We start from the raw sequence: 230686 nt of genomic DNA, 5'->3' as shown, positions 1-230686 counted from the left end.
AACGACCTGATCCTTCGCCTTCCGAACGGCTATGAAACCGAGATCGGCGAGGGGGGCACAGCGCTTTCGGCCGGACAGCGCCAGCGCATAGCGCTCGCCAGGGCGCTTTATGGAGATCCCTTCCTCGTCGTGCTCGACGAGCCCAATTCCAATCTCGATGCCGAAGGCGAGCATGCGCTCAGCGAAGCGATCATGGGTGTTCGCGCGCGCGGCGGCGTCGTCATCGTTATCGCACATCGGCCGAGTGCGCTTGCGAGCACCGACCTCGTCCTGATGATGCAGGACGGGCGCATGCAGGCCTTCGGTCCGAAGGATGAGGTGCTCGGCAAAGTATTGCGCAGGGAACGCGTGCAGCAGGCGGAGCGGCCGGCGCCGCTCAAGATCGTCGGTGACGGCCAGGAGGTGGCGAAGTGAGCGAGGCGAAGAAGCAGATGTTGAGCGCCCGCCGCTCGCTTGGGCGCCATATGATTGCGGTCTCCACGCTGGCTATCGCGCTTGTCGTCGGCGTGGGCGGCTGGGCGGCAACGACCGAGCTGTCGAGCGCGATCGTTGCCGGCGGCGTCGTCGTGGTCGACGACAATGTCAAGAAGGTCCAGCACCTCACCGGGGGGATCGTCGGCGAACTGCTGGTGCGCGAGGGAGACCGGGTCCATGCCGGGCAGGTGCTGATCCGTCTCGACGGCACCACCGTTCGCGCCAACCTGGCGATTGTCGAAAGCACGCTGGCGCAGCTCTATGCCCGCCGCGCCCGGCTTCAGGCCGAACGCATCGGCGCCGACTCTTTCGAGGTCGACAAGGATCTCGACACATTCATCTCCAGTGCCGCGGCGACGAAGCTCGTCGATGGCGAGGAGAGGCTCTTTGCCAGCCGGCGGTCGGCCCTCATCGGCATGAAGGACCAGCTTGCCTCCCGGAAGGCGCAGTTGGGCGACGAGATCGAGGGGCTCACCGTCCAATTGCAGGCGATCGAGGACGCGCTCAAGCTGATCGCGGAGGAACTGACCGGCGTCGACTCGCTCTACGGGCAGGGCCTGGTGCCGATGCAGCGCGTGACGACGCTGAAGCGCCAGCGTGCGGAACTGGAGGGCGACCGCGGACAGCGTATCGCCGCCCGCGCCCAAGCACGCGGCAAGTCGAGCGAGATCGACCTGCAGATCCTCCAGCTCGACGAGGATCGGCGGACGGAAATCTCCAAGGATCTGACGGATGTCGAGGCGAAGATCGCCGAATACGAGGAGCGGCGGACCGCCGCATCCGACCAATTGCGTCGGCTCGACATTACCGCGCCGCTTTCGGGCCGCGTCTATCAGCTCGCCGTGCACACGGTAAACGGCGTGGTCAATCCCGGCGAGACGCTTATGCTCGTCGTGCCCCAGGCCGACGACTTGACGGTGGAGGCTCGCGTTGCGACCCACGACATCGACCAGATCCACGTCGGCCAGCCGGTCGAAATCCGCTTCAGCGCCTTCAATCAGCGCACGACGCCCGAGGTCGAGGCGGAGGTGGCGACCATCGCGCCGGACCTCGTGACCGACGAGCGCACCGGCGCCAGCTATTACCCGTTGCGGATCCGGCCGAAGAAAGAGAGCCTCGCCAAGCTCAAGGGGCTCTCGCTCTATCCCGGCATGCCGGCCGAGGTGTTCATCAAGATCGCCGACCGCACGGTGATCTCCTACCTGACGAAGCCGCTGACCGACCAGATGCGGCATGCATTCCGGGAGGATTAGTCCGGCGCGATTCAAGGGAAAGTGCGCAACGATTTTCCATCCGGAATTGGTTGCGCACGGCGCAAGCTACTGCATGTTTCCTTAAATCGTACTCGACTAAGGACAGACATGCAGCAATTCAAAATGCTACAGCGTCCTTTGCGCGTCTGATAAGACGCGCGGCGCTGTAGTTCCGAGTTCGGCGGGGCGTGCCGACCACGAGCCCCGGCCGCGGTAGGCGGTCGACGTCGTTGAATGGCAGTCCGTCCCCGCTCGAAAGAGCGCCTCGAGGGTGTCGTGGATATCGAGACCGCCGAGCGGCTTCGAGTCAACGCCGAGCGCGGTGCGCACCGTTCGGCGGGCGAGAGCGCCTGCTCTCATACCAGCCTCTTCAAGGGCAAATCTTCGCTGCGGTCCACAGGCTACCCATCCTTAGGTGTAGCTCGATCGCCAACCTGCTTCATCATACAGTCCGCGACGTGGCTCGTGACCGACACGTCCGGATCACGCAGAACGCGAGCGCATCATGTCGCAGGCAGAAGCAAATCCCCTAGGATTGGTGAGCAGGAGACAAACATGAGCTTGGACAATACCTCACACTCAGGTAGACCGGCGCTAGACGAGTTGGTTCCGTCGCGCTATGCGGTGCCGGTCGGCGAGATTGACGTCCTGGTGATCAGCGATGGAGTGCTAACGCCGCCAGCCGAGTCAATGGCCACCAACGCCGACCCGGCCATCCGCGCGGCCTGGCTGGACGACATGTTCCTGTCGCAGGACGCTTTCGATTGGGCACTGAACGCGGTCGTGGTGCGCAGCGGCGGCCAGACGATACTCATCGACAGTGGTCTAGGGGAGGAGTACCCGGACTTCCCGCGGGCCGGGCAGTTTGTCCATCGACTGGAGGCCGCCGGCGTCGATCTCGCGTCCGTGACCGACGTGGTGCTGACCCACATGCACTTTGACCACGTTGGCGGGCTGCTCGTCGACGGCGTGAAGGAACGGCTGCGCCCGGACCTGCGGGTCCACGTGTCCGCCGCAGAGACCAAGTTCTGGGAGTCGCCTGATTTCTCCCGCACCGCCATGCCGCCGGCGCTTGCGGATTTGGCCCGACGAGCGTCCCTGCAATTCCTCGACGAGTACCGCAACCATCTGCGGACGTTCGCGGAGGAGTCCGAGGTGGCACCGGGCGTGGTCGTCACTCGCACCGGTGGCCACACGCCTGGGCACAGCGTTGTCCGCATGAAGTCTGGCGGCAACCGGCTGATGTTCGCCGGCGACGCCCTGTTTCCGGTTTCTTTCGACCACCCCGAGTGGCACAACGGCTTCGAACACGACCCGGAGGAGGCGACCCGTGTTCGGCTCCGTCTTATGCGGGAGCTGGCGGAGACCGGCTCGTCACTGGTGTCCACGCACATACCGTTCCCCTCCGTCGGGCATGTGGCGGCCGCCGGCAATCTCTTTCGTTGGGTGCCGGCCTGGTGGGACTACTGACCGCTTGTTGGGTTAGGGCCGAACGTGACGACCGCAGGCGTTTGAAAACTACAGTGCCGCGCGTCTCATCAGACGCGCAAAGGATTTGCAGCACTTTGAGTTGCTGCGTGTTTTGTCCTTAAGTCGGGCACGATCTAAGGAAACATGCAGTAGTCGATCGCTGTCTCGTACGACATCGCCGGTCTTGCGGTGTCGTACGAGTTGGTCACGGCAGCAAATGGCCCTTACAGCGCCGCGCGTCCAATCGGACACGCAAAGGTCGCTGTAGCACTTTCTTGTTTGCGCTTTAGTCGGCGATGTCCGTGCCGTTCAAGTGAAGAGCAAAGCCGTTCGCAGCTGGATCGCCGAGACCGGGTCGAAGCTGAAGGCTCGGGATCATATAGTCTCCGCCATTCTGCCGCCGATAGGGGATGGGCGGCGTGGAGCCGAGTGTGCGCATCCTCTCGCGCAGGCGCTCGGCGACGGCACGGAAGCCGACCTCGTCGAGACGATCGACCCGATAGGCGACGAACGGCGGGAGCACGTCGTAGCCCGGATAAAACAGGATCCCGTGATTGATCGGGAACAGGAGGTCGTCGATCGGCCCGTTGATCCCGCGGGCGGAGTAATGCTCCTCCCAGCCGCCGGTGGTCACGAGCAACATCGCGCGTTTGCCCGCAAGAGTTCCTTCGCCGAAGCGGTTGCCCCAATATTTGTCGCTGTGCTCGCCGACACCATAGGCGAAGCCGTAGGCGTAAACGCGATCCACCCAGCCTTTGAGGATCGCCGGCATACTGTACCACCACAGCGGAAACTGCAGGATCAGGACGTCGGCCCACAAGAGTTTTTCGTGCTCGGCTTTTACGTCTTCGGTCAGAGCGTTGGTGGCGAAAGCTTCCCCCGAGGCCTTGGCAACCTTCAATCGTGCGTCCGGGGCGAGCGACCGAAAGTCGGCATGATCGACCTCGGATTTCCAGCGGTCGGCATAAAGGTCCGACATCCGCACCTCGTGGCCTTGGGCCTCCAGTTCCTTGATGGCGATATCGCGGAGCGCGCCGTTCAGCGAACGCGGTTCGGGATGGGCGAAGACGAGCAGAACTTTCATGAGGTCAGCCTCCAATAGCAAAATCGATGCTCAGGTAGCCAACGCGCCGATGATCCGGTAGATGTAGATAATGGATATGATTTTGCCGAATTATGGATAAGTCGGACGTCACGCTGGAACGCATGCGCACGTTCGTGCGGGTGGCCGAACGCGGGAGCCTGTCGGCTGTTGCGCGAGAGTTCGGAGTGGGCCAGTCGACGGTTACGCGGCATCTCAGAGAACTCGAGGAGGCCGTCGGCGTGCCTTTGCTCAGCAGGACGACGCGGCGCGTCACCATGACCGATGAGGGCAGCCGCTATTACGCGAGCAGCGTTCACGTGCTTCGCCTCGTTGAACAGGCCGTCGACGAGGCGCGCGGCACGCGTGGCGCGCCAGCCGGCACGGTCCGCCTATCCTGCACGGCGGCCTTCGGCGTGATGCATGTCAGCCGGCTGATTTTCGCTTTCCAGGATCGTTATCCCGATGTCGGGGTCGACCTCAGCCTCACCGACGAGCGGGTCGACCTCGTGCGCGAGGGGGTCGATATAGCGCTTCGCCTGGGTCCGCTCGCCGACAGCTCCATCAAACTCAGAGCGCTCGGCCAGTCCCGGCGACTGCTGGTGGCAGCGCCGGGCTATCTGGCGGTGCGGGGTATACCGGCTGTCCCGCAGGATCTCTCAGGCCATGAGGGTATCCGGATGTCGAATGTGGCAGGAAGCGAAATCCTCACCTTGCAGGGGCAGAGCGGAGAGCCCTATTCCGTGCCCTTTGGGGGACGGTTTCGGGTCGATCACGGGCTTGCAACCCGCGAAGCTCTTGTCGCCGGACGCGGCATTGCGCCCGCGCATCAATGGTTGGTCGACGATCTCCTAGCGACAGGAAGGCTGACCGCGATCTTGCCCGACTACTCGCTTTCGGCTGTTCCGCTGAGCATGCTGATCGTTCCGGAAAGGGCGGGCGTTGCGCGGGTGCGGCTGCTGGTCGACTTTCTCAGCGAGCAAATCGGCCTCATCCCGGGGATCGAAAAACCGGGTGCCAAACCGGAAAACCAGCATCGACACGGCGCAAATAGTCTAGCTCGGACGCAGTAAAACGCCCGCCCCGCTTTCGCGGGACGGGCGCATCCTGGCGACACCCTACCTTAGAGGAAGGAGAAGTCGCTCGTCGAGAGAGCCTTGACGTTCTGCAGGATAGCGACCAGTTCCAGATCCGCCGTCGCGGCATTGCCGTCGGCATCGTACCAGAGGCGGCCGTTGTCGGTCTCGAACAGGAACGTGCCCTTGCTGCTTGTCGCGACCGGGTCCGTGCCTGTGACCAGCGTCACTGTCGCGTCGCTGGCGGCGATGCCGAAGGCGGCGCGATCGATGACGAGCTTGTCCTGGCCTCGGACAAAGTCGGTGATGACATCGCCTTCACCGTCACGTCCCTCGCGGTCGAAGACGAACCGGTCGTTGCCGGTACCGCCCGTCAACCAATCGTCTCCTGCGCCGCCGATCAGGGTGTCGTTGCCGTCACGGCCATCAAGGGTATCGTCGGCGCCCTTACCATAGAACGTGTTGGCGGTCGCATCACCGCGAATATCGTCATCGGCTGCGCTGCCGATAATGGTTTCGAAATTCTTGACGGTGAGGCCGAGCGCCAGCCCCTTGTTCTTGGCCTGGGTCGTCAGGTCGAGCACGACCGACGTCGCCCCCTCCGCGAAGCTCAGCGTATCGATACCGACGCCGCCATCGAAGAGGTCCTTGCCGGAATGAACGGTGCGGGTGAGAACGTCATTCCCGGCGTCGCCGAAGAGCTGGTCGTCACCGGCGCCATCGCGCAGCGTGTCGTTGCCGTTGCCGCCCCTCAGAACATCGTTGCCGGACATGCCGTCGAGGATGTCGTTGAGGGTACCGCCCGTAACCGTGTCCTTGCCCTTGCTGCCGACATAGTCGAGCACTTCGAAGGCGTTGAAGGATGTCGCCGTATCGGCATTGACCGTGCCGGTCGAGAAGTTGAAGGCGATATCCTTCGTCTGCTCGGAGACGTTCAGCCTGATCACGTCCGTGCCCGTGCCACCGTCGGAACGGTCGCCGATGCCGGCATAGACCTTGTCATTGCCATCCTCGGCGTAGATCACATCCCTGCCGCCGGTGGTGGTCGCAGTATCACCATAGATGGTGTCGTTGCCCGTTCCGGCACGGATCGTATCGTTGCCCGCATCGCCGGACAGGAGATCGTTGCCCGCCCCGGCGCTGAGACTGTCGTGACCGGCGCCGCCGCGCAGATCGTCATTGAGGCTTCCACCGGCGAAGATGTCGTTGCCCGTTCCGCCGACGAGCGCAACGCGTTCGACGTTTTTCACCGTGACGGGCGCGTTCGTGGCCGTCACCGAGGCAGCAAGCTTGAAGGTGATGCCCTGGGTGTACTTGCTGAAGTTGATGGAGGCGAAATCGGTGCCCGTGCCGCCGTCAACGACCAGCGTGCCGGTCGAGGCGGTGCGCGTGAAGCTGTCGTCGCCGGTTCCGAGGTTGACCGTGTTGTAGCTGGCAGCACCCGTGGCGCTATCGCCGACACTAACCACGTCGTTGCCGTCGCCGGCATTGATCGAGTTTTTGCCGCCAAAGTCACGGATGACGTCGTTGCCGGCGCCCGAGTTGAGCGTGTCGCTTCCCTCTCCGCCATCGAGCGTGTCGCCGCCATTGGTGCCGATCAGCGTGTCGTTGCCGCCGTAACCGTAGAAGGCAACGCTCAGTGCGGAACCGACAGACTTCACCACGTCATTGCCGGAGCCGAATTCGACGCGATAACGCTCGAAGTTGTTGAGGCTTGTTCCGTCCGATAGCGTTGCGTTGGCCCCGGTCGCGGAAAAGGTCTGTGCGGTTGTCAGCGAGCGCCGGTCGACCGCAACGGAGTCGGTGCCGGTGCCGCCGTCGCCCTTGTCTGCGCCACCGTCGCCCAGGGTCACGGCGTCGTTGCCGATGCCGCCATTGACGGTGTCCCGGCCAATTCCGGCGAGAAGCGTGTCGTTACCGGCACCACCATCGACGAAGTCATCGCCGCCGGCGGCGTCGACATAATCATTGCCGCTGCCGGTCACGACCTTGTTGACCGTCGAACCGGTTGCGTAGATCGAGTAGTGCTCGATGCCCTTGAACGTCGTGCCGCCGGCAAGCGTATTGACTTCGGTGGCTGCCTTCGCGGTGAAGTTTCCGGAGAAGTTGCGGACGATCAGTCGATCGCTGCCGCTCACGTCGGTGATCGTGTCTTTGCCTTGGCCGTAGGTGTAGTTGAGAGTGTCGTCGCCAGTGCCGCCCTCAAGCCTGTCGTCACCGATGCCGCCATCGAGCGAGTCATTGCCGGCGTCGCCTGCCAGGCTATCGATACCCGCACCACCGGAAATGACATCGCTGTCGTTGCCGCCGGAAAGCTGGTCGTTGCCGGCATCCCCCGCGAGGGAATCCGCGTCGTCGCCACCGTAGACCTTGTCGTCGCCGTCACCGCCACTCAGATAGTCGCTGCCGGCGTCACCGTACAGGGTGTCATTGCCGGCGTCGCCGTTCACGAAGTCAAGGCCGTAGCCGCCGATGAGCGTATCGTTACCGTCTCCGCCCTGGAGTATGTCATGGCCGCGCCCGCCCGAAAGTCGGTCATGGCCCAATCCCCCCGTCAACATGTCGGAATAGTTGCCGCCGGTAACGACGTCATCGAAGGCCGTTCCGGTGATGCTGAACGACTCGACATTTGTCGTCTGGATGCCTCCGGTCAGTGTTTGCGGTGCGATCCAATCCTTGATCGCGATATTGAGCTTTGCCCCATGATCCGAGTAATCAAGCATGACCATGTCGGTGCCGGAGCCGCCGTCGACCACATCGCCGGAGACTTCGCTGAGCTCAAAGGCGGTGATCATATCCCGACCACTGCCGCCGTTGAGCTTGTCCTGTCCGGCTCCGCCGCTCAGCATGTCGCTTCCGCTGTTGCCGTTCAGCGTGTCATTGCCGTCGCCGCCCATGAGGCTGTCATTCTGGAACGAGCCGCTGACAGTGTCGTTGCCCTCGTCGGCGTTCACCGTATCACTGCCCATGCCGCCATCGACGATGTCGTCGCCGGCAAGCGCCATGATGAAATCGCCTTCAAGATCGCTGCCGGTCAAAATGTCCTTGCCGACAGTTCCGAAAATATTCGCCATATGTGTTTCCTTGTTTTTGTGCATCGGGACATGCGTCGCTGTTCGCAGAGGCGGCTGCCTCGGCGTGGTGATGGATGGTTTTTTTGGAAGAGCGCCCATGGCGGGCGGTCGCTCATCGTCGCGAGCGACACGGCGTCGAATAGACTAAATGCGGCGCCGTTTCATGGAGTGTCTCCCCAGTCGAACCCCTCGCAAGTCACGCGGTATTGCGTGACCTGAAGAACGTTCCCTGCCGTTCTCGCTGCCATATATTGACGAGTCCGAGAGCGTTTTGTGTTTCCGCGGGAACAGACCAAACGGGTAGATTCCCGGATCGATAAACAGATCTATGGTTGCAGGGAAAGGCGCCCGGATGAGGACGAATCACAGCCGTCTGTGGGACTGGGTCAACGACAGCGGATAGCGGGCTGGATGGTAGGCAGCGGCGCTCACATTGACCGTGCGGTTGTGCGTGTCATAGGCGATCTGGTCCAGCGTCAGGACCGCAGCAGGAACATCGAGCTGGAGGAACGACGCCTCCGTATCGGTGGCGAGCCTGGCACTCACGGTCGATTGGCCGCGCGACGGAATGATGCCGTAGCGGTTCTCGAACTCCGCATAGAGCGATCGGTTCTCGACCGTCCAGTCGATGTCGAGAATGCCCGGCGCGAGCGAGGCGGAGAACCAGTCCCGCTGGATGACCACCGGTACGTCATCGAGGAGGCGCAATCTTTCAAGGAAAACGACGTCCGCGCCGGTCGGCAGGGATAGCGGCCGCGCGACTTCGGCGTCGGCGCGGATGATCTTGCCGGCGAGAAGGCGCATGCCGGGCTTGCGATTGTTGGCGTAGGCCGTCTGGGTGAAGCTTCGCACGACCTCGAGTTCATAGATCGGCTTCGGTTCGGTGACATAGATGCCCTTGCCGGGCCGCGTCTGCAGATAGCCGATGTTCTCGAGATCCTTCACGGCCTGGCGCACCGTAATGCGGCTGACGCCATAAGCCGCGACAAGCTCCCGCTCTGACGGAAGCTTGTCATTGACCGCAAGTTCCCGTCTTTCGATCATGCCTTTGAGCAGGTTTCGCAGCTGCACGTAGAGCGCATCCGGGTGGTTGCGGTCGATGGAATTCTCGTCCGGAAGATTTGCGTGTCGTGCCATCAGTCGTTCGTTTCAGCGGCCAGTTGCCGGATGCCCTTCTGCATTGCACCTGGCAAGATTGAAGACAAGAGCCCGCTCCAGCTAAAGCGCGTCGCATTCAATCGGAGCGATGCGACGCGCTTTAGGTCTTTGGTTTCATGCATGTCGTCGCCCGAAACCGGTGTGCACTTTCTGGGGACATACACTTGGCTCGGCCCCCCGCACATCGGTTTCGCTCCGCCTTGTGGACCGTGAGAAAAGCGTCTCCAGATCGAATTGACATAACTGGTTATATCCAGTAGCGATATCACAATCGGAACGGCGGAGTAAAGAATGAAACTGACCTTGATTGGCGGCGGCGGTGTCCGGGCACCCCTGTTTGTCGGATCTGCCCTGCGGCGCGCGGAAAGAAGCGGTCTGAGCGAGATCTGCCTGCAGGACATCAATGAGCAGAAGCTCGATCTTTTCGGGCGCATCAGCCAGGAACTGGCGCGGCGCATGCAGTCCCCGGTCAGGATCACGATGTCAGTCGATGCCGAGCGGGCGCTGGAAGGGGCAAGCTACGTCGTGACCACGGTCCGGCCCGGCAACGAAGAAGGGCGGATCAAGGACGAACGCATCGCGCTCGCCCATGGCGTGCTGGGTCAGGAGACCACCGGTCCGGGCGGCTTTGCGATGGCGCTTCGCAGCATTCCCGTCATCCTCAAATACGCGGAAATCCTGAAGAAGGTCAGCCCCGACGCCTGGCTGTTCAACTTCACCAACCCGGCCGGCCTGGTTGCGCAAGCGCTGCAGAACGAAGGCTATCACCGCACAGTCGGCATCTGCGATGGCGCGAACGGCGCGCAGGAAGCCTTGGCGCGCTGGTACAAGGTGCCGCAGAATGATGTGCATGCCGAGGTCTATGGCCTCAACCACCTCTCCTTTACCAGGAGTGCAAAGATCGACGGCAAGGAAGTGCTTCAGCCGCTGCTTGACGACGACGCCTTCATCCGCGCGACGTCGCAGCGCATGTTCGACAGCAAGCTGATCCGCCACCAGCGCAACTGGATCAATGAATATCTCTATTACTACTACTATGCGGAAAGGGCCGTCGAAGCGCTCAAGTCTGACGAGCGCACCCGCGGCGAAGAGGTGAAGGACCTGAACGCCGCCTTGATCGCCAAGCTCGCCACGATCGATCTCGATGCCGATGCCGAGGGAGCATTGGCGGCCTACTATGCTTATGAGCGGCGGCGCAACGCGACCTACATGCATTACGCGCTGGCGGATGCGCCAAGCATGGAAGAGGCGGACAAGTTTGTCGAAAGCGTCGCGGCCGGCGAGACCGGGGAAGAAGGGGAAGGCTATGCCGGGGTCGCGCTCAACCTCGTCGATGCGCTGCAGACCGGAAAGCCTTGCTACACGGGTCTCAACGTCCGCAATGAGGGCGCGATCGACGGGCTGCGTGCCGACGATGTCGTGGAGGTGAGCTGTGTGGTCGACAAGAGCGGCATCAGGCCGCTCAAGATGGGCGCCATGCCAGAGGCCCAGGCGCAGCTCGTCCAGAACGTCAAGCGCTACGAGCGGCTGGCCGTCCGCGCGATCAAGGAGCGGAGCCGCGAGCTCGCCGTCGAGGCGCTGATGGCGCATCCGCTTGTGCTCTCCTACTCGCGTGCCGTGCCGTTGGTCGACGAATATCTGGCGGCGCACGCACAATATGCAGGTGACTGGTCGTGAGTGAGGCGCCCGGCTCCCGCTACGACGTGATGGTGGTCGGAGAGTACTACTTCGACCTGATCTTTCGCGGTCTCCCGGATGTGCCGAAGGTCAGTGCCGACCTCTGGGCCGAAGAGTTCGAGTGGGTGCCGGGCGCTGCCTATTCGACCGCGCTGGCACTTGCCCGGCTTGGCACCAGAGCGGGGTGGTGGTGCACCTTCGGCAACGACATCTTCAGTCACATGATCATCGACGAGGCGCGGCGGGAGAATATCGACGACGGCCTCTTCATTCATCTCGACAAACCGTTGCGCCGGGTGAGCGCGGCATTTTCGTTCGCGCATGACCGCGGCTTCATCAGTTATGCCGAGCAGCCGGACCCGCTGCCGAAGCCGGAGGATCTCGAGCGCCTCAGGCCGCGCATTCTTCTGCTTCAGGGGTTCTCGCTCGACGAGGAGCGGCGCGCGCTCATCCAGGCGGCGCGTGATCTCGGCATCATGGTCTGCTCCGACTTGCAGCACGTGGACTACACGCTTTCGACGCCCGGCATCGAAGAGATGCTGAGTTTGATTGACGTCTTCCTGCCGAATTCCTCCGAAGCGAAGGCATTGACGGGCGAGAATGACGTCGAGCGCGCGCTCGTCTCGATCGCCCGCTTCTGCCCGACCGTCGTCGTCAAATGCGGCACCGACGGCGCCATCGCCACGTCGAAGGGAGAGATCTGCCGCGTGCCGGCGCTCGCCGTCGACGTGTTCGACACGACCGGTGCCGGCGATTGCTTCAACGCGGGCTTCGTCCACGGGCTGCTCACCGAGCCGGAATTGCGCGGCGCGATCGAAATCGCCGTCATCTGTGGATCGCTCGCGGTCACGGGCTATGGCGGCCGCAATCTGCCTTTTCAAAAAGATCTTACGAAATATCGGCGGCGGGAGGCCGCGATATAGCGACGTTCACAAGAGAACGAATGAGGGAACGACATGAAACATAAACTGAAAATGCTGGCCGGCATGGCCGTGGTGGCCTTCGCATCGGCGCTCCCGGCAAAAGCCGAAACGGTCTCGATGTTCTGCTCCGCGACCGACTACGAATTGTGTGAAAAGGCAGTCGCCAAGTGGTCGGAGAAGACCGGCAACGAGGTGAAGCTCAACCGGATGCCGCAGAACCTCGACGATGCGATCCCGATCTACCAGCAGCTCTTTGCCGCCCAATCGTCGGACATCGACGTGCTCTATATCGACGTCATCTGGCTCGGCATGTTCAAGGATCATCTGCTCGACGTCACATCGATGATCCCGGAGGACGAGGTGAAGGCGCATTTTGCGTCCGCGACAGACGCCGCGCGCCTCGACGGCAAGCTTCTGGCGATGCCCTTCTATATCGACACCGGGCTGATGTTCTATCGCAAGGACCTGCTCGAAAAATACGGCAAAGAGCCGCCGAAGACCTGGGATGAAATGACGGCGACCGCGAAGGAGATCCAGGACGCGGAGCGCAAGGCCGGAAACCCGGACATGTGGGGCTATGCCTGGCAGGGCCGCAGCTATGAGGGCCTGACCTGCGACGCGCTGGAATGGATCGCCTCGGCCGGCGGCGGCACGATCATTTCCGACAACGGCGAGGTCACCATCAACAGCCCCGTGACGGAAGCGGCGCTGACCCGTGCGCGCGGCTGGATCGGCACGATTTCGCCCGAGGGCGTGCTCAACTACGACGAGGAAAATTCACGAGCCCTTTTTGAAAGCGGCAATGCCGTGTTTCACCGCAACTGGCCCTATGTCTGGGGCACGTCGCAGGCGGAAGGCGGCAAGCTCGTCGGCAAGGTCGGCGTTTCCGCTCTGCCGCTCGGTGCGGAAGGGCAGAAGTCGAGCGGAACGCTCGGCACGGCCTATCTCGGGGTCTCCAAATATTCCGAGAAGCAGGAGCTTGCGGCGGACCTGCTGCGCTACATGGTCGGCTTCGAGGACCAGAAGATGCGTGCCATCGAAGGCGGCTACAATCCGACCGTCGCGGCGCTTTACGAGGATGCCGACGTGCTGGCGAAAATCCCCTTCCTCGGCATGGCAAAGACGGCCTTCGAGGAGTCGGTTGCCCGTCCCTCCGCTGCCACCGGCAAGAACTACAATCGCATTTCCCGCACGTTCTACCGGGCCGTTCATGACATCATCTCCGGCAAGGACGATGTGGCCAAGGAACTTGCCGATCTGGAACGACGCCTGCAGCGCGACGTGAGAGCCGGCGAATGATCAAAGCGGCACCTCCGAGGGGATCCCGCGGAGGTGCCTTTTTGCAAATTTGCGGTTCGACGCGACGCGTTTCCGATGGTGAAGCGACGAGGTGCCGGCGCAAGGGATAGTGTCGGGCTCAGGACGATCAGCGAGGCGCGCAAGTGCAGGCTACATTTGAGGGGCGGCAGCAGGAAGCGCTGAGGCGCAGAGTGACGGCTGGCAACTTTGACGCCGACTGGTCCGCGGCCATCGTGCTCGAATGCAGCGACAGAGACATCCTGGCCGACCGCGCCGCGGCGGGCCTTTGAAGGACAGCGTAATGGCTTCAGTCACCTTGAAAAACGTCAGCAAGAGCTTCGGCGCCTACGATGTCATCCGGTCGATCGATCTGGAAATTGAGGACGGCGAGTTCATGGTGTTCGTCGGCCCGTCGGGTTGTGGGAAGTCGACGCTTTTGCGCCTGATCGCCGGGCTTGTCCCGGTTTCCGAAGGCGACGTGTTCATCGGTGGCGAGCAGGTGACCGACGTGCCGGCGTCGAAGCGCGGGCTTGCCTTCGTCTTCCAGTCATATGCGCTCTACCCGCATATGAACGTGTCGCGCAATATCAGCTTCGCGCTCGAAACCGCGCGCCTAGGCAAGGACGAAATCCGCCGCCGCGTGACCAAGGTCGCGGAGATGCTGAAAATCAGCCATCTGCTCGATCGGCGTCCGCGTCAGCTTTCCGGCGGCCAGCGGCAGCGCGTGGCGATCGGCCGCGCGCTTGTCGGCCAGCCCGAGGTTTTCCTTTTCGACGAACCGCTGTCCAATCTCGACGCCGATCTGCGCATGGAAATGCGCTTCGAGATCGCAAAGCTGCATGCCGACGTGAAGACGACGATGATCTATGTGACGCATGACCAGACCGAGGCGATGACGCTCGCCGATCGGATCGTCATCCTCAATTGGGGGCGGATAGAACAGGTCGGCCGGCCGAGGGAGCTTTACGACCGGCCAGCAAACAGGTTCGTTGCCGGTTTTCTCGGTAGTCCGCGCATGAACTTCGCGCCGCTCGACCGCGCCGCCTCGTCGGGCGGCGTGCTCCGGGGCGTCGGCGGTTTTTATCATGCCACTGAGTTTGCCGGCGCCGACATCCCCGTCGAGATCGGACTCAGGCCCGAAGCCCTCAAGCTGGTCAGCGCCGAGACCAAGGGCACGATCCGCGGAACGTTCGAGCGCATGGAAGACCTCGGCTACGAATATGTCTGCTATGTGCGGCTCAGCGAGACGCTGGTCTGGACGGTACGCTCGACCGGAAGCCCGCCTGCATTCGCAGAGGGCGAGGTGGTCGGCCTCGGCTGGCAGCCCGAAAATCTCTATCTCTTCGGCGAAGACGGGAGACGGATCGAGCACGACGGCGCCGTACAACTGGCATCGGGAGCTTCGCTGTGAGTGCGGCCGAGAGGATGCAACGGCAGCAGAACCGAACCGCGTGGCTGTTTCTGCTGCCACTGATAATCGCGCTCTTTGGTGTCGCCATCTGGCCGCTCGCGCGCAGCATCTTCTTTTCCTTCACGGACGCCTTTCTCGATGCGCCGGCGAACTACGGCTTTGTCGGGATCGACAATTTCATAGCCGTCGCCGAAGATCCGGTATTCTGGCGCGCGGTCAAGAACACGCTGTTTTTCACCGTCATATCCGTCGGCCTGGAGACGCTTCTGGGGCTGGCGATCGCGCTTTTGCTCCACCGGGCTTTCGTCGGCCGGGGCATCGTCAGGGCTGCCATTCTCGTTCCCTGGGCGATGCCCATGGTCGTCTCGACACGGATATGGGAGTGGATGCTCAACGACCAGTTCGGCCTCGTCAACGAGCTGCTCGTGACGCTGGGCCTCGTCGAGAAGGGCATCGCCTGGACGGCCGAACCCTCGCTCATCCTCTATACCGTGATCTTCATCGATGTCTGGGTGACGACGCCGTTCATGGTGCTGCTTATCCTCGCCGGGCTCCAGTTGATTCCGGAGGAGATTTACGAGGCCGCGGAAGTTTCCGGCGTGCCGCACTGGAAGCGCTTCTGGTCGATAACGCTGCCGCTCGCGACACCCGCGATCGGCGTTGCGATGCTGTTTCGCACGCTCGATGCGCTCAGGATGTTCGACCTCAGCTATGTGCTTGCCGCCAACAACGAAAACACCATGACGATGTCGATCTATGCACGCGACCAGCTGATCAGCTTCCAGGACCTCGGCCTCGGCTCGGCGGCCTCGACCTGGGTGTTCATGATCATCGGGCTGATCGCGATCGTCATTGTTGGCGCCCTGCGCCTCGATCGGACGACAGGGTGACGATAATGGCAATGACGACGACTGCCCCTGCAAGACGCTATTCCAACAGCACCTATCGCACGATCCGGCGTGTGAGGACTTTCGGTCTCTATGTCGGCGTGGCGGCCGTACTCGTCTACATGCTATTCCCCTATTACTGGGCGATCGTATCGTCCACGAAATCCGGCCAGGCGCTCTATCAGTTCAGTCTCCTGCCATCGCCGGACTTCAGCAACTATTGGCAGCTGTTCCACAACCCCGTGTTCATGGGCGCGCTCGTCAACTCTGGCCTCGTCGCTTTCGCGAGCACGATGATCTCGCTGGTGATCGGCATTCTCGCGGCCTATGCGCTCGGGCGGCTGCATTTTTCGCCAGGCCGGATTATTTTGATCGCCGTCCTGATGATCTCGATTTTCCCGCAGGTGGTCGTGCTCTCGGGAATGTTCGAGGTGATCGGCTGGCTTGGGCTCTATAACCGCCCGTCGGCACTCATCGTTTCCTATCTTATCCTTACGCTGCCGTTCACCACCTGGATCCTGACGAGCTTCATCCGCGATCTGCCGACGGAGCTGGAGGAGGCGGCGCTCATCGACGGTTGTTCGCGGCTGAGGGTCCTGACGCATGTGCTGCTGCCGCTGATGGGGCCCGCGATTGCCAGCACCGGGCTGCTCTCGTTCATTCTGGCGTGGAACGAATTCCTCTTCGCGCTCACCTTTATCCTGACCGACGAGAACCGGACCGTGCCGGTTGCGATCGGCCTGCTTACCGGCAGCAGCCGCTACGAATATCCGTTCGGCCAGATCATGGCCGCGTCGGTGACCGTCACGTTGCCGCTGTTGGTGCTGGTACTGATTTTCCAGCGCAAGATCGTCGCTGGCCTGACGTCGGGTGCCGTCAAAGGGTAGTCGTGTCGGCGACAAGCGGGCATCGCCCGCAATTCATGCAGATGATCAAAAAATAGGCGTTGCGTTCGCGCTAATTCATTTTGCCCGGAATGCCCGGATGCTCTTCGGCTTCGGCGCGAACGGCCTCTTCGTGGTACCAGCAACCGTCTATTGCGGCCGCGCAAACCTCCTGCGCACCGGGTCCCGGCTTCTCTTCCCGGCGATTCTCCACCCTTTTGAAGGGTTTCACGGGGAAAGGATAAATCGTCGCCGACCTGCGGTATAAACTCTCGGCCATCGTCTGGTCTCCCTTGAGTTCTGTCAGGGAGCATAGCGCATCGCATCCGGTTTGCACATGGTTTGCGCGAAATGATGAAAACGCAATCAATTGCGTGCCGTATTTGTGGGCACGCGCTTTCGCGCGATGAAAATTTAGACGGCGTCGTCGCAATTTTACGGCCATGCACTCCAATCCCATGTTGATCCCGGGGTCCCGGTGTACGCGTTTTTGACGGCATCGTTTGGCGCGGCGGGTGAGTTGCCTGTTGCGGGGCGGAGCCTGTACCGCAATCAACTAACCGGTTGACTCTATTGCAACGTTCGAGCGGCACCAGCGGCGGGTGGATGGTTTGCGCGCACGGACGAGGAACCGGCAGCCAGTCAATTATTCCGCTATCGGCGGGCCGTAATGGCCGAACTGGCACGCAAAATGCTTGAGCAGTTCCGGATCCCTTGGCGGTCGGCGCTTGAAGCGTGTCGGTCCGTCAGGATTGCTCAAAGCCTCGCAACCACGTTATGAGAGATTCGCAATGACAAAGTATAAGCTCGAGTATATCTGGCTCGACGGCTACACCCCGGTCCCGAACCTGCGCGGAAAGACGCAGATCAAGGAATTCGATGCATTCCCGACGCTCGAGCAGCTCCCGCTCTGGGGATTCGATGGCAGCTCGACGATGCAGGCCGAAGGCCGCAGCTCCGACTGCGTGCTGAAGCCGGTCGCGGTCTATCCGGACCCGGTTCGCACCAACGGCGTACTGGTCATGTGCGAAGTCATGATGCCGGACGGCAAGACCCCGCACCCGTCGAACAGCCGCGCGACGATCCTCGACGACGAGGGCGCCTGGTTCGGTTTCGAGCAGGAATACTTCTTCTATAAGAACGGCCGCCCGCTCGGCTTCCCGGAGCAGGGCTATCCGGCACCGCAGGGCCCCTACTACACCGGCGTCGGTTACAAGAACGTCGGCGACATCGCACGCCAGATCGTCGAAGAGCATCTCGACATCTGCCTGGCTGCCGGCATCAACCATGAAGGTATCAATGCCGAAGTCGCCAAGGGCCAGTGGGAATTCCAGATCTTCGGCAAGGGCTCCAAGAAGGCCGCCGACGAAGTCTGGCTGGCTCGCTACCTGCTGCAGCGCCTGACGGAAAAGTACGGCATCGACATCGAGTGGCACTGCAAGCCGCTCGGCGACACCGACTGGAACGGTTCGGGAATGCACTGCAACTTCTCGACCGCCTACATGCGCGAAGTCGGCGGCAAGGAGTATTTCGAAGCGCTGATGGCTGCCTTCGAGAAGAACCTGCACGAGCACATCGCCGTCTACGGCCCCGACAACCACATGCGCCTGACCGGCAAGCATGAGACGGCACCGTGGAACAAGTTCAGCTACGGCGTTGCCGACCGCGGTGCATCGATCCGCGTTCCGCACAGCTTCGTCAACAACGGCTATCGCGGCTATCTCGAAGATCGGCGCCCGAACTCCCAAGGCTGCCCCTACCAGATCGCTTCGCAGGTGCTGAAGACCATCTCGACCGTTCCGACCGAAGGCAGCGTCGCGAAAGTCGCATAAACACTCCCCGCGGCGCCGACGCGAATGTCGGCGCCGTGTCCCTTTTCCTGGTCTGTACGATCCTCCCGGGAATTCGCGGACGCCGATGGCTGTTGCCACCGTCAGCGGCTCCCATTCCCGCCTTCACCGTTTGCTTGCGTCGATGACCCAGTCGACCGCTTCGGAAATATCGCGAACCGTCGCCGTCGGTGCGGGCTCGAAACGCTTCTCGTCGCCTTCGCGGTACTTGCCAGTGCGCACCAGCAGGGCGTGCGCCAAGCCTGCCGCCAGCGCGCCCGCCACATCTGTTTCGGCGTCGTCACCCACCATGACGGCTTGAGCGTCCGCACAACTCATCGTCGCGAGCGCAGACCGAAAGAAGGCCTGCGACGGCTTGCCGAGCACGATCGCGCTCTTCTGACTGGCGAATTCCAGTCCGATTACGAAGGCTCCGGCGTCGAGGCTGAGTTTTCCATCGGCATCCTTGAAAGTCCGGTTTGGGGCGAGCGCCAGCAATTCCGCGCCGGCAATCAATTCACGAAACGCCGTGTTGAGCGTCCGGTAATCGAAAGCCTCGCCCGCGTCACCGACAACGACGGCCTTCGGCAGACCGCTTCTCAGATCGTCGAATTCCTGCACGAGATTGGGATGGACAAGCAGATGCGGCGATCGGCCATGTTCGGCAAGCCATTGGCGCGCTGCCTCAGCCGGCGTGAAGACTTCGTCTGCTGTCACGGAAAGGCCCAGCCGGGCAAGCCGGTCAAGAACGGCTGACTTCGTCGAGCGGGTGGTGTTGCTGACGAAGCGGATGGGAAGACCGGCGTCGCGCAGGCGCAGAACCGCCTCCGTCGCGCCAGGCACAGCCACGTCGCCGTCATAGATGACGCCAGCGAGATCCAGAAGCACACCGCTGATCATCGTCGCAGGATGACACGGAGGCGCGCGGGGTCAAGTTCGCAAGCTGTGTGGCTCCCGACGGTGCGTTGGGGCTCACTGTCGTAAAGCGGCGATCTTGCCACTATCCGCGCGTTTCCGCGCGCATTTTCTTGTGGCATTTCGAGCCACCAGAAATTGACTTCGGTTCCATGTCGCACGCATAGTGCGGTGGGGATCAGGGGATCAGCAAGTCACCATGCGCAAACTGAAATTCGCGGTTGCCGCGTTCGCGGTGCTGGGAAGCGTGTTGCCGTCGGCAGCCGAGGTGTTTTCGCGCGCGTCGTCTCCAGAGGGCTCGGTCATTGCGCGCAAGTCCGGCGAGGAAATTCGCTTCATTGAGGTGGATGACTGGCGCACGGTAGAGATCAACCAGGACCTTCTTGCCGGCGATGTGCTCCGCACCAATGCAACCGGCAGCTTGGCGCTTTTGTTTGCCGACGACACGCAGATGCGCATGGGGCGCAACACGACACTGCTCGTCAAGAAGATAGGTGAAAACTCCGACGGCGAACTCAGCCTTCAATCCGGCGTCGTCTGGGCGCGTGCCAAGCGTGGCGGCAGCGGACTGACCATCGACACGCCGGCGGCAACCGCGGCCATTCGCGGCACGGATTGGACGCTTCGGGTTACCGGTAACGGCGATACGACGCTCTCCGTGCTCGAGGGCAGAGTGGAGCTCAAGAACGCCCAAGGATCGGTGACCGTCAATCAGGGCGAGGGCGCGTTTGCAGCAATTGGACAGGCACCGCGCAAATACATCCTCGTCAATCTGGAGGAGCGCGAGCAGATCCTGCTGTACACGGAACTGCGCGGCGCTTTTGCCACTCTGCCGCTGAGTGGTGTGGGCGGTCGCGAGACGCGTGCCAGGCGTGATGCCATTTTGGCCATCGCGCCCGCGCAGCGAAGCAGCGAGGACTGGATTGCGCTCGCCGAAGCAATGCTTTCGAGCGATGGGCGCGCGGCCGCAAAGGATGCGCTTGCGCATCTCCGCCGCCCTTTGCCGGCCGGGCTGGAGGCGCGGGCGAAACTCGTCGAAGCGATGATTGCGGGACAGGAGCTGCGCTACGCCGAGGCAAGCCGCTTGTTTGCTGCCGCCATGCCGCACCTGCCGCGCAACCGCCGGGCGGCCGCAGCCTTCGGCCGATGGTTTGCGAGCGCCCTGGAACATCCGGATCGAGAGACGCCACCGCCGGCGACCAGCGCCTATGCCGACGACCCGGTGGCTGTGATGGCACGCGCCACCGCCGCCGCCCACATCCTTGGACAGGCGGAAGCGATCAAGATCCTGAAGACGGCCGAAGAGCGTTTCCCGAACGATGCGCGACTGCCGGCGATGCGCGCCGATCTCGCTTTCCAGCTCGATCGTCGAGACGAGGTGAGGGAGGCTCTTGCCCGCGCCAAAGCAATCGATCCGGAGGAGCCAGCCTATCTCCTCGCAAACGCGCGCTTCCGCGCGACCGTATCCAGCGATCTCGACGGCGCGCTCGCGGATCTGAAGCGTGCGACCAAGATCGCGCCCGGAGACGATGCCGCCTGGAACGAGCTGGGCATCGTTCAAAGCGATCGCAGCGCGATCAGAGAGGCGGATGCTGCCCATCGCCGCTCGATCGAGCTGAACCCGGAAAATGCGGTGCTCCATGCAAACTACGCGCGCTTCCTGATGGACAACGACCAGATCGCGGCGGCCAAGGCCGCGCTCGACAGAGCCGAGGCACTAGACCCCCGTTCCTACGCTGTTCTCGCAGCCAAGGGGCGTTATCTCTTGCGGATCGGCAGGACCGAGGAAGGCGAGAAGGCGCTGCTCGAAGCTTCCGCCGTCAACCCGACTTACGGGGACAGCCTCATAGGTCTGGCGATTGGCAGCTATCAACTGGGTGCTGACGAGGAGGCGGCTCAGGCGCTAGACAACGCCGACAGATTCGATCCGGACAACGCCTCCATTCCCCTGATCCGCTCCGGCATCGCGCTGGATGAATTCCGGGCCGATGACGCGATCCTGGAAGCGCGGGAGGCGCTGCGGCGCCGGCAGGCGCGAGGCGGGTTTTATTCCGGCTACGACGCGAACCGACAGGCTTCCTCCTTCCTCGGGGTCACTCTCGAGAACCTCGGATTGAACGAGTGGGGTCAATACTATGCGGATCGCTCCTACGATCCGTTTAAGTCGACTAGCTATATTGACCAAGCCGCAAGCGGGCGTTTCACTCCCTTCGTGGGAGAGCCGCTCTCCGGCCTCGATCGCTTCCCCTTCGGTAGCTCGTCGCCTTCCTTGGAGATGCAAGGCCTTCTCTTCGATCCCTTAGCCGTGGCATCGGAAGCCAAACGCAATTCATTGGAACGACGCAGCTTTTTCGAGGCGGCGGTCGGGTCAGGATTGTTGGATGAAGGCGCGAGAGCCGGCTGGACGAGCGACATACTCCTACAGGGAACCAGCTACGCCGGAATTCCTCTCAGCTACTACATCCAAGGTGAAATATCGCGGCCGGAGAGTCGGCGGGACAACGATGCGAACGATTTCGAAGGCGCGCGTTTCCAACTCGGCTTGCGGCCGAGCCTCGCCGACAGTGTCTTGCTGTTCGGTAATACATCGCAGCAGGACATCGGCTACCCCGGACAAGTCTGGAATCCGGCGCCATTTAACGCTGTCGAAGCAAGCGACAATACACTCGGCGTCGCCTGGAGCCATACGATCTCCGACCGCAATGTCATCCAGGCCTTTGCTGTGTCGAGCGACATCGACACCCGACGGCAATTTCGCGCCACGGATTCCAGCGTTGATCCGCCGATAGTTTATCGCATCGACGAGACGTCGAGAGATGACTCGGTCACGTTTGGTGTGAGCCATCTCTTCGGCATCGGACCTCTGACAGTCCGCTATGGAGCAGAGGCTGCTCGAACCGAATACGGGATCTCGCAGACTGCCACCGACCTGGGCACAGACATCATTGATGACCTCGGCGAGTTTTCCGGGGATGGCTCCGCTACGCGCACGTATATCGATGCTACGCTGGACGTCTCCCAAGACCTCCAGTTTCAGGGTGGAGCATACGTCACTAGGTTCGACGGTGACACCGGGTTATGGGGACCCGTTGATCCGCGTATCGGTGTGGCATGGTCGCCGATCGAAGGTCACTGGTTGCGGGCCTATTACCGGCAGGACACGCAGTTCGCCACAAACCACACCTTATCGCCAATCACCACCGTCGGTCTTGCTCCGCTTGAACTGCCGCTCTATTCGAGCGGGCAAACGCAAACTGCGGCAATGCGGTGGGACGCGGAGTGGAACGAGCGCCTTTTCACTGCGATCGAGTACCAGCATCAACGCTTCAACGGGCTGACGCTGGCGCCGGAAGACCTTCTGACCACGTTCCTGACGAGTGACGGCGAGATTGACCGAGTGCATCTCAGTGCCAACTACTGGATCGGTGGAGGTCTCGGTGCTTTTGCGTCATTCACTTGGAACGAAAGCAAAGACACCAGCCTGTTTTGGAATTCTGACTACCGTGTGCCCCTCGTGCCGGACTATGTCGCCCAGGTCGGCCTGACATATGTGCATCCATCGCGGGTGTCGGCGACGATTGCGCAGTCCTTCGTCGGTGACCGTGTAGGCTCACAATATTACGATGACAACTGGGATCCTGTTGCCCCTGAGCTAGGGCCTTATAGGACAACAGACGCCGCTATCACCTGGAAATCGGAGAGCGGGCATCTGGAGCTTGGGCTGCAACTGTTGAATATTTTCGATGCCGAGATTGATATGGCGGACGGGCTGCCTGCCCCAGGGCGCACCGTTCGCGCTCGCGCGACGGCTCGGTTCTAGGAAGCTCTTCGACGCGCTTCAGAATACCGAAGCGTTTAAGCAACCCCGCCTTGATCACCATTGGGGCGGATTGGCGAGGGAGGCGGCGCCGTAAGCGGCGGGCACCTTACGGCAGCGAGCTACCCAGTAGTCGCCTGGATAGCCAAGATCTTGTACCGCGCGCGTTAGCCGCGCCGCATATCCGGGAAGTTCGCCGGGTCGATGCCGAGGGTGCGCAGGTCGCGCGCGTTCGGGCGGCGGTGGCCTTCGACGGCGGCGGCGGCAGCGTTCGCAGCACCCAGAACGGCGAAGGCGCGGCCAATGAAACCCATGCGGTTTTTGCTGGTGGCAATCATCTCTTTGCTCGCTTTCGTTTTCTATCCGATGAGCAAAAGATGGGTCCGAGCGGGTATCTTTGCAATGCACAAAAGCTCACCCCAGCCATGCAGCGCAAGCAAGACCGCGATGAGGGGAGCGCTTTTAAAGGTTGGGGAAGAAGAAAAGTGGAGCGGAAAGAGGGCTGCCCCTCCCTCTTCCCGCTCCGTGAACCGCCTTGGGAGGCGAAAGGGTCAGTCCTCGCTGGCGGCGAGTTGCGCAAGCACCTGGCCGCGCCCACGCGCTCTCAGGATGAGCGGCACGATAAGGGCGAGGGCCGCGATCACCAGAAGCACGGCCGCGATCGGCGAGGTGAAGAGCACGGTGAAGTCACCCTGGCTGATCGAAAGCGCCCGGCGCAGTTGTTGTTCGGCGAGAGGCCCGAGGATCAGGCCGACCACGACCGGGGCGATCGGGTAGCCGAAGACGCGCATGACGTAACCTAGCAGTCCGAAGGCGAGCAGCATGCCGAGCTCGAATACCGACGGGTTGGCGCCGATGGTGCCGAGCGTCGCGAACAGAAGAATGCCCGCATAAAGCCAAGGCTTCGGGATGGTCAGGAGCTTCACCCAGAGACCAATCAGCGGCAGGTTCAGGACCAGCAGCATGAAGTTGGCGATCAGAAGGCTCGCGATCAGACCCCAGACGAGCTGCGGGTTGGTGGCAAACAGCAGCGGTCCGGGCTGGAGGCCATATTGCTGGAAGCCGGCCAGCATGATTGCCGCCGTCGCCGTCGTCGGCAGGCCGAGGGTGAGCAGCGGCACCAGCGTGCCGGCGGCCGAGGCGTTGTTGGCCGCTTCCGGTCCGGCCACGCCTTCGATCGCGCCATTGCCGAACTCTTCCGGATGTTTGGTCAGGCGCTTCTCAGCCGCATAGGAGAGGAAGGTGCCGATTTCGGCGCCGCCTGCTGGCATCGCCCCGATCGGGAAGCCGATGACAGTGCCGCGAAGCCAGGGCTTCCAAGAGCGTGCCCAGTCCATCGCGCTCATCCAGACCGAGCCCTTGACGGCTTCGACCTTGTCCGGGCCGCGATCGCCCTGGGCAGCGATGTAAAGGGTTTCTCCGATCGCGAACATGGCAACCGCAAGCGTCGTCACCTCGATGCCGTCGAGCAGATCTGGCACGCCGAAGGAAAGGCGCGTCTGGCCGGTCAACTGGTCGATGCCGATGCAGGCGAGGGTGAGGCCAACGAAAAGCGAGGTCAGGCCGCGAAGCGTCGAGTCTCCAAAGGCGGACGAAACCGTGACGAAGGCCAGCACCATCAGCGCGAAATATTCGCGCGGACCGAAGACGAGCGCGAGCTTGACGATATAGGGGGCGATGAAGGCGAGCGCGAGGGTCGCGATGAGACCGGCGACGAAGGAACCGATCGCAGCGGTCGCCAATGCCGGGCCGCCGCGTCCGGCGCGCGCCATCTTGTTGCCCTCGAGTGCGGTGACGATCGACGAGCTTTCGCCCGGCGTGTTGAGCAGGATCGAGGTGGTCGAGCCGCCATACATGCCGCCATAATAGATGCCGGCGAACATGATGAGCGAGCCGCCCGGATCGAGCCTGTAGGTGACGGGCAAGAGGAGCGCGACCGTGAGCGCCGGTCCGATCCCGGGCAGTACACCGACGGCGGTACCGAGCGTCACGCCGATGAGCGCGTAGAGCAGGTTCATCGGCTGGGCGGCGACGAGCAGCCCCTGGAGCAGGAAGTCGAAAGTAGCCATGGTCGTCGGCCCCCTCAGAAGAACAGGCGTTCAAGCGGCCCTGCGGGCAGCGACAGTTGCAGGAGCTTGGCGAAGATCAGCCAGACGATGAAGCTGAAGGCAATTCCAACCGGAATTGTGAGCCACAGCTTGCGTTTGCCGAAGCCGCGTGCAGTCAGACCGAAGAGAATGCCGGTGGCGATCGAAAAGCCGAGCGTGTTCAAGAGCAGCATCTGGGCGGCCAGCCCACCGACGATCCAGAATACGGGGCCGAACTCCTGGTGCTCTCGCTCGTGACCGAAGTCGCCCCTCACTGCTTCGACGGCGGTCCAGATTGCGAGGCCGATGAGACAGCAGGCGATCACATAGGGAACCGTCGTCGGGCCGATCTGTGAATAGCCGGCGAGCCCGGCCAGGCGCGAAACGTCCCAGAAGATCAGGCCGGCGATGAGCGCCAGAACGACGGCGATGATGAGCGCCGCCCTGTCAGGGCGGCGCGTTTCGACGGAAGGGTGATTTCCCCTGTTCATTTGACCAGTCCGATGTCCTTGAGGACAGTTTCGGTTGCGGAAACGTCCTTCGCGAGCTGCTCGTTGAAGGCGTCGCCGGCGAGGTAGGTGTCCTGCCAGCCCTTCGTCTTCAGGACTTCCTGCCAGCCTGCGGACTTGGCGAGCTTTTCGATGTCGGCGGAAACGGCTGCCTTCTGCTCATCGGTGAGGCCGGGAGCGGCTGCGACCATGCGCCAGTTTTCAACCACGACGTCGACACCGGATTCCTTCAGCGTCGGTGCATCGATGCCTGGGAGGCGTTCGGCGCTTGAGACCGCAAGAAGGCGGAGCGTCCCAGCCTTCACCTGCGATTCGAATTCGCCATAGCCGGAAATGCCTGCGGTCACCTGGCTGCCCAGGATGGCGGCGAGCGCTTCACCACCGCCGGAATAGGCGATGTAGTTGATCTTCGTCGGATCGACGCCGGCCGCCTTGGCAATCAGGCCGACGGCGATGTGGTCGGTGCCGCCAGCGGAGCCGCCAGCCCAGGAAACGGCGCCCGGATCCTTCTTCAGCGCCTCGACGAGGTCGCCCATAGTCTTGATCTCGGAAGCGGCCGGGACGACGATCGCTTCGTACTCGCCGGTAAGACGGGCGATCGGCGTCACGTCCTTGAGGGTCACGGGCGAATTGTTGGTGAGGATGGCGCCCACCATGACGTAGCCGCCGACGAGGAGGGCGTTCGGGTTGCCCTTCTGCTGGCTGGCGAACTGTGCAAGCCCGATGGTACCGCCGGCGCCGGGAACGTTTTGCACCTGGACATTGCCGGAAATGCCTTCCTGCTGCATGACGGTCTGCAGCGAACGGGCCGTCTGGTCCCAGCCGCCGCCGGGGTTGGCCGGCGCGATGATCGTATAGTCGGCGGCATATGCCGGAAGCGCCAGGGCGCCAGCGAGAATGGATGCCAGGAAGAAGTGTTTCAAGGTCGGTCCTCCGTAGGGCGCGTTCAATCGCGCGTGCGTTGATTATCGTCGCGTACGGGAGAAGCGCGTGGCTGGTTTTTTGCGCGCCAGCCGCTGACCGTGGTGGTGATTTCCTCCCGAAGCGCTGCTGACGGCCCGCCTCCACGGATCATCAGCGATCCCTAAGCCACCATAGAAAGCTGACATTAACCTGACATCAAGTCGGCATTGCGTAAATGGTTTGTTCTGCCTGCCGAAATTTCAGTGGAGCCTCAGCACCTCGTTCCAGCGCGCGATCAGGCGGGCGCGCTTGACCTGGTCGAGATAGACCATCAATCCCGGGCTGACCGGAACGGGTCGCAATTGCCCGCCGAGCATCTCCTGCATGGTGTTGGCAGTGTTCTCGCCTGCGACATCCGGGCTGACTGCGGGGATCTGCAGCTCGCGCGCCATGATGGTCTGGCCTTCCTTCGACATGAAGAATTCGAGATACCGGCGGCCGAGGTCAGGAGAGGCGGCCGCCTGCGGCACCAGCCCGATGCGCGACATCACCACCGTATAGTCCTTTGGAAGCACGATCCCGACATCGGGATGGCGCGAGGCCCAGTCGGCGGCATAGGATCCGAGGATATTGTAGCCGAGCACGAAGCGGCCGTCGGCGACCCGTTCGACGATCGCTTGGCTGGTCGAATAGAGTTTTACGCCCGCGGACCCCATCGCCTGGATGACGCTCCAGATGTCGCCGAACTGCTCCTGGTCGCGCGACATGAAGAGGAAACCGACGCCCGAGCGCTCGATATCATAGGTGCCGATCCGGCCGAAGACGGCGCTGCCCTTCCGCTTCAGATAGTCGACGAATTCCGCGCGTGTTGCAGGCGGCGGCTCGGTCTTGAAGCTTGGCTTATGGTAGACGAAGACGGCCGGTTCGAAGGTCAGTGCATAGGCGGTGTTGCGCCAGTTCGCCCAGACCGGCCAGCGGCCGCTCATCGGCAGGTCGCTGCGTTGCGCATAGCCGTCGTTGCTGAGCTTGACCTGCAGGTCCATGGCCGAGGAGAAGGCGAAGTCAGCCGTCTTCTGGCCAGCATCCGTCTCCTTGACGATCCGGTCGTAGATCTCGCCCGTCAGCATATCCTCGTAGCGAACCGCTACGTCCGGATTGGCCTTCTGAAAGCCGAGGATCATCGGCCGTGCGAGCGGTTCGTCGAGCGAGGAATAGACGACGAGAACCGGGGCCGCGTCGTTCCCGGAAAGGGCCGGGAAGAACACGGGCGCCGAATGCGCCAGCCCTGGAAGGATGAGACAGAAAAGCAGGGAGATCAGGTATCGCATAATTCCACAATGCCTTACAGCGCCGCGCGCCTGTTCAGACACGCAAAGGCCGCCGTAACAGCTTGAAGTGCTGCATGTTTTTCTCCCTAAATCAATTCCGGTTTAAGGAATTATGCAGTAGCCGCCAGCCGTTCACAAGCAAGCTTGCGGCCGATAAAGTGATCGGGGGAGAGCGACGTTGCGAATCTTGCTTGTTGAAGACAATCAGGCCCTGGCGGAGGGCCTATCCGCGATCCTGCGCGGAAGCGGTTATGCGGTCGACGTCGTCAGCGACGGTGCCTCGGCCCATGCCGTTGCCGCTGCGGAAAGCTTCGATCTGGTGATCCTCGATCTCAACCTGCCGGAAATGGATGGCCTCGACGTGCTGCGCGCCATGCGGGCGCGGCAGAACCGGGCGGCGGTCCTGATCCTGACTGCGCGCGGCACCCCGGAAGAGCGGGTGAAGGGCCTCGATCTCGGCGCCGACGACTACATGATCAAGCCCTTCGACATCGGCGAGTTCGAGGCGCGGGTGCGGGTGCTGCTGCGCCGCCAGGCAGGATTGCGGACTTCTGTCGTCAGCTATGGCAATGTCACGCTGGACCTCACGGCGCGCAGCTTTTCTGCCGGTGGTGTACCGATCGAAATTCCCGCCCGGGAGCTCGGGCTGCTCGAACTTCTGTTCATGCGCGCCGGCAAGGTCGTCGCCAAGGAGGCGATCGTCCAGTCGCTCACTGGTCTCGATGACGATCTCAGCCCCAATGCGATCGAGCAATATGTAAGCCGGCTTCGCAAGCGCCTGGCGCCCTATGGCCTGACGGTGCGCACCGCGCGCGGCATCGGCTATTACCTCGACAAGACGGCCAGCCCCGAATGAGGACCGTCGTCTATTCGTTGCGGCGCAGGCTGCTCGGCTGGCTCCTGATCTCCACCGCCGTGATCGGCGTGGTGGCGCTGACCGACACCTACCGGGAGGCGGTCAAGACGGCGAACGTCGTCTCGGACCGCGTTCTTGCCGGTTCGGCGCTCGCGATCGCCGAGCGCGTTGTCGTCGCCGAGGGCGGCTCGCTTCAGGTCGACATTCCCTATGTCGCGCTGGAGATGCTGACGTCCGCGGCGCAGGACAGGGTCTTCTACCGGGTGGACGGGCCGCCCGGCGAGTTCATCACCGGTTATCAGACGCTGCCGTCGCTCACCGAAGGTCAGGATCAGTCGACGACGTTCGGCGACGCCGTCTTCCGCGGGGAACGCATTCGCATTGCGGCACTCCGGCGTTCCGCCTCGACCGGTGTCAGTTCCGTTCCCTTCGTCGTCACTGTTGCCGAAACGACGATCGCGAGGCGGCAGCTAACGCAGACGATCCTTCTGCGCTCGGCCCTGCGCCTCAGCCTGATGATTGCCGGCGCGGCCATGATCGTCTGGATCGCCGTCACCTTTTCGCTGAGACCACTCTATCGGCTTGGCGACGCCATTGCCGAACGCAGCCCCGACGACCTGCATCCGATCGGCGAGCGGGTGCCGAGCGAGGTTCAGGGGCTGGTCGACACCGTCAACTCGTTCATGGTGCGACTGCAATCGGCGCTCGACGCGCTGCGCCATTTCACCGGAAATGCCAGTCATCAGTTGCGGACTCCATTGGCGATCATCCGCACGCAGTTGGCGCTCGCGCAAAGAGCTGGAACGATTGAGGAAACGCGGGCGGCTGCGCGCAAGGCGGACGAAGCGGTGGCGAATGCAGAGCGCATTCTCGCGCAACTGCTGCTGATGGCGAAAATCGACGCGGCGGGCAGGGACGAGGCGCGCGGTTCGGAGCGCATCGAACTTGCCGCGCTCGCGCGCGAGATCACCGCCGATCATGTGCCGGCGGCCGGCGACGCCGGCATCGACCTCGGCTTTGCCGGCGAAGGTGAACACTGGATCCGCGCCGAGCCGCTGCTCGTCGGCGAGCTTTTAAAGAACCTGATCGGCAACGCGCTTTTCTATGCCGGACGGGGCGCCGAGGTCACGGTGCGCGTCGAAGGGCGCGACGAGGCCGTCGTGCTTGAGGTCGAGGACAACGGCCCGGGAATCCGGCCGGAGTTGCGCGAGGCGGTGCTCAAGCGTTTCCGGCGCGGCGGCGACGAGGCGCCCGGCACTGGGCTTGGCCTGCCGATCGTAGAGGAAATCGCCACGCTCTACGGCGGGACGACGCGCCTGGAGGACGGCGAGGGCGGGCGCGGATTGAAGGTCGTGGTGGGGTTTCCGGGGGTGAGGGGAGGAAGGCCAGGGGCACCTGATCCGGTTGTTGCTCAAGGGCGCGTGAGAGGGCGAACTGCCGGGGGCCGCACCCCCTCTGCCCTGCCCGGTATCTCCCCCACAAGGGGAGAGATTGGCCAGAAGCGAAGCTCTGCCCGACAGCGAGCCGGCGCGCGCCGTTGTCACCGAATTCTCGACACGCGCGCAGCGTCATTGGTTAAGTGATACGTCGCCGCTTGCCGATCTTCCCCCTTTGTGGGGGAGATGCCCGGCAGGGCGGGGGGACCACCATCCGCCTGCGCCCGCTGCTGCAATCCGATCGGAATGCGCTGGGATCACGGTCCCAGAAAGCAAAAGACCTGCCCGCGAACTCCGCAGGCAGGTCGAGGCAAGGCTACCGTCGATGCGTCCGATCAGAACGGGGAATCGGGGAAGTAGAAGTCCTGCGCATTGTCCTTGGTGACCAGCGTCGCGTCGATCGTGTAGGTGCCGCGAACCGGAACCTGGCCGTAGAAGTTGGCCGCCGTCATTTCCAGCGCGGTGCCGACCATTGCCGGCGGGTAGAGCACGTCGACCGGGATCATCTTGTCGCCGTCCATGACCTTCTTGATCATTTCCTTCGAACCGGCGCCGGCGACGACATACTGGATGTCGGTGCGCTTGGCTTGCTCGATCGCCTGCAGCACGCCGACGGCCATGTCGTCGTCCTGGCACCAGACGACGTCGATCTGCGGGTACTTGGTCAGATAGTCCTGCATGACTTTGAAGGCATCGTCGCGGTTCCAGTTGCCGTACTGGCGGTCGAGGATTTCGACCTTCGAGCCGGCGATGCCCTGGTCGAAGCCGTCCTGACGCTGCTGGTCGATCGGAATCGGCAGGCCGCGAATGACGACGACCTTGGCCTCCGGCGTCGTAGCCTTGATGTATTCGCCGGCGACCTGGCCGAGTGCGGGGTTGTTGCCGGCGACATAGAGATCACGCACGCTGTTGTCGTTGACGGACGGCGCGCGGTCGACGAGCGCCACGAACGTGCCCTTGCCCTTGACCTCCTTGATGGCGTTGACAAGCGGATCGGGATCGGTCGGCAGGATCACCAGCGCGTCGATGCCCTGAGTTTCGAGGTCCTGCACGGCATTGGCCTGGCTTGCCGGATCCGGCGAGGTCTTGACGATGACGTTGAGGCCCGGATGCTGTTCCATGAGCGTTTTCGCGACGCGTTCCGCGTGGAACACAACACCGGCGGTCCAGCCGTGGTCGGCCGCAGGGATCGAGACGCCGATCGTGACCTTCTTCTCCTCCGCGTGGGCCACGCCCGTCAGTGCCATCATCGCGACGGCAGCAATGCCCATTAATCCCTTTCGCATGTTTTCTTTCCTCCCAATGTGTCAGGGTCTTCGCTGATGTGGCCGGACCATAAGATCCGGCATTGTCACGATTTGCGTACCAGCGAGCGCTGGACGAGCATCGCGATGATGATGATCGCACCCTGCATCGCGCCGATCAGGTATTCGCTGATGAAGTTCGACAGGAGCATGATGTTACCGACCAATTCGAGAATGAAGGCGCCGCAGATCGTGCCCCAGACGCGGCCGGCGCCGCCCTTGAGCGCGGTGCCGCCGACGACGACGGCGGTGATGGCCTGCAGTTCCCAGAGGATGCCAGTCGTCGCCGAGGTAGAGCCGAGGCGTGGCACGTAGAGCAGCACGGCAATCGCCACGCAGAGGCCCTGGATCACGAATGCGATGGTGCGCACGCGGTTGACGGCGATGCCGGAATAGCGGGCAACGTCGCTATTGGAGCCGACGGCGACCACGTGCCTGCCGTAACGCGTGCGATAGAGGATGAAGGCGGCGACGGCGGTAACCGCGAGGATGATCGCGATCGGCACCGGCACGCCGAGAATGCTGCCGAAATAGGCCGGGCGGTAGAGCTCCTGTATCTCCGGCTCGCGAAGCGTGATCGCGCCGCCCTGCGAAAGCCAGGTGGTGAGGCCGCGATAGATGCCCATCGTGCCGAGCGTAGCGATGAAAGGCTCGATCCTGCCGACGGTGGTGATCAGCCCGTTGGCGAGGCCGCAGGCCGCTCCTGCAGCTACCGCGAAAACGACCGCCGCCGTCAGCATCAACGTCGGATCGGCGATGACGCCGGAATTCATGAACAGGATCATCAAGCTTGCCACGAAAGCGACCATCGAGCCGACAGAGAGATCGAGGTCTCCTGCCGAGATGACGAAAGTCGCGCCGACTGCAATGATGGCGATAAAGGCGCAGCGGGTGGCGACATTGGCGAGATTGTTGAGGCCGATGAAGTTGGGGTTGACGATCGCACCGACGATCAAAAGCAGCGCAAGTGCGGCAAACGGCGCCACCGCCCTCAGATCGACGTCGCGCCAGGTGCGGCGATGACTTGTGCTTTGGATGCTTTCCTCGTTAACGCTCATGTTCAGACCAACCTCCCGCCCCGGAGCCCGGGGAATTCCATATTGCTGTGACAGCCTGTGGCCGGTGGAATGCACCGTCAGGCGGCAGCCATCCTCTTCAGTCCCGCTGCATAGCGCATGATCTCCTGCTCGGAGATCTCGTCGCCTTCGAGCATGCCGACGATCCGTCCCTCGCGCATCACGGCGACGCGCGTGCAAAGCCCGATCACTTCCGGCATCTCGGACGAGACGACGATGATCGAACGGCCGTCGCGCGCCAGCGCCGAAATGAAGTGATAGATCTGCTGCTTGGTGCCGACGTCGATGCCGCGCGTCGGCTCGTCGATGATGATGATCTCGGGCTCCGTCTCCATCACCTTGGCGAGCAGCAGCTTCTGCTGGTTGCCGCCAGACATGCGCCTTGCCACCAAGTCGCGGTCGCGCACGCGGATGTCGAAGCGGCGGCGGGCCTTTTCGAGCGCGGCGGCCTCGCTCGTGGGATCGAGATAGCCAAGGCGGGTATGCTGGCCGAGCGACTGCAAGGTCAGGTTCGCCGTCATGCCGGAATTCAGGAGCAGGCCCTTCGCCTTGCGGTCCTTGGTCATGTAGGCAAGGCCACGTCGGTTGGCGGCGTGCACGTCGCCCGAGGGCACGGCCTCACCACGGATCGTCACCTCTCCCGAGAGCCGCGACCTGAGGCCGGCGACCGCCTCCATCAGTTCCGTCCGTCCCGAGCCGATCATGCCCGAAAAGCCCAGGATCTCGCCCTTGCGCACCTCGAAGCTGGCATCCTTGACATAGTCGGTGGAGAGTGAGTCCACTCGCAGCACGATCTCTTCGTCGACATCCGGCTCGGACTTGGCGGGATAGAGGCTCGACATCTCGCGGCCGACCATGAGCTGGGCGATCGATTCTCCGTCGAGAATCGCGGTCGGGGCCGTTTTCACCCACTGGCCATCGCGCAGCACCGTCACCCGATCGGTCAGTTCGATAACCTCGTCGAGCTTGTGCGAGACGAAGACGAAGCTCGTGCCCTGGTCCCTGAGCTTGCGCACCTGGCGGAAGAGGAAATTGGTCTCTTCGCGGGAGAGGACCGCCGTCGGCTCGTCCATGAAGACGACCCGCGCGTCGCGGCTGATCGCCTTGGCAATCTCCACCATCTGCTTTTCGGCGATCGACAGGCTGCCGATCAGCGCATTCGCGTCGACGCGACAGCCGAGGAGATCGAGAACACGGCGCGTTTCCGCGCGCATGTATTTCCGGTCGAGCACGCCGAAGCGCGTGACCTCGCGGCCGAGAAACAGGCTTTCCGCAACGGTCAGATGTTCGGCAAGATTGAATTCCTGGTGGATGATGACGATGCCGAGCGCTTCGGCGGCGCCGTTCGGCGGAAGCGTCACCGGATTGCCGTCGAGCAGTATCTCGCCCGAGGATGGCTGCTCGAATCCGGAAAGGATTTTTACCAGCGTGGACTTGCCGGCGCCGTTCTCGCCCATCAGGGCATGGATCTCGCCGGCGCGAAGCTCGAAATTGACGCTGAAGAGCACCTGCACGCCGCTGAACGACTTGCTGATGCGACGTGCCTCCAGCACGACGCTCCCGGTTTCGACCGTTTCCGGATTCATCGATTCCCCCTTGCGGCTCCCATCCGCTTATGGGGTTATGTAAACCTTTACACAGATCATGTAAAGGTTTACATCGTGGCATGCACAGGAATTTCCGAGATGACCTTTGACGTGGCCGGAAGTGTATGTAGTGTCCCGCCACCTACTACGCCGCGTGTCCTGATCAGACGTGCAAAAGGCCGCTGTAGCACTTTGGATCGCTGCATGTTTTATCCTCGAATCGGCTAGGTTTTAACGAAGACGCAAGGCAGAGCGAGAGTGTCGGATTCCACGCCCGCAACCATCGAAGACGTCGCCAGGATCGCCGAGGTTTCGATCGCGACGGTATCGCGGGCAATCCACACCCCGGAGAAGGTCGCAACGTCCACGCGACTGAAGGTCAACCAGGCGATTGCCATTACCGGTTATACGACCAATGCCATGGCGCGCAGCCTGAGGCTCGGCCGGTCGAACATGATTCTGGTCGTTGCCCCGGATATCGGCGATCCCAACTTTTCCAGCATTCTCGTAGGCCTGGAAAACGAGGCGCGGTCGCATGGCTATGGCGTGCTAATCGGCCATACGCAGAACGATGCCCAGCGCGCGCTCGAATATCTGAAGTTTCTCAATTCCAATCAGGCGGCTGGCCTCATCCTCTTCACCGGCATTCTGCCTTTCGGTCACGAGACGATGACGGCGCGATTGCCGCCAAGCGTCGGCATCTTCGAGCCCGTCTTCAACGGCGGCATCCCCTATGTCGGCATCGATGACATCGAGGGTGCCCGCAAGGTGGTCGATCTCCTGATCGCCGAAGGCCATCGCAAGATCGCCTTTATCGGCGATTCCCGCACGCGGCTTGCCTACAAGAGGCGACGGGCCGGCTACGACGCGGGGCTCGACGCGGCGGGCGTGCCGGCGGAGCTTCGGCTCGTCCAGGAGGGCGACGGCACGCTCGAGAGTGGAAGGGCCGCCGTCGAACGGCTCTTCGTGCGCGACACGCTGCCCACCGCTTTCATGTGCGTCAACGACCAGACCGCGCTCGGAGTGATGATCGGGCTGAAGGCGCGCGGCTATGACATTCCGAATGATTTTTCAGTGACCGGCTTTGATGATGTGCCGCAGGCGACGTTCATGACGCCGGCGTTGACCACGATCCGCCAGCCGCGCACGCTGATCGGAAAACAGGCCATGGCACTCCTGCTTGACCTTCTCTCCGACAGGCGCCCCGCCGAGACGGAAATCCTGCTGAGGCCGGATCTGGTGGTCCGCAATTCGGTGACCGCACCGTCGCGGCGGTGGATAGGTAAATAGGGATTCGATACATCTTGATGGCCACTTCGCCCCGAAGCCGTTCCCACAAGGGGGAGGGGCCGCGATGCCGTGCGCGCTCACTTCATTCTTAACCGATCTGCGACGATCAGATAAGCAGGCGCCTGCAGCAGAACCAAACCCCACACATGCCACAAGGAGAGGCTTAAGGCGTTGCGGTGGCGCCCGGGGACGGAAGCGCCTAGGCTGAACGCGGCAGGCGCGGGACGTTAGGCCCCCGCCTACTGGGAGGGGCCTTCTCAGCGCCTCTTCTTGACGTCAAGCCGCCAGCCTGCTTACGCGGCCGAGCACCTGAAAGCGGCCCGCCATGCGATTGAGGTCGTCCACCTCGTTGCTCAGCTCACGGCAGGCCGCATTGGTTTCTTCGACCATCGCCGCATTCCGTTGCGTCACTTCATCCATTTTATGGAGTGCGGCATCGATCTCGGACAATGCAGTGGACTGCTCGGTGGCGGCAGTCACGATCACGCCGATCAGGTCGGTCACCTGCTGCACATGCCCCTCGATCCCGATCAACGCCTCACCGGTCTGGTTGACAAGCTCCACGCCACCGGCGACTTCCCGTGTCGACGCCTCGATCAGCATTTTGATCTCCTTGGCGGCACTGGCGGAGCGACCGGCCAGTTCCCGCACCTCCTGGGCAACGACGGCAAAGCCTTTACCCGCTTCGCCGGCACGCGCAGCCTCTACGCCCGCATTGAGCGCCAGGAGATTGGTCTGGAAGGCAATCTGGTCGATGACGTTGATGATCTGTTGGATCTGCCCGGAAGATCGCGCGATGCGCTCCATAGCGGCCACTGCGTCGCGCACGACCATCGCGGATTTCTCGGCGCTGTCTTTCGCCGCGACCATCACCAGGCTTGCCTCTCGCGCACGCTCCGAGGAATTGTGTGCCGTCGCCGTGATCTCGTTGAAGGCGGAGGCAGTCTGTTCGAGCGAGGCCGCCTGCTGCTCGGTCCGTTTGGCCAGATCATCGGTCGCCCCGGCAATTTCCGACGAGCTCGTGCTGAGCTTGTCGGTCGCACTGAGGACACCGGAGATCGTTTCAGCGAGCCGTTCCACGCCCGTGTTGAACTCAGCTCTCAACGCCTCGTACGCGTCGGAGAAGTTATCTACGATGCGGACGGAAAGATCGCCGGCAGATAGGCGTGCCAGTCCGCGGGTCAAATGTTCAATGACTTGCAGCCGGTCCTTTTCCTCGATGGCTTTCCTTCGCGCGTGGGCTGCCTCTTGTTCGTCCCGCAGGCGGCGCTCCTCGTCCGTCCGCTCGCGCGCGTGGCGGCGCTCGATTGCCGCCTGCCGGAACACGGCGACAGACCTTGCGACCATGCCGATCTCATCTGGACGCTCGGCATAGGGAACTTCGCGATCGTAGTCGCCGGCGGCGAGCGTCTGCATATAGGCAGACATGGTGGCCAGAGGCTTCACCGCGCGATCGCGGAAGAACCAAAGGCCGGTGAGCAGCAGAAGGACGGACATCGCCGAACTCAGGGTGGCGGCCCAGGAAAGGCTCGCCGTGTCCGAAGCGGCACCTGCTTCCTGCTGCTTCAGGAACTTATCTGCCATCGCGACCAATTCATTGACCGCGACTTCATGGTGGTGAAAGCTTGCCTTTAGCTCGTCCATCGCCTGCGCCGCGGAAGCCGGATCGCTATTCCGGTACGGAGCGAGGAACTTTTCTTCCATCGCTGCCCAATAGGAATCGGCTCTGCCGATAACATCGTTCTCCAGCTTTGCCTTGAGCGTTTCGGGAGCAGCCGACGCTTTCCAGTAGGCGCGCCGGTCGTCAAAGGCCTGTTTCAGGGTTCCGATCTTCTCGAGGTTGCCTTTGGCGAGTTCGGGATTGGATACGGCCTCCATCGCCAGCATGTAGGACTCTACCGTGTACAGCGGCGGCGGCAGGATGTCGGCGATCAGATCCTTTCCGTAGACCACCTGCGTATAGACCGGACCGTTTACTCTCAGCTTGTCGAAGGCGTATGTCTTGATGCCAATGGAAATTATCAAACCGGCGGTGACGATCGCCCCGAAGATCGCCAAACCGCGCGCAATAGATAGTTTCATGCAATCTCTCCCACGGAAAACCTTGCTACGCTGGGACGCGTCATGGACTTCACGGAACCTCCTGCAGAGGCCGCAAGCGAGTAATAAGTCATGAAAAATTCCGGACAGACCGGCGCAGAACGTCCGCATCATGCATCAAGTCTTCCACTTGAGGGGATAGACTTGGAAACGTTCTCGTATAACGAGCAGAATTATATGATAATTGTTACTGCGTAATTAAGCGCTCGCGTGGCGCTGTTCTTCAGGGCCACCAGCGCGCCGCAGCGTGGTGCCGCTGCCGCCCATGCTAAGAAGACTCGCATAGGCGGGGCAGTTCGAAGGACGGAATCAGGCGCTATGCGTTAGCGGCCGCGGGGGCCGAAGAGGGAAGCTGTTTCGCGGGTCTGAACCCGAAGCATCGCGTTCCAAAGCTGAAGGAAGAAACGCGGCTGGACCTGGCTCGCAAGCTTGCGCTGCGACAACATGATAAATCTCCGATGATTTTGGACCCTGGCGGTATAGTGTATCGGCGCCGCTTTTGCCAGACCGGAATCTAAAGGGCTGCCTTGCAGTGCAAGCATATGTCGGTGGATGAACAAATCGCTCCGCTTTGGCAGTATAAGCCAAAGAAAAAAGCCGGAACGGCTTTCACCATTCCGGCCAGTCACTTCACTGGGAGGACAAGTCTTCTTTTTTGAAGCTCAGGTTTTCTTTCTGCCCTTCTGGCGATAGACGTCGACGACGACGGCGGCGACGATGATCACGCCCTTGACGATCTCCTGGTAGTAGGCGTCGACCCTGAGGAAGGTGAAACCGGACGTCATGACGCCGAGAATCACGGTGCCGATGACGGTCCCGGTGATGCGACCGACACCGCCGGTCAACGACGTGCCGCCAATGACGGTCGCGGCAATGGCGTCGAGTTCATACATCACGCCCATGCCGGCCTGTGCCGTCTGGGCGCGCGCCGCGGTGACGACGCCTGCAAGGCCCGCCAGCATGCCGGCGATGGCGTAGACCTTGATCAGATGCGCCTCGACATTGATGCCGGAAACGCGCGCGGCCTGTACGTTTGCGCCGATCGCATAGGTGAACTTGCCGTAGCGGGTGTAGCGCAGCGCGATGTGGAAGATCAGCGCGACGACGAGGAAGACGATGACCGGCCAAATGCCCGTGCCAATGAAGTTGAACTGGTCGGTGAGACCGGAGACCGGCTGGCCCTTGGTGTACCACTTGGAGACGCCGCGCGCCGAGACCATCATGCCGAGCGTGGCGATAAAGGGCGGGATCTTGGTCTTGGCGATGAGCTGCCCGTTGATATAGCCGGCCACAAGGCCGATGCCGACACCGAGGCCGATCGGCACGATTGCCGGAAGGTCGGTGAGCGATGGATAAAGTGCCCGTGGCCAGGTAGATGCCTGCGCGACGCTCGCCGAGATCATCGCGGTCATGCCGACGACCGATCCCGATGAGAGGTCAATGCCGCCTGTAATGATCACCTGCGTTACGCCGACGGCGATGATGCCGATCACCGAGACCTGCAGGATCATGATCGTCAGTCGCTGGGAGTTCATCAGGAAGCTCTGGCCGACAAACATCCAGCCTAGAATTTCGTAGACGAGGGCGATCCCAAGCAACACCAGGAAGATGTTGAATTCGGGCGGCACGCGCCGCCTTGACCCCACAAGGGTCGTGCTCGTGCCATGTGCGGCGACATTGGTATCCATTTTCTGTCCTCCCTGCGGTCGGCATCGCGCGCTCAACGCGCGGCAAGTTCCATGACCTTGATCTGGGTCGCTTCGGCTCGGTCGAGGAAGCCGGTGACGCGGCCCTCGTGCATCACCATGATCCGGTCGCTCATGCCGAGCACCTCGGGCATTTCCGACGAGATCATGATGACGGCGACGCCGTTGCGGGCGAGTTCGGTGACAAGACGGTGGATTTCCGCCTTGGCGCCGACATCGATGCCGCGTGTCGGCTCGTCCAGGATGAGAATGCGTGGATTGGTGAGCAGCCAGCGGCCGATCAGCACCTTCTGCTGGTTGCCGCCCGACAGGTTTTCGATGCGCTCCTCAAGGTTCGGCGTCTTGACGCGCAGCTTGCGGCTCATCTCCTCGCAGGCGGCGGTGATCGCCTTCTCGCTGACGAAGCCGCGCTTGACGAACTTGTCCTGCAGCACGGCGATCTGCATGTTCTCGAGTATGTCGAGGATGAGCAGGCAGCCGGTGTCCTTGCGATCCTCCGTCAGGAACGCCATGCGGTGGCGGATCGCCGTGTTGGGGTTGTCGATCACCACCTCTTTGCCGTCGATCGCGATCGTACCCGAACTTGCCGGTGTGACGCCGAAGAGCGTCTCGGCGACGTTCGAGCGGCCGGAGCCGACGAGTCCGGCGACGCCGAGGATTTCACCGGCGCGCACATCGAAGGAAACGTCGCGGAACACGCCATTAAGTGTGAGGTTCTTGACCGACAGCACGACGTCGCCGATCGGCACCTCCTCCTTCGGGAACATCTGGGTGATCTCACGACCGACCATCATGCGGATGATGTCGTCGCGGGTGACGTTGCTCGACGCGTGCGTGCCGATATATTTGCCGTCGCGGAACACCGAGAATTCGTCGGCAATCTCGAAGAGCTCGTTCATCTTGTGGGTGATGTAAACGATGCCGATGCCTTGCGATCTGAGATCGCGGATGATCTCGAAGAGGTGCGCAACCTCGCGCTCGGTCAGCGCCGATGTCGGCTCGTCCATGATCAAGACGTCGGATTCGTAGGAAACCGCCTTGGCGATTTCAACCATCTGACGGTTGGCGACGGAGAGGTGACGGACTTCGATCTCCGGGTCGAGGTTGATCTTCAGCCGCTCGAATAGCTTGGCGGTCATGCGGCGCATTTCGCCGTGATCGACGAAGCCGAACCGGTTCTTTGGTTCGCGTCGGATCCAGATGTTTTCCGCGACGGTCATGAAGGGCATCAGGTTCAGCTCCTGATGGATCATGGCGATGCCGTTTTCGAGCGCGTCGAGGGGCGACTGCAGACGGATGTCGACGCCCTTGAGCTTCACCTCGCCCTTGTCCGGCTGATAGATGCCGGCGAGAATCTTCATCAGGGTGGATTTGCCGGCACCGTTCTCGCCCATGAGCGCATGGACAGTACCGCGCTTCAGCTTGAACTCGACGTCGTCGAGCGCCACGACGCCCGGGAATTCCTTGCGCACGCCTTCCGCGGAAAGAAGATATTCCGCATTCGGTATGGCGCCACTCGCACGCACGGCTGCCATGGTTGTGGGACTGAGCGTCATTCTCGTAGCCTCCCCAGTGTCCGGCTCTGGCCGAAAGTCCCGCGGCGGGCGTATACGCCTTCTTGTTGAACCCTATCGTCAGGGCTTCGTGCGGGCACTGATTTCAGGAGGGAGCGCGGTGTTCGCCGCGCCCCCAAGCGAACGGTCAGTTCTTCGCCTGGTACTTGTCCAGGTTTTCCTTCGTCACGAGTTCGAAGGGGATGTAGACCTTCTTTTCGACCGGCTCGCCCTTGGCGAGTTTCAGCGCGGCGTCGACAGAGCCCTGGCCCTGGCCAGCGGCGTTCTGGAATACCGTCACGTCGAGGTCGCCGGCCGCCATGGCGGCGAGCGCATCCTGGGTGGCATCGACGCCGCCGATGACGACCGAGTCCATCGAACGGCCGGCAGCCTTCAGTGCCTGGATGGCGCCGATCGCCATTTCGTCGTTGTTCGAAATGACTGCATCGAACTCGAGGCCGGCGGAGAGCCAGTTGGTGACGAGGTCGGCGCCCTGGGTGCGCGACCAGTTGGCCGTCTGCTCTTCAACGATCTCGATGCCCTTGCACTGTTCGGTCGCAAGCACGTCATGCACGTCCTTCGTGCGCATGCGGGCGGCCTGGTTGGAAAGCTCGCCCATCATGACGACAGCCTTGCCCTTGCCGCCGAGCAACTTGCAGATCTCCTGGGTTTCCAGCGTGCCGGATTCCTGTTCGTTCGAGGCAACGAAGGCCTGCTTTTCCGGCAGGGTGTCGACGTTGACGGGCTCGCGGTTGACATAGACTAGCGGAACACCGGCATCGGCCGCGATCTTCGACATGGCGGCGGTCGCGTCGGTATCGACCGGGTTGACGATGATGGCGTCGACGCCGGCGGCGATGAAGTTCTGGATCTGGCTCTGCTGCTTCGCGACGTCGTTCTGCGCGTCTTCGATCTGCAGTTCGACGCCATTGAGCGTCTTGGCGTAATCGGACATGCCGTTGCGCAGAACCGTCAGGAAGTTGTCGTCGAACAGCGCCATCGACACACCGATTGTCTCGGCATGTGCAGCCGTCGACATCATGACGGCCATGGCGGCGCCCAGCACAAATTTCTTCATTTCTCTCTCCTCCACATTCGGTGCCCGGCGACACCTTCTCCAGCCGGAAGCGCGACCTTTCGCAAGATCGCGCCCATCTCGAACCGAAAGCCGTACTCCCGCTGCTCTTTCGGTCAAAACGGAATAAACGAACCACTAAATTGCCATTACGGAATATGTATTCCATTTTATCCGGACGCCGTCAAGCCTGTCCTGCGGCGCCCGAGCCATTTTCGGTGTTCTCCTGCGAGTGGATGATCAGGCCTTGGCTTGCAGATAGGCCATGCTTTCCTGAAGGGCTTTTGCTGGATCGGCGAGGTCGTGGACCGACGGCGCAAAGGGTTCGAAGGAAAACGGGCCCTTGTATCCCTGACCTTTAAGGCGGCGGATCTGTCCTGCATTGTCCAATCGGTCCTCCGCATCGACGAGAATGCGATGCGGATCGCGCATGTCGGCGACCGTAACCGCTTTGTCGCTAACGCCGGAAATATGCACGAGCCCGGTCATATCCGGGAAGAAAGCGTCCTCGCCAGCAAGATGATGGTGGAAGGTGTCGTGGACGAGACGGAACGTCGCTTCGCCGCCGACCTCCCGGATCGCCTCGACAGCTTCGGTCTTGGAGCGCAGCGAGCAGATCTCGAAGCCGAGCGGCTCGACGAGGCCAGCAATGCCCGCCGCTTCCAGCAACGGCCTCAAGGCTTTCAGCGCGGTCCTGAGATTTGCCTGGCGCTCACCGCCCTTCTGCCCGCTGCCGTCATTGACCGGCACCAGCACCAGCGCCTTGGCACCGCAGTCGCGCGCATAGGAAATAAGCGCGCGCGCTTCCGCCTCACGCTCTTCGTTCCATTCGTTGAAGCGCTGCAGGGCGTTGATCGAGATGATCGTCAGTCCGTGCTTTTCGGCAAGCGCCTTCACTGCATCCGGGCCGGTGCCGTCGAGGATCGCGTTGCCGGAAAGATCGTTTCGAATTTCGACCGCCGACACTCCAAGCGACTTTGCGAGCGCGAAGAATGCATCAAGCGGCAGGGCGGGCGCGGCCATGTGATTGAGGGCGAAGGGAAGGGCGATCATTGGGCGTGTCCTCCAGGAATGTTTGGAATGGCTTTCGTTTGATCGGAACATTTGTTCCATTTTAAGTCCTGGAGCCACATTCATCACTTGGAGGGCGTCAGTCAAAGCGATAGGCGCGCACCCGTCTTGCATTTCTGCAAGATTGCATTTTGCTAATGAGGGAATCCTGTCATCCGGGGGCATCGCTGTGGGAGGCATTAGCTAGCCGCGGATCAAGTCTGCGGCGTCGGGGTGACCGCCAAGCAAAATGAATCTGGGAGCCGGCGTGAAATGTTTGGACTGGCGCTGACACCGCCCAAATTGCCGCCGCGCACTTCCGATAATCCAGGCATGAGCGAGTGACGCCTGCGGGGGAGAACTAAATTGCAGATACTCGAGGTAAGTGGCCGAACTGCAGCTCTCCCACCCGTTGCGGTCAATCCGGATATCGCCCAATGCACGCTACCGCTCGGCGGCTGGCGCGGTTATCATCGGCGTCCTGGATTTCACCACGGTGCCGAGAATGGATTTGCAGACTTTTAGAGATTCGATTGCGCAGCCAGAGCCGCCCGCCGGTTCAAGCTCCGCCCTGCAGGCGCTGTGGTGGGATGCGAAGGGCAACTGGAAAAAGGCGCACGAGCGCGTGCAGGAGCACGACGATACGGCGGATATGCGTGTGCATGCCTACCTCCATCGCAAGGAAGGCGATCAATCGAACGCAGAATATTGGTATCGCCGCTGCGGCGTCGTGCCGCCAATCTTAACGTTTGATGAGGAATGGGAAGAGTTAGCGCAGGGACTTTTGGAGCAAGACTGAGTTCTGCTCGCGCATGCTCTGGTTTCGGCGCATTTGGGGCGACACGCACATCCACTCGGCTTCACTCGAACCACGTCGAAGGGCCGGTTTGAGTTGGAGAGCGGAACTTTCCCCCCCGTCCCTTCAACGGGATAGCGCCGTAGATGCGGACGTTTGCGCACTGACGCTGGTTGTCGACCAAGGCCAGCCTCAAGCCAAATGGACATGGCAGCAATACGCCAGTAAAATTTGGACAATGGATGCTGCAGCAATTCCAGGAAAAGAGTGTAACGGTTTTCCGTTCGGATTTGCGTAATTTCAAAGAGTTAGATCAGTTCGATGTTTCGATGAAACAATGAAATGATCTAGGAAGGCGCCATTGCATATGGCCAACGAATCCATCAGACGCCGGCTTGCCGCCATTTTGGCCGCTGACGTGGTCGGTTACAGCCGGCTCATGGAACGGGACGAAAAAAGCACCCACACGCTGCTCATGGAGCGCTGGAAAGAGGTCCTGGAGCCGCTCGTCGCAACTCATCAGGGCCGCGTCTTCAAGAGGATGGGCGACGGTGTGCTTGTCGAGTTCAGCAGCGCCGTCAACGCTGTCGAATGCGCCGCAGCCCTTCAGCAAGCCATGGCGGCTGCGAACGGAGACATGCCGGAAGACCGGGCTATCGTTCTCCGCGTCGGTGTTAACCTGGGCGACATCATGGTCGAGGGCAGCGATCTCTACGGCGATGGGGTCAATGTGGCTGCCCGTCTCGAGACGCTTGCCAAGCCCGGCGGCGTGGCGATTTCGGACGGCGTCCACGAGTATGTGCATGGCCGCGTCGGCCTCGATTTCGTCGACAGCGGCTATCATGAGGTCAAGAACATCGAGCGGCCGGTGCATGTCTGGAGCTGGTCGCCGAACGGTGCCGGCGATGCCGACAGCTCAGTCGTGGAAGCCCAACCGCGGCTTCCAGCGAAGCCTTCGATAGCCGTACTGCCGTTCGACAACATGTCCGGCGACCCGGAGCAGGGCTATTTCGCCGACGGCATCACCGAGGATATCATCACCGATCTTTCCAAGGTTTCCGGCCTCTTCGTCATCGCCCGCAATTCCTCTTTCGCGTACAAGGGCAAGGCGCCGGACATCCGCACGGTTAGCCGGGAACTCGGCGTCCGCTACATACTGGAAGGCAGCGTGCGCCGGGCCGCCGACCGCATCCGCATCAACGCCCAGATGATCGACGGCACGACGGGCGGCCATCTCTGGGCCGAGCGTTATGATCGCTGTATCGAGGACATATTCGCGGTTCAGGACGAGGTCACCCGCACCATCGTCAGCGCGCTCAAGGTGAAGCTGACGGCCGGGGAAGAGGAGCGGCGCGGGAACCGCGCCAAGGTGGATCCGGAAGCCTACGACCTGCTCGTCCGCTCGCGCCAGACCATGCTGCAACTCAGCGCCGTATCGTCAAGGGAAGCGCGCGCCATGCTGGAGCGCGTCATCGAGATCGATCCGGGGCTGGCGGCCGCCTATGCCCGGCTGTCGATCATCGCCTTTGCCGAATACGTCAACCGGTGGAACGGCGCGACGCCGGAAAATCTGGGACGGGCGCTGCAACTGGCGCACAAGGCCATCGACGTGGACGATACTGAGCCGCAGGCCCATGTCTCGCTGGCGCTCGTGCTTGCCTGGATGCGGCGCCTAGACGAGGCGGAAGCCCCGGCGGAGCGGGCCGTCGCGCTCGACCCCAATTTGGCCGATGCCCATACCGGGCTTGGCAACATAAGGGAATTCCAAGGTCGGTACGAAGATGCCGTGGCGCTCTACACGCGGGCCCGCCGGCTCGACCCGCAATTCGATCTGTCTCTGCATTTCCTGGGGAGGGCGCTATTGAGCCTCGGGCGCTTTGACGAGGCCGAGATCGCCTTCAAGCGTCGGCTGACCCTGGCGCCGCGATCGGACATGACGCGCTTTTATCTCGCCTGTCTCTATGGTCGAGTCGGGCGCCACGAAGAAGCGCGGCGCTATTGGCGTGAGGTGTTGGAGGTTAATTCGAACTTTTCTATCGATCACCTTAAGCGGGCTCTACCTTACCGTGACCCCGATCTGTTCGACAGGCTGGTGGGCGGTCTCCGCGAGGCAGGAGTCTCCATCTAAATACGAATGGGATAGACTGCGTCCTCAGCGGAGAAGTAAAGTCCGGTTATGGCCTCAGAAGGGGGCCATGGATCAATTAGCGTCTTGAGCGTCCGCGAACGTACGCGATTGCGAAACATCATACTCAGTTGCGCCGCCTTCAACGCACGGCAGAGAAACCCAAACATTACTGGATAAAGCAGGAATGGATGATCGGCAGCCGTTAGAGCGGACGTTGTCGTAAGCCACGAAATCTAGGCAGTCCCGCGAAAACCACGAAAAGCGGTCGCAAAGAAATTGGGGGGCCGTACCGATGTGCACGACCGGGGCGGCGTGTAGTGTGGGCATGCCCATGAGAATGCACCGCCCATTACGCCCCGTGGGCTACCTGACTCTGGCGCGAAGCTGAAGCCTTTCTTTGACCGACCAGCCATTTGTCACGGCGTGTCGATCCGACTGCCGGAGAGGGAGATTTGCTCTATGCACACGTTCACGAAGCAAATTATGCCCTGGATCTTCAGCGCAATTGCAGCGACGAATCTGGCCGCAGGTGAGCCGGTACAGCCCGACGTCAATTCTGGCGACGCCTCGAGGTAGGTGATCTTGCCGGACACCGGACTCATTGTCGAACCCGATGCCTTCGTTTTCGGGCCAGAATCCAACCATTCGCGGCAGGCTGCGCTGAAGGCGATCGCGGCGTGGCTTTCGTCGGAATTTGGTCTTCCGCTTATCGATGAACCGCCTGCCATCGCCTTCGCATCCGCCAGGAGCATGATCGGTCTGCGTTATCGAAAGGGGCCGTCGGACCGATGGACCGGAGGCCCCGCCCATCTGGACACCCTCGGCGAACGGCCCAGTGTCGTTGCTGTTTACGACGATGAGGCAAGAACTGTCTATCTGCCGGACGGATGGACGGGGAAGACGCCGGGTGAGCTCTCCGTGCTTGTGCACGAAATGGTCCACCACATTCAGAACGTAGGAGGATTGAAGTTTGCATGCCCGGAGGAACGCGAGAAGACAGCCTTTGAAGCGCAGAAACGATGGCTGGGTTCGTTCGGCAGTGACCTCGAGACGGAGTTCGGGCTCGATCCCTTCACAGTGTTAGTCCGCACAAACTGTCTGTACTAATACTCAAGCTTCTGCAGCCCCAGTGGCGATCTCGCGGGTGATGAGCGGGCATTGAAAGTGGAGGCCGGGGCGGTCACGATCCGACCTTGAGCGGTCGCGGTGGCCCGAAAAGGGACGTTCCGTTTTGCCTCCGGAGCCGATGCGGCACGTGAGAATCCTAAGGTCCGACTCGGATGGCCTTGCGACACTGACAGAGCAGCAAGGCGAAGTCGGGAATCAGCAGATAAGCGATCTGCGATTCATCCACCGACGACAATTTTGATCACGCAATGAGAGCCGATGCAACCGACGGTACCAGGCACACGCTTTTCAAGCCCCGGTGCTCTTGTGCAACCTCCACCGGGACGCGCTTACCTCGACAGCCCGATGAGATTAGAATTGGTTTTTGAGCGGATCGAGGGAGGAAACCATGACATATGTCGATCCCAACATATCGCGTACGTGGCATAGAGCAGTGCTCGGCGCGGCCGTGCTCAGCATGGCGGTGCTGACGGGAACAAGCGCCGGGGCCTGGTCTGTAGACAAGACCCCGTTCGGAAAAACGCAGGACGGCAAAGCCGTCGATCTCTACACGCTTACCAACGACAAGGGTGCGTCCGTCAAGTTCATTGCCTATGGCGGCATCATCACGGCAATCAACGTGCCCGACCGCTGGAACAAGCTCGACAACGTCGTGCTCGGCTTCAAGGAACTCGCCGACTACGAAGCCAAGAACCCCTATTTCGGCGCCTTGATCGGACGCTACGGCAACCGCATCGGCGGCGCGAAGTTCTCGCTCGATGGCACCCAGTACCAGCTCGCCGCCAATAACGGGCCGAATAGCCTGCATGGCGGCAACAAAGGCTTCGACAAGGCCGTCTGGGCGGTCGAGCCGCTGACAAGCGTGAGCGGGGCCGCAGCGCGGCTCAGCTATACGAGCAAGGATGGCGAGGAAGGCTATCCCGGCGCGCTCAAGGTCCAGGTAGTCTATACCCTCACCAACGACAACGAGCTGCGCATCGACTACGAGGCGACGACGGACAAACCGACCGTGGTCAATCTTACGAGTCACTCCTACTTCAATCTCGCCGGCGACGGCACGGGCGGGATCGGCGATCACATCCTCACGATCAACGCCGATCGCTACACGCCGGTCGATGCGACCTTGATTCCGACCGGGGACCTCGCCTCCGTGACCGGCACGCCGTTCGACTTCCGCCAGGGAATGCCAATCGGCGCACGCATCCGCTCGAACGACCCACAGATGGTCTATGGCCGCGGATACGATCACAACTACGTGCTGAACCGATCGGGTAGTGGGCTCTCGCTGGCCGCGCGTGTCTACGAGCCGCGCTCTGGCCGGATCATGGAGATCTCGACCACTGAGCCCGGCGTCCAGTTCTACAGCGGCAACTTTCTCGATTCGACGCTTGTTGGCCCGACCGGTCAGCAATACCGCCAGACCGACGGCTTCTGCCTCGAGACCCAGCATTTCCCGGATTCTCCAAACAAGTCGTCCTTTCCTACGACAGTGCTGAAACCTGGCGAAACGCTGAAGTCGACAACGGTACATAAGTTCTCTACCGACGCGTCCTAGCTGGAGGAGGTGCGTGCTTTCCTAGCAGCCAATTCAATGAGCCGGACAGCGGCTTTGTAGGACTCAGTTGCCGTTCCCCCATCGCTTTGGGCGTGGACGTATGATGGCTGGGCAAAAGCTTCGTTCGAAAGATCGTCGTCGTCACCACGCTCCGGTAGGGGCATAGCGATCCATGGTCTTTCGCGCGGCAAGGAGGCGCGATTCCCGTGGCGAGAGATGAAATGGCCGAGCCGACCAAGCGCGATTTTCTCTATCTGGTGACGGCCATGGCCGGGGTGGTGGGAGTTGGGGCAGCCTCTTGGCCGTTCATCGATGCAATGCGTCCCGACGCCTCAACACTTGCCCTAGCCTCCATCGAGGTGGACGTGTCCTCGCTCGCGGAGGGCATGTCAATGACCGTCAAGTGGCGCGGCCGCCCCGTTTTCATCCGCAATCGGACCGGCAAGGAGGTTGAAGCCGCAAACGCGACGGCCCTTGAGGAACTCAAGGACCCCGTGGGGCGAAACGCGAACCTTGACGACGACCAGCCGGCGACAGACGTGGCGCGCTCGGCCGGTCAGGGAAGGGAGAACTGGATCGTTATGATCGGGGTCTGCACGCATTTGGGCTGCGTGCCCCTGGGGCAGGCGGGTGATTTTGGTGGCTGGTTCTGTCCCTGTCACGGATCGCACTACGATACCGCCGGCCGCATCCGCAAGGGACCCGCGCCGGAGAATCTCCCAATTCCTCACTTCGAATTCGTGTCCGATACAGTTGTACGGATTGGATAGGCCTCTGGCTGCTCAATATAACCTAGTCGACGTCGGATGCGGCTGTCCATCAGCGCAGATTTCTAATTCTGCAGGCTTGCCATGGCTTCGGCGATTCGCTGGGGTGCCTTGGGACGAGCATACATCCGCTCAAGGTATGCTTTGAGATTTGGAAAGTCGGCAATCAGTCCGTTTTCATTGCCCCAGTCCAGGACATAGGCGGTGACGCAATCGGCGATGGTTAGGTTATCGCCGACGATGAACGCACGCTCGTCCATGTGCTGTTCAAGCACCGCTGCCATCGCCAGGAATTCTTCCCTGGCGAGGGCAATGTCTTCCGGCAGACGCTTGTCTTCGGGATACAGAAATGTGTGCTTGGCTATCCGCCAAAGCGGCTGTTCGAGCTCGGTAACCGCAAACAGAGACCATCGATATGCCTGCGCCCGCTCCTTTAGGTCCGTGGGCATCAGCCCTTTGGCGCCGTACTTCTCCGCCAAGTACATGACGATCGCGGCAGATTCCGTGAGCACGAAGTCACCGTCAACCAGCACCGGAAGTTTGCCGGCAGGATTGAGGCGAAGGAAGTCGGGGTGACGGGTTTCGCCGGCCAGAATGTTGATGGGCACAAATTCGAATTCCGCATCAAGCTCCTGAAGGGCCCAAAGTGCGCGAAGCGAGCGGGTTGGACCTAATCCATACAGTGTCATCATCTTGGCTACCTCCTGCTTTTCTCCCATTATCGCTTTCAAAGGACGTTGGACGAAACACCGAGCCGACAGAGATTCGCGAAAAAATCGGCGAACGGGGTGCTCGGGCCGCCGTTGAGCCACCCACGCCGCCCAGTGGAGTCGAATGAGAGCAGACTCGCCGGCTCTGTCGCGACGTGGACTCAGGCCGGCGACCCTTCTCCAGGACGGTCAGGTCCGGATCGTGCCGGTCCCAGTCGAGCGTGCCGTGAGTGATCAGGGTTGGGCGAACCGCGCCGGCGCGTCGCCTGCGTGATGTAGCGGCTGCGGGGGGTGCACGCCGCGGCGCTCTGCCATTGCCTGGCGACTGCCTGCGCCGCCGTCGCGTTGCTCAGCAGCGGCCAAACAGACAGCAGCGTGAGGAACGGGTATCTTTCGGGTAATGGCATATTGAGCCTCCCCGCCGCTGCCCGAAAGGGGACGGGACGAAGGCGGCCTATGGAAAACCATCCGCCGCCTGAAAGGTTACGGCGACCACAGACGCTGACTTTAGAAATCTCGGCTGGAAATCGCCGTTATCTCCTTTGACAAGGCCTTCAGCCGTCTCGCACAGCCGGCTGGCTGGTCAACCCGGTGCCGTCATCGGCGCGATACGCACCGGCCGGCGATACGCACCCCAGTCACTGGGATGCGGCTCGAACACGCCCGGGCAAGGCGTGCCGCAGCTTTGGCAGCGGCCCTCGGCGTCGAGAGCCCAAGATAGCAAGCGGTACCAGTCGCGGGCGATCAGGCATGCGCCACAGGTATGGCACCAGGTGCTGCCGCCGACGTCATCGTGCACGTTACCGCAGTAGACGTAACGCAGCCCGTTTTGGAGGCCGATCCGGCGCGCCCGTGTCAGCGTTTCGGGCGTGGTGGCCGGCTTGTCCATCATCTTCCAGTCGGGATGGAAGGCCGTGAAGTGAAGCGGCACATCCGGGCCAAGTTTTTCCATGATCCATCGCGTCAGCGCCTCGATCTCAGCCTCGGAATCGTTTTCGCCGGGTATGAGCAGCGTCGTGATCTCGAACCAGACGGAGGTCTCGCGCTTGAGATAAACAAGCGTGTCGAGCACCGGCTGGAGATGGCCGCTGCAGACGCGTTGGTAAAAGCGCTCGGTGAAGGCCTTGAGATCGACATTGGCCGCATCCATGTGGCGGTAGAATTCGGCGCGTGGTTCGGAGCAGACATAGCCGGCCGTAACCGCAACGCTTTTGATCCCCCGCTCGCGGCAGGCATCGGCCACGTCGATGGCGTATTCATGGAAAATCACAGGGTCGTTGTAGGTGAAGGCAACGCTGCGGCAGCCGAGATCCGCCGCCGCCCGGGCGATCGCCGCGGGGGAAGCGGCGTCGGCAAGTGTGTCGATCGCGCGGGACTTGCTGATGTCCCAATTCTGGCAGAACCGGCAGGCGAGATTGCAGCCGGCTGTGCCGAACGACAGGACGGCAGTGCCCGGCAGAAAATGGTTGAGCGGCTTTTTCTCGATCGGATCCACGCAGAAGCCGCTGGAGCGGCCGTAGGTCGTCAGTACCATCCGGTCGCCCTGGCGAGCGCGGACAAAGCAGAGCCCCCGTTGCCCTTCATGCAACTTGCAAAATCGCGGACAGAGGTCGCACTGGATGCGCCCGTCGGCGAGCGCGTGCCAATAGCGGCCTGGCACAGTCGACGCGTCCCGCGGCTGCAATTCCTGGCAGATAGCGGTTGTGGCGTTGGGGACCAAAGACATGCTCGCATGATAGACCTGACGAACGCCAGCGGAAACCGGTGCGTTACGATGATCTGCCTTCGCACGTTCTGCCGAGTTTTGCTTGCATTTAGCGAAAATCAGTAAATGCTAAATTACAGATATGCGTCAACGCGTGCAGGGCGACGCGGCTAGCCTGAAGCCGATTTGATTGAGAGGCTTTCAATGTTCCGCAACATTCTCATCCCCACCGACGGCTCGTCTCTTGCCACCGTGGCCGTGGATGCGGCAGTCGCCTTTGCCAAGGAGGTCGGCGCGAATATCACCGTGTTCACGGTGATGGAGCCCTTCCATCTCTTCACGTCCAGTTCCTACCAGTTGGGCAGTACACGGGAAGAATACGAGGCGCTTTCCCGTGAGCACGCGGCGCAGACGCTTGCCGCAGCCCAAGCCCAGGCCGAGCGCGCGGGTGTTGCCTGCGCCACCGACCAGGTTCGCAGCCACGAAGTCTTTCGCGCGATCATCCAGAAAGCGGAGGACATCGGCGCCGACCTCATTGTCATGGCTTCGCACGGGCGCAGCGGCGTGGGCGCCCTAATTGTCGGCAGCGTGACCGCCAAGGTGCTGACGCATTCGACGATTCCGGTGCTCGTCTACCGGAAGAAATAGGACGGGCGGTTTGACCGAAAACCAACGAAGCCCGCTTTGCTACAAGCGAACAGCTCGCGGCTGGCGCACTCAGCGGCAACGCCATGGGCGCGTCTGCGCATCGCCCGAACCTTCGCCGCAATTGAACAGGTGGAACGCGAGAGCCGGCGAACGTGTTATATTGGATGGTTGAGCATCGTGAGACGCAAGCGCGGAGCCTCACGATCGAGGGTCTCGCCCCGGGGAGGGTGGGATTGTGACCATTGCTTTGACACTCCAGTCATATCTCGATCGCAAGGGCGCCGAGTACGATCTGGTCGAGCACAGGCCGACCAGATCGGCGATGTTTACCGCGCATGCCTGCCACATCGCGGCCCGCTGCGTGGCCAAAGGCGTCGTGCTGCGCAGACGCGACGGCTATCTTCTGGCCATTCTGCCTGCCTCCCGCCATGTGCGGCTCAGGAAACTCAAATTGGCACTTGCCGAGGACCTAACGCTTGCCACGAAGCATGAGCTCGACCAGTTGATCGCGGATTGCGCACACGGCGCTGTTCCCCCGATCGGCGAGTGTTACGAGCTGGACGTCGTCATCGATGACAGCGTCTGCGGCCAACCGGAGGTTTATTTCGAGGGCGGCGATCACGCCACACTCGTCCATATGAGCCAGGTCCAGTTCGCGCGGCTCACGCGGGAGGCGCTTCATGCGAGTTTCAGCGCGCGAAACCGGGGGCCCACGCGCTCGGTGAGGTGACCGAGTGATTACGCAGCCGCTCGGCCGGCGGCGCAGTTGAGGTACGGCTCGTTTCGACGGACCGACAGGAGGAAGGGAGGCGGCGATGTCTGACAATAGCTACGCCAGCCCGGATGACGTTCTTCGGACGATAAAGGACGGCGAGATCGCGATGATCGATCTGCGGTTCGCAGACCTTCCCGGCCTGTGGCAGCATTTCTCCGTGCCGCCGCGCGCCATCAACACGGACAGCTTCACCAATGGCATCGGCTTTGATGGCTCGTCCATCCGGGGCTTCCAGGAAATACAGGAAAGCGACATGCTCGTCGTGCCTGATCCGAATACCGCTTTCCTGGATCCGTTTACGGAGGCGCCGACGCTCGTCCTGATCTGCAATATTCTCGACCCAGTCAACGCCCAACCCTATAGCCGGGACCCCCGCTTTATCGCACAAAAGGCCGAAACCTATCTCAAGGCCACCGGTATCGGCGATACCGCGTATTTCGGCCCGGAACTGGAGCACTTCGTCTTCAACGAGGTCCATTATGATCAGGGCTCCAACTACGGCTATTACGAGATCGACGCCGTCGAGGCGAATTGGAAGGCGAGGGACGGGACTGGCCTCGGACACAAGCTGCGCCCGAAAGAGGGCTACTTCCCCGTTCCGCCTGCCGACACTCTTCAGGACGCCCGCACCCTGATGGTGACTCTGCTCGAGCGTATCGGTATTGAGGTCGAGGCACACCACCACGAGGTCGCGACCGGTGGCCAGGGCGAGATCGACATGCGCTTTGCGACGCTGACGCGCATGGCCGACAGCGTGATGATCTACAAATATGTCGTGAAGAACGTCGCGCGCAGCCGCGGCATGACCGCAACCTTCATGCCGAAGCCCCTGTTTGGCGACAACGGCTCGGGCATGCACGTTCACCAGAGCATCTGGCAGCAAGATCGCCCGATCTTTGCCGGAGACGGCTATGCCGGCTCAAGCGAAGTGATGCGCTACTATATCGGAGGGCTGCTCAAGCACGCGCCGGCACTGCTCGCCATCTGCGCTCCAACCGTCAATTCCTACCGGCGGCTCGTGCCGGGTTTTGAGGCGCCGGTCAATCTCGGCTATTCGCGCCGCAACCGCTCCGCGGCGTGCCGGATCCCGATGTACTCGCTCAACCCCAGGAGCAAGCGGGTGGAGTTCCGGTGCCCGGATCCCTCCTGCAATCCGTATCTGGCCTTCGCTGCCATGCTCATGGCCGGTCTCGACGGCATCCGCAGCCGCATCGATCCGGGGGATCCGATTGACAAGAACCTCTACGATCTGCCGCCGATTGAACGCGCCGCAGTCCCGTCGACACCAGCCTCGCTCGGCGAGGCTCTCGATGCGCTTGAGGCGGACCGCAAGTTTCTCCTTGCCGGAGACGTGTTCACGACGGACGTCGTTGAGACCTATGTGGGCTACAAGCGCTCGCACGAGATCACGGAGATACGCATGCGCCCGCATCCATACGAGTTTGTTCTCTATTATGACGTCTAGGCTCAATAGCGACTGTTCTCGCGTCCAGCCGAACGTCTGATCCCTCAAGGGAGCGTCGGCGGTGCGCCCCTCGACATGGCCGCCTCGGGATCCTCATCGAGCAGAAGTTCAGGGGCGTCAGGTCGCCGCGAGCGGTTACTTCAGTTCATGGCACACCTGCATAGCAAAGGAACGCACATAGCCCTCGTCGTGGTCGACCAATTCTCTTGCGACCCTCTCAATCAGCCCAACTGCGTGGAAGTTCTAGCGCCGGCCGCGGCTGTTTCCTCGACGATCGCGGGGGTGCGTGCTACTTTTCCAATACACGTGAATCCTGAAGGGAAATCGCAATTCGGGAGGAGCGACATGAACAGGCGGCAAGTCCTCCAAGGTGGAGCGAGCGCCTTGGCTGTGGTTGGTGCGTCCGGCTTGCTCTCGAAGCTCGGCCTCGCCGCGGAAGCTCTTCCGGAGGGCGCCATCGCCGTGCAGGCGCTCGAGGCGCTGCCCGACAAGGTTCCTCTCATCAGGAAGACGATCCGGCCGCCCAACTTCGAGACCCCGATCAATTACTTCAACGAAGCGTTTACGCCCAATAATGCCTTCTTCGTCCGCTATCACCTGTCCGACATTCCGGAGATGGACGCGGCGTCATGGAAACTTGCGGTTGGTGGACCAGCCGTGGAACGGCAGGTTCAATTCACGCTTGACGACCTGAAGGGTAGCTTCGAACGGGTCGAGATCGCAGCCGTCTGCCAATGTTCCGGTAATCGCCGCGGCTTTTCAGAACCGCATGTGCCGGGGGTGGAATGGGGTTCCGGTGCAATGGGCAATGCGAGATGGGCCGGCGTTCGCCTGAAGGACGTTCTCGACAAGGCCGGACTTGCCGAAGGCGCGATCGAGATCGCCTTTAACGGTGCAGACGGGCCGGTTCACGACAAGACTCCCGATTTTCTGAAGAGCCTGCCGGTCTGGAAGGCGACCGAAGAAAACACGCTCATCGCCTACGAGATGAACGGCGAGGCCTTGCCGCATTGGAATGGATTTCCGGCAAGGCTGGTGGTGCCTGGCTGGACGGGTACGTACTGGGTGAAGCATCTGACCGAGATCCAGGCGCTGACGGAGCCCTTGAAGTCATTCTGGATGAATCCGGCCTACCGAATTCCGCGATCGCTCTTTCCCGTCGTCGAGCGCTTCACCAGCCAGGAACAGCCAAATTCCGCCAACACGCCGATCACCGAGATGGTCGTGAACTCGATGATCACCAATTTGGAGGAGGGAGCGGAAGTCAAGGCGGGCCAGCCGGTCGATCTAAAGGGCATCGCATGGGATGGCGGTTACGGCATCGTTGACGTGGCGATCTCGATCGACGGCGGCAAGAGCTGGACCCCGACGCAATTGGGCCAAGACCTTGGCCGCTTTTCTTGGCGGCAATGGAGCCATCAACTTGGGCCACAGCAGCCGGGAATGGTGAGCGTCATGGTTCGGGCCCGCAACCGGATGGGCCAGACTCAGGTCGACTCGTTGCTCTTCAACGGCGCCGGATACCACAACAATGTCGTGCAGGCGCTCGGCCTGAAGGTGGTTTGAGGAAGCCGTCATGCGCATCTCGCGAAAATTTCTTCTGATGGCTGGCACCCTGGTTGCTCTCCCTTTCGCGGCGAGGGCCAATGGTCCTGAGTTCCAGCTGACGCCGGGGGCCAATCTTGATGTCGTCGAGGAAAATTGCGCCGCCTGCCACAGCCTGGATTACGTCGCGATGAACTCACCCTTCCTCGACGAGAAGGGCTGGCGGACCGAAGTCACCAAAATGGTGAATGCGTTTGGAGCGCCGATCGATGCGGGCGATCAGGAGAAGATCGTGGAATATCTTTCGACCAACTACGGCAGGAAGTGAGTGCGCGCTGTGCCTGCAGTTATGGGTCCCGGTCCCCCCGGATCGTTTTGCCCGGTCGCATTCTTCGGGAAGGGAAGGCCGGCGATGAGCATCACGGGCCCGATATCGGGATTTGGTCGGGAGCATTTCCATCATGACGCCGACATCGGCGTGTGCGGAAGAGGTCGGTCTGTTGCGGAGGCCTTCGAGCAGGCCGCCTTGGGCCTAACCCGAATTGTCACCTACAGTCCGATCGTCGCGGATATGCAGGTCGAGGTGAAATGCCGCCAAACCGACTGGAATTGCTCTTCGTGGACTGGCTCGACGCCATCATCTACGAGATGGCGATCCTAGGCTTTATTCATCTTGGGGGGACTCGGCGGCGTACAGGCGGCGCCGGGTTCAAACCTAGAAACAAAAGCTTGCCGCGAACCAAACCGCTGGCCGACTGCCACTTTGCGTCAGCGGCTCAGCGATCACTCGGGCTCGGCAAAGGAGAAAAACAGGATCTTGCCCACCACATCAGGCCTGAAACATACCTAAGAGGCGAGTCAGTCCTCAGTGGAAATTCGACCACGAAGCGTCATCTGGGACCGTTTTAGTGCTGTCGCAACAATGGTTGGCCGAAGATAGGTCAGCATTCGCATCGCTTCACCGTAGGCTTTTCCAAGTGGCAGTGGAGAGTTACATATGTGCAATCGTCCTGATCTTGGCTGCCACGGTGATCGCTCTCCGCAATCTTAGGAAATCCTATGAGACTGCCGAAGGGCGGCTTGAGGTGTTGAGAGGGATCAATCTCGATCTCGGCGCGGGAGAGAGAGTAGCTCTGACAGGGGAGTCTGGTAGCGGAAAGAGCACCCTCCTGCATCTCGTAGCCGGCCTGGACAGACCGGACTCAGGCGAGATCGTGATCGGGGGACGAGACATTTCCAAGCTGAATGACCGGGACCGCGCCGCCTACAGGCGGACTGAAGTCGGCCTCGTGTTTCAGCAGTTCAACCTTGTCCCCTCACTAGACGTGGCTGCGAACATCGCTTTCCACGCCAAGCTTGCCGGACGCTACGATACGGTGTGGGAAAATGAACTCGTGGAGCGCCTCGGAATCGGGACATTGCTGAGCAGATTTCCCGAGCAGCTTTCCACCGGACAGCAGCAGCGGGTGGCGATCGGACGAACCCTTGCCGCGCGTCCCGGATTGGTTCTGGCGGATGAACCCACAGGAAATCTGGACGAGGCCAACGGAGACGCCGTCCTGGAACTGATGCTCTCGCTATCGAAGGAAACCGGATCGACGCTGCTCCTGGTGACACACTCGCAAAGACTGGCGGACAGGCTCGACCGGCAGGTGTATTTGCGATCCGGGAAGCTCGAATGACGATGTGGACCGCAGCCACGGCACTTCTGTCCCATTGGCGACGACGGCCGCTGCAACTTGGCGCTCTCTTGTCGGGCCTGGCGCTGGCGACTGCCCTGTGGTCCGGAGTGCAGGCGATCAACGCCGAAGCCCGCGCGAGCTACGCCCGTGCCGCGGCTGTGCTCGATCAAAACGGGTTGGCGCACCTGATCTCTCCAAACGGCCGCGCGATTCCTCAGTCCGCCTTCGTGCGGCTCCGACGGGCGGGCTGGAAGGTCTCGCCAGTTTTGGAGGGGGAATATCGGTTTGGGGCCACCCGCTTAAGGGTGATTGGCATAGACCCGCTGACGATGCCGGCGGAGACGCAGACCGTCGATCTGGGAAATGCCGAGGACTTGCTTTCCTTCATCACGCCACCCGGCATGCTGGTTGTCTCTCCTGAAACAGCGGAGAAGATCCGAGGGCAGACCGGCCTCGCATTGCGTATTTCGGATCGGATGCTCGACGGCGCCGCCTTCATCGATATCGGCTTGGCCCAGAGGCTATTGAGAAGAGACGGCGAACTCAGTCGGATTGTGATCGCCGAAAACCAACGTCCCGGTCTGGAGCCGCTCGGAAAGCTTGTTCCGACGCTCTCGGTTCGCGAGCGGAATGCGCAAACTGACGTCGAGCATCTTACCGAGAGCCTCCATCTCAATTTGACCGCCTTCGGTTTTCTCGCGTTCGCGGTAGGGTTGTTGATAGTGTACTCGACGATCGGTCTCGCCTTCGAGCAACGGCGGCCGACCTTCAGAACGCTTCGCTGCCTTGGCGTTTCACTGAGGAGGCTTGCGGTCCTGCTGCTCGCCGAGCTTGCCCTTTTCGCCGTTGCCGCCGGGGCAGTCGGTGTCGCCATTGGATATCTGGTCGCGTCGCTGCTGCTACCTGGAGTGGCCGCAACCCTCGAAGGACTCTACGGAGCCAGCGTGCCTGGCACGCTTTCTCTGCGGCCGGAGTGGTGGGTATCGGGCTTTGCCATCGCATTGGCCGGAACATTGGTTTCGTCGGCACAGAGCCTAATGCGCCTGACGAGGGTGCCTTTGCTGGCGGCGGCTCAGCCTCGGGCCTGGAGGCGATCGTCGGAAAAGGGGCGGCGGCTTCAGGTGCTCGCCGCTGCGGCTTTGCTCGCCCTCTCGGGAGCTCTTCTTCCGTGGGCGGATGGACTCAAGGCGGGCTTTGGCGTGCTTGGCTGTCTGCTGCTCGGGGCGGCGCTACTTCTTCCCGCCGTGCTCTCCGGATTCCTCACCTTGATGCAGCGAATGTCTTCGAGTGCGCTCGTCACGTGGTTCTGGGCCGACGCCCGGCAGCAGCTTCCCGGACTTTCCCTTGCGCTCATGGCATTACTTCTTGCGCTGGCGGCAAACGTAGGCGTTGGAACCATGGTGTCGAGCTTCCGTCTCACCTTCGTCGGCTGGCTCGACCAACGCCTCGCCGCGGAGCTTTACGTCGCTGCCCGGAATGAAGGCGAGGCAGACAGGCTCAGCGCATGGCTCGCAACGAAGGTGGAATCGGTGCTGCCGATCTCCAGCGTAGACGCCGAGATCCGGGGGCAGCCGATGCAGATCTTCGGTGTCGTTGACGATCCGACCTATAGGAAGCACTGGCCTCTTATCGTTGGCATGCCGGACGTCTGGGATCGGGTAGCGTCCGGTGAAGGGGTGCTGGTGAATGAACAGTTCTGGAGGCGAGAGCGGCTGCGCATCGGCGATCGGCTGGATTTGGCGAGCGAATGGAAGGCGACGGTTGTCGGTGTCTATTCGGATTACGGAAACCCAAAGGGCCAGGTCATGGCCGGAATAAACGCCCTGATCACTCACTACCCGCACGTCTCGCGCCTGCGCTACGGTCTGCGGGTCCCGCCTGATCAGGTTGCGGACTTACGTTCGAAGCTCTCGGACGAATTCGGACTACCAGCGGAGAACATCCTCGATCAAGCGGCACTGAAGGAACAGTCACGGCGGATCTTCGATCGCACATTCTTGGTTACTGGCGCGTTGAACATATTCACGCTTGGGGTTGCGGCATTGGCAATGTTCTCGAGCCTGCTCACGCTTTCGGAAATGCGCCTCCCGCAGCTTGCTCCCGTGTGGGCAACAGGGGTCACAAGACGCGATCTCGCTCTTCTCGAGCTTCTCAGGACGCTGGTGCTCTGGCTGGCGACGTTTATTGCCGCTTTGCCGCTCGGCCTGGCGTTGGCGTGGGTCCTTCTCGCCGTGGTGAACGTCGAAGCCTTCGGCTGGCGTCTGCCGATGTATTTCTTTCCTTACGAGTGGGTGCGGCTCGGTCTCGTCGCGCTCGCCGCTGCGGTCGTTTCCGTATTCATCCCGCTTCGCCGGCTGGCGGGACTCGCGCCGTCGGAACTTCTGAAGGTATTCGCCAATGAGCGTTAGATCGATTGCGATCGCTTTTGCGGTGACGACCATGGCAAGCTTGTGCGCAAGCCAAGCGGCCTACCAGGGTTTTGCTGGCCTCGGCTCGGCGGCTGAAGGGTTTTCGGTGCCGCAGCCCGGCCGGCCGTTCCGTTTCCCCGCGGACCACGGCCCTCATACGGACTTCCGGATAGAGTGGTGGTATCTGACGGCCAATCTTGAAGCTCCCGACGGGACTCAATACGGAGCGCAGTGGACCCTTTTCCGGTCAGCGCTTGCTCCAAGGGAGGCCACCGGGTGGTCGAGCCCACAGCTCTGGATGGGTCACGCAGCCGTCACCACTTCAGAGGACCACTTCGTTGCAGAACGTATTTCACGCGGGGGAGTGGGGCAGGCTGGGGTCGTTGCGAAGCCGTTCTCGGCCTGGATCGATGACTGGCAGATGAAGGGACGTACAACCCCGGGCGCGGATCAACTGGCCGAGCTCAGCCTGACTGCGACGGCAGATGAATTCGGTTATGACCTCCGCCTATCGGCAACTGGCCCGTTGGTGCCGCAGGGCGATAACGGCTATTCGCTGAAATCAGCGAAGGGTCAGGCCAGCTATTACTATTCGCAACCGTTCTATGCCGTGAGCGGCTCGCTATCGCTGCCCGACGGGGATATCGCGGTGACGGGAAAAGCCTGGCTTGACCGCGAGTGGTCATCACAGCCGCTCGCAGAAGACCAGACCGGCTGGGACTGGTTCTCGCTGCATCTGGATACAGGGGAGAAGCTCATGGGCTTCCGTCTCAGAGATGAAGGAGAGGGATTCACCTCCGCTACCTGGATCACTGCCGACGGGCGACCGACCCCTTTACCCGCGGCAGCGCTGAAGATCGCTCCCGTGCGAACCGCCAAAGTCGCAGGGCGTCAAATTCCTGTTTCCTGGAACGTCCGGATTCCCAGTCGTGGCTTCGACGTCACAACCCAGCCTCTGAACGACCAAGCATGGATGTCAACGTCCGTGCCGTATTGGGAAGGCCCGATCGCCTTTGAGGGCAGTGTCAGTGGGAGGGGCTATCTGGAGATGACCGGGTACTAGCCAAGCTCTGAGCAGCGGAAAACGATAACGCTAATGATGGACGTCGCCAGCGCACTGTTCGCTTGTGACGACGCGGCCCGATGCGCCCGCTCGAGATCCTCTCCAACCCGGCACCCATGCTCAGCACCGTGGACTTGCCGGATCCCGATGCAGCAGGGAGCACGAGAAACTCGCCGTCATCTGCGGCAAGGTCGAACACGTGGAGCAACTTCACAGAGCCGAAGAGCTTGGTCATCCGGTCAAGGAAGAAGGTCATCGCAACACTACCCCTTTAGCGCGCCAAGCAGCAGCCCTTTGGCGATGAAGCGCTGAAGGACGATGGTCAGGGCGATCACCGGCAGGGTCATGAAGTGTTGAAGTGGACGGCTCCCAACGGCATCAAATGTGCCAGAATGAGTTCGTTGAAAGCTCAATCGAGGGAGACCGTCCGTGGAACAGATTATCCGAATTGGTAAAGGTCGATCATGTGTCTGGAACTCGCGTCGCGGAAACCATCTTGGCCAGTGGTCATGTGCGGCCACACCCAAAGGCCGCACATATGGAAGCAAGCGATCCGATCAAAATAATCTGCAGAAAACACTTGCAAGTGAGAGCCGTCCACATATGGGACAAGGGTATGCCCGCTGACAAGCCGGATGCAGACTTAGCCGCCTCAGGATGCCGGCCGGATGCATTGAGCGTCTCGGCTCCACTCGTGACGGATTGCGCAATGGCATCATTGTGGCCGAGGACATAGCGCGCCGAGGAAGCGCGTTCGTCTCTTTTCTCTGGGTTCAGCATCGCTCGTGCGATCGCCAATTGCCCGGCTGAGAGCTTCCGCCGCTCGAGTATGGGGTGCTGGCAAGCAACACCCGCGCGATCACTTGCTATGGTAAGTGCGGGTTCGTCTGGGAAGGGCGCGAGCGGGACTCAGCCTTTCATCAACGGCAGATGGGAAGACGACATAATCATGGGGGTGCTGGACAGAGAATTCGCCCAGTCCTGAGTGGCCGCGATGGGGGTGTTCGGCCGCGCCTCGGCTATGGTCAGGTTTCGCCGAGAAGCGCTCCTTCGCTTGTTATCTCCCGATATACCCAGGCGAGCGCTTGCCCGCATGGGCACTGACCATGGCCCGTGATATAACGTGCCGCTTCCTATGATTTCTTGATGCCGTTCCAAAGACGCCCGTGCTTTACTGCATAGACCCGAAGCGCCTCCTTCTGTTCGGCGGTCGGGGCCGAAAGCCTTCGCGTGCGGGGTAAAAAATTCGTCCGTCTGGAGTTTGATAACCTCCCGTTTCTCCCTCGTGGCGAACAGCCTCTTGAGCGCAGCCACGCCGGCTATGAGGTGTTCTTCACCGTCAAGGTGATGGAACTGCAACCAGAACGCCGTGAATTCCTCCGCCAAGGCCCCAATGCTAAACGCGAAGGATTGCTATTGCACCTTCCGCAGGATCAGCTTGCCCTCCGGCGAAACGGATCGCTCATAGCGTGGCAGATCGGCGATCGAGGGGCTCTCAGCATCGATCGCCGGCTGGCTCTCATCCGGTGCCGACGATTCGGCCCCCGGGGGCGCGTCCGGCGGGGGCTCGAGGCGCTGCGTCGCTCCCTTACGGGGTGCGCTCAGGATGACGGAGCCGCCGGAAGCGAGGGAGCCGGAGCGTATCCGCTCGCTGAGGACGGATAGGTCTTTGCCCAATTTCTCGACCTGCTGGCGAATAATCGCGGCGTCGGCCCCGCCGATGTTGGGGTCTTGCCTGTCGATCTGCACCTTCAGGCCGTCAATGGACCGTTTGACCGCAGCAAGCGCCTCGCGGCTCTCACGGACGTCCGCTGCATTCTTGGCCGTGTAGAGGAGCGTGCCGGCGTTCATTGGGAGGAAAACCAGGGCTAAGGCAATGAACGGCGCGTTACTTGTACGCGTCTTTGCGGCTCGAACACCTCTCGCATCGCCGGGATCAATTTCCGCATTCGCCAGGCTGGTCATCCGCTTCCTCCGCCGCAAGCCGGGCCTGAGAGCGCCCCGCTTTCGGGCTCGGTATTTCAGAGTTCCTGTGAAATCCCACTTTTGCTCGTCCCACTACTTCACCACCACGGTGGCCCCGATTTTCACTCGCTCGAAAAGTTCGATGACATCGGCATTGCTCATCCGGAAGCAGCCGGAGGACGCAAACTCGCCGACCGTGGACTGCTCGTTCGTCCCGTGGATGCGATAGAGCGTGTCAGTTCCTTCGCGGTAAAGATAGATCCCGCGCGCTCCCATCGGATTGAAGGGCCCCGCCGGCACGAGTTCAGGAAGTTCCGGCGCACGCGCCCTCATCTCCGCGGGCGGTCGCCAATCCGGCCATTCCGCCTTGTGGCCAATCCTCACGACGCCGCTCCACCGGAAGCCGTCGCGACCGACGCCGATTCTGTAACGGATCGCGCGACTTCGAGAGAGGACAAGATCAAGGGTCCGCTTGCTGCTGTGGATCACAATTGTACCAGGCGGATAATCCTGGGTAGCCGCGACAACGATGCCCGTCCGGTGTCCGAGGGTACGCGGCACGCGCTCACTCGCCACCACACCAGCGAGAGGCGCGAGTCCGATAGCGGCAGTCGCAGCTACGATTAGCGCAACGCGGCTCATAGCCGACCTGCCGCCCATACCCGAGCGCTCCCGAAAACATGCACAATCATGTTAGTTTTCCGTGCCATCGGCGGATGGGCCATTTGTCCCCGCGGGAGGCGTGGCCGTCGGAAGGATCACGGCCGAAGGCGCCGGTGCGGCAGCCTGACCTTCGCCTTGGTAGGTGCGCATCGCCCGGTGAATCACTTTGCCGTCACTGGCAATGCGCGTGTTCTGCGCCACCCGCGGGAAAGCTTCCTGCGTGTGAATACCCTTGTTGGCTTCCACCGCGTTGCCGAGACCGAAGGTGATCGTGTCGCGATGATTCAGGTAGTCGGCGCAACTCGAAAGGAATGCGGCGGCCGCTAAAAGGAACACGCGACTACTTCTTGGAAACGGCATTGACACCTCCAACGTCAAGATCGAGACGATGGCCATAAGGCCCTTTGATGCCTTCTCCACTCCTGAAGCGCCGCAGCATGTCCTTGTCGACCTCCAGTATGCCGAGGGCAAAAAGCTCCCAGTCGTTCGACGAGCGCGTCTGGTCGAGCGGGCTGTAGAGGTCCTCGCCGGGTGCGGACGGCCGCACGATGTGGGGCGTGACGATGATGACGAGATCGGACTCCCGCTTCAGGAAGCTCGTCGAGCGGAACAGCGCGCCGATCACGGGAACCTGTGACACCCACGGCAATTGTTGAACGTCCTTGGCATTGATCGACTGCAGCAACCCGGCCATGGCGAAGCTCTGGCCGTCGCGCAGCGCCACCGTGGTCTTCGCCGCGCGCGAGATGAAGCCGGGATTGCCGTTGACGTTGATCGAGGTGTCGAGCTCCGAGACTTCCGGCTCGATCTTGAGACTGATGAGCCCGCTGTCGAGCACCACCGGCGTGAAGGTGAGCCTGACGCCGAAAGGCCGGTAATCGGTTTCGGTCGCGACCGTCGCGCCATTGGCAACCGTCGTCTGGATCGGCACCTCGCCGCCGGCGTGGAAGCTTGCGGTCTCGCCGCTCATGGCAATCAGGTTCGGCTGCGCCAGCCGGCGCACCAGGCCCTTCTGCTCTAGCGCATTGATGACGACGTCGATCCGGCCGCCGGCAATCTCCAGCACCTTGGCAATCAACTGCCCGAAGGGTTGCATGCCGGTCGCCGCCCCCGCGGCATCTCCGAGTGTGCGGACAAGGTTTCCGTCATCATCGACAGCGATGCCCTGGCTGGTCGTTGCCTTGCCGATGCCGTTCTTGCCTTGGCCGGACCAGCCGATGCCGAGGTCGCGCCCCGTCTGGCGGGAAGCCTCGATCACGCGCACCTCCAGCATGACCTGCTGGGAATCGCTGACGCGCAACTGGTTAAGAACCGGCTGATCGGAATAGGACTGGGCGATCTCCAGCACGCGCTGTAATTCCACGGCGTCACGCACGGTGCCGGTCAGGCGAATGCGATCGTTGGAATTGAACACCCGAATCCGCGCTGAAGGTGCAGCGGATCGGATCGCCGCCGCAACCTCGCTGAAGTCGCTGGCGACGCGGATGTCGATGACGCCTATCAGCGCCTTGTTGTCGTCATAGACGGAGATGTTTGTGGACCCCGTCTGCTTGCCGCGGATGAACAGCGACCTCTCGGAGAGCGGCACGACGTCGATCAACTCGGCGCTGCCGATCACAAGGTCGCCGAAGGACTTTCCAGTCCTGATCGTGATCGTGTCGTTCGGCGCCAACGTCACGTGCTCCACGGTGCCCGTGAGGCTCACGAATTCTTCCTGAGCGTCCGCCCGACCGATGAAATAGGGGCTCGATAAAGTGCAGGCGCCTACCACCGCCGTCAATGCCGGAACGGTTCCGGCTCGCGCCAACCCCTTGCTCATTCTGCTCAGCATTTCCGCTCCAGCCTCCGCTCGTTGTCCACCGCCCGGCGGCAAAGCCGCACCTTAATTCTTCCCCCCCCAACCCGACTCGGTGCCCCTTACGCGAAGCGCACGGTCGCCCATTTCGGCTCTACCGACAAGAGTGGCTGCGCATTTCACACGCAATCTCTGACTGTTTTTTGCGACGTCGCTGCCTCACGCCTTGCCGATCCTGCTCGCAATGGTCCTAGCCACGAACGGTCCGCCGGCACAATCGCCAGGCTTGACGACCGCCGTCCGGGAACTACTTGTGGTCGAAATCAGTTAGTCCAGATAGTACAACCAGGCGGGGCTCGACTGCAGCGGAAGGGGCCCGCCGCCGTCAGTCGAAGAGCCGTGGCATGAACGCTCCGATTCCCGAACGTTCGCCGAAGAGGTCCCATGACTTCTTTCAGTATCTTATCGATGGCATTGCCGAACCGGTGATCGTCAAAGACGAGGCGTCGAGATTTGTCTTCATAAACACCGAAGCATGCGGGCTTATGGGCAGAACTCGCGATGAACTCCTCGGACGCACGGACTATGATTTTTTGCCAAGCGAGGAAGCCCATCGGATTGTTGCGCTTGACAGAGCGGTCCTTTCCACCGGCGAGGACTGTCAGCTCGAAGAGCAAATCACCACGCCAGACGGCGTCACGCGGACGCTGCTGACCAAGAAGCGCTGCGTGCGCATACCGATTGGCGCGAAGGAAGAGAAATTCCTGGTCGCCGCCATCGTCGAAATCACGCATCTTCGTAAGACCGAAGCAACACTGCGCGCCAGCGAAGAGCACTATCGGTCGCTCGTAGACTTGCATCCCCAGGTTCCTTGGACGGCTGACGCGAAGGGCGAGGTGTTGGAAGTAGGCCCGCGATGGACCGAATTTACCGGATTGGGCGAGAAGGAGACGCTCGGACGTGGATGGGCAAAAGCCGTGCATCCGCAGGACGCCGCCATGGTTCACACGCAGTGGCAACGCTCTCTTTCGAGTGGCGAACCCCTCGATGTCGAATATCGGCTTTTGACCGCAACTGGTCATTACCGCTGGTTCCGAGGCCGCGCGGTGGCCAAGCGCAACAGCGCTGGAGAAATTGCGCGCTGGTATGGCGTCCTTGAGGATGTCGACGATATTCGCCGCGCCGTCGAGGCTCTACGCGAAAGCGAGGCGCGCTTCCGGGCGATCGCCGACGACGCACCGGTGATGATCTGGGTAGCGGACCCTTCGGGCGACACGAGTTTCTTCAATCGCCTCTGGCTTGAGACCACCGGCCAAACGGAAGCCGAGGCCCTTGGTTTCGGCTGGGTGGATGTGATCCATCCCGATGACCGGGAGAAAGTGCAAGAAACATTCTTCCACGCAGCAACAGGTAAGGAGCCGGTCCGCAGCGAGTACCGCTTGCGGCGAGCCGATGGCAGGTGGGCGTGGGTGATCGATGTCGGCCAACCTCGCTTTGCCGACGATGGAACATTTCTGGGATATGTAGGCTCGGTCCTCGACATCACGGAACGCCGAGCCGCTGAGATCGCGCAACAGGAATCGCAGGCCTTCATCAGAAGCATTTTCGACAGCAGCCCCGACTGTGTGCGCGTACTCGATCTGGACGGAAAGCCGCTGCTTATGAACAAAGCCGGTCGGCGGATCTTCGGCCACGCGGAGGGGGATCCGCTTACGAAAACGACATGGGACGTTATCGGCAGCGACGCGGACGCACAAAGGGTTCTAGAGGGTTGGGCAAAAGTCAGAGCCGGGGAGACGGCCCGCTTCGAGATCACAGTGCGCGATGCCGAGGGCGCGCAAAGATGCATGGACGTGATCGCGGCCCCCATCCTGGGAAATGAAGGAAGGCCAGTCCGAATGCTTACGATCTGGCGCGACATCACCGACGCCAAGCGCGCCAGCGAGGAAATCATTCGTGCGCACAGGAGGGCCGAGGCCGCGGCCGATCAGCTATCGTCGGTTCTCGATAGCACCATGGATAGCGTCATGCTCCTAGATGCCGGATGGCGAATTCGCTACTTGAATGAGAACGTGAAGCGACTTCTCAACATCGGGGACGAGGCGCTCGGACAAGTCTTCTGGAAGCTGTTCCCCAAAGAGATCAAGGGGAATTTTGCCAAGCACTGCCAGGAAGTCATGAGTCGGCGCGTTCGGTCCTTCTTTGAAGATTACTTGCCGTCGCTCGACACATGGATCGAGGCCAGCGCGTCCCCGACGCAAGACGGCATCTCTATTTTCTGTCGAGACATAACCGAGCGCCGTCGAGCAGAGGAAGACAAGCTTCAGGCCCAGAAGCAGCTAGCCCACATGGCAAGGCACGACATGCTTACCGGGCTTTCAAACCGGATGTTCTTCCGCGAATCCTTCGATCGGGCGCTAAGCGAGAGGCACGCGTCCCAGCGCATGGCGGTGCTGTGCCTGGATCTCGATGGGTTCAAGGCGATCAACGACACTCTTGGGCATCCGGCCGGCGACGCTTTGTTGCGCCAGGTATCTTCGCGACTCGTCGAGTCTGTGAGAGCAACGGATATTGTCGCCCGCCTCGGGGGTGACGAGTTTGCTATCATATATTTGGCAGCAAGGACCCATGAAGAGGCCTTTCGCGTCGCCCAACGGATAATCGACACCCTTTCCGAGCCGTTCGTCATTGAGGGTGTGAGCGCGACTGTCGGAGCGAGCGTCGGGATTGCTTTTGCGCCGGATGACGGGACTTCGGCGGACGAATTGATCAAGGCCGCCGACATAGCCCTCTATAACGCCAAGTCAAGCGGTCGGGGGACTTACAGGCGCTTCGATGTGGCTATGCACGCGCAACTTCAGGCGCACCAGAAGATGAAGATTGCACTTAGGGGCGCCCTCGAAAGGAACGAATTCGAGCTGTTCTACCAGCCGCTGATCAGCTTAAAATCACGGCGTGTAACGGGATGCGAAGCGCTATTGAGGTGGCGCAATCCGGAAAGAGGGATGATTGCTCCTTCAGAGTTCGTCCCTATTGCAGAAGAAACCGCATTGATCGTGACGATTGGTGAGTGGATACTCGCTGAAGCCTGCCGCGAAGCCTCACTATGGCCGGAGCATGTAAGCATCGCAGTCAACCTCTCTCCGGTCCAGTTCAAACATCGCAATCTCGTCAAGGCAGTGGCCGATGCCCTCTCGTCTTCCGGGCTTAATCCCGCGCGCCTGCAATTGGAGATCACCGAATCGGTCCTGCTGGACGAGAGTGAGCACAATGTCCAAGTGCTCCACGACTTGCGGAGCCTCGGTGTAAAAATCGCAATGGACGATTTCGGAACGGGCTATTCGTCGCTTGGCTACCTCAGAACCTTTCCCTTCGACAAGATCAAGGTGGATCAAGCCTTTGTCCGCGACCTTCCGCACGGGAAGGAATCGCTTGCAATCGTGAGAGCCGTCGCCGGGCTTGGCCGGAGCCTTGGGATGACCACGACGATCGAGGGCATCGAGACCGAGGATCAACTGGCGATCGCGAATGCGGAAGGTTTCCATGAGGTTCAGGGCTATATTTTTTCGCGCCCCGTGCCCGCAGGGGAAATTTCCAGGTTGATCGAGGACGGCTCGCTTTGAAGGGGCCGCACAGCATGCGTTGCGACTGCTTTGTGGGCCAATCAGGAGCATCTAACCCTACGCATCGTGCTGCGTGTGTGGCATAATCTCAGTACTACTGCGCGTTGACGCGCAATACACGGGAACGCATTCGCCGGGACGATCGTTAGTTGCGGAACCGCCGGCGAGCCGAATCGATGGCCCGCAAGCGCCAGACAACCGGCGAGGACAAGGTAATGAATGCCTCACGCGTCGCACTTATTGCCGATGATGATGAATTCTTCCGGATCGCGCTCGGCTTCATCCTGAAGAGCAAACTGCAATTCACGGAGATCATCGATGCAGGGTCGCTCGATGAAGCCGTTGAAAGACTCAGTGGGCGCGGCGACATATTGTTGGCGTTGTTCGATTTGGCGATGCCGGGGATGCAGAGTGCAGCCAGCCTCGCTGCCGTACGCGATGTTCACCCCGAACTGAAGGTCGTTGTGGTTTCGGCATCGTCCCGTCGATCGGACATATTGTCCGCCCTCACGGCCGGCATAAACGGCTATGTGCCAAAGGGCCTCGGGGCGACCGAGCTTGCCGAAGCACTAGGCGCCGTTCTCAACGGCGCAGTTTATGTGCCGCCTTCGATCGCGGGCCGCGCCTCCCCTCCCGAAGAAGCAGGTGTCCCTCCGCTCGTCCGCGGAAACCAGGACGAGCGGAGCCATCGCACGATCGAGTTCCTCACGCCAAGGCAGCGCGAGGTTCTCCTGCTCCTTGTGCAGGGGCTCTCGAACAAGGAAATCGCCCGCAAGCTGAACCTCGGCGAGGGTACCGTGAAGATCCATATGGCAGCACTCTTCCGCAGTCTGCGGGTCAGGAACCGCCAGGAGGCGGCCGCCGCAGGGGCGCGCCTGTTGCCCATGACCGAAAGCTAGGCCGACATAGTCCGGTCGGACAGGCCGCCGTCTAAGCCATCCGGATGAGTAGCGTAAATGCATGCCAAGACGTAATGACGACAACAACGGAAACGAATGTGGAACGAAATGCGCCAGCATGCTTCGACAGCTAGCATATCCCGCCCCCCGCTTCGCGCCTGCCCGGCAAATGAGCAAGGGGGTGTCCGGTGACAGGACACGCGCCGTCCTCAAACTTCGCTGAACAGGTTGCCTACAGGGTCGGCCTCAGTCTTCCAGCCTCCCGAAAAGGGTACGTCGCTTCGGCGATCGCTCGGCTCATGGTGCGGCGTGGGATTGGCGACAGCCGGTTGTTTCTCGATCGGCTGGGGCTGGACGCGGAATTGACCGACGATGCGGTCGCTGCGATCACGGTCGGAGAAACGCATTTCTTTCGGGGTCCAGATCAATTCCAGCTTATACGGCAAACAATCCTTCCCGAACTGCGGCGACGGCAGTCCGATGGCTCTCCCGTCCGGATCTGGAGCCTTGGCTGTGCAACGGGTGAGGAGCCCTACTCCCTTGCCATTCTCTGCGACGAGGAAGGTCTTTTGGGGGATGTTCGAATAAGTGCAGCCGACATCTCCAGGAGGGCGCTCGCCATCGCGAAGGCGGCCGAATATGGCGAATGGTCCTTGAGGAATACGGATCACAAGCAAAGAAAACGCCATTTCACCTCATGCGATGAAGGATTTCGACTGCACGAACGACTGCGCCGGCGGGTCGAGTTCGCTCACCTGAACCTTGGTACAGACGAGCTTCCGGCGCCGGAAAAGCAATTGGCTGACTTCGATTTGATCCTTTGCCGCAACGTGCTCGTCCATCTCGACGCGATCGCGGTGCCCCGGATTGCGCGTCAGCTACTCGCCTGCCTCGCCGATGGAGGCTGGCTGTTGACGGCACCCGCCGATCCACCTTTGTGGAAATACGCACCATTCGAGACTTCGGTCACACCTGCCGGTGTTGTCTATCGGCGCATCATAGCCCATCCACACGCGACCAGGAGTTCCATCTCATGTGCGACCTCCGTGCACGGTCAGACCAAAAAACCTGTCGCGCACGTGCCGCCTGTTCGAGCTTGTGTTGGCGATGCGCGAAAAGAGCTCGGCGACCAAACCTTCAAGGTTATTGCCCGGCAAATCCGCTCGCATTTCGATATGGGTGAGACTCGCGAAGCCGCGCGGCTTGCTGCGCAAGCGACGGAAAGCCACCCGCTCTCGGCGGAGCTACATTTCCTCCACGCGCTCTCTCAGATGGCCAACGAAGAAACCGCCGCGGCTGCCGCGGCGCTGCGACGCGTGGTCTATCTGGACAGCACTCTGGCAGCCGCGCAATTCTTTCTCGGTGCCTGTCTCAAAGACAGCGACCCGCAAGCGGCCCTCCGAAGCTTCGAAAACGTGCGCCTGATTTGCATCTCTCGTCCGCCGCAGGAACGCGTCTCCCTGATGCCCGAGACGACGGCCGGACATCTCGCGGAGCGTGCGCAGCGGGAAATCGGCAAGATCCGGCAAAGTCCAGGGAGCGAAGGCCCATGACGACACCCTCCCGGCCCGCCGCTCGCCCGGTCGACTGGACTGCCGTCAGAAGGCGCATGGCGGCGGCGATAGAGCAGACGGAGGCGCTTTTGGAAACGGCACAACAAGATCCGGGCGCGCCGAATGAGCAAACATCACGATCGGCCGGCGATGCGTTCGCCGGGCTGAGTGAAGAGCAGGCGGTAGGCCTTGTGACCTTCATGCTAGCGGATCGCGAGTTTGCCCTGGAAATTCGCTACGTTTGCGAAATCGTTTCGAAGCCACGCGTCAGTCCGCTTCCTGGTATGCCCCCGCATGCCTATGGCATCTATGATTTGCGCGGCCAGTTGCTTCCCGTCTTCGATCTATGCGGACTGCTCGACCTCCCCCGACGAGCCGGCGCGGCCAATGACTGGGCGATCGTATGCGGACAGACGCACCCTGAGTTCTTGATCCTGTCTGACGCCGCGCCGGCGATATTGATGCTTCCCTCGGAGAAAATCGGCACGGCAACGGCCGGTCCCGGCGATAAAGCTTGGTATCGCGGAACGACGCAGGCCGGAACGGTCATTGTGGACGGATACATTCTATTGAACGACCGCCAATTCTTTCTTGAGGATGTGCAGATCATCGCCGACGACGAGACGGTAAGGACCGATATCCATGAGTCCTCGACTAGCGAATAGCCTCAATGGCGCATTGGCGTTGGCGATGCTGCTGTTCGTAGCCGCAGCGGCCCTGCTTGCTGGATCCAGCTTTTTTGCCCTGGAACGGGTGCGGGCCGATCTTGCTGCGACGTCTTCGCTCGGCAAGGAGCGTGTCGCCTACCAGATGATCTATGCAGCCGGGCGCTTGGAACGAGCGGACGGCCCCGCTCGCGCCGCCGCTGCCGACGAATTGCGTGGCCTCATGGACCGCAACGAGCGGATGCTTACGAGCCTGGTCACTGGTGACGAAACATTGGGGCTGGAAGCGACGACCGATCCTGCCGCCCTCACGCAGCTTGAACGAGCCCGGCAACAATGGCGGGGGGAGGTGAGGCCCGCTCTGGAAAGAGCCATCGCCAATGCGCCGATCGATCACGCCGCATTGAATGAGCTCGACCCAAAGGTCAGGACCTTTGCCACGCGAATAGACGAATTGATCAGCCAAATCGAGCAGGCGGGAGTCGCGCGGCTCCAGCGCTCGCAGGTGTTGCAGCTTGGTTTTTCGGTTCTCGCGGTTCTGATGCTCCTCCACGTACTGCGCGTCACGCGTCGCCTTGTGCGGCGTACTCGCGCGCTCGCCAGTTTGGCCGAAAAGATCGCTGCCGGTGACCTGGCGCAGAAGGCCCCTGTGGAAGGCACCGACGAGCTCGCAATTCTCGGGGGTTCCTTCAATGCCATGACCGCAAGGCTAGCTGGAATGATCGACAGTGAACGAAGCGGCAGGGAGAGGCTTGAAGAACTACTCGTCATGATCTCGGAAACGGCGCAACACCTTTCGTCGTCCGCCGCCGAGATCCTCGCCGGAACCACCCAACAGGTCGAAGGCATGCGTGAGCAATCGTCGGCCGTCGCCCAAACAGTTACAAGCGTCGATGAGGTACTGCAGACGTCCGAGCAGGCGGCGCAGCGTGCGCAACAGGTTGCGACCTCCTATGACCAGGCCGTCAAGATCAGCAATGAAGGCCGCAGAGCGCTCGATGATACGGTGCAGGTGATGCATACGGTGAGCGCACGCACGGAAGCGATTGCCGGAGACATTCTTTCCTTGGCGGAAAACAGCCTGGAAATCGGCGAGATCGTCTCGGTCGTCGCCGAAATCGCGGACCAGACGAACCTGTTGGCGCTGAATGCTGCCATCGAGGCGTCGCGCGCCGGCGAGCACGGAAGAGGTTTCAGTGTCGTCGCCAGTGAGATCAGGACACTTGCTGACCAGTCGAAGTCCGCGACCACCCGGGTCCGTCGAATTCTGATGGAGATCCAAAAAGCGACGAACGCGGCGGTGATTGGCGCCGAGGATGGCACGAAGAGTGTCAGTCGCGCCCTCGAGACGGTGAACGAAGCGGGCGAAACGATCCGGCAGCTCGAGTCGATCGTTGCCGACTCGGCGCGCTCGGTCGCCCAGATCGCCGCTTCAGCGGGCCAGCAAAAAGCGGGCATGAAGCATATTCACGACGCGATGCATTACATCGAGCAGGCGAGCAGCCAGAATCTCTCGGCGATCCGGCAGGCGGAGGAGGCCGCGAAAGATCTCAACGAGTTGGGCTCGAGGCTGAAGGAAATGCTCGCTGACCATGGCAACTGACATGACGAAACCCGAAGAATTCCACCGGGAACTGCTGCACATGTTCATCCAGGAGGTGGGGGAACGTGCATCCGACATGGAGCAGGCTTTGCTCGCCATTGAGGACACCGGCGAGGCCGATGAGAAGCTCCGCCTGCAGGAGCAGCTTCTACGGACGGCGCATAGCCTCAAGGGAGCGGCCGGGCTGCTCCGGGTGCGGGGAGTAGAAGCGATTTGTCACTGGATGGAAGAGATACTCTCCATCACGTTGAATGAGCAGATCGTGCTCGAAAAAACCAAACTGGATCTGCTTCTGTCGGCCGCAGACGCAATCAGGGATGCGGCTCAGTTCCTGGAGGCCGGCGAAACCCCTCCGCCGACGCATGGTGAGAGCGTAATCGATGCGCTGAAGGCCGCTGTAGCGAGAAGAACGGATCACCGCGGCGACAAGCCGAAGTCCGGTCCACCTTACGGGGGTTTGAAGGTGCCGGTTCGCTCTAGCGATACCGACGGCTCAATGCGCGTCACCGCCGATCGACTGGATACCCTTCTCTACAGAAGCGGCGAATTACTGTCCTTCAACGGGACTATACGGCGCCACGCCGAGGAGGCGTCCTTGCTGAGGGAGCAGGCGCGGAAACTGCGTGGGGTCGGCCCCGAGTTCGCTGCTCAGGCGGCTAGCATTGAGAACGGACTGCGTCAGCTTGCCACATCGCTGCGCCAGGACGTGAGGGTGATGCACAGTGCCGCGACGGCACTTGACCACGAAGTGCGACACGCGCGCACGCAGCCTTTTGCGGAGGCCTGCAAGGGACTCGACCGCATCGTGCGGGACATGGCGGCGGCATCGGGGAAGTTGGCAGAACTGGAAATCAAGGGCGGAGAGATCGAGATCGACCGCTCCATCCTTTCGGGGCTGCAGGACGCGCTGCGCCATCTCGTGCGCAATGCGGTCGCGCATGGCATCCTGCCGCCGGAGGAGCGCCGGGCAGCGGGAAAACCGGAAAAGGGCAAAGTCCTGATCGCGGCCGCCATCTTTGGAGACCGGATGCAGGTGCGTGTCGAGGATGACGGCTGCGGTCTGGATGTAGCCTTCCTCAGCAAGGCAGCGGGCGAACATCTGCCAGAAGTGAATGACGAAGCGGCGCTCCTGCGGCATGTCTTCGAGCCTGGCGTCTCGACGTCCGCGACGGTCACCAGCTTATCGGGACGCGGGATAGGCCTCGATATCGTCAAGCGCAATGTTGAAAGGCTGCGTGGCACAGCGGAGGTGTCGCAGGTGCCGACAGGAGGTGCCGCCTTCACCCTCACGCTGCCCCTGACGCTGGCGACGGTTCGCGCACTGGAAGTCATCGCTGGGGAGCATGTGTTTGCGATTGATACTGCCTCGGTCTGGCGGGTGATACGCATTCACGCGCAAGACTTCGCAATGTCTGAGGAGAGGTGCGTCGTCAGCGCCCCTTCCGGTCCGATGCCCTTTGTGGATCTTGCCGATTGGCTCGGGATGCGACCGGGGCGCAGCGCTGCCTGGCAGGCCTTGCCGGCAGTCGTGGTCGACGCTCCGGGCGGGCCCGTAGCGGTACTCGTCGATGCCGTTATCGGCGAGCGGGAGCTTCTCGCACGCCCGCTCGGCCCGCGGCTTGCGAAGGTTCGTCGCTATAGCGCCGGCATGGTGCTGCCTGACGGGCGTATCGCGCTCCTCCTGAACATCGCAGTGATCGCCGAGACCGCCGCCAAGACACGATCACCAGGCCGCGCGCGCGTCCTCCAACCGGTTCCGGCAGCGCGTCGCAAGGTGCTCGTCGTCGACGATTCAAAATACGTGCGGACGTTGGTGAAACTCATCCTGGAGGGCGCAGGCTACGATGTCGCGATGGCGAGCAATGGCAAGCAAGCATTGGACGTGCTTCGTGACCGCGGCGCCGACATGGTTGTCGCGGACGTCGATATGCCGGCCATGAACGGCTTCGAACTCACCAAGGCCATTCGTCGATCGGAGCGTTTCCCCGACACGCCCGTTGTCCTCGTGACCGGCCGGGAAACGCTTGAAGACAAGATACAAGGGCTGCGTGCCGGCGCAAATGCCTATCTCAGGAAGGACCAGTTCGATGCGCAGCATTTCCTGGAAACGATGCGCCGGGTTGTGTGAGGACGAGGGATGACACGTATTCTACTTGCGACGTCGACGCCCGGCCTTGAACAACTCGTCAACAAGGCGGCTGGGAGCGACCCTGCAGTGGAGCTCGTGGGTGTCGCAAGAAGCGGCAAGGACGCGGTAAGGATAACCGGCAAACTTTTGCCGGACATCGTCGCAGTGGAGCTCCGCGACAACGACACTGCCGAAACCGTCAGGGAGATCATGATCACCGCGCCGACGCCAGTCGTGATGGTGTCATATCAAGACGGTTCGCAATTGGGCGCCTTGTCCGCGCGCGCACTCGACGCGGGCGCGCTCGCGGTCATCCCGGCGCCGACCGCATCCGACGCGTCCCTCGAACAAGCTGCAATCGACAAATTCCTCTCCACGATCAAGGCCATGGCACAGGTCAAGGTCGTTCGCCAGTGGCGCAAGAAGACAAGCGGAGATCTGCCGGCCGAAGGCGCTGCGCGACCGGTCGCCAGCTCGCCGATCGGCATTGTGGCCATCGCCGCCTCCACCGGCGGGCCGGCAGCGATCCGTTCGATATTGAAGGACTTGCCCGCCGATTTTCCCGCGCCCATTCTCATCGTGCAGCATATGTCAAATGGCTTCATCGACGGTGTTGCCGCATCCCTCGATTCAATGGTTGCGCTTAAGGTGAAGGTTGGAGCGAACGGCGAACGACTGAGACCCGGGACCGTTTATCTCGCTCCGGATGGCCATCAGCTCGGCGTCTCGGGCAAATCGCGCCTGCGCGTCGTGGACGAGGCTCCCATCCAGGGTTTCAAGCCCTCGGGGTCCTATCTCTTCGGCTCGATCGCCCGCTCCTTCAGGGCTGAGTCCCTCGCGGTCATTCTGACGGGGATGGGCGATGACGGTACCGAGGGTCTTCGGGCGCTGCATGTGGCGGGCGGAAAGGTGATCGCTCAGGATGAGAAGAGCTCGATCGTCTTCGGAATGCCGAAATCGGCGATCAGCGCCGGTCTCGTCGATTTCGTCCTGCCGGTTGAAGAGATCGCGCGGAAGATTACCGCTCTCGCTAGCTAAAGTGGATTGAGAATGCCGGAGTCAGTTGCGGCGCTGCACGCCGAACCTCGTGCAGCGCCGCTCTCGCCCCCCAACTCTGCCCGAGCGAATACCTCAATACGTCGGGCGAACTCAGGAACGGCTGTTATGGTCGCCCGACCACGTCATTCATCCGCGTCCTACATATTCATGATCTGGATCGCCGCCGGCGTGATAATCACGGCGAAGAGCACAGGCAGGAAGAAGACGATCATCGGCACCGTGAGCTTCGGCGGAAGGGCAGCCGCTTTTTTTTCCGCCTCGCTCATGCGCATGTCTCGGTTCTCCTGGGCCATCACGCGGAGCGCCTGACCGAGGGGCGTGCCGTATTTTTCCGCCTGGATAAGGCTGGTCACGACCGCGCGCACGCCCTCAGCGCCCGTTCTGTGCCCCAGGTTCTCGAAGGCCTGCCGGCGGTCCTGCAGGTAGGAAAGCTCCGCCGTGGTGAGGAGGATTTCCTCCGCGATCTCCGGTGACTGCGCACCGATCTCCTCGCCCACTTTCCGGAAGGCGCTTTCGATGCCCATACCGGATTCGACGGTGATCAACAGGAGGTCCAGCGCCTCCGGCCATGATCGGCGGATCGCCTGCTGCCGCTTGGTGATCCTGTTCTTGATGAAGATCGCCGGCGCGTAATAGCCGAGCGAACCGACACCGGCGGCCATGCCCAGGACCAGAGGCAGCGGCGCCTCCGGGCGAATGATCAGCAGGATATACAACAGTGCGGCTGCGAAGATCACGATCGGCGCAATCAGCCTTACCGCCAGAAAGGCCGTGATCGCCGCGTGGCCGCGATAGCCGGCCATGTTCAGTTTGCGGACGATTTCGCCGTCCTCCGCCTGCTTGGCAAGATTGAAGCGATCGACGATCGCCTGGAACAGCCGTTTCGGCTCGACGCGCAGCGACGCTGCACTCTTCTCGGTGCCAAGCCGGGAACGCTCTTTCTGGCGGATACGTTCGCGTTCGCTCTCCACCTTTTTCATACGATCTGCCAACGTGTCCCGAAAGACATAGGGCCAGGAAACGACGACGACCGCGCAAAAGGCGGAGAGCCCTGCCATCAGCGCAGATAGCTGTTCCGGATCGGGAATATAGAGGCCGAGACTCATCTTGTTTCTCAGAAGTCGAAGTTGATCATTTTGCGCATGACGAAAATGCCCGCGCTCATCCAAAGCCCGCAACCCGCAAGGACGAGCTTGCCCGTCAGCGTGGTGAACAACAGCGCCATGTAATCCGGACTCGTCAGGTACACGGCGCCGGCGACGAAAAACGGCAGCGCACCGATGATGCCGGCGGAAGACTTTGCCTCAGCGCTCATAGCCTTGATCTTGGCTTTCATCTTCTTCCGCTCCCGCAGCACCTTGGAGAGGTTTCCGAGCGCTTCGGCGAGGCTTCCGCCGGTCCGCGTTTGAATGGCGATGACGATGGCAAAGAAATTGGCTTCGGGCAGCGGTATCCGTTCGCACATGCGCTGCACCGCTTCATCGACCGGAATGCCGAGCGTCTGGTCCTGTGCAATGGTGACGAACTCGCCTTTGACCGGCTCCTGTGCTTCCGCTGCGATCACCCTCAGGCAATCGGGCATGGGCAAGCCCGCTTTGAGCCCTCGCACGATAACATCGACGGCATTCGGAAACTCGGAAGCGAAACGCGCAAAGCGCGACTTGCGCTTCGCATTCACATAGACGTGCGGCAGCAGCAACCCACCGGCTATCGCGAACCCACCAGCGACCAGCATGCCAAAGCCCAGGAAGAGCATCACGCCCCAGGTGACCAGAGCCGCAGCGGCGCTGATGAGAGAATAAGTTTTCGTCGACCATTGCAGGCCGGCTTGGCGTATCCTGCCCGCCAAGGCTGGTTTGCGGCCCTTGCGGGCGTTCGCCTCGTGCTTGGCTTCGATCTCGCGCAACGTCTTTTCCACCGAACGCCGACGGTCGCGGACATCCTCTTCCGGGCGCTTGCCCCGCTGACGTTCTGGCACGGCAGCAATGCGTTCGAACCTGTGGCGATAGGCGCTTGCCTTGACCACGCGGGGGTAGAAGGCGACGACCATCACGCCGGCAACGCTGCTGGACGCCAACAGAAAGACAATCGCGGGAAGCAGTAGCGAAGACAGCATTTGCCGTGCACCTGTGTTGATCTTGGCTATGCAGCCGCTTTCAATTCCGCTGCGTCGAGGGCGGCGGCAAGACGGGCCTCCTCACCGAAATAGCGGGCGCGGTCCCAAAATGCCGGGCGGCCGATCCCGGTCGAGCGATGCCGTCCGATGATGTTGCCCTTTTCGTCCTCACCAACCATTTCGTAGACGAAGAGGTCCTGGGTCGTGATCACGTCGCCTTCCATGCCGAGCACTTCGGTGATGTGGGTGATGCGGCGGGAGCCATCACGAAGGCGTGCCGCCTGGACGATCACGTCGACGGACGAAACAAGCATCTCCCGAATTGCCTTGCCGGGCAGCGAATGCCCGCCCATGGTGATCATCGCCTCGATGCGGGAGAGCGCCTCGCGCGGCGAGTTGGCGTGCAGCGTTCCCATCGAACCGTCATGGCCGGTGTTCATCGCCTGAAGCAAATCGAAGGCCTCCGGCCCGCGCACCTCGCCGACGATGATCCGCTCCGGACGCATGCGCAGGCAGTTCTTGACGAGCGCGCGCATCGTGATTTCACCTTGGCCTTCGATATTGGGCGGGCGGGTTTCAAGGCGTACGACGTGCGGCTGCTGCAATTGCAGCTCTGCCGCGTCTTCGCAGGTGATGATGCGTTCGCCGTCGTCGATATAGCCGGTAAGGCAATTGAGCAGCGTCGTCTTTCCCGAGCCCGTGCCGCCGGAGATAAGGATATTGCAGCGCACGCGGCCGATGATCTTGAGGATCTCGGCGCCTTCGCGCGAGATCGAACCGAAACGCACCAACTGGTCGAGCGTCAGTTTTTCCTTCTTGAATTTGCGGATCGTCAGGCTGGGGCCATCGATGGCAAGCGGCGGTGCGATGACGTTGACGCGCGAACCGTCCGCCAGACGTGCGTCGCAGATCGGGCTCGACTCATCGACGCGCCGGCCGACCTGGCTGACGATGCGCTGGCAGATGTTCAGGAGCTGTTCGTTGTCGCGGAAGCGAATACCCGTTTGCTGCACCCGACCGGCCACTTCGATGAAGACCTGGTTCGCGCCATTCACCATGATGTCGGCGATGTCGTCGCGTGCGAGCAAGGGCTCGAGAGGACCGTAGCCCAGAATGTCGTTGCAGATGTCGTTGAGAAGGTCGTTCTGCTCGGCCAGGGAAATGCCGGCCTTCTTCGCCGCGACGATGTCGTTGATGATCGCGCCAATTTCCTTGCGCGCCTGCTCGCCATCCATGGTCGACAGCACCGCCACGTCGATCGTGGCGATGAGCGCGCTGAAGATTTCCTTCTTCAGAGCATAATATTGTTCAGCTTTTTCTGACTTCACGGCGGCCGGATTTTCGACCGCCCGTGGAGCCGGGACTATTGCCGGCGCGGCTTGCGGTTCGCTTTCTGCCGCTGCCTGCGCCGGAGTTTCAGGAACTCGCTCCTCCAAGATGGATTTCTTGCCGAACATCGTTATCGCTCTTGTTTGTCGAGATTGAGATGTTTGAGATCGTTAAACGCGAAAGCGGAAGGCGATGCCCTCCGCTTCGCTTGCCGACCGGCGTCCAGTTGCTGGAAACGCTCAGAGCGCGTTGGCGATGGAAGTGAACTTCGCAGCCAGGTCAGTGCCGATAGTCGTGACCACACCGATAATGACGACGGAGATGAGACCGGCAATCAGGCCATATTCGATCGCGGTCGCGCCGGATTCGTTGCGGGCAAAGCGGACAAGAAGATTCTTCATGGTTCGGGGTCCTTCAGTGGTTTGAGGTTGCGCCGACGCCAAGTTCGGCATCACAGGGCCGGGCCAGGTTCTGCCTCGTTTCCCGCTTGCTGTGTGGCCCTCATATAGACTTTATTAACCCTCTCGATCCATTCAGCCTGATGGCCGATGGCCGCCCGCGAACGCCTCGGCCGGTTGGCCTAGTCCGATCGTCGGCATTGCACTAGTTCCATGCTTTGCCAGTCTTGTTGGAACGGATGACACATCCATCCGTTGAGATATCGGGAGCAACCGATGGGAGTGATTCCAATGCGCATCGGCGCCGGATGGCTTGTTCTAGCGGTCGCGACCTGCGCCGCCCTTGGCGCGGCGCAGGCTGCGGAAAATGTCCCCCCAGCGGCCACCACACTGCAGCCGACCCGCCAGACCGAGGGTGTCGTCAAGGTGATCGTGGATTTCGCCAGAACGCTCCTGCTGACCCGGCCCGCGAGCACGCTCGTCATTGGCAATCCGGGCGTCGCGCAGGCGACTCTCAGCGATGACAAAACTGTCATTCTAACCGGCAAGGCGCCCGGTTCGACAAACCTCATCGTCATGGGCGCGGATGGCGCCGAGGTCGCCAATGTCATCGTTGACGTAGTGGCCGCAGGCGGCCGCTTGGTCACCGTCGACGAGGGCACGGGTAGGACAACATATAACTGTACTAGTCGCTGCGATCCGGTTCAATCCGGCGAACAGAGCGCTCCGCAATCTCAGAGCACTGCGCCGCAGTCCGGTGAAGACGCCAATCCCACAGGCGCTGGCAGTCCTTGAATGATCACTGGATCGGAATGCGCCGCGAAAGCTGAAGGTTGAAAGAGCTTTCCCCCAATCCAGGCAGCACGAAGGTGAAGGGGTACTGGATCGACAAAACGCGAAAATCGATGCCGTCCACCGTTTCCTTCCCGGTGACGACTTGAAGCCGCGAGGAATCGCCGCTGTGGAAACTCTCTCGCACCGCGCTCTCCAGCTTGGTTTGCGCTTCGCTGTCAGGGGCATCGCGGGCAATCTGCCGGATGAGCACCTTGCGCGCAGCAATGTCGGCGGCGTGCGAGAGATCGTTGCGTACGTAAAGGACGCGGCCAAATTCCATCACGCCGAGAAGGAGCAGCAGCAGCGGCAGGCACACGAGTGCGAATTCCACCGCCGTCGCGCCGGCTTCGCTGCGCCACAGGGACCGCAGGCCCGGTCGAGGCGACGTCATCGGACCTGCACCTGCATGGTGGAGTTGAGTTCAAACGTGGGGAGCACCTCGGGCAGCGACATAGGCTGATAGCTCTTCGTCGCTGCCAAGCGGTAGTAGATGAACGGCGCCGCTGCATTGGCGCAAAGGCTCGTTCCGCATTGCGGCGCCGTGTCCGGATCGACGTCTGTATCTTCCGGGCAGGCGCAGTAGCGCTTCACCGCTGACACGGTGGCATTGGCCAGCAGCGCGCTTTTGGCCAACGTGGACTGCATCACCTTCTGGACTTGCGTCGGCCCGGGGTCTGCCATGGCAGCTTGCGCGCCGGCGCGCAGCGCATGGTCGATCGTCATCCGTTCGTAAAGCGCAAACCCGACATCGGCCATTGCGACAAGAGCGAGGGCGAGCACCGGCGCTATGAGGGCAAATTCGGTCGCCGAGGCGCCTGCCTGCGACGCGTTGAGTTCGCCTGCTTTCTTGCGCAGTGCCGATGGCCCATTCGATTTGCCGCGCTTGAGGACCGATTGCAGCAGCGCCTTCAACCCGCTCCGATCGGCTCGTCTCTCCCTTGTTCCGCTCACGCGCCACGCCAGGGCGGCGATTGCCCCGCCCGCCGCAGACCCGGGTGCCTGATCGATCACCAACCGGCCATTGTTAGCCGCGGCACCGAATAGCTTCGGATCGAAGGGAACGGACACGCTCTCCTCGAGCCGGACCGCAGCGACGAAGTCCTTCGGCTTGATCTCGGCAAGCTTCGGCGTCTCGGTCTTGTTAAGCACCAGCCTCGGCAGCGGATCGTTCGGCCGCGCCCTCCTCAAGAAGTCGATCAGGTTCTTCGCATTGCGCATGCTGGCGAGATCCGGGGTCGCCGTAATGACGATTTCATCCGCTTCGAGCAGGATCTTGCGCGTCCAACCGGTCCAGATATGCGGGAGGTCGACGACAAGATGCCAGGAACTCGAGCGAGCGACGCCGAGAAGGTGGTCGACCTCGTCCTCGCCGAGGCTGACGAACTTGTCGAGGTTCGCGGGCGCCGGCAGGAGATGCAGGCGATCCGTATGGTGCACCGCGAGACGGCGCAACAGCACCTCGTCCAAGCGGTCGGGGCTCTGCAGAACATCGACCATGCCCTGGCTCGCCTCGATATCGAAGTTCAGGTCCAGGGTACCGGATTGGAGGTCGAGATCGGCCAAGAGCACATCTGCATCCACGCGCTTGGACATTGCATAGGCAACGTTGTGCGCGAGCGTCGAGGATCCGGTTCCGCCTTTGGCGCCGACAAAGGCGACAATACGCCCGAGCTTCTCCTCGACCGGGCTACGAAAGCAGCGATGCACTGCCGCGACGAAATCCATGGGATCGAGCGGCGCGATGAGATAGTCGCTCACGCCGGCATCCATGAGCTTCTTATAGAGCCCGACGTCGTTGGAACGGCCTATTACGATGACCTTGGTACCCGTGACGCACTCCATGGCTAGGCCCTCCAGCGCCGCCATCAGCCGGACTTCGATGTCATCGTTTTCCACGACCACGAGGTTCGGCGAGATGACGCCACCGTAGTGCGCTGTGGCTTCGCTTATTCCTCCGGTCTTTATCGTCACAGTGGCGCGCGCCATGCGACGGTCGGATGCCGCCACACGGACTGCCTGCGTCACCTCCTCGGATCGGCAGAAGACGGCGATGTCGACCTTCGGGATCGGCGGCAGTGCCGACGCCGCCGGGGAGGTTTCGCAGGTCGTGTTGTCGAGCTGTTTCATTGGTTCGAAACTTCCTTGAAAAAATCAGCTTCCGCCGGAGCGGGAGGGAACTTCAATCATTGAGGTCCGGCCGCCACTGATGACGCGGACCACGCCGCGACGATGTCCTTCGGTCTCAACGACCGATGGTTCGTGATTGTCGACCAACGGCCGGAGCGCGAGCGAGACCGTGCCGGAAGCTTCCGCCGCCGCGATCGTTGCGATTTGCTGGGGATCCGCTTCGAGCGTCGCGGTCTTGCCGATGACCGAGGTCCCGTCTGCCCCTTCCGAAACCGTCTGGTCGACCGCGAGTACGCGTATGTTGGAGAGGATGGCGCGGCTGACGACATCGCCCTCATTTCCCGAGCCCGAGCGAGCGACGGTATGGACGACGTCGACATGGTCGTTGGGCAGGATGAACCCGCCGGCCGTGCTTTCCGCAGTCACGCGGACAGCTATCGCCCGTTTCCCTGAAGGCAGCATGCTGGAAAGGAAGCCGGCGCCACGCTGGGCGACCTTGTCTTGACGGATAGGCTCTCCGGCAACGAAGTCGCCCAGGGCCAGCGACCCCGCCAGAGATGCGATGGCATCCGGGCGCGAGCTGCGGCTGATGAACACAGGAGGGATCTCCCCCTCCCATGCCTGCCACCGCACATGACCGTCTTCCAGAACCGTCCCGCGCTTGAGCTCCGCAGACGCGACGAGCACTTCCTGCGAAGGGGCTTCTTGCACTTGTGCGGCCGCGACTGCCGGCTGGTCTGCGGCGCCGAGCGCCAACCAGGAGGCAGCGCCGCCAGCTGCCAGCGCGAGCAGGAGAATAGCAAAACGGATCATTGGTTAGACCTCTATCGATCGGTAAGGGGTCGGGCTGCCGCCGTTCAGAGAAGGGCCGAGAACCAATGGCTTTGCGGCAGCAGCAGGAGCGCCGCAGGCGCCATCGCCGCCCCGTAGGGGACACCCGTGTCGGGGGCGTGCAGGCGCGCGGACCAGGGCGTCTTCTTCAGGACCACCGGCAGGGGCATGCGCCGGAATTGAAGGAGGCCAAGCGTCAGCGCCGCCCCGATCAGGGCCGTGTAAAGGAGGAAGTCGAGCGCGAGGCCTGGCCCGAGCCAGAGGACGGCCACAGGCAAGAGCTTTGCGTCGCCGCCGCCGATCCAGCCGAAGGAAAAGAGCACGAAGGTCGAGACCAGGACGCCGGAGGCAAGGAGAATGCTCGACGAGATCGTGGCTACCCCCAGCCCTGCGGCGGGCGCGAGAAGCGCAAAGGAGACGGCCAGCGCAAGCACGAGGCGGTTCGATATGGTCATGGTCGTCACGTCCCTGACGCCGGCATAGGTCATCATTCCGGCGAAGAGGAAGAATGCGAGCGAAGCTGCGAATGTCGAAATCATCTTAGGTGCCTTTGCGGGAATCTGGAGCCGTTTAGTCCCGTGAAATGTGCCCCCTGAGCCGCGCAATGACCATTCGACCTGATGGCCTAAGCAGGCCAGGGAAGTGCTTACGGGCCGGACTAGACCAACCGGCCGAATCGCTAAGCATCGCAGTGGGTTGTATCGTCCGGCCCCGAAACCTTAGACAACTGGGCATGCGAATGAGCGAAAGAAACGACGTGATCTCTGCGCGACGATCGACGCGGCAGCGGGCGGGTGCGCTTCGATTCCTGACGGATGAAGGTGGCACGGTCGCCGTTATCGCGGCGGTCACGTTTCCCGTTCTCGTCGGAGCCATGGGCCTCGGCGCGGAGACCGGCTTCTGGTATCTGAAGCAGCGTAAGCTGCAGCATGCCGCAGACGTTGCTGCGCATGCGGCCGCGGGGCGTCTGCGCGCAGGGGATCAAAGGCCCGCGCTCGAGGCCACGGCAACACTGATCGCCTCCAAAAGCGGCTACTCGCCGGCGGCCGGCACGCTGGCGATAAGCCCATCTTCGTCACCGACCGCAAGTGCCGGGACTCAGGACAGGCTTGAAGTCGTCCTGACGGAGACGCGTTCGCGGCTGTTTTCGTCCATCTTTTCCGGTCAACCCGTCACGATGCGTGCGCGCGCGGTTGCACAGGTGGAGGGGGGGTCGACGGCCTGCGTGCTTGCCCTCTCGAAGACAAAATCGGGCGCCGTAACGGTCTCCGGCTCGGCTTCGGTGGACCTAAGCGGTTGCGATGTGGCATCGAATTCGAGCGCTTCAGATTCGTTTCTCATGGCCGGATCCGCATCGATGAGTGCGGACTGCGTCCACGCAGTCGGTGGAGCGGTGGCGACGCTGGGCCTGAGGTTGAACAAATGCGACACGGTTCACGAGAACGCGCCTGCAAGCATCGACCCGTATGCGAGCGTACCCGAGCCGTACCCGTGGCCCGGCTTCGCCTGCGACTCCGGCAACAGGAATATCGGCAATCCGGGCCAGCTGACGGTTGTGAAAACGACACAGATGCATCCCAGCGGGGTCAGGGTCAGGTGCTTTCCCAACGGGCTGGACGTGAAAGGAACAGTCGAGTTCGAACCGGGCCTGTATATCGTAACTGGCGGCACGTTTACCGCGAACGGCGGTAACCCGACGGCCACCTCGGCAGCCCGGCTGCAGGTAGGCGCTCCAGTGAACGGTTACAGCGGTGTGACCTTCTATTTCGCAAACGACGCTCGATTGGATCTCAAAGGGAACGTCACCCTCGATTTGAAGGCCCCGACATCCGGACCCTATTCCGGAATTCTCTTCTTCGGCAGCCGCAGCCAGACGGCAGTGAGCCATGCCATCAACGGGACGTCGAACTCGGTCCTGACCGGGGCGGTCTATACGCCGGCGTCTTCGCTCGATTACAAGGGGAATTCCGCAACGACGAACGGCTGTACGCAAGTCATCGCCGATAAGATTACGTTCAGCGGGAATTCAACGATGCAGTCGGCCTGCGATAGCGCGGGCACCAGGAAGCTCCTGGCAAACCAGCAAATAGCGCTGATCGAGTGAAAGCACCGCAGCAGGTTTCATCAAAGGAAGTTATTATGCCTAATGCCGAACTCCGCCGCCTCACGAGACGGAAGTCTCTAAAGCGCGCGCGCCTTCTGCAAGAGGGTGCGGGAGGGCTTGGAATCGAATGTCTTATCGTAGATATCAATTCCAAAGGTGCTCGACTGCGATTCAGTACGCCGATATCAACCGGACCAGAGGTTCAACTGCTCTTCATTCCGGAACACGTTTGCGCGTCCGGATGGATAGCCTGGCAGAACGCGTGCGAGATCGGGGTCGAATTCAAGCGGCCGCTGCCATGGCTCAGGAACCTTGACGTAAGCAACCCCGGCAGCGAACGCATTCGGTGACGGAGTGTGTCACTACGTGCGCCGGGGCCGGCGTTAACCTCCGTGCTTAAGCAGGCCGCGCGATTCCGACGATGCGAAGCCTTCAAGTTGAGGATCAAGCCACGTGGTCCGGTGCGCAGTGGACGCCGCAGCAACGCGGGGAAGAACGTGGAGCGCGAGCCCGGCAGCATTTCCTTCGGACCCAGCCTTCAGGTCAGCCTGAGATCGACGCCGGGATGCAGTTTCTTGAGGTTTGGCAGAGACTTCGATTGCCAGGGATACTCCGAGCTTCCGCGGACGGTGAATTGGATATTCGGCCGCTTGCGCGCTTCGATCGTGAGTTTTGCCAGAAGGTTGATTCCGGATGAATTGAGAAACTGCAGTCCCGTCAGATCAACGGTCATGCGATCCGGATCGGACTCTAGCACGCTCATCACCAAGGAAAAGATCGGCGCGTAGGCCTCGGTGCTAGGCAGGCGCATGCTTCCATCGAAATAGATGTCCTTGCCTTCCAACCAAACGCGATACTCGTCTTCCTTGATTTCCATGTCTTCGCTGCCCATCAGTTCGAGAGATCGGGGACTGAAATTGAGGCATAGGTTTCCAGCGGGATCTCGCTGTTCTGCACGCGGGTGCCAAAAACCCACGCGAAGTGAGCACCATAATCGCTCATGAGGGTCAGAAGTCCAAGCCCGGAGCCTGCGCCGGAGCCTGTGGCATTCGCTTCTATCCGCTCTATGAGAAGCTCGCCCGGATCGCCCGCGGTGATTTCCGAAAGCAGGTGCTGGAAGCGGTCGGCCGTATCCCCATTGATGAAATTGGAGACCTTTGCCCGAAAAGCATTGGTCGCAATCGACGCTTCGACGACGATTTCGCCGGACGTGCGGAACTTAACCGCGTTTTCAATGAGTTCGTTGGTCAGGTAGCCGACATTATGCCGTACTTCCTTGTAAAGGCTGCGGGAGGTTCTATATCGCGACGCGACGAACTCGGCGACGAAATCCGACGTGATTGCGCAGTGTTTCCAACTGAGATCCAGGGGGCCATCGAAGAGACGAAGTCTCGTCACATCTTCGCCCGTGCCGATCGCGAGGTCCTCCAGTCCGTATAAGGTCGTCATCTGATTACCTGTGCCTCATCACCACCAGCGTGATATCGTCATGGATTTTCTGGGTGCCTATATGTGCCATCAGATCGTCGATGATTCCGGTTTTGACATCCTCGGCGCTTTGGCCGTAGTGACGACGCGCACTCTCGCAAAGCCTTTCGATACCAAAGAGCTCGCCGTTCCTGTTCTCTGCCTCGGTTACGCCGTCGGTGTGCAGAATGATCATGTCGCCGTGGCCAAAATTGATGTCGCGTGTCGCCACGAAGGGCGATATGTCCGGCTCCAACCCGATCGGCAGCCCAAGGTCGAGTGTGTCTATCCGCTCCACGTTTCCAAGATTTCTGACCACGATCAGCTCTTCGTGCTGGCCAGAGAGCGTCAGGCGCGCGCCGTCGTAGTCCAGGAAGGCAAGCGAGAGATGCTTGTCCGTGTTGGTCCGGACGATATTCTTGTAGATAGCGCGATTGACCCGGTTGAGGAATTGCGACGGATCCATGTCGCCGGCCTCCTGCAACGCGCGTGCAACCGATTGGACCATCAGCATCAGCACGCCGCTTTCCAGGCCGTGGCCGGTGACGTCGCCGATGCCGATCTTCAGCCGCTCGCCGTCCCTCAGGACGTCATAATAGTCGCCACCGACTTCGTCGGCGGGCCGCATGTAGGCGGCAATCTCCACGTCGGAAATTTCCTCGAGTTCGCCGGCCTTGGGCAGCACCATCATCTGGATCTGCCGGGCGACCGCGAGTTCCGCGCCGAGGCGTAGGTTCTCGCTGCGCAACTGGGTGTTCAGCGCCGAAATCTGGTGGTTCGCGTCCTCGAGCTGTTTCGTGCGCTCGGTCACAAGGTTTTCGAGGTTCTCGGTGTGGTAGCTGATTTCTTCCGCCATGCGGTTGAAGGCGATGCCGGCTTCGCCGACTTCGTCGCGCGTGGAGATCGGAACCCGGACCGAATAGTCCTTGGCCTCGATCCTCGTTGCCGCGCCGGCAAGGGCGCTGATGCCGCGGGTAACGCGCTTGGATATGCCGAACACGGCGGTGATAACGAAGAGCAACGAAGCGAGCAAAGCGAGGGCCTGATAGATCAGGATCCGGTTCGCCGCCTCGGAAATTCCGGCCTGCGCCGCAAACAGCGAGGCGTAGATTTCGCGCTCGGGCACGACGATGCCGAGCGACATGGTTTCGCGGCGAACGGGGCCGGATACCCAGAAATTCTCCGGCTCGAGCTGCTTCAGGAGAATGAGATAGGGCACCTTCTCGCCGTCCTCGTCGAGCAGCACGCGCTGTATCGCGCCGTCAGCGCCGAGCGGCAGTTGCGCGATCGCCGGCTGCACGCTTTGGCGCAGCGAACGATTAAGGCCGGTGACACCCTGGCTGCCGGTCTCGCTCGACCGTTGCAGGCCGATGACCTTTTCTCCTACGCCGTTGATGGCAAGCACGTTGCCGTCGGACATGGCGAGGAAACCGAACCCGCTGCCGCCGACTTTGACGCTTTCGACAACCTCGGCCAGCTGATCGAGCGTGATATCGGTCCCGGCCGCTCCGGCGACACCCTTGCGGTCGCGCGTCCAGAGCGGTTGGAAGAAACTGACGATCAGTTTCCCCGTGGCGGCATCCGTATAAGGTGCCGTTTGCGTGGTATCGGCTGAAACGGGCCTGAGGCTCGGATCCTTTGCCCATCCCTCCCAGGACTCGTAGAGGCCGGGGAAGAAGAAGTTCCAGAAGTTGGCCTCGTTGTGACCGGGGTAGAGACGGTCGAACGTCCGAGCCTGATCGGCATAGGGTGCCATCCGCAAGATCGGCCGCTCCTTTGGTCCGACGTAGTACATCTGCAGTTTGGAGCGGCCGTGCGCAAGCAGGGCGGGAGCAACCAGATCGAGAACGGCGCTGTTCTCGATGTCGGTCTGCACCTCGGGTAGCGGCCGGTGATCGGGGCCAAGGAGATAGCTCCAAACGCTGACGCTCGAGAGCGGTCCCGGAAGGTTCTGCGCCCACCCACCTTTGGGATCGTAAGCCACGGTAACGGATTCCGGTGCGTGCCGCGCCAGTGCCTCTCCGATCTCGGACCTGCGCACGGGGCGGTCGATCTGCGCCTGGAGCACGCCGGCGAGCGTGGCGACGTCGGCGTGAACCTGGCCGATCAGAAGATCAACCCGCGCGGCCGTCGATTCCGCGTAGGTGAGCATGTAATCTTCGTTTGCCTTTTGCAGGCCCTGCCCGACCTCCGTCGTCGCGTCGCGCGACAATCTTTGAACGTTCCAGAGCGCCAGGCCGCCTGTTACCAGGAGGTCGAAGAGCACGGCGCTGCCGACGACCAGCACGAACTTGGCGCGAAAGGATCTCAAACCGAACCGGGGACGTTGGACATTGCTTTCGCTCATAGTGGTTTGCGCCCGGACGCTGCCCAGATCGGCCAGCCTGCATAGCCCTTCGGATGCAGTGCCGCGAAGATGTGATCCCGGAAGCCCTGGCGAAAACGGTCGATGAATTCGGGTGCTTCGCCGTGTCTCGCCGCCATTGCCGCAAACATCTTCTCCCAGCCGGCGATGACGTCGGCGAAATCCTGTGGGTCACCGTCCAGATTGGTGATCATGAAGGATTCGACCAGGATGTCGTCGAATCCGGCGTCGGCGAGATAGCGGCGGCCCTTTGGCCCTAGTTCCACATCCATCTCGAAATGGCTCAAAAGCCTCGCGAGCTCATTGTAGGTCCATTGGATGCTTTGCGCCCGTGGCTCGCCGAGGCAGTGCGAGTTCTTCTCGTTGGTGATGTAGACGCGGCCGCCCGGCTTCACGATCCGATAGAGCTCCTTGAGAAGCAGCTCCGGCTGATTGAAGATCTGCAGCGAATGCCGGCAGGTCACGAAGTCGAACTGGTTGTCCTCGAGTAGCATCTCCGACGCGTCGCCGTAGGTATATTCGATACCCGTCACGCCGAACTCCGCCGCCACCTCGCGGGCATAGGCGAGGCTCGGCTTCGAGTGGTCGAGGGCGACGATCCGCGCCGGCTGAAACTCCTTCTGCGCGAGCACGGCGAAATCGCCGATGCCGCAGCAGATGTCGGCCATGGCGATGCCGGGCCGCATGCCGTGGCGCGGCAGGATGGTGCGCTCGTGGCGCCAGGTCATTTTCGTCTGCGCGCGGAGGATGGGAATGAAGCTCGTATCCTCGACGAAACTTTGACCGGGATAGAATTTCGAATCATAGACCTCGACGGTGATCTGCGGTTCGATCTTGCCGAGATGGCGGAACATGCGTTCGGTCCAGCCGACGACGCTCGACGTGACGACGACGAAGCGGATATCCGAGCGCGTGCGGCAGGCATCCAGAACAACCCGGGAAAAGGCGTGGAAGGCCGTATTGTTCATCTGCGCGAGGCGCTTTACATTGATGTAGAGGACGCCGCGCGCCTCGTCGATTGCTCTGCGGAACTCCGTAATGCTGTGAGCGATCTCGTCGACGGAGCGCGGCCGAATGACGCCGACAAGGGAGAACTCTTGACTATTGGCGTCGAACACTGCCTGGAAGGGCGCCGCAAGAACTGCCGTACTCAACTTACAATTCCTTCAAGCGGGAGATCCACAATGATCGATATCGACGGCGGGTCATCCTCTTCCAGACTAATCTCGGCGTCGAAATTGATCGCCAGGTCCAGGAGAACAATCTCCCGGCTTGGTGCGAGATCGGTTGAAATAGCGTCCAGATAGCGCGCGTATGCGTCGCCCTTGTGGGTTCTCGCGACCGCCTCGCGGAAGAACCGTCGCTGGGTGGGCGAGCATGGGAAGGAGAGCTTCACGCGCTCCTTGGGACCCTGGCGAAAGACCAAGCAGCCGATGCGGCCCTCCGGTGAGCCGCCTCGAAACGAAACCTCCAGCAGCTCGTTGAGCGCGGAGGAGAAAAAATTCGAGTGTCGTACGGGGTCCGTCCGGTTGTGGCTTATCATCCGCGCCATGAAGTTGGACAGCTGATCGCAATGGTGCCAATCGGACAGGAACGTGCCCATCTCCATCTCGAACTGGAGCAGGGGTTCGAACTTTGCTTCCGCCGGCTGCCTTTGGGCTGCGTTCATGCTGCTTTCTCCGACTGCATGAGCGAATCCTGATTCGCTTACTCCCATGACTATATCCGACCGGCTGCGATGACCAGACTCTCTGGCCACTTCGAGCCTCGTCAGGTCCTGAGAGCCCCCACCATGGGCAGGGCCGCCGACTTGCGCAAGAATTCGCCGATTGCTTCGGCAGGGATCGGGAAGCCCAAGAAGTAGCCCTGCAGTCGGTCGCAGCCCTCCTTCTGAAGCCAGGCGGCCTGTCCTTCCGTCTCCACACCCTCGGCGGTGACGTCCATGCCAAGGCCGTGCGAGAGCGCGATTATTGACCTGACGATCGTCTGGCTCTTCTCGTCATGCTCAAGATCCTTGATGAAATACTGGTCGATCTTGATCGTATCGAACGGGAAGTTCTTGAGATAACTGAGCGAGGAATAATAGGTGCCGAAATCATCGAGGGAAATCTGAACGCCAAGCAAATTCAAGGTGTTGAGGGTGTCGAGATTGTTGATGGTGCGTTCGAGCAGCACCGATTCGGTGACTTCCAGTTCGAGGCGGTCGGCGCGGATCCCGGTCAGATCGAGGACCAGCGCGACGCGATCGGTGAGACCCTCATGCAAGAATTCCGCCGGCGACAGGTTGACCGCGACGGTGAAGTAAGAGGGCCAGGTCATGGCGGCCCGGCAGGCCTGTTCCAGCATCCACTGGCCGATCTCGCTCATGAGACCGTCCGCCTCCGCCATGGGAATGAACACGCTCGGAGGGATGATGCCGATCAGCGGATGGCGCCACCGCAACAGCGCTTCGAAGCCAACGACCGACGAGCGGGGTTTCACGAAGGGCTGGTATTCGATGAAGAACTGCCCCTCCTGAAGGGCGGTGCGCAGGCTGCGACGCAGCATCTCGCGCTGCTCCAGCACGATCAGCATCGAACGGGTGAATGTCCTTGCCCGGCCCCGCCCATCCTTCTTTGCGGCATAGAGCGCGATGTCGGCCGCTTTCATCAGCTGTTCGATTTCGTTTCCGTCCGCCGGGGCGATGGCAATACCGACGCTCGCGCCGACAAACAGGCTGATGCCGTCGACGGTGAAGGGCTCCTTGAAGGCGTTGACGATGGCCTCGGCGAGACGCTCCGCCTCTTTGGGCTGGTCGAGCCTCCACTGGATGACGGCGAATTCATCGCCGGCCAGCCGATAGGCGAGCTCACGCTCCTTGAGCACGCCCCGGATCCGTTCCGCCGCCATTTTGAGAACGGTGTCGCCGGCGCCGTGGCCGAGCGTATCATTGATCGGTTTGAAGTCGTCGAGATCGATCTGCATGAGCGCCAGCTTGGCGCCGCTCGGTACGGGCAGGGCGGCTCGCAACTGATCGCTGAACCGTCGGCGGTTTGGCAGTCCGGTCAAGACATCGTGAGTTGCCTGGTGCAACAGGAGTGCTCGATCGCTCTCTCTTTGACTGGATGTCTGGTGGTAGCTTCTTTCCGCTTCAAAGATCCCGATACCGTGAGCACTGCGGAAGATGATGAGTGTGCGACGATTTCCGGACGCCGCATCGGCTATCTCGACGGTTCGCGGCAGTCCGCTTGCAACGACGAATTCGACGGCGGAGCGCGGGCCGGACGCCAGTAGCTCAGGATAGATGTGCCAGAGCGTGGTCTCGACAAGCGAGTCGACGGCATATGCTTTCCTGTGTTCTGCCGAACAGTCGACGAGATGGAAGCTCTCGTCGTACAAAGAAACGAGCTCCTCAGCCTTGGCGAGATCGTAGCTCTCAGCGGAAGATGAAGCAGACATCGTCGCATCCGCGTCGGGCATTTTTTGCTCTCCGTTACCCGTTGCTAATCGAGCCGTCGATCGAGAGTTCGCTTTCAAAGCAATCGCTCATTCACCTTATCGAGGAAGATGTCGTGGTCAATGCCGCCCGGCTAGCGAATCAACTGCGCTTTTCACAGATTTGCTATTGAAACACTCAATTTTAAGGGTTGTTTCGCTATCACGCGCCGATGAAAAGATAAGCCGCTGAGGCGTAGAGCGAGGAGGCGAGTATCCGCTGAGCATTGGCAGAATCGCGGTGCGTGGTTGTGTCAATAACACGGTAGCATTTTCCCCGTCTACGCTGCCAGGCAGCAGGCAAGGGCGGTCCAGATGATCCTAAACAATCGCATCACGCGCATTACAGTTGGCATTCTACTCCTGATACTCGCTGCCGCCGTGTTGTTGCCTGGATTAACCGGCCTTACCAGCCTGGATGGGACCGTCAACGCGCGCTTCGCAACCCTAAATGCGCCGATTGACGGCGAGATCACTGGGGCGCCGCCCCGGATCGGAACGCCGGTGGCGGAGGGCGAAACTCTCGCCACAATTCGCAATGAACGCGTCAACCGGACCGTTCTGGCGTCGCTGCGCGCCGAATACCGAACCGCCCTCGATCGCGCCACGGCGCTGGAGCGCGAGCGCGACGAGCTTGTGAGGCTGCGCGACCAGCTTGCCGAACGGCTCTCGGTCTTCCAGAGCGCCACTATTTCCAGCCTGGAACGGGAGCTGCGGATTCTGCGGAAGCGTGTCGAGGTATCGCGCGCCCAGGATGTGGTGGCAAAGGTCGATCTCGACCGCCGGCAAGAGCTGGAGTCGAAAGGAATCTTCACCCGTAAGATGGTTGAGGCGGCCGAGGCCGCCGGAGCCGCCACCGGCGGCGAGCTCGAGATCAGCAATCTGACGGTGGAATTGCTGCAGCAACGCCTCGACGCTGTGCGCCAGGGCATATTCGTCGTCGTGGACGGCCAGAACGATGTGCCTTACTCCCGCCAGCGCCAGGACGAGGTGATTGTTCGCATCAATGATCTCAATACCCGCATTGCCGAGAATAGGACGCGGGCAAACCAGACCGAACAGCAAATGATCGAAGAGGAGAAGCGTGTTCGCAGCCTCGAATCGGCGACTGTCCCGTCTCCTTTCGATGGCGTGATCTGGGCAAGGAGTGTTGTCGGCGGCTCCAACGTCGTGCTGAACAATGAGATGTTGCGCGTTCTCGATTGTCGCGAGCTGTTCGTCGACATTCTCGTTCCCGAAGTCGATTACGACGAGATCTATCCCGGCCGCGAGGCGGAGGTTCGACTCTTGGGACGCGGCGAAGTCTTCAAGGGACAGGTGCAAGCGCTCAAGGGCTCGTCGGCTGTCATAGAAAAGGACTCTCTTGCCGCCAACGAGCCGGAAACTGAGGAGCGCAACGCCCGGATCCGCATCATGCTAGAGCCTTCGGCTCTTAATACGGACTTCGCCAATTTCTGCCAGGTGGGACGGACAGTGCAGGTGCGCATCGCCAAACACAACCTCCGGATCACGCAATGGATCAAAGGCCTGTGGTTCAGTCTCTTCTAACGCTCGCTCCGACCTTCCTGGTCATCGCCTTCTTTCTCATCGGGCCGTCCAACTGGTCGCGCCACCGGACGTGGGCGCGGGCGATCACCTGTGTCTTCGTTGCTATGGTTGCCCTGCGGTATCTGGCCTGGCGTTTTTTTGAGACCGTTCTTCCCTATCCCAATGATGGCGCCAACTTCTACTGGGTCTGGTTTGTGTTCATCATCGAAGTCCTCGCCTTTTCGGAAGTGGTGCTGTTCCTCATCCTGATGAGCCGTTATGTCGATCGCAGCATCGAGGCGAACCAACTCGAACGCGTGTTCTTCGCGCGAAGTGAAAGCGACCTACCGACTGTCGACGTTTTCATACCAACCTACAACGAGCCTCTGGACGTCCTGGAAAGGACGATCGTCGGGGCGCTGGCGCTCGACTATCCAAAGGACAAGCTCACCGTCTATGTGCTCGACGACGGTCGCCGTGCTTGGCTCCGGACCTTCTGCGAAGGGCGCGGCGCGATCCATGTGACGCGAAACGACAATGCCCATGCCAAAGCCGGCAACATGAACAACGGCTTGCGTGTCAGTTCCGGCGATTTCATCGCTGTGTTCGACGCGGATTTCGTGCCCTATCGCAACTTTCTCAGACGGACATTGCCGTTCTTCTCGGACGAGACGATCGGTATCGTGCAGACACCGCAGCATTTCTTCAACGTCGATCCGGTGCAGTCCAACCTTGGCCTGGAGAGCGTTTGGCCGGACGAACAGCGCCTGTTCTTCGATGAGATCGCGCCAAGCCGCGATGGTTGGGATGTGAGTTTCTGCTGCGGCTCCTGTTCTATCGCTCGTCGCAAGGCGATTGATGCGATTGGAGGCTTCCCGACCGAGTCGATTACTGAGGACCTGCTAACGACGCTTTCGATGCTGAACAAGGGTTACAAGACCCGCTACCTCAACGAGCGGCTGTCAATGGGCCTGGCGGCCGAGAACCTGGCCGGCTATTTCGTTCAACGCGAACGCTGGTGCCAAGGCGGCATTCAGACGCTCTACCTGCATAATGGCCCGGTGCGCGGGCCTGGACTATCGCTCTTCCAGCGGATCATGTTTCTGCCGATGTCCTGGCTTGTGCAATATCTGGTGCGCTTTAGCGTACTCGTGGTGCCAATCGTCTACCTCTGGTTCGGCGCCCTGCCGCTCTATTTTACGAACGTCACTGACTATGTTTCCAATCAGGTACCAGTGCTGGCCGCCTATTTCCTGCTGATGTTGTGGATCACACCAACCCGCTACCTGCCGCTCGTCTCCACCGCGGTCGGCACTTTTGCCACCTTCCGCATGCTGCCAACGGTTCTTTCAAGCCTTGCGCGGCCGTTCGGCAAGCCCTTCAAGGTGACCCCCAAAGGCAGCGGCAACGAGGAGAGCGCTTTCGACGCTTATACGTTCACCTGGATCGCGGGCTTCATCGTCGTGACCGCACTCGGCCTCCTGATCAACATCGTTCCGGAAACCGCGCACACGCGCGGCACCTTTTCGACGATCGCGGCTTTCTGGTCCGGGATCAACATCGTCGTGCTCGTCATCGCCTCGCTGATCTGTTTCGAGAAGCCGCGGCGCCTCCTTCAGGCCTTCAAACTCGACGAGGCGGTTGCAGTTGAGGGCGTAGCAGGGCGCCTGGTCAGTCTGTCGCTCGACAAGGCGGTAGTCGCGGTTCCTGCCGAGACCAGGCTCAAGTCGACTCGCGTCATGCTCAATCTTGAAGGCTTCGCGCCGCTTGAGACCGATCTTAAGCAAGTGACCCAGAGGCGAGGGGACATCACGCGCTCTGGCGACGAGCGGCGTTATTACCTCCATCTCCATTTCGATCTACACGGGTTCGAGCGCGACAAGATGATCATCAAGCTCTATACCGGGCGGTATTCCCGGGACATTCCCGACATCGACAGGGTCGCGGTTTCTGTAAACCTGTTGCTGCGCGCTTTTGGGCGCACACGCACTGCCTCGTAGTCTTTGGCAAGGTAGAGTGTGAAAATGCAACTGGCACCCGTGGCGGACCTAGCCGGAAGTGAAGACGCGCAGGCATTTGATGTTCTAGAGCGCCGCGCGTTCAAATGAACGCACAAAGGACGGCCGGTCGAGAGATCTATGGTCACGGCGATGCCGCTGAAAAATGCCATCAGGTCGTCACTGGAGCCGTGCGTGTTTACCGCCTGCTCTCGGACGGGCGGCGACAGGTCGTATCCTTTCACATTGCAGGGGAAATGTTCGGCTTTGAAGCGGGCACCAAGCACCGCTTCTTTGCTGAAGCGATCACCGAATCAAGATTGGCAGCTTTCGGCCGGCGTCTGATGCAGGAGCATTCAGGAGAACTTCTCGCCCTTGCCTTGACCGGCATGGCACGCGCTCAAGAGCACCTTCTGGTCGTTGGCAGGCAATGTGCAATGGAACGCATCGCGGCCTTCCTATTGGATCTATCAGACCGGCAGGGAGGCATTGGGGAGCTCAGATTGCCGATTATCTCGGGCTCACAATCGAGACGGCATCGCGCGTCGTGTCCAAACTGAAAAGACAAAAGTGTCATAGCGCTAAGAGATGCAAGGACCGTCGACATCGTGAGAGCGGATGCGCTTCGTTTGCTCTGTAGCTAAGGCAAACAGATGGCTGCTCTTGACCTCGATGGGTCGCTCTGCCGCAAAGTGCCCATGCCATGTTATTCCGAAAGCCGTAGACTACCGCGATAGCGGCCGCTCGGCCCCTCACGTAAGCTCTCCACGCTGGGTCGACCCTGCGCTCGATCGTAGCCGCTCGCACTCCCGGCAACCCGCAACAGGAACTCCGCGCCAGCTCCCGACCAGTTCATGCGTCAAAATTTAGACCCATGCAGGAGCTTACGGCGCTTGGAAAGCATTGAGCCAATCAATAAGAAAGCGTCCTGGGAGGAGCGCCAATGAGATTCTCGGTTGGCAACATCGCGGTTTTCAAGTCGATGCTGCCTTTGTTAGTCGCGATGACTCTGATGGGTGGCGTATATTTGGCCGTCCGTTGGTCAACTCAGCAGTCCGACGCTGTCGCAGTCGAACGCCAGCAGCAGCTCATCGAGCTTGTCATTTCCAAGATGCAATACAGCATCGCCCACGATCAGGAGAGTGTCACCGTCTGGGATGATGCGGTCAGGAAAGTATCGAAGGAATGGGATCGTGAGTGGATCGACTCCAACCTCGGTAGCTGGATGCACAGCTATTTCCGACATGACGGCGCATTCGTGATCAGCCCGGATCGTAGGCCGTTATACGCGTTCCTCGTCGGAGAGGCCGACGAGCAGAACGCTTTCAAGAACATAGCACCCGAGGCAATGCCGCTCATTGCCAAGTTGCAGAAGAGGCTCGCAGCAGGCGACGAGGCAGGAATAAGCGAACAGGTGCTGTCGATCGGGGAGAGCGATTTGGTTCGTCTCGGCGGCCGGCCGGCGATAGTCAGCGTGAAGCCGATAGTGTCGGACAGCGGCAATATCGTGCAGGAGCCCGGCGGGGAGTTTCTTCACGTAGCCGTCCGTTTCCTTGATGGCGATTTCCTTACCCGTCTGGGTGAGGAATATGTTTTTGAAGATGTGCGCTTTTCTGTTGTGCCAAACCTTGGCCAGGAGCGATCCTATGCGCCGATCGTGTCGTCGTCTGGTGAAACGATCGGATATTTCTCCTGGCTGCCGTTCAGACCCGGTGCCGACGTGGCGAAAGCCACGGCACCGGTCCTTCTGGTCGCCGCATTCTGTCTTTTCGCACTCACGGGCGTGCTGAGCATGATACTGCGGAAGCGGTCGAGACGCCTGCAGCAAAGTCAGGCTGAGCTCAACCACCTGGCGCTTCACGATCCGTTGACCGGCCTCGCGAACCGCGCGTCTTTCAATCAGTTGCTGGCGGGTGTGGTCGCCGCTTCGGCAGCCGACCAGACAAATGCACTTCTGTATCTCGACCTCGACCGCTTTAAGCAAGTGAATGATACGCTCGGCCATCCCGTCGGCGATCGGCTGATGATCGAAGTCGCGAAACGACTGAGGGAAACCGCCCCCGCTGCTGCAGTTATTTCCAGGATTGGTGGCGATGAATTTACCATCGTGGTCGAGCACTCGCGCCAGGACGAGGTGGAGAATCTCTGCGACTCTCTGATCGCTGCGATCCGTAGACCTTTCGAGATAGACGGACAGCCCGTTCTCATCGGGCTCTCGATTGGTGTGGCGGTTGCGAAAGGGAATGCTGCCGATCCAGTAGAGATCACGCGCAAGGCCGATATCGCGCTTTATCACGCCAAAACATCCGGGCGGAACCGATACGCAATCTTTGGCCCCCACATGGACGAACTGATCAGGACAAGGCGGGATCTGGAACAAGATTTGCGAGCGGCGCTGGAAGCTGGCAATCAGCTCGAAGTCTTCTACCAACCGGTCTATTCCGCTGCGTCCCAAGAGATAAGCTCGCTTGAAGCTCTCATTCGCTGGCGGCACCCGAACAAAGGCGCAATAGCGCCGGAAGTCTTCGTTCCGCTTGCGGAGACTTCGGGCCTTATCGATCGGCTCGGCGCTTTCGTACTGAAGGAAGCCTGTTCCACCGCGCGTGAGTTTCCCGACCTCGATATTGCAGTGAATGTCTCCGCGGTCGAGCTTGGACAGCGACATTACGCTGCTCAAGTTTTCTCGCTGCTGCGGCAGTTCGGGATTGAGCCGTCGAGACTGGAGCTTGAGATCACCGAAACTGCTCTCCTCGACGAAGCCGGCATCTGCGAAAAAAACATCACGGCACTGCGCGAGTTCGGCGTGAAGTTCGCACTTGACGATTTCGGAACGGGCTTCTCTTCATTTGGCCGATTGCAGCGCCTGGAGGTCGATCGGATAAAGATAGATCGCTCTTTCGTCCAAGCATTTGACCAGCCCGATGGTGGCGTGGCGATCGTGCAGTCCATCGTTGGCGTCGCGCATGCGAAGGGCCTGCGCACGACGGCTGAGGGCGTGGAGACCGAGGAGCAGAGCGAGATCCTGCGCAATCTTGGCTGCGACGAATTGCAGGGTTTCCATTTGGCAAAGCCGATGCCGAAGAATTCGCTTCGCGACCTTCTTGGCACAGAGAGAGTTCAAAGAACCTCTTCCTAAAGCAGAAAAGACTATCCAAACCCGGTAAGAAGCTGCCTGAGTCGCACCGCGTCGTGGCACTTGCTGCCAAAAATACCGGCGGCTGATGGCGCTTGCCTGGCATACTTTTCAACGGTCGACCGCCGGGATATGGACGGCACTTTCCGTCCAGGCGTTTCGGAGCCCCGCGAGCACAGGATACTCGGCGTGAGCTATGGCGGCGCGAAACGGTCGTCGATGGACCATCTGGCGCTGCTCGACGATCTCGCAGTCCATCGAAGACCGCGGAGCGCATCAGCCGCAAGCTTGCTGTTGGCGACAAGCATCAATGCTTCAGCCTCGAGCTCTTGCAGTGGTGCTCGCACGATCGGGCGTGCAGGTGCACCCAGGCGCCGCTGGGAAGAGAAGGCTCGAGCAACCACGGCGCAAATGTCTGTACGCGCGCCGAAGGCACGGGGACCGGATCCGAGTAGCCGAACAGCGGGCAGGTCGACACGGAAATCGGCTGCTGGTGCACCTCCGGTTGCTGCTCGATGCCGCAGACGGGTTCCAGGCGGCGCAGGACCTCGCGTGCCTTCAGCTTGCAGCGAATGTGGTCCGAGTCGTCGGACGCGATCCCGTCGAAACTGAGAAAGGTTGCGCTGGCGGCATCCCTGCGGCCGGCGGCCAGAAGCGTGACTGCGAGCTTATAGCGCATGATGCCCCGATGGGGGTACCGCCCAACGAGTTTCTCGAAGGTTTTGCTTGCCTCGCGATAGAAGCCCTGCTCCATCTGCGTGTCGCCAAGCCGATGAAGGATTTCGTCGGCGTCGGGAAGCGCCGATAACAGCCAGCGATAGAGATATTCCGCCTCGGCGTGGTCGCCCCTGTCGCTGCAAAGCTGCGCAAGTGCGTAGCGGGCTTGCACATGGCCGGGGACGGTGCGGATCACTTGACGATATCCCGCTTCCGCCGCGTCGAGCGTGCCCTCGACATGCAGCGCCATTGCCCTCTCGAACACGAAGCCGACGCTGCGGCGGTTCAGCCTGTCATGCAGGTTTCGGCCCGTCCGGGTTCTGATAAGCACGCTGTGAACCGGATCCTTGCCCAGCTCGCCTCCCGCTCGATCCTCGGAGATTCGGGCAAGCGGCCCACCGGGAAACGCCTGCAGCAATTGTTCGAGCCTGGCGGAAGAGGGCTCGCGAAGCTCGAACCGCATGCTCGTCCAACTCTCGCTCATGAGAAAGCCGACGAAGGCGTCTGCCGCCTCGTTCTCCAGGCCGGGCATGCAGAGGAAGCCACTCGCGCCGCCGTCGCGATTGCCGATCATCAGAAGCTGGTCTGAGAAAAGCCCCGTGTCACCATCCTGGAGAGTCGTGACCTCCAGCGGCAGAAAAGCCTCATAGCGATGGTCAGTCTGCTCCTGCCGCAAGGCCAGAATGAACCATCGTTCTTGGCGTGACAAGTATTCGTTCAGCCAGGTCCAGGAGAGTAAAGGATGCGATTCTGGATCCGAAAGATATACCCTGTTCCAATTTTCCCGAATGTTCTCAAATTCTCTAGAATATCCAATGACATCTATTATCATCTTCGCCTCTCTGAGGCGGTATTCGCAATACCGACCAATAAAAATGTTGATCCAATATAATAAAGCTAAAATAAGAATCTGGGGCCTAACGGCCATCAATGTATCTATACAGTATAGAGCGGAGCGCCCGGTTCCAGTGCGCCTCACGATTGATTTTATCAGGCTGGAGCGCGGAACGCGAGCGGAAAACAACGTGCGGTTTTCTCGCCTTCCCACATGGCGCAGGCGATACGGGAAATTCCGCGACCAACCACTTCTTGAATTCGACCTCGAATGCTGCTGCGATGCGCTCCTTCCATCCCGGGGTGGACCCTGCCGCCTGGCTCATGGGGCCGACCTGTCCTGGTTCTAATCCGGTCAAGGCGAGCGACTTCTAATGTTAAAGGGTTGGAGCAACGAATAGGATGAAGGGTTAGGTCCACGGAGCACGGTACGCTAGGCGGTGGGCATAGTTCACGACGCAACTCCTCGGTTCGCTGTGTGACTACTTGATCCCGTTCGCCTTCGCGATGAAATCGGACAGCATCGGCACATAGTCTTCGCCGCGACCAGCGCCGACGGCTTGGGCGAAGGAATTGCGGACGGCGGCGCCGATCGGGTTGGCGGCGCCGGACGTGTTGGCGAAGGCCGCGAGATAGCTCATGTCCTTGAAGGCGTTGCGGATGGCGAATTTGTGCGCATTCGGGTCGCGCTCCAGTACCCAGCGGAAGAATGTCTGGTAGAACGGGCAATCCATCCGCCCGCCGCGGATGACGCTGTCGAAGACTTCACGGGTGAGACCTGCCTTCCGTCCGAGCATCAAGGCCTCGGAATAGAGCGCGGCGTAGCCCATCGCCAAAAAGTTGTTGAGGAGCTTCATGGTGTGGCCGGTGCCGGTCGGGCCGGTGTGGACGATGCGTCCGGCGAAGCATTCGAGCACCGGCCAGACACGCCGCACATCGTCGTCAGCGCCGCCGATCATGACATCGAGCGTGCCGGCGGCGGCATCGGCCGGCGTGCGGCTGAGCGGCGCGTCGAGGAGCGTGGTCCCTTTTTCGGCCAGATCCTCGGCGAGCTTCAGGGTGACGGAGGGATCGGAGGTAGAGCAGTCGATGATCGTGAGCGGCTTGCCCGCGGCCGCGATGCCGTCCGCACCCTCGACGACCGACAGTACCTCCGGCGAGCCGGTGACGCAGAGAACGATGATGTCGCATCGTTCGGCCATTTCGCGCGGCGTTTTGACTTCCGTCGCGCCCTCGGCGAGGAGCGCTTCGACCGGCGCCCGGTTGCGATGCGCCATCACCGCAAGTGGCCAGCCCTTTCTGACGATGTTCGTCGCCATGCCCTGACCCATCAGCCCGAGCCCGATGAAACCCACATTCACTTTCGCCATTGGTCGCCTCCGTGCCTTGCTTTGTCCGGCCTCGTTATCCTGCACGATTGGACGCACATCGCCAAATGACACCGTCGATTGTCGCGATTTCTAATCACGGCTGCACGTGTACCAGCACCGACAAACTGCCGGCGTGAGGCTAAATGATCGACCTGCGGCGGCCGAAGCGCATCCCATGGGACAATAATTGTGCAGTGACGCCCGAGAATTTGCAACGCAACCTTCCAGGGTCGCTCGTTGACGTCTCAAGTTGGAAGGGAGGCAGGAGCCCGCTCCTGCTTCCCACGTTCGCATGCAGCGGAAGGAAGGGGTTGGGATCACCCGTCGGCCGTGCCGAATGCCGGCGCATCCGACGCCTCGACGCCACGATAGTGGCTTGGGGGTGCGCCGATGACGCGTTTGAAGGCGCGGCTGAAGGAGGCTTCGGAGTCGTAGCCCAGGCGCCTCGCCACGACGGAGATACGCATACGGTCACGGGTTAGCCATTGGCGCGCCTGATGCATGCGCACCTGCGCCAGATAGCGCGCCGGCGTCTCGCCGACGACGGCGGCGAACTGTTGTGCGAAGCCGGAGCGGGAAGCGCCCATGAGTCTCGCGAGGGAATCGACCGTCCAGTTCTTTTCCGGATCGAGATGCATGGCCGCGATCACCCGGCCAATGGCCGGATGGCGGACTGCGGCCACCCAGCCGCTCGTATTGCCGCAGCCGTGTTCCACCCAAGAGCGGATGATCAGTGCAGCCAGCACGTCGGCAAGCCGCGCCAGCACGCCGCCCGACCCGACGCGGCTCGCGCCGACCTCGCGCGCCATGGCGTCAAGCAGATGCGGGATCGCCGGTTCGCTGGCGGTCAGCGCGTCGATGCGCATCACGTCCGGCATCATCCGCAAGAGAGGGTGCATCACGTCGACGTTGAACCGCAGGGTTCCGCAGAAAAGGATGGTGGTTGCACCACGCCCGCCACTGCAGACGTTGTAGACGCAATCGCATACCTCCTGGGCCGAATAGGCCGTGAGCGGCGACAATCTCTCGTCCGGCGAACTTGCCAATGCGTGCTCGCCGCCGCGCGGCAAGAGCACGGCATCACCGCGTTTCAACTCGATCCAGTCGCCTTCGGGAACGCGCAACCAGCAGTCCCCGCAGATGAAATGGAACCGCGCCGTCTCCTGCGCCGGAAATGAGATGCCCCAGGGCGCGGTCAATTCGCAACGCACGTAATCAACCCCGTCGAGGCGCAGTCCGCGCAAGAGCTCGGTCAGGAAATCCTCGGAGGCGGAGGCGTCATTTTTGGACGAATGATCAAGCATTGCGGAATTTCTAGCATGGAACGTCCAGGGCGTCACGACTTATCTAACCGAAACACACAACGGAGACGCTCTCATGACAGAAACAGCGACAACACTGGATGCCGGACTGATGCCGGAAAACGACGAACGAAGCGATCCGGCCTGGGCTGGCGTGGCCTCGCTTGCACTCGGCGTGTTCGGCCTCGTCACCGCAGAGTTCCTTCCGGTCAGCATCCTAACGCCGATGGCGGCCGATCTCGGCATCAGCACAGGTACAGCGGGCCAGGCGGTCACCGCGACCGCCGTCGTCGGCGCGGTCGCGGGCTTGACGATAGCGATTATCACGCGCCGCCTCGATCGCCGGCTGGTGCTTTGGGGATTCACCCTGGCCCTGATCGCCTCCAGCCTGATCGCGGCCTTCGCCACCAATCTCGCCATGCTCCTTGCCGCCCGGATCGTCCTCGGCATCGGGCTCGGCGGCTTCTGGTCGATGATGGCGGCGATCGCGCTGCGTCTCGTGCCGATGGCTCTCGTGCCGCGCGCCATGTCGATCGTCTTCACCGGCGTCTCCGTCGCGACCGTCTGTGCAGCGCCCGTCGGTGCCTATATCGGTGATCTCTGGGGCTGGCGTGCCGCCTTCCTGATGGCCGCAGCGGTCGGTCTCGTGACGCTCCTCGTCCAGATGGCGAGCATACCGCGCCTGCCACCGCAATCCGTGCCGAGCCTCAGGCTTCTGTTCGACCTCATGCGCAAGCCGAGCATCCGCATCGGTATCATCACGGTTATGCTCTTCGTATCGGGTCACTTCGCTGGCTTCACCTACGTTCGTCCTTTCTTGGAGAGGGTGCCTGTCTTCGGCATCGAGGCGATATCGATGATCCTGCTTGCTTACGGCATCGGCGGCTTTTTCGGCAACCTCGCCGGCGGCTTCATTATCGAACGGAGCATTACCGCGGCTGTGACCCTTGGCACCCTGCTCATCGCGGCGATGGCACTGACTCTTGTGACTCTCGGTTCGATTGATCTGATTTCTGCCGTTGCGGTAACCCTCTGGGGCTTCGCCTTCGGCGCGTTGCCCGTCGCCGTGCAGACCTGGATGGTGCGCGCAGCGCCAGACCATGCGGAAAGCACCGGCGGCTTGATCGTCGCCACGTTCCAGGTCGGGATCGCCAGCGGTGCCATCCTGGGCGGTCTCTTCGTGGACGGCTTCGGTCCGCTCGGCGCCATCACCTATTGCGCTGTCGCGACACTTTCAAGCGCGCTCTATGTCATGGCCTCGCGGCGGCGCGTCGGGTTTTAGCCTTCGGGAGATGGGCGCAAGGTCCGCATCCCGCTACCGCCACCTTCTCCCCCCTTGTGGACCTCGGACGGGGAGGAGGTCTATTAATCTCGCAACGTAATCCACACCGGTGCGTGGTCGCTCGCGCCGTCGACGCCGCGCACGTCCCGGTCGATGCCGGCACCTGCGAGCCGGCGTGTGAGCTTCCGGCTCAAGAGAACGTGGTCGAGACGCAGGCCCGCGTCGCGCTGCCAGCGGTTGCGGCGGTAGTCCCAGAACGTGAAAAGCCGTTCTTCCGGATAAATATTGCGGAGCGCGTCGAGCCAGCCCTGGTCGAGTAGGTGCCGGAAGGCGGCGCGGCTTTCGGGTTGTACGAGCGCGTTCTCGTCGTAGGAGCGGGTCGGGTAGATGTCGCGCGGCTCGGGCACCACGTTGTAGTCGCCAGCAAGCACCACCGGCAGACCGGTCGCCAGCAGTTCGGCAGCATGCAGCCTCAGGCGTTCATGCCAGGCCAGTTTGTAGTCGAATTTCGGTCCGGGCTGCGGATTGCCGTTGGGGGCGTAGAGCGAGGTGATGAGAATGCCGTTCACGGCCGCTTCGATGTATCGGCTCTGCGTATCGGACGGGTCACCGGGCAACTCCGCCCGGGTCAGGATCGGCTCGCAATCGCGCGCGAGGATCGCGACGCCGTTCCAGGCGGCCTGTCCGCGCCACACCGCACCATAGCCGGCCGCCTCGATTGCTGCCTTGGGGAATTGGCCGTCCGTGGCCTTGAGTTCCTGCAGGCAGACGACATCGGGTTCGGCCGTGGTGAGCCAGGCGAGCAGGTTCTCAAGCCGCCGGTTGACGCCATTGATGTTGAAGGTCGCGATCTTCATGTGCTCAGCGCACCAGCCGGCCAGTCCAGGCGCGAACGGTTTCGGCCACCGTCTTCAGATGATCGGCAGCCGAAAAGCCCGACACGCTCTTGCGCGGTTTGAGGTCGTGGTCGCCGTCCTCGAGCCACAGGATTTCGATCGCATCGGAGAGGGCGTAGCCGGCGACGTCGTCGCGGGTGCCGAACTCGTCGCGTGTTCCCTGGCAGATCAATGTCGGCGTTTTCAAGTCTGCGAGATGCTTCGTGCGAAGCTGCTCCGGTTTGGCCGGCGGATGAAACGGATAGCCGAGACAGAGCAGCCCGGCGATTTTACCGCCCGAGTGAAGGCCGTCGGCAATCATGCTGGCGACCCGCCCTCCCATCGACTTGCCGCCGATGACGAGCGGGCCGGTCGCGCCGAGCGCCGCGACGGCGGCCTCGTATTCCGGCTTCAGCGTCTCTGCCCTGGGTGGCGGCTTGCGGCCTTCCGAAGTCCGACGCGCCGCCATGTAACCGAACTCAAAACGGGCGACGCGAAAGCCGGCCTCGGCAAGAGCTTTGGCGGTCGCGCTCATCGAGGCCGAGTCCATCGGTGCGCCTGCGCCGTGCGCCAGCAGGATGGTGACGGCGGCGTCCTCCGGTCCGTCGAACAGGAATTTTTCGCCCATCTCAGCCAGCGCTCCTTGGAAGGAGATGGAGGTCGACGAACTGCACGCCGCGTTCGGCAGCCCGTGCCCACTCCGAATCCTTGTCGAGCTCGAGATAGCGCCTCCACCAGTGGCGCGCCTCTGCGAGATTGTCTGCGTCGAATTCGAGTTTCGCCAGGTTGAAGACAGCGTCTGCATAGTCGCCGTCGAGTTCGATGGCTTTTTTGAGGTACCGGCGCGCAGCGTCGATCCGCCCGCGTTCGCCCATGAGCCCGGCTAGATTGAACCACGCCTCGACGAAGCTGGAGTCCAGTTTGAGCGCGCGGATGTAATCATGCGCCGCTTCCACCTGCCGGCCCGCTGCCTTGAGGCAATTTGCGCGGTTGAAGGCGGCGACGGAGTCCGTCGGGTCGATGGCGAGGCAACGTTGATAGAATGCCGCCGCTTGGTCGTAGCAGCCGTCCTCCTCTGCGGCTTCCGCCTCAGCGAAGAGGTCTTCAAGCTCCGCATCGCTGGACGTTCCAAGATCGAACAGCAACTGCCCGTCGAGTTCGCTGAGGCCCTCGGCGCGGCGGGCGTAAATCGTGTCCGCGCCCTCGTGATGGAGCGAGAGCGCGGTGAGCGCCGCCACGGAGCCGGAGCGGTGCACTGACCGTGCGATCGCGCTCCAGGTGGCGCCGCTGTCGATCAGGCCGGCATATTTCCGGGCCAGGATCAGGTCGCGGAAGGAATAGGGTTCGCTGTCATGCTCGAAGGCGTCGAACAGCGAAAGAAGGTCGAAGGTGCGGGCCGCAAGCCGCGACTGATCGATGAGCGCCTGCCGCGTCAAGGCCGATGCCTCCGGCGTCGACATCAGACCCAGCAGCCGAAGAAAGCCGTTCTCGCTGAGAGGACGTCTGTTCTGGCGTATTTCCGAGTCGAAGCGTGCTTCGATCTCCGCGTCGCTCGCCGTTGAAAGCAGGCTGCGGCCGAAGACGAGGTGCGAGGTCTGGCGCGTAATGCCGCGCCGCAGATGGCCGAACTGCCGTTCGACCTCGCGCGCCGCCAATCGGCGAGGAAACGCGGCAAGGGCGCCGACGATGCCGAATGTCTGCCCTGCAACCGCCATCAGACTTTTTTCTTGGCCGCCGGCTTGCCGCTGGTCGTTGCCGCCTTCGCAGTTCGTTTGGCCGCTGGCTCGGCCTTGGGCTTGCTCTTGGCCGGCGGTTTCGTCTGGGAGAGGCTCGCTTTCAAGGCATCCATGAGATTGATGACGTTACCGCGCTCGGGTGCTGCCGCGATGATCGGCTTGTGGCCCTTGAGCTTCTCGCGGATCATCTGCATCAGAGCGATCTCATAGCGATCTTCGTAATTCTTGGGATCGAAGGTCGTGAGCTTCTGTTCGATGAGCGCTTCGGCCAGCTGCAGCATTTCAGGGTCGGGGTTTCCGACCGGAATATTGCCGAAATATTCGGCCGTGCCGCGCACCTCGTTCGGGTTGCGGAGCGTGCAGACGAACATGCCGGTCTCGCGCGGACCGATTGTGATCACCCGTTCGCGACTGGAGAGCACGAGGCGGGCGATCGCCAGCTTGCCGGTTTTGCGCAAAGCTTCGCGCAGTACGATGAAGGTCTCTTCCGCCATCGCGCCGTCGGGCGCGAGATAATAGGGTGCATCCTGGTAGATGACGTCGACCGACCCCTCGTCGACAAAGGCCTCGATGTTCATCGTGTGGTTGGATTCGATCTTGACGCTTTCGAGATCGGTGTCCTCGATGATGATGTATTTCTTGTCTTCGTATTCGTAGCCCTTCACCAGATCGGACCGTTCGACAAGCCCGAGCTCCGGATCCACCGGCTTCATGTTGATCCGGTTGTGAGTCTTCTTGTGAAGCTGGTTGAAGGTAATGCGTTCACTTGAACTGGTGGCTGGGTAGAGCCTGACTGGACAACTTACGAGACTGAGTCTGAGATAACCTTTCCAACTTGCCCTGGGCGCCATGATCGTCTCCTGCGCGGCAACACGAAACTACTTCCCCGCCTCGGACAACTGCGGCAGATCCCTGGCGAAGGCAGCTATTTCCGCCCATGGATCGCCGGACGTGACCAGGAGGCCAGGCAGCGAAGAATAGTTCAAATCCTCCGGAGCGTCGATAGACTCGAGATCGCTCCAGCTTACCGGGGTTGACGCCGGTAGATTTGTCCTCGCGCGAAGCGAGTAGGGGGCGGCTGCCGTGTGGCCGCGCGCGTTGCGATGGAAGTCGATGAAGATTCGCTTGACGCGGTTTTCCTTGCCCATCGTGGTGGTGAACACCTCGGGCGCGGTCGCGGCCAGACGGGTCGCAATCGCGCTTGTTGCCTGATGCACCTTTTTCCAGTTGAGTTTCGGCACGATCGGCACGACCACGTGCACGCCCCTGCCGCCAGATGTCTTGACGAAGGGAACGAGGTTAAGCGCCTCCAGCTCGCCGCGCACATGGACGGCGGCCTCGACCACCTCGCGCCAGGTGATGCCTTCGCCCGGGTCGAGGTCGAAGACGATGCGGTCAGCCTTTTCAAGCTGCTTGGTGACGGTCCCCCAGGTGTGAAACTCGACGACGCCGAATTGCGCCAGCGCGAGATATCCCTTGGCGTCTCCCACCGAAAGGTAGGATTTCGTCTCGCCTTCCGAGTTGGTTGATTGAAAGGTTTCGACCGAGGACGGCATGCCGGTGAAGGGGTGACGTTGGAAGAAGCAATCCTGGGACCTTCCCGTCGGGCAGCGCACAAGCGAGACCGGGCGATTGAGAATATGCGGCAGCATGAAATCGCCGACGAGCGCATAGTAGACGGCGATGTCGAGCTTGGTCGGGCCGGACTTCCCGAACAGGCGGCGCATCGGATTTGTGATCGAAATGCTGGCGAGGTCCGCGTCCGAAATCAGCCGCTTTCGCTGCGGCGCGGCGGGCGTCGACAGTTCGATTTCGCGAAGCCCCTTGAACACGGCATGGCGAAGCACATTGTCGGCCGTGCGGTTGCCATAATGGATATGTGCCCACAGCACGGGGCGGACCCAGACGATCTCCTTTGGCGCACCCTCGAGTTTTGCCGCACCGGCGCGAAGCGGCTCCAACCGCGCGAGCAATTCTTGCGCCGTGTGCGCATCGAAGCCGGTTCCGACCTTGCCGCGGTATTGCAGTTCGCCCTCGACCCATTCCCCGAGTGCCAGCGCGGCGAGACCCTCGGCCGCCTCCGAGGTGGTGTATCCGGCAATCACGAAGTCGTCCGGCTGGAGCGCCTTGGTCTTGGTCCAGGTTTTCGATCGGCCGCTCTGGTAGGGCGCCGAGGCTCGCTTGGAGATAATGCCTTCAAGTCCCAATTCCGACGCCCGGTCGTAAAGCGCTCGCCCGTCGCCAGGGACATGATCGCTGAACTGGATGGCCGAGCGCCCCGATACATGCGAGGAAAGCAATTTCGCGAGCAGCGCCTTGCGCTTTTCAAGCGGAGTAGCCAGCAGACTCCAGCCATCGAGATAGAGAAGATCGAAGGCGTAGAAGACAAGCTTGTTACCGGCGCCACTCGAAAGTGCCTCCTGCAACAGGGAAAAGCGACTGATTCCTTGGTCGTCAGGGACGATGATTTCGCCGTCGATAACGGCCTCGCGGCAGGGCAGCCGGCGGAAGGCTTCCGGAAGATCGCCGTAGCGCTTCGTCCAGTCGAGGCCGCCACGGGTGATAAGACGCACCTCACCGTCCGAGATGTGCGCCATCGTCCGGTAGCCGTCGAACTTGATCTCATGCAACCAGTCGCCGCTCTCGATTGCGCCGCCACCCGGAGGCCTGTCGGCAGGCGTCGCAAGCTGCGGTTCGATGCGCGCGGGTGCCGCACCTTTGACGGCGCCCGGTAGTGCGCCCGGATTGAGCTTGACCGGCTTGACAGGTTTGGCTGGCGGTTTCGGCTTCTCCACCAGTTCTTCGATGCGCCGTCCGGATTTGACGCTCTCTGGGCGTGCGGTGAGAATGTCGACAGTGGCATCGGCAGCGAGGTCGCGTTCCTTGAACAGGAGCCAGTTGCGCTGGTCTTCCTCGCCGGGCTTGGCTTTCAACCGCGCCAGCATCCAGCCCCCATTGAGCTTTTCGCCGGCGAGGCGGAACTTGAAGGCGCCCGTGCGCAAGCTCTTCTCGATGTCGTCCATCGGCGCCCAGACGCCCGTGTCCCAGACGATCATCGGGCCGCCGCCATACTCGCCCTCGGGGATGACACCCTCGAAGTCGATGTATTCCAGCGGATGATCCTCGGTCTCGACCGCGAGCCGCTTGTCGGCCGGATTGAGCGATGGCCCTTTCGGGACGGCCCAGCTTTTGAGCACGTCCCCCACCTCAAGCCTCAGGTCGTAGTGATCGGCCGTCGCATGGTGTTTATGGACGACAAAGCGGTTGCCGCTCTCGCCGGCAAGGCTGCCGGGCGGCTCCGACGTTTTCGAAAAATCCCTTTTCTTGCGATAGACCTGTAGCTTCGACGTCGCCATGTCCCCTACGCTATGGCTTGCAGGGCGAACCCGCAATATGACGTTGAAGTCGACGCGGAACATAAAGGGAGGGCAAGGCAAAAATGGGAGAAAACCATCGCTGGTTGAACGAGCCGTCAAGCTGGCAAGGCAACGAAAAGGCGCTGTCGCTCACGACGGACGGCAATACGGATTTCTGGCGCGAGACCTTCTACGGGTTCGTTCGCGACAGCGGCCACGCCTATCTCCGATCGGTATCCGACGATTTCACCGCATCCGCCACGATCACGGGCGTCTATGAGCAGCTCTACGACCAGGCCGGTCTGATGCTGCGGCTCGATGAGGAGAACTGGATCAAGTGCGGTATCGAATATACCGATGGGCTGATGCATTTCAGCGTCGTCGTCACGCGCGGCGTTTCGGACTGGTCGGTCATTCCACTCCACGATGCAACGCCATCCGACGCGATCGAGGTGCGGCTGACGCGCCATGGCGACGCGGTGCGGGTGCAGTTCCGCTTCGGCGACGCGCCCTGGCAGATGGCGCGGCTTTGTCCGTTTTCAGCCGCGGATGCGGAAATCGGTGTCATGGCCTGCTCCCCGGAACGCGCAGGCTTTACGGCAAAGTTCCGCGACCTTACCGTTGGCCCGCCGATTGCCCGTGCGCTGCACGAGGATTGATGGCGCTGAGGCGCATCGCGTGAATGCGAATGCACCTTGTGTCTCTGGTTCTCGGGTTTGCCGCGCCCGAACCGCTGCGCTTTTAGGCGGCAGGCACTAAGCGATCGCACGCGGTGTCAGGCTGATCGGCCTGCAGGACTCGCGGATCATCAGGCGGCCCTGCAGCACAAGCCGGCGCGGTGTCGCCGGGCTCTTGCCGGAAAGACGGTCGAGGATGAGTTGCGCCGCCTGCTCCCCGATCGCCTGAACCGGCTGGGCGATCGTCGTCAGATGCGGCTGGAAAACATCCGCCCAGGGGAAATCGTCGAAGCTTGCGACCGAGACGTCTTCCGGACACTTGAGACCGATGTCGCGGATCGCCTTCATCACGCCGATGACCATCAGGTTGTTGGCAGAAAAGATCGCCGTCGGTCTCTCGGCGCTCGTGAGCAGTTGCATCGTCGCCTTGTAGGCATCCTTCTCGCGGAAATTGCCGATCCGCACGAGGTCTTCCTCGTAGGGCAGCTTGGCGGCTTCCAATGCGGCCTCATATCCGGCCAGGCGCTCTCGTCCCGTCGACGTCTCGAGCGAGCCTGAGATATAGCCGATGCGGCGATGGCCGAGGCCGAGCATATAGGCGGTCGCGTCCTGGACGGCGCGGCGGTTGTCGAGCACGACGGCGTCCGTGTCGATCCCGTCGCAAAGCCGGTCGATCAGCACCGTTGGAAGATTGGCGCTGGCCAGGATGCGCTTCAGGGTCTCGTCGTCTCCCGCGGGCGCAATGATCAGGCCGTCCACGCTGCGATCGATCAGGAGCTCGATCTGTTCATCCTGCATCCCGACGTCCTCGTCGTTGCAGCAGAGCATCACCGCGTAGCCGGCGCGATGGAGAACATCCTGGATCACTGCCACGACATCGGTGAAGAACGGGTTGGTGATGTCGGCCACCATCAGCCCGACCGTGCGGGTGGTGCCGAGCTTGAGACTGCGGGCGATCGCGTTGCGCTTGTAGCCGATGACCTGGATCGCCTCTTCGATGCGGCTGCGCAGTTCGGGGCTGACGGGAGCGGACCCGTTTATCACCGCAGAAACCGTCGCCACGGAAACGCTCGCGGCCTTCGCCACGTCGAGCATCGTGGGTGCGGTGGATTTTCGTGACCGGCGGCGTTGCATCTTTGATCAAAACGTTTCGAAATACGGTTGGAAAAACCTTATGTGAGCCGGCGAATTTGTGCAATAGCCGCGCTGCAGTGGGACTTATAGCCGCTTGACACACTCGAAACGTTTAGAATAGGCTCTCGGAAACATACGAAAATGATCGTGAGATATCGGTGGTGGGGAGGCCGCCAATGTCATGCGCGATGATAATGCGATCTCGCCTCATTCTGGTCCGCATAGCGATGCCCAGCGCACCGTTCTGACCGCCGAAGGCGTGTCCAAATCCTTCGGCGGCATTGCCGCGCTCAAGGACGTGCGTTTCGATCTGCGCGCCGGCGAGATCCACGCCCTCATGGGCGAAAACGGCGCCGGCAAATCGACGCTGATGAAGATCCTTTCTGGCGTTTATCCCGATTATGACGGTCTCGTGCGGGTCGATGGTACGCCGGTGCGCTTCTCGACCGTCAGGGATGCCGAAGCGGCCGGGATCGCCATCATCCATCAGGAGCTGAACCTCGTTCCGGAGCTCCGCGTCGCCGACAACATCTTTCTTGGCCGTGAACGGGTGATCGCCGGCCTCTTCGTCGATCGCAAGGCAAGCCTCGATGCATCGCGCGTGTTGTTGCGTCGTCTTGGCATCGACCTCGATCCCGAGGCGCGCGTCGGTCAGCTGAGAGTCGGCGAGCAGCAGCTTGTCGAGATTGCCAAGGCGCTCTCGCTTGAGGCGCGCATCCTTATCATGGACGAACCGACTTCGGCGCTTTCACCCGGCGAGTGCCAGCGGCTCTTCAAGATCATGCGGCAGCTCGCGGCCGACGGCGTCGGGATCATCTATATTTCCCATCGAATCGATGAGGTGATGCATTTGAGCGACCGCATCACCGTCTTTCGCGATGGCCGCCATGTCTGGACCCGGCCGAGGGCCGAGCTCGACGAAGTGACGGTCATCGCCGCCATGGTCGGGCGCGGCCTGCTCGAGGCGGAGCGCGTCGAGCGATCGACGCAAGGCGGTCCCGTGCTGTCAGTGCGCGGCCTCTCGCTTTCGACGCCGAGCCGGCACGGCTGGCGCGATGTGCTGAAGGCTGTGAGCTTCGACGTCAGCGCGGGCGAAATCCTCGGTATCGGCGGGCTGCTTGGAGCGGGGCGCACCGAGATCCTGGAAACGATCTTCGGTTCGAGCAATGGTCGGCGTGCCGGCGAGGTCAGTCTCGATGGCACGCCGGTCGACATTCGTTCCCCGCTCGATGCCCGCCGCCTCGGGATCGCGCTGGTGACGGAAGACCGCAAAACCCAGGGGCTGCATCTCCATGATTCAATCACCGACAACGTGGCTCTGCCGCTGGTCGGTCGGCTGGCGCGTTTCGGTTTGCGGTCCTTCGATGCGGAGAGTGCGCTGAGCCGGAAGGCCGTCCAGACGCTCGGCGTGCGGTGCGGCAGCATCGACCAGACGGCCGGGACCCTCTCGGGCGGCAATCAGCAGAAGGTGGTGATCGGCAAGTGGCTTGCCACTGGGCCACGCGTGCTACTGCTCGACGAGCCGACACGCGGCATCGACGTCGGCGCCAAACGCGAGATCTACGACCTCATCTTCGCGCTCGCGAGTGAGGGGCTGGCGATCGTGGTGGTGAGCTCCGAGTTGCCGGAGCTCTTGCATCTTGCAGACCGTATCCTGGTGATGGCGGAAGGCCGCCAGACCGGGCTTATTTCCCGGGAGGAGGCGAGCGAGGAGCGCATCATGCAGCTCGCCGCGCCGCGGGGTGGCGCGCTTGGAAGGGCCGTTGCATGACATTTGTTAGACTACTATCCCGGACGAAACTCTATTGGGGCCTGATCGCCATCTTCCTGATTGGCGTTCTCTCCTCGCCGGTGACCTCGTCGGGGAGAAACATCTTTCTTTCTTCCGGCAACCTTCTCGATGTGCTGCGCCAGGTTTCGACGACGGGTCTTCTCGCCACCGGCATGACGGCCGTCATTCTGACCGGCGGAATAGATCTCTCGGTCGGTTCGATGATGGCGATCTGCAGCGTCGTTTGCGCCATGCTTCTGACCGTGCCCGGCGAAACGCCTGCCGTTTTCCTCGGGATTCCGGCTGTCGGATTGGCGTCGCTGCTCGTCGGCGCGGTCGTCGTTCGCTTCATTTTCGTCAACATCGAAAAGACGCGGGCTGGCGTCGCCAATATCAGGGATGTCCAACTCGATCGGACGCGCGGCACGCTGCTGCCTGCGGTGGGCGGCATAATCCTGTGCGCCCTCGTCTTGAGCTTCCTGCTGCCGCAGGTGCAGACGAAGTTCGGGGTGTTCGGGGTCCTGCTCGTCGCGCCCGCCGTAGGCTTGCTCTTCGGCGCGATCAATGGCGTGATCATCGTTGTCGGCAGGCTGCAGCCGTTCATCGTCACCCTGGCGATGATGGTGACGGCACTTGGCATCGCCCGGCTGACAGCCGGCCAGAACAACGCGGTTCTGCCCGTTTATACCGGCAGCAACGCCACCGCGGATTTCGACGTGCTTCGCCAGCTCGTCTTCGGCATCGTACCGATGCCGGGCATCTTCTTCATCGCCGCGATCATTCTTTATAGCGTCGTTCTGCGCTTCACGCCCTTCGGCCGATACGTCTATGCGATCGGGGGTAACGAGGAGGCGGCGCGGCTTTCCGGCATCAATGCCGGGCGGGTAAAGATCGTCACCTACGCGAACTCGGGCCTGCTCGCCGGCATCGCCGCGGTTCTCTATGTGGCGCAGTATCGGCAAGGAAAACCGGATGCCGGCGCGGGGCTGGAGCTCGACGCGATCGCGGCTGTGGTGATCGGCGGCACGAGCTTGATGGGTGGACGCGGAAGTCTCGCGGGCACGTTCTGCGGGGTTCTGATCTTCGGTCTGCTCTCCAACATCCTGCAGCTCCACAACATCAACTCTAATCTTCAGCTGGTGCTGAAGGGCGTGATCATCATCGGTACGGTGCTCGTCCAGGAGCGCAACGCCTACGATGTGCTCGCCCATTTGCGGCTGACAAGCCGCCGCCCGGCGCAACGGGAAACGGCCGCGGAGGAGCGGCCGTCAAGAGAGACCTTGTCTCTAACCATGGGAGGAAAGGAAGAATGAAACGTCGTGACATCATGAGACTGGCGGCCTTTGCGGCCGTTCTGGCGGCCACTACCGCCCTGTTGCCGGGCAAGGATGCACTCGCCCAGGACAAGAAGTGGCGCATCGGCTTCAGCCAGGCGACCACCATCGAGCCGTGGCGCGCGCAGTTCAACAAGGACATCATCGCGGAAGCTGCGAAACATCCGGAAGTCGAGCTCATCGTCACGGATGGCGAGGACAAGACGGAAAAACAGGTTGCCGACGTCGAGAACCTGATCCGTCAGGAAGTCGATGCCCTGCTTATTTCGCCGAAGGAATCGGCGGGTCTCACCGGTGTCGTCCAGCAGGCGATCGACGCGAAGATCCCCGTCTTCGTTCTCGACCGCAACGTCGAGACCGACCAGTACACGCAGTTCGTCGGCGGCGACAACAAGCTGATCGGCCGGGCGGCGGGCGAATATGCGGTCGAGCTTCTCGGCGGCAAGGGCAAGGCTCAGGGCAATGTCGTGGAAATCTGGGGCGGCATGGGTACGCAGCCGGCGCACGACAGGCACGACGGCTTCCACGAATTCACCGACAAGGAGCCGGGCATCAAGAACCTGCTCGACCAGCAGTCGGGCGATTGGAAGCAGGATCAGGCCTATAACATCATGGCGACGGCGCTACGCAACAACGAGAAGATCGATCTCGTCTACGGCCACAACGATCCGATGGCCTACGGCGCCTATCTGGCGGCGAAGGACGCCGGCCGCGAAAAGGACATCAAGTTCATCGGCATCGACGCCCTTCCGGGTGAAGGCGTGACCTGGGTCAATAATGGCGAACTCACCGCGACCTTTCTCTATGCGACACCCGGTGCCGAGGGGCTCCGTCAGGCGATCAAGTTCCTTAACGGGGAAAAGGTCGAAAAAACTGTGACGCTCGACACGATGAAGGTGACGAAGGAGAACGCCGGCCAGATCATGAAGGAGAAGGGCCTCTAATTCCCGGGGCGGCTCGGAGTCGGCCCGATCCAATCAGTCGGGTATGGCGCTCACGCATATTGCCCAAAACCGTGAAGCGCTTTGGGCATTTCGAATGGCTGCATGTCTTCGTCCTTCAATCGGTTCCGATCGAGGGAAGCATGCTGCAGGGGGCGGCGGGAGCGGACGAGGGGGCCCCGCCGCCCCTTTATCGCATCATCGCCAGCGCCGCGGCGAAGAAGTCGTCGCCTCCGAAATTGCCGGATTTGAGCGCCATAAGCATCTCGCCTTGTGAGTTGCCGATCGTCCGCAGAACCGGCACGCCGGGCGCGATCTCCGGGCCGATCAGGAACGCCGGAATTCCCAGCCTGTCGACCGTCGCGCCGGAGGTTTCGCCGCCGGCAACGATGAGGCGCCTGACGCCGCGCGCCACCAGTTCGGCCGCGATCGCCGAGGTCCCGGCCTCGATCGCGCGCCCCGATATTTCGCGTCCATAGCGCGACTGAAGATCGGAAACGGCATCCGGCGTGGTGCTGGCGGCAATGATGACGGGCCCTGTCTCCATTCGCTCCCCGGCCCAGGAAAGCGCGGCTGAAATTTCGTCAGGCGCGGCGGTGAGCAATCGTTCGGGGTCGAGCCTCAGGACCGGCATTGCCTGTTCGGCAGTGGCAAGCTGGCGAAGGGTGGCGCTGGAGCAACTGCCGGCGACGACGGCTGCATGCCCGCCGACGGGGCGAACGGCATCGGCAGTAGTATCGACCCTCGACGGCACGCGACCGGAGCCCACGAGTGCGCGGGCGAGCCCGAGGCCGAGGCCGGATGCGCCGGTCGACACCGGTGCATCGAGTAGAGCCTCGCCGAGAATTTCAAGATCGCGTTCGAAGATCGCGTCCGCGATCGCCGCAGTGGCGCCTTCTGCGCGAAGCGCTTCGATCCTCGCCCGCACCGCGGCCGGCCCGGTAGCTACCGTCGCCAGATCGATAAGTCCAATGGGGCCGCGAGATTGGCGGGCCAGGACGCGCATCAGATTGGCGTCGCGCATGGGATTGAGAGGATGATCCTTGAGCGGGCTTTCGTCGAGCGGCTGGCCATTGACGAAAAGGTGACCGAGATAGACGGTGCGCCCGGTTTCCGGGAAAGCGGGCGTGACCAGGACCACGCCGCCGCCCGCTGCATCCCTCAGCGCTTCCGTGACCGGGCCAATGTTGCCGGCATCGGTGGAATCGAAGGTCGAGCAGATCTTGTAGAGCACATGGGCCGCACCGCGATCGCGCAACCATTGCTCGGCACGGCTTGCAGCCACGACGGCCTCGTCGGCCACGACTGAGCGGATCTTCAGCGAAGCGACCACCGCGTCGACATCCGGCAACGGCAGCGACGGATCGGGAATGCCGACCGTCTGCACCGTGCTGAGACCGTTCTTCGTCAGCGTATTGGCGAGGTCTGAGGCGCCGGTGTAGTCGTCGGCGATCGATCCCAGAAGGATGCTCATCGGTCAGCTCCTTGCATACGGCTTGAACCAGTCGAGACCGTCGAGGGTGCGGCCGCGCGGGGCATATTCGCAGCCGACGAAACCGTCATAGCCGATCCGGTCGATCTCTGCGAACAGGTAGGGATAATTCAGCTCTTCGCCGTCCGGCTCATGGCGCGAAGGGACGCTGGCGATCTGGATGTGGCCGGTGATCGGCATGAGGCGCCGGAGTGCCACCGTGACGTCGCCGTGCATGATCTGGCGATGGTAGATGTCGAACTGAAGCTTCAGATTGGCAAGTCCAAGCTCCGCGATCAGCCGCTCTGCGGCGCCGAAATCATTGAGGAAATAGCCCGGCATGTTACGGCCGTTGATCGGCTCGATCAGGAGATCGATCTCCTTCTCAGCCAGCTGCTCGGCAGCGTAGGCCACCGAACGGCGATAGCGGGTCGCAGTCTCGCTGTCGGATGGATCGGCGAGGCCTGCCATCAGATGCAGCCGCTTGACGCCTGTCGCCGCGGCATATTCCAAGCCCCGGTCGATATCCGCTTTGAGCGCATCGAAACGCCCCGGCAGGACTGCAATCCCGCGCTCGCCCGCCGCCCAGTCGCCTGGCGGCAGGTTGAACAGCGCCTGTTGCAGGTTGTTGCGGGCAAGCCGTTCGGCGATCGCCTCCGGCGGCACGTCATAGGGGAAGAGATATTCGACGGCCGTGAAACCGGCCTCGGCTGCGGCGTCGAACCGGTCGAGAAAAGACCACTCGGTAAACATCATCGTCAGATTGGCGGCGAAAAGGGGCATGGTGTCGTCCTTATGCCTTGATCGTGCCTGGCAGTTGCGCGCCGGAAAGCTGCGCATAGAGCCGCGCAAGCGAAGAGTCGTCGTCGCGCCCCATGCCGGCGCCGGAAGCCGCGAGATACATCTGCAAGGCAGCCGCCACGAGCGGCACCGGATAGCGCTCCGCGCGAGCCATATCCTGAACGATGCCGAGGTCTTTTACGAAAATCTCGATGGCACTGAGCGGTGTGTAGTCGCCCGCGAGCACATGCGGGATGCGGTTTTCGAACATCCAGGAATTGCCGGCCGAGGCGGTGATCACCTCGTAGACTTTCTCGAGATCGAGGTCCTGCTTGGCAGCGAAGCTGATGGCCTCGCAGGCGGCAGCGATGTGCACGCCGGCCAGGAGTTGGTTGATCATCTTGAAGGCCGCGCCGGTACCGGCGGCGTCGCCGAGCTCGTACACCTTGGCGGCCATCGCGTCGAGGGCAGGGCGGGCCGCGGCGAAGGCTCGTGCCGACCCGGACGCCATGATCGTCAATTCGCCCTTCGCCGCTTTTGCAGCGCCACCGGAGATCGGCGCGTCGAGATAGTGGAAACCGAGCGCTTCGACCCGCTGCGCGAGATCACGCGCGATCGCCGGGTCCATCGTTGCAGACGAAATGAAGACGGCGCCGGGCTTCATGACGCTTGCGATACCCTCCGGGCCGAACAGGACGGCTTCGGTCTGTACGGCGTTGACGACCACCGAAACGACGATGTCGGCATCGCGAACGGCCTCTCCGAGCGTGCTCGCCCCGCGACCGCCTTCCGCGATGAAGCGCGCGACGGCGGCGGGAGCGACGTCGTAGCCGACGACCGCGAGACCCGCACGCTTCAGCGCCTGCGCCATGCCGAACCCCATCGAGCCGAGGCCGATCACCGCGGCCACGGCACTGCGGCCGGGATTTTCAACATGCAGTGTCATGACGATATCCTCCAGTCTCGGATGTCGGGTTGACCCTCCGGAAAGGCCGGAGGGGTACAGTGTCATTGGTTCTAGCGGTTGACGGTCTTGGCAGGAACCGTCAGCACGGCGAGCGCGCCGACGATAAGAGCCGCGGCCAGGAAATACATGCCCGCGCTGTTGTTGCCGGTGAAGTCCTTCAGATAACCGACCAGGAACGGTCCCAGGAAGCCTGCGAGGTTGCCGACCGAGTTGATCCAGGCGATCCCGGCCGCAGCTCCGGTCCCTGCGAGAAAGGCGGTCGGCAGCGACCAGAAGAGCGGTGCGCAGCTTATGGCGCCTGCGGCAGCGAGCGAGAGGCAGACGATCGCGACGGTGGTGCTCGTCGCTACGGTTGCCGCGACGAAACCGCCGGCAGCAATGACTGCCGGGACGACGAGATGCCAGCGCCGTTCGCGGAAACGGTCCGAAGAACGTCCGAGCACGAGCATGACGACGAAGGTGCAAAGATAGGGGATCGCGGAAATAAGACCGATGTTGAGGTTTCCGGTCACCCCGGTCGCCTTCACGATCGTCGGCATCCAAAAATTCAGTCCGTATTGTCCGAGGACGAAGCAGAAATAGATCAGGCACATGAGCCAGACGCGGCGATCGGTCAGCGCTCCGGCGATGCTGTGCGGGCTCGACGATTTCACCCGATTCTCGGCGTCGATATTGGCCGCCAGCACGTTCTTTTCCTCCTTCGTCAGCCAGTTCGCATGGCCGATCGTGTCGTCAAGATAGAAGAAGGTGGCGATACCGAAAAGGATCGCGGGAACTGCCTCGATCAGGAACATCCATTGCCAGCCGGAAAGGCCATGCGTTCCATGGAAACTATCCATCAGCAGGCCGGAAAGCGGATTGCCGAAGATGGATGAGATCGGGATTGCCGACATGAAGGTGGTGATGATCTTGGCGCGGCGATGCGCCGGGTACCAGGTCGTGAGATAGAGGATGATTCCAGGGAAAAACCCGGCCTCGGCGACACCCAACAGGAAACGCAGGACGTAGAACACGCTTTCCGACGTCGTGAACATGAAAGCGGCGGAGATGACGCCCCACGTGATCATGATACGGGCGATCCATACGCGGGCGCCGACCTTGTTCAGGATGACGTTGCTCGGCACCTCGAACAGAAAATAGCCGATGAAGAAAATGCCGGCGCCGATGCCATAGGCCGCTTCCGACAGGCCAAGCTCGCTCGACATTTGCAGCTTGGCAAAGCCGACATTGACGCGGTCGAGATAGGCGACCACGTAGCAGAGCATCAAGAATGGAACGATTCTCCAGAAAACCTTGGTATAGGCGCGATCCTCGACCGTCCGTTCGAGATGCGCGCCAGCGACCGGCGCCTGCGTTTGCAGCGTCATGATTTCCTCCTCCTCTAGGTTCCCGGGACCCTTGCTCCACCCCGGCGCGGCGCGGCGCCTGTTTGGCAGCGCTGCCATTCTCCCCTATAGGATTTTGGCAGCGCTGCCAAATGAAAAATGGTAGCGCTGCCAAATATTCGGGTTATCTATTGATTCGAACGACAGATCTCGAGCGCCGAGCGGCACCAGGGCTCGGGATGGATGGCAGGCTGTCAGGAGGCGAGAATGTGACTTTGGATTTCAGGCACCATCCGGCGGTGACGCTTGCCGAGGTCGCGGAAGCCGCCGGCGTCGGCGAGAGCACCGTGTCGCGCGTCTTGCGCGATCACGGCTCGTTTTCCAAGAAGACGAGGGACCGGGTGATGGAAGCGGTCGAACGACTCGGCTATGTGCCGAACCGCATCGCCGGCACGCTCGCGTCCGCCGGGTCGCGGCTCGTCGCCTTCGTGATCCCGTCGCTCTCCAACATCGTCTTTCCGGATGTATTGCGCGGGGCGAGCACTGTGCTGGAGCAAAATCAGCATCAGGCCGTCTTCTCCGTCACCGACTACGATCCCGAGCGCGAGGAGGCGCTCGTCGCTGCAATGCTCGCCTGGCGGCCGACGGCGGTGATGCTTGCCGGCTTCGAACACAGCGAGCGCACGCTGAAGATGTTGCGCGCGAGCGGCTGCCGGGTCGTCGAACTGCTCGATCTCGATGGCACGGCGCTGGATCTCGCGGTCGGCTATTCCAATCGTGCTGCCGGGCGTGCAAGCGCCGAGTTCCTGTTGAAGCGCGGCTATCGTCGGATCGGCTATGTTGGGCACGACCTTGATCGCGACACGCGCGCCGGCAAGCGCTTTGCCGGGCTTTCTGAAGCGCTCGGCGCGGCCGGTGCTCCGCTTGCTGATCGGGAAATCTACGCTGGCGGATCGTCGGTGGAAAGCGGGCGGCTGGGACTGGAGCGGCTGCTGGCAAGGCGTCGCGACCTCGACGCGGTCTATTTTTCGAACGACGACATGGCGCTCGGCGGCTATTTTCACTGCCTGGCGCACGGAATCTCGGTTCCCTCACAACTGGCGATCTTCGGTTATAACGGCCTCGATATCGGCCGAGTGACGCCGCAGCCGCTCTCGACCATACGGACGCCTCGCGTCGCGACTGGACGGATAGCGGCGGAACTGGTGGTCACGAACTCGCCACCGCAGGTCGTTGATCTCGGATTCGAACTGGTCGAGGGCGCGACCGCCTGATTTGAAAGGATTTACCTATGTCCGAGACACGTCTGCGTGAGGAAATCTGCCGTTACGGGCGATCCCTATTCGAACGGGGCCTGACGCCCGGCTCGTCGGGCAACATATCGCTTCGGCTCGACGATGGCGGCTGCCTGGTAACGCCGACCAATGCCTCGCTCGGCTTCCTCGACCCCGCCCGCATATCGCGGCTCGATGCAGCCGGCCGGCTCATTTCCGGCGACAAGCCGACGAAGGAAATCCCGCTTCACTCCGCCCTCTATGAGTCGCGTGGCAGTGCCCGGGCGATCGTGCACCTGCATTCCACCCACGCGGTGGCGCTCACCATGTTGCCGGAGATCGATCCGCGCGCCGCGCTGCCGCCGATGACGCCTTACTACCTCATGCGCGCCGGTGAGACGGCGCTCGTGCCCTATTATCGACCCGGCGACCCGGCCGTTGCCGATGCGATCCGCGGACTTGCGGGCAAGTACTCCTCGGTCTTGCTCGCCAATCATGGTCCGGTGGTGGCGGGCGACAGCCTTGAGGCTGCGGTGTTCGCCACCGAAGAATTGGAGGAAACGGCAAAGCTCTACCTGCTGCTGCGCAATCTCAATCCACGCTATCTCAGCCCGGAGCAGGTGGCCGATCTTGCCAAGACCTTCGGGCTCGACCTGCCATCGCTTGGTGGGCATGAGGGGCATGACCACGGGTGATGTCAGCCGGGAGCCAGGGACTCAAACCTGACACGAACGACAAAAAGATCGCCAGACTCTCGGTTCGCGACAGCGGGCTGACCCTTGGCGTTCGATGATCAGTCAGCAACAGTCCGATCTGCGAGTCCGAGAGCCAAAGTCATATCGTTGACGATTCCCAGGTGCGCTTCGATCACGGCAATTTTCTCGGGAGTGTCGGCACAAGAAGCATCGATATCGATAAACAATTGCTCGAAACCGCCCGGGATGACGGTACCGAACATTTGGCCGGGTTCGTCACTGATGTTTCGCCAAGCGTGCCGCACATGCGGTGGCAGAACCACGACGGTTCCTGGTGGCGCGTCAAACTCGTCATCACCGCATTGGAAACGATAGAGGCCACGGATCACGCGAAAGACTTCGGTCTCTCGTGTGTGCGTGTGAGGGGCCGGGCCATGACCTGGAGGCGTGAAGGTATCCCACATTCCGAATGCACCTCCAGTCTCGGCGGCCGTGGCATGGATAACAACCTTCGCACCAAACGGCGTTTTCGCTATCCGCTCTTTGCCGGGCAAAGAGACGACTGCATTCCGGAAAGTTGACATAGCCACCTCCTTGTCAGTTGCAATCTATATAGCACATCACTCGATGGTAGTTGGTGAGAGCAGCGGGCCTCTCGACTATTTTTTCTTGCTTGCGTGCGTTGCACAAAATGGTGCGCGCATTTTTGATGCAGTGCCGCGACGAACTTGCCTTGACCATGCCTTCGTTTGCGCAGTCTATTCGTATGACTGATCCGGTGGACCAACCAGTGGATCAGTTGGAGGTGCGGCGCAGTGAATGGCAGTCCCATACTCACGCAAATGCCGAAGATCGGGCGGAGCCTCGAACGCCGCACGGCGCGTGACGTGATTGCCGACAAGCTGATGGTTCTCGTTGCGACCAACATGCTGCATCCGGGCGACGAGCTTCCCGGCGAACGCGAACTCGCCAACGTGCTCCATGTCAGCCGGGAGACGGTGCGCGGCGCCATCCAGATGCTTGCCGCACGCGGGATCATCGAGGTTTCGCAAGGCAGCCGCAGCCGGGTTGCCAATGTCGACCTCAGCGACGTCACCGTCACGATCGCCTCGCCGAATGCCATCGACAGCTATGATCTCGAGGCGGTTCATGCCGCAAGGCTCCATATCGAGCTGAAGGTCGTGGGTGATGCCGCCGAGAACATCGACGACGACACGCTCAGCAAGCTGGAGAGCCTGCTCGAAGCGCAGCGGCTCGGCGGCGACGATGCCATGCGATTCCTGATCTGCGACCGTGAATTCCATGTGGCGATCTATCGGGGTTGCGGCAATCCGCTGCTCTCCGACTTCGTCACCGATCTCTACACCTACATGATGAATTACCGGCGCAGCGCCATGTCCCGACCCGGCGCCATAGATGCCAGCTACAAGGATCACAGCGAGATCGTGGCAGCGCTTGCCCGGCGCGACCGCGAGGCCGTCGTCGCGGCGTTTCGCCATCATCTCATGCGAATCTACGAGACAACGAAGGAATTGCTCGCTGAACACGGGCGGGCGGAAAGGCCGGCAGGCAAGGGTGGGAAGACACGCTGAACCCGGAATTTCCCGGGCCTAAAACGGAGGTTCGCCGCGAATGCATGTCATGGTCATAGGTGCGGCCGGAATGATCGGCCGCAAGCTGGTCGAGAGGCTCGCCGCAGAGCCGGGCGCTCTCGGCTATGAGGTCACCCGGCTTACGCTAGTAGACGTGGTCCAGGCACCAGTGCCCGCGACACTTTCCGCGACTTCGACGGCGCCGGCGGTCGATCTGTCGTCCGAAGGCGGAGCAGAACGGCTCATCGCGTCGCGGCCGGATGTCATCTTTCATCTGGCGGCGATCGTTTCCGGCGAGGCGGAGGCCGATTTCGACAAGGGCTACAGCATCAATCTGGACGGTACGCGTTCGCTTTTCGAGGCGATCCGCCACGAAGGCCGCAACGGCCCCTATTTCCCGCGCGTCATCTTTGCCTCGTCGATTGCCGTCTTCGGCCAGCCCTTCCCGGAAAAGATCGGGGACGAGTTTTTCACGACGCCGCTGACGAGCTACGGCACGCAGAAGGCTATCTGCGAATTGCTGCTCGCCGACTATACGCGCCGAGGCATCTTCGACGGCATCGGCATCCGCCTCCCGACCATTTGCGTTCGGCCCGGCAAGCCCAACAAGGCGGCATCAGGGTTTTTCTCCAACATTCTGCGCGAGCCGCTGGTCGGGCAGGAGGCGGTATTGCCGGTGGACGAGAATGTCCGTCACTGGTTCGCAAGCCCGCGTTCGGCCGTCGGTTTCTTCGTGCATGCGGCGCGCATGGACACGGCGAGCATCGGGCCGCGGCGCAACCTGACCATGCCGGGCCTGTCGGCACTGGTCGGCGAAGAGATCGAGGCGCTTCGGCGGGTTGCCGGCGAGAAGGCGGCACGCCTCATTCGCCGCGAACCGGATCCCGTCATCGCCTCGATCGTTGCCGGCTGGCCCACCGATTTTGATGCCCGGCGGGCGCGCGAGCTCGGTTTCACGGCGGAAAGCAATTTCGACGAGATCATCCGGATCCATATCGAGGACGAACTCGGAGGGAGGATCTGACATGGCGCAGGCGAAAAGATCGGGCGAAGGAAAGATCGTGCTCGTGACCGGCGGCGGTACTGGCGTCGGTCGCGGGATCGCCAAAGCCTTGAGCGCCGAGGGCTACAGCCTCGTGATCACCGGCCGCCGGCCTGACGTGCTTGAGGACGCGGCCGACGAAATCGCGCGGGAGACCGGCGGCACTGTGCGGGCGATCACCTGCGACGTCGGCAACCCGGCTGAGGTCGCTGCGCTATTCGGCGCGATCCGGGACGAATTCGATCGGCTCGACCTGCTGGTCAACAATGCCGGCACGAACGTGCCGCCGGTGCCGCCCGAGGATGTGACGTTCGAGCAGTGGAGCGACATCGTCTCGGCGAACCTGACCGGCGCCTTCCTCTGCACCCAGCATGCCTTCCGGCTGATGAAAAGCCAAAACCCGCGTGGCGGACGGATCATCAACAACGGTTCCATTTCGGCGACGACGCCGAGGCCGAATTCCGCCCCCTATACAGCGACCAAACACGCGATCACGGGGCTGACGAAATCCATCGCGCTCGATGGGCGGGCGCACGACATCGCCTGTGGCCAGATCGACATCGGCAATGCTGCGACCGATATGACCGAGAAGATGAGCACGGGTGTGTTGCAGGCCAATGGAGAGATCGCAGCCGAACCGACCATTCCCGTCGTGCACGTGGCCGAGGCCGTCGTCTACATGGCGAGCCTGCCGCTGACAGCCAACGTGCTGACGATGACCGTCATGGCGACGAAGATGCCGTTAGTCGGCCGCGGATAGGAGAACTCCAAGAGGTCGCTTGCGACGGGCAGGGGGACGGCCTGACGCAGGCGATCAGCACGGGCAGATATTGGGAGGAACGCTTATGGCAGCCGTGGACTTTGTGGACGTCAGGAAATCGTTCGGTGCCTTTCCCGTAATCAAGGGCGTGAACATCGAAATCGAGGACGGCGAGTTCGTCATTCTCGTCGGCCCCTCCGGTTGCGGAAAATCCACGCTGCTGCGGATGCTGGCGGGGCTTGAAAACATCTCCGCGGGTGAAATCCGCATCGGCAACCGCATCGTCAATTCGCTGCCGCCGAAGGACCGCGACATCGCCATGGTGTTCCAGAATTATGCGCTCTATCCGCATATGACGGTCGCCGACAACATGGCCTTCTCGCTGATGCTCGCTGGTTCACCGAAGGCCGATATCGACAAGCGCGTCGGCGCGGCGGCGGAGATCCTCGGCCTGTCGAAGCTGCTCGACCGCTATCCGCGCCAACTCTCCGGCGGTCAGCGCCAGCGCGTCGCAATGGGCCGGGCGATCGTGCGCGATCCGCAGGTGTTTCTCTTCGACGAGCCGCTGTCGAACCTTGACGCGAAGCTGCGCGTGGCCATGCGCGCCGAGATCAAGGAATTGCATCAGCGCCTGAAGACCACCACCGTCTATGTCACCCACGACCAGATCGAAGCGATGACCATGGCCGACAAGATCGTCGTCATGCATGACGGCGTCGTCGAGCAGATTGGCGCGCCGCTCGAACTCTATGACAACCCGGTCAATCTGTTCGTCGCCGGCTTCATCGGCTCGCCGGCGATGAACATGATCAAAGGCAGGCTCGATCCGACCGTCGGCAACGCATTCCTCACCGAGGACGGAACGGCGCTGCCGGTCGCGCGCCCCGCCGCTGCCGCCATCGGACATGACCTCGTCTACGGGCTTCGGCCCGAATATATGGCCTTGGACCCGAACGGGCTGCCCGCCGAGATCGTGGTGATAGAGCCGACCGGCTACGAGACGCAGATGATCGTCCGGCTCGGAGGCAGCGATGTCACCTGCGTCTTCCGCGAAAGGGTGAATGCCAAGCCGGGTGACACCATCCGTCTGTCGATCGATGCCGCCCACGTTCACCTGTTCGACGCGGAGAGCGGACGACGCCTGGTCGATTGATGCCGCGCGGCGAGGCAATCGAGGGAAAGAGGAGCCTCGGCCTTGACCGCGCGGAGATGTCCGGCAGGGGCTGGGCATCATTGCCGCCGCATTCGCCAAGCGGGACGGTGAATGTCGGAAGGATGCGCTCCCGCTTTTCCAGGAGGAGTATTATGCCAATAAAGAGACGTGACTTCCTTGCAGCCTCGGCTGCCCTTGCCGGCGTGGCGGGTCTTTCGCCGCTCGGCATCCGCCCGTCCTTCGCGCAGGCTGCCGAGCCGAGCTACAAGCCGGAAGAAGGCGCAACCCTGCGACTTCTGCGCTGGACACCTTTCGTCAAGGGCGACGAGGACGCTTGGCTCGCCAACACCAAGAAATTCACCGAGGCGACAGGCGTCGAGGTGCGCATCGACAAGGAAAGCTGGGAAGACATTCGTCCGAAGGCCGCGGTCGCGGCGAATGTCGGTTCCGGTCCCGACATGGTGATGTGCTGGTTCGACGATGCCCACCAATATCCAGACAAGCTCGTCGACCTGACGGAGCTCGCGAACTATCTCGGCAACAAATATGGTGGCTGGTACGACGGCCTGAAGGGCTACGCGAGCCGCGACGGCCAGTTTATCGCCATGCCGCTGACGGCGATCGGCAACGCCGTCTGTTATCGCGACAGCCACATGAAGGCGGCGGGCTTCAGTGAGTTTCCGAAGGACACGGCAGGCTTCCTCGAGCTCTGCAAGGCATTGAAAGCCAAAGGCACGCCGGCCGGCTTCCCGCACGGCAAGGCCGTCGGCGACGGCAACAACTATGCCCATTGGCTGCTGTGGAGCCACGGCGGCAAGATGGTCGACGAAAGCGGCAAGGTCACCATCAACAGCCCTGAGACACTGGCTGCGATCAATTACGCAAAACAGCTGTACGAGACCTTCATCCCGGGCACCGAAAGCTGGCTCGACATCAACAACAACCGCGCCTTCCTCGCCGGCCAGGTGTCGCTGACGGCAAACGGTGTTTCGCTCTATTACGCGGCGAAGAAGGATCCGGCGCTGGCTGAGCTCGCGGCCGATATCCGCACCACCAACTTGCCCATCGGTCCGGTCGGCCAGAGCGTCGAACTTCACCAGACGAGTTCGATCCTGCTCTTCAACCACTGCAAATATCCGGAAGCGGCCAAGGCATACATCAAGTTCATGATGGAAGCCGACCAGATGAATGCCTGGATCGAGGGGTCGAGCGCCTATTGCTGCCAACCGTTGAAAGCCTTCGCCGACAACCCCGTCTGGACCGCCGATCCGATCCACGCGCCCTACGCGCGCGCTTCGGAAACATTGCGTCCGAACGGCTATGCCGGGCCGCTCGGCTATGCTTCGGCCGGCGTCATGGCCGACTACGTGCTGGTCGACATGTTTGCCACGGCCGTGACCGGGCAGATGACGCCGGAGGACGCTGTCACCGAGGCGGAACGGCGGGCAAACCGTTACTATCGCGTCTAGCCAGTTTCGGGCGGCTCTTGAGCGAGCCGCCCGAAGCCTGAAATGCGCCGGCGGAACCTGTCGGCGTAAACTGCGAGATCACCCGCGGAGAAGTTCGATGCCCACCGTACCGTCCGGAAAGCCGCCATCCTTCATGGCTTCGCTCATGCAGAACAACAACGTGCTTGGTTTCCTGTTCATGCTGCCGGCCGCCGTGTTCCTGGTCTGCTTTCTCACCTATCCGCTCGGGCTCGGCGTCTGGCTCGGCTTCACCGACACGCGCATCGGCCGCGACGGCATTTTCATCGGTCTTGAGAACTATATCTTCCTTGCGGAGGACGCGGTTTTCTGGCTCTCGGTCTTCAACACGCTGCTCTACACCTCGGTCGCGTCGATCCTGAAGTTCGTGCTTGGCCTGTGGCTTGCCCTGCTGCTCAACGAAAACCTGCCGTTCAAGTCATTCTTCCGGGCGATCGTGCTGCTTCCATGGGTCGTGCCGACCGTGCTTTCGGCACTTGCCTTCTGGTGGATCTACGATTCGCAGTTCTCGATCATTTCCTGGTCGCTGATGCAGCTCGGGCTGATCGATGGACCAATCAACTTCCTCGGCGATCCGACCAACGCCCGGATTTCGGTTATCGCCGCCAATGTCTGGCGCGGCATTCCCTTCGTCGCCATCTCGCTGCTCGCCGGGCTGCAGACAATCCCGGCGTCGCTGCAGGAGGCGGCCTCGCTCGACGGTGCCACCAACTGGCAACGCTTTCGCTATGTGACCTTGCCGATGCTGACGCCGATCATCGCCGTCGTCATGACCTTCTCGGTGCTCTTCACCTTTACCGATTTCCAGCTGATCTACGTGCTGACCAAGGGCGGACCGGTGAACGCGACCCATCTGATGGCGACGCTTTCCTTCCAGCGCGGCATTCCGGGCGGTCAGCTTGGCGAAGGGGCGGCGATCGCCGTGGCCATGATCCCCTTCCTGCTTGCTGCGATCATGTTCAGCTTCTTCGGGCTGCAGCGCCGCAAATGGCAACAGGGCGGTCAGGACTAGAGCGGGATGAGGAAAAGTGTGCGCGGTTTTCCGCCCGCATCCCGCTCTAACTTATTAGAATCGATCACGTTTATGATTTTGGGTCGATACGACCCCAAATCATCGTGATCCAGGAGGTTTTGCCTTGAACACCACCACGAAAATCCCTGACGACGTCCTTACCGACCACGCGGAGGGCATGAGCTACCTCAACCGCCTCCCGCGCCGGATCGTCGTGCTCTACCTGCCGATGGCGGTCTTCGTGTTCGTGCTTCTGTTTCCGTTCTACTGGATGGCAATCACCGCAGTGAAGCCGAATGCCCAGTTGACCGACTACACCAATTACAGCCCGTTCTGGGTCGTCGGCCCGACGCTCGACCACATCAAGTATCTGTTCTTCGAGACTTCCTACCCAGGCTGGCTGTGGAACACGATGCTCGTCGCCGTCGGCTCCACGATCCTCTCGCTTGCGGCCTCGGTCTTCGCAGCCTACGCGATCGAGCGGGTGCGCTTTACCGGCTCGCGGCCAGTCGGGCTGATGATCTTCCTCGCCTATCTGGTGCCGCCGTCGATCCTCTTCATTCCGCTCGCTTTCATAGTCTTCAAGTTCGGGATCTACGATTCCAGGCTGGCGCTGGTCTTCACCTATCCGACCTTCCTCATCCCCTTCTGCACCTGGCTGCTTATGGGGTATTTCCGCTCGATTCCGTTCGAGCTCGAAGAGAGCGCGCTCGTGGATGGTGCGACACGCTGGCAGATCCTCGTCAAGATCATCCTGCCGCTTGCCGTGCCCGGGCTGATATCGGCGGGCATCTTCGCGTTCACGCTCTCCTGGAACGAATTCATCTATGCACTGACATTCATTCAGTCTTCGGAGAACAAGACCGTTCCTGTGGGCGTACTGACCGAACTCGTGCGTGGCGACGTGTTCGAGTGGGGCGCGCTGATGGCAGGAGCGCTGTTCGGCTCGTTGCCCGTTGTGATCCTCTACTCGTTCTTCGTCGATTACTATGTTTCGTCCATGACGGGCGCCGTGAAGGAGTAGGGGGCATTTTTTGCGGAAGAACGCCGCGGCATTTCGCCGACGGCCGGCACGCTCTGACTCGCACCCGGCACTCGGTTCACGTGCACGGGATAGGCGGGAAGACGCTGATGTCGAGTGGGTGAAACCACGGGGAAAGGTTGGGCGAGGCCTGCAGCGATTTGTAATCGACGGCGCAGGCCCCTGACCGTCAGCTTTTCCAAACGGCTGGATCGATATTTACCACCAGAGCGGGAAAGCTGCCATTCGCCAAAACGGCTTACCACCTGTGTGCGAGCGTGTTACTCAAATGGATGCGCTGGTTTTCGTGACAATTCGAAGACGGTCCCACTGCGCGCCGACAAGTTTCAAAGCGTGTTTCCCATCCACTCGGCCGCGGCGATCGCCGAGCCGAGCAAAATCACCGGCAGCAACAGCGCACCGAAAAACCTGATCATCTGAATGCGGCGCGAACGCCTGTCATGCCGATCGTAAACCATCTTCTTTCAGCCCTGGCTGCATCCCAAGAACAGTTTCGACGATATGGAAACATCATCGGAGTTGGACGGTCGAGTCTCCGAGGTAACACACCGGTCGGCCGCCGGGCTCTGCCGCCGCGGCACGCGGAAAGCTGCCGGAGGAGGGGAACTGCGAGCGCGAACGTGTGGCCGTCGGTGGCCACACAGGGCATTGGGGATTGATGAAGCCGAGCGGGCGATCACCAGGCCGAAAAGGCCGTCATAAGCACTGCGGCCCAAAATAACGCTGATAATTCAGCCGCTATCAGAAACCCGAAAGTGGTGTCGCTCATGTGATCCTCCTCTGGCAACCTCCATTACCAGGGGAAACTATAGGGGGCCGCGGCTGGTTCCGCCAGTAAATAAGACATACGCCTCCATCGGATCACGTGAGCAGCGAGTAAATCAGAACGCCCACAGAGCCCCAGAAGCCAACCATTACGAGCGACATAGCCACAACCAAGATCTTCGTCACAACAAACTCCACGAACCTTTTCACAAGGTTACAAAGGCTACCGCAGTGCTGAAAACTGGGTATCGGCACTAAGTCTGAGAGGCATGGGACTATGGTCTGAGGTTTGAGGGCGCGGGGCCGAAATCGAACACGCCAGAGGCACTTGGGATGGTGTCCGGAGCCCTGCCTCCGGCTTGTTTCAGAAAACCGATTCGGTCAGAAAGGCCGGCAGCCACCAAGGCCATTGCGTTTTCGCGTCTAAACTGGTTCTTGGGCGTAAAGTGAGGAAGCAATCGGCGCCGTACAGCCCTGAGATGTGGTGCCCGAGATGAGGTGCTTGTGTTAAAAGCTGTGGATAACTTGCCGGGCGCGACGGACAAGGTCTGGTATCCGCCGGAGGGAACCAGGCTTGGCGCGACGTTCTTTGTCCGCAATGCGTTCCCATGGCTCGGCCACTATTTTGGCGGAATTCCGCTCGGCTCCACGCTCTCTCCAGGAATCGACGGAATAATCTCGTGGGGTGGCCGCATTCCGGCGAAAAGTGCGATGGCCGTTGCCCGCTTGCGGCGATTGCCGCATTGGCATCTTGAAGACGGCTTCTTACGCTCGGTCGGTCTTGGCAAGGATGGTGCCGCGCCCGTCTCGATCATCGTGGATGACCGTGCGCTTCCTGTTGACGGCGGGAAGGCGTCGCGGCTGGAACTGCTGATCGCCGCCGCGGCCAAAGGCGGCTGGGACAGCTTTGGGGAGAGCATCCGCGAGCGGATGATCGAACATAAACTGTCGAAATACAACAATCTGCCCCATAACCCGCTGTCGATCGAACAGAGCACGCGCAGGCGTATTCTGCTTGTCGACCAGGTCTTCGGTGACGTCTCGGTGGAGCGAGCGCTCGGGAGCCATCATTCCTTCGACAGAATGCTCGACGATGCCTTGGCAAGTGGCGCGCAATGCGTCGTGCGCACGCATCCGGACGTCATGGCCGGTTACCGCAAAGGCTATATGACCGAGCGCGCGGCGAGAACAGCGGGCGTCGTTCTCCTGGCCGACCGCGTGTCGGTCGCTTCGATACTCGACGTCGTCGATGAGGTCTGGACCGTTTCGAGCCAGGTCGGCTTCGATGCGTTACTCCGGAAGATACCCGTGCGTTGCTACGCCGTGCCGTTCTACGCTGGATGGGGGCTGACGGATGATCGGGCGACCGGCGCGGCCGATGCGGCCTCGGCGCGCCGCAGCTGTGCGAGACCGACGCTCGATCAGCTCACCGCGGCAACGCTCGGGCTCTATCCGAGCTATCGCAATCCGAAAGACTGGCAGCCGATGGACGTGTTCGCGGCGATCGATTTGCTCGTTGCCGAGATCGGCGCGACACGGCACGCATAAACCGCCTCCACTGCCCTGTGCACGGGCCGGTCCCTCAACGGCCGGGACTGTCGTCAGTTCTCCTCCACCGAAACACCATCTTCACCAATCCTGATCTCGACGCCCGGCTTGTTCTCTTCGCGATAGACATAGATGCCGAGCCCGATCGCAACGGCAGCAAGAACTGCGATAATGAGATAGAGCCCATTCCGGTTCATCTGCGCCGTCCTCCCCATGATCTGTGTGCGCCTCAAATCGGGCACGGTTGAAGGAAAAATGCAGGAGCTCAATCGGTATCGCGTTCACGCTTGTTGGTGAAGTGGGCGTTGCCGAGTCCGGTGCCAATCGTCAGAACTCCCCAACTGGAGACATCCTGCATGGAAGATACCTGCGAAAGGCCCTGGACGACGGCGTCGTTATGCATGATCACGAAGGTTTCGTCGTCGCCGATTTGCGGAATGGCCTCCTTGATCGCCGCGGGCAGATTGAAGTGCTCGCTTTCCCAATTGCCGCCCGGCAGGTTCTGACCGCCGCGCACGATCGATCCATCGGCGTCGATCAAACCAGGACAGGCGACGCCAATGACGGGGGCCGGGTCGAGATCTGCCTTGTCCGCCTTGTCGATAAGTTTTTCGATCATGGAGATGAGACGTTCAATCGCCGTGGTCCGGCTGGGCTTGTCGTCCGCATGCCGCCAAATATCTGACTTCCAGACCTTGGCCTTCGAGAGGTTCGCCTCTTCCTTCAGGTGCATCTCGACGATGCCCACGCGAATATTGGTGCCACCAATATCGATGGCAAGGATCGCCTTGTGCCCCTTCAGCATCCAGGACGGGATGAGGTGCACGGCGCCGATAAGCCCTGCATCATCGGGGTGGTGAGCGATCGGCGTGAGCTCAATCTCGGTGCCCTTGGACTTCAGCAGCACCATCGCGCGGGCTATTGCCAATTCGCCTACGGCGCGCTCACTGAAGCCGCCGCCCACCACGACGCGTTCCGTATTCTTCCAGCTCTTCTGGTGCAGCAATCTGTCGAGAACAGTGGCGAGTTCGTCTGCGAAATCGTCAACCGCTGCCATGACCAGGGCGGCTGCCTCCTTGTCGTCGCCAACGAGAAGGGCATCGATCTCCTTTTTCGACAGGTCGCCGGTTGGCGTCTTGCCGAGTGGATCGGTCCCCCCCTTGCGCACGCGCTTGCGCCAGGCTTCGAGCTTTTCCTGGAAGGCATATTTGTTGGCCTTGTCACCCAAAAAGCCGTCGGAGCTTCGCAGTTCGATATTGTAGTCATCGACGGTGACTGACGGCAGATCGTCGTCACCATGCGTGAGGAGGACGCCGTTTTCTTTCTCGTTCGCGGATCTGCCCACGCAACCCTCCCGTATGACGCTTCACCTGAACTGATCCGAGACCGGAGTGAGTGATAAACGTGAGCGGCGGGGGCGATGTTCCGACCTCAAGGCGTCAAGTCCCGAAACAAGTCGATTGATGGTGGGCGCAGAGCCTGGATGACATGAGGCTGCGTTCGTCAGCAGCACATTCGCCTCATCGCTACTGTGGTCCGGTGACATGTGGCCCCTTGATTGCGTGCTAGCATTCTCCCGGCGCCACAAATCCGGCCGCCATCTCAGCGCTTCCTCATCGGGCGACCTGACGGCTGCCCACTCGAAACATGCGATTTCGTACCCTCTACTCCTTCCTACGGCGCGCAGGACCGTATCAGCCATATGCTCGCACGTATGCTGGCGGGACAAGATCCCTACCGTCCTGCAACCTTCGTCAGAAGCAGGTGATGTCGAATCAAAAAAGCGAGCACCTTCAGCGTTTCCTTGCGAAGGTCCGCTGATGTTTGGCGGCAGGTACGTCAGCGGCGGGAGCGGTGAAATCGTGCCGCTACTGCTGAGACTCGCGATGCAGGTTCGACCGGAGCACACCTGTAGCGCCTTACTGCGAGGTCCCCCGCCAAGGGGCCGTATGAGCGACGATAACAGATTAAGTTTAAACCACGGAAACCAAAGCGGGAGCGAAGGTTGGCCGGTACAAGTCACCGCAAGGCGCTGCCTGACTCGCGGTGACAGCGGGGTGATCCTGGTGTGGGCGTATTACCGGTTCATGGCCCCGTCGAATCTACCTTGAGGAGTTGCCGTATCGAAGCGCCGCGTGACTGGCAGTGGTGCTTGATTCGTTCCAATAAAGGCGGGGGTAGAATCGTTTATTGCTGAGGCTCTCGGTCAGATGGTGCCCTTTTCAAAGCCGGAAACAGTTAGCAACTGACGTGGAGAACACCATGTCGGATAAACCTGACAGCGAAGACAAGCCGTCGGAACTCGTTGACCACTATCGTCCTCTCGCACTGAAGGCTGTGCTGGCGGCTCTTTCTGTGAATGCCGAAGCGACACGCCCGCCGCTTGAAGATGATGAACCGGTGCGGGCGGTGAATTTGCCTTGGGGATTCCACCTGCCGATAGACGATTAACGACCCCAGCACACCGAAGGTACAGATTCAGGCCGTTCGCGCGACGACTCCGGGGACGCGCTCGAGTGTTCAAGCGTTTATGCCTGTGTAGGTCGAGGGAAGCGCGCCGCTGCGACTGGTCTTCAATTCCCATCTGTTGATCCCGTCAGAGATTTTGCCTGATCAGGCCTTTCGGCAGGTGCAGGCAGCATAGCCGCCTGAAAACAATCGGCCGGCCCTCATGCCGATCTTCATCGGGATGTCGCGGATATGCGAAACGCCTAGTGACCGGGCGATGGCTATCGCCGCCTCGGCGCAGATGGCCGCGTCTTCCGCGGCGTTGTGATGAGAAAAACTCAGGCCGAGATGACGGGCCAAGATGTTGAGCCTATGTGATCCGAGATGCGGCCAGACCTTTTGCGCCATCTTGACCGAGCACAGATACGACAGTTGCGGATAGCTCCGTCGGTAGAGATCAAGACATGATCGCCAGACGCTGAAGTCGAAGGCTGCGTTATGCGCAATCATGGTCGCGCCACGGAAGTCATCGGCGAACTCGTCCATCACCTCGGGAAATTCGCCGGCGTCTTGTACGTGCTCGGGCCGGATACCGTGAACTGCGATGTTGAAGGAGGAAAAGCGCATGTCCTTCGGTCGGATCAACCGCTCTTCAATCCTCACCACCCGCCCATCCTCTATCCAGGCGAGGCCTACAGAGCAGGCGCTGCCACGCTGTTCGTTTGCAGTTTCGAAGTCGATTGCTATGGTCTTCAAGAGCGTATCCGTCGTGGTCTTGTATAACCTCTAACGAGCCAACGTGATTCGGCAAAGCTGCAAACCATTCGACTGATAGATGGGCAAAACCATCCGCGGTTATGCGATTTGAAAGCTCCACGAGGTCTCCACTCGGCGGCAAAGCGGTCAGAGCTCCCAAATGAGCTGCGCGAGCCGATCAGTAGCCGCGCCGATTGAATCCACCCCAGCCCCCTATGCTACTTTACAGGCGACGTTCGAAGCAGTTCCCTTGGATGGAACAGGGCGACTGAGCCCCCGGCTAAACGAAAAATACCTCGCGACCGGAGCCGCAGGGACCGACACCCTCTGCAGCTCTACTCGGCTGTGCAAGATTTATCCTTAGAACGTAAGCGTCCCGCGTTGGTGACCTCAAGGCGGGCGCCAGCAGGAGCTAACAGCGGCCGACATCGCTCACACCTGACAGCCACCATTTGGGTACAGACGACATTCAGGACCATGACGGCACCCTGGAGTGGCCGTACGCTCGTTGTTCGTCCACCGAACGTCAGGATTGGCCGGCCGACGCTTTGATGAAGTCGATGAATGCCCTAAGCGGCGTGGGCACCAGGCGTCGTCCGGGATAGTAGAGGAATGGACCCGAGAAGCGCTCCCACCATGGCTCAAGAACGGGCTCGAGGACGCCGCTGTCAAAATACGGACGCAGCCAGTCTTCGAACAGGCCGACGATGCCGAGACCGGCGATCGCCGCATCGACGGCGAGGTCGCTTGCTCCGCCGGCTGTCACGACCAGCGGACCAGTCCGATCGATCCGCACCTCCTCGCCGTTGCGCTCGAATTCCCACGGCGGCGTCACGCCGCTTGGAAAGCGGTGGCGCAGACAGGCATGGTCAAGCAGATCGCGCGGATGCTCGGGCCGACCGTGCCGGAGCAGACGCAATAAACGAAATAAACGAAAATAGCGAAGCTCTCAGGGCCGGCTCAACACCGGCTTTGTTGAAATCTCTGGTCTGCAGTTCGTATCCGCTCAAGAGCACGGTCGCGGCCGCCCCGTAGCTGCGGGCGTCCCAGAGGCATTTCGCTAGCGTGTCGGCCGGAGTGTTGCTCCGGCCATCAAGACTCAAGTCGAGGACCGCGTTCGCCATTCGATGGCTCGATGTGTCGATCCCCGAAGTCATGGATGAATGTGGATGATGGTCTTCCCGGTGCGTCGCTCGGTTGAGTTGAAGGCGGCGATGGCGTTATCGAGCCTAGAGACGTTGCCGATGTTCGTCCGTAGGCGTCCGTCCCGTACCCGCTGGACGATTTCGCCCAGTTGGGCACGATCGGATTCGACGACGAAGTCGATCGCCAGACCGTCGGTGGGCCGCGCCTCGACTGGGCCAACGATAGAGACCAGCGTTCCTCCGGCTCGTGTCAGGCCTGCGGACCGTTTCCCGATGTCGCCGCCGATGACATCGAACACCAGATCGACGCGGCCCACGTCTTCGAGGACATCGTTTTCAAGATCCAGGAACTCCTGCACGCCGAACTCGAGTGCCTTCTGACGGTCGGCGGAGCGTCCGGTGCCAATGACGTAGGCACCAAACTCGCGCGCTAGCTGCACTACTATCGAGCCAACTGCGCCGGCGGCACCATGCACAAGGATGCTCTGGCCGGCTTGAAGGCGGCCGTGCTGAAACAGTCCCTGCCATGCGGTCAGGCCCGAGATCGGCAGGCTCGCTCCAACCGTAAAGTCGACCTCGCCCGGCAGCGGTGCGAGGTTGCGCGCCTCGACAGCCACATACTCTGCCAGGGTGCCGTCGCGATACCAGTCCGTGAGGCCGAACACACGCTGCCCCACCGACAGTCCCGTCGTACCATAGCCTAGAGCGGTGACCACCCCGGCCAGCTCATGCCCGGGAATCGATGGTGTTCGCCCGCGACCGACGCGATCGGCCCAGGTGGAGGGCCAGGTCAGTTCGGTCGGGACGAACCCCGACGCATGAACTTCAACGATGACATCGTTTATCGCCGCCTGCGGTTCCGGCCGCTCCACCAGCTTGATGCCGGCCGTTCCCGCGGCTTGATCACTTGCTACGATCGCTTTCATGGGATTAATCTCCTCAGACATTCGTTGGGTCAAAGTAAATTACAGGCGCGGAAAGCCTTCGATCCCGCACGAATATGGCGATCGGTTCGCTACCGCGACGATCTTGATCTCGACTTGATGTGCGATGTCGATGAGATCGACGCTCGCGTTCCGTAGAGTCGCCGCACCGCGAATCCAGGATTTCTGTGACAGTCAACCGCGCGATGGTGACGGGCGCTTCATCGCCAGAAGCTCGGATACATCGTGCAGATCATCTGCCGATGAGATGGCAAGGGTCAGCCATTTCCCGTCGATGTATGTTTTGGCTTCATCGTAGAGTTTGACCAGTTGCGGGCGCCAGACATAACGCCGCTGCTCAAACTTTTCTCGTTCTGCTCCGCCCATGACCACGACAGCCGAAAACCGCCGGTATTCCGGCACCAAGGTGGTGAACGCCTTGGTTTTCTTGTAGCGCAAGGACCAGCCGGGGTTCTTGCCACCATAGAGCCAGTCCGGCGCGAAAACTCCAGGATAAGATTCGTCGATCCAATTCCGCAGTTCGGCCCAATACCTGAATGCCTCCGGTCCGAGCCATTCTCGAACGGCGCTGTCGTCGGGCGATGCTGATTTGTCAGTTATCCTGTCGCCGATCTGGCGAAGCGTGCTGGTTGGTAAAATCATCTGCAGGCCTCATATTACGGTCCGGCGGTGACGCCGGTTGCGGGTTGGTTGGCGGCGATACTGATCCAGTTCATCGGGTGGCTCCCTCATCAAGTGATTACGGAACCCAATTTACGGCTGGGGGTGCAAATATCGAGACTGGATCAGCTCAATATGATGCGCGAAAGGATCAAGCTGCGCGCATGAATCTATGTCGCACGATTACTCGCCCTTGTTGGCCAGTCGGCGCCATTCTCCCGGCGTCATCAGTGAACACATGCCGGAATGCGGAAACGGATTGATATCCCACCGTCTCGGCCACCGCTTCAGTGCTTATTGCTGGCTTCTTCTTAAATTCGTTGGCCGCCAGACTCATCCGCAGATCGGTCAAGAGGTCGAGGGCGGAGCGAACTAACGCCGTTGGGCAGGACGAAGGAGGTATCCAACCGCAAAGCCAATTCCGGCAAGCAGCATAAATGTACCGAAAGTCCCGCGATGCACGCTGGTTCGGCGTTCGGCGTAACGCAGGGCCGGCGTATTGACGACTTCAGTACGTGGTCGATCGAGTCCCGAGGCGACTTCTTCATGCCAGCTACCAGCAGCGTCCTGGAATTCGATATTTTCTGTTGAACCTGGAAGCTCATGCTGACCCGCCGCAATTTCCGCTGCGGCAAGGGCATCGGCGTGGCTTGGGAAGGTTTCAGAAAAGACGTCATCGACTTTGTACGCCCACCCGCCGTCGTGCTCTACTATCTCATACTCTAGCTTTGCCATGGCGCTGCTCCCGTTGGATGAAGCAAAAACTTCCGGGCAGTGACCTTGGTTCCGCGCAGCCAGGGGCAAAACGGCATGACAGCTCTCTAAGCTCGCTAGCTTGGCATCTCAACGATTCCCGGCCTTGCCGCAGCCGAAACGGCTCCTATTCTTCATGACGACGGAAGATAAACCAATGGCAGACCATCCGAAGAAAGAAGGCTGCGACCGTTCACGAGTATCCACGCAAGAGCATGAGGTCGCCTATCTGATGAAGACGGCGAAGGTAACGCGACAGAAGGCGCTGTAAGCGATCCGTGACGCGGGCCCTAGCCGCGAGAAGGTGATGGAATTATCTGGCGAAGAAATAGAACGTGCGGTCATTGCGAACAGAGATAGAGCCACGCCGGCGAGTTGGGGCGTTGCTCTCTGCTGACTTTCAGGGAAGTCTGAGCTAGCCTAAGAAGCACGAGGTCCGTCGCCGTCCAGCAGTTCCTCCAGAAGCTTCTCTTTATCCGTCATATCAAACTCGCGGATCATGTAGAGAACCCTCAGCCCCTCCATTACTGCCAAATGGCTCTTAGGGTCCACTCGATGCACTTTGCACCAGTCATGAACGACCTACTCCACAAGGACGGCTTCGGTCTCTTTCGTTGGCGAAATTTTTCTTGCTGAGCGCTTGGACATTGCGGTCCTCCTGTCCCTCGCGAACCCCCAACCATCGCAATGGGCCTCGGATCGCTAAACAGCGACAGCCTCCAAACGCTGTGCCCCTTGCGTGGTTCCCCGCTCAAAGGTGCATAGGACGTTTGCGGAGGGCATCGGACCTAAGTCCCACTTTTTAACCCATTATGGCTATGGCAATATTGCTGGCGGTTACACGAGGGAACATGCCTCGCGAGGGACCAGGCCACCAGTGACGTCACCCTTAGACCGGGCGAAGTCCCAGCGGCCGATGTCCCAAGCAAAGCGATGCTGTAACCCGGGCTCGGCGGGCTTCCGGTCGCCGGGCCTTTTGTTTGTGACGCAGTGGGTAGGTAGAGTAGAAATGCCTGCTGCTCCCCTTCAACGGGCAAAAGTGTCATGGCGTCAACCGACAACGGCCGTTGAAGGGTGCGCGCCTGCTGCCAATCCGCTGTTAGCCACGGTTCAATCTCCTCCGGCGTTGTCAGAATGTACAACGCAGCATCGTCCGAAGATCGTCGCGGACGGTCTCCATCGTGTTCTTGCGTTCATGCCGCCGTCAGACAGGGATCAAGGCGAGGGGCCGCATAGGCCCACCTCGTTTTCAGTCCCCACACGACTGGCGGCCGTCGCAACTCACCGACAGAGCCCGGTCCAACCCGCCAATTCGTTGTCCCAACTCCTATTTACTCTTGCCACCCGACTTCTTTTCGAGGCTCTTCTTCAGAGCCGACATCAGGTCGATCACGTTGCCGGTGTAGGCAGGCTCTTCATCCTTGCCTTTCGGCTTGGCGCCCTTCTTGGCTGACTTGCGCTTGCTCTCGATTATCTCCTTGAGTTTTTCCTGTACCGGATCCTGGACCATGTCCGGGTTCCAGGGTTTGCTCCGTTCGTCGATCAGCGATGTAACGAGGCTCATCAGCTTGGGATCATTGTCGCCGTCGCTGATGTCGTCAAAATAGTTTTCCGGCTTCCTCACCTCGTCGCCATAACGGAGAGTCCACACGACGATACCTTTGCCGCATGGCTCCAACATTACAGCTCGCTCGCGCCGACCAATGACAAGTCTGGATATGCCCACGACCTTCTCGGCTTCCATCGCGTCGCGGATGACGCTGAACGCCTCGTGGCCGACCTCATCCGACGGCGACAGGTAGTGGGGCTTTTCCAGCCAGACCCATTCGATCGTGTTGCGCGGCACGAACTTTTCGATGTCGATGGTCCGGGCGCTTTCGAGCGCGACACTCTCCAGTTCCTCGTCCTCGATCACCAGGAACTCGTTTTCGCCGCGTTCGTACCCCTTCGCCTCGTCTTCTTCATCGACTACCTTGCCGGTCTCGGCGTCGACGTATCTGGAGACGACGCGATTGTTCGTTTTCCGGTTCAGGGTGTGAAAGCGAACCTTCTCCGACTCACTGGTCGCCGGCATCATCGAAACAGGGCAGGTGACGAGCGAGAGCTTGAGATAGCCTTTCCAATATGGACGTGGGGGTGCCATCGTTCACCTCACTTAGCTTGCCCGGCGACGTTGAGCGGGTGCGCTCTTCGCGGCGGTCTTTGTCTTCGCCTTCGCTGCGGCCGCCCGCGTTGCTTTTGCTCTCCCTTTTGCCGCGGCCTTGCCGGCGCGTCTCTTCGGTTCGGCCGCAGCCTTGACACCGGCGCTCTGGCGCAGGGCTTCCAGCAATTCATTTGGTTTCGAAACTTTCGGAGGAGCGCGTTTCGGCAGGGTCTTGCCTTCCATCTTGGCCTTGACCAGTTCGGCAAGCGCGGCCTCATACCGGTCGTCGAACTCGTCGGCCGAGAAGGTGCCCTTCTTCGTGCCGATGATGTGCTTGGCGAGGTCGAGCATCTCGCCCTTGATCTTGATTTCCGGGATTTCCTTGAACGCCTCTTTGGCGCTTCGGACTTCATAGTCGAAGTTCAGTGTCGTGGCGATCAAACCTTTCTCGTGCGTGCGGAGCAGCACGGTCCGCATCCGCCGGAAGAGAACTGTCTGGGCGATGGCAGCGACCTTCTTCTTGTGCATGCCGTCGCGCAGCAGCGCGAATGCCTCCGCGCCCATCTTGTCCGGCGTCAGGTAATAGGGCCGGTCGAAATAGACTTTGTCGATGTCCTCGCAGGAAATGAACGCCTCGACATGCAAGGTTTTGTCGCTCTCCGGTACCGCCGCGGCGACTTCCTCCGGCTCGAGCACCACGTACCTGTCGTTGTCGAGCTCGTAGCCTTTGACCTGATCTTCCTTCTGCACCGGCTTGCCGGTCGCACTGTCGACGAATTCGCGCCGCACCCGGTTGCCCGTTTCTCGGTTCACCGTGTGGAAGGAGATCCGCTCGGATGTCGACGTGGCGGTGTAGAGCGCCACCGGCGCGGTCACTTCGCCAAACCGGATATAGCCCTTCCATTGGGCTCGCCCCGCGACTGCCATGGTTTGCTCCTCAGGTAACCCGACGGAGTCAACCGAATCACGTTCTCCTTTGTTCCGAAATCGCTGATAAATTCAACAATTACATCACCAGAGCAGCCATTAGGCGGCCCCGCCAGTGACAGGATTAACTTCCGGCTTTTCGCTATTGTCCTTGGCACCGGGGGGCTGGACGGTCGGCGGCGCAATCGACTCCTCGTCAGCGCGCTTCTTTCGATCCGCAGGCTGATGGACATCAGCAGGCCTCGCCTGTTCCGGTTTTGCGTTGGTGTCTTTGGTGGTCATGGTTCTACTCCATCCGATTTGAGAAGAAGAACGGGGCGGATAGAGTTGAGTTCCTCGTCCACCACTCTGCCAATGGCAAGAATCACTAAAAAGGCCGGGCTAACCCGACCTTCCCGCAGCCATTGCCAGTACCCCCGTGGTCAATGGTGAGTGGGTGTTGTTTAGCCGCGGTTCGTGACGACGGCGTGACAGTGAGGCTGCGTCAATGTCGCCATTGCGTCAGGGCAGACCTATCTCAGTTTCAGCAGCAATGCCCGCAGGCCTGGCTGACTGGCCGCCCTCGCAGCCTCATCGACAGGAAACCACTTGGTCTTGCGAATCGTCTTTTCGGGAAAGGAGTTGGCCACTGCTCGCATTTTCATCATATGGACGGTCACTCGATGTCGCCTGGTGCTGCTGTCCTTGAAATAATGGTAGCTGCCAAACGGTTGGGCGTCAGCAGAGCCGATAACGCCTGCCTCCTCGAAAGCCTCTCGCTCAGCCGTCGATTTCGAAGTCTCGTGCTCTTCGATGTGGCCTTTTGGCAATCCCCATCGGCCGTGCCGGAGGCTCGCCACGAGCAGGACTTCCGACGTGGCCTCGTTGCTGCGACGGATGCAGATTGCGCCGGCCTGCTCGACATCCTCTGTCTCATGTAACTCGTTAGACTCGACCTCCGGAGCTTCCTGTGACATGGCATCTCTCTCGGGTTTCAACTTCGATTCCGGTCCACTAACGCGAATGAGACATCGGGATGCGCGGCTGCTGAACCATTTGGCAAAAAGATGTTCCATGGATTTGACCGCCCGAACGGAGCCAGGAAAGCCAACCGCCTCGCTTGCACAGTTGCGGTTCAACACTCGCCAGTGTCAAGCGACTTCCGGTATAACCTTTCCCGGAGTGGATCTATGTTGCGGTCAGCATCATCGTTCGGCCACCAGCTTTGCCATTCATCGGCCAATGCCTCCTCAGCCTGGCGGCCTTCGAGCCGGGCCACCAGCCTGTTGAGCAGCTCTTCCGGCGCGATGGCGCTATTGGGCGGCAGGTAGGCGGCGATGTCTCTCTGACAATCTTCAATCAGCCTTTTCATCTTGTCTGCGTGAGCCATAGGGGACCTCCTTGGAAGTCAAACATCTTGACCATAGCAAGGGTTCCCGATCTCCGCGGTCGGAACGGCTCCTAAGACAGAGGGGAATGGCAGACTCTCGAACGAAGAAAGCCACGACCGCTCACGTGTCCACCTAGGAGCACGAGGCCTACATCATGACGGCGGCACAAGTGGCGTGACTATACCAGCAATTCGGGCTGGTACGTCTGACCCGTCTCGGACGCGGCGTGCCGTGGGTGAAGGCGTGAAATCTTGTCCGAGAGCCGGATGCGGGAGATCTGCACGTCCGGTTCGATGAGCGGGGTGTGGAAACGGGAGTCACGGTCGAGCCACTAAGGCACCGCCAGACGAAAGGGGCGGAAACAGATCTGCTCAACCTACAGCCACCCGTGCCACACCTCGACTCACGTTCTCGATGGCGATCACGGCCTGATCGGCGAATGTTCGCAGGAGCTCAATCTGCCGTTCTGGAAAATATCCGACCTCACGTCGACTGACGCCGATCGCTCCGATCGCCCGCCCGGTCAGCATCGACGGCACGCCGATCGAGCTGCGATACGACACGATTTTCGCCAGCGGCAGCAACTGGTATTCAGGATCGGCAAATACGTCAGGAATCTGCTCTATGGCACCGCTGAGAACGGCTCGCCCCGTTACGTAGCCCCTGTAGGGTTTCCGCGGGAAACTGGCGTGGGCCGCTTCAATGCCTTCGCGCGATATGCCGTGATAGGCGACGGAATGCAGGAGCTCGCCGTCGAACCGAAACACAAAGCAAAATTCTGCCGCGCATAGCCTCGCTGCGCTTTTCGCTATCGCATCGAAGACGGGCTGCGCGGAGCTGGTCGAGATCGGAATGACCCGCAGTATTTCGCTCGTCGCCGTCTGCTGTTCGAGGGTCTCGTCAAGCTCTCGCTTCAGCAGTTCGACCTGTTGTCTGAGACTGGCGCTTGATTCATCCGCCTCGTGCCCCTCCACCCAGAATCCCCCTGCGATCAGCTTGCGTCGAGTGCTACCGTCCACCACCGGGTGGGCCCCACGTCCAATCCGATGGCCGGAACGGCTAGAATACTCCATCTGATCAGTTGTGACGAGGTGACCTCACAGCCATGTGCGTCTGAGCCTGGAAGATGGAATTGCGACCCAATCATCCCGTTGGGGCGGGCGAACGAACGCCCGTAGAGTGTCGATCTTTCCCATTCCCATCGTCGCAGAAGCACCAGGAGCGGACGCTTCGCGCTACCCCTCCCTTCGTCCAGCTGCACCGCACGTTCAAATGCCGCTTCGGGTCGAGAATTCGCCTTCATCAGCGTCGTGGATGGGTGTGGAATCCAGAAATTCGCAGCATAAGTGCCAAATGGCTGCTCTGCGCCGACAAAAGAACCGGTTGAATGGTTTTGCCTGGCATGACGGCTGCGGTTCGACTTGATGCAAGGCGGTGGGGATTAAGCTGTTGGACAAAGCTAGCTATTTGTCTCGCCGAGCCGCTAGAAGGCGCGTGAGACTCTCTAGCCTATTATATCGACTGCATAGTAGGAAACGGCCGATATTAGCGCGGCCGCTGGTAGCGTGATTACCCAGGCGACGACGATATTTCCGGCGAGGCCCCCACCGCACGGCCGAGACGCGGGCCGAGCCGACGCCGATGATGGCGCCGGTGATCGTATGGGTTGTCGAGACCGGAATGCCGAGCCAGGTGGCGGCAAAAAGCGTAATGGCGCCGCCGGTCTGCGCACAGAAGCCCTGCATCGGGTTGAGCTTGGTGATCTTCGATCCCATCGTGTGGACGATGCTCCATCCCCCGAAAAGCGTGCCGAGCGCAATTGCCGCCTGGCAGGTGAGGACCACCCAGAAGGGCACGTGGAATTCCGGCCCGAGGTAGCCTTGGGAAAAGAGGAGCACGGCGATGATGCCCATGGTCTTCTGCGCGTCGTTGCCGCCATGGCCGAGCGAATAAAGCGAGGCCGACACGAATTGCAGCCCTCGGAAGGTGTTGTCGACGGAGAATGGCGTCTGGCGCACGAACAGCCAGGAGACGATCAGCACCAGCAAAACAGCCAGCACGAAGCCGATCCCCCGTGACATGACAATGGCGCCGGCAGTCTTCAGGAGGCCGGACCAGACGATGGAACTGAAGCCGGCCTTGGCAAGGCCTGCGCCGACGAGGCCACCGACGAGCGCGTGCGAAGAGCTCGACGGGATGCCGAAGACCCAGGTCAGGATGTTCCAGACGATCGCACCAATCAGCGCCGCAAAGATGACCTGCGGCGTGACGATGCCGGGATTGATGATGCCCTTCCCAAGCGTCTCGGCCACATGCAGACCGAAGAAGAGGAAGGCGATGAAGTTGAAGAAGGCCGCCCACATGACGGCATATTGCGGCCGCAGCACCCGCGTCGAGACGATCGTCGCGATCGAATTGGCTGCATCGTGCAATCCGTTCAGGAAATCGAAAAACAGGGCAACCCCGATGAGACCCACAAGCAGCGGGAAGGCGAGGGTGGCGTCCATCAGACGTTCTCGATCACGATGCCGCTGATTTCGTTGGCAACATCCTCGAAGCGGTCGACGACCTTTTCGAGTTCGCCATAGATTTCGCTGCCGATGATATAGGCCATGGGATTGGTGCTGCCATGCCGCTTGAACAGGTCCTTCAGGCCCTGCTCTGCAGTTCGTCGGAGCGGCCTTCGACACGGGTCACCTCCTCGGCGATCGTGCTCAGGCGGTGCGCGTTGACGCCGATCCGGTTGAGGAGCGGAATGGCCTCGGCGACGAGATGCGCGTCCTCGACGACCGCGACGCCCATTGCCTGCATGCCGGGATCGAAGCTTTTCTGCTCATAGAGCCGGATGGTCTTCACCGTCTTGTGCATCATGTCGATCGCATCGTCCATCGACTGGATGAGATCCTTGATGTCGCCGCGGTCGAAGGGCGTGATGAAGCTGCGGCGCACCGCCAGCAGGACCTCTCGGGTGATCGCGTCGGCCTCGTCCTCAAGTTGGACGATGCGATCGCAATGGCGTTCGATGTCCGGTCCGCCAGCGAGCAGCGCGTTCAGCGCCTCCGCGGCCGCCATGACCGTGCGCGAATGCTGTTCGAACAGATCGAAGAACCGGTCTTCACGAGGGAGGAGCTTGCGAAACAGGCCGAGCATCGGCGATCCATGCGGTTGTCGATTGTCACAAATCCGTCATATTGGACCTGTGCGAGCTGGGAACGTTCCAAGGCCCCGGAAATGGCCGTTTCCCACAGGGATCCGTGCAGGCGCAGCACGCTAGACTTCGCGCGACTCAGGCTCTGATCAGGTCAAGATATCCCGGTCTGTCTTAGGCTCACACAATAAAATGCGCCCGCCAATCGGCGGGCGCTGAAGTAATGGCAATACTCCTCGCCCCCAAACGGGTGGTTCAGGAGCGATGCGCAATAAACTTTTCAAGTGGCAGAAAGGTTCCCTGGCTCCGCTTGATACATCAGCTTTCATTTTTTGCGTCCCGTCGACCGGGCAGAGAGATTGGCATAGATTGTCCGTCAACTGCTTTCCCAAGAATTTGACGAGCCCTGTTTCAGGCCGATTGAGCTGCGCCATGAAGAAGAATGAACGACACCTGACGCGACTTGCGAGCTTCGCAGGGTCAATGATGAAGAACGGCGCTGCCGAGCAGATTGGAGCGCTTTGCCATCGCCTGGGCGACAAGGGTTCCGTAGAAGTCCTCGTGATAACGACCCGTGACTCGCGTCGCTGGACCGTCCCGAAAGGCTGGCCCATCAAGGGGCTGAAATCTCACCAGGTTGCTGAGCGTGAGGCCTGGGAAGAGGCCGGTGTGGTCGGCAAGGCTAAGAAGCGTCCGTTGGGATATTACACGTACCTGAAGACGCTCGATAACGGCGAGAAGATACCCACCGTCGTGGAGGTTCACGCCTTGAAAGTAGACAAGGTCGACAGCACATTCCCGGAAGTCGACCAGCGGAAAGTCGAATGGTTGTCGCCGACCGAAGCTGCATTGCGCGTTCAAGAGCCTGAGTTGAAAGGGCTTCTGTCGAGTATGCTGAAAATGGGGTAAGTTCCCCCGCTTTTGGCATTGCACACTCTCAAGTAGGTCTCTCTCGGAAGATGACGTCATCAGAAAAGATCTCGCCGAGGCGAACGAGTTCACGAGCACAGCGCGAACACAGGGTACAGAATAGCGTACGTCGGTCCACATAGTGTGAACCTCTTCTAATAGGGACTCCGCGACCACATCCCGGTAGCGCGAAAGATCGGTGAATGTAACTGTCGGTCGAGACACATGTGCAGGAGGCGAACAACTTTAGAGCTAACGAACACGAAAGAAAGAATGCGCTCTGGGTGAAGAGCGGAAGCCGGACGACGGGAGCTGAACGGGCGCGGTGCGCCATGCGCCACCATACCGTCATGCGCCGTCGATGCATCATTGACGCATGCTCTCAAATCATGGAACGTCATCTCCCATGCCGCCGTGTAGAGAGTGAACCAAGTCATCCGGTCGATCTTGACTTGTCCGGCCTTCGAGAGATTGCGGATACGATCGAGATTGTTGGTGCCGAGCACCGGGAGAATCTGCGCCGGGTGCGCCAGCAGCCACGCCAGAGCGACTGCTGCACGATCTACGCCATACGTGTGAGCAACGCGATCAAGAGCAGATGCTAAGCCTTCATCAGCGTCGTTTATCAATCGACCTCCCGCCAAAGGAGACCACGCCATCAGCGGAATTTGGCGCTGTTGGAAAAAGGCTACGTCACCGTTTGTGAACGCGTCACGAGCGAGCAAGCTTAATTCGATTTCATTTACAGACAATCGCGTCGCCATCGCCGACTGCAGCAATTCATAATCCCAGGTCCGGAAATTCGAGACTCCAACAGCTCGTACCTTTCCTTCCTTGACCATTGCATCCAGCACCGCACCGGTCTCGAAGTGGTTTATGAACGGGTCGGGTCTGTGGATGAGAAGCAGGTCAATGTAGTCGGTATTCATGAGGCGAAGCGAGCGCTCCACCGAGGTCCGAATGCAGCGAACGGCCTCCACCGCGGCAGAGTGCCTCGTGGTCAGAGTATCCGCAACGGGGCGATCACCGAAAATTCAGGAACGGTATCGGTGAATGCCGGCTCAGGGGTCGATCTTCCCGGTTCCCATCCGTCGCGGTTTTGGTCGAAAGCAGTCGGGGGTCCGGTGCATGGGCGGCTGCTCGTGGCGCGCGTCGAAGCGGCGGAGTTACTGCCGTCGGCCCGAGCGTGACCTCGATGCCTCGCCAGCGGATATCAGTGCTTCGGCCGCGCGCCGAAGCAGCGGCGTGGCCTCGCCCGGCTCGAAAATTTGTGAGCTGACGAAGGCGCCGTTTATCAGAACCGCGAGCTGGCCCGCTAGTTCATCAGGGGCAGCCACGTCGAGATGCTCCGCGATCACTTTCAGCCGCCGCCGCATCTCGCGCTTATGGGCCTCGGCAATCTTGCGCGCGGGATGGTCAGGTTCAGGAAACTCGGCGGCTACGTTGATCTGTGGGCAGCCTCGATAGTGCGGCCTTCCGACACGTTCGCCAATCCAACCCATATGGGCGTCCAACTGCGCCTTGGCGTTGTTTTGGTGTTGCGCTGTCACGCTACCCCACTGGCCCCAGAAGTCCTGATCTTCGCGCTCCAGGAACGCGGCAACGAGATCGTCCTTCGTGCCGAAATGACGGTAGAGGCTCGTCTTCGCGACGCCGGCTTTCTCGACCACCAGGTCGACACCTACCGCCCGAACGCCTTGCTTGTAGAAGAGCTCTGACGCGGTTTCGAGGATCCTGTTGCGGACGTTGGCGCCGTGGCCGACAGGAATGGATGCAATTCTCGACATGCTCGGCCTCCACTTTGTCCAGCAGATATAGCACGGAAGGTCTTGACGCGCTACAGACCTGTATGTACTTCTCTGCAACAGACAGGTCTGTAGCATGGAGGAATTAATGACAGAGAATGTGATGATAACCGCTGGGACGGTAGCGGTATTTGGAGCAACAGGGCATACCGGCCGCTTCGTGGTCGCGGAATTGTTGCGCCGTGGGCTTCGGCCGATCGCAATCGCCCGCAGTGCCGAGGCGTTCGCAGCGGCAAACTTTCGCGAGCCGGAGGTGCTCTGCCGCCCAGCGACCGTCGACGATGAGGGGTCGCTAATGCGGGTATTGGCCGGCGCAGAGGCCGTGATCAATTGCGCAGGGCCATTCCTCGATACCGCCGATGCGTTGGCCGCTGCAGCGGTAAAGTCAGGGATCCACTATATTGATGTCAGCGCCGAGCAACCGAGCGTCGGAACGACCCTTGAGAATTTCGATGAATCTGCCCGCCAAGCCGGAGTTGCGGTCATCCCCGGTATGGGGTTCTACGGCGGGTTCGCCGACCTGCTGGTCACCGCCACGTTGAGAGGCTGGACGTCTGCGGACACGATCGACATCTTCATCGGACTCGACAGCTGGCACCCGACGCGCGGCACCCGCGTTACCGGTGAACGGAACAAGGCAACGCGCATGGTTGTCTCCGAGGGCCGCCTCAGTCCCTTGGCTCTCCCGCCTGCGCAGAAGCACTGGGAGTTCGGGTCCGGGCTGGGCAGTCAGATCGTCAGCGAAATGCCATTCTCCGAGATCGTTCTGATCTCTCGGCACGTGAAGACAACAGAGCTCCACACCTATTTGAGCGCGGTCGCTCTCAGCGACATTCGCGACAAGGCGACGCCCGCTCCGAACGCGGCGGACCCGACCGGGCGCTCAGCGCAACAGTTCGTCGTCGAAGTCGTTGCGAGGCGCGAAGGAGCCAGTCGACGGACTGTTGCCCGAGGACAGGACATTTACGCCTTCACCGCACCGCTCGTCTGCGAGGTCGTCGAGCGTCTTCTCGGCCGGCAGTTCAGCCATGCAGGAGCACACGCGCCCGGCGAAATCCTCAACGCCGAGGAGGTGCTAACCGCGCTCCAGCCCGATCACTTGGCGTTCGAAATTGCCGCGAGGTGACCACGCAATCCAACAAAGAGGAGTGAAATGAAGGTGCGCGCTTCACTCTCGACGTCCGGGAAAAGGTTGCAACTACCGTTGGATCGCGAGCTCGGCATCAGTAAAACGCTGTTGGGTAGAGCACCAGAAATCCAAGTAGATGAGGTCGACGTGAGTTTCCGTATAGGAAGAGCGAACCGAGATCATTTTGCGGCATTACGCACGATAGAACTAGCTTCATTCGAGACCCTGCGCGGGGCGGGCGCCGTGACTGGTGAAGCGGCGGCCAGCAGTGACGGCGAACTGCAGCAATATCTCGATGCCGGCTTCCTATTCGCTGCATTCGACGAGCAGGCCATCCCCGTCGGCTACGGCGGAGGGTATATAGCGGACGGTTGCCTGCACATTGGCGAAGTGGACGTGCATCCAAGCTGGCAGAGAAGGGGCATAGGAAGGCAGATCATGAAAGCCCTGCTAGACGAAGGCCGTGCAAGAAAGCTCCAAGGTGCAACTCTAACGACGGATCGCCTCGCCCCCTTTAACGCGCCGTTCTACACGTCACTGGGATTCCACATTGTGGAGGGAGATGCATGTCCGGAGCGCCTGAGCGCCAACCTTGCGGCGGAAAAAGCTAAAGGTCTCGACCCACTTCGTCGCGTTGCGATGATGCCCGTCTTTTGATGGCTTTCCTGGGAAGGATTCGACCGTTCTTCTCTTGGGGTCCAGCAGGCGATTTTTGATTTGCACTGAATCGACTTTCAAGTGACCGCTTTCTGGCCCGAACGGCGCTTGGAGTTCCTTCACACCAACGATCTCATCGACATTTCCGCTCCGAGCAGGAGCAAGCAGATAAGGAACAGGCGTCGAAAGGCAGCCGGGCTGATCCGCCCACGCAGCGCCTGGCCAGCCCACATGCCTGCCAGCGCAGGACCAAGAGCCAGTACCGAGAGCGCCAGTCCCTGGAGTTCGAATGCGCCGTGTGCGCCAAGCGCCGCGGCGAGTGCAACGGTCGACACAGTAAACGATAACCCGAGCGCCTGCACCAGATCGTCCCGCGGAAGGCTGAGCGCCTGCAAGTAGGGCACGGCCGGTATGACGAGTATCCCTGTGCCGCCCGTCACGACGCCGGTCACCGCGCCGATCAGCGGCGAAAGCCATGGCTCCCAGTGCCAGGGCACGCGAATCTGGGACCCCAGCAAGGAATAGCCGGCGTAAGTGACGAGCGCGGCGCCGAGGGCGGTGGTGGTCGCCTCGGTCTCGCCGCTGGTCAGCCATGTCACACCCAGCATCGTGCCGGTGCAGATCGCCAGCATCATCGGCCAGAATCGGCGGACGAGCGGACCGAAGGCGGGACCGGCCAGAAGCTGCCAGACATTGGTGACGAAGGACGGGACGATCAGCAAGCCGGCCGCCGAGAGCGGCGAGATCAGCGCGCCAAGCACTCCCATCGCCACCGTCGGCAACCCCATGCCGGTCACGCCCTTGACGACGCCGGCGGCGAAGAAGGTTGCGGCGGCCGCGAGCAGGACGGGCATGGACAGATCGGTCATGCCCCGTCATACCGTCTGACGCGCCGCAGACAATGCGGAAGTGCCGCAGTCAGCCTTCGGCTAGACCGAAGCCTTGCGCCCGATTATTCTGCCGCCATGCGTTTCGATGTGACCGACCTGCGCCTGTTTCTCACCGTGGCCGAGGCCGGCAGCATCACTCATGGCGCGGTCGAGGCCGGATTGTCGCTACCTGCCGCCAGCGAACGCCTGCGCGAGATGGAAACCTTGGCCGGCGTGAAGCTGCTGGACCGCGGCCGGCGCGGCGTGACACTGACCGAAGCCGGCGAGGCGCTGCTGCACCATGCGCGGCTGATCCTCTCCCAGATGGCTCGCATGCGCGCTGAGATCGGGCAGTTAGCGAAAGACCTGCGCGGCACTGTCCGCCTCCTGGCCAATACAGCGGCGTTGGCCGAGTTCCTGCCCGCGCGGCTCGCGCCCTGGCTGGCCACCCATCCGCAAGCCGATATTGTGGTCAAGGAACGCCAAAGCGCCGACATCGCCCGCAGTATCGCGCTCGGCTTCGCCGAAATTGGCGTGCTCTCGGATCTGGTGGAAACAACCGGACTGACGCTGCGCCCCTTCGTGACGGACCGACTCGTCGTGGTGGCGGGACGCGACCACGCCCTTGCGGCCATGCGACACGTCCGCCTTGCCGATCTTCGCGGTCAGCATTTCATAGCGCTGCGCGAAGGCGCCTTGCAGGATCACCTTGACGCGCAGGCGGCGCGCATCGGTCTGCGGATCAGGCCGCGCATTCGGCTGCGCGGGTTCGACGATATTTGCCGGATGGCGAGCGCCGGGGTCGGGGTCGGCATCGTGCCCGAGACGGCCGTACGCCGCTGCCGGAAATCGATGCCGATCTCCGTCAAACGCCTGGCGGAGGATTGGGCGGTGCGTCGCTTGTCGCTCTGCATCCGCAGCGACACGGAACTGACGCCGCTCGCGCAGAGCCTGCTCGAGCATCTTGAAGGCAAGGGGTAGGCTTCGGCCTTCACACTGGATCCAACACAGCCATCCGCTGTTCATTTGTCGCCCGGATGTTGCGATTTCCGTGACACCATGGCTCCCGCCGCCAGACCGAGCGCCAGTGCGGCGTAGGTCAGTCCGATCGATCTCTTCGAGAGAACGGTCTCCCAACCGGGTGTCAGCCGCTTCGGAACCAGGTGGTAGTCGACCACGTAAGCAACAGCGGCGGTCAGCGCCGCCTTCCGTATTATTGCGGTCGGTTCCCTGTAGCGGTCGGCCGCCAGCCATGCTTCGAAGGGCAGAGCCCAGAAGATCGCCGACAGATGATGAGTGCAGTAGCCGAGCAACGTGTGCTTAGCGTCCGCGGCCCCGACGTGGCCGGCATTCTCACTATAAAGCCAATGGCTCGTGGCATTGGTTGGCTGGAAAATGCTCCGTCCCTCCAATCCAGCGAGCAGCGCCAATGCCGCCGTCGTCGTCAGGCTCGCGATCGTTCCGCTGGTGACGGCCGACTTGAACGGGCTGCTCCGGCTTTGCAGAGACCGACGTTCAAGGCCCGCCGCACCGATCCGCTGGTCGGAGGACAAGGTGCTATCTGAAACAGGATCGCGCGTTATGGCCGACATTCGACAGCCTCCCGGTTTGTACATCCCAATCGCTGCAACGTCGCCATGTTCCGCGCGAGCTTCAGTCAGCTTCCGAGGGCGTTCTGAAACGAAGTGCGAGCGCTTGTGCTATATGAGCGCATCACATTGCCCTCATTGAGGAACGCCTGCCAGCGGCGGAAAGGCCCGTCGCGGGCGGCGAGCGCCATATAGCTCTTCAGCGCGAGATCGCCGCCAAATTGGAAGGGAATGGCAGCGGCACTGCGACGGCGCGTCAGTAGCTCCGGACGTTTGAGGAAGCGCTGGCGTGGCACATCGGCTCATTCGAGAAAAAATGAATGAAAGCCGCGAAATTAATGAACGGGCGCAAATGTCCGGTAAATGTGCGGGTCGCGGTCAATAGCTACTTCCGGCTCGGGATCCAGCCATTCTGAGTAAATGCTGCCGAAGTCCGCAACGGGTCGACTTTGGCCCTCAGCGGGGCCAAAGAGCGGCGCTTCAATGAGAAGCGCCGCGATTCAGCACTACAACTCAACTTGTTCAGAGATGGCTAGGGCGTCATCGACCTCGATCCCGAGGTCCTGCACGGTGCTCTCCAGTTTTGTGTGGCCTAGCAAGAGCTGGACGGCGCGCAGGTTGCCGGTCTTCTTGTAAATGTGCGCCGCCTTGGTTCTCCTCATCGAGTGCGTGCCGTAGCGCTTGGGGTCAAGTCCGATGCTCGACACCCACCGCTCGACGATCCTGCCATATTGCCGCGTCGAGAGATGCGGCAATGCGTGGACGCGGCTGGGAAACAAGTAATCCCGTTCACCGAGTCTGCGACTTCCAATCCATGCAGCGACAGCCTCCCGCGTTTGGTCGGTCAGTTCGAATTGCACGGGTCGGCTGGTCTTCCTCTGGATAATGATCGCCCGGTCGCGAACCCTTCCGGAAATTGCCACATCAGCAACTGAGATCGCGACGAGATCACAAGCTCGCAATTTGCTGTCGATAGCGAGATTGAAAAGCGCTAGGTCACGCACCGCGCCCAGCATCTGGAGGCGAGTTCGAATGGCCTAGACCTCCTCCGGCTTCAATGGAGGCTTCTGACCGACGATGCGGCCGGAGTTCCAACTGGACATAGCTTTCCTCCCGAAAGCCACCCTCCACAGCCGCAGCGCTTAACCTCAAGCGGGCCGATGATAATCTTCCTCGAAGTGATACTGCGGCCCTAAGCGGACACTTGGGCACTACAGCGCCGCGCGTCTTACCAGACGCAAAGTAGACGTTCGTGAGAGCCTCCTGTCGCTGCTGCTCATTCTCACATTCATCCGGAGTGCGGGTTTTCGCCTCGTCTACGACCGCAGTTTGCCTGCCAGGAACGAGACGAAGCGTCGGACCTTTACCGCGATATGGCGATTGGCCGGATAGACCGCTTGCAGCTGTATCGTGCTGATATGCCAATCGGGGAGAAGACGTATCAACCGGCCCTGCCTGAGGTCTTCGCCAACGATAAAGTCGGGCAGGAGGACGATACCGACTCCCAGCAAGGCGGCGTCGCGCAGGCCAAGGCTGTGATTAAGTTCCAGCCGAGGCACGATTGGAATGCGAAACTCCTCACCGTTCCTGCTGAACGGCCAGATCCGCGCCCATCTTAGTTCGGCGAAGTGGAGACAGGAATGGTGTGCGAGGTCGTGCGGCGTCTCCGGTGCACCATGTTCGGCAATATAGGCGGGCGAAGCGCAAATCACGATTGACGATGTCGCCAGTTGCCGGGTGATAAGATTGATATCGACCTCGAGGCGGCCTCGAATTGCAAGGTCGAAGCCATCCTCGACCAGGTTCACGGCCCGATGCGACAGGTCCAGTTCCAGGGACACAGCCGGGTTGAGCTTGAGGAACTCCGAAACCGCCGGCACGATCACCAGATGCCCGAGGTCGGGCGGCGCGGATACCCGCAACCGCCCGACGGCTTCCTTCTGGAACGAGGTTGCCGCCCGTTCCGCCTCCCTTATCTGCGGCAGGATACCCGAAAGGGCTTCCCGGTAGGCCGCGCCCGCCTCGGTAAGGGCGATCTTGCGCGTCGATCTCTGGAAGAGGCGGATGCCGAGGCGATCCTCGAGCTGCCTGACCTGGGCTCCCACCGTCGCACGCGACATGCCGAGTTCGTCCGCCGCCTTAGTGAAGCTGAGATGCGTCGAAACAGTTAGAAAGGCGGCAATCCCGTCAAGCGGATCCAGCGTTTTCATGAGAGCGATTATCCGTTCAATAATGTCAATTCATCGCTCTTATCATGAGACGGAGCACAAAGTAATCGATGGGTGTCCTCAAGCAGAAGGAGACCCGACATGAAGACATTCACCTATGCGGCGGTATCGCCGCCGGGCCATGGAACGCCGGCAGCGGCGTTCGGCAAACACGTCATACGCATGATGGCCTCCAACACAGGCGGCGCGCTGGGCATGCTCGAGGCCATCGTGCCGCCCGGGGAAGGTCCGCCGCTTCATGTGCACGAGCGCGAGGACGAGTTCTTCCGCGTCCTGTCCGGTTGCTTTGGCTTCTGGTGTGCCGGCGACTATGTCGAGCTGGCAGAGGGGGGCTGCATCGCGCTGCCGCGCGGCGTGCCGCATCGGTTCAGGAACATCGGAGAGACGGAAGGCTGCCTCATGGTCGTCGTGACGCCGGGCGGGTTCGAGAACTTCTTTCCGATCATCGAGCTCTGCAAGCCCGAAACGCCCGAGCAGATCGCCTCCGTCGCAATGGATTTCGGCCTCACCTTCCTGCCCGACGACGATCGCAAGGTCGCCTGATCCGGCGACACATCGCCCGCCGAAATACAGCACCGACAACAACAACGGTCCATCGAAAGGAGACCGAAGGATGACACACGCGCCTTCAAACGAAATCGGAATGACCCTGACAGCCAGCCAATTGGACACGTATCTCGCAAGGATCCGGGTCGACCGGCCGATTTCTCTCGACCTTCACGGCCTGTCGAAACTTCACCGCGCTCACCTCATGACCTTCACCTGGGAGGCGCTGGATGCCTTCATGGGATGGCCGTCCTCGATCACCCCGGCATCCGCCTTCGCCAAGATGGTGGAGGGGAGGCGCGGCGGCTGGTGCTACGAGATGAACGGTCTCTTCGGCGCAGTGCTTGATGCGCTCGGTTTCCGGGTGACCCGTCTTTGCGGTGGCGTTGACCGCGAAAAACTGGGCGACATCGCCATCGGCAATCACCTGACCCTGCGTGTCGATCTCGACCGCCCCTATCTCGCCGAGGTCGGCGTCGCCGACGCCATCGTCGAACCCGTGCCGCTTGCTGTCGGACCGATCAGCCAGCGCGGTTTCGATTTTTCGATTATGCCGACGGAGGACGGCTGGCTGCGCTTCAACAATCATGTGCATGGCATCGCACACAGCTTCGATTTCCGGGCCGATCACAGCGATGAGGCGGCCATGGCCGGCACGCATTCCTGGTTGATCCGGGACCCCGCGTCGCCATTCACAAACACGCTGGCAGTCCTGCGTCATACCGCGGACGGCTATGTCGCCCTGCAGAACGATTGCTTGCGCACCGTGAAGCCCAACAGTGTTAGCGAACACCGCATCACAAGCGCGGACCATCTCGCGGACACGTTTGAGACCATTTTTGACCTCGAGATTCCCCGGCCCGAACGCGTCTGGGACAAGGTCCAGGCGATTGGCCGCGACAAGGCCGCCTGAACAGGCGACACCCTTTCAACACTCTGGAACTCGAGGAAACATCGATGCTTCGCATAGCCGCATTCTGTATCGGTTTCGCACTGAGCACGGTTCTCATGGTTGCCGCAGGTTCGATGAGCAGGCCCCCGCCGGTCGCTCTCCGTCGAACTTGGCCATCGGGGTAGCTCAGGGTCAATATACCCTGATAGGTCGGTTTGATTGCCGAACGACTGAGGATCGGCGCACAGCGGTTTTCCACAGTTCGATCTACGAAAGTCGTCTTTGGGTCGATCTTTCACGTTCGTCAGAGGGCGCTCCAGAGGGTGGTTTTCTGCCTTGCCTTCGCTTGCGACGAACGCGACGGAAGTGCCAAAAGCGCGCGGTCACTTATCTTGGGAGTCCGGCCGTACACATCGCCTGAATTAGGCGATCAACATCGGCCTCGTGTCGAAATGCGAACAGACGCCTGACGCGGCGCGCGCTCGGCCTGCCGGCAAAGTGCTGCGGATATGTCCGGATGAACTCCGCCATATGCCGCCGTGCGTCTTCCAGCCTGCCGACAATAACGCAGGCCGCGGCTAACATCGCTCGCGTCTCCGGGGTTGCATCCGGCATTCGTTCCCAAATGGCAACAGCCTCCGGATATTCCCCGGCGCAAAGATGACAACCGGCCAGAAAACACTGATACCAGCTGGGAAAATGCGGATTGAGCCGTATGGCGGCCTGCGCTAAATCGATGACCGCTGCTCCCTCGCCGGACCATGCCAGGACCAGAGCCGATTTTGCCAGCGTGTCCGCGTCGTTAGGATTGATGGCCACGGCCCGCTCCAGGTGCGCCTTGGCCTGGTCAAATTCCCTGCGTCCAAGATGCACCCAGCCCAGAACGACGTGCGGCAAGGGATCCGTGTCGTCGAGGGAGACAGCCTTCTTCGCATGGTCCTCGGCCTTCTGAAGCGACGCCTTCGGATCGACATCCCAAGCCGAATAGAATCCGCCACGATCATAGGTAACGGCTAGCCCTGCGTGGGCGCGGGAGTAATCCGGATCGGTCTCCAGGGCTTTCTCAAACAGTTGGCGTGCTTCGAGATTGCCCCCATGCGTGTAAAGATCGAGGCTGCGTTTGCCGCGCAGCCAGAAGTCGTAAGCACGCATGCTGTCCGGGGGCTTGCGGCGGGCTTTCGCCCAATCCTCCTCCTCCACGCGCACAGCTAGGGCGGCGACGATCCTTTTCGTCACCTCATCTTGAACCGAGAACAGTTCTGTCAATTTGCTATCGTAGCGCTCGCCCCAGACGTGAGTGCCTGTGACGGTATCGATCAGCTGCGCCGAGATGCGAATTCGATCCCCGCTTCGTCGAACGCTCCCTTCAACCACGTACCGCGCATTCAGTTCCCTTCCGATCCGCAGGACATCGGCGGCTTTGTCCCGGTAATGAAAAGAGGAGTGGCGCGCGATCACGAGCAACTGCTGGAAGCGGGCCAGTTCCGTAATGATGTCCTCGGTGATGCCGTCGCTGAAATAGACTTGGGCAGGATCTGCGCTCATATTTTCGAAAGGCAGGACGGCAATCGACGGCTTGTTGCTCGAAGGTCGCGGGGACGGCAGCTTCGCCTGCGCGGTTGTGCTCAGTCGCGCCTGAAACACCCGGATCGGCCGGATGATATTCTTGAGCTCTCGAAATCCGAGATCGTCGAATCCGAACCGCAATTTGCCGTCTACGCATTCATGAACATTCCCCGATATGCAAATGCCGCCGGGCTCGGCGAGGGCCTCAAGGCGCGCGGCGACGTTGACGCCGTCGCCAAAAAGATCTTCGCGATCGATCATGACGTCGCCGAGATTGATCCGATCCGGTACTGCATCCTCTGGCCTTCCGGAAGGTCGAACGACATCGATGCGAGTTTATGCTGGACCTCAAACGCAGCCCGCACCGCCTCGACAGGGCTGACGAACTCAGCAATTAGGCTGTCGCCCGCACCGCCGAAGACCCTGCCGCCGTGGTTCTCAATCAGACGTTCGATGACGGCCCGGCAAACGCGCAGTGCACTATAGGTACGCTCCTCGTCGAGCTCCATTAGCCGGCTGTAACCGACAACGTCGGCCGCGAGTATAGTCGCCAGCCTGCGCTCCACGTCTTAACCTCCAATGTCACTCGCGACGCTCAGCCCGAGCAGTCCAACTGTATACGAATTGAAAGTCCGACTGTAGCTCGACGCAACATCCGCCATTATGCCGATTACTTTGGGCTCAAACGTAAACTGAGATCAGGGTGAATTGCGTAGGGCCTTTCGTGCAGCGGCCGCCTCGCGTCCAACACCGGACATCGCTGGCGCTGCCGGGAAGCTTCCGCATTGGGTCGATCTTTCGCGTTCCAGAGGGTCGCATACGAGGCTATCTTTGGCTGTCTGCAGTGCGGCCGAAGATTCGAGGGAAACTCAGGCCCCGTCAAGTTGCACGTTGGACAGTTGCAGCCACGGCGGGTTGTCGGCGTACATCTCGCGAATGAGCTGCTTGATCTCTTCGATCCTTCCTTTTGCATCGTCGCGCCTAAAACTCATGATGATCGGCGAGGTGGCCTTCTCATCTTTTATGACGCGGTAACAGACGTCGTCGGGTCTTTGCCGCTGAGAGGCTGTGGGAATGATGCACAAGCTCATACCGGCCGCCACGATGCCCAGCGCCGTCTGGATTTCACGGACCTCTTCCACGCTGCCAGGAGAAATGCCTTGCTCGCTCAACATGCTGAGGACCTCGTCGGCAAAGCTCGGCCGCGGCGCCGACGGATAGACGACCAGCGGTTCCCCCTCCAGTTCGGCAAGGCCGATCGGTTCGGTGGAGAGCGATTTTGGATGCCCCTTTGGAAAGGCGACCACCAGTCGTTCCTCCCGAAGCGTCAGCCTCTCGACTTCCCTGTCGTTGAGGCGGACCCTGCCGAAGCCGACATCGATCCGCCTCTCCTTGAGAGCGGTGACCTGCTCGGTCGACATCATTTCCCGGATCTCGATGTCGAGATCCGGCCAGCGCTCGCGCATGCGGCGGACGAGGTCCGGTATACCGCCATAGAGCGTCGAGCCGACGCAGCCAATGACGTAGCGCTCCCGACGAGATAAGCCGATCTTGCGCGTCTGCTCGCGCATATTTTCGATGCGAGCAATGATCTGTCCGGCCTGCTCGTAGAAGAAGCGGCCAGCCTCCGTCAAATCGAGCGGTCGGTTCGAGCGGTCGATAAGCAGAACGCCGAGTTCGTCTTCCAGTTGCTGTATCTGCCGGCTGAGGGGCGGCTGGGCAATATGCAGGATCTCTGCAGCACGCGAGAAGTTCCGCTCGCGCGCGACGGCGAGAAAATAACGCAGCTGCCTCAGTTCCATGAGCATACCTTTTAGGTATCAAATTCAACTTTTATAGTTTTGGACTGGTTTTAAAGTGGACGCTAATTTCCTCGTAATCAAGGGAGGAAAGCCTCGTGTCTACGGCAATCCGCATCAGCGCGATCGAAACAATTATACTCGATCTGCCCACCATCCGGCCGCATCGGCTGTCGATGGTCACCATGAACCGGCAGAGCATGACCATCGTCCGCGTCCACTGCTCCGACGGCTTCGAAGGGCTCGGAGAGGGGACGACGATCGGCGGGCTCGCCTACGGGGCTGAAAGCCCGGAAGGCATGAAATTGACGATCGACGAGTATATCGCGCCGCTGCTGATCGGCCGTGACGCGACGCGCATCCAGGCAGCCATGGACGTAGTCGTCAAAGCGGTAAAGGGAAATCACTTCGCCAAATGCGCGGTCGAGGCGGCCCTGCTCGATTGTCATGCGCGCCGCCTCGGTCTGCCGATGTCGGAACTGCTCGGTGGCCGGCGCCGCGACAGCCTGCCGATCGCTTGGACGCTCGCCTCCGGCGACACGGCCAAGGACATCGACGAGGCGCAAGCCATGCTCAGCCGGCAGCGCCACAAGGACTTCAAGCTGAAGATCGGCGTGAAATCGATCGAAGAGGATGTCCGCCATGTGGGCGCGATCCGCAAGGCACTACCGGACCTGGCTTCCATCCGGGTCGACGTGAACATGGCGTGGCGGGAGCGGGAAGCGCGCAATGCCATCCAAGCTCTGGCTGACGCCGGCTGCGTGCTGGTCGAACAACCGGTGCCGGGGATCACAGCGCTCGCCCGGCTGCGGCGGGCTTCCCCAATCGCCATCATGGCCGACGAAGTTCTGATTGGACCGGAAAGCGCGCTTGAGGCCGCGACTGCGCGGGCTGCCGACGTGTTCTCGATCAAGATCGAGCAGGCGGGAGGGTTGTTTGCCGCCGCCCGGGTGATCGCGATCGCGGAAGCCGCGGGCGTCAGCATTTACGGCGGCACCATGCTGGAGGGGCCGATCGGCACGATTGCCGCATCCCAGTTGATGGCGACGGTCAAGGAGCTGGAATGGGGCACCGAGTTCTTCGGTCCGCTGCTTCTGACCGAGGAACTCCTGGAGGAGCCGCTGCGCTTCGAGAACTTCGAGCTGCGATTGCCATCGGGTCCCGGGCTCGGCGTGATGCTTTCCGAGGAAGCCGTCGATCGTTTCCGCAGGGACGGCAAGCAAGCTTCGACCTTGCGTGTGGTGGGGTGAGATCATGCTGTTTCATGTACGGATGGACGTTCGCATTCCCCATGATCTGCCCTCAGACGCAGCGGCAGAGATCATTGCCCGGGAAAAAGCCTACGCGCAGGAACTGCAGCGCAGCGGCAAGTGGCGGCATATCTGGCGGATCGCCGGTCAGTACGCGAACTACAGCGTCTTTGACGTCAGGGACAATGCGGAATTGCACGAGGTTCTCTCGGGACTTCCGCTGTTCAAACTCATGGACATCGAGGTGACGCCGCTTCTGCGGCATCCCTCCGCGATCCGTGAGGACGACAGCTGATGCCATCGTCACCGGTGCTCCCGGGAGGACGGGAACCGGCGCAGTTTCAAAGCAATCAAAGTGGAGGAATCAACATGAACGTGAAGATTTTCGACAAGCCGGAGATCCAGGACTTTCTCAAGGTCCTCAGCGGTTTGGACAAGACCGGCGGCAATCCGCGCGTAAAAGAGATCGTTCATCGGATCATGTCAGACCTGTTCAAGGCAATCGACGATCTCGACATCACCCCCGACGAATACTGGACCGGGATCGCCTGGCTCAACGAGATCGGCGCGGCCGGCCAGGCCGGCCTGATCTCGCCCGGCCTCGGTCTCGACCATTTCCTCGACGAGCGTCTCGACGCCATCGACGAGGCTCTCGGCATCGACAACCCGACCCCGCGCACGATCGAGGGGCCGCTCTATGTGGCAGGCGCGCCCGTCTCGGAAGGCTTTGCGCGACTCGACGACGGCACCGATGCTCACGGTCACACGCTCATTATGCACGGCACCGTCCATGATGCCGACGGCAAGCCGCTGTCGGGCGCCACGGTGGAAGTGTGGCACTGTGACACCCGCGGCTTCTACTCGCACTTCGATCCGACGGGAAAGCAGGCGCCGTTCAACATGCGCCGCACGATCGTCACCGACGAAAATGGCCGGTACAAATTCCAGAGCATCGTGCCGCACGGCTATGGCGTGCCGCCAGGCAGCCCGACCGAGCAACTGCTTTCCGCGCTCGGTCGCCACGGCCAACGTCCGGCACATATCCACTTCTTCATCAGCGCCGACGGCCATCGCAAGCTGACAACCCAGATCAACATCGAGGGCGATCCGCTGGTCAACGACGACTTCGCCTATGCGACGCGCGACGGTCTGGTTCCAGCTCTCATCGAGCGGACTGACGAGGCAAGCATCAAGGCCAACGGACTGAGTGGACCGTTTGCGGAGATCAGGTTCGACATTCACCTGACGGCCATGGTGAATGGCGTCGACAACCAGATCAACGAGCTGCGCAAGCGCGCGGCCGCCTGAGCGGCAAGGCCAGCGACCCGATCGGGTCGCCAGCCCCCATAACCATCGTCATCAACGACTTAGTTGCAAAGGTTGCGCCTGCCAGCGCGCTCTTTGCGGGAGATAGGTCATGTCTGCGATTATCGACAAAGCCCGGGACCTCGATCATCTGCTCGCCACTGCCGTGCAGGACGACATGGAAACCGGCAAATTTCGCTGCCGCCGCGACATCTTCACCAACGAAGACCTGTTCGAATTGGAGATGAAACACATCTTCGAGAGCAACTGGGTCTATCTGGCCCATGAAAGCCAGATTCCGGGAAATAACGACTATTACACCACCTGTATCGGCCGTCAGCCGGTGGTCGTCACCCGTGACAAGAACGGGGAACTGCACGCGGTCATCAATGCCTGCGCCCACCGAGGCGCCATGCTGTGCAGGCGCAAGCACGGAAACAAGGGCAGCTTCACCTGTCCCTTCCACGGCTGGACTTTCTCCAACACCGGCAGACTACTCAAGGTCAAGGACGAGAAGACGACCCAGTATCCGCCCCAGTTCGCGCAGAACGGTTCGCACGACCTGAAGCGCGTTCCGCGTTTTGAAAGCTATCGCGGATTCCTGTTCGGCAGCCTCAAGGAGGAGGTGGCGTCGCTCGAGGACTTCCTTGGGGAGACGAAGGTCATCATCGACCAGATCGTCGATCAGGCGCCGAACGGGCTGGAAGTGCTGCGGGGCAATTCGTCCTACGTCTATGACGGGAACTGGAAGTTGCAGATGGAAAACGGCTGCGACGGCTATCACGTCAGCTCAGTGCACTGGAACTATGCCGCGACCATGGGACGGCGCAAGGAGGAGGGCACGAAGTCGGTTGACGCCAGCGGCTGGAGCCGGTCGATCGCGGGTGTCTACGGCTTCGAGAACGGCCATATCCTCTTGTGGACCACCACCATGAATCCCGAGGTCCGTCCGATCTTCAGTCATCGGGACGAGATCAGGACCCGTGTCGGCGACGTGCAGGCGGATTTCATCGTCAACCAGACCCGCAATCTCTGCATCTATCCGAATGTGTTCCTGATGGACCAGTTCAGCACGCAGATACGCGTGACGCGCCCGATCAGCGTCGACAAGACCGAAATTAACATCTTCTGTTTCGCGCCGAAGGGCGAAAGTGCGGCGGACCGGGCGCTGCGCATCCGCCAGTACGAGGACTTCTTCAATGTCTCCGGCATGGGCACGGCCGACGATCTGGAGGAGTTCCGCGCCTGCCAGGCCGGCTACGCTGGCACGGCCGCGCCCTGGAACGACCTGTCGCGGGGTGCGCCGCTCTGGATCGACGGTCCGGACGAAAATGCGAAGAGGATGGGCATAAAGCCGTTGCTGTCCGGCGAACGCAGCGAGGACGAGGGGCTGTTCGTCCGCCAGCACGAATACTGGGCCAAGGTGATGCGCCAGGCGCTGGCCGCCGAAAGGGAAGGAGTGGTCGCATGAGCATTCCCTATGAAACCGCCTGCGCCTTCCTTTACCGGGAAGCGCGCCTTCTGGACGACCGCGAGTGGGACGAATGGCTTACCTGCTACGCGCCGGACGTGACCTATTGGATGCCGGCCTGGGACGATGACGACCAGCTCACCGAAGATCCGCAGACGCAGATCTCGCTGATCTACTATCCGAACCGCGACGGCCTCGAAGACCGGGTGTTCCGCATCAAGACCGAGCGTTCGGGCGCCTCGACGCCGGAGCCGCGCACCAGCCACAACGTCACCAATGTCGAGCTGCTTGAAGTCCGGGGCGATGAGGTCGACCTACGCTACAACTTCCACACGTTCAACCACCGCTACAAGGTCACCGACCACTTCTTCGGCACCATGTTCGTCACCCTGCGCAGGAGCGACGACCGCCTGCTGATCTCGAACAAGAAGATCGTGTTGAAGAACGACTACATCCGCCAGGTGATCGACGTCTATCACATCTGACAGGCGTCGCCGGACTGCACAGAGACTGATGAGGAGGGTTCCATGGCCAGCTACAGCATCGCTTTGAACTTCGAGGACGGCGTTACCCGTTTCATCGAATGCAAGGACAGCGAGAAGGTTCTCGATGCCGCCTTCCGCAACAAGATCAACCTGCCGATGGATTGTTCCGACGGCGTATGCGGCACATGCAAGTGCCGCGCCGAGAGCGGTCGCTACGACCTCGGCGACGACTATATCGACGATGCGCTAACGGTCGAGGAGGCTGAGAGCGGCCTCGTGCTGACCTGCCAGATGCGGCCGTCTTCCGACTGCATCATCGCGGTTCCCACGACCTCGGTCGCCTGCAAGACCGGGCAGCAGACCTTCGGCGCCACCGTCGCCGCTGTGGTGCCGCACAACGATGCGGCGATCGTGCTGGAACTGGATGTGGATGCCCAGGCACCCGCTTTCCTGCCCGGTCAGTACGTCAATATAGGCGTGCCGGGCTGCGGCCAGCAGCGATCCTATTCCTTCAGCACGGCGCCCGGCCAACGGCGCATCGGCTTCCTGATCAAGAAGATCCCCGGCGGCGTCATGAGCGGCTGGCTGGAGCGCGCCGAAACCGGGATGAGGCTCGAGCTGACCGGTCCCTTGGGCAGTTTCTACCTGAGGGAGGTCGAGCGACCGCTCCTGTTCCTGGCCGGCGGCACGGGTCTTGCGCCGTTCCTGTCAATGCTCGAGGTGCTGGCTCGCGAGAATTCGCAAGAGCGGGTTCACCTCGTCTACGGCGTCACCCGGGATCTGGACCTGGTTCTCGTCGACGCGATCGAGGCTCACGCAAAACGGCTCGCCAACTTCACTTACTGTACCGTCGTGGCCGACGAGGCGTCCAGCCACCCGCGCAAGGGCTGGGTCACCCAGTATATGCCGGTCGAGGCGCTCAATGGCGGCGATGTCGACGTCTATCTCTGCGGCCCGCCGCCAATGGTCGATGCGGTGCGCAAGCATTTCGACGATACGGGCGTGCAGCCTCACAGCTTCCACTACGAAAAGTTCACGCCCAATGCGTCAGCGAAGGTGGCTGCATGAGCACGGGGCGTTTCGAAGGCCGCTTCGCGGGCAAGGTGCTGGTTGTCACGGGTGCTGCGCAGGGTATCGGCCGGGCCGTGGCGATCCGCGCAGCGGAGGAGGGCGGCCAGGTCCTGTTCGTCGACCGCGCCGACTTCGTCGCCGAGGTAGCGGCGCAGGCCGGCGTGAACGCCGCGGTCTTCAACGCCGACCTCGAAACCTATGAGGGGGCGGCGGCGGCGATGCGATTTGCCGCCGAGAAGTTCGGCGGCATCGACATCCTGATCAACAATGTCGGCGGCGCGATCCGCATGCGTCCCTACGCTGAGTTCGAACCGCAGCAGATTAACGCCGAAATCCGCCGCTCGCTGATGCCGACGCTCTACTGCTGCCACGCCGTTCTACCGCATCTCTTCGCTCGCGGCGGCGGCACGATCGTCAATGTGTCGTCCAACGCCACCCGCGGCATCCACCGTGTGCCCTATTCGGCGGCGAAGGGCGGCGTGAACGCCATCACCCAGTCGCTCGCCATGGAGCTCGCCGGGCGGAACATCCGTGTCGTCGCCACGGCGCCCGGCGGTACCGAGGCCCCGCCGCGCCGTATCCCCCGCAACGCCGCCGGCGATAGTGGGGCGGAAAAGGGCTGGATGGCCGATGTCGTGAGCCAGGTGAAGCAATCCAGTTTCATGAAGCGGTACGGAACCATCGAGGAACAGGCCGCGCCGATCCTGTTTCTGGCGTCGGAGGAGGCGTCCTACATCACCGGCAGCGTGCTGCCGGTCGCCGGGGGCGATCTCGGCTGAAAGCTCACATTTCCATGCGTAACAACTCGGGGAGGAGTGGTAATGCGCAACATCGATGTCAATGAAGCAATAGACGGCTCGCCTTTCGGGCGCTTCCAGTGGACGGTGGTCGCTCTCTGCGCTTTGCTGCTGGTTGTCGACGGTTACGACGTTTTCGTAGCCGGCACCGTGTTGCCGACGCTGATAGGAGAATGGGGCCTGAGCAAGCCTGAGGCCGGCGCTTTGCAGGCATGGGCGCTGTTCGGCATGATGTTCGGTGCTCTCGTTTTCGGTCCGCTTGCGGACCGGATCGGACGCAAGAAGGGCATTGCCACCAGCTTCATGCTGTTTACCGTCTCCACCCTCTTGACCGGCCTTACCGGTTCGCCGGGTGAGTTCAAGCTTTTCCGTTTCATCGCCGGCTTCGGCTGCGGCGGGCTGATGCCGAACGCTGTGGCCCTCATGAACGAGTATGCGCCGAGGCGCCTTCGCGGCACCATGGTCGCGCTCATGTTCTCCGGCTATTCCGTCGGCGGCATGGTCGCGGCTGGCCTCGGCATCGGCATGATCCCGCAATACGGCTGGAAGCCGATGTTCTTCATGGCGGCACTGCCGTTGTTGATGCTGCCGTTCATCCTGTGGAAACTGCCGGAATCGCTCGGCTTCCTGATCCGCCAGGGCAAGCAGGACCAGGCCAAGCGGATCTACCGCAAGATTGATTCCTCCGCGCCTCTTGGCAACGGCGACAGGCTGGTCTTCTCCGAGACCGAGGGGGCCTCGGCATCGGTCCTCGAGCTCTTCCGTCATCAGCGCACGCTGCGCACAATCATGCTGTGGGTCGCCTTCTTCTGCTGCCTGCTGCTCGTCTATCTGCTGTCGTCCTGGTTGCCGAAAGTCTTGCAGGAGGCCGGCTATGCGGAGAAAGCCAGCCTACTCAGCCTCTTCTCGCTGAATTTCGGCGGCATGGTCGGCGCGATCGCCGGCGGCTGGCTGGGCGACCGGTTCGGTCTGCCGAAGGTGGTGGTCAGCTTTTTCGTTGCCGCTGCCGCATCGATCGCGCTGATCGGCTTCAATCTGCCCGCAGGGCTGCTGTTCCTGATGGTGTTCGTTGCCGGCGCCACCACGATTGGCACGCAGATCCTGCTCTATGCCAGCGTGGCCCAGCTTTATAACCTCTCCGTGCGCTCCACGGGATTGGGCTGGGCCTCGGGCGTCGGCCGCATCGGCGCGATCGTCGGGCCGACCTTGGGCGGTGTGCTTCTGGCACAGGAATTTCCGCTTCAGCAGAACTTCCTGATCTTCTCGATCCCGGCGGCGATCTCGGCCCTCGCCATGCTGGTGTTCGCGATAAGCAGCGCGCGTCGCTCAAGCGCCGTGCAGCTTGCCACGGCGTAAGTGGGCACGGCCGATCGCATGTGCCAGACCACTGGTCATCCCTATATCGGGCAGCGCCGGTTTCGGCCCGGCGCTGCTGAAACCCATTCTTCCGGCAATCCGGTTCGTGAGTATTGATCTATGCCTTTTCTTGATCTTTCCAGTCATCGCCTCCACTACCGCATCGACGGCGACAAGGATGGGTGCCAAGGCAAGCCATGGCTTATGTTCTGCAATTCGCTCGGCACCGACCTGCACATGTGGAACGCGCAGGTGGCTGGACTGCGGCCTTATTTCCGCTTACTGCGGTATGACAGCCGCGGTCATGGCCGGTCCTCCGTGCCACTGCCGCCATACGGCCTGTCCGACCTCGGCAATGATGCGCTCGCACTGCTCGATGCGCTGGAAATAGAGCGAGTGCATTTCTGCGGTCTTTCTATCGGCGGCCTCACAGGGCAGTGGCTAGGTATCCACGCCGGAGAGCGCTTCGGCAAGATCGCTGTATGCGCGGCATCCGCGAAGATCGGTACCGCAGAAAGCTGGACCACGCGAATGGACGCCGTGCGGGAGAATGGTCTTGCGGCACTGACCCCTGCCACCGTCGAGCGCTGGTTCACTCCGGGGTTCAGCGCAGTTGAACCCCGGAGTGTCGGCAAGGTGCTCGATAGTTTTGTCGCGACCTCGATCGATGGATATATCGGCTGCTGCGCGGCTTTGGCCGGAGCCGACCTGCGGGAAGACATCGGACTGATCGCCAATCCTCTGCTGGCCGTCTCCGGCGATGACGATCCGGTGTGTCCGCCAGCCGATCTGGAAGATATTTCCCTGCGCGTTCAGCGGGGCCGGCACCTGTCGTTGCCAGGCCGGCATATCGTTAACATCGAGTCGAGGCGGGCATTCAATGTCGCGCTTCTTGAATTTTTTGGCAGCAGCACTCGCCGCTGAGATCGATGTCATGGACCGTAAAGGCGATGTTGCCGGTGATGGCTTTGGCTGCGGGGATCGGTGACGACGATCTGGTCATCGGTAGCGCGAAATGGTCCGTTGGTGCGAAGGACCAGACCGGCAAGGATCAAGGATGTAGTTTATTCGGGAGTTACAATTCAAGTTTTCCAGAAGCAGCCGGATGGTAGTTACAAGATGAGGCTACACACCTTCAACTAGCTGGCCATTTTGTTGCCTAATCGGCGGCAAGGATATCGCGGTTATAATGCCCCGCCTGCTATTCTCAGGATCGCGGGATTGAAGAAGTCGCGCGGCGTCAGCCGGCCAACCAACGTCAGAGCAGCAGTCGAGCGGCAATTCAGGAATGTTTTCTCCATCATGACCGAGGACCGCCGGCGGTCTCTATCGCTACTACATGGAGAAGTACGAATGCGGTTGCGCAGAGGCTACGGGCCGCGCCGTTGATGACGCCCGACGTGGGACCTGCAGGTGGTAGCGAAGCAATCGGTAGGTGACGCCGTCAGAGGCAGATGTCGCACAAAGGATTTTCGGGGTCGGTGACCTCCCACCAGTGAGTCGGGCGCCCCACAATGGAGCGACGTTTTCCTCGTCGCCGAAAGAAAGAGCGGCGTCCTGCGAGGGGGCGAGGACACCGCTCCGTTCTCCAGTCGCATAAGGAATGCGACGCTATTAAACGCGAATGCTCTCAATTGGTTCCTGAAGGCGGATTTGTCTTTTCAGCTTCTCCGGCGTTATTTTCCTCATCATCCAGCTGTGGCAGGAGATCGACGAACTTCCGGGGCAGCGGCTTGACTTGGAACACAGGAAGAGACCGGAGGAAGGCAGTGTTGGCCTCCTTTGACACCACGTTGCGTATGCGCCTCGCCAGGTCGGGATTTGGCTTGCGCATGGCTACGCTCCTAACAGGAGGCGGAATAGCGCAGCCGGGAAAAATGTTCCCTGCTACCGCGCGGGACATGCCCCGCCCAATTAAGGTTGTGCCGGTTAGGTGGACGGTTGCTTGGTTCGGTAGTCAACTTTAAGCTGTTCGGCTTATCAGGAAACGAGAGTTTGGTCACATCACCCGTTTGGGTAGATGGTGACCGCCGCGGCGCGATTTAGCCCTATCGGCCGACTCGACAAATTGACGGCTTCTGGCACCGTTAGTTTGAGAACATTGCTGACAACAAACCTGGGCCCGCTCTCTACGCTCTCTCGTGGCGGGCTCTTTTGTGCTTACACCATACTGGGCTGCTTCGCTCGGCAGGGCATCATGGTGATGGCGACGAGAGCTGGCCCGACAGAGCGTGCACGACGAACTCAAACAATACGAGAATGATGATCAGCACGATGAAACCAAGAACGAAAGCATCCCGCATGGTAACTTCAATCTGCGAGGATCAGCAGCGGCTGACATCGCTCGTTGCCGGCCCTGTCCAAAAGCCGGCCTCCTCCCTTGGAGCGAGGGTATTAAACGCTCCACCCTCTTGATTGTTCCGGGCTCGAAAATGCGCAACGCCTTAGGTCGGCCGCTATAAAGTGTTGGGTCCTTCGCTATCCAACAGTTCCTCTAGAAGCTTCTCTCTGTCCGTCATATCGAACTCGCGGATCACATAGAGAACCCTCAACCCTTCCATTACGGCCGTGTGACTCCCAGGATCCAATTGACGCACTTTGCACCAGTCAGAAACGACCTGCTCCACAAGCGCGGCCTCGGTTTCTTTCGTTGGCGGAATCTTCCTTGCTGAGCGCTGGGGCATTGCGGCTCCCTTCGGTCCGTCAGAGAACCGTCAATCACAGCAATGGTTCCCCTGAAGGGCCTCGCCTTTGCCTTCGTCGCGTTTCCCGGCGTAGCCTTGGACGCCAGGCAACGACGTGAACACTGTATGATCCTACAATTGCGCGTTGCGAGTTGACCTGATCTTATGCGGGCAAGGATACGAAACTCTCAGATTTGAATCTTAAGCCATGGCTCCTCGTCGAGTTTAACCAGCTCGGACATGAGCTGGTCGGGGATATGCAGCACCTCTCAGCAGTCGAGATGCTGCGGATTCCTGGGATGGGCGGGTACGCCTACCGGAAGATTGCAAAGGCATCGGGGCGAGAGCCTCTCCCTGAACCTGAAGAAGTGTCGATGACCATGCGAGCCGCTGCTGCGGCGTTGATTTGCCCTTGATCCCGCTTGCGCCGCCACTATCTCCATAACGGCAAGCGACGTTCGAAGCGGTTCCCTTGGATGGAACAGGGTGAGTAAGCCCAAGCAAACGAAGAATACGTCGCGATCGGAGCTGCAGGGACCGACACCCTCTGCAGCTCTACTCGTCTCGGTAGGACATCTTCAAGCATCCCCAGCTTCACCGGGAGAGTCCGCGAAGAGAGTTCGAACGTTGCGCTTTCGACAAGCGCGTGGCGGCCATCGAAACATGCGGCTGGTGTGTGAGATCCTTCAGCAGCTCGAGGATGGCGGCCGGCAGAGAAGCCAGCCTCAAAAATAGCAGCGCCTCTGAGGGACGGGAGGCGCTGCCGTGTGGCCGGTCTGCGGTTGGAGGGATTCCGGCCTTTGGCGTCGCCACGGGTAGCGACCGTATCTAACGGTTGGCTTGCGGAATGGTTCCAAGAGAGATGGTGCTAGCTCGCAGAGATCAATGCCGCGAACCAGCAGCTACTGCAAAGGCATCCATTCTCTCAAGATCCCCCAGTCGCGTCTACTAACCTCTCTGAAACTGAATCAAGGCTTGCTCGACCGGAGGAACCTTGTCGCCGAGAGTTGGTTCGACCGGTGCATGGGCAGAATAGCGATGATCGACAGGAAGCTTGCCGAAGCCGAACGACATATTGCCCGGGCTGAAGAGCATGTCGCGCACCAAGAGGAGATTGTTGCTGAGCTAGATCGCGATGGGCATGATACCCAGCAAGCGAGGAATCTGCTTGGTACCTTCAAGACAATGCTCGCGTCGCACATCTCGGCCCGTGATCTGCTCGCGAGAGAGAAAGCAGAGTTAGCCAAACGCCTCGAAAGTTAGATCGCCGATACAGCGACGCCCGCGGTTCGAGGAGGGCGAACGCGCGGGCGAACCGGCGGTGACGTCGCAACCGCGACGCTTTCCTAACCTGCCGTCGGCTGGATCGTTCCGCGCCTATGTGAATGAAACCGGCCAGCCGATGTATGTTCCCAGTCGTGCCGTGCCGACACGGATAGGTAAATCGCAGGCATCGCCTTTGCCGGCGCAACCGGCGGCCCTTCTGCATTCGGCTTCAAGCCTTGGAGATCTCGTCGACGCGACGATAGCTTCCTTCCGTCCACATATGGCTTTTCGGCCATGGCTTCTCGCCAGAGCGCCTTATAGCTCTCCTGCCACTTTTCACCGTCGCGCATGCACTACAGATCCTTGGGGGACCATTCCGGGCCACGTGCATGACAGGATAGCTTCGTAGCAGCTCTCCGCGGCGAGCGCAGCCTCTCTCGCGGAATCGGCCTGGCCGTTCGGCCGCTGCCACCTGTTGCTGTTCTTCGCCTGGTTCCAGCACATGTACCAGTTCCACCAGCCCAGATGATACCAGTGAATGAACGGGATATTCCGGCTGCCGCCGTACCCGGAAAAGTGTTTCGGGGCATCCGGCCAGGTCTCCCGCCATTGGCATTCGGCTTGGGGAGATCAGACATGCGTATTTCTCCTCGGTCGAGGTTGTCGATATCCCGCATGTCGTGGAAGGCGCGACCGCACTGCGCCGTCGGTGTTTCTGATATGTTGTCCTTCTCCCAAAAGTCAACGCGACGATTTCGCGGATCTGTGCGCTAATGAGCGCATGGAGCGCCACCTGACCGCAGCGATGATCAAGATGCCCCTCATGGAGATCGAAGACGATCTCCGAGGGATGCTGGTTGCCGATCGGGCTCGATCGACGGCCGCGATCGCCATTCACCTTTTTTTGCGTCTCGGGAAGCACTATCAGTTCCGGCGCGATCACGAACCTGCGGCCATGAATGACGTCGTCGTGCAGATCGTCGACGCGATTTGCGGGATACCGGAAGAGACGCTGGCCGACTTCGCGGCGGTGGACGCCGACGTGCGCGCGGTCGCGACAGATACAATCGCCAATGAGGTATTTCTGGATCTGACGCGTGTTTTCACACCGGTCTATGTGCGGGAGCCCTATGGCGGCGGCTGATGGTCAAGTCTTCATCGACGCGGCCGCCGGATACCCCGCCGGAAGATCCCATGCCGGCCCGCATCGATCCGCGTCTTGCAAAGCTCGTCGACAAGCCTCCGAAGGGTCCGGACTGCAGTTCGAGGTGAAATCGACCGCATACCGACCCGTGCTCCACGCCGCGCCGGGAGTCGTAGGGACCGTCACGCGAGGATCGCGGATCGATCGGGGCCTTCCTACGTTTCACTGATCCTCTCGAGCAGATCGCGAGGTTCTGTGACGCCGTCCTGGAACAGTGCGATCAGCCGTTTTGCGAGGCATTCAGCGAGAGGGGAGTCGATAGGCAGATGCTTTCTGGCAAGCTCATCTTCGAACAGCCGCTGAAGGAGGTTGAGCTCGTTGGGTGAAATGGCACAGCGCAAGTCGCGAGAAGGGTACACGGCGCGGCCTCCTGGTTGGGGGCGAAAGCGCGAGTGTCTTCCGGCCAGCGGCGCCCGTTTCATTGCCACTGATGACGACATTATGCGCTTCCGGCAACGCGGCGGCTATTAAGAAAGACAAGTCGCTGTCGTTTGTCAGAGTAAACAAGAGCGGATTGCCAGATAAACTCGCTGAAGTGCGAGTCCGATCCACCCCTTGCACATCACCATTTCACTCGTGCCGCGGGCTGGATAGAGGAGCTGTTCGACATTTGGAAATAGGGGTTCTCCAGACAACAGATCAACGCATGGCGAGCGTTCGCCAAGGTCGAGACTCGTCATAATTGTGCGTCCCGTATCATATCACGCCTGCAACTACATCGCCCTCCCGTAACCGGGTTCACTTTCGGCTTTTCGCTCGTGTCCGTAGCGCGGGGAGGCTGGACCGCAGGTTGTGCAATCGATTCCTCATCCAAAATGCTTATTGCGACGCCGGTTGATGGACGCCTTTCGGCTTCGCCTGCTCAGGCCCTGCATTGCTGTCTTTCGTTCCCATTGGTTATCTCCTTCGGGAGAAGAACGGCGTCAGGAAGCTTGGCAGTGTTTCGTGGCCAACCGGAAGGAATGGGGCTCCACCCGCTACTCCTTGCCATCCAACACAATCTTCAACGTTCTTATGATGTCGGCCGCATCCAAGAGTGCGTCTCTAATCTCGGACGCGGGAAGGCTATCGCCGCGCGCCGCGGCAACCTGCAGATCGATCACGACATCCTTCGTACGGTTTCTGCCTCGCATGCCAGTTTGCTCGCGCATGTCGCGTATTGCGGCGATCGAGCGATTGAGCAGCCGCTTGACTTCGAACGGAGATAGTCGGTCGGCCTCGTTTGCTGCTCTAATAAGCTCGGCAATGAAGGCGGTAGTCGGGGTCATGGGCCTCTCCTGAAGGGAGTGCAAAACCACGCACTAACTGCTGATCAGACCGGCCGAGCAGCCTCCTTCCACACTTCGGGTATAGAGGCGAACTTGGCCGGAAATCGGTTCTCCACTCGACTGCCACAGTCTTCCTGTTCTCCGGCCAGGTTGCGGACTTGCCGCCGGTGTGAAGCCATACGCCACGCAGATCCTTGCTGCTGTGTTAGGCTCCGGTATTGGCGTTGCTGACACAATCGCCGCTGCCATCAGTGGGCGGCGTGACCATGTCAGTCGAACGGACTCCCGAGTTGCCAATGGCTGGCCGTCACCGCCTACGCCACACCAGCAGCGCGCCGGCGGGTAATCAGTCAGCAGCAACTAACCCGTTTGTGCAGCTTTCGCTAAAGTGTGTTCCTCTCTACCATCATGGCGCGAAACCTGCGCGGAGAGGGGAATGCGCTATCGTTCGAGCTATCAGCGTCCAAGGCGGCTGTCGATCCTATCATTCCCAGGCCTGTTGGTCGGCGCGGTAGCCGTTGGTGCGGCCGGCGGCATGACAGCATCGGACTTGATTGCCTCACTGAGCGGCGGCACAGGCGGCTCCTGCAACATCAAGGGAAATGTAAGCATCGACACCGGAGAGCGGATCTTCCATGTTCCCGGCCAGCGGTATTACTCGCAGACGAAAATCAGCCCGCAATACGGAGAGCGCTGGTTCTGTTCGGAGTTCGAGGCTTGGGCCGCTGGTTGGCGGAAATCGAAGGTGTGACCGTGGTCAAATCGGCGCAACCTCACAAACGCCTAATCGCCGACATCAGCACGTCGAGCTTCGATCTCGATGGGCCAAAGCGCCGGTAGAGATCCTCGGCGCGCTTTCTACTCAGGCCGTAGGTCGCGGTAAATTCGTCGAGCGTATAGGCTGAGGTGCGATCGGTCGATCGAGGATGTGCGCTATCCCGGCTCATGACTAGGATATAACCGCACCGCGCTCGCTCTGTTCCCTATCGCGCATCACTACCATTCCAACTGCCTACGCGTGCAAGGACGCTGGTGTAATCTTCCGCGATACTGAGATATTGTTGGCCTTCCGAACGGAAGGTACTTTTCCTTCAAAACTCCCTGAAAATCGATAGGCGAGGTGTGGCGCCAAGCAGCTTCGCCTCGAGCCGTCCGAAGTCTCTGACTTCGGCAGGGCCCCTCAGCAGGCTGTCTCGCGCCCTATGCGCTCTGCGCGCGCCCGGCACGGTAACTCAAAATGGCCGCGCCAAACGCCGACACCGCTCGACCGTGCGGATTGCTGAGCATCCGCGTAGGCGCCGTTGCTATAGCGGCTCCAATCAACAGCATTGCCGCTTCCGACGAGCCAGTTGTTGACCTCGCGACCGTCCGCGCGGAAACAGACGCCCACGAACCGCTGAATATCGGTCGCGCGCGATGAGCAACGAGTGGGGCGGGATTCGGCGAGAAACCGGTCGAGCGCGAACGCCGCCGCTTTGCCGCACCGGTAGGCGCCGACGTCGCCGTCGATGACGGTGGCGCGGCCCACAATGTCTTCTGCGAATGCCGGCTGCCAGGCTACGGCGGCAAGAATGCAGGCCAATATTAGCTCTCTCAACGAGTCCACGAAGTCTTCCTATGCTTAGGCTGTCTGAGGACTGGAAAATTCGCGCTGCCCCACCAACATCTGTCTGATCATCAACAAGGCTTTGATTGGAGGGTCAAAGAGATGGTCTTGTTTTCCGATTTCGTTATTGATGAGCGCGAGTTGTCGATGCTGCAACGTGTTCACAATCACGCTTGTTCATTTAAAGAATTGGAACCGGAAAGCGAGGAAGGCGTCGAGATTGGTAAGATGCTCTTCCATTTGTATCGGCAGGGTATTCGCGATGAGCTTGCCCTTGTGCAAATGCTTACAGATGGCGCGCATCCAATCTGTTTGTGACGATTCAGCGGGCACGTGCTTGATCGCGCTGGCGCTTTCACTATCTACAACGGTGAGCGACGTTCGAAGCGGTTCCCTTGGATGGAACAGGGCGAGCAGGCCCCAAGCTATATGATGAATACGTCGCGATCGGAGCTGCAGGGACCGACACCCTCTGCAGCTCTCTGTTTTTGTGGGCTACGCCATTTCGCGATCTTGAGGAGCGGGGCCCGGCCCGCCCCGCCATCATCGTCACCCTGCCACCACCCCTGCCAATGATCGCCGAGCGCCTCTTTCGCCTGCTGGCCGTCAAGCCGGGTTAATAGCCTCTGCAGCAACTGGTGCTCCGAAATTCCGCTTTCTGGCGGTAGGTATTCGGCGATTTCCTTCTGGCAATCCCAGATCAGCTTTTTCATTTTGGGAGCGTCGACCATGGTCTCTGCACCCTAGGTCGGGTCAACACCTGCGGCTGATCGATGGTTCTTTCAGAGGCTTGCCATCCGGGCCGTAGCCTTTCTCCGCAAGGGCCTCCTCCCAGAGCTTTCTATATCCCTTGCGCCATTCCTCTCGTTCGAGCATGCATTGCAGGTCCTCTGGCAACATGCCGGGCCATTCGCATCGCAGAACGGCGTCGTAGCATTTCTCGGCTTCGATCGCGGCTTCCCTGGCGGAATCGGCCTGTCCGTTCGGGCGCGCCCACCTGTTGGCGTTCTTTGCGTGATTCCATGTCATGTACCAATTCCACCACCCCATGTGGTACCAGTGGATGTGTGCGATATGTCGGCTGCCGTCGTACCCGGAAAAGTGTCTCGGGGCATCCGGCCAGGTTTGGCGCCACTGGTATTTCAGTTTGGGTTCGTCGGACATGCGTCGTCCTCCTCGGTTGAGGTTGTCGATATCCCACATGTCATGGATGGCGCGCCGCTTCGCCTTGGTCGCGTTCTCAATATGTTCTCATCATCCGTTTAGTCAATGCCTGCGCGCGTCGATCCCTGTGTCGCCTAGCTGGTCGACGAGCCGCCGAAAGGGCCGGACTGGGTCTTCGAAGTGAAATGAGATGTCTGTGGACGCCCCGGAAGATGCAAGCGGAATCTTACTTCGGTACAGGCATGTGGTCATCCTCGACGGCGAGGCCGTCGTGCTCGACGGTAAGGGTCGTTCCGACTTCGGAATGCTGCAGTGCGCTCTTGGCCGCCTACCGTCGTCGCATGAAGCGGGCGCAATCGTCCTCTACGCATTCGACCTCCTTTATCTCGACGGTCGCGAGCTACGTCTGCTGCCGCTCCGCGAGCGCCGGCGTCTGCTCGAGCCGCTCGTCGCGGGCAGGGAAGGGTGGTTTCGGCTATCGGAGGAGGTGGAGGCCGACGGCGAAGAGTTTTTCCGGGTCGAATGCGCGCACGGCCTTGAAGGGACCATCGCCAAGCACCGCGAGAAGCCCTACCGCTCCGGCCGGGGCGGCTGGTGGCAGACGCGCCTGGACCGACGACGGAAAGTTGCGCGGTCCGTCGTTCACGGGGATCAAGGAACGGGCGGATGATGCCAGAGTGTATCAGTTTAGCCCAAGCCAGTCACCGGAGATGAGGAACGCAGTTCGCAAAACCCCGCCGAAGCGGGGTTTATGGCGAGGCCGGCATACACGTCAAATGCGGTATCTGTTACGCTCGCGCTCAATCTCCTCCGATGTGTACGGGTCCAAGTTTTCGTCGAAGCGTGTCCACCCCTGAGCAGCGTAGGCGCGCCGACGTTCGACTGGGTCGACCCAATTGTTGCGCTCCAGGATCGCCGCCGCTTGAGGTGCGAGCGTCTCATCGACACGTGCCGTCACGAGCGTCCCGCCGCGACGCACGCCTTCAGCGTAAAAATGGGCCTCTTCTTCCGGGACGCCGGAGTCTGTCAGCGCCCCTATGATGCCGCCAGCGGCGCCGCCGGCCACTGCGCCCGCAACAGCTCCGGCGGCAGTGGATGCAAGCCATCCGGCAGCAACAACGGGTCCAACGCCGGGAATTGCCAGCAGGCCAAGGCCAGTCAGAAGACCGATCGCGCCACCGCCTGCAGCACCCAGCCCGGCCCCGGTTCCCGCTCCTTCAGCGGCGCCGGAGGCTTCGTCGGAGTAACGCTCTCCTGCATTGTTTGCGACTATGCTGATATCATCGGACGGAATGCCGGCCGCTTCCAATTCGCTCACGGCTCCGCGGGCGTCGGCGTAGTCGTCGAAAAGCCCAGACACGGTTCTCATGCTTGTACTCCTGTGTTCAATGATTAGGCCCGCTTGGCGCTCAAAGCGCAGTTACGTTACCTTGGTAATCGAGGGCGACGGAAACGGACTTTCCGCTTTTCATCGCTGTGGCGCGCCAAACCCCCTTGTCGTCCAGCTTTAGCCCTTTCACATCGGTGTAGCCGGCCTCTTCAATACGCTCCTTAGCCTGATCTTCGGTGAAGCTGTTCGCGCCCTCCACTGGTGCGGTCGGATTGTTGCTCTCAGGAGTGGCGACAGCCGGAGTTTCCCCTGACGGAGATGCTGTCTGCGCGAACGCCGGGACCGTGACAGCGCCCATCAGCGCTGCCGCCGCAATAATCAGAAATTTCATAGGATTACCTCTGCTTCAAGTGTCGGCAGAGAGAACACACGGATCGAGGATTGGTTCCGGCCGATTCTGAATTTTGGTGTGCCGGCGGGGAAACGTGCCGAGATACCGATGAATGAGGAGATAGGTTGAGCAACAGCGGATAGTTCAACTCGGGCACCGGGGGAAGAGGAGCGGTGTGGTGACAGTGTTCCACTTACCCGCGGCCGCATTGAAATAGCCTAGCCGTCATCTCATGCGCTTTGCCATCGCTATCAGCAGGTTCTTGTCGCGCATGCCGGATTGGTAGCCGATGAATAGTCGCCTGGCGATTGTTTCAGCTTCTTGGCAATTGCGGGCTATTTTCTCGGCAGCAAGAATCTCCCTGAAGACTTCATCCAGGAATGTAAACGCTGCCGGCATGATTGGGTCGGATCTGGTTCCGTATGACGGATACAACGCGCCACCTCCTCAATCGGGGCGAAAGAGAAATCATCGCTCAGCAGGCGGCGTCCATTTCAACCGCGGCTGATGAGGAGATCATGCGCCTCGAGCGGAAAGGCAGCAATTAACAAAGACAAGCCTCAATAAGATAAAAAGGCCGGACTAACCGACCTTCCTGCGCGAGTGAAGACCGGCAAGCCGGCGGAGTCGCTGCGCTGAAGGGCGCCACTGTCACACAACCGCTGCACGTCGCAGAACTCGAGTATCGCGCCTGGACCGCTGACGGGAAGCTGCGGCGTCCGTCATTCCAAGGGGATAAGAAAGGCGGCTGATGGTGGAAGCATGCGTCAGAAAATACTTAGTCCGAACCAGATCTCCCCCTGACGCGTTAATGAGAGCACCGATTCATGGGAGAACCGATAGTGGATCAACTTCTTTTTCGAATGGCTGATTTTCTTTCTCGCCCTCCGGGTTTCTATTTCTTAATTGCGGCAATGGTTATCAGCACCGCTTTGGTGCCTTTCGGTCTCACAAACGTTGTCACCTATGCACTGTCAGTCGCAGCAATAGTGATCACCAGCGTCGTTTTAATCCAAGGCTACCGTGACACGGCGGCAATCCACGCCAAGCTTGACGAAATCATCGTGTCAATGCGCGAGAACCGGAACGAGGTGGTTGGCCTTGAGCACGAACAGCCAGAGCACATCGCGGCGGCCGTCGAGCGGCTGGAAGAGGAAGCCAATGGGCGAGGCAGGCTCGTGAAAAACGGCAAGTCAATGCACGGTGTGGATTGATTGCTCGAGGAAGCTGCGAATTCCATCGCGCTTAACGGTCGCCAGAAATTCCTCGAACGCATCGCGATCGGTAGCAAATCGGTCATCCCAGATGGTCGAGTAACCTTCTTGGTCGACAACCTCCAACATCCAGTCGCCGTTTGTGCCGGTGGGGCGGTAAATGCAGATTGTGACCATGACATCATCATCGACGAATTCGCCGCAGAAGACAGAAAATTCGTACTGCTGTTCGCTTTCAGGCATCGCCATTTCCGTGGGCTAACATTTTGAGAGGGCGGATCATACGCGGGTGTTCGACCTATCAACATAGCAACCATGATGGATGAATTGAACGATCATCGCGCCGCGGCACGGCGCGATGATCAACTCGGCGTGAATGGTCTTTATCCTTGGGGGCCTTACATCGTCGAGCGCGTCACGCCGTAGTATTCGTCAATGCCACGTCCGTATTCCGGGCTCGACCAATCGGGAGTAGTCCCTTCGTCAAAATATGGTGCGTCCTCCAATCGGTCCCGGTCGAGATCTACAACATACCCGCCTTGGCGCTCATCGTATTCCAGCATTTGCCAAGGCACTGGATGGTAACTGTTGCCCATACCCAAGAAGCCACCAAACGACATGACCGCATAGGCGACCTGTCCAGACCTCTTACCGATCATCACGTCGTAGATTGACCCCAGCGACTCTCCCTGAGTGTTGTAGACATTGGTACCTTCGACCTTGCTGGCCGCTATCAAATTTCCGGTTTCTTCTTTTGCGACATCGCCGCTGCGCGAAGTATCGTAATCGGTCATCATGCCCTCCTTAGGCTTGAGCACCGCCTCCTTTGGGGTGTGCAATCAAACGCTGATGTCGATAAGTGGTTCCGGTGCGCGTCGACGTTTTGCCCCGCCAAACCCCGAGGTGGCCGCTAACCCCGCTCGTAGTTGAGATCGGATACCGCGCCTGGAACGACGACGGGGCGCTGCGGCACCCGTCGTTCAAGGGGATCAGGGGACGAGACTACGATGCAACTGTGTTCGAAATCTCCGAGCCCTAGCCTGGTTCTTTCACATCGAGAATGATTTTCCGGAGTCCTGACGATGTCGGCCGCGTCCAAGAGTGCGTCTCTCACTTCGGCTGCGGGCAAGCCATCAGCGCGGGCCGCGGCAACCTGCAGATCAATCACCACATCCTTTATCCGGTTGGTGCCTTGCATGCAGGTCTGCTCGCGCCCTTGATATTGATTTCGTAAGGCTGGCCCTTTTCCGTTGAATTGATCACCACCGCAGCGACGAGCTGTCGGAATGGGGCGGCAATTTCCGGCGATGGCTCGCCGTCCTTTTCACGTACGATCTGGGCCAAACTCTCGATGTTCTCGCGGAACCGCTTCACGGCCTTGGGCTGGATCTCTATTACGTTCGCTGGCTCTTGCGTGGTCTCCAGGATAGTCTTCTGTCGGTTTCTTAGAGGAGGCGTTCCGCACTTGCGCGCGCCCTTTGGGCATCGCCACGCAGGCGCTTCTGTTCCGTCTGATAGGCATCTACATAGGCTTCAATGATGCTGGTATCGGCGAATTTGCGCGTTCGGCTCGTCGGAGCCATAGACGTTGTCGAATTGGGACAGCGAAACGATGTCGCAGGCTTCATTGATCGCGGTCAGCAGCGTCATTGATCTTCCTCGCGCACAATTACATCATCTGTGCACGCCAGAATCCGCGCCTTGCCGTATTCGATGGCACCCATGGTTGACTCAGACGTCGGCCATGTTGACCACACGTCATAGCCGCAGCAGGGTTTAGCGCCGATCAAGACGACATCGGTAAAACCTTGCGCCATAGCGCGCGCGAGTATCTCACGAACACGGTTTTCGATTTCCCAAATGACTCTTTCGTCGGCCTCGTCGCCGACATCGGTTCCGCCTACGATCCTCATGGCGTTACCCCTCCAACCACCACTTGCGCGTTGCCCCAGCGTCTTGCCCAACTGGTTGCCCGCCATAAACAGCCGCTCGCGATACCGGCACCGGCCGCATGAAACTCCCTTAGCTTCCTGTACGGCCGGTACTTCGCCAGCAGGTTAGTGCGTCGTCTCCGGTCCAGCTCCTCCATCAGCACCACGTGTTCCCGTAGCAGCGAGGAAAGGTCCGATGGCATCGTGGAGGTCCCGGATGCGCTCGATAAGCTGGTCATCCGTCGGGTTTTCCAGGTTGTTGATGTTGACGTTCAAATCCTTCGGCAGGATCGAGGCGACGACACGCAGATATTGTTCCGGCTTCTTCCTGCGAACAGCAGCAATGACCGCAACGCCGTGCTTGTTGAAATCAGCGTGCAGCGCCTCTAGGAATGCCTCTCCCAACTTTGAGCGCGCGCCCTTTGGTTGTCCCGCTGGGTTGCCCGATTGACCCGGTTTAAACTTCAGATCGTCGCGCAGATGAGCCGGGAGCTTTTCGCCTGTATCTTCAGCCATTGGGCCGCCTCCCATTCTGTACGTACAAAAATAATTTCCGTACATACATTATTTCGTTGCTTGCCCCGGTGATTTTCTGTACGTACAATTTATGAAGATCATCTGGGACGAACCGAAGCGCATCGCCAACATCGAGAAGCACGGCCTCGACTTCGCCGACTTGTCTCTCGAATTCTTCCTTGCCTCTCTCGTCGTCCCGGCGAAGAATGGCCGCTCGAAAGCTATCGGCCGTCTTGAGGACGGAACGGTCGTCGTGATCTTCGTCACCCTCGGGACCGAGGCGCTGTCTGTCATATCCATGCGCCCGGCCCGGAAAGATGAAAGGAACCTGCTCTGATGGCTATCAAATACAAGCGCCAGGAAGAGTTCCGACCTGGGCGCGGTTACACCAAAAAGGACTGGGACGCCGTGTCCGACAACCCTCCCCTGACTGAGGAGGAGATGAAACAGGCGCGCCCGTTCAAGGAGGTCTTCCCCGATCTCTCGGAGAAGATCGAGAAGGCCGTCCGCGGTCGCCCGAAGGGGGACACGACCAAGACACCCGTAACCATCCGCCTGGATCCCGATGTCGTCGAGCACTACAAGGCTACCGGCAGAGGCTGGCAAAGCCGCATGAATGACGACCTTAGAAAGGCCGCCGGGCTGAAGAAGGCCGGTTGACTATTTGTCGCGCACCTTCAGCCTGACCGTCTGGTCGTATTTCCTGCCGCCTGCGGTCACGATGCGGTTGACGGGGCTGCAATTCGTCCCTGCGGCCCCGGCAGAAAGCCATAGAGTGGTTTCGGTCGTGTTGTGGCTGTCGCTGTCGATCGTAAGGCCGGAGCCCTCGTCGATGCTCCATGTGGAGCTTGTGATCGTATCGGACGCGCCGAGAAGCGCCGCCCAATCGAGGCTGTAATCCTTGACCTCGTTCGGGTCTTTGATCGCGGGCCACGTCAGCGCCATGTCGAGTCCTCTTATGCCGCCGCTTGCCGGGTTTCGGCTCTGACGGATGCGGCCCTGGTTTCTGCCGCCACCGAGGCAGATCGCGTCTCTGCGGCGACGACTGCCGTCCTTTGCTCTGCGAGAACCGTTGCCGTGCGCTCACTCGGGCTTGTGACCAGCAGCGGAACAGCGCGGGCAGTAACGGTGTCGCCTGTCTCGCAAGCGAGGCGCTCGCCTGGATGATCGGCCCGCCCGGCGTTGCGAGCGTGTCGCCGTCTTCGGCAATGGCGGCATTAGCCTTGAGGCTCAGTGTCGCCGCGCTTGCGAGAGCGTCGCCCGCCTCAATTATCGAGGCCGAACCAGTGCGCGAGGCAGCCGCTATGGTTGACGTCGCCGAGAGCGTGTCGCCGCTTTCAGCTATAGCAGCCGAAGCAGCTATCCTCAGACTTGCTGAGGCCGAGACACTGTCCGACGCCTCCGTCGCAGCCAGCGAGACCCGGAGAGCGATTGCCGCAGTCGCCGCTACCGTGTCCGATGCTTCGGTCTTGCTAAGCGTCCCCTTGAGTGGGAGAGCTGAGGCAGAAGAGACCGTGTCCCCTGCTTCCGCGATCGAAGCTGAACCGCTTATCCCGCCGCCAACCGCCGCCACCTTGATTTCGACGCCGTAGCAGATCGAGTCCGTCGACGGGCTCACGTGTTGCCGAGTGTGCCGGAAATCGTGGGTATGTCGGCAGAGGCAGCGCGAGCCCCGGCAAAGGCCAGAAGCAAATCACCTGCGGTCGGCGTAAAGCTCGCCGTGGTTACCGATGTAGCTGTTGCGCCTACGGTAGACATCGCTTCGTTCACATCAGGCGCAGCGGGGTCCGGCACAGACATCCGTCCGCGCAACGTCGCCCTTCTGGCCTGCATCAAATACTAAGAGGCTCTGACATGGTTACGGTCCACAACTACGATCCGAGCACGTTCGAATACACCGGCGCGTCAGAGGCGGACGAAAGCCTCTGGAGCCTGGCGTTTATCTGATCCCGGCTTACGCTACCGAAACGGCGCCTCCCGCTGATATCCCCGGGTATATCTTCAAGTGGGACAGCAGCGAATGGGTGCCGGAGCTGATCCCGCCGACCCCGTCCGTCCATATGCCGGCGCTGTCTTCCCGCCAGATCCGCCTCGGCCTTGTCAACGGCGGTTTTACAATGGCGCAGGTGTCCGCCGTCATCGACGCCATGCCAGACGGCAATGAGAAAGAAACCGCCCGGATCGAGTGGGAATACGCCACCACCTTCAATCGCACGCACCCGCTCATCGCCTCCGTTGGCGCCGCGCTCGGTCTAACCGACGACGAGATCGATGCAAAGTGGAGCGCAGCGCTGACCCTCTAACGTTCGCAAAATGACCGAGGCTACAGGATACGCTTCCCAGGGTGGCCAGCCCAGGCGAGGCCCAGCGTGCTAGGTAGAAGCGCCAGGCCTCTAACCGCCTCCTCCCCGTCCGAGACGGCTGGCCCGGGCTAGCACACCGCGTCCGTCGTCTCCATTGGCCCATTCGGGCTAGGCCCTGTTAACTCCGAGGATATCGGGATGAACTTGAACAGTGGCCCGAAATCCACTTGACGATAGCGGGATTGTTGCGGCGCTCGTAGTGGCAACTTCACTTCGGTGAAGGTACCGGTGACGGGTCCGCCAGCGGCGCGGCCGACCCAGCAATCCTGAGGGGTGGCGAGCAGGTTGCCCCAGCAGGCCCCCAGAGGTCCGGCCGATGGGTGGCGTCGCCTTGGTCCCAGTTTATCGTGGCCGCTCCATCACCTCGCGTACTGTTCGTTTGCACAGCAAATGTCCGCTTCATGGAAACGCAGGGTTGGCGATTGCGGGCTCTGACCTAAATATGAGGCATGTCACATCGGAAGCAGTTTCTCAGCGCCTCGAAACCGAACGCGGAATCAGCAGAGGAGTTCGTTCTCGCCGCTCTCTCAACGGATCTCAAAGGCTGGGCTCTGTTCCTCGATATCGATGGTACATTGCTTGATCTTGCCGAAACGCCCGACGCCGTAGTCGTTCCGCCCTCGCTGCCTGCGAACCTCGATGCCTTGTCGAGAAAACTCGGAGGTGCTCTGGCACTCGTGACCGGTCGCGATCTTGGCTACGCCGAACAGCTTTTTTCGCCATTCCTTTTTCCAATTGCGGGTCTTCATGGTGCTGAGCGCCGCGATCCGGACGGCCTCGTGCACAAAGCCGCCGACACGTCGGAATTTGAGCGCCTGAAGGCCGATCTTGTCGCCGATACGGCTAACTGGCCCGGTGTTGTGATCGAGGACAAGGGAGCGGCGGTCGCCGCGCACTACCGGCTTGCGCCGGACAGAAAACTCCAGCTTGAACCGCTGATCGAGCGGGCGTTGATCAGAGCAGGGCCAAACTGGACGATCCAGCATGGCAAGATGGTAATCGAAATCCGTCCGGCCCGTGCCGACAAGGGCGACGCAGTCGAGGCGTTTCTCGCGCAGCCACCTTTTGCTGGGAGACGCGCAATCGCCGTCGGGGATGACGTGACCGACGAAGCGATGTTTCGCACGGCCAACCGGCTCGGCGGCTACTCGATCCGTGTCGGACCGCCGTCGCCTGCGAGCGAAGCGCTCGGCTCCGTCCCCTCTGCCGAGGCTCTGCGCGGTATCATCGCTGCATTGGTTCCCTGAATATGTGTTGGTCGCCTGAATATGTGTTGGTCGCCTGAATATTTGAGCACCTGACCCATTTTCTTGCAGGAAAGGAGGTCGGCATGGGCCGTCTCGTCGTTGTTTCCAATCGCGTACCTGTTCCGGACAAGGGTGGTATTGCGCCCGCCGGTGGGCTGGCGGTTGCGCTGAAGGTCGCCCTTGAAGAGCATGGCGGCATATGGATGGGGTGGTCGGGGAAATCGAGCGGAGAGCACGAGCCGCAGCCGCTTGCACAACTGCAGCAGGGCAATATCACCTATGCACTGACGGATCTGACCGACACCGATTTTGAGGAGTATTACCAGGGCTTTGCCAATCGGGTTCTTTGGCCGATCTGCCACTACAGGCTTGATCTGGCCGAATACGGTCGCAAGGAAATGGCCGGGTATTTCCGCGTCAACCGCTTCTTCGCCCACCGGCTTGCTCCGCTTGTCAAACCCGATGACGTCATTTGGGTGCACGATTACCACTTGATCCCTCTCGCGGCAGAGCTGCGTGCGATGGGCCTGAAGAACCGCATCGGTTTCTTTCTCCACATTCCCTGGCCGCCCGCTGACGTGCTCTTCACGATGCCCGTTCATGAGGAGATCATGCGTGGCCTGTCCCATTACGAACTCGTCGGCTTTCAGACCGATCATGACCTCGAGAACTTTGCCGGCTGCCTCCGGCGGGAAGGCATCGGCGACGAACTCGGCGGCGGCCGCTACAGCGCCTATGGCCGCGTATTCAAGGGCGACTCCTACGCGATCGGTATTGAGACTGCGGCCTTTGCCGAATTCGCCAAAAAGGCATCGACCCACAAGGTCGTCAAAAGAACGCGTGAAAGCATTGGAGACCGCAGCCTGATCATTGGCGTCGATCGCCTCGATTATTCCAAGGGGATCACGCAGCGCATCGACGCATTCGAGCGCTTCATCCTGGCCAATCCCGCCCAGCATGGGCATGTGACCTATCTGCAAATCACGCCGAAGTCCCGCTCCGAAGTGCCGGAGTACGAGGCCATGCAGCGCATGGTTGCCGAACAGGCCGGTCGGGTGAACGGCGCTCTCGGCGCCGTCGATTGGGTGCCGATCCGTTATATCAACCGCTCGATAGGCCGCCACATACTCGCTGGGCTTTATCGGCTCAGCAAAGTTGGCCTCGTGACGCCTCTTCGAGACGGGATGAACCTCGTCGCAAAGGAATATGTGGCAGCCCAGGATCCGGACGATCCCGGCGTGCTCCTGCTTTCGCGTTTCGCCGGAGCTGCTCGCAAGCTAAACGGCGCGCTGCTCGTCAACCCGTACGACATAGAGGGTACCGCGAACGCCATGGCACGCGCGCTGAGCATGCCGTTGGAAGAACGGAAGGCGCGCTGGAAGACGATGATGGATTACTTGCTGGAAAACGATGTCACGCGCTGGTGCGACGATTTTCTCAAGGATCTGACGGGCAGACCGGATCTGCCTGGAGAGCATGCCGATGAAGGGCAGGCTTCGTATCCGGAAGAAACCGGGATAAAGGCGAGCGACTAAACTTCCTCTCGCAAGTCCCGCTGCATTCTTGCAGTCACCTGCCTTTGTCGGAAGGATCAGATATTCTCCGGTGTGAAGATGTCGAAAGGCAGGAAGGTCTGTCCCGGCACAGCGGCCGCGCCTCGGTCGATCGCGCCGATCATCAGGCTGATGGTTTCTCGCACGAGCGCGGGAACGGGCGTTGCGATCGCCATCGTCACTGCCTCGTCGGCAAGCGCTGCGCGTGACTCCGGTGTGAGTTCGTTGACGACCACCAGCAGTTTGCGTTCGAGTTTTTCCTCGCGAATGGCTGATATCGCGCCCTCCATGCCGCCGCCGCAGACGTAGAAGCCGATGAGGTCCGGGTGCCGCCGTAGAAGATCGAGCGTCGCCTCGTGGGTGATCTCGGCCGTATCCAGGTTCACCATGGTGTCGAGCACTTCGAAATCGGGCGCGTTCTCGCGAAAATAGGAGCGAAAGGCAATCTCGCGCAGTTCATGCCCGTGAAAGCGGTGGCTGCCGACAAAGGCCGCGACTTTTCCCGGCCTTTTCGCCGCCTTGGTAATCATCCAGGCTGCGGTTCGTCCGACCTTGTGGTTGTTCAATCCGACATAGCCCTCACGCACTCCGGCTGCGAAATCGGAAAGCAGCGAGAAGACCGGAATGCCGCGCTCCTTCAGCTCTTCTATCGCTGCCGTGACGGCGGGATAGTCCGGTGCAACAAGCGCGATCGCCTGGTTGCGCGCCGCCATTGCCTTCAGCTTATCGGTGATGCCTGCCGGGGTGGAGTTGGGAACGAAGTCCACCTGAGGGAGCGCACGAACGTGGGTGAGCGACAGCGCCGCGTTCTCGATCTCCTTCGCGACCGCCTGATAGAAGGATTGCTGCGGTTTTTGCAGGAGAAAGCCGAGACGATATTGCGGAAGATCCTCGAACACGCGTTGGCGCAGCAGGCCGACGGCGTGATAGCCGATCGTCTTGGCCGCGTCGTAGACCCTTCGCGCCGTTTCCTCGCGCACCGGATGACGCCCGTTCAGGACACGATCGACGGTGGCAACACTTACGCCCGCCGCCTCGGCAAGATCCGCGATCGTCGGTCTCCTCATCATAGCGCTCCCTCCCTTCTGAAATGTTCCTCTCAAGCATGAAGTCCTCGCCATGATGTAATTTGAGAGAATATCTCATGACTGCATTGAGAATTGTCAAAAGTCAACATACCCTCCTTTCATCGAATGTGAGGCGCGGTGGGAAGCGCGCTTCGGGAGGACGAGATGACGACGGTTGCTACGAAAAGAGATTACAGCCTCCTGGGGCGCGATGCCGAGGCGGCAGTCGCCAGCGGGCTTTCCGCAGCCGAGTGGTATCACACGGAGATTCCGCGCAAGCAGATGAAGGAACTCATGAAACGCGAGGATGGGCCGGCCATCCGCGACACTTTCCTCTGGCTCGGCAGCATGGTGCTTTTCGGCGGGCTCGGCATTTATTTCTGGGGCACCTGGGTCGCCGTACCGTTTCTTCTCGCCTATGGCGTTCTCTACGGCTCGGCCTCCGACAGCCGCTGGCACGAATGCGGCCATGGCACCGCATTCAAGACGATGTGGATGAATGACATCGTCTATCAGATCGCCTGTTTCATGATCATGCGCAATCCGGTGACCTGGCGCTGGAGCCACACCCGCCACCACACCGACACGGTCATCGTCGGCCGCGACCCGGAAATCGCCGTCATGCGCCCGCCGGACCTTCTGCGCCTCGTTCTCAATTTCTTCGGCATCATCGATGTCTGGCACGCGATGATCGACATGGTGCGGAATGCATTCGGCGTGATCAGCGCCGCCGAGAGGACCTTCATTCCGGAAATGGAGCAGCCGAAGGCGATCCTGGTCGCCCGTATATGGCTGGCGATCTATCTCGCGACGATCGGCCTCTCGCTCTATGTCGGTTCCATTCTGCCCCTGATGCTGATCGGGTTGCCCCGCCTCTATGGCGCCTGGCATCATGTGCTGACCGGCCTGTTGCAGCATGGCGGGCTTGCCGACAACGTCACCGATCACCGCTTGAACAGCCGCACGGTCTATATGAATCCGGTGAGCCGCTTCATCTACTGGAACATGAACTATCACGTCGAGCATCACATGTTCCCGATGGTGCCCTACCACGCGCTGCCGAAGCTGCATGCGATGATCAAGCACGACTTGCCGACGGCGAACCCGTCCATGCTCCACGGCTATCTGGAAATGATCCCGGCCTTCCTCAGGCAGCTTAAGAACGAGGATTATTTCCTGAAGCGCGAACTGCCGCCGACGGCAAAGCCCTATCGCGAAGAGTTCCATAGCGATCGGCTCATTCCGGCCGCCGAATAACCGGCGAAGCAAACCAATCAAGACAAGCAAACCGATGGAGGAACCCATGAGCTCGAACTGGGTCGAGGTCTGTGCGGCCGATGAGATCGACGAGGAAGACGTTATCCGTTTCGATCACGAGGGGCGCACCTTCGCCGTCTATCGCAGCCCCGATGACGAATATTTCGCGACCGATGGGCTTTGTACCCATGAGCACATTCATCTCGCCGACGGGTTGGTGATGGACGACATCATCGAATGTCCCAAGCACAACGGCCGTTTCAACTACAAGACCGGCCAGGCCAAGGGCGCCCCCGTCTGCGTCAACCTCAGGACCTATCCGGTGAAGGTTGAGGCCGGCAGCGTCTTCATCGCGATTTCCTGACGACAACTGCCTTAACGCCGAACCGGCGGAGGGAGGAGAAGGCATGACACATATCGTCATTGTTGGCGCCGGCGAATGTGGCGCGCGGGCAGCATTTGCACTGAGAGAAAAGGGCTTCGATGGTGAGGTTACGCTGATCGGCGCCGAACCGCATCTTCCCTATGAGCGTCCGCCCTTGTCGAAGGAGGGGCTTTCCGAGGCGCCGAAATACGTTGCGAGCGCCGAGCGCTACGAAGAGGCGGGGATAACCGTGCTCACGAATGCCGTCGTGGAGAAGATCGCGCGTGAGGATAAGACGGTGCGGCTTTTGGACGGCCGATCGATCAAGTATGACAGGTTGCTGCTCGCCACCGGCGCGCGGCCGCGGGCGTTTCCAGGCACTTCCGAAAACTCCGAGCGTATCCGTGTGCTCAGAACCCACGCCGATGCGCTCGCAATCCGACCAGCCCTTACTCCTGGCCGAAAGATCGCCATCATCGGCGGTGGCTTCATCGGCCTCGAACTGGCAGCAACGGCGCGCAAGCTGGGCGCCGCGGTCACGCTTGTCGAGGGGCTGCCACGTCTCTTGACCCGCGGTGTGCCGGAAGAGATTGCCACTGTCGTTGCCGAAAGGCATCGACAAGAAGGCGTCGAGATCCTCTGCGGCGCGAAAATCGCGGCACTTGAGGATGGCGAAGGCGAGGCGCGCGTTCTCTTTGCAGATGGCGGCAGTCTTTTGGCCGACCTCATCGTCGTCGGTATTGGGGCAATACCCAACACGGAACTGGCGGAAGCCGCGGGGCTTGCGATCGACAATGGCATTGCCGTCGACGAAACGCTGCGGACCTCGGATCCCGATATCTATGCCGCCGGCGACTGCTGCTCCTTTCCGCTGTCGCATTGCGGCGGGCGGCGGGTGCGGCTCGAGGCCTGGCGCAACGCTCGGGATCAGGGGACGCTGGTCGCAGCCAATTTGATCGGCGGATCGGAGCCCGTCTCCAGCGTGCCGTGGTTCTGGTCGGATCAATACGACCTGACGCTGCAGATCGCCGGCCTTGCCGATGGTGCGGTTGCGACGGTTCGCCGCGACATGGAGGCGGGGGCCTTCATTCTCTTTCACCTCGATGGCGCGGGCCGGCTGATCGCCGCGAGCGGCATCGGCCCCGGCAATGCCATCGCCCGCGACATCCGCCTTGCCGAAATGCTGATTGCAGCCGGTAGCCGGCCGGACCGGCAGGCGCTTGCTTCTCCGGATACCAAGCTCCGGAAGCTGCTGGCGGCTTGAAAGCCGCCCGAACATCCATCCGCCACTGCATCCTCAGGGAGATCCCGATGAGACATCGCCGCCCGACTGTTGCCGATCTTTTGTCGATGAAGGGCCAGAGGCAGCTCACGATGCTGCGCGTCGTGACGCTCGAAGAGGCGGAAGCCGCCGAAAGGGCCGGTATTGACCTCGTCTCGGTTCCGCCCGCGCTGCTCGGCCCCGAATTCAGGGAGGCAGCACCATCCGTCTTCGCCTTTCCGGGCCTCGAATATGGCGATCATGTCACGGCCGACGACTATATCCGTGCCGCCTTCAAGGCACTGAAGGCAGGCGGTGATGCCGTCTATTGTGCCGCAAGCCTTTCGGTCATCCGGCGCATGCGCGACGAGGGCATTCCCGTTTGCGGCCATGTCGGGCTCGTCCCTTCGAAGGCGACCTGGACCGGCGGATTCCGCGCCGTCGGCAAGACGGCGCAAAGCGCGCTTGAGGTCTGGCGGCAGGTAAGCGCGCTCGAGGAGGCGGGAGCCTTCGCAGCCGAGATCGAGGTTGTTCCGGCAGCGGTGGCGACGGCTATCTCGAAACGGACCTCGCTGCTGATGCTTTCCATGGGCGCCGGCGCCGGATGCGATGCCCAGTACCTTTTCGCCGAAGACGTGCTCGGCCAAAATCGAGCTCATTACCCTCGCCACGCCAAGGTTTACCGCAATTTTGCCGGCGAATATGAGCGGCTGCAGCAGGAGCGCATTGCGGCCTTCCGTGAATATGCCGAAGACGTGCGCTCCGGGGCCTATCCGGAAAAGGCCCATATGGTCGATATCGAACCGCGGGAGCTGGAGGAATTCCTCGGCAAGCTCGATGTGCAGGAGGGAACTTCGGCCCGCGCAAGATGACGGCGACATCGCCGCGCGCTGTTTCAGACGCAAAAACGTCGCTACAGCACTTTGTATCGCCGCAGGTTTCAGCCTTTAATGGGCCCTCCAGGAAGCAGCGCAGTAGACACGCGACAGCAAGGATGAATGATGCATACTTACGTTTTGACGGTATCCTGCAAATCCACCCGCGGTATCGTTGCAGCGCTTTCCGGCTACCTCGCCGAACAGGGCTGCAACATCATCGATAGCTCGCAGTTCGACGACCTGGAGACGGGCCTGTTCTTCATGCGCATCAGCTTCATTTCGGAAGAGGGCGTCACCCGCGCGGCGCTCGAGGAAGGGCTGAAGCCGATTGCCGCGAAATTCGCAATGGAAACGGCTCTTCATGACCAGTCGGAGCGTACCAAGGTGCTCTTGATGGTGTCGCGTTTCGGCCATTGCCTCAACGACCTGCTCTACCGCTGGAAGATCGGCGCGCTGCCGATCGACATCGTCGGCGTCGTCTCCAACCACTTCGACTACCAGAAGGTGGTCGTCAACCACGACATTCCCTTCCACTGCATCAAGGTGACGAAGGAAAACAAGCCGAAGGCCGAAGCCCAGCTGATGGAACTCGTCGAGCAGACCGGCGCCGAACTGATCGTGCTGGCCCGCTACATGCAGGTCTTGTCCGACGCGCTCTGCAAGAAGATGTCGGGCCGGATCATCAACATCCATCACTCCTTCCTGCCGAGCTTCAAGGGCGCCAACCCCTACAAGCAGGCCTATGAGCGCGGCGTCAAGCTGATTGGCGCGACGGCGCATTATGTCACCGCCGATCTCGACGAGGGTCCGATCATTGAGCAGGACATTGCCCGCATCACCCACGCGCAGTCGGCCGAGGACTATGTCTCGATCGGCCGCGACGTCGAGAGCCAAGTGCTCGCCCGCGCCGTGCACGCCCACATCCACCACCGCTGCTTCATCAACGGCAACCGCGTCGTCGTCTTCCCGCCGAGCCCGGGGAGCTATGCGTCGGAGCGGATGGGGTAATCAGCAGGCGAAAATGGTGGCTGAGAAAGGCGTCGATCAGGGACGCGCATCCGGTAGGCATATCTGTCCGGAAAGGGACCATATTTTCGGAGAAAGAATGCAGAGCGTTCTTCGCCGAACTCGAAAAGGTTGAGCGTGGAGTTTTAAGTTCACCTCCCAGTGGGGCCATCTGGCCGCCTTGATCGAAAATGGTCAAGGCGGCCTTTTTTAAGGGGGCGCAGGCATCCGCTATGGCGCAGTCGGCGAGCTGTCGCCCGTGAGGGCAAGATGCTCCTGGATGCGGGCAGAGCGCACCGCCGCTACACGGGCAAAGACACGACAACCGCCTCCGCCAAGGATGTCCGAACGAGGAGCGGCCAGCTCAACCACTGACGGGAACCGGCCGCATGAACGCCCGTGGCCACAGGGGGGAGAGCGCCAGGCAATGAGCAAACGCCGTCTGTCTTGGTTTATCTCTTGCTTAATTAGATTTTAGTACTCTCACGCATGCGATCCGCGCTGATCGACGAGACGGCGAGGTACCAGGATCCGCTCCGCGATTGCGTCGCGAAATTTAACGGTCAGTGGCGGACGCATTCGGGCCAGTTCGACGTCACCAGCGCTTACCTGAGCGAGGAAGCTCCACATGGGGCAACGGACCTGCTTGGATTGAGGTGTAGGAGAGACATGTCCGGGTGCTGCACATCGGGGATGGGCCAACGAAACGGAAGAAGAGAAGGTTTCGCGAAAGCGCCCGCCTGAAAAGGGGATTGAACCTCAACACCCTGGTTATTCTGTTCGGTTGTGCCCGCGGCTTGATCGCCTGAGTGGCACATGGGAGCGTCTCAGCGCGAACCAAGATCTCATGCTGCATCGGTCGATCGGCCCGACAAGCGCGGCAAAGGTGTCGCTCCGTCAACCGACAACCACGATCCGGAGGTTTCTGCATCTCTACCCCGCCTGCTTTCGTTGCGCCCTGCATAGAAGTCGACAGGCCCATCACGAGGATGGCGAAACCGACCGATTTCATTAATCCGCGCATGGCCACAAAAATGTCTCCAATTTTAACGATCGGCTTATGAGAATCGTATCTCGCGGCGGCTATTGTCCCGGACGCGAGCTTCCAGGCGCCCAGCGCCATCGCGTCAAGATCGGGAATTTGCATGAGCGGAACGGGCAAATCCATCAAAATTGTGAAGCCAACCGGGAACAGCCTGATTGATGGGGTGCTCTCGAATGTGGCCTGGAACGGCACGATCACCTATGCCTTTCCCACAGCCGCCGGCAGCTACAGCTACAGCGGGGAAAAGAACAACGGCTTTGCCGCCGTGTCGGCCGCGCAGCAAAACGCCGCGCTTTTCGCCCTGGAGCAATCCTTCGGCTCCGCCGCCAATGACGGCTTCTCGGTCGAAGGGTTCACCAACGCGAGCTTCGCGCTTGGCAGCGCCAGCACCGCGTCGGTTCGGGTCGCGCAGTCAAGCGTGCCGAAGACGGCCTACGCCTATTACCCGGGTACCAATGCCGAAGCCGGCGACGTCTGGTTCGGCACAGCTTATGCCGGCACCGTCAACGACTACCGCACGCCCGTTGCCGGAAACTACGCCTGGCATACGATGCTGCACGAGCTCGGTCACGCACTCGGCCTCTCGCACGGGCATGATCCCGACGACTTCGGCGCGCTGCCCGCGCAATACAATTCGATCGAATTTTCGGTCATGACCTACAGCGGCTTCATCGGCTCCGGCAATGCCTACTGGTACGAGCGCTACGGTGCTCCGCAGACCTTCATGATGGCCGACATTGCCGCGCTGCAGGAGATGTACGGCGCCGACTTCACGACCAACAGCGGCAATACCGTCTACAAATGGACACCGGGAAGCGGCGTGACGCTGGTCAACGGCGCGACCGCCATCGCCCCGGGCGCCAACCGGATTTTCGCGACTGTCTGGGACGGCGGCGGCAACGACACCTACGACCTTTCGGCCTACAAGACCGGGCTCAAGGTCGACTTGCGCCCCGGCCAGGCCTCGACCTTCAGCGCCGACCAACTCGCCTATCTCGGCGGCGGCCCGAACGACGGCTTCGCGCGCGGCAATATCTTCAATGCCCTGCTTTACCATGGCGACACGCGCTCCCTGATCGAAAACGTCAATGGAGGCTCTGCCTCAGACACGATCACCGGCAACCAGGCGGCCAACATGCTTTGGGGCAACGACGGCAGCGACGTGCTGAACGGCGATTCCGGCAATGATGCACTGTACGGTGGGCTCGCCAGGGATAAGATCCGCGGCGGCAACGGAAATGATCGGATACTGGGAGGTCCCGGAGCAGACCACTTGAGCGGCGGGACGGGGGCCGATTCGTTCGTGTTCAAGAGGCTCTCAGAGAGCACCTTCGCCTCGACCAGCCGTGATACGATCTACGACTTCCTGCCCTCAGAGGCCGACAGGATCGATCTTTCGGCGATCGACGCCAACACGACGGTGACGGGCAACCAGGCATTTGTTTTCGTTGGAACAGCCGCTTTTTCCGGCGGCAAAGGCGAGCTGCGCTACGACCGGGCGGCGTCCGACACCTATATCTATGGCGACGTCACCGGCGACAAGAAGGCGGATTTTGCCATTCACCTCGACGATGCCGTTGCCATGCAGAAGGGTTACTTCGTCCTCTAAGCGGAATTACCCGGTTCGGTGAAGCGCCGGCGGTTACTGCATGTTTCCCCAAATCGTAGCTGATTTAGGGGGAAGACATGAAGCAATTCAATGCGACACAGGATCCTTTACGCCTCTCAAGAGACGCGCGGCGCTGCAGTGAAGCCGCCGCTCATCGCCGTTGGCTTGTACAGCCGTGATCATCCTGTCTGGCCTTGGCAGCCGGGTCCACATCATCACCCGTGGCTTTCGTGCCTGCCAAAGATTTGCCAGGAAGCGCCGTTTGTGGAATATGCCGGCTTAAACAAAATTCGCGCATCATCATCGACGCGAGGCGAGACGTGAAGCTAATCGAACAGCATCTGAGAGTGACGGCCGCGCTCATCGTGCGCGAAATGGCGACGCGCTACGGCTCGAAGCCGGGCGGCTATCTCTGGGCGGTTTTCGATCCGGTCGCCCATGTGGCGATGATGACCATCATCTTCCAAGCCTTTGCCCGCACGCCGGCGCTGGGCCTGAGCTTTCCGCTGTTCTTCGCGAGCGGCTATCTACCGTTCACCTTCTATCAGCGCATGTGCTCCTTCATGGCCGGCACGATGAAGGCGAACAAGGCGTTGCTCTCCTATCCCGTCGTCTCGCCCTTCGATGCGATCGTCTCTCGCTTCATCCTGCAGTTCATGACCGATGCGCTGGTGAGCATCCTTATCCTCGTCGCCATCATCGAGTTCGGTGGCGTCAGTCAGCCGATGAACTTTGCCGGCATGATGGAAGCGGTGAGCGCCGCCGCCGTACTCGGCCTCGGCATCGGCACCGTGAACATTGTGATGTTCGCCCGCATGCCGATCTACGAGCAGATCTTCGGCATCATCAACCGCCCGATGTTCATGGTGTCCGGCGTCTTCTTCCTGCCGGATACACTACCGGAGCCGTTCCGGGATACCCTCCTCTACAATCCGCTAGTGCACATCATCATGTGGTTCCGCAGCGCCATCTACACCGAATACCGCGCCGACGGGCTGGACAAGGGCTACGTCATCGAATTCGCGGTCGTGTGTATCGTGCTGGGGCTGATGCTGCTGACGACCTCGATGCGCGAGATTCGCGAGGACCGGCTTTAGCATGTCGCGTCCGACTGCGATCTTCTTCGGCTTCGGCCCGTGGAAAGCCTATATTCCGCGCTGGTTCCCCGACCGCGACTGCAAGATCGTGAGCCGAAAGGCGTGGCTGATGCTGCTCAAGGGTTGGCCGCTTCGCCTGCTTTTCCACTGGAATGCCGAGGTCTACGTCTGGGGCTTTAAGTATCCGCCGTTCCTGAAGCGCTTCTGCCGGCGTTTCGGCATCCCGTTCTTCCATGTCGAGGATGGTTTCGTCCGCTCCGTGTCGCTTGGCGCGCACAGGTCGCCGCCCGCTTCGCTGATCATCGATTCGCGGACAATGCATTATGACGCCCGAAATCAGTCGGATCTGGAGCAGACGCTGCAGACCTATGATTTTGCGGCGGACAAGGCACTGATCGAGCGCGCAGAAAAGTGCATCCGTATGCTGCTCGACCTGCGCGTCAGCAAATACAATCTCGGAAAACGCATCGATCTCGACACTCTGTTGGGGCCGAAGACGAAACGGCGGGTGCTGGTGATCGGCCAGGTCGAGATCGATGCTGCGATCGCTTTCGGCTGCGACCGTCCCGTCACCAACAACGATCTCGTCCGGTTGGCGGTCGCCGAAAATCCGGATACGCAGATCATCTACAAGCCGCACCCGGAGGTGCTGCATGGCACCCGCGCCGGCGTGTCGAACCCCGCCGAAGTTGCGGACATATGCGACATTCTGGAGGAGGACATTGCCCCCGCTGCTGCGCTGGAGGGGGTCGATCACGTTTACACCATCACCTCGCTGATGGGCTTTGAGGCACTGTTGCGTGGCATTCCGGTGACGTGCTATGGCCTGCCTTTCTATGCCGGCTGGGGGGTCACGGATGACAGGCAGAAATCTGAGAGGAGAACGAGAAAGGTTAACGCGCGCGAAATCTTCGCGGCGAGTTTCTTACTGAATTCCCGATATTTCGACCCAGAAACGGGCGTCGCCGCGCAATTGGAGACAGTCATCGGGCGGCTGAATCTTCAACGCGACGCTCTTCCTGTAATCAGGTTTGGCCACGGTACCGAAAGGAGATAATCGGATATTTGCCTGTGCGAACTGGGAGTCAGCTAAATTAGTCGTCGCTTTCCGCCTCTTTGATTTTTAACGCGGCAAGGCACAACGCGAGCGCCGGAGTAGCAGCCTGGCAATAAGGTCCGTCATTTATCACTGCTGTTCCATACGATCCATCTGGCCCAACTGACCAGCTAACGCCACCGCTCGAATGCGGTGCCACCAAATCCACAAGCTGCAGTGCTGAGTCGATCGTTTCCGTGAAACGCGGAAGACGTGCCGCGCGCTCCCCATGTAAGAACCAAATTACATTTCTCGACGCTTCCCCATTCTCTCTTGTGTACTCTACTTTCCTTTGCCAACCAACAAGCAGTCCGATCTTTACGTCGATATCCCGGCTGGCTCGCTTTAGCGCCTCCACTTCGAGTATCAAGTCGGCGATAGCCATGGATTGGTCCTCCAAACACGATTCGTAGTCGTGAATATCACTCCTTGGCGAGGAGACAAGTTGTTTGCAAACGCGTTGCGCAAGACGGGTGGATAGACTATCCGCCCTATTCCTTGAACGCGATCCAAGCGATATGGCCCGCAATAAGAAGCTTGTTAAAGTTTCTTTCCCATACAGTCGATTTTCTTAGATTTCCATCAATAAAATGATTGAAAATACTTTCAAATCCAAAAAATTCGTTGAACTTTTCGCGGCTGATTATTCTACGCATCGTCAGCGTAATTCCGTCTATACCAGGACGAAGTTGGCGGACCACTAGACCATGAGACTCAAGCACCTGGACAATTCCGTACGCTGTCCAGTTAAAGATGCTATGGCTATGATAGGGCTCTAATTGCGAAACCGAGCCGACGAATATACCGCCTTTCTTTATAACACGGGCGACCTCAGCAATTACCTCATCCGGATAGCGAACGTGTTCCAGCACCTGCTTGCAGAACACGACGTCGAACTGACCGCTCTCGAAAGGCATCTTCCTGCCATCATAGACCTTGAATTGCAGGTCCTCTCTAGTCCGACTGTCGACCTCGGGCGAGCTTTCGATGTCAAGCCCCATGTACTGAATGTTCGGGATGTGACGCTTAAGTCGCTCGTATGACGCGCCTGTTCCGGCTCCAAGGTCGAGGACCGTGATGCGATCTTTGAATTGATCCTTATTGAGATCGATCATTTTGAATACGTCGACCTGAGCGGCGGTATCTGTAGGAATTTTATTTTCCAGCACTTCGCGAATTGTATCGCCCATTTCCTCCGTCACCTTCTATTTTTGGAAAAACCTTACGCGGTTCTGTCCTAGTTCTATCTGGGTATTATTGGTGGCTAAACTCGCGCGTAGATATAAAAATCTGCGAAACTCGTGTCTTCCGGGTGGCGTTCATCCTGAGGATAGGGGTTGAGTTCGTGCTTGAGTAATTTCCAACCCACAATGTTCTCCTCGATCCAATGAGTGAACCGGCGATGGCGAACATGCGGTGAAAGAGGAATTTCGTCTCGATCGCTACTATAGATGATGACGTAACGGGACGCCCAATTAAAGAGATCTCTTATGTATTTCTCAAATACGCTATCCTCCACTAGGTGAAAGATGACGTCTAGAGATAGAGAGACTTCTTGCGGAGGCAAATCCTGAAGAAGATTGTAGCCAACGAAACACTTTGTATAGTCATCCACGAAAGAGCGCTGACAGATTTCTATCGCAGCCGGAGCAATATCGACGCCGATATACCGCGGATATCGCGCCAAATCCAGCTGAGCACCGTCTCCACAGCCAAATTCGATTATCGACAGGATATTATTGGCTGCAATGAATTCATTGAGGAAGTTCGCTTTGTACTCCGCCAGTCGCCCATACGAACCGTCGCCAGAGTCTCTTCCTTTCTGATAGCGATGCTGCCAGTACTCTCCAGAGTTGAAGTCCTCGGACGTCACGCTTTAAGCCCGTTTTTCCGTACGTGATTCAGAAAGGCTCGCGGCCTGGCTTTAAAAGCCCGCCACATGTATTGCCGTGCCAGCTTTCCGCTCCGGTTATTTTGCGCAAACCGTGCAGCAAGCATCTCCATGTTGTAGAGGCGCATTGCCTTAAAGCTATCTCCGTATCGATTGAACAGCACCCGATGCTTGTCGAAGATATAGGTGTTGCAGGCCCGGATTTCCTCTGCATCTCGACCGACGTCCGACTTATGGTAAACGCAGAACGTGCCATCCTCCCTGACGTTCTTAATCGAACCGCCATGCAACACAAATCGGATGAAATAATCCAGGTCTTGAAGCCTTGGTAGCCTCTCATCGAACCATCCAACGTCTTTAAACGATTGGGCTGGACCTAGAAGAGTCCACAGGTAAGCCCTCAGGGAAGAACCGATAAGAAGAGCTTTGGCCTGATCTTGATCAGTCTTCTGGACGATCTTTTTCTTTCTTCGGCCCACCCATGCCCAATCATAATTGCACGTCACCCAAAAGGGCGTGCCCATATGCGAGGACTCAACAAGTTCAACGCGGTCGAATTGCTCCGCAAGCTTCTTGGGATACCATTCGTCACCCGCGTCCAGCCAGGCGACATAGTCACTGTCAATAGCGTCCAAGAGAACGTTTCTAGTGTATGGCCGCCCTCGATTAACCGGGTTAAAGAGCACGTCTATTTTTATCTCTGAGTGCTCCGCCATCGCAGACACGGCCTTCTTGATATCTGGACGTGACCCGTCGTCCGCCACTACAACTCGAAGGTCCCCCTGCCAAGTCTGCCGACGAACGGAACGGAGACTGAGTGCCAAGGCCTCAGGATCGTTAAAATGCGGGATCAGAATATCCAAAGTGGCCATTAGTTAGCCCCCACCGTGAGTTTTTCAATCAGCCCGATCCAGTTCTGCCGATATCGCTCAAGTGTGAATTCACTCACACTCTCAGGCGCGTTTTTGCTGAGGCCTTCTCGATAATGTTGATCAGCCATCAAGCGACGCAACGCTTTTGCGAGGCCGTTTTCCTCGCTCCGTTGCACAGCGATGCCGTTGAAGCCATCTTTCACGAACTGATTAACGCCTGGGCAATCGGCATAAGAAACTACTGGGACGCCCATCGAAAGTGCTTCAGCAGGGGAGAGGCCGAATCCTTCGAAATGAGCGGGATGGCAGAATATTGCAGCTCTCGCATACTCGCCTCCCAAGTCGCTGCGATGGCCAGCAAGTCTCACGCTATTTTCAACTCCACGCTGCATTATCTCCGCTTTTAGATCACGGAGCTGTGGCCCGGTCCCGTATATGATCACCTTCCATTTCGGGAATTCATTAGCGAGCGTAGCCCAGGCGCGAATGAGGGCGATATAGTTCTTGACCTCAGCAAGCCTACCGACAGCAAGAATCAGCCTATCTCTCTGCTCTTTTGGTTGTTGGTTGGCAAATTCTTGCGAGATATAATTAGGGATCGCAATCACTCGTGTTCGAAGATGCGGGGGGAACCACTCACTGAAACTCGGAAAAAGAACGTGAATAGCTGCGGCGTTATCCAGAGCCTTGAGACGGAGTCCTCGATCAATCGGGTTGGGGTCCCAGCGATACGGTGATTCATAGTCTTCTTTGGGCACGTTATGGTTCGTTGCAACAATCTTCACGTCGGTTCCGGCGGCAGCAAGAAGCGTCACGGTATTCGCCGGTGGCATAAGGCTTATCGCCAGAGCTGGTTTGACTAGTTGGAAATAGTCGCGAAGCTGAGACAGGAAGAAGTCGTTCCTCTCATCCCATTGCGCCTGATTCTTGACTTCAGCAGTTACAAACGGAAGGCGTTGAGCTATTACCGCCCTCCGCTGCTTTTTCGTCTTTGCCTTGCCGTAAAGATTGATCAGCTCCGCCTTCGGGTTGATCGGGTAAAATGGCGGCGTATCCTTGGTGTCGAAGTGCAGACACGTCACGCGATAGCCGCTGTCTATAAGAATATTTGCAAGTTCGCAGTAGATCCGCTCTGCGCCGCCGCTTCTCCCTCCCAATTGGCGGATAACGAGAGCGATATGTTTAGCGTTCCTGAATTCCTGCACTCAAATCGTTCCTCTTTGATGACGGCGGGGCATACTTAACGGACGAGATCGGCCGGTCAAGGCAAATTCCGTTAAGCCAATGAGATCGCCCGGAAGCTATGCCATGAGCCGTTGGATCACGCTACGGTCCCTGGTGATGATTGCCCGGGTCGTTTCATCTTTTAGAAGTTTGTCCATCGAGCGGCGATATCTCTGATAGCGGCGCAGCCTTAGAGGGGGCGGAGAAAAGACGCGAAAATAAGCATCCAGCGCGCATGCAATCAAACGCTGTACGGATCTACTTACCCGAATACCGGAGGCGAGTGCGCCTGCATAGAAGGAAGCCGTCTTGTATTTGTTTCCGAGTTCCTGGTAGTCCTCGGCAATATTTCGAAGGAGCTCAGTTCTAATTGCGTTCGTAGCCGTCATTACCGGGCCGACGTGCGTCTTATATATCGAAGTGTGGCCCCGAAGCTTTTTCCGGTAATCCAACGTTATTCGTTCGCGGCTATGGTCCACGTAAACGCAAAGCGGTTCGGCCACGCCAACATATTGTACGTGTTCAGATAGTCTGATGAAGAAATCCCAATCCTGAGAGGCAGGTAGCGCTTCATTGAACCCTCGGACCTGGCGAGCGACAGCGGCTTCCACCACGACTGAACTCAGTGTTCCGATGAAGTTCGATCTTCTGATCTTCTCACTATTCAGTACGTGTCCGCCGAATTGTCTTGCAATGATTTCGCCCTGATCATCGACGCGATAACGGCCGGTCGCGGATAGGACGGGTTTATTGCTCATGGCCTCGGCTTTACCGATCTCTTCGAGTTGTCTCTCAAGTTTCTCCGGAAACCATAGATCATCACTGTCGAGAAAAGCTATATATCGATTGGTGGCCGCGAAAATCCCCTTGTTTCTTGCGTGATTTGCGCCGCTATTTCTGTTGTTGACAATAAGTCTGATATTAATGCGTGGCGAAAAATCTAAGATGATTGATTTTACATCTTCAAGAACTGCGGATTCAGAACAATCGTCAACAATAATTACCTCAGCGGGGAGATGGGTTTGCTGAGCGACCGAATTAAGTGCTCGTCGCAACAATGATGTTCGGTTGTAGGTCGGAATGACCACGCTAACGTCACATACGCTCATTCGCTGACCTTACACCGTATGAAGCACGAGCCACGGCGTGCAGCCGTAATCTCTCGCTGAGAGGAGACCGAAGGGGTACGGGCACACCGGGGGGCGCTCCTCGGCTGAAGAGCTATGCCCGATCCCGGATATTGTAATAGCTCATCACGCCAATCCCCCAGGCAAAGAGCAGCCCAAGCGTCACAAGCAACGCATTCAGCAACCGGCTCGGATATTGCGCCAGTTCGGAGAGCGTCGGCTCGATGAAGAGGGCGAGGTAGCGCTGGCGGTTGTTTGCCTCGATGCGCGCCTTTTCGAGAGAACCCAGCGCCGCCGTATAGGCGCGCTCGGCGAACTCGCGCTCGGTCTCCAGTTCCTCGAACTCGGCGATACGGCCGGCGACGTCGGGGGCATTGGGATCGTCCGCTGCGGTCTTTCTTTCGCCCGTGCCGAGGCGCTGGCGCTCGACGGCGATTTGTTGTTCCAGGCTCTCAATGCGCGTTTTCAAAACGCGGATGCGCGGCGTGCCCTCGCTCATCTGGCTCTTGGCCGCGGCAAGGTCGGCATTGAGCTTCGTCAGTTCTTCCTCCAGGCCGCCGATCAGTTGCACGGCGAGCTTCGCCCCTTCCTCCGGGCTGATCTCCTGTGATTTGTCGCGGTAAACGCGGAGCGCCGCGCGCGCCTTTGAAAGCCGCGCCTCGCCCGCCAGAACCTCGTCCTGCGCGGCCCTCAGCACGTCGTTGCGCGCGGAAAGCGAGAGGCTATTCACGAGATTGTCGCTCTGGTCGACGATGAATTGCGCGATTTCCTGCGACTGCTTGGGGTCGAAGGCCTTGACCGTCACCTGCATGATGCCGGACGCATGGTCAAAGTTGACGCTAACCATGTCGCGCCAATAGGCGAGCTTGTCCTCGATCGGCAGGTCGGAGCCGATGCCATAGAAATAGTCGACTCCACGGGTAGCGTATATGTTCTCCAGCTTGAACCTGCGGTCGGCGTCCGCGGCCATGCGTTCGCTCAGGATGTAATCCATGAGGATATAGCTGTCCGATACGGTGCTGCCGCCGGAGGCCTGGGTGAACATGCCGAGGATATCGGTCGAAACGCCGCCCTCGATGCTGCGCACGGCGAAAGATGTCGTGCTGTGATACTGGTCGGCGGCGATGAAGGCCATGTAAAGCGACGCGAGCGTGGCGGGCAGGGCGACGAGCCCAAGGAAGGAGGCGCCTATGATCGTGTGGCGCAGGCGCAGCTTCCTCAGCCAGGCGGGCCTCCAATCCTGCTTTTCAACCGGCTCGAACTTGTCTTGCCGCTCCCGCAGGGGGATAACAGACGCACTCTCTCGCCCGAGCAGCCCTTCAAGAATGGCAATGCCCTTGCTCTTGGCATCCCCCTTGGCGGTCGCATCATCCTTCTCGGCGTGAGCAGTTCCGAACCTGTTCGCCGCCGCGTCCTTGCTGACAGCCATTTAATTTCCCCTCATATTTCTGTCGTGCGCGCGGATCGCGTCTTCGACATCTTCATAATAAGTCAGCTTGCCGTTTTCCAGCACGACGCCGCAGTCGCAATAGTCGCGGATCGTACCGGTGCTGTGCGAGACCATGATCACGTCGGAATCCTGGAGCTTGGTCTCGAAGACAGCTTGGCACTTTTTCTTAAAATTTGAGTCACCAACGGCGGTGATTTCGTCGACGAGATAATAGTCGAAGTTGACGCCCATGCTCAAGCCGAAGGCAAGCCGCGCCTTCATGCCGGAGGAATAGGTGCCGACCGGGGCCCGGAAGAAGGGGCCGAGCTCGGCGAAATCCTCGACATAGGCGATCAGCGCCTCGGTATCGACGCCGTAGATGCGGGCGACGAATCGCACGTTCTGTTCGCCCGTCATCGAACCCTGGAAACTGCCCGCGAAGCCCAGCGGCCAGGAGATCTTGCCGCGACGGATGATTCGGCCGCGGTCGAGTTTGATCGCGCCGGCGATCAGCCTGAGCAGCGTCGATTTGCCGGCGCCGTTGCGGCCGAGCAGGCCGACGCTTTTGCCCCGGTTGAGGGTCAAGGAGGCGTCCTCGATGATCGGCTTCTTGATGCCCTTGGTGCGGGCGTATTTCGTCGCCTGCTCGAACCGGATCATTCGTTTCTCAGCGTCTTTCGGGAAAGGGTGAACACAAGCATTCCGACAAACAATGTCAGAAATGCGATTCCGTAAAGGTAATTCATGTCGAGGCCGACGGCGCGATATTCCGGATAGAAGCCCTGGCGGAAGCCCATGATGATGTGGACGAGCGGGTTGACGAGCACGAGATCGCGATAGGGCGCCGGAATCGAATCGGGCAGGAAGAAGACACCGGAGATCAGGAAGAGCGGCCGGTTGACGATGCCGAACACCTGCTCGTAGAGCGGATATTTGAGGAAGAGCACTGCATTGATCATCGCCACGCCAAGGCCGAAAAGGCATGCCATCGCCCCCGCTTCCAGGATCGCAGGCCAATGGAGATTGGTATCCACTCGCATGGTCGCGACAATGGTGCCGAGCACGATGACGGCGACCAGCGTCGTGGTGCAGACCTGAAGGATGAAGCGCGCGACGATCGTATCGATCGGCGCGACGTTCGGATAGCTGAGCAGCGCCTTGTTGGCGCGGACCGCGCTGTTCAGGTAACTCGTCATGGCCTGGTAGAACTGGAAGGCGATGTAGCCGGTGGCGAAGAAGAGCGCGAAGCTAGTGCCGAGCGCCGGCGTGCGGGCGATCGCCCGGAAAATCAGCGTCATCAGGAAGATATGCGCTGCCGGGTCGAGGAGCGCCCAGATGTAGCCGCCGGGCTTCGAGCCGAAGCGCGTCGCCATTTCCCGGACGAGAAGGGCGGCTACGACACGCATATGTATGGAGAGAAGGCTCACGTCAGTCACCCGAACGGATAGAGGATACGGCCGATGATCCGGAGCTTCCGATCGGAGAGGCCGCGAAAGAAGCGGATGGGATCGGCCCGGAAATCTTCGACATCGCGGTCATTGCCCGCGCGCCGGATCGTCGGCGCCACGGCGGCGGTCAGGAGGTGGCGCCAGCCGAGGAGGCCGTAGGGACCCCACGCGCGCCATGCCGGCCGCGGAGGAGACAGCGCCTCCGGCTCCTCGAGTTGCCTTCTGATGGTGGCGACGGTCGCTTCGAATGACGTGTGCGCTCCGGTTTCGGGATCGAAGTAGCGAGGATAGAGGAGATAGGCGCCCGCGAAAAGCGCCTCCAGGCTGAGGCTCCGGCCGCGGCGCGGGTTCGGCTGCCGGTCATCCGTCAGGCCCCAGCCGGAATAGAAGGGGGACCCCCCCGTCGTGACCCTGATGCCGCGCATGAGCGCCTCGAAGCCGGCGAGCGAGGTGACCGTGTAGACGTGGTCGACCGTTCGCAGAGCCTCGGCGAGCGGAAGCCTTTTGGTCACCATCTCGCAGAGATGCGCGACTTCGGCCGGGTCGGATTTCGCCGGGCGTACGCGGCTCAAGACGTCCGGGTGCGGCTTATAGAGAATCTGCGCCTCCGGCTGTTCCGTCGCCGCGAGCTGCACGAGGTCGTTGTTGGTCATCGGGACGGGACAGCCGTAGCGGATAGAGGCGTCGTCTTCCACCTGGCCGATGACGAGCACGCGCTTCTTCGTCTTTTCGCCATAGACCGTCTCGGCGGTTTGCGGCCGCGCGCCGTTATATTTGCTGATGCCGCTTTCGATGAGGAGATCAATGCCGGCCCGCGCCCGCGCCATCAGCGGCCGATCCGCCTCGAAATCGTAGGTGCTCAGCAGTTCTTCGAGATCGGATGCCTTGCGGCAGTCGAAATAGGGCGTGCGGCTGTCGAGCGCCAGCGAGAGCGGCGGGGTGCGGCTGGCGCTCGGGCGCGCGGAACGAAGAAAGCCGTCCTCAACGAACCAAACGGGAATGCTTCGCACCGTCGCGAGCGCGGCCAGTACGGCAGGCAGTTCCGGGCCCCAAACGAAGAGTTCGGCGGCCTGTGCGGCAAGAATTCGAGGCTTCCAAAGACGCTCGAAATCACGTTCGCTCAGGTTCTTTGGCAGGAAATGGAAATGCCTGTCGGGGAAATACTGCTTGAGAAGGGCCCTTTTCCATTCGGTGATGTTGACGGCAAAAGTCAGCCCCTGCTCGGTTCCCCGAGCAGGGCCTACGCACCCTTCCGCTGCTTCCGCTGTCTCTCTCTGTCGCCCAGTCACCGCCATCGGCGCCCAATCCAAGAAAACCCACCGCTATGTACACGTCCGACCGTTTCTCGGCCAGCCTCCATTCAGCGAGCGAGACCCGTACCGACCGACGACCAAATCAGTAAGCGTCTTCGTTTGGAGAGAACCATTTTGCGCCGTTGCTCCCCGCACGCTCCAATTCCGCCAGCCGCTCGCTGCAGATCGCCTCGACGAGGCGGTGGAGACGCACCGTCCGCTCGAGAAGCCAAGCGAGCGCTTCCTCAGTGATCTCGAAGTGCTTCGAGTAGCGGGCCTTCACATAGGCCTCGTTAAGAATGTTGTACCACGCGATATAGCGATGCTGGTCGCGAGGCCACGCCTCGACGAGTCTGTGACTATGATCCTCGGCAAGACCGCGCAGGAATTTGAGGTTGTGCGAAGGCGGGCTGTAATTCGTCAGCGTTAACAAAAGGCAGGAGTAGCCCGTCTCGACGGATTGGTGAAGGAGAAAAGCGGCGTGATTTCCCCAGTTGCTGGAGACGGCAACGCGCGCAAGCTCAATGAATCGCGCTGCACTCTGGCTCTGCCTTTCAAAATGTCCCCTCGCAACTCTAAGCGCGTTGGCAGGAGAGAGCCGTTTTGGTTCCGCCAGCGGCCGGTCGTCGAGCTCGTAGAGCACGATGCCCTCGCGAAGGATGTCGACGAAGAAATACTGTCCGTCGGCCAGGAAGTTGTTCACCTCGCGAGCGCCATGCACGATGAGACCAACCGGCGTCGAGACGCCCTTGTCCCACATCAGCCGGTCGGTCGCCTTGTCCCAGTATTGCGGTTCGGCAAGCTTCTTCGAATTGACGATGACGAGAATATCGTAGTCGGAGCGATAGCCTTTCATCGTATGCGGCTCGTCGACGAAGGTGCCGCGAGCATAGGAGCCGAACAGGATGATCTTCAGGATCCGCCCGCGCTTCTTGAAGCCCGCTGAACTTCCCTCGAGCGCATCGGCGAACTCCTCGTGAATGATCTCCACGACACGGGCAAGCTCGCGCTGCTTTTTCTCCGGCAGATGTTCGAGGCTCGATCTCATGTCCAACGGATAGGACAAAGATGACTCGCCGTCTACTGCCGGAGTTCATGGGTTTTCGGCAGCGACCTCCTTTGCGGCCAAGGGGGCCACACGCGGCTCAACAATGCTTTCGATTGGGCGATCGCAGTCCCGAGAGGGAGGAGAGAAGAGGGCAGGTCAGGAGGCGCAGAGTTTTCGAGCGGAGCAGCTTGCCGGGGGCAGTCGGTCCCGGTTTCCGCCCTCGGGCGCATGCTAAACCTCCTGCGGCTGCCCTTTTAACCGGTCAAGCTGCGCGCGAACTGGCTGCGGCGCTGAAGCGCCTGCGCCTGGTACGCTCTTTGTCAGTTTGGCTGCATGAAATCCTTTAAGGATGCATGCCGCGGCCCTGCGGGCTGAAAAGACGCGCGGCCCTCATTCCGGAGAAGCATACCACGTTGCGGTATCACTAGGTGCGGCTTGGCCGGACGCAATTTGTCGAGAAAGCTGTATCTCGACGCAGCGTTAGGCTTCTGCCTCTCAAGGCGAGATTCTTTATCTAAATATCTGATTGAACAGGCTTTCCAGAGATCCGCCCGATTCCTGGTCCGGCTGTTCCGCATTTTGCTGCGGCTGCTCATTTGCCGCCTCGGGCGGCGCAGGTTCCTGGCCGGTCTCTTGTGTCGGAAGTGCCTGGTCGCCGTTTGCCGCACCGCCGGCAATAATCTCTTCGATGGAAAGCTCGTTATCTTCTCCTTTCAGCATCTTTTCTGCGGTGCCGCGGACGAGGTCTTTGACCGATCCGCTCTTTGCACCTTTGGCGAGGAGGTCGTCGATCCGCAGCTTGTCGGTTGGCAGTCCGATTTTCTTCAGTGTCGCCAAAGCGGCGCCAGGATCCTTCAATAATCCGGAGAGATCAGGATATATCCGCGGGTTGGCAAAGCTCCCCTCGATGACGACCGGGACACCGATGCCATCTGTCGATATCTCGGCTCCCTGTCCTTTGAGCGAAGCGACGACCCGGGGCTCGAGACGAAATTTCAGGTAGCTCTCCGCCAGATTGGCCGCGCCGTTCCCGGTCATGCGGACCAACGGGCCGACAAGCTTGATATCGTCGGTTTGCGCGACACCATTCTCAATGGCAAAGGACGCACCCAGTTCAGTGAACGCAGTCGCGTTGTTCTCGTTCTGTTTGAAACCCGACGACATCAGGCCGACGAGATTGTTGTAGACCTCGGCAATGTCGACGCCGCGAATGGCGCCATCGGAAAAGCGGACATTTGCAGTCCCGTGAAGCGAGTTTGCGAGCGCCTTGGTCGTCCTGCCCGCGCCCGCAATGTCGAATTTCGCCTGCAATGCACCCTCAAGATGTTTGAAGCCTGCCATGTCGGTCAGAAGGGGCACGGCCGAGGCTTCTGAAATGGACGCCTGCAAGGCGATCGAAGGTTCCGCTTGGGAGCCATCGGCCTTCAGGCTTGCAGCAACCTGGCCGCCGTAAAACGGACTTTCGGGAAGGGCGAGGCTTGCGATCCCATCGGAGACGATGAGGCTCGTTGCAACCGGTCCGGCGAAGACGCGACCGTATCCAAGTTTTTTCGCGTTCACCTTGATCGATGCCTCGATCGATTGGAGGGCCGAGAAATCCAGCGGAACATCGGGGCTTGTTTTGTCACGTTTCGCATGTTTCGCTGTCGCTTCAGGAGCGGGCGAGTGCGCGCCGGAAAGGCGCGCCAAATCCAGCTCCTCGAAACTGAGTGCGCTGGATATCTTCAGAGGCATCGTGAACTGGACAGACCCGTTCCCGCTCCCTTGCACGCCGTTGACCGACAGGATGGCGCGCTTAAACGAAACGCCTGTTGGGCTAGCGCTGACGTCACCTTTGAACGAAAGCGGGCCGACGCTTTCCGCCCCGCTCCGGCCAAGCCAGGCAAGGAACGCATCGAGATCCGCCGTTGAGAAATCGAGCTTTCCAACATACTGACCCGGAAGCGCAGCCTTGCCGTCGATGGCCAACGATGCGTCCGCCATGCGCATCTGAAGCTTGAGGGGGATGTCAGCCGTCCCGGGACTTTTGTTCAGAAGCAGATCCCGGACGGGCATCTTCAGTTCGATGGCGATGGGCTTATCTCGCCATACGAGGCTGCCCGACAGGTGCACCGGCTTTGCGAGATCCTCGATCCTGATTGCGAGCTTCTTTGCCTTCACCTCACGCATGTTTTCATCGGCCATATTCGGCGCCACAAATGTCGCGTCGCGCATGCCAATATTGCCAGTCAGATTGAGTGTTTCTCTGAGCGCACCTTCGCTAAGGCCGCGAAAGGCAAAGGCGGTATCTATCGTCAGCGCACCGGACAGTGGGACCGTTTGCCCGATCAATGATGCCAGTTTGCCGATGTCGAGCCCGTTGCTCGATATATGCCCCTGGAAGGTCGGCTCGTCGTCGCGAACATCGGTTTTGATGTTGGCGGCAATGCTCCCCGCATCAATACCCAAGTGCTCGAGCCGTGCAGAAAGCTCTCCGTCCTTGAGCTTCGCCACCACCGAGACGTCGGAGGCCGAGACGTCATCCACGGTCATAGTGCCAACGTGAACGCTCATGTCGCTGTCGAAATCAGCCAGAAATTGCAGGCTTGCGGGGAAGGCGGGGTCTGCCGACCCTGCCTTCGATTGCGAAGAACCGGACGTGGCCTCGACAAATGGGCTCAAATCCAAACGATCTGTATCGAGGTCAGCGAGAATCCGGGGACGCTTGCCTGGTATGAAGAGCGCGTCCAGGCCGAACGCATGTTCGCCGGAATGTAATTTGCCGCCGCGGATCTGATAGCTGCCATTGGCGTTGAGCGCGACTTGCCCGACTGCCTCGAACTCCGAGAAACCGGATGCTGGCACGGGATCTGCTCGGAAAGACACGGTCATGTCGGCTGGCCGACGCTGAAGCAGTGACCGCAAAGAGGAGACGGTGAGGGTGGTCTCGTAACGCCGCTCCTCCAATCGGGCGCTGGCTGAAAGAGATAGTTCATCATCGATGCTCGGTACTGACAGCGCAAGGTCGACATCGGTCACGGTCTGCTCGGAACCGGCTGCGTCTTTGCGTATCAGCGTGCCGCTGGCGATCGAGATTGAATCGATCGCGCTTCGTTCGAGGAACGTGGCAAGGGCCGCAAGTGGATCGCTTTGTGCGGCCCGATCGTCGCCACCAGCCTGTGTCGTAGAAGCGCGCCCCGCGCCTTCACTCAGCACGATGACCGGTCGATCCACCTTTATCTCTTTTATGTGCAGGCGATCCGACCAAAGGGAGGACAGCGTCACAGAGCCAGAAACCTCCCCGAACTCGGCTTTGATGCCCTGCGTTTCCGCGGAGAGCACGACATCTTCTGCTAAAACTGCGAGATGGGGGAAGGCAGAAAGCCTGACAGGACCATTGACCGAAATTGAACTGCCCGTCGCGGCAGATAGCTGCCTGCCGAGTTCCCCGCGAATCCAGTCGCTTGAAACGAGGCTTGGCAAGACGACGATGGAAGCGACAACCAGCGCACTGAGCGCCAGAAGACCTAGAAAGAAGCGCCTCATGTGTCCTCCGTCATTCAAAAGCGGCTGATTCGCTATGGTTTTCCAGAAGGTGCCCATTTGCAAATGCTCCGTTGGAGCTCGAGCTCAGCCGATAATCGGGTGCAGCGCCCTCTGCATCGCTCCGAACTACTAACCGAAGGTAGAACGGGTTCCCGCTGCACTGCTGGTTGCGGTTAACCCTCCGTGCCGGCGGGAAATGTTGATGCTGATCGTACCGCTCACCTCATCGAACCCGAACCGCCAGTCCCCAACACCTGGGTCAAAAAAAGCGCGATATCGCGCGGAGGTAGGTACGAATAAAATCCAGCCGCCAGCGCTGGCTTGCGCGGTCGTTTGCGGCAAGGAAACTGTCCAGAAATCCCCCGCGGACCCACAAGGTGTTCAGATCATCGGCAGACACTTCGAGCCCGTTTATTGGCTGCATCTCCAGATAGGCGATGCGCCCCGCAAGGGTCTCGCCCGACTGTTTTGGAAGATCGATCGAGGCAGATCCGGGGAGCAGGAAATGCCCAGCTCCTCTTCCGTTTCGGCGTCCTCTGTCGATCAGCCCGCGAAGGTTCTGGAAGAGGTTCGGCATGCGATGAACTTCATCCAGGATAATGAGCTCGTCGCTATGCTGGGTGAGATAAAGCTCCGCCTCGGCGAGTTTGGCTCGGTCACTGTCGGCTTCCAGGTCGAGATAGATTGAGGAACACTGCTGGGCTACGGCGAGTGCAAGTGTCGTTTTGCCGACCTGGCGAGGACCGATAAGCGCGACGGCGGGGCTACTGTCGAGGAGTTGGTTCAGTTCAGCGGTAATGCGATGCTCAATTACGCTTGTATTTATGGAGTTACGTTCCAGAAATACAAGGAAAATTCGGGAGAGTTACCCTTTCTCGCCGAGTGAGTTACCGGTTGTCGGACTTTCGCGCATTTGACATGCGCGAAAGTCCGTGCCGATCCTGTTGGTCGGAGGCGACCGAGAAAAAGCGTTCCCATCAGGAAGCGATGCGTCTTGTCTTGAAGAGCGGTTGTCGGCCACTGTCACTCGAGGTCGCGGTGGCAAGAACCAATTTTCTGCGTCGAGACTGGTCGCTTCGGCGGGCCTTTCGATCCATCGATTTCGGTCGATTCTTCTCGGAATTGCAGATCTTGCTGGAAGCAGGGCGAGTAGAAGAGGGCACGGCAGCAGGCGTAGAGTTTTTTGAGTGGAGCAGCTTGCCGGGGGCAGTCGGTCCCGGTTTCCGCCCTTCGGGCGGCGCTATGCTAAACCTCCTGCGGCTGCCCTTTTAACCGGTCAAGCTGCGCGCGAACTGGCTGCGGCGCTGAAGCGCCTGCGCCTGGTACGCTCTTTGTCACGTTGGCGGCATGAAATCCTTTAAGGATCCATGCCGCAGCCCTACGCGCCTAAAAACTCGCGGCTCTCTTTGCGGAGTCGAGAAGCTGTATCTCGGCGTGGCGTCGGACCTCCGCGTTTGAAACGAGGTTTAGCAAGATGACGATGGAAGCGACAGCCAGCGCACTGAGCGCCAGAAGACCTAGAAAGAAGCGCCTCATGTGTCCTCCGTCATTCAAAAGCGGCTGATTCGCTATGGTTTTCCAGAAGGTGCCCGTTTGCAAATGTTCCGTTGGGGCTCGAGCTCAGCCGATAATCGGGTGCGCTGCAGCAGCTAGTTTCTTGCAAAGACGTCCAGCCTAGACATGGAGCTATTCTTGGTGTCGCCTGTCATTCAAAGGGCGCCTTTAGCCGACAGGACGGAAGCGGATGTGGCGGGGTAGGTGTCCTTCGGACCAAAGATTTTGGTGCAAAGGATCCGCGAGCACGCCCTGCACCCTCGTAAGTGAGCGCAGGTCTCTCTCGGATTGAGTTTTATTGGATGTCGTGATTGATCCCAAGTTCACGGAAAAGGGCGGCTGTTGCGGCCTTTTCCTTTCGCGGCATGTATCCCATGCCGGCCTGGATGGCATGGCGCCAAGCCTCTCCCCTCTCCCATGCCTCTTTGAGAGCGTCCGACAGGTCATCGAGACGATTGGAAGCATTGAGCGCGTCGAACAGCAAGATCGCCTGCCTCAAGTCCTTCTCTCGCTTCGCCGCTCCAATCGTGTCGACCACGCGGCGCGATGCCACGATCAGTTTATGAACCGCGTAGCGCTCCGGAGCCGGGACGATCACGGAGATTCCGCTTTTGTGCAGGAGGACGGCTCGCACAGGCTCATAGATCAGGAAATCCATGAACCGCAGTGGATCAGCACTCGCACCACCCAGGGCGGGCATGTCGGCCGGTTTGTCGAGATAGTCATCACTACCCCTATTCCCGGTCAGAAATTCGACTTTGTAGCCCGCCCGGTTTTTGAACGCCGTTGATCGAGGCGACCCAGAGCGATGCGGGATCGGCCGGAAGGTCGGATCGACGCCCTGCAGTATCTCGAGAATAGGTGGAAGAGAATCACCTATTTCGGCCGAGATCGCGTAGTCCTGGGCGAAATCAGCATCACTCGTCATCATTGAGGCGGCAGGAAGACGGACGCCAAGGTGGCCCGCATAGGTCGAGAATGCGACGGTCCCCACGAGGCAGGCTCGCAACCGGAAAATGCCAGCGTGGGCCAGCGCCTCGACGACATCGCCGGAAAACGGTTCGGGAGCTGGTAGGCCAGCTTCGCGGACAAGGGTGGTGACGAGCTTACGACGACCCTTGGCATCGTCTTTGATCGCGCGGAAATCCTCGACCCGCTTGTTGATTTCGGGATCGTCAGCAGGGCCGACATAGCGGCGTTTCTGCCGATACCCCTCGTCCTCTCCTGGTTGGTCGAAATACCAGTATTTGCGCCCCTTGTTGTTTACCCTGACAAAGCGGCCCTCAACCGGGAAGTCGGCCGAGAAGCTGGCATCGAGCAGCCGTTGACCGAGTTCCGCGGTCATGGTGCGATATATGAGATCGATCTGTTTCATGTCGGTCGGTTGTACTAAATCTGAATTTTTAGTACAACTCTGTCCCTCAATAATCGACTTTTTGGACTGGGAATAGTAGTTGGCGAGTTGTACTAAATTCGCAAATTTAGTACAACTTCGATGCCATTTTCTCAAGAGCAATCTTCGCAAACGCCCGAATACGCGGTTCTTAGGGGAGGCGAGGGGAGGGCGGGGACTCCCGACCGGAGCAGCTTGCCGGGGGCAGTCGGTCCCGGTTTCCGCCCTTCGGGCGGCGCTATGCTAAACCTCCTGCGGCTGCCCTGTTAACCGGTCAAGCTGCGCGCGAACTGGCTGCGGCGCTGAAGCGCCTGCGCCTGGTACGCTCTTTGTCAGTCTGGTGGCATGAAATCCTTTAGGGATTCATGCCGCAGCCCCGCGAGCTCAAAAGAACGCGCGGCGCTCATTGTGGAGAAGCATACCACGTTGCGGTATTACGACGTGCGGCTTGCCCGGACGCATTTAGTCGAGAAAGCTTTGTCTCGACGCAGCGTAAGGCTTCTGCCTCTCTAAGCGAGCTTCTTTATCTAAATAACTGATTGAACAGGCTTTCCAGAGAACGGCCTGATTCCTGTTCGGGCTGTTCTGCACCTTGCTGCGATTGCTCGTTTGCCGCCTCGGGCGGGGCAGCTTCCTGGCCGGCCCTGGTGTCGGAAGTGCCTGATCACCCTTGCCGTGTCGCCGGCAATAATCTCTTCGATCGAAAGCTGGCTGTCTTCTCCCTTCAACATCTTTTCTGCGGTGCCATGTACGAGAGACGACCGATAAGAAGCGTGCCCATGCTCTAGCGGCGGCAGGGGAATTCGTTCTGCTTGTCCACGGTGCTTATGCTCGGTCAGCTGCTCGAATGAGACCGAAGAAGCGGACTATGGTGTTCATAGTCCGGCAGAGGTCGACGTTCGCGCCATCCGACAGGGCCAATGAAGTGCGTTGTCCATATCGGATATTGCAGCCGTACGAATCATACCGTCGATAAAGAAATACCCGGAGAACAGAATTGGTCTCCGGCTCGGGCAGTAGACAGCAACATGCTGTTCGATCCTATTTAAGCCCGATCACTTCGCGAATGGCGTCCTCTAGGTTGTTCATGCGGTCCTGATCGAGTTGGCCGATTTTCTTACCTAGATTGGATTTGGGGATAGTTACGATCTTGTCCGACATAGCGTAGGTACGCTCGGCAAGTCCGTTCTCGGCAGTTGGATCAATCTCGATGCGAAACCAAGGCGCATCAACCCACTGAGTAGTTGTCGGGATGACGACAACGCTATCCAAAGGAATTTCTTCATTTTGTATGACGATGGCAGGCCTAGGCTTACCCGTGTATGCGCCCTTTGCCGCCATGGTGTAGATCGCGCCGCGCTTAATCGTCATCGCTAATCCCGATGCTATGGGCTTCGATCCAACGCATCACATCTTCTTCGTCTTCCTTGTTCGCCCTGATGTTTGCTGCCTGTCGAGCCATTTCTTTTTGGCGGGCCTTGCGAATATATTGCAGTGCAGCCTCACGCATCGCCTCACTTGGCGTTTGGTGGTTTTGTTCTGCTGCCCTTAGGAATTGCTCTCGCACATCGGGATCTACCCGCGTGCTTGGCAATGTAGCGAAACTTGTGTTTGACATCGTGTGACACCTCTGTCTTACAGAATGTATCACATTGGAACTGCGGCTCGCAAGACTCGCAAGCAAAATAACGTACTACGTGGAACACACTCGAAGAGGCCCATAGCCGTCAGGACGAATACCTGCTGTCCAGACAGCCACAGACATTGAAGCATGTAAGAACGATCACCGGCCCGAGTTGCTCCGTGCCCTTGCCGATGCCACGCATTACCTTCGCCCGGCTTGGCGACGGATGGCGATCTCAGCGACGCCGGCGTTGACAGCGCGATCTGGGAGCCGGCGGCGGAACTGCCGGAACATCAGCCGCAACCGGATCAGCCGGATCTGTCGAATGAGAAGACGGTCGAGGCCGACGCCGCAGATGCCCCGACGATCGGGCTGGCGGCGGCAGCGGCGACGAGCGCCCCGACGGAAACGCATGTCATCGCCGCAACCAAGCCGGCGGCCGGCCGGCCGGGGGGGTGGCGTCACGGATGGACGTCACCAACAACGGTGCCTTTTCCTATAGCTATCCGATCGCGCTGCCGGCCTTCCGCGACCTCGAGCCGAAGCTCGAGCTGAACTACAATTCCAGTCGTAAGACCAGGACCGGCGGCGACTATCAGGGCTATCTCGGTTACCAATGGGGGCTGTCGGGCGTGCCGGTCATCGAGCGCGCCGGCTACCAGCTCGGGGTGCCGCAGTATGTGGCCGAGGACGTTTACCTCTTGAACGGCGAACCGCTCGCCAAATGCGGCGCCGGAACCGCCAGTCCGGGCACCTCTTGCAAGGCCGGCGGCAACTGGGTCTCCGAGGTCGAGAACCACCTGAAGATCCATTTCGACGGCACCGCCTGGATGGTGACCGGCCGCGACGGCACGGTGACGACGTTCACCGCCGTTGGCCAGCTGCCCGGCGCGCCCGCCGGACCGCATCCCAATGCCGCGCTCAACTACCGCTTTTTGGCGACATCGGTCGTCGACGTCAACGGCAACCGGGTCGACTATTCTTACGATTGCGTCGACCTGCCGGTCTGCTATCCGAAGGTCATTTCCTACAATGAGCGCGCGGTCGAGTTCTTCTACGACGTCCGTCCGGATTATCTCCTCGATCTTGCCTCGGGCGCGGTGGCGGCGACGTTCCCCGGATTCAACTGGACGCATCTCGCAGGCGATGCGCAAGCCGCACTACGTGCGCTCTCCAGCGTCACAAACGTCAAGGTCATTTCCTCGCCCAACCTGATGGTGAGCTACAATCAGCAAGCCAAGCTTCAGGTCGGCGATCAGGTGCCGACGATTACCCAGACGAGCACGAGCACGACGTCATTGCCGCCGATATCATTCGTCGGATCGTCCTTCCGAATGAGACTTTTCCGGTCGCCTTGACGTTTGTCGTCACGCGGGACGTTGTGCCGGGCGAAACCCAAATTGCTCGCGCTGCTGTCGAAAGGAAAGGCGGCGTCCTTGAAACAATAGTCGCGCCTGACCCCTGCGTCCCTTGTATTATATATGGCTCCATACTCTGCTCGTGCAACACTATCCTGTTCGAGCTGATGGCTGTCCTTCAGCTTGGAACATGGTCAGAAGAATGAGGTGCGGATGGGGATCTGCGCTGCGTTGGCTAACAATCGCTTCGCGCGTTGGCCTGGCGCCGCGCAGACGCGCCGTCAACGACAAACTTCAACTGACGACAATCGGCTGCGGTGTCGACACTTTGGGGCGTCACAGCGGGGGCGTCTGCTTTCTTCGGCAATAGTAGTCGCGGTGATCGCGGTGGGACCTGGCCTGCGCCACCGATCTACGTTCTGCTGGGTTAATGTATCGACGGAACTCACGACCTATTTGCGGTGATCAGGTGCAAGGCGGAATTGCCCCTTGTGACCGCCGCTGCTGAGAGCTTGCGATCGAACGTCGCCAACTTGCTCCCACGCGCCTTGGCGAGCGCAAGCAGGTAGGTGTCAGTTACCTGCCCCGAAGTTAGGATTTTCGTGGGGGCAATATCGCCTGACCCGACAAGACTCACATCGTCCGGCCAAAAATTATGACCGGGGAGCGACCGCAATTTGCTGACGATCTCAATCACGAGTGACGGGGAACCGGGAGAATTGGGATATTTGGAGCTGCCGACAAGTCCGGATGACGCCATTTTCGGTGGTGGGGCAGGTAGCCCAGGCGGTCTGACGCGTCGCCGCGAACCATTCGTGCGCATCGTCATGGGCTACATGGCCCGGATCGGTTAAGGCAATCAGCACATTGACATCGAGCAGGAAAGTCACGGCAGTTCGTCACGCAAGGCGTTGATGATTTCGAGCGTCACCGGACGCGCATCCGGCCGAGGCGACAGGAGAGGAATTCCATTGCGTTCGCCGCTGCTGCGCGGTCGGCGCAGAGAACGTCTCGCCAACTCGGAAATGACCTCGCCCACGCTCCGGTGCTGCTGGGCTGCCATTGCCTTTGCGGCGATCAGGACATCGTCGTCGATTGCCAGGGTTGTTCTCATATCCGCCTCATCGCGCATCAATCATCACGCATCATATCAAGCAAGAGATCGCTGTTCTCAAGGTCGCTTACTCCAAAACTTCATTGCCCGGCATTTGGAATCGCGGGAGCACCGCGTTCGATGTTGGTGGGTTCTTCCTGCGAGCGGGCAAGCGGCGAGCGATTTTCGGGTGCGGCAATATTTCTGTGCTCATGACGGCCTTGCCCTGACTGTTGTCACTGAGGTTTTCGGCCCTGGCTACGGTATCCCTGAAGATGTCTCGGTGGTCGGCTTCGGGGACTTCTCCCCGGCGACTCAGATTTCACCGCCGCTGACCACCGTGCCCATGGAAGGCGCCGAATGCGGCGCCGTGGGTCTCAGGTTGCTGGTCGAACGGATCGAGCAGCCGCGCCTGCCCGGCATGCTACGGCACATTGAAATTCTTCGCCTGATAGCAGAAGGCGCGAGGCTTATTTTCGCTTCCAGATGACCCGCATGACCGCGCCGTCGATCCAGGAAGCGCGCTCGCCGGCAAAGGTGGTCGTCGCGAGCACGTCGTTGGAAGGATCGACATACATGTAATACGGTGATGTCATGTTTCCGAGTGTGCAGCGCTTTGGGCCAGAGGTGCAACTTCAGGCGCTGCCAACCGGCGGCAATTGAGAGAGTTCAGCCCCACTCCCGTTTTCCACACCGACTTTTGCGGGCGAAGCAGGCCCGGACCTTGAACGCGCTTTCCATTGCGCGGAAGAAAGATGAGCGAGGTCTCAGTTGTCGGCGCCGGCGACTAACCCGTTTGTGCAACAAGCCCGATGCTTACGCAAGAAGCGAGATGTTACTCACAGGAGGGACCTGGCGCTCGGAGCAATCAAATCAGCTCGGACGAAAGGGGCGCGACCTGCTGCATGAGATAAAAAAATCGGGCCGCCGGAAGACCGAGGCCCGTTTTGAGGTGTGAAGGTGTCTAACCTCCAGAGGGGAACAGCCGACGCGATGGTACTGGGAGGAAAACCATCACTTTGCATCAGCTATGGTCAGTATGCTCATTCGCCGGGCAATCGACAATCATTTATTGTGCAGTGCACCTATGCGTATTCGCGGCCTCGATCTGTTGGCGGAAGCGCTTCCGCGTCCGTTCGGCGGGTCGGCAGGACGGCAGAGGGAGGGGAGAGAGGGTGGATCCGTGACGGGTTGAGAGGTTCGGAGAGAGTCTCCGGCTGGCCCGTCATGGAGAAATGGATATGGCTCAAGCCAACCAGAAAATTGTTCTCAGCGCCGCGCGTGACATCCCCTTCAACAGGCTCGTCCTGTCGCAGCAGAACGTCCGCAGGACCAAGGCTGGTGTTTCGATCGAGGATCTTGCCGAAGACATTGCACGCCGCGGTCTGCTTTCGAGCCTCAACGTGCGGCCCGAACTCGCGCCCGATGGCAAGGAGACCGGCTTCTACCGCATTCCGGCCGGCGGACGGCGCTACCGTGCCTTGGAGCGGCTGGTCAGCCAGAATCGCCTGGCAAAGACGGCGGCTGTTCCCTGCATCGTCAGCAGGGGTGAGACGCTCGAGGTCGAGGACTCTCTTGCCGAGAACGTGCATCGCCTGCAACTCCATCCGCTAGACCAATTCCGCGCCTTCCAGACGCTCCGCGAACAGGGGCTGGACGAGGAGGAAATCGCCGCGCGGTTCTTCGTCAGCATCGAGACTGTCCGGCAGCGGCTGCGGCTCGCCTCCGTCTCGCCGCGGCTGCTCGAGCTTTACGCCAATGACGAAATGAAGCTTGAACAGGTCATGGCTTTCTCGATCAGCGACGACCATGTCCGGCAGGAGCAGGTCTGGGATACGGTTTCGCGGCAGCATGCACGCGAACCTTACTACATCCGCAGGCTGCTCACCGAGACCGCGATCCGGGCGACCGACCGCCGCGCCGTCTATGTCGGCGTCGAAGCCTACGAGGCGGCGGGCGGGACCGTGATGCGCGACCTGTTCGATGAGGACAATGGCGGATGGCTGCAGGACCCGGCGTTGCTCGAACGGCTCGTGATTGAGAAGCTCACGGCGGACGCCGAGGCCCTCAAGGCCGCGGAAGGCTGGAAATGGGTCGAGGCTGCCTTCGATTTCCCGTACGGATATACCTCCGGTCTTCGCCGCTTCTACGGCGAGCGGGCCGAGTTCACCGAAGGCGAAGGCGCTCACTTTGATCAGGTCAAGGCGCAATACGAAAAGCTCGACGCCGAATATGCCGGCGTGACCGGGTATTGCCCAGAGACCGAACAGCGACTGGTGGAGCTCGGAAACGAGCTCGACCGGCTGAAGGACCGGCCTCATGTCTTCGATCCCGCTGAAGTCGCTCGCGGCGGAGTCTTCATCTCGCTCGGTGCTGATGGTGAGCTCAAGATCGAGCGTGGTTTTGTCCGGCCCGAGGATGAGCCGCAAGTCGAAGACGTTGTTGATGGTGCGTCGGATGCCGATGGTGAAACCGGTGATGACGTGTCTGCGTCGTCGTCCGTTGGCGAAGCCGCAGTGACCGGCGCGCCCGCTCACAATGCACAGATCGACGAGGGGAACGACGACGGCAAACTCCGACCACTCTCCGACCGCCTTGTCGAGGACCTGACGGCGACACGCACGGTCGCGCTCAGGAACGCGCTGGCGAACAATCCGGCCATTGCCTTCATCGCGGCCTTACATGTCTTCGTCCTGAAGACCTTCTACCTCTACGGATCGGATTCGTGCCTGGAAGTGACGCTACAGAGCGTGAAGTTCGGCCAGACGCAGGGGCTCGGCGATACGGTCTGGGCGAAGGAGATCGAGCTGCGGCACGAGGCCTGGGGGCAGGATCTTCCGAAAAACCCGAATGAGCTCTGGGATTTCCTGCTTGCGCTCGCTGACGTCAGCCGCCAGGTGCTCTTCGCCCATTGCATCTCGCTCTCCGTCAATGCGGTTGTTCAGCCATGGAACCGACGGCCGGCGGCGATCGCCCATGCCGATCGGCTCGCTCGCTCGATCGGCTTCGACATGGTGGAGGCAGGCTGGGAGCCGACGGTCGACAACTATCTCGGCCGGGTGACGAAGGCGCATATCCTTGAGGCGGTCCGCGAGGCGAAAGGCGAGCAGTCGACGGAGCTCATTGATCACCTGAAGAAGCAGGATATGGCGCGTGAGGCCGCGCGGCTGCTGAAAGGCGGCGGATGGCTTCCCGAACCGCTTCGGCTCACTGTCGACGACGTGCCGATCGGCGACGCCATTGCCAAGACTGACGCCACGATCGAGGACAATCCTTCCGAAGACGTGCATGCCGAAAAGGCGTCCCCCGACGCTCTCGAAGACGAGCACCAGGACCTCGCAGCTGCAGAGTAACCTGCGTATCCCTTCCCACTACTACATCGTCGCCTGCCACCCCGGCAGCAATCATCCCCATCGGCCCGGCCCTCGCGCCGGGCGCTTTCATTTTTAGGAGACTGCACATGAACACCATGGTTTCCAGCGTTCAGCCGGCGTCGACTGGCTTCAGGGTCGACATCTCGCACGGAGAGCGCGTCGGTCGCGTGTCGTCGGAATGGTTCTCACGCCCCGACGACGAGCGCTACCTCTCCCTTGGCGAACTCTACGATGCGGTGAAATCGCGGGCCGACCGCGCCCATGCCCGCACGGTCGAAAGCTCCGCCATCCGCGTCGAGGCGAGCCGCAACAATGCCGAGCGGCTCGAACTGATCGTTGCCGCTGAGACACGGCCCGTCACGCCGACACACTGGAGCTACGGACAGCTTTGCGGCCTAGTCGGCGCGCCGGCGAGCTACATGCGCCAGCTTCCCGCTCCGCTTGCCGGCATCAACCTCCAGCACGGGCTCATCAACCACCGCGCCGAACTGGTAAAGACGCTCGAGGCCGATGACGGGCGGCTCGAGCTCAGGGCGATTACCGGGCCAGAATACGGGCGGGTCTGGGACCATGAACTTGTGTCGGCCGTCATGAACATCGCCGGCAATGGCACCGGCGATACGATGTGGAAGGTGCCGGGCGTTCTCGACTGGTCGACGATGACCCACAATCCCTTCGTCGACATCAGCAAGGAGACCACCACGCTCTATGCCAGCGACCGCGACGTCTTCCTCTTCCTCGTCGACGACACGCACCCGATCGAAGCCGGGCGCCTGCGGAACGGCGAACCGGATCTCTATTTCCGCGGCTTCTATTGCTGGAACAGTGAAGTAGGCTCGAAGACACTCGGCATTGCCTCCTTCTACCTGCGGGCCGTGTGCTGCAATCGCAATCTCTGGGGCGTCGAGAATTTCGAGGAGATCGTCATTCGCCATTCGAAGTTTGCCGGCCATCGCTTCGCCCATGAGGCTGCACCGGCGCTGAACAACTTTGCGAATTCGTCCCCGGCGCCCTTTGTTGCCGGCATCAGGGCGGCACGCGAGCGCATCGTCGCCGGCACCGATGACGACCGGCAGGGTTTCTTGCGCAAGCGCGGCTTCTCGAAGGGCGAAACCGCCAGGATCATCGACACCGTCCTGCGGGAAGAAGGCCGGCCCCCGGAATCGATCTTCGATTTTGTCCAGGGAATAACGGCGCTTGCCCGAACGAAGTCTCATCAGGACACCCGCCTCGAACTGGAAGCCAAGGCGAAGAAGCTGCTCGAACAGGCTTCCTGATCCTGCCTCCACTCAAGGATTCCCACCATCCGTCTTATCGCCCGGCTTCGCGCCGGGCTTTTCGCATTCCGAAAAAGGACGATGCAGCGACAGTGCCGTTGGCAAGAGGAGGAGGTGGGCTGAGCCGCGTGTGGCCCGGTCGGAGGTGGAGCGCGTGCTCCGGTGCGGGCAGTCGCTTTCGCGCGCCGGAGAAACACCATGAAAACCACCAAGGCCTATCTCGTGGAGCCGTTGAGCGGCACGATTCGCGTCGTCTCGATACCTCAAGAAAACCGGCTTGCGGTTATGCGAAGCCTCATCGGATGCAACCGCATCGACTTCGTCCGGATGGACGATCGCCTGGCCGTCGTTGTCGATGATAACGGCCTCAATGGCACTTTGCCCTGCCTGACGCGGCTCGATGGCTACCCCTCACCGCTCGCCGGTAACCTTCTCATCATCGGCACGGATGAGAATGGCGACCCTATCGACGTCGCGGCTGGAATCGACGAGATCGCCGGCCGGTTCACCATCGTCAGGCCGGTCCTGCGCCCGGTTTTCGAGGTGCTCGAGGGCACGCGGATTTTCGGGAGGCAATTGTGCGCGATGGAAGTGCGCATCGAGCTACGCCCACCCACTGTCGTCAGCGAAAATATCCACTGATCGTCACGGCGCAGACGGTCTGTCTTTGACGCGCATGGCCGGCGCACCGGTCCGTGACCTATTTCCACCGATCATCATGCCCGGACTTCGACAGAAGCGCCGGGCTTCCCCTGTAGAGGAGAACCCGACGAGCTTCGCTATGCCGAGGCCTACCAATCGCGCCTGCGTTCAGGCGGCGAGCCTGATTTGCGGACGTGCGCTGATGGTCAACGCTGTCGACGAGGAGGCGGCACGGTTCTGGCAGAGACGAGGCTATATTCCGACAACGGATGATCCGCTCGTCCTCTTTCGATCCATCGCCGCCGCGCATGAGTGCGATAAAGGTCGTCGATTACAACACGGCACAGTCGGGACAGTTTGAGGCTCGGACGGTTCTGTTTCGCTTGCTGTTTCATGCTTTACACGCGCCGACCGACCATTACGGCAATCTCGGCATTTCGCCCTCGGTTACGCGCCAGACCCATGGGGTCATCTCGGGTCTTGCCTCGATCATTTCGGCCATGGCGCGCTCATAGTCCTCACCTATCCCAGCCGGGACGATGAACATGGCGACCGGGGAGGGCCGCTGCTCCGGGAGCGTAACCGAAACGATCGGTTGATCGCGCGAGAGGTTGAAACGCAACCCCTTGACGCTCTTGCGTCGCAGTCCTGACAATCTCTCCAGAAGAAGCCGCTCGTGAGTGCTTTCGAACGGGATCCAGTTCTCGTTCACCACCATCATGGCGACCTCTTCGACGGCAGCGACCCCGGATGGCGAAATTCCGAAGGTCGCGATCAGGATGAGGTGGAATTCGTCGTTCGAGCGCCAAAGCTCAAGTTCCGTTTCGTATCTGGCAACGAGCCGCTTCCATGTCCCGTCCTCGATCATAAGGGGAAAGGGCAGATGCCGGAGCGTGATGCGGTGTCCCTCGCGGGCAACTGTGAACTCCTTCACTTCCGCAACGATGATCATCAGCTTGCGCGGCCCCGTCAGGGATGCTTGCGCGCCGGCAAGTGCTGTAGCCCGGCGCGCCGCAATTCCTTCCTTGTCCTCGTGATGGAAAACCTCCGGCACGAACAGCACGTCGCTGAGCTCTCCGCCTCGTGCCGTCATTTGCGACGCAGCATTCGTCAGGCTCGTGCGTACCCGGCCCCAGCCACGCCTGCCGCCCCAGGAGGAGCGCCATGCGGTCAGTTCCCCTATTTCCCACAGGTAGTGCAGCATGGCGCGCAACGAGAGCTTCTTCGTTTCGTTGCGGATGGCGGGCTCCGACGGTTCTGTCGGTGCAGTCGGCCCCGTGCGCGGGCCTCTCTTCGTCATCGAGAAATCGAGCTTCAGGGCCGAGCGGCCGTTGGCATCGATCTGTATGGCATTACCGATCAAAGGCCCGAGGCCGGTCAACTCGTAGGGAGCCTCGTAAGATGGGCAGGCCGGCTCGTGATCACGCCCGGAAAGCGGCATGCGTTTGACGAGATACTGTCCGTCTATCCGCGCGATGTACATGGCAACCGGCGGATCCTTGCACTGGCAATGCGGCCGGAGCTTCTGCTCGTAAGCGTGGGGAAGGAGGGTTCGAAGATCAGCAGAACCCTCTGCGTATGACCTGTCGCCGATCAGAAACCGTCGCACACCGCTCCTCCTGCCTTATCTCGGAAATCTCGTTCAGACGGATCGTCCAATGGCAATGTAGCCGAATCCTTCGGTTAGACTAACTCAAACAAAGCAGTATGTGCAATGTCGGATGATCTGCTTTATCGCCACAGGCAGGACAGTGGCGCCGCGGCAATCCTGTCGCCGAACGGCACAACATCGGTATTGTCATAAAGGACGGCGCCAAAGGCAGATTTCTCGCCACATGCTTCTGCAAGCGTCCTGATGCCCCCGAATCGCTCACCTTCACGGTGGCGCTTGCGCTGACCTCGATCGCTGCGATCGTGCCATCGTCGCGCTCGAGCACCACATCCAACTCGCGCATCTGCTGGTCCCGGAAATGATCATTGGAAATCAACAGGCTGTTGATTGGGATGTCACGTGATGAAACCTGGAAGTCGCTCACGGCATGAACTTGAACCAATACCCCCTCTTCTTCGGAGAGGACGCTGCGCGACGCAGGAGGGAGAGGGGGGCCGGGAAAGGTCGGCTTGGCAGGGCTTGGAGAGCGCCCGCGAGGTCGTCCATTTCTCGCTCTCGACGGGGTTCCCCATGAACGTCATCGCTTCTAAAGTCGCGAACGTGGCCGCCGCACCGCTCATTGTCGCCGGCCGGCCCGTCCCAATGCTGAATGCCGGCCATGAGCTCCTTCCGCACCTCAACCGCGGCCGCTCCATCGGCGCAGCCGATCGTCGGCCCCTTATGACGCATGCCTTTAGCGGCAGCGATACCGAGTTCTGGTCATGGGAAGGCGCGTTCGAGGCGACTGAGACGGCTAAGGCCCCGCTTCGATGCAAGTTCGGCGCGGTGATTGCCCGGGCGAACGCGCCGGAGGTGGCACTCGGACTTCGCCGCATCGATGTCGCGACTCTCAAGTGACGGAGGCTGCCGCCCATGTTGTCCGCTTCGGAACTGGCGGATCGTCTCGCGCGCGATGCCGAGGCGGCCTGCCGCCACTATCTCTCAGCCGGCCGTCGGGTCGGCAACTACTGGATCGTCGGAAACGTCGCCAACGACGAGGGCCGCTCGCTCTACGTTCAACTTGCCGGCCCGCGCGCCGGAAAATGGGTCGATGCGGCGACCGGCCAATACG

206 protein-coding genes and 18 pseudogenes (2 of these 224 cut by a window edge) are annotated in these 230686 nt (G+C 60.8%); 106 read left to right on the top strand and 118 right to left on the bottom strand.

Translation table 11 applies throughout. The annotated features are described in order from the left end of the window. On the top strand, positions 1-414 hold the 3' end of the coding sequence (locus QA637_RS26950; RefSeq protein WP_283065810.1) for a type I secretion system permease/ATPase. 1356 nt of this gene lie to the left of the window's left edge; 414 of the gene's 1770 nt are visible here — the last part of the coding sequence; its start codon lies off the left edge, out of view; the stop codon is at positions 412-414. A gap of 17 nt (positions 415-431) precedes the next feature. Next, on the top strand, positions 432-1727 hold the full coding sequence (locus QA637_RS26945) for an HlyD family type I secretion periplasmic adaptor subunit (protein ID WP_283067364.1): 1296 nt from the start codon (positions 432-434) through the stop codon (positions 1725-1727). A 126-nt stretch (positions 1728-1853) separates the two neighbouring features. Here the strand turns inward: QA637_RS26945 and QA637_RS26940 are convergent, their stop codons facing one another. After that, positions 1854-2087 carry a hypothetical protein gene (locus QA637_RS26940; RefSeq protein ID WP_283065808.1) on the bottom strand — a complete coding sequence of 78 codons (234 nt, stop codon included), beginning with the start codon at positions 2085-2087 and terminating at the stop codon, positions 1854-1856. Between the two features lie 195 nt (positions 2088-2282). Between QA637_RS26940 and QA637_RS26935 the strand changes: the two genes are divergently transcribed. Next, a complete protein-coding gene (locus tag QA637_RS26935; RefSeq protein WP_283065807.1) occupies positions 2283-3197 on the top strand; it encodes an MBL fold metallo-hydrolase in 915 nt (304 codons plus the stop codon). 286 nt (positions 3198-3483) lie between these two features. Here the strand turns inward: QA637_RS26935 and QA637_RS26930 are convergent, their stop codons facing one another. After that, positions 3484-4281, bottom strand: a complete 798-nt coding sequence (locus QA637_RS26930; protein WP_283065805.1) for an NAD(P)H-dependent oxidoreductase — start codon at positions 4279-4281, stop codon at positions 3484-3486. Between the two features lie 92 nt (positions 4282-4373). Here QA637_RS26930 and QA637_RS26925 point away from each other — a divergent pair, with 92 nt between their 5' ends. After that, positions 4374-5351, top strand: coding sequence for a LysR family transcriptional regulator (locus tag QA637_RS26925; protein WP_283065803.1), 978 nt, complete (start codon positions 4374-4376; stop codon positions 5349-5351). 50 nt (positions 5352-5401) lie between these two features. On the opposite strand, the gene QA637_RS26920 is transcribed toward QA637_RS26925, so the two are convergent. Both QA637_RS26920 and QA637_RS26915 read right to left on the bottom strand, forming a co-directional pair. Then, positions 5402-8428 (bottom strand): calcium-binding protein, encoded by a 3027-nt coding sequence (locus QA637_RS26920; RefSeq protein ID WP_283065802.1) that lies wholly within the window; start codon positions 8426-8428, stop codon positions 5402-5404. Between the two features lie 363 nt (positions 8429-8791). Continuing rightward, positions 8792-9565 carry a GntR family transcriptional regulator gene (locus QA637_RS26915; protein WP_283065800.1) on the bottom strand — a complete coding sequence of 258 codons (774 nt, stop codon included), beginning with the start codon at positions 9563-9565 and terminating at the stop codon, positions 8792-8794. A gap of 312 nt (positions 9566-9877) precedes the next feature. Here QA637_RS26915 and QA637_RS26910 point away from each other — a divergent pair, with 312 nt between their 5' ends. From QA637_RS26910 to QA637_RS26880, 7 genes are all read left to right on the top strand, one after another. Further along, complete coding sequence (locus QA637_RS26910) at positions 9878-11263, top strand: family 4 glycosyl hydrolase (RefSeq protein WP_283065798.1); 1386 nt, start codon at positions 9878-9880, stop codon at positions 11261-11263. Positions 11264-11292: 29 nt separating this feature from the next. Then, entirely contained in the window at positions 11293-12186 is an 894-nt protein-coding gene (locus QA637_RS26905) for a carbohydrate kinase family protein (protein WP_428843174.1), read from the top strand. A gap of 33 nt (positions 12187-12219) precedes the next feature. Then, positions 12220-13485 (top strand): ABC transporter substrate-binding protein, encoded by a 1266-nt coding sequence (locus QA637_RS26900; protein ID WP_283065796.1) that lies wholly within the window; start codon positions 12220-12222, stop codon positions 13483-13485. Between the two features lie 143 nt (positions 13486-13628). Continuing rightward, positions 13629-13775 carry a hypothetical protein gene (locus QA637_RS26895; RefSeq protein WP_153440234.1) on the top strand — a complete coding sequence of 49 codons (147 nt, stop codon included), beginning with the start codon at positions 13629-13631 and terminating at the stop codon, positions 13773-13775. Between the two features lie 11 nt (positions 13776-13786). Further along, entirely contained in the window at positions 13787-14896 is a 1110-nt protein-coding gene (locus QA637_RS26890; RefSeq protein ID WP_283065793.1) for an ABC transporter ATP-binding protein, read from the top strand. After that, on the top strand, positions 14893-15786 hold the full coding sequence (locus QA637_RS26885; protein ID WP_184108468.1) for a carbohydrate ABC transporter permease: 894 nt from the start codon (positions 14893-14895) through the stop codon (positions 15784-15786). Before QA637_RS26890 ends, QA637_RS26885 begins: the two co-directional genes overlap by 4 nt. Before the next feature lie 5 nt (positions 15787-15791). Next, the gene (locus tag QA637_RS26880; protein ID WP_153440232.1) at positions 15792-16670 is read left to right on the top strand and encodes a carbohydrate ABC transporter permease; all 879 of its coding nucleotides are present in this window, start codon (positions 15792-15794) and stop codon (positions 16668-16670) included. A 70-nt stretch (positions 16671-16740) separates the two neighbouring features. On the opposite strand, the gene QA637_RS26875 is transcribed toward QA637_RS26880, so the two are convergent. After that, a complete protein-coding gene (locus QA637_RS26875) occupies positions 16741-17112 on the bottom strand; it encodes a DUF2735 domain-containing protein (protein ID WP_234886924.1) in 372 nt (123 codons plus the stop codon). Positions 17113-17458: 346 nt separating this feature from the next. Between QA637_RS26875 and QA637_RS26870 the strand changes: the two genes are divergently transcribed. Continuing rightward, positions 17459-18499 (top strand): glutamine synthetase beta-grasp domain-containing protein, encoded by a 1041-nt coding sequence (locus tag QA637_RS26870; RefSeq protein WP_283065791.1) that lies wholly within the window; start codon positions 17459-17461, stop codon positions 18497-18499. Positions 18500-18622: 123 nt separating this feature from the next. Here QA637_RS26870 and QA637_RS26865 read toward each other — a convergent pair whose 3' ends face one another. Beyond that, the gene (locus tag QA637_RS26865) at positions 18623-19396 is read right to left on the bottom strand and encodes a TIGR01458 family HAD-type hydrolase (RefSeq protein WP_153440230.1); all 774 of its coding nucleotides are present in this window, start codon (positions 19394-19396) and stop codon (positions 18623-18625) included. A gap of 214 nt (positions 19397-19610) precedes the next feature. Between QA637_RS26865 and QA637_RS26860 the strand changes: the two genes are divergently transcribed. Continuing rightward, on the top strand, positions 19611-23231 hold the full coding sequence (locus tag QA637_RS26860; protein WP_283065789.1) for a FecR domain-containing protein: 3621 nt from the start codon (positions 19611-19613) through the stop codon (positions 23229-23231). 164 nt (positions 23232-23395) lie between these two features. Here QA637_RS26860 and QA637_RS26855 read toward each other — a convergent pair whose 3' ends face one another. From QA637_RS26855 to QA637_RS26835, 5 genes are all read right to left on the bottom strand, one after another. Further along, complete coding sequence (locus tag QA637_RS26855) at positions 23396-23566, bottom strand: hypothetical protein (RefSeq protein WP_283065787.1); 171 nt, start codon at positions 23564-23566, stop codon at positions 23396-23398. Positions 23567-23779: 213 nt separating this feature from the next. Then, on the bottom strand, positions 23780-25297 hold the full coding sequence (locus QA637_RS26850) for a tripartite tricarboxylate transporter permease (RefSeq protein WP_153440227.1): 1518 nt from the start codon (positions 25295-25297) through the stop codon (positions 23780-23782). Between the two features lie 14 nt (positions 25298-25311). After that, positions 25312-25806 carry a tripartite tricarboxylate transporter TctB family protein gene (locus QA637_RS26845; RefSeq protein WP_283065786.1) on the bottom strand — a complete coding sequence of 165 codons (495 nt, stop codon included), beginning with the start codon at positions 25804-25806 and terminating at the stop codon, positions 25312-25314. Further along, positions 25803-26747 (bottom strand): Bug family tripartite tricarboxylate transporter substrate binding protein, encoded by a 945-nt coding sequence (locus tag QA637_RS26840; RefSeq protein WP_283065785.1) that lies wholly within the window; start codon positions 26745-26747, stop codon positions 25803-25805. The genes QA637_RS26845 and QA637_RS26840 overlap by 4 nt, the downstream gene beginning before the upstream one ends. A gap of 240 nt (positions 26748-26987) precedes the next feature. Further along, entirely contained in the window at positions 26988-28055 is a 1068-nt protein-coding gene (locus tag QA637_RS26835) for an ABC transporter substrate-binding protein (protein WP_283065784.1), read from the bottom strand. A gap of 178 nt (positions 28056-28233) precedes the next feature. Here QA637_RS26835 and QA637_RS26830 point away from each other — a divergent pair, with 178 nt between their 5' ends. Both QA637_RS26830 and QA637_RS26825 read left to right on the top strand, forming a co-directional pair. Further along, positions 28234-28911, top strand: a complete 678-nt coding sequence (locus QA637_RS26830; RefSeq protein ID WP_283065783.1) for a response regulator — start codon at positions 28234-28236, stop codon at positions 28909-28911. Then, positions 28908-30278, top strand: a pseudogene (locus QA637_RS26825) (sensor histidine kinase); the annotation flags it as partial. The gene QA637_RS26830 and the pseudogene QA637_RS26825, both read left to right, overlap by 4 nt. 404 nt (positions 30279-30682) lie before the next feature. Here the strand turns inward: QA637_RS26825 and QA637_RS26820 are convergent. The 3 genes from QA637_RS26820 to QA637_RS26810 form a co-directional block, all read right to left on the bottom strand. Continuing rightward, the gene (locus QA637_RS26820; RefSeq protein WP_153442869.1) at positions 30683-31633 is read right to left on the bottom strand and encodes a substrate-binding domain-containing protein; all 951 of its coding nucleotides are present in this window, start codon (positions 31631-31633) and stop codon (positions 30683-30685) included. Between the two features lie 65 nt (positions 31634-31698). Beyond that, the gene (locus tag QA637_RS26815; protein WP_180943608.1) at positions 31699-32709 is read right to left on the bottom strand and encodes an ABC transporter permease; all 1011 of its coding nucleotides are present in this window, start codon (positions 32707-32709) and stop codon (positions 31699-31701) included. A gap of 77 nt (positions 32710-32786) precedes the next feature. Next, on the bottom strand, positions 32787-34313 hold the full coding sequence (locus QA637_RS26810; protein WP_283065779.1) for a sugar ABC transporter ATP-binding protein: 1527 nt from the start codon (positions 34311-34313) through the stop codon (positions 32787-32789). Between the two features lie 258 nt (positions 34314-34571). On the opposite strand from QA637_RS26810, the gene QA637_RS26805 reads away from it, so the two are divergent. Beyond that, the gene (locus tag QA637_RS26805) at positions 34572-35603 is read left to right on the top strand and encodes a LacI family DNA-binding transcriptional regulator (RefSeq protein WP_184108466.1); all 1032 of its coding nucleotides are present in this window, start codon (positions 34572-34574) and stop codon (positions 35601-35603) included. Positions 35604-35879: 276 nt separating this feature from the next. On the opposite strand, the gene QA637_RS26800 is transcribed toward QA637_RS26805, so the two are convergent. The 5 genes from QA637_RS26800 to QA637_RS26780 form a co-directional block, all read right to left on the bottom strand. Further along, the gene (locus QA637_RS26800) at positions 35880-37685 is read right to left on the bottom strand and encodes a methyl-accepting chemotaxis protein (protein ID WP_283065778.1); all 1806 of its coding nucleotides are present in this window, start codon (positions 37683-37685) and stop codon (positions 35880-35882) included. Between the two features lie 680 nt (positions 37686-38365). After that, complete coding sequence (locus tag QA637_RS26795) at positions 38366-39391, bottom strand: ABC transporter permease (protein WP_283065776.1); 1026 nt, start codon at positions 39389-39391, stop codon at positions 38366-38368. 32 nt (positions 39392-39423) lie between these two features. Beyond that, positions 39424-40965 (bottom strand): sugar ABC transporter ATP-binding protein, encoded by a 1542-nt coding sequence (locus QA637_RS26790; RefSeq protein WP_283065774.1) that lies wholly within the window; start codon positions 40963-40965, stop codon positions 39424-39426. A gap of 145 nt (positions 40966-41110) precedes the next feature. Further along, the gene (locus QA637_RS26785) at positions 41111-42040 is read right to left on the bottom strand and encodes a sugar ABC transporter substrate-binding protein (protein ID WP_153442880.1); all 930 of its coding nucleotides are present in this window, start codon (positions 42038-42040) and stop codon (positions 41111-41113) included. A 237-nt stretch (positions 42041-42277) separates the two neighbouring features. Next, complete coding sequence (locus QA637_RS26780; RefSeq protein WP_283065773.1) at positions 42278-43090, bottom strand: TIM barrel protein; 813 nt, start codon at positions 43088-43090, stop codon at positions 42278-42280. A gap of 502 nt (positions 43091-43592) precedes the next feature. Between QA637_RS26780 and QA637_RS26775 the strand changes: the two genes are divergently transcribed. The 3 genes from QA637_RS26775 to QA637_RS26765 all read left to right on the top strand — a co-directional run bounded on the left by QA637_RS26775 (position 43593) and on the right by QA637_RS26765 (position 46011). After that, positions 43593-43886: a hypothetical protein gene (locus QA637_RS26775; RefSeq protein ID WP_153442920.1), complete on the top strand. Its 294-nt coding sequence runs from the start codon at positions 43593-43595 to the stop codon at positions 43884-43886. Positions 43887-44056: 170 nt separating this feature from the next. Beyond that, positions 44057-44224, top strand: a complete 168-nt coding sequence (locus QA637_RS26770; RefSeq protein WP_283065772.1) for a hypothetical protein — start codon at positions 44057-44059, stop codon at positions 44222-44224. Positions 44225-44250: 26 nt separating this feature from the next. After that, the gene (locus QA637_RS26765; protein WP_283065771.1) at positions 44251-46011 is read left to right on the top strand and encodes an adenylate/guanylate cyclase domain-containing protein; all 1761 of its coding nucleotides are present in this window, start codon (positions 44251-44253) and stop codon (positions 46009-46011) included. A 416-nt stretch (positions 46012-46427) separates the two neighbouring features. Here QA637_RS26765 and QA637_RS26760 read toward each other — a convergent pair whose 3' ends face one another. After that, a complete protein-coding gene (locus tag QA637_RS26760) occupies positions 46428-46763 on the bottom strand; it encodes a hypothetical protein (RefSeq protein WP_283065769.1) in 336 nt (111 codons plus the stop codon). Here QA637_RS26760 and QA637_RS31075 point away from each other — a divergent pair. The 3 genes from QA637_RS31075 (at position 46762) to petA (ending at position 49464) form a co-directional block, all read left to right on the top strand. Beyond that, positions 46762-47118 carry a DUF6647 family protein gene (locus QA637_RS31075; RefSeq protein ID WP_428843149.1) on the top strand — a complete coding sequence of 119 codons (357 nt, stop codon included), beginning with the start codon at positions 46762-46764 and terminating at the stop codon, positions 47116-47118. The genes QA637_RS26760 and QA637_RS31075 overlap by 2 nt on opposite strands. A gap of 409 nt (positions 47119-47527) precedes the next feature. Continuing rightward, positions 47528-48694, top strand: coding sequence for an aldose epimerase family protein (locus QA637_RS26755; protein ID WP_283065768.1), 1167 nt, complete (start codon positions 47528-47530; stop codon positions 48692-48694). Between the two features lie 221 nt (positions 48695-48915). Next, the gene (gene petA, locus QA637_RS26750; protein WP_428843148.1) at positions 48916-49464 is read left to right on the top strand and encodes a ubiquinol-cytochrome c reductase iron-sulfur subunit; all 549 of its coding nucleotides are present in this window, start codon (positions 48916-48918) and stop codon (positions 49462-49464) included. Between the two features lie 62 nt (positions 49465-49526). Here petA and QA637_RS26745 read toward each other — a convergent pair whose 3' ends face one another. Next, the gene (locus QA637_RS26745; protein WP_283067363.1) at positions 49527-50153 is read right to left on the bottom strand and encodes a glutathione S-transferase family protein; all 627 of its coding nucleotides are present in this window, start codon (positions 50151-50153) and stop codon (positions 49527-49529) included. Positions 50154-50754: 601 nt separating this feature from the next. Further along, a complete protein-coding gene (gene amrS / locus QA637_RS26740; protein WP_153442896.1) occupies positions 50755-51897 on the bottom strand; it encodes an AmmeMemoRadiSam system radical SAM enzyme in 1143 nt (380 codons plus the stop codon). Between the two features lie 183 nt (positions 51898-52080). Between amrS and QA637_RS26735 the strand changes: the two genes are divergently transcribed. The 9 genes from QA637_RS26735 to QA637_RS26700 all read left to right on the top strand — a co-directional run bounded on the left by QA637_RS26735 (position 52081) and on the right by QA637_RS26700 (position 61462). Continuing rightward, on the top strand, positions 52081-52524 hold the full coding sequence (locus QA637_RS26735; RefSeq protein ID WP_153442898.1) for a universal stress protein: 444 nt from the start codon (positions 52081-52083) through the stop codon (positions 52522-52524). 235 nt (positions 52525-52759) lie between these two features. After that, positions 52760-53254, top strand: coding sequence for an aminoacyl-tRNA deacylase (locus tag QA637_RS26730; RefSeq protein ID WP_184108464.1), 495 nt, complete (start codon positions 52760-52762; stop codon positions 53252-53254). Positions 53255-53339: 85 nt separating this feature from the next. After that, positions 53340-54764 (top strand): type I glutamate--ammonia ligase, encoded by a 1425-nt coding sequence (gene glnA / locus QA637_RS26725; RefSeq protein ID WP_153442900.1) that lies wholly within the window; start codon positions 53340-53342, stop codon positions 54762-54764. 345 nt (positions 54765-55109) lie between these two features. Continuing rightward, the gene (locus tag QA637_RS26720; protein WP_153442902.1) at positions 55110-56330 is read left to right on the top strand and encodes a molybdopterin-dependent oxidoreductase; all 1221 of its coding nucleotides are present in this window, start codon (positions 55110-55112) and stop codon (positions 56328-56330) included. Positions 56331-56340: 10 nt separating this feature from the next. Next, complete coding sequence (locus tag QA637_RS26715; protein WP_283065763.1) at positions 56341-56637, top strand: cytochrome c; 297 nt, start codon at positions 56341-56343, stop codon at positions 56635-56637. A 21-nt stretch (positions 56638-56658) separates the two neighbouring features. Further along, on the top strand, positions 56659-56970 hold the full coding sequence (locus QA637_RS31070; protein WP_428843173.1) for an archease: 312 nt from the start codon (positions 56659-56661) through the stop codon (positions 56968-56970). A 367-nt stretch (positions 56971-57337) separates the two neighbouring features. Then, positions 57338-57991: an ABC transporter ATP-binding protein gene (locus QA637_RS26710; RefSeq protein ID WP_283067362.1), complete on the top strand. Its 654-nt coding sequence runs from the start codon at positions 57338-57340 to the stop codon at positions 57989-57991. Then, the gene (locus QA637_RS26705; RefSeq protein ID WP_283065761.1) at positions 57988-60399 is read left to right on the top strand and encodes an FtsX-like permease family protein; all 2412 of its coding nucleotides are present in this window, start codon (positions 57988-57990) and stop codon (positions 60397-60399) included. Before QA637_RS26710 ends, QA637_RS26705 begins: the two co-directional genes overlap by 4 nt. Continuing rightward, positions 60389-61462, top strand: a complete 1074-nt coding sequence (locus tag QA637_RS26700) for a lipocalin-like domain-containing protein (RefSeq protein WP_153442910.1) — start codon at positions 60389-60391, stop codon at positions 61460-61462. The genes QA637_RS26705 and QA637_RS26700 overlap by 11 nt, the downstream gene beginning before the upstream one ends. Before the next feature lie 1413 nt (positions 61463-62875). Here QA637_RS26700 and QA637_RS26690 read toward each other — a convergent pair. The 4 genes from QA637_RS26690 to QA637_RS26675 form a co-directional block, all read right to left on the bottom strand. Further along, positions 62876-63427, bottom strand: a complete 552-nt coding sequence (locus tag QA637_RS26690) for a hypothetical protein (protein ID WP_283065759.1) — start codon at positions 63425-63427, stop codon at positions 62876-62878. Between the two features lie 93 nt (positions 63428-63520). After that, on the bottom strand, positions 63521-64087 hold the full coding sequence (locus tag QA637_RS26685; RefSeq protein ID WP_153442916.1) for a L,D-transpeptidase: 567 nt from the start codon (positions 64085-64087) through the stop codon (positions 63521-63523). Positions 64088-64120: 33 nt separating this feature from the next. Further along, positions 64121-64450 carry a pilus assembly protein gene (locus QA637_RS26680; RefSeq protein WP_153442918.1) on the bottom strand — a complete coding sequence of 110 codons (330 nt, stop codon included), beginning with the start codon at positions 64448-64450 and terminating at the stop codon, positions 64121-64123. Continuing rightward, positions 64431-65909, bottom strand: coding sequence for a type II and III secretion system protein family protein (locus tag QA637_RS26675; protein ID WP_428843172.1), 1479 nt, complete (start codon positions 65907-65909; stop codon positions 64431-64433). Before QA637_RS26675 ends, QA637_RS26680 begins: the two co-directional genes overlap by 20 nt. A 380-nt stretch (positions 65910-66289) precedes the next feature. Here QA637_RS26675 and QA637_RS26670 point away from each other — a divergent pair, with 380 nt between their 5' ends. The 7 genes from QA637_RS26670 to QA637_RS26640 all read left to right on the top strand — a co-directional run bounded on the left by QA637_RS26670 (position 66290) and on the right by QA637_RS26640 (position 77394). After that, a complete protein-coding gene (locus tag QA637_RS26670; protein ID WP_283067361.1) occupies positions 66290-69508 on the top strand; it encodes a PAS domain S-box protein in 3219 nt (1072 codons plus the stop codon). A 215-nt stretch (positions 69509-69723) separates the two neighbouring features. Continuing rightward, positions 69724-70407 carry a LuxR C-terminal-related transcriptional regulator gene (locus QA637_RS26665; RefSeq protein ID WP_153437161.1) on the top strand — a complete coding sequence of 228 codons (684 nt, stop codon included), beginning with the start codon at positions 69724-69726 and terminating at the stop codon, positions 70405-70407. 188 nt (positions 70408-70595) lie between these two features. Then, complete coding sequence (locus QA637_RS26660; protein ID WP_283065753.1) at positions 70596-71960, top strand: CheR family methyltransferase; 1365 nt, start codon at positions 70596-70598, stop codon at positions 71958-71960. After that, positions 71957-72625: a chemotaxis protein CheW gene (locus tag QA637_RS26655; RefSeq protein WP_283065751.1), complete on the top strand. Its 669-nt coding sequence runs from the start codon at positions 71957-71959 to the stop codon at positions 72623-72625. The genes QA637_RS26660 and QA637_RS26655 overlap by 4 nt, the downstream gene beginning before the upstream one ends. After that, entirely contained in the window at positions 72603-74228 is a 1626-nt protein-coding gene (locus QA637_RS26650) for a methyl-accepting chemotaxis protein (RefSeq protein ID WP_283065750.1), read from the top strand. Before QA637_RS26655 ends, QA637_RS26650 begins: the two co-directional genes overlap by 23 nt. A 1-nt stretch (position 74229) precedes the next feature. Next, on the top strand, positions 74230-76356 hold the full coding sequence (locus QA637_RS26645; RefSeq protein ID WP_234886767.1) for a hybrid sensor histidine kinase/response regulator: 2127 nt from the start codon (positions 74230-74232) through the stop codon (positions 76354-76356). Between the two features lie 9 nt (positions 76357-76365). After that, entirely contained in the window at positions 76366-77394 is a 1029-nt protein-coding gene (locus QA637_RS26640) for a chemotaxis protein CheB (RefSeq protein WP_153437148.1), read from the top strand. 158 nt (positions 77395-77552) lie between these two features. Here the strand turns inward: QA637_RS26640 and QA637_RS26635 are convergent, their stop codons facing one another. From QA637_RS26635 to QA637_RS26620, 4 genes are all read right to left on the bottom strand, one after another. Then, the gene (locus tag QA637_RS26635) at positions 77553-78521 is read right to left on the bottom strand and encodes a type II secretion system F family protein (RefSeq protein ID WP_283065748.1); all 969 of its coding nucleotides are present in this window, start codon (positions 78519-78521) and stop codon (positions 77553-77555) included. Positions 78522-78529: 8 nt separating this feature from the next. Continuing rightward, on the bottom strand, positions 78530-79531 hold the full coding sequence (locus tag QA637_RS26630; RefSeq protein ID WP_153437146.1) for a type II secretion system F family protein: 1002 nt from the start codon (positions 79529-79531) through the stop codon (positions 78530-78532). Positions 79532-79557: 26 nt separating this feature from the next. Continuing rightward, positions 79558-80988, bottom strand: a complete 1431-nt coding sequence (locus tag QA637_RS26625) for a TadA family conjugal transfer-associated ATPase (RefSeq protein WP_283065746.1) — start codon at positions 80986-80988, stop codon at positions 79558-79560. A 111-nt stretch (positions 80989-81099) separates the two neighbouring features. Next, entirely contained in the window at positions 81100-81261 is a 162-nt protein-coding gene (locus QA637_RS26620; protein ID WP_153437144.1) for a Flp family type IVb pilin, read from the bottom strand. Between the two features lie 288 nt (positions 81262-81549). On the opposite strand from QA637_RS26620, the gene QA637_RS26615 reads away from it, so the two are divergent. Continuing rightward, positions 81550-82053, top strand: a complete 504-nt coding sequence (locus tag QA637_RS26615; RefSeq protein ID WP_283065744.1) for a pilus assembly protein N-terminal domain-containing protein — start codon at positions 81550-81552, stop codon at positions 82051-82053. A gap of 4 nt (positions 82054-82057) precedes the next feature. On the opposite strand, the gene QA637_RS26610 is transcribed toward QA637_RS26615, so the two are convergent. Genes QA637_RS26610 through QA637_RS26595 form a run of 4 tightly spaced genes read right to left on the bottom strand, consistent with a single transcriptional unit; the run spans position 82058 to position 85589 of the window. Beyond that, a complete protein-coding gene (locus tag QA637_RS26610) occupies positions 82058-82483 on the bottom strand; it encodes a TadE/TadG family type IV pilus assembly protein (RefSeq protein ID WP_283065743.1) in 426 nt (141 codons plus the stop codon). Beyond that, positions 82480-84219, bottom strand: coding sequence for a TadE/TadG family type IV pilus assembly protein (locus QA637_RS26605; RefSeq protein ID WP_153437141.1), 1740 nt, complete (start codon positions 84217-84219; stop codon positions 82480-82482). The genes QA637_RS26610 and QA637_RS26605 overlap by 4 nt, the downstream gene beginning before the upstream one ends. A gap of 24 nt (positions 84220-84243) precedes the next feature. After that, the gene (gene cpaB, locus QA637_RS26600) at positions 84244-85032 is read right to left on the bottom strand and encodes a Flp pilus assembly protein CpaB (RefSeq protein ID WP_153437140.1); all 789 of its coding nucleotides are present in this window, start codon (positions 85030-85032) and stop codon (positions 84244-84246) included. Between the two features lie 44 nt (positions 85033-85076). Continuing rightward, complete coding sequence (locus tag QA637_RS26595) at positions 85077-85589, bottom strand: A24 family peptidase (RefSeq protein ID WP_153437139.1); 513 nt, start codon at positions 85587-85589, stop codon at positions 85077-85079. Between the two features lie 200 nt (positions 85590-85789). On the opposite strand from QA637_RS26595, the gene QA637_RS26590 reads away from it, so the two are divergent. Both QA637_RS26590 and QA637_RS31065 read left to right on the top strand, forming a co-directional pair. After that, positions 85790-87154: a pilus assembly protein TadG-related protein gene (locus QA637_RS26590; RefSeq protein WP_153437138.1), complete on the top strand. Its 1365-nt coding sequence runs from the start codon at positions 85790-85792 to the stop codon at positions 87152-87154. 35 nt (positions 87155-87189) lie between these two features. After that, positions 87190-87504, top strand: a complete 315-nt coding sequence (locus QA637_RS31065; RefSeq protein ID WP_380786314.1) for a PilZ domain-containing protein — start codon at positions 87190-87192, stop codon at positions 87502-87504. Positions 87505-87692: 188 nt separating this feature from the next. Here the strand turns inward: QA637_RS31065 and QA637_RS26585 are convergent, their stop codons facing one another. The 6 genes from QA637_RS26585 to QA637_RS26560 form a co-directional block, all read right to left on the bottom strand. Further along, positions 87693-88031: a slr1659 superfamily regulator gene (locus QA637_RS26585; protein ID WP_283065739.1), complete on the bottom strand. Its 339-nt coding sequence runs from the start codon at positions 88029-88031 to the stop codon at positions 87693-87695. 14 nt (positions 88032-88045) lie between these two features. Further along, entirely contained in the window at positions 88046-88603 is a 558-nt protein-coding gene (locus tag QA637_RS26580) for a slr1658 superfamily regulator (protein ID WP_153437136.1), read from the bottom strand. A gap of 4 nt (positions 88604-88607) precedes the next feature. Beyond that, positions 88608-90968 carry a SpoIIE family protein phosphatase gene (locus tag QA637_RS26575; protein ID WP_283065737.1) on the bottom strand — a complete coding sequence of 787 codons (2361 nt, stop codon included), beginning with the start codon at positions 90966-90968 and terminating at the stop codon, positions 88608-88610. Then, positions 90965-92140: a class I SAM-dependent methyltransferase gene (locus QA637_RS26570; protein WP_153437134.1), complete on the bottom strand. Its 1176-nt coding sequence runs from the start codon at positions 92138-92140 to the stop codon at positions 90965-90967. The genes QA637_RS26575 and QA637_RS26570 overlap by 4 nt, the downstream gene beginning before the upstream one ends. Further along, positions 92137-92655 (bottom strand): ubiquinone biosynthesis methyltransferase UbiE, encoded by a 519-nt coding sequence (locus tag QA637_RS26565; protein ID WP_153437133.1) that lies wholly within the window; start codon positions 92653-92655, stop codon positions 92137-92139. The genes QA637_RS26570 and QA637_RS26565 overlap by 4 nt, the downstream gene beginning before the upstream one ends. A 101-nt stretch (positions 92656-92756) precedes the next feature. Further along, positions 92757-94445 carry a putative bifunctional diguanylate cyclase/phosphodiesterase gene (locus QA637_RS26560; RefSeq protein WP_283065736.1) on the bottom strand — a complete coding sequence of 563 codons (1689 nt, stop codon included), beginning with the start codon at positions 94443-94445 and terminating at the stop codon, positions 92757-92759. 330 nt (positions 94446-94775) lie between these two features. Between QA637_RS26560 and QA637_RS26555 the strand changes: the two genes are divergently transcribed. From QA637_RS26555 to QA637_RS26540, 4 genes and pseudogenes are all read left to right on the top strand, one after another. Next, positions 94776-96008, top strand: a complete 1233-nt coding sequence (locus tag QA637_RS26555; RefSeq protein ID WP_153437131.1) for an HlyD family secretion protein — start codon at positions 94776-94778, stop codon at positions 96006-96008. Continuing rightward, a complete protein-coding gene (locus QA637_RS26550) occupies positions 95990-97987 on the top strand; it encodes a glycosyltransferase family 2 protein (protein WP_184108496.1) in 1998 nt (665 codons plus the stop codon). The genes QA637_RS26555 and QA637_RS26550 overlap by 19 nt, the downstream gene beginning before the upstream one ends. 104 nt (positions 97988-98091) lie before the next feature. Further along, positions 98092-98628 (top strand): annotated as a pseudogene (locus tag QA637_RS26545) (cyclic nucleotide-binding domain-containing protein). 299 nt (positions 98629-98927) lie between these two features. Next, complete coding sequence (locus QA637_RS26540) at positions 98928-101120, top strand: putative bifunctional diguanylate cyclase/phosphodiesterase (RefSeq protein ID WP_283065733.1); 2193 nt, start codon at positions 98928-98930, stop codon at positions 101118-101120. Positions 101121-101424: 304 nt separating this feature from the next. On the opposite strand, the gene QA637_RS26535 is transcribed toward QA637_RS26540, so the two are convergent. The 3 genes from QA637_RS26535 to QA637_RS26525 form a co-directional block, all read right to left on the bottom strand. Continuing rightward, a complete protein-coding gene (locus QA637_RS26535) occupies positions 101425-102666 on the bottom strand; it encodes a tetratricopeptide repeat protein (protein WP_153437128.1) in 1242 nt (413 codons plus the stop codon). A gap of 484 nt (positions 102667-103150) precedes the next feature. Next, the gene (locus tag QA637_RS26530; RefSeq protein WP_283065731.1) at positions 103151-104038 is read right to left on the bottom strand and encodes an NAD(P)-dependent oxidoreductase; all 888 of its coding nucleotides are present in this window, start codon (positions 104036-104038) and stop codon (positions 103151-103153) included. 317 nt (positions 104039-104355) lie between these two features. Beyond that, entirely contained in the window at positions 104356-105342 is a 987-nt protein-coding gene (locus QA637_RS26525; protein WP_153437126.1) for an AraC family transcriptional regulator, read from the bottom strand. Between the two features lie 73 nt (positions 105343-105415). Here QA637_RS26525 and QA637_RS26520 point away from each other — a divergent pair, with 73 nt between their 5' ends. Beyond that, positions 105416-106621, top strand: coding sequence for an MFS transporter (locus QA637_RS26520; protein ID WP_283065729.1), 1206 nt, complete (start codon positions 105416-105418; stop codon positions 106619-106621). A gap of 83 nt (positions 106622-106704) precedes the next feature. Here QA637_RS26520 and QA637_RS26515 read toward each other — a convergent pair whose 3' ends face one another. The 5 genes from QA637_RS26515 to ligD are packed head-to-tail and all read right to left on the bottom strand — an operon-like array spanning position 106705 to position 112588. Beyond that, positions 106705-107478 (bottom strand): exodeoxyribonuclease III, encoded by a 774-nt coding sequence (locus QA637_RS26515; protein ID WP_283065727.1) that lies wholly within the window; start codon positions 107476-107478, stop codon positions 106705-106707. Positions 107479-107482: 4 nt separating this feature from the next. Beyond that, positions 107483-108124: an alpha/beta hydrolase family protein gene (locus QA637_RS26510; protein ID WP_283065726.1), complete on the bottom strand. Its 642-nt coding sequence runs from the start codon at positions 108122-108124 to the stop codon at positions 107483-107485. Between the two features lies 1 nt (position 108125). Beyond that, on the bottom strand, positions 108126-109211 hold the full coding sequence (locus QA637_RS26505) for a tetratricopeptide repeat protein (protein WP_153437122.1): 1086 nt from the start codon (positions 109209-109211) through the stop codon (positions 108126-108128). Further along, entirely contained in the window at positions 109211-110083 is an 873-nt protein-coding gene (gene ku / locus QA637_RS26500) for a non-homologous end joining protein Ku (RefSeq protein WP_153437121.1), read from the bottom strand. The genes QA637_RS26505 and ku (QA637_RS26500) overlap by 1 nt, the downstream gene beginning before the upstream one ends. A gap of 27 nt (positions 110084-110110) precedes the next feature. Then, a complete protein-coding gene (gene ligD / locus QA637_RS26495) occupies positions 110111-112588 on the bottom strand; it encodes a DNA ligase D (protein WP_283065723.1) in 2478 nt (825 codons plus the stop codon). An 83-nt stretch (positions 112589-112671) separates the two neighbouring features. Between ligD and QA637_RS26490 the strand changes: the two genes are divergently transcribed. Continuing rightward, a complete protein-coding gene (locus QA637_RS26490; RefSeq protein WP_153437119.1) occupies positions 112672-113247 on the top strand; it encodes a DUF1349 domain-containing protein in 576 nt (191 codons plus the stop codon). A 96-nt stretch (positions 113248-113343) separates the two neighbouring features. Here the strand turns inward: QA637_RS26490 and QA637_RS26485 are convergent, their stop codons facing one another. Then, the gene (locus tag QA637_RS26485; RefSeq protein ID WP_153437118.1) at positions 113344-114360 is read right to left on the bottom strand and encodes a LacI family DNA-binding transcriptional regulator; all 1017 of its coding nucleotides are present in this window, start codon (positions 114358-114360) and stop codon (positions 113344-113346) included. A 220-nt stretch (positions 114361-114580) separates the two neighbouring features. On the opposite strand from QA637_RS26485, the gene QA637_RS26480 reads away from it, so the two are divergent. The 3 genes from QA637_RS26480 to QA637_RS26470 are packed head-to-tail and all read left to right on the top strand — an operon-like array spanning position 114581 to position 118448. Next, positions 114581-116170 carry a sugar ABC transporter ATP-binding protein gene (locus tag QA637_RS26480; protein ID WP_283065721.1) on the top strand — a complete coding sequence of 530 codons (1590 nt, stop codon included), beginning with the start codon at positions 114581-114583 and terminating at the stop codon, positions 116168-116170. Continuing rightward, positions 116167-117483 (top strand): ABC transporter permease, encoded by a 1317-nt coding sequence (locus tag QA637_RS26475; RefSeq protein WP_283065720.1) that lies wholly within the window; start codon positions 116167-116169, stop codon positions 117481-117483. The genes QA637_RS26480 and QA637_RS26475 overlap by 4 nt, the downstream gene beginning before the upstream one ends. Next, positions 117480-118448 (top strand): substrate-binding domain-containing protein, encoded by a 969-nt coding sequence (locus tag QA637_RS26470; RefSeq protein ID WP_153437115.1) that lies wholly within the window; start codon positions 117480-117482, stop codon positions 118446-118448. The genes QA637_RS26475 and QA637_RS26470 overlap by 4 nt, the downstream gene beginning before the upstream one ends. Before the next feature lie 187 nt (positions 118449-118635). Here the strand turns inward: QA637_RS26470 and otnK are convergent, their stop codons facing one another. From otnK to QA637_RS26450, 4 genes are all read right to left on the bottom strand, one after another. After that, positions 118636-119919, bottom strand: coding sequence for a 3-oxo-tetronate kinase (gene otnK, locus QA637_RS26465; RefSeq protein WP_283065719.1), 1284 nt, complete (start codon positions 119917-119919; stop codon positions 118636-118638). 3 nt (positions 119920-119922) lie between these two features. Next, entirely contained in the window at positions 119923-120699 is a 777-nt protein-coding gene (gene otnI / locus QA637_RS26460) for a 2-oxo-tetronate isomerase (protein WP_153437113.1), read from the bottom strand. A 10-nt stretch (positions 120700-120709) separates the two neighbouring features. Further along, positions 120710-121642: an L-threonate dehydrogenase gene (ltnD, locus tag QA637_RS26455; protein WP_283065718.1), complete on the bottom strand. Its 933-nt coding sequence runs from the start codon at positions 121640-121642 to the stop codon at positions 120710-120712. Positions 121643-121713: 71 nt separating this feature from the next. After that, on the bottom strand, positions 121714-123030 hold the full coding sequence (locus QA637_RS26450; RefSeq protein ID WP_283065715.1) for an MFS transporter: 1317 nt from the start codon (positions 123028-123030) through the stop codon (positions 121714-121716). A gap of 197 nt (positions 123031-123227) precedes the next feature. On the opposite strand from QA637_RS26450, the gene QA637_RS26445 reads away from it, so the two are divergent. Continuing rightward, entirely contained in the window at positions 123228-124262 is a 1035-nt protein-coding gene (locus QA637_RS26445) for a LacI family DNA-binding transcriptional regulator (RefSeq protein ID WP_283065714.1), read from the top strand. A gap of 17 nt (positions 124263-124279) precedes the next feature. Beyond that, complete coding sequence (otnC, locus tag QA637_RS26440; protein ID WP_283065713.1) at positions 124280-124957, top strand: 3-oxo-tetronate 4-phosphate decarboxylase; 678 nt, start codon at positions 124280-124282, stop codon at positions 124955-124957. A 98-nt stretch (positions 124958-125055) separates the two neighbouring features. Here the strand turns inward: otnC and QA637_RS26435 are convergent, their stop codons facing one another. Then, the gene (locus tag QA637_RS26435; RefSeq protein WP_283065712.1) at positions 125056-125541 is read right to left on the bottom strand and encodes a cupin domain-containing protein; all 486 of its coding nucleotides are present in this window, start codon (positions 125539-125541) and stop codon (positions 125056-125058) included. A 231-nt stretch (positions 125542-125772) separates the two neighbouring features. Between QA637_RS26435 and QA637_RS26430 the strand changes: the two genes are divergently transcribed. The 7 genes from QA637_RS26430 (at position 125773) to QA637_RS26400 (ending at position 133027) form a co-directional block, all read left to right on the top strand. Next, a complete protein-coding gene (locus tag QA637_RS26430; protein WP_184108461.1) occupies positions 125773-126549 on the top strand; it encodes a FadR/GntR family transcriptional regulator in 777 nt (258 codons plus the stop codon). A gap of 40 nt (positions 126550-126589) precedes the next feature. Then, the gene (gene denD / locus QA637_RS26425; protein ID WP_153437109.1) at positions 126590-127573 is read left to right on the top strand and encodes a D-erythronate dehydrogenase; all 984 of its coding nucleotides are present in this window, start codon (positions 126590-126592) and stop codon (positions 127571-127573) included. A gap of 1 nt (position 127574) precedes the next feature. Further along, positions 127575-128351, top strand: coding sequence for an SDR family oxidoreductase (locus QA637_RS26420; protein ID WP_283065710.1), 777 nt, complete (start codon positions 127575-127577; stop codon positions 128349-128351). 85 nt (positions 128352-128436) lie between these two features. Next, on the top strand, positions 128437-129504 hold the full coding sequence (locus tag QA637_RS26415; protein WP_153437107.1) for an ABC transporter ATP-binding protein: 1068 nt from the start codon (positions 128437-128439) through the stop codon (positions 129502-129504). A gap of 152 nt (positions 129505-129656) precedes the next feature. Continuing rightward, positions 129657-130973: an ABC transporter substrate-binding protein gene (locus tag QA637_RS26410; RefSeq protein ID WP_283065708.1), complete on the top strand. Its 1317-nt coding sequence runs from the start codon at positions 129657-129659 to the stop codon at positions 130971-130973. Between the two features lie 97 nt (positions 130974-131070). Next, the gene (locus tag QA637_RS26405) at positions 131071-132003 is read left to right on the top strand and encodes a carbohydrate ABC transporter permease (protein ID WP_153437105.1); all 933 of its coding nucleotides are present in this window, start codon (positions 131071-131073) and stop codon (positions 132001-132003) included. A 124-nt stretch (positions 132004-132127) separates the two neighbouring features. Next, positions 132128-133027 carry a carbohydrate ABC transporter permease gene (locus QA637_RS26400; RefSeq protein ID WP_153437104.1) on the top strand — a complete coding sequence of 300 codons (900 nt, stop codon included), beginning with the start codon at positions 132128-132130 and terminating at the stop codon, positions 133025-133027. 344 nt (positions 133028-133371) lie between these two features. Here the strand turns inward: QA637_RS26400 and QA637_RS26395 are convergent, their stop codons facing one another. Then, complete coding sequence (locus tag QA637_RS26395; protein ID WP_283065705.1) at positions 133372-133503, bottom strand: hypothetical protein; 132 nt, start codon at positions 133501-133503, stop codon at positions 133372-133374. Between the two features lie 811 nt (positions 133504-134314). Between QA637_RS26395 and QA637_RS26390 the strand changes: the two genes are divergently transcribed. Next, the gene (locus QA637_RS26390; protein WP_428843147.1) at positions 134315-135358 is read left to right on the top strand and encodes a capsular polysaccharide export protein, LipB/KpsS family; all 1044 of its coding nucleotides are present in this window, start codon (positions 134315-134317) and stop codon (positions 135356-135358) included. Between the two features lie 53 nt (positions 135359-135411). Here QA637_RS26390 and QA637_RS26385 read toward each other — a convergent pair whose 3' ends face one another. Beyond that, entirely contained in the window at positions 135412-135555 is a 144-nt protein-coding gene (locus tag QA637_RS26385; protein WP_153437102.1) for a hypothetical protein, read from the bottom strand. Positions 135556-135623: 68 nt separating this feature from the next. Next, positions 135624-136703, bottom strand: coding sequence for an ROK family protein (locus tag QA637_RS26380; RefSeq protein ID WP_283065703.1), 1080 nt, complete (start codon positions 136701-136703; stop codon positions 135624-135626). A 917-nt stretch (positions 136704-137620) separates the two neighbouring features. Between QA637_RS26380 and QA637_RS26375 the strand changes: the two genes are divergently transcribed. Beyond that, complete coding sequence (locus tag QA637_RS26375; protein ID WP_283065702.1) at positions 137621-137809, top strand: hypothetical protein; 189 nt, start codon at positions 137621-137623, stop codon at positions 137807-137809. Positions 137810-137971: 162 nt separating this feature from the next. Here the strand turns inward: QA637_RS26375 and QA637_RS26370 are convergent, their stop codons facing one another. From QA637_RS26370 to QA637_RS26345, 6 genes and pseudogenes are all read right to left on the bottom strand, one after another. Further along, the gene (locus QA637_RS26370; protein ID WP_283065700.1) at positions 137972-138562 is read right to left on the bottom strand and encodes a 3'-5' exonuclease; all 591 of its coding nucleotides are present in this window, start codon (positions 138560-138562) and stop codon (positions 137972-137974) included. 526 nt (positions 138563-139088) lie between these two features. Further along, a pseudogene (locus QA637_RS26365) lies at positions 139089-139469 on the bottom strand (LysR substrate-binding domain-containing protein); the annotation flags it as partial. A gap of 246 nt (positions 139470-139715) precedes the next feature. After that, complete coding sequence (locus tag QA637_RS26360; protein WP_283065699.1) at positions 139716-140633, bottom strand: NADP-dependent oxidoreductase; 918 nt, start codon at positions 140631-140633, stop codon at positions 139716-139718. A 192-nt stretch (positions 140634-140825) separates the two neighbouring features. Next, complete coding sequence (locus tag QA637_RS26355; RefSeq protein WP_283065697.1) at positions 140826-141293, bottom strand: DUF3788 domain-containing protein; 468 nt, start codon at positions 141291-141293, stop codon at positions 140826-140828. 201 nt (positions 141294-141494) lie between these two features. Then, positions 141495-141678 (bottom strand): annotated as a pseudogene (locus QA637_RS26350) (helix-turn-helix domain-containing protein); the annotation flags it as partial. A 5-nt stretch (positions 141679-141683) separates the two neighbouring features. After that, entirely contained in the window at positions 141684-142046 is a 363-nt protein-coding gene (locus QA637_RS26345; protein ID WP_283065696.1) for a DUF2188 domain-containing protein, read from the bottom strand. A gap of 175 nt (positions 142047-142221) precedes the next feature. Between QA637_RS26345 and QA637_RS26340 the strand changes: the two are divergent. Continuing rightward, positions 142222-142332 (top strand): annotated as a pseudogene (locus QA637_RS26340) (DUF3606 domain-containing protein); the annotation flags it as partial. A 1059-nt stretch (positions 142333-143391) separates the two neighbouring features. Here QA637_RS26340 and ku (QA637_RS26330) read toward each other — a convergent pair. From ku (QA637_RS26330) to QA637_RS26295, 8 genes and pseudogenes are all read right to left on the bottom strand, one after another. Continuing rightward, the gene (gene ku, locus QA637_RS26330) at positions 143392-144207 is read right to left on the bottom strand and encodes a non-homologous end joining protein Ku (protein ID WP_283065695.1); all 816 of its coding nucleotides are present in this window, start codon (positions 144205-144207) and stop codon (positions 143392-143394) included. Between the two features lie 12 nt (positions 144208-144219). Then, positions 144220-145134: a non-homologous end joining protein Ku gene (gene ku, locus QA637_RS26325; RefSeq protein ID WP_283065694.1), complete on the bottom strand. Its 915-nt coding sequence runs from the start codon at positions 145132-145134 to the stop codon at positions 144220-144222. Between the two features lie 99 nt (positions 145135-145233). After that, positions 145234-145416 (bottom strand): hypothetical protein, encoded by a 183-nt coding sequence (locus QA637_RS26320; RefSeq protein ID WP_283065692.1) that lies wholly within the window; start codon positions 145414-145416, stop codon positions 145234-145236. A 230-nt stretch (positions 145417-145646) separates the two neighbouring features. Further along, the gene (locus QA637_RS26315; RefSeq protein WP_153437155.1) at positions 145647-146090 is read right to left on the bottom strand and encodes an NUDIX hydrolase; all 444 of its coding nucleotides are present in this window, start codon (positions 146088-146090) and stop codon (positions 145647-145649) included. 158 nt (positions 146091-146248) lie between these two features. Continuing rightward, positions 146249-146503 carry a hypothetical protein gene (locus tag QA637_RS26310; protein ID WP_234886764.1) on the bottom strand — a complete coding sequence of 85 codons (255 nt, stop codon included), beginning with the start codon at positions 146501-146503 and terminating at the stop codon, positions 146249-146251. Between the two features lie 372 nt (positions 146504-146875). Then, complete coding sequence (locus QA637_RS26305; RefSeq protein ID WP_283065690.1) at positions 146876-147526, bottom strand: GAF domain-containing protein; 651 nt, start codon at positions 147524-147526, stop codon at positions 146876-146878. 482 nt (positions 147527-148008) lie between these two features. Then, positions 148009-149011: pseudogene (locus tag QA637_RS26300) on the bottom strand (inorganic phosphate transporter). Continuing rightward, positions 149011-149654, bottom strand: a pseudogene (locus QA637_RS26295) (DUF47 domain-containing protein). Before QA637_RS26295 ends, QA637_RS26300 begins: the two co-directional pseudogenes overlap by 1 nt. Positions 149655-150084: 430 nt before the next feature. Here QA637_RS26295 and QA637_RS26290 point away from each other — a divergent pair. Continuing rightward, positions 150085-150561 (top strand): NUDIX hydrolase, encoded by a 477-nt coding sequence (locus QA637_RS26290; RefSeq protein ID WP_153437090.1) that lies wholly within the window; start codon positions 150085-150087, stop codon positions 150559-150561. 387 nt (positions 150562-150948) lie between these two features. Here the strand turns inward: QA637_RS26290 and QA637_RS26285 are convergent. Next, positions 150949-151523, bottom strand: a pseudogene (locus tag QA637_RS26285) (aldo/keto reductase); the annotation flags it as partial. A 204-nt stretch (positions 151524-151727) separates the two neighbouring features. Next, positions 151728-152348 (bottom strand): TetR/AcrR family transcriptional regulator, encoded by a 621-nt coding sequence (locus QA637_RS26280; RefSeq protein WP_283065689.1) that lies wholly within the window; start codon positions 152346-152348, stop codon positions 151728-151730. A gap of 106 nt (positions 152349-152454) precedes the next feature. Here QA637_RS26280 and QA637_RS26275 point away from each other — a divergent pair, with 106 nt between their 5' ends. Both QA637_RS26275 and QA637_RS26270 read left to right on the top strand, forming a co-directional pair. Then, positions 152455-153492, top strand: a complete 1038-nt coding sequence (locus QA637_RS26275; RefSeq protein ID WP_283065688.1) for a saccharopine dehydrogenase NADP-binding domain-containing protein — start codon at positions 152455-152457, stop codon at positions 153490-153492. A 27-nt stretch (positions 153493-153519) separates the two neighbouring features. Next, on the top strand, positions 153520-154152 hold the full coding sequence (locus QA637_RS26270; protein ID WP_283065687.1) for a GNAT family N-acetyltransferase: 633 nt from the start codon (positions 153520-153522) through the stop codon (positions 154150-154152). Positions 154153-154271: 119 nt separating this feature from the next. Here QA637_RS26270 and QA637_RS26265 read toward each other — a convergent pair whose 3' ends face one another. Then, entirely contained in the window at positions 154272-155021 is a 750-nt protein-coding gene (locus QA637_RS26265) for a sulfite exporter TauE/SafE family protein (RefSeq protein ID WP_283065686.1), read from the bottom strand. A gap of 96 nt (positions 155022-155117) precedes the next feature. Here QA637_RS26265 and QA637_RS26260 point away from each other — a divergent pair, with 96 nt between their 5' ends. Continuing rightward, positions 155118-156002 (top strand): LysR substrate-binding domain-containing protein, encoded by an 885-nt coding sequence (locus QA637_RS26260; RefSeq protein WP_283065684.1) that lies wholly within the window; start codon positions 155118-155120, stop codon positions 156000-156002. 41 nt (positions 156003-156043) lie between these two features. Here the strand turns inward: QA637_RS26260 and QA637_RS26255 are convergent, their stop codons facing one another. The 3 genes from QA637_RS26255 to QA637_RS26245 all read right to left on the bottom strand — a co-directional run bounded on the left by QA637_RS26255 (position 156044) and on the right by QA637_RS26245 (position 158820). Beyond that, positions 156044-156613, bottom strand: coding sequence for a hypothetical protein (locus QA637_RS26255; protein ID WP_283065683.1), 570 nt, complete (start codon positions 156611-156613; stop codon positions 156044-156046). A 503-nt stretch (positions 156614-157116) separates the two neighbouring features. Further along, positions 157117-157626: a tyrosine-type recombinase/integrase gene (locus QA637_RS26250; RefSeq protein ID WP_283065681.1), complete on the bottom strand. Its 510-nt coding sequence runs from the start codon at positions 157624-157626 to the stop codon at positions 157117-157119. Positions 157627-157926: 300 nt separating this feature from the next. Beyond that, positions 157927-158820: a LysR family transcriptional regulator gene (locus QA637_RS26245; RefSeq protein ID WP_283065679.1), complete on the bottom strand. Its 894-nt coding sequence runs from the start codon at positions 158818-158820 to the stop codon at positions 157927-157929. A 99-nt stretch (positions 158821-158919) separates the two neighbouring features. Here QA637_RS26245 and QA637_RS26240 point away from each other — a divergent pair, with 99 nt between their 5' ends. Both QA637_RS26240 and QA637_RS26235 read left to right on the top strand, forming a co-directional pair. Then, the gene (locus tag QA637_RS26240) at positions 158920-159381 is read left to right on the top strand and encodes a cupin domain-containing protein (RefSeq protein WP_283065677.1); all 462 of its coding nucleotides are present in this window, start codon (positions 158920-158922) and stop codon (positions 159379-159381) included. A 70-nt stretch (positions 159382-159451) separates the two neighbouring features. Then, positions 159452-160297 carry an arylamine N-acetyltransferase family protein gene (locus tag QA637_RS26235; protein WP_283065675.1) on the top strand — a complete coding sequence of 282 codons (846 nt, stop codon included), beginning with the start codon at positions 159452-159454 and terminating at the stop codon, positions 160295-160297. A 366-nt stretch (positions 160298-160663) separates the two neighbouring features. On the opposite strand, the gene QA637_RS26230 is transcribed toward QA637_RS26235, so the two are convergent. The 3 genes from QA637_RS26230 to QA637_RS26220 all read right to left on the bottom strand — a co-directional run bounded on the left by QA637_RS26230 (position 160664) and on the right by QA637_RS26220 (position 163644). Next, positions 160664-162103: an adenylate/guanylate cyclase domain-containing protein gene (locus tag QA637_RS26230; protein WP_283065673.1), complete on the bottom strand. Its 1440-nt coding sequence runs from the start codon at positions 162101-162103 to the stop codon at positions 160664-160666. Next, positions 162100-162408 (bottom strand): nucleotidyl cyclase domain-containing protein, encoded by a 309-nt coding sequence (locus tag QA637_RS26225; RefSeq protein WP_283065671.1) that lies wholly within the window; start codon positions 162406-162408, stop codon positions 162100-162102. Before QA637_RS26225 ends, QA637_RS26230 begins: the two co-directional genes overlap by 4 nt. Positions 162409-162711: 303 nt before the next feature. Next, the gene (locus QA637_RS26220; RefSeq protein ID WP_283065669.1) at positions 162712-163644 is read right to left on the bottom strand and encodes a LysR family transcriptional regulator; all 933 of its coding nucleotides are present in this window, start codon (positions 163642-163644) and stop codon (positions 162712-162714) included. 95 nt (positions 163645-163739) lie between these two features. Here QA637_RS26220 and QA637_RS26215 point away from each other — a divergent pair, with 95 nt between their 5' ends. From QA637_RS26215 to pcaD, 9 genes are all read left to right on the top strand, one after another. Next, on the top strand, positions 163740-164891 hold the full coding sequence (locus QA637_RS26215) for a muconate/chloromuconate family cycloisomerase (RefSeq protein WP_283065666.1): 1152 nt from the start codon (positions 163740-163742) through the stop codon (positions 164889-164891). Positions 164892-164895: 4 nt separating this feature from the next. After that, a complete protein-coding gene (gene catC / locus QA637_RS26210) occupies positions 164896-165186 on the top strand; it encodes a muconolactone Delta-isomerase (RefSeq protein WP_283065664.1) in 291 nt (96 codons plus the stop codon). Between the two features lie 74 nt (positions 165187-165260). Then, positions 165261-166199: a catechol 1,2-dioxygenase gene (catA, locus tag QA637_RS26205; RefSeq protein ID WP_283065662.1), complete on the top strand. Its 939-nt coding sequence runs from the start codon at positions 165261-165263 to the stop codon at positions 166197-166199. Positions 166200-166308: 109 nt separating this feature from the next. Further along, entirely contained in the window at positions 166309-167667 is a 1359-nt protein-coding gene (locus tag QA637_RS26200) for a Rieske 2Fe-2S domain-containing protein (RefSeq protein ID WP_283065660.1), read from the top strand. Then, complete coding sequence (benB, locus tag QA637_RS26195; protein ID WP_283065658.1) at positions 167664-168152, top strand: benzoate 1,2-dioxygenase small subunit; 489 nt, start codon at positions 167664-167666, stop codon at positions 168150-168152. The genes QA637_RS26200 and benB overlap by 4 nt, the downstream gene beginning before the upstream one ends. Before the next feature lie 42 nt (positions 168153-168194). Beyond that, positions 168195-169220: a benzoate 1,2-dioxygenase electron transfer component BenC gene (gene benC, locus QA637_RS26190; protein ID WP_283065656.1), complete on the top strand. Its 1026-nt coding sequence runs from the start codon at positions 168195-168197 to the stop codon at positions 169218-169220. Beyond that, the gene (benD, locus tag QA637_RS26185) at positions 169217-170002 is read left to right on the top strand and encodes a benzoate diol dehydrogenase BenD (protein WP_283065654.1); all 786 of its coding nucleotides are present in this window, start codon (positions 169217-169219) and stop codon (positions 170000-170002) included. Before benC ends, benD begins: the two co-directional genes overlap by 4 nt. 42 nt (positions 170003-170044) lie before the next feature. Continuing rightward, positions 170045-171376, top strand: a complete 1332-nt coding sequence (locus tag QA637_RS26180) for an MFS transporter (protein WP_283065652.1) — start codon at positions 170045-170047, stop codon at positions 171374-171376. A gap of 120 nt (positions 171377-171496) precedes the next feature. Beyond that, positions 171497-172300: a 3-oxoadipate enol-lactonase gene (pcaD, locus tag QA637_RS26175; protein ID WP_283065650.1), complete on the top strand. Its 804-nt coding sequence runs from the start codon at positions 171497-171499 to the stop codon at positions 172298-172300. Positions 172301-173006: 706 nt separating this feature from the next. Here pcaD and QA637_RS26170 read toward each other — a convergent pair. Then, positions 173007-173210 (bottom strand): hypothetical protein, encoded by a 204-nt coding sequence (locus QA637_RS26170; protein WP_283065648.1) that lies wholly within the window; start codon positions 173208-173210, stop codon positions 173007-173009. A gap of 1044 nt (positions 173211-174254) precedes the next feature. Here QA637_RS26170 and QA637_RS26165 point away from each other — a divergent pair. The 3 genes from QA637_RS26165 (at position 174255) to QA637_RS26155 (ending at position 176470) form a co-directional block, all read left to right on the top strand. Beyond that, entirely contained in the window at positions 174255-174476 is a 222-nt protein-coding gene (locus QA637_RS26165) for a hypothetical protein (protein WP_283065647.1), read from the top strand. Between the two features lie 622 nt (positions 174477-175098). After that, positions 175099-175323 (top strand): hypothetical protein, encoded by a 225-nt coding sequence (locus tag QA637_RS26160; RefSeq protein ID WP_283065646.1) that lies wholly within the window; start codon positions 175099-175101, stop codon positions 175321-175323. 784 nt (positions 175324-176107) lie between these two features. Beyond that, on the top strand, positions 176108-176470 hold the full coding sequence (locus tag QA637_RS26155) for a hypothetical protein (RefSeq protein ID WP_283065644.1): 363 nt from the start codon (positions 176108-176110) through the stop codon (positions 176468-176470). A 736-nt stretch (positions 176471-177206) separates the two neighbouring features. On the opposite strand, the pseudogene QA637_RS26150 reads toward QA637_RS26155, so the two are convergent. Then, a pseudogene (locus QA637_RS26150) lies at positions 177207-177424 on the bottom strand (hypothetical protein). Positions 177425-177507: 83 nt separating this feature from the next. Further along, entirely contained in the window at positions 177508-177798 is a 291-nt protein-coding gene (locus tag QA637_RS26145) for a hypothetical protein (RefSeq protein ID WP_283065642.1), read from the bottom strand. Between the two features lie 436 nt (positions 177799-178234). On the opposite strand from QA637_RS26145, the gene QA637_RS26140 reads away from it, so the two are divergent. Next, positions 178235-178549 carry a sunset domain-containing protein gene (locus QA637_RS26140; protein WP_283065641.1) on the top strand — a complete coding sequence of 105 codons (315 nt, stop codon included), beginning with the start codon at positions 178235-178237 and terminating at the stop codon, positions 178547-178549. Positions 178550-178571: 22 nt separating this feature from the next. On the opposite strand, the gene QA637_RS26135 is transcribed toward QA637_RS26140, so the two are convergent. Both QA637_RS26135 and QA637_RS26130 read right to left on the bottom strand, forming a co-directional pair. Beyond that, a complete protein-coding gene (locus QA637_RS26135; protein WP_283065640.1) occupies positions 178572-178745 on the bottom strand; it encodes a hypothetical protein in 174 nt (57 codons plus the stop codon). 233 nt (positions 178746-178978) lie between these two features. Next, complete coding sequence (locus QA637_RS26130; RefSeq protein ID WP_428843146.1) at positions 178979-179404, bottom strand: thermonuclease family protein; 426 nt, start codon at positions 179402-179404, stop codon at positions 178979-178981. A 102-nt stretch (positions 179405-179506) separates the two neighbouring features. Between QA637_RS26130 and QA637_RS26125 the strand changes: the two genes are divergently transcribed. Then, on the top strand, positions 179507-179722 hold the full coding sequence (locus tag QA637_RS26125; protein ID WP_153437065.1) for a hypothetical protein: 216 nt from the start codon (positions 179507-179509) through the stop codon (positions 179720-179722). Between the two features lie 177 nt (positions 179723-179899). Here the strand turns inward: QA637_RS26125 and QA637_RS26120 are convergent. Together QA637_RS26120 and QA637_RS26115 are read right to left on the bottom strand one after the other, a co-directional pair. Further along, positions 179900-180135: pseudogene (locus tag QA637_RS26120) on the bottom strand (hypothetical protein). 22 nt (positions 180136-180157) lie between these two features. Beyond that, positions 180158-180568 (bottom strand): hypothetical protein, encoded by a 411-nt coding sequence (locus QA637_RS26115; RefSeq protein WP_283065638.1) that lies wholly within the window; start codon positions 180566-180568, stop codon positions 180158-180160. Between the two features lie 247 nt (positions 180569-180815). Between QA637_RS26115 and QA637_RS26110 the strand changes: the two are divergent. Beyond that, a pseudogene (locus tag QA637_RS26110) lies at positions 180816-181190 on the top strand (ATP-dependent DNA ligase); the annotation flags it as partial. 150 nt (positions 181191-181340) lie between these two features. Here QA637_RS26110 and QA637_RS26105 read toward each other — a convergent pair. From QA637_RS26105 to QA637_RS26095, 3 genes are all read right to left on the bottom strand, one after another. Next, complete coding sequence (locus QA637_RS26105) at positions 181341-181937, bottom strand: general stress protein (protein WP_283065636.1); 597 nt, start codon at positions 181935-181937, stop codon at positions 181341-181343. Between the two features lie 40 nt (positions 181938-181977). Next, a complete protein-coding gene (locus QA637_RS26100) occupies positions 181978-182289 on the bottom strand; it encodes a PepSY domain-containing protein (RefSeq protein WP_153437063.1) in 312 nt (103 codons plus the stop codon). A gap of 225 nt (positions 182290-182514) precedes the next feature. Further along, positions 182515-182688, bottom strand: coding sequence for a hypothetical protein (locus tag QA637_RS26095; protein WP_283065633.1), 174 nt, complete (start codon positions 182686-182688; stop codon positions 182515-182517). 443 nt (positions 182689-183131) lie between these two features. On the opposite strand from QA637_RS26095, the gene QA637_RS26090 reads away from it, so the two are divergent. Beyond that, positions 183132-183503 carry a low affinity iron permease family protein gene (locus QA637_RS26090; protein ID WP_283065632.1) on the top strand — a complete coding sequence of 124 codons (372 nt, stop codon included), beginning with the start codon at positions 183132-183134 and terminating at the stop codon, positions 183501-183503. On the opposite strand, the gene QA637_RS26085 is transcribed toward QA637_RS26090, so the two are convergent. Together QA637_RS26085 and QA637_RS26080 are read right to left on the bottom strand one after the other, a co-directional pair. Next, entirely contained in the window at positions 183483-183746 is a 264-nt protein-coding gene (locus QA637_RS26085) for a hypothetical protein (RefSeq protein WP_153437061.1), read from the bottom strand. The genes QA637_RS26090 and QA637_RS26085 overlap by 21 nt on opposite strands. Positions 183747-183901: 155 nt before the next feature. Further along, positions 183902-184297, bottom strand: a complete 396-nt coding sequence (locus QA637_RS26080; protein ID WP_153437060.1) for a PRC-barrel domain-containing protein — start codon at positions 184295-184297, stop codon at positions 183902-183904. Positions 184298-184362: 65 nt separating this feature from the next. Between QA637_RS26080 and QA637_RS26075 the strand changes: the two genes are divergently transcribed. Continuing rightward, positions 184363-184542: an ATP dependent DNA ligase gene (locus QA637_RS26075; RefSeq protein ID WP_327790994.1), complete on the top strand. Its 180-nt coding sequence runs from the start codon at positions 184363-184365 to the stop codon at positions 184540-184542. A gap of 607 nt (positions 184543-185149) precedes the next feature. On the opposite strand, the gene QA637_RS26070 is transcribed toward QA637_RS26075, so the two are convergent. The 3 genes and pseudogenes from QA637_RS26070 to QA637_RS26060 form a co-directional block, all read right to left on the bottom strand. Continuing rightward, positions 185150-185416 (bottom strand): hypothetical protein, encoded by a 267-nt coding sequence (locus tag QA637_RS26070; RefSeq protein ID WP_167528143.1) that lies wholly within the window; start codon positions 185414-185416, stop codon positions 185150-185152. Next, positions 185402-185673 (bottom strand): annotated as a pseudogene (locus tag QA637_RS26065) (terminase large subunit domain-containing protein); the annotation flags it as partial. The gene QA637_RS26070 and the pseudogene QA637_RS26065, both read right to left, overlap by 15 nt. Further along, on the bottom strand, positions 185561-185950 hold the full coding sequence (locus tag QA637_RS26060) for a DUF5681 domain-containing protein (RefSeq protein WP_283065628.1): 390 nt from the start codon (positions 185948-185950) through the stop codon (positions 185561-185563). The pseudogene QA637_RS26065 and the gene QA637_RS26060, both read right to left, overlap by 113 nt. 91 nt (positions 185951-186041) lie before the next feature. On the opposite strand from QA637_RS26060, the gene QA637_RS26055 reads away from it, so the two are divergent. Together QA637_RS26055 and QA637_RS26050 are read left to right on the top strand one after the other, a co-directional pair. Continuing rightward, entirely contained in the window at positions 186042-186287 is a 246-nt protein-coding gene (locus QA637_RS26055) for a BrnT family toxin (RefSeq protein WP_153437057.1), read from the top strand. Continuing rightward, the gene (locus QA637_RS26050; protein ID WP_153437056.1) at positions 186287-186610 is read left to right on the top strand and encodes a BrnA antitoxin family protein; all 324 of its coding nucleotides are present in this window, start codon (positions 186287-186289) and stop codon (positions 186608-186610) included. Before QA637_RS26055 ends, QA637_RS26050 begins: the two co-directional genes overlap by 1 nt. On the opposite strand, the gene QA637_RS26045 is transcribed toward QA637_RS26050, so the two are convergent. Next, a complete protein-coding gene (locus tag QA637_RS26045) occupies positions 186611-186895 on the bottom strand; it encodes a phage fiber-tail adaptor protein (protein WP_283065625.1) in 285 nt (94 codons plus the stop codon). A gap of 1079 nt (positions 186896-187974) precedes the next feature. On the opposite strand from QA637_RS26045, the gene QA637_RS26040 reads away from it, so the two are divergent. From QA637_RS26040 to otsA, 3 genes are all read left to right on the top strand, one after another. Continuing rightward, positions 187975-188253: a hypothetical protein gene (locus QA637_RS26040; RefSeq protein ID WP_428843145.1), complete on the top strand. Its 279-nt coding sequence runs from the start codon at positions 187975-187977 to the stop codon at positions 188251-188253. Positions 188254-188762: 509 nt separating this feature from the next. Next, positions 188763-189560, top strand: coding sequence for a trehalose-phosphatase (gene otsB / locus QA637_RS26035; protein ID WP_283065623.1), 798 nt, complete (start codon positions 188763-188765; stop codon positions 189558-189560). An 83-nt stretch (positions 189561-189643) separates the two neighbouring features. After that, positions 189644-191095, top strand: a complete 1452-nt coding sequence (gene otsA / locus QA637_RS26030; protein ID WP_283065621.1) for an alpha,alpha-trehalose-phosphate synthase (UDP-forming) — start codon at positions 189644-189646, stop codon at positions 191093-191095. Between the two features lie 56 nt (positions 191096-191151). Here the strand turns inward: otsA and QA637_RS26025 are convergent, their stop codons facing one another. Then, positions 191152-192183, bottom strand: a complete 1032-nt coding sequence (locus QA637_RS26025; RefSeq protein ID WP_283065620.1) for a LacI family DNA-binding transcriptional regulator — start codon at positions 192181-192183, stop codon at positions 191152-191154. Between the two features lie 162 nt (positions 192184-192345). Between QA637_RS26025 and QA637_RS26020 the strand changes: the two genes are divergently transcribed. The 8 genes from QA637_RS26020 (at position 192346) to QA637_RS25985 (ending at position 201753) form a co-directional block, all read left to right on the top strand. Then, a complete protein-coding gene (locus QA637_RS26020) occupies positions 192346-193437 on the top strand; it encodes a fatty acid desaturase family protein (protein WP_283065618.1) in 1092 nt (363 codons plus the stop codon). Between the two features lie 46 nt (positions 193438-193483). Beyond that, complete coding sequence (locus QA637_RS26015; protein WP_026620402.1) at positions 193484-193801, top strand: MocE family 2Fe-2S type ferredoxin; 318 nt, start codon at positions 193484-193486, stop codon at positions 193799-193801. Positions 193802-193844: 43 nt separating this feature from the next. Continuing rightward, a complete protein-coding gene (locus QA637_RS26010; RefSeq protein WP_283065615.1) occupies positions 193845-195065 on the top strand; it encodes an NAD(P)/FAD-dependent oxidoreductase in 1221 nt (406 codons plus the stop codon). A gap of 47 nt (positions 195066-195112) precedes the next feature. Then, positions 195113-195934, top strand: coding sequence for a 3-methyl-2-oxobutanoate hydroxymethyltransferase (locus tag QA637_RS26005; RefSeq protein ID WP_283065613.1), 822 nt, complete (start codon positions 195113-195115; stop codon positions 195932-195934). A gap of 129 nt (positions 195935-196063) precedes the next feature. Then, on the top strand, positions 196064-196948 hold the full coding sequence (purU, locus tag QA637_RS26000) for a formyltetrahydrofolate deformylase (RefSeq protein WP_283067358.1): 885 nt from the start codon (positions 196064-196066) through the stop codon (positions 196946-196948). A 1142-nt stretch (positions 196949-198090) separates the two neighbouring features. After that, positions 198091-199599 carry a M10 family metallopeptidase gene (locus QA637_RS25995; protein ID WP_283065612.1) on the top strand — a complete coding sequence of 503 codons (1509 nt, stop codon included), beginning with the start codon at positions 198091-198093 and terminating at the stop codon, positions 199597-199599. Positions 199600-199919: 320 nt separating this feature from the next. Beyond that, positions 199920-200696, top strand: a complete 777-nt coding sequence (locus tag QA637_RS25990) for an ABC transporter permease (protein ID WP_283065611.1) — start codon at positions 199920-199922, stop codon at positions 200694-200696. A gap of 1 nt (position 200697) precedes the next feature. Further along, positions 200698-201753 (top strand): capsular polysaccharide export protein, LipB/KpsS family, encoded by a 1056-nt coding sequence (locus tag QA637_RS25985; protein WP_283065610.1) that lies wholly within the window; start codon positions 200698-200700, stop codon positions 201751-201753. 37 nt (positions 201754-201790) lie between these two features. Here QA637_RS25985 and QA637_RS25980 read toward each other — a convergent pair whose 3' ends face one another. The 16 genes and pseudogenes from QA637_RS25980 to QA637_RS25905 all read right to left on the bottom strand — a co-directional run bounded on the left by QA637_RS25980 (position 201791) and on the right by QA637_RS25905 (position 220213). Next, positions 201791-202177 (bottom strand): hypothetical protein, encoded by a 387-nt coding sequence (locus tag QA637_RS25980; protein WP_283065609.1) that lies wholly within the window; start codon positions 202175-202177, stop codon positions 201791-201793. Positions 202178-202283: 106 nt separating this feature from the next. Then, positions 202284-202982: a class I SAM-dependent methyltransferase gene (locus QA637_RS25975; protein ID WP_283065608.1), complete on the bottom strand. Its 699-nt coding sequence runs from the start codon at positions 202980-202982 to the stop codon at positions 202284-202286. Positions 202983-203056: 74 nt separating this feature from the next. Then, positions 203057-203665: a class I SAM-dependent methyltransferase gene (locus QA637_RS25970; protein WP_283065606.1), complete on the bottom strand. Its 609-nt coding sequence runs from the start codon at positions 203663-203665 to the stop codon at positions 203057-203059. Then, positions 203662-204555: a glycosyltransferase family 2 protein gene (locus QA637_RS25965; protein WP_283065604.1), complete on the bottom strand. Its 894-nt coding sequence runs from the start codon at positions 204553-204555 to the stop codon at positions 203662-203664. Before QA637_RS25965 ends, QA637_RS25970 begins: the two co-directional genes overlap by 4 nt. Next, complete coding sequence (locus QA637_RS25960) at positions 204555-205760, bottom strand: glycosyltransferase (RefSeq protein WP_283065602.1); 1206 nt, start codon at positions 205758-205760, stop codon at positions 204555-204557. The genes QA637_RS25965 and QA637_RS25960 overlap by 1 nt, the downstream gene beginning before the upstream one ends. 96 nt (positions 205761-205856) lie before the next feature. Beyond that, complete coding sequence (locus QA637_RS25955; RefSeq protein WP_283065600.1) at positions 205857-206867, bottom strand: glycosyltransferase family 2 protein; 1011 nt, start codon at positions 206865-206867, stop codon at positions 205857-205859. Positions 206868-207000: 133 nt separating this feature from the next. Beyond that, positions 207001-208335, bottom strand: coding sequence for a KpsE/RkpR family capsule polysaccharide export protein (locus tag QA637_RS25950; RefSeq protein WP_283065598.1), 1335 nt, complete (start codon positions 208333-208335; stop codon positions 207001-207003). Then, the gene (locus tag QA637_RS25945) at positions 208336-208995 is read right to left on the bottom strand and encodes an ABC transporter ATP-binding protein (RefSeq protein ID WP_283065596.1); all 660 of its coding nucleotides are present in this window, start codon (positions 208993-208995) and stop codon (positions 208336-208338) included. It lies immediately after the preceding gene. Then, positions 208992-209741 carry an ABC transporter permease gene (locus QA637_RS25940; RefSeq protein ID WP_283067357.1) on the bottom strand — a complete coding sequence of 250 codons (750 nt, stop codon included), beginning with the start codon at positions 209739-209741 and terminating at the stop codon, positions 208992-208994. Before QA637_RS25940 ends, QA637_RS25945 begins: the two co-directional genes overlap by 4 nt. A 26-nt stretch (positions 209742-209767) precedes the next feature. Beyond that, on the bottom strand, positions 209768-211078 hold the full coding sequence (locus QA637_RS25935; protein ID WP_283065594.1) for a capsular polysaccharide export protein, LipB/KpsS family: 1311 nt from the start codon (positions 211076-211078) through the stop codon (positions 209768-209770). Between the two features lie 100 nt (positions 211079-211178). Further along, the gene (locus QA637_RS25930; protein WP_283067356.1) at positions 211179-212123 is read right to left on the bottom strand and encodes a nucleotidyltransferase and HEPN domain-containing protein; all 945 of its coding nucleotides are present in this window, start codon (positions 212121-212123) and stop codon (positions 211179-211181) included. Positions 212124-212633: 510 nt separating this feature from the next. Next, entirely contained in the window at positions 212634-215648 is a 3015-nt protein-coding gene (locus tag QA637_RS25925) for an AsmA family protein (RefSeq protein WP_283065593.1), read from the bottom strand. Positions 215649-215931: 283 nt separating this feature from the next. Then, positions 215932-216474: pseudogene (locus tag QA637_RS25920) on the bottom strand (ATP-binding protein); the annotation flags it as partial. Positions 216475-217497: 1023 nt separating this feature from the next. Further along, the gene (locus QA637_RS25915) at positions 217498-218577 is read right to left on the bottom strand and encodes a nucleotidyltransferase family protein (RefSeq protein ID WP_283067354.1); all 1080 of its coding nucleotides are present in this window, start codon (positions 218575-218577) and stop codon (positions 217498-217500) included. Between the two features lie 1059 nt (positions 218578-219636). Further along, complete coding sequence (locus QA637_RS25910; RefSeq protein ID WP_283065592.1) at positions 219637-219966, bottom strand: type II toxin-antitoxin system PemK/MazF family toxin; 330 nt, start codon at positions 219964-219966, stop codon at positions 219637-219639. Next, entirely contained in the window at positions 219956-220213 is a 258-nt protein-coding gene (locus QA637_RS25905) for a hypothetical protein (RefSeq protein ID WP_153437819.1), read from the bottom strand. Before QA637_RS25905 ends, QA637_RS25910 begins: the two co-directional genes overlap by 11 nt. A gap of 473 nt (positions 220214-220686) precedes the next feature. Here QA637_RS25905 and QA637_RS25900 point away from each other — a divergent pair, with 473 nt between their 5' ends. After that, positions 220687-221577, top strand: coding sequence for a SpvB/TcaC N-terminal domain-containing protein (locus QA637_RS25900; RefSeq protein ID WP_283065591.1), 891 nt, complete (start codon positions 220687-220689; stop codon positions 221575-221577). Positions 221578-222022: 445 nt separating this feature from the next. Here QA637_RS25900 and QA637_RS25895 read toward each other — a convergent pair. Together QA637_RS25895 and QA637_RS25890 are read right to left on the bottom strand one after the other, a co-directional pair. Next, positions 222023-222467: pseudogene (locus tag QA637_RS25895) on the bottom strand (TA system VapC family ribonuclease toxin). Next, complete coding sequence (locus QA637_RS25890) at positions 222464-222691, bottom strand: CopG family transcriptional regulator (RefSeq protein ID WP_283065589.1); 228 nt, start codon at positions 222689-222691, stop codon at positions 222464-222466. Before QA637_RS25890 ends, QA637_RS25895 begins: the two are co-directional and overlap by 4 nt. Positions 222692-222857: 166 nt before the next feature. Between QA637_RS25890 and QA637_RS31060 the strand changes: the two are divergent. Next, positions 222858-223160: pseudogene (locus tag QA637_RS31060) on the top strand (substrate-binding domain-containing protein); the annotation flags it as partial. Here QA637_RS31060 and QA637_RS25880 read toward each other — a convergent pair. Beyond that, a pseudogene (locus QA637_RS25880) lies at positions 223144-223254 on the bottom strand (ThuA domain-containing protein); the annotation flags it as partial. The pseudogenes QA637_RS31060 and QA637_RS25880 sit on opposite strands and share 17 nt — an antisense overlap. Positions 223255-223911: 657 nt before the next feature. Between QA637_RS25880 and QA637_RS25875 the strand changes: the two are divergent. The 4 genes and pseudogenes from QA637_RS25875 to QA637_RS25860 all read left to right on the top strand — a co-directional run. Further along, positions 223912-226023: a ParB/RepB/Spo0J family partition protein gene (locus QA637_RS25875; RefSeq protein WP_283065588.1), complete on the top strand. Its 2112-nt coding sequence runs from the start codon at positions 223912-223914 to the stop codon at positions 226021-226023. Positions 226024-226130: 107 nt separating this feature from the next. Further along, positions 226131-227321 (top strand): DUF932 domain-containing protein, encoded by a 1191-nt coding sequence (locus QA637_RS25870; RefSeq protein WP_283065586.1) that lies wholly within the window; start codon positions 226131-226133, stop codon positions 227319-227321. 198 nt (positions 227322-227519) lie between these two features. Beyond that, on the top strand, positions 227520-227963 hold the full coding sequence (locus QA637_RS25865) for a DUF3846 domain-containing protein (protein WP_283065584.1): 444 nt from the start codon (positions 227520-227522) through the stop codon (positions 227961-227963). A 163-nt stretch (positions 227964-228126) separates the two neighbouring features. Next, a pseudogene (locus QA637_RS25860) lies at positions 228127-228324 on the top strand (hypothetical protein); the annotation flags it as partial. A gap of 57 nt (positions 228325-228381) precedes the next feature. Here the strand turns inward: QA637_RS25860 and QA637_RS25855 are convergent. Then, complete coding sequence (locus tag QA637_RS25855; protein ID WP_283065582.1) at positions 228382-229572, bottom strand: DUF1173 domain-containing protein; 1191 nt, start codon at positions 229570-229572, stop codon at positions 228382-228384. A 122-nt stretch (positions 229573-229694) separates the two neighbouring features. Beyond that, positions 229695-229939 (bottom strand): annotated as a pseudogene (locus tag QA637_RS25850) (ATP-binding protein); the annotation flags it as partial. Between the two features lie 206 nt (positions 229940-230145). On the opposite strand from QA637_RS25850, the gene QA637_RS25845 reads away from it, so the two are divergent. Next, positions 230146-230472 (top strand): hypothetical protein, encoded by a 327-nt coding sequence (locus QA637_RS25845; RefSeq protein ID WP_283065580.1) that lies wholly within the window; start codon positions 230146-230148, stop codon positions 230470-230472. A 15-nt stretch (positions 230473-230487) separates the two neighbouring features. Beyond that, positions 230488-230686 carry the start of a DUF7146 domain-containing protein gene (locus tag QA637_RS25840; protein WP_283065578.1) on the top strand. It continues 839 nt past the right edge of the window, so 199 of the gene's 1038 nt are visible here — the first part of the coding sequence; it begins with the start codon at positions 230488-230490; the stop codon falls past the right edge of the window.

Origin of the sequence: Sinorhizobium terangae, assembly GCF_029714365.1 — a bacterium.
GTDB lineage: Bacteria > Pseudomonadota > Alphaproteobacteria > Rhizobiales > Rhizobiaceae > Sinorhizobium > Sinorhizobium terangae.
This window is presented reverse-complemented; position numbering and strand designations above follow the sequence as displayed.

Coding starts and splice junctions, on each gene's coding strand:
- QA637_RS26540 (WP_283065733.1), top strand. CDS start 98,928: ATGAGATTCTCGGTTGGCAACATCGCGGTTTTCAAGTCGATGCTGCCT.
- otsA (WP_283065621.1), top strand. CDS start 189,644: ATGGGCCGTCTCGTCGTTGTTTCCAATCGCGTACCTGTTCCGGACAAG.
- ku (WP_153437121.1), bottom strand. CDS start 110,083: ATGGCGCCCAGGGCAAGTTGGAAAGGTTATCTCAGACTCAGTCTCGTA.
- QA637_RS26515 (WP_283065727.1), bottom strand. CDS start 107,478: ATGAAGATCGCGACCTTCAACATCAATGGCGTCAACCGGCGGCTTGAG.
- QA637_RS26930 (WP_283065805.1), bottom strand. CDS start 4,281: ATGAAAGTTCTGCTCGTCTTCGCCCATCCCGAACCGCGTTCGCTGAAC.
- QA637_RS26530 (WP_283065731.1), bottom strand. CDS start 104,038: ATGGCGAAAGTGAATGTGGGTTTCATCGGGCTCGGGCTGATGGGTCAG.
- QA637_RS26025 (WP_283065620.1), bottom strand. CDS start 192,183: ATGATGAGGAGACCGACGATCGCGGATCTTGCCGAGGCGGCGGGCGTA.
- otnC (WP_283065713.1), top strand. CDS start 124,280: ATGTCCGAGACACGTCTGCGTGAGGAAATCTGCCGTTACGGGCGATCC.
- QA637_RS26715 (WP_283065763.1), top strand. CDS start 56,341: ATGCGCATCTCGCGAAAATTTCTTCTGATGGCTGGCACCCTGGTTGCT.
- QA637_RS26535 (WP_153437128.1), bottom strand. CDS start 102,666: ATGATAATAGATGTCATTGGATATTCTAGAGAATTTGAGAACATTCGG.
- purU (WP_283067358.1), top strand. CDS start 196,064: ATGCATACTTACGTTTTGACGGTATCCTGCAAATCCACCCGCGGTATC.
- QA637_RS26940 (WP_283065808.1), bottom strand. CDS start 2,087: ATGAGAGCAGGCGCTCTCGCCCGCCGAACGGTGCGCACCGCGCTCGGC.
- QA637_RS26005 (WP_283065613.1), top strand. CDS start 195,113: ATGAGACATCGCCGCCCGACTGTTGCCGATCTTTTGTCGATGAAGGGC.
- benD (WP_283065654.1), top strand. CDS start 169,217: ATGAGCACGGGGCGTTTCGAAGGCCGCTTCGCGGGCAAGGTGCTGGTT.
- QA637_RS26880 (WP_153440232.1), top strand. CDS start 15,792: ATGGCAATGACGACGACTGCCCCTGCAAGACGCTATTCCAACAGCACC.
- QA637_RS26795 (WP_283065776.1), bottom strand. CDS start 39,391: ATGGATACCAATGTCGCCGCACATGGCACGAGCACGACCCTTGTGGGG.
- QA637_RS26140 (WP_283065641.1), top strand. CDS start 178,235: ATGCGCTATCGTTCGAGCTATCAGCGTCCAAGGCGGCTGTCGATCCTA.
- QA637_RS26505 (WP_153437122.1), bottom strand. CDS start 109,211: ATGGCGGTTGCAGGGCAGACATTCGGCATCGTCGGCGCCCTTGCCGCG.
- QA637_RS31075 (WP_428843149.1), top strand. CDS start 46,762: ATGATCGGTCTGCGTTATCGAAAGGGGCCGTCGGACCGATGGACCGGA.
- QA637_RS26220 (WP_283065669.1), bottom strand. CDS start 163,644: ATGGAACTGAGGCAGCTGCGTTATTTTCTCGCCGTCGCGCGCGAGCGG.
- QA637_RS26385 (WP_153437102.1), bottom strand. CDS start 135,555: ATGAACCGGAATGGGCTCTATCTCATTATCGCAGTTCTTGCTGCCGTT.
- QA637_RS25900 (WP_283065591.1), top strand. CDS start 220,687: ATGGACGTCACCAACAACGGTGCCTTTTCCTATAGCTATCCGATCGCG.
- otnI (WP_153437113.1), bottom strand. CDS start 120,699: ATGCCCCTTTTCGCCGCCAATCTGACGATGATGTTTACCGAGTGGTCT.
- QA637_RS26170 (WP_283065648.1), bottom strand. CDS start 173,210: ATGCGCAAGCCAAATCCCGACCTGGCGAGGCGCATACGCAACGTGGTG.
- QA637_RS26720 (WP_153442902.1), top strand. CDS start 55,110: ATGAACAGGCGGCAAGTCCTCCAAGGTGGAGCGAGCGCCTTGGCTGTG.
- otnK (WP_283065719.1), bottom strand. CDS start 119,919: ATGAGCATCCTTCTGGGATCGATCGCCGACGACTACACCGGCGCCTCA.
- QA637_RS25995 (WP_283065612.1), top strand. CDS start 198,091: ATGAGCGGAACGGGCAAATCCATCAAAATTGTGAAGCCAACCGGGAAC.
- denD (WP_153437109.1), top strand. CDS start 126,590: ATGCATGTCATGGTCATAGGTGCGGCCGGAATGATCGGCCGCAAGCTG.
- QA637_RS26835 (WP_283065784.1), bottom strand. CDS start 28,055: ATGCGATACCTGATCTCCCTGCTTTTCTGTCTCATCCTTCCAGGGCTG.
- QA637_RS26850 (WP_153440227.1), bottom strand. CDS start 25,297: ATGGCTACTTTCGACTTCCTGCTCCAGGGGCTGCTCGTCGCCGCCCAG.
- QA637_RS26125 (WP_153437065.1), top strand. CDS start 179,507: ATGGTCTTGTTTTCCGATTTCGTTATTGATGAGCGCGAGTTGTCGATG.
- QA637_RS26085 (WP_153437061.1), bottom strand. CDS start 183,746: ATGCCTGAAAGCGAACAGCAGTACGAATTTTCTGTCTTCTGCGGCGAA.
- otsB (WP_283065623.1), top strand. CDS start 188,763: ATGTCACATCGGAAGCAGTTTCTCAGCGCCTCGAAACCGAACGCGGAA.
- QA637_RS26650 (WP_283065750.1), top strand. CDS start 72,603: ATGAGTCCTCGACTAGCGAATAGCCTCAATGGCGCATTGGCGTTGGCG.
- QA637_RS26255 (WP_283065683.1), bottom strand. CDS start 156,613: ATGTCGGCCATAACGCGCGATCCTGTTTCAGATAGCACCTTGTCCTCC.
- QA637_RS26375 (WP_283065702.1), top strand. CDS start 137,621: ATGTCGGATAAACCTGACAGCGAAGACAAGCCGTCGGAACTCGTTGAC.
- QA637_RS26755 (WP_283065768.1), top strand. CDS start 47,528: ATGACATATGTCGATCCCAACATATCGCGTACGTGGCATAGAGCAGTG.
- QA637_RS25910 (WP_283065592.1), bottom strand. CDS start 219,966: ATGACGATTAAGCGCGGCGCGATCTACACCATGGCGGCAAAGGGCGCA.
- QA637_RS25890 (WP_283065589.1), bottom strand. CDS start 222,691: ATGAGAACAACCCTGGCAATCGACGACGATGTCCTGATCGCCGCAAAG.
- QA637_RS26280 (WP_283065689.1), bottom strand. CDS start 152,348: ATGTCGAGAATTGCATCCATTCCTGTCGGCCACGGCGCCAACGTCCGC.
- QA637_RS26420 (WP_283065710.1), top strand. CDS start 127,575: ATGGCGCAGGCGAAAAGATCGGGCGAAGGAAAGATCGTGCTCGTGACC.
- QA637_RS26780 (WP_283065773.1), bottom strand. CDS start 43,090: ATGATCGCCCTTCCCTTCGCCCTCAATCACATGGCCGCGCCCGCCCTG.
- QA637_RS26645 (WP_234886767.1), top strand. CDS start 74,230: ATGACGAAACCCGAAGAATTCCACCGGGAACTGCTGCACATGTTCATC.
- QA637_RS25940 (WP_283067357.1), bottom strand. CDS start 209,741: ATGCGTGTCGTAGCCGCCCTTCTCGTCCGGGAAATGGCGACGCGCTTC.
- QA637_RS26470 (WP_153437115.1), top strand. CDS start 117,480: ATGAAACGTCGTGACATCATGAGACTGGCGGCCTTTGCGGCCGTTCTG.
- QA637_RS26705 (WP_283065761.1), top strand. CDS start 57,988: ATGACGATGTGGACCGCAGCCACGGCACTTCTGTCCCATTGGCGACGA.
- QA637_RS26525 (WP_153437126.1), bottom strand. CDS start 105,342: ATGCTTGATCATTCGTCCAAAAATGACGCCTCCGCCTCCGAGGATTTC.
- QA637_RS26790 (WP_283065774.1), bottom strand. CDS start 40,965: ATGACGCTCAGTCCCACAACCATGGCAGCCGTGCGTGCGAGTGGCGCC.
- QA637_RS25925 (WP_283065593.1), bottom strand. CDS start 215,648: ATGAGGCGCTTCTTTCTAGGTCTTCTGGCGCTCAGTGCGCTGGTTGTC.
- QA637_RS26315 (WP_153437155.1), bottom strand. CDS start 146,090: ATGTCACAGGAAGCTCCGGAGGTCGAGTCTAACGAGTTACATGAGACA.
- QA637_RS25950 (WP_283065598.1), bottom strand. CDS start 208,335: ATGGCTGTCAGCAAGGACGCGGCGGCGAACAGGTTCGGAACTGCTCAC.
- QA637_RS26200 (WP_283065660.1), top strand. CDS start 166,309: ATGTCTGCGATTATCGACAAAGCCCGGGACCTCGATCATCTGCTCGCC.
- QA637_RS26775 (WP_153442920.1), top strand. CDS start 43,593: ATGGATTTGCAGACTTTTAGAGATTCGATTGCGCAGCCAGAGCCGCCC.
- QA637_RS26580 (WP_153437136.1), bottom strand. CDS start 88,603: ATGACGACCTTATACGGACTGGAGGACCTCGCGATCGGCACGGGCGAA.
- QA637_RS26875 (WP_234886924.1), bottom strand. CDS start 17,112: ATGGCCGTAAAATTGCGACGACGCCGTCTAAATTTTCATCGCGCGAAA.
- QA637_RS26100 (WP_153437063.1), bottom strand. CDS start 182,289: ATGAAATTTCTGATTATTGCGGCGGCAGCGCTGATGGGCGCTGTCACG.
- ku (WP_283065694.1), bottom strand. CDS start 145,134: ATGGCAGTCGCGGGGCGAGCCCAATGGAAGGGCTATATCCGGTTTGGC.
- QA637_RS25870 (WP_283065586.1), top strand. CDS start 226,131: ATGAACACCATGGTTTCCAGCGTTCAGCCGGCGTCGACTGGCTTCAGG.
- QA637_RS25975 (WP_283065608.1), bottom strand. CDS start 202,982: ATGGGCGATACAATTCGCGAAGTGCTGGAAAATAAAATTCCTACAGAT.
- QA637_RS31070 (WP_428843173.1), top strand. CDS start 56,659: ATGGGTCCCGGTCCCCCCGGATCGTTTTGCCCGGTCGCATTCTTCGGG.
- QA637_RS26815 (WP_180943608.1), bottom strand. CDS start 32,709: ATGAGCGTTAACGAGGAAAGCATCCAAAGCACAAGTCATCGCCGCACC.
- pcaD (WP_283065650.1), top strand. CDS start 171,497: ATGCCTTTTCTTGATCTTTCCAGTCATCGCCTCCACTACCGCATCGAC.
- QA637_RS25875 (WP_283065588.1), top strand. CDS start 223,912: ATGGCTCAAGCCAACCAGAAAATTGTTCTCAGCGCCGCGCGTGACATC.
- QA637_RS26810 (WP_283065779.1), bottom strand. CDS start 34,313: ATGAATCCGGAAACGGTCGAAACCGGGAGCGTCGTGCTGGAGGCACGT.
- QA637_RS26240 (WP_283065677.1), top strand. CDS start 158,920: ATGAAGACATTCACCTATGCGGCGGTATCGCCGCCGGGCCATGGAACG.
- QA637_RS26145 (WP_283065642.1), bottom strand. CDS start 177,798: ATGACCCCGACTACCGCCTTCATTGCCGAGCTTATTAGAGCAGCAAAC.
- QA637_RS26905 (WP_428843174.1), top strand. CDS start 11,293: ATGGTGGTCGGAGAGTACTACTTCGACCTGATCTTTCGCGGTCTCCCG.
- QA637_RS25865 (WP_283065584.1), top strand. CDS start 227,520: ATGAAAACCACCAAGGCCTATCTCGTGGAGCCGTTGAGCGGCACGATT.
- QA637_RS26045 (WP_283065625.1), bottom strand. CDS start 186,895: ATGGCGCTGACGTGGCCCGCGATCAAAGACCCGAACGAGGTCAAGGAT.
- QA637_RS26735 (WP_153442898.1), top strand. CDS start 52,081: ATGTTCCGCAACATTCTCATCCCCACCGACGGCTCGTCTCTTGCCACC.
- QA637_RS26925 (WP_283065803.1), top strand. CDS start 4,374: ATGGATAAGTCGGACGTCACGCTGGAACGCATGCGCACGTTCGTGCGG.
- QA637_RS26560 (WP_283065736.1), bottom strand. CDS start 94,445: ATGCCCGACGCGGATGCGACGATGTCTGCTTCATCTTCCGCTGAGAGC.
- QA637_RS26870 (WP_283065791.1), top strand. CDS start 17,459: ATGACAAAGTATAAGCTCGAGTATATCTGGCTCGACGGCTACACCCCG.
- QA637_RS26230 (WP_283065673.1), bottom strand. CDS start 162,103: ATGATCGATCGCGAAGATCTTTTTGGCGACGGCGTCAACGTCGCCGCG.
- QA637_RS26575 (WP_283065737.1), bottom strand. CDS start 90,968: ATGAGCGAAAGCAATGTCCAACGTCCCCGGTTCGGTTTGAGATCCTTT.
- QA637_RS26445 (WP_283065714.1), top strand. CDS start 123,228: ATGGATGGCAGGCTGTCAGGAGGCGAGAATGTGACTTTGGATTTCAGG.
- amrS (WP_153442896.1), bottom strand. CDS start 51,897: ATGTCTTTGGTCCCCAACGCCACAACCGCTATCTGCCAGGAATTGCAG.
- QA637_RS26095 (WP_283065633.1), bottom strand. CDS start 182,688: ATGCCGGCAGCGTTTACATTCCTGGATGAAGTCTTCAGGGAGATTCTT.
- ltnD (WP_283065718.1), bottom strand. CDS start 121,642: ATGACACTGCATGTTGAAAATCCCGGCCGCAGTGCCGTGGCCGCGGTG.
- QA637_RS26355 (WP_283065697.1), bottom strand. CDS start 141,293: ATGATTTTACCAACCAGCACGCTTCGCCAGATCGGCGACAGGATAACT.
- QA637_RS26890 (WP_283065793.1), top strand. CDS start 13,787: ATGGCTTCAGTCACCTTGAAAAACGTCAGCAAGAGCTTCGGCGCCTAC.
- QA637_RS26760 (WP_283065769.1), bottom strand. CDS start 46,763: ATGCTCCTGGCGGATGCGAAGGCGATGGCAGGCGGTTCATCGATAAGC.
- QA637_RS26180 (WP_283065652.1), top strand. CDS start 170,045: ATGCGCAACATCGATGTCAATGAAGCAATAGACGGCTCGCCTTTCGGG.
- QA637_RS26260 (WP_283065684.1), top strand. CDS start 155,118: ATGCGTTTCGATGTGACCGACCTGCGCCTGTTTCTCACCGTGGCCGAG.
- QA637_RS26020 (WP_283065618.1), top strand. CDS start 192,346: ATGACGACGGTTGCTACGAAAAGAGATTACAGCCTCCTGGGGCGCGAT.
- QA637_RS26665 (WP_153437161.1), top strand. CDS start 69,724: ATGAATGCCTCACGCGTCGCACTTATTGCCGATGATGATGAATTCTTC.
- QA637_RS26655 (WP_283065751.1), top strand. CDS start 71,957: ATGACGACACCCTCCCGGCCCGCCGCTCGCCCGGTCGACTGGACTGCC.
- QA637_RS26820 (WP_153442869.1), bottom strand. CDS start 31,633: ATGCGAAAGGGATTAATGGGCATTGCTGCCGTCGCGATGATGGCACTG.
- QA637_RS26485 (WP_153437118.1), bottom strand. CDS start 114,360: ATGCTCGACGTGGCGAAGGCCGCGAGCGTTTCCGTGGCGACGGTTTCT.
- QA637_RS26915 (WP_283065800.1), bottom strand. CDS start 9,565: ATGGCACGACACGCAAATCTTCCGGACGAGAATTCCATCGACCGCAAC.
- QA637_RS26475 (WP_283065720.1), top strand. CDS start 116,167: ATGACATTTGTTAGACTACTATCCCGGACGAAACTCTATTGGGGCCTG.
- QA637_RS26160 (WP_283065646.1), top strand. CDS start 175,099: ATGATCGACAGGAAGCTTGCCGAAGCCGAACGACATATTGCCCGGGCT.
- QA637_RS26105 (WP_283065636.1), bottom strand. CDS start 181,937: ATGAGAACCGTGTCTGGGCTTTTCGACGACTACGCCGACGCCCGCGGA.
- QA637_RS26310 (WP_234886764.1), bottom strand. CDS start 146,503: ATGGCTCACGCAGACAAGATGAAAAGGCTGATTGAAGATTGTCAGAGA.
- QA637_RS26235 (WP_283065675.1), top strand. CDS start 159,452: ATGACACACGCGCCTTCAAACGAAATCGGAATGACCCTGACAGCCAGC.
- QA637_RS26585 (WP_283065739.1), bottom strand. CDS start 88,031: ATGGAAATCAAGGAAGACGAGTATCGCGTTTGGTTGGAAGGCAAGGAC.
- catA (WP_283065662.1), top strand. CDS start 165,261: ATGAACGTGAAGATTTTCGACAAGCCGGAGATCCAGGACTTTCTCAAG.
- QA637_RS26450 (WP_283065715.1), bottom strand. CDS start 123,030: ATGACGCTGCAAACGCAGGCGCCGGTCGCTGGCGCGCATCTCGAACGG.
- QA637_RS26270 (WP_283065687.1), top strand. CDS start 153,520: ATGAAGGTGCGCGCTTCACTCTCGACGTCCGGGAAAAGGTTGCAACTA.
- QA637_RS26050 (WP_153437056.1), top strand. CDS start 186,287: ATGGCTATCAAATACAAGCGCCAGGAAGAGTTCCGACCTGGGCGCGGT.
- QA637_RS26625 (WP_283065746.1), bottom strand. CDS start 80,988: ATGTTCGGCAAGAAATCCATCTTGGAGGAGCGAGTTCCTGAAACTCCG.
- QA637_RS25945 (WP_283065596.1), bottom strand. CDS start 208,995: ATGATCCGGTTCGAGCAGGCGACGAAATACGCCCGCACCAAGGGCATC.
- QA637_RS26675 (WP_428843172.1), bottom strand. CDS start 65,909: ATGAGCAAGGGGTTGGCGCGAGCCGGAACCGTTCCGGCATTGACGGCG.
- QA637_RS26610 (WP_283065743.1), bottom strand. CDS start 82,483: ATGACGTCGCCTCGACCGGGCCTGCGGTCCCTGTGGCGCAGCGAAGCC.
- QA637_RS26745 (WP_283067363.1), bottom strand. CDS start 50,153: ATGATGACACTGTATGGATTAGGTCCAACCCGCTCGCTTCGCGCACTT.
- QA637_RS26290 (WP_153437090.1), top strand. CDS start 150,085: ATGAAGAAGAATGAACGACACCTGACGCGACTTGCGAGCTTCGCAGGG.
- QA637_RS26910 (WP_283065798.1), top strand. CDS start 9,878: ATGAAACTGACCTTGATTGGCGGCGGCGGTGTCCGGGCACCCCTGTTT.
- QA637_RS26935 (WP_283065807.1), top strand. CDS start 2,283: ATGAGCTTGGACAATACCTCACACTCAGGTAGACCGGCGCTAGACGAG.
- cpaB (WP_153437140.1), bottom strand. CDS start 85,032: ATGATCCGTTTTGCTATTCTCCTGCTCGCGCTGGCAGCTGGCGGCGCT.
- benC (WP_283065656.1), top strand. CDS start 168,195: ATGGCCAGCTACAGCATCGCTTTGAACTTCGAGGACGGCGTTACCCGT.
- QA637_RS25985 (WP_283065610.1), top strand. CDS start 200,698: ATGTCGCGTCCGACTGCGATCTTCTTCGGCTTCGGCCCGTGGAAAGCC.
- QA637_RS26080 (WP_153437060.1), bottom strand. CDS start 184,297: ATGACCGATTACGATACTTCGCGCAGCGGCGATGTCGCAAAAGAAGAA.
- QA637_RS26395 (WP_283065705.1), bottom strand. CDS start 133,503: ATGGTTTACGATCGGCATGACAGGCGTTCGCGCCGCATTCAGATGATC.
- QA637_RS26410 (WP_283065708.1), top strand. CDS start 129,657: ATGCCAATAAAGAGACGTGACTTCCTTGCAGCCTCGGCTGCCCTTGCC.
- QA637_RS26155 (WP_283065644.1), top strand. CDS start 176,108: ATGGAGCGCCACCTGACCGCAGCGATGATCAAGATGCCCCTCATGGAG.
- QA637_RS26060 (WP_283065628.1), bottom strand. CDS start 185,950: ATGGCTGAAGATACAGGCGAAAAGCTCCCGGCTCATCTGCGCGACGAT.
- QA637_RS26520 (WP_283065729.1), top strand. CDS start 105,416: ATGACAGAAACAGCGACAACACTGGATGCCGGACTGATGCCGGAAAAC.
- QA637_RS26070 (WP_167528143.1), bottom strand. CDS start 185,416: ATGAGGATCGTAGGCGGAACCGATGTCGGCGACGAGGCCGACGAAAGA.
- QA637_RS26920 (WP_283065802.1), bottom strand. CDS start 8,428: ATGGCGAATATTTTCGGAACTGTCGGCAAGGACATTTTGACCGGCAGC.
- QA637_RS26690 (WP_283065759.1), bottom strand. CDS start 63,427: ATGACCAGCCTGGCGAATGCGGAAATTGATCCCGGCGATGCGAGAGGT.
- QA637_RS26490 (WP_153437119.1), top strand. CDS start 112,672: ATGGGAGAAAACCATCGCTGGTTGAACGAGCCGTCAAGCTGGCAAGGC.
- ligD (WP_283065723.1), bottom strand. CDS start 112,588: ATGGCGACGTCGAAGCTACAGGTCTATCGCAAGAAAAGGGATTTTTCG.
- QA637_RS26360 (WP_283065699.1), bottom strand. CDS start 140,633: ATGAAAGCGATCGTAGCAAGTGATCAAGCCGCGGGAACGGCCGGCATC.
- QA637_RS26700 (WP_153442910.1), top strand. CDS start 60,389: ATGAGCGTTAGATCGATTGCGATCGCTTTTGCGGTGACGACCATGGCA.
- QA637_RS26945 (WP_283067364.1), top strand. CDS start 432: ATGTTGAGCGCCCGCCGCTCGCTTGGGCGCCATATGATTGCGGTCTCC.
- QA637_RS26510 (WP_283065726.1), bottom strand. CDS start 108,124: ATGGGCGAAAAATTCCTGTTCGACGGACCGGAGGACGCCGCCGTCACC.
- QA637_RS25935 (WP_283065594.1), bottom strand. CDS start 211,078: ATGGCGGTGACTGGGCGACAGAGAGAGACAGCGGAAGCAGCGGAAGGG.
- QA637_RS26605 (WP_153437141.1), bottom strand. CDS start 84,219: ATGAAACAGCTCGACAACACGACCTGCGAAACCTCCCCGGCGGCGTCG.
- QA637_RS26620 (WP_153437144.1), bottom strand. CDS start 81,261: ATGAAGAATCTTCTTGTCCGCTTTGCCCGCAACGAATCCGGCGCGACC.
- QA637_RS26865 (WP_153440230.1), bottom strand. CDS start 19,396: ATGATCAGCGGTGTGCTTCTGGATCTCGCTGGCGTCATCTATGACGGC.
- QA637_RS26595 (WP_153437139.1), bottom strand. CDS start 85,589: ATGATTTCGACATTCGCAGCTTCGCTCGCATTCTTCCTCTTCGCCGGA.
- QA637_RS26680 (WP_153442918.1), bottom strand. CDS start 64,450: ATGCCGTTTCCAAGAAGTAGTCGCGTGTTCCTTTTAGCGGCCGCCGCA.
- QA637_RS25905 (WP_153437819.1), bottom strand. CDS start 220,213: ATGTCAAACACAAGTTTCGCTACATTGCCAAGCACGCGGGTAGATCCC.
- QA637_RS26630 (WP_153437146.1), bottom strand. CDS start 79,531: ATGCTGTCTTCGCTACTGCTTCCCGCGATTGTCTTTCTGTTGGCGTCC.
- QA637_RS26615 (WP_283065744.1), top strand. CDS start 81,550: ATGCGCATCGGCGCCGGATGGCTTGTTCTAGCGGTCGCGACCTGCGCC.
- QA637_RS26265 (WP_283065686.1), bottom strand. CDS start 155,021: ATGACCGATCTGTCCATGCCCGTCCTGCTCGCGGCCGCCGCAACCTTC.
- QA637_RS26415 (WP_153437107.1), top strand. CDS start 128,437: ATGGCAGCCGTGGACTTTGTGGACGTCAGGAAATCGTTCGGTGCCTTT.
- ku (WP_283065695.1), bottom strand. CDS start 144,207: ATGGCACCCCCACGTCCATATTGGAAAGGCTATCTCAAGCTCTCGCTC.
- QA637_RS26670 (WP_283067361.1), top strand. CDS start 66,290: ATGAACGCTCCGATTCCCGAACGTTCGCCGAAGAGGTCCCATGACTTC.
- QA637_RS26405 (WP_153437105.1), top strand. CDS start 131,071: ATGCCCACCGTACCGTCCGGAAAGCCGCCATCCTTCATGGCTTCGCTC.
- QA637_RS26480 (WP_283065721.1), top strand. CDS start 114,581: ATGCGCGATGATAATGCGATCTCGCCTCATTCTGGTCCGCATAGCGAT.
- QA637_RS26590 (WP_153437138.1), top strand. CDS start 85,790: ATGAGCGAAAGAAACGACGTGATCTCTGCGCGACGATCGACGCGGCAG.
- QA637_RS26320 (WP_283065692.1), bottom strand. CDS start 145,416: ATGACCACCAAAGACACCAACGCAAAACCGGAACAGGCGAGGCCTGCT.
- benB (WP_283065658.1), top strand. CDS start 167,664: ATGAGCATTCCCTATGAAACCGCCTGCGCCTTCCTTTACCGGGAAGCG.
- QA637_RS26055 (WP_153437057.1), top strand. CDS start 186,042: ATGAAGATCATCTGGGACGAACCGAAGCGCATCGCCAACATCGAGAAG.
- QA637_RS25845 (WP_283065580.1), top strand. CDS start 230,146: ATGAACGTCATCGCTTCTAAAGTCGCGAACGTGGCCGCCGCACCGCTC.
- QA637_RS26855 (WP_283065787.1), bottom strand. CDS start 23,566: ATGATTGCCACCAGCAAAAACCGCATGGGTTTCATTGGCCGCGCCTTC.
- QA637_RS25965 (WP_283065604.1), bottom strand. CDS start 204,555: ATGGCCACTTTGGATATTCTGATCCCGCATTTTAACGATCCTGAGGCC.
- QA637_RS26640 (WP_153437148.1), top strand. CDS start 76,366: ATGACACGTATTCTACTTGCGACGTCGACGCCCGGCCTTGAACAACTC.
- QA637_RS26245 (WP_283065679.1), bottom strand. CDS start 158,820: ATGAAAACGCTGGATCCGCTTGACGGGATTGCCGCCTTTCTAACTGTT.
- QA637_RS26860 (WP_283065789.1), top strand. CDS start 19,611: ATGCGCAAACTGAAATTCGCGGTTGCCGCGTTCGCGGTGCTGGGAAGC.
- QA637_RS26345 (WP_283065696.1), bottom strand. CDS start 142,046: ATGGCAAAGCTAGAGTATGAGATAGTAGAGCACGACGGCGGGTGGGCG.
- QA637_RS26135 (WP_283065640.1), bottom strand. CDS start 178,745: ATGAGCCGGGATAGCGCACATCCTCGATCGACCGATCGCACCTCAGCC.
- QA637_RS26685 (WP_153442916.1), bottom strand. CDS start 64,087: ATGGGCGGCAGGTCGGCTATGAGCCGCGTTGCGCTAATCGTAGCTGCG.
- petA (WP_428843148.1), top strand. CDS start 48,916: ATGGCCGAGCCGACCAAGCGCGATTTTCTCTATCTGGTGACGGCCATG.
- QA637_RS25980 (WP_283065609.1), bottom strand. CDS start 202,177: ATGGCTATCGCCGACTTGATACTCGAAGTGGAGGCGCTAAAGCGAGCC.
- catC (WP_283065664.1), top strand. CDS start 164,896: ATGCTGTTTCATGTACGGATGGACGTTCGCATTCCCCATGATCTGCCC.
- QA637_RS26785 (WP_153442880.1), bottom strand. CDS start 42,040: ATGAAGAAATTTGTGCTGGGCGCCGCCATGGCCGTCATGATGTCGACG.
- QA637_RS25930 (WP_283067356.1), bottom strand. CDS start 212,123: ATGAGATCGAGCCTCGAACATCTGCCGGAGAAAAAGCAGCGCGAGCTT.
- QA637_RS26635 (WP_283065748.1), bottom strand. CDS start 78,521: ATGAGTCTCGGCCTCTATATTCCCGATCCGGAACAGCTATCTGCGCTG.
- QA637_RS26800 (WP_283065778.1), bottom strand. CDS start 37,685: ATGAAACTATCTATTGCGCGCGGTTTGGCGATCTTCGGGGCGATCGTC.
- QA637_RS25915 (WP_283067354.1), bottom strand. CDS start 218,577: ATGAAACAGATCGATCTCATATATCGCACCATGACCGCGGAACTCGGT.
- QA637_RS26765 (WP_283065771.1), top strand. CDS start 44,251: ATGGCCAACGAATCCATCAGACGCCGGCTTGCCGCCATTTTGGCCGCT.
- QA637_RS31065 (WP_380786314.1), top strand. CDS start 87,190: ATGCCTAATGCCGAACTCCGCCGCCTCACGAGACGGAAGTCTCTAAAG.
- QA637_RS26275 (WP_283065688.1), top strand. CDS start 152,455: ATGACAGAGAATGTGATGATAACCGCTGGGACGGTAGCGGTATTTGGA.
- glnA (WP_153442900.1), top strand. CDS start 53,340: ATGTCTGACAATAGCTACGCCAGCCCGGATGACGTTCTTCGGACGATA.
- QA637_RS26555 (WP_153437131.1), top strand. CDS start 94,776: ATGATCCTAAACAATCGCATCACGCGCATTACAGTTGGCATTCTACTC.
- QA637_RS26565 (WP_153437133.1), bottom strand. CDS start 92,655: ATGAACGCAGCCCAAAGGCAGCCGGCGGAAGCAAAGTTCGAACCCCTG.
- QA637_RS26435 (WP_283065712.1), bottom strand. CDS start 125,541: ATGTCAACTTTCCGGAATGCAGTCGTCTCTTTGCCCGGCAAAGAGCGG.
- QA637_RS26900 (WP_283065796.1), top strand. CDS start 12,220: ATGAAACATAAACTGAAAATGCTGGCCGGCATGGCCGTGGTGGCCTTC.
- QA637_RS26115 (WP_283065638.1), bottom strand. CDS start 180,568: ATGTCCGACGAACCCAAACTGAAATACCAGTGGCGCCAAACCTGGCCG.
- QA637_RS26845 (WP_283065786.1), bottom strand. CDS start 25,806: ATGAACAGGGGAAATCACCCTTCCGTCGAAACGCGCCGCCCTGACAGG.
- QA637_RS26010 (WP_283065615.1), top strand. CDS start 193,845: ATGACACATATCGTCATTGTTGGCGCCGGCGAATGTGGCGCGCGGGCA.
- QA637_RS26015 (WP_026620402.1), top strand. CDS start 193,484: ATGAGCTCGAACTGGGTCGAGGTCTGTGCGGCCGATGAGATCGACGAG.
- QA637_RS26250 (WP_283065681.1), bottom strand. CDS start 157,626: ATGCTGGGCGCGGTGCGTGACCTAGCGCTTTTCAATCTCGCTATCGAC.